Here is a 230,686-nt window from a genome sequence, read left to right on the forward strand (position 1 = left end):
GGCTGCTGGGAGAGTTGCCCGCACTGCTGGGAGGGCGGACACGACGCGTGCTCGTCATCCACCCCCGGGCGCTGCGGAGCACCGGTGAGGTCGTGAGGGAGGAGCTCGCAGAGGCCGGTTACGAAGCGGTGAGCGCGGAGATCCCCGACGCGGAGGAGGCGAAGCACCTCCAGGTCGCAGGGTTCTGCTGGCAGATCCTCGGTCAGGCGGACTTCACGCGGACGGACGCCATCGTGAACGTGGGCGGCGGTTCCGTGACGGACCTGGGCGGTTTCGTCGCTGCCACCTGGCTGCGGGGGATCCGCTACATCAACATCCCCACGACCGTGCTCGGCATGATCGACGCGGCTGTCGGCGGCAAGACGGCCATCAACACGGCCGAGGGCAAGAACCTCGTGGGCGCCTTCCACTCGCCGTCTGCCGTGCTCGTCGACACCGACACGCTCGCGACCCTGCCCGACAACGAACTGTTCACAGGGCTCGCGGAGGCGGTGAAGTGCGGCTTCATCGCAGACCCGGTGATCCTCGACCTCCTCGAGGAGCATCCGCGCGAGGAGGTCGCCCGCCATGACTCCGCGGTGCTGCGCGAGGTGATCGAGCGCTCCGTCCGCGTGAAGGCGGACATCGTGTCCCAGGACTTCCGCGAGGCCGGTGGCCGCGAGGTCCTCAACTTCGGGCACACTCTCGCGCACGCGATCGAACGCAACGAGCGGTACCAGTGGCGTCACGGAGCCGCGGTGTCGGTGGGCATGGTGTTCGCAGCGGAGCTGTCCACCATGCTCCGCAGCCTCGATCCGGCTGTCGTCGACCGACTCCGTGCGATCCTGCAGAAGCTGGGGCTGCCGGTCGGCTACCGCGGCGACCGCTGGCCGCAGCTGCTGGAGACGATGCGCAGGGACAAGAAGGCCCGCGGCACGATCCTCCGCTTCGTGCTGCTGGACGACATGGGCGCCCCCGTCGTCACAGAGGTCCCTGACGACGGGATCCTCTTCGCCGCGTACCAGGAGATCGGGGAGCAGTCGCCCACGACCCGGCTGGGCCCCATCTCGCTCTAGTCGGCGCACACGGACCGCCCCGGGACCGCGCGGGCCGCGGCCCTTGCTAGACTCGGTCCGCGCACGCGCGTCGCAAAGCATCCAACAGAAGGACACGATCTGTGGCAACGACCAACGACCTGAAGAACGGCATGGTGCTGAACCTCGAGGGACAGCTCTGGCAGGTTCAGGAATTCCTCCACGTGAAGCCCGGCAAGGGACCCGCGTTCGTGCGCTCGAAGCTCAAGAACGTGCTGAGCGGGAAGATCATCGACAAGACCTTCAACGCGGGCACGAAGGTGGAGACGGCGAACGTCGACCGTCGTGAGATGCAGTACCTGTACCACGACGGCGAGGACTTCGTCTTCATGGACTCGACCGACTACGAGCAGGTCGCACTGTCCGCCGCGCTGGTGGGCGACGCATCGGACTACCTGCTGGAGAACCAGCAGGCGCAGGTCGCCTTCCACGAGGGCACCCCGCTGTACGTCGAGATGCCGCCCGCGGTGGAACTCACCATCACCCACACGGATCCGGGGCTGCAGGGCGACCGCTCGTCCGGCGGCACGAAGCCCGCGACCGTTGAGACGGGGCTCGAGATCCAGGTGCCCCTGTTCCTCGACGAGGGTGTGAAGGTCCGCGTCGACACCCGCACCGGCGACTACCTGGGCCGCGTCAAGGAGTGAGCGCACGCACCCGCGCTCGTCGCAGAGCGCTCGAACTGCTCTTCGAATCGGAGGCGCGCGGGATCGGCATCGACGAGCTGGTGCCCCTGCGGTCCTCGGACCCCGACTATCCGATGAAGGCGTACGCCGTGGAGATCGTCGAGGGTGTGACGGCTCATCGTGAGGAGATCGACGATCTGGTCCGCACGTACGCTCGCGGATGGGCCCTGGACCGCATGCCCGCCGTGGACCGGGCGATCCTGCGGATCGCCTCGTGGGAGATCCTCCACAACGACGACATCGACGCCCCGGTGGCGATCAGTGAGGCCCAGTCTCTCGCGCAGGACTTCTCCACCGACGACTCGCCCGGCTACGTGTCGGGCGTCCTCTCCCGGATCGCGGGGCTCGAGGTCTGAGGGGTCGAACGCGCCGGCCCACACGGGACTAGACTGAGTCCTCACAGGATCCTTTAACGCCGTCCGGAGAGACGGGGAAGGAACACACATGAAGCAGCGCACTGTGCTCGATGGTGCAGAGATCCATCGCGCACTCACACGCATCGCGCACGAAGTGCTCGAGGCTAACAAGGGCCCCGAAGGGCTGGTGCTCCTGGGCATCCCGACCAGAGGCGTGCCGCTCGCGGCACGCCTCGCCGAAGCGGTCGCCCGCATCGAACCGGCGACCGACGCCGGTGCACTCGCCGGTGCCCTCGACATCACGATGCACCGCGACGACCTGCGGTCCGGTCGCCTGCGGTCAGCGGCACCCACGCACATCCCCGGCGGCACGATCGACGCCCGGACCGTCGTCCTCGTCGACGACGTGCTCTTCTCCGGCAGATCCGTCCGCGCCGCGCTCGACGCGGTGTCCGCGATCGGCCGTCCGCACGCCGTCCGTCTCGCAGTGCTCGTGGACCGCGGCCACCGGAGGCTCCCGATCCGCGCGGACCACGTGGGGAAGAACATCCCGAGCGCGCTCGACGAGCGCGTGGGTGTCCGCGTGCAGGAGATCGACGGGGAGGACTCCGTGACGATCACGGCGGCAGGGGGAGACGGACGATGAAGCACCTGCTGTCGACGTCGGAACTCACACGCGCGGAGGCGATCGACCTCCTCGACACTGCGGAGCAGATGAGCCTGGTCTCCACACGCGAGGTGAAGAAGCTCCCCGTGCTCCGGGGCCTCACGGTCGTCAACCTCTTCTTCGAGGACTCGACCCGCACGCGGATCTCCTTCGAGGCCGCGGCCAAGCGACTGTCCGCTGATGTCATCACCTTCTCCGCGAAGGGATCGTCCGTGTCGAAGGGCGAGAGCCTGCAGGACACGGCGCAGACGCTGTCCGCCATGGGTGCGGACGGCGTCGTGATCCGGCACAGCGGGTCCGGGGCACCGCACCGGCTCGCGCACTCCGGATGGATCGACGCCCCCGTCGTGAATGCCGGTGACGGGACGCACGAGCACCCCACCCAGGCCCTGCTCGACGCGTTCACGCTCCGGCGGGTCCACGCCGGACTGCCCGCCTCCGCACCCGCTGACGGCGCCGTGGGACGTGGACTGGACGGCGCGGTCGTCGGCATCGTCGGTGACATCCTCCACTCGCGGGTCGCACGCTCCAACGTGCATCTCCTCACGACGCTGGGTGCGCGGGTCGTCCTCGTCGCCCCTCCGACGCTGTTGCCGATCGGGGTGGAGTCGTGGCCGTGCGACGTCGTCTACGATCTCGACGCTGCGATCCGGGACCATCCGTTCGACGCACTCATGATGCTGCGCGTCCAGCAGGAGCGGATGCACGAGGCGTTCTTCCCGACGGCACGCGAATACGCGCGGCGGTGGGGGCTCAGCGACGCCCGTGCGCGTGCGCTGCCCGGCGACTGCGCGATCATGCACCCGGGCCCCATGAACCGCGGCTTCGAGATCGGGGCGGAGGCGGCGGACTCACCGCGCGCCGTCGTCCTCGACCAGGTCGCCAACGGTGTGAGCGTGCGCATGGCTGTGCTCTACCGCCTCCTCACCGGACAGTCGACCGCAGCGAGCGGTCGGGAAGGACAGTCGTGACCACCACCCTCATCCGCGCCGCCACCCTGCCGGACGGCAGTCGTGCCGACCTCGGCATCGCCGGGGGCCTCCTCGTGGACCCGCAGGACCTCGGGACACCGACGACCGTCGTCGATGCCGACGGCCTGCTCGCGCTGCCGGGCCTCGTCGACATGCACACGCACCTGCGGGAGCCCGGGCGGGAGGACGCAGAGACGATCCTCACCGGGTCGCGCGCCGCAGCGGCCGGCGGATACACCGCCGTCCACGCGATGGCGAACACCTCGCCGGTGGCCGACACCGCAGGGGTCGTCGAACAGGTGCACCGGCTGGGTCGTGCCGCCGGGTACACGCAGGTCGAGCCCGTCGGCGCGGTCACGGTGGGGCTCGCGGGGGAGACACTCGCGGAACTCGGGGCGATGGCCGATTCCGAAGCACGTGTGCGGATGTTCTCCGACGACGGCCACTGCGTCTGGGACCCGCTCGTCATGCGTCGGGCGCTCGAATACGTCAAGGCGTTCGACGGGATCATCGCGCAGCACGCGCAGGATCCCCGCCTCACGGAGGGCGCCCAGATGAACGAGGGGGTCGTGAGCGCGGAACTGGGTCTGCCGGGGTGGCCCGCGGTGGCGGAGGAGGCGATCATCGCCCGTGACGTGCTGCTCGCGGAGCACGTCGGCTCCCGTCTGCACGTCTGCCACGTCTCCACCGCCGGCAGCGTGGAGCTCATCCGCTGGGCGAAGTCCCGCGGCATCCGCGTGACGGCGGAGGTCACGCCGCACCACCTCGTGCTCACCGACGAGGAGGTGCGCAGCTTCGATCCCGTGTACAAGGTGAATCCGCCGCTGCGCACCCAGGAAGACGTGCACGCACTGCGGGGGGCGCTGGCGGACGGCACCATCGACGTCGTCGGCACGGACCACGCACCCCACCCCTCGGAGCACAAATGCGTGGAGTGGACCGCCGCCGCGATGGGCATGGTCGGGATGGAGACGGCGCTGGCGGTCGTGTCCCACGCGATGCGCGACCTCGACTTCTCCACTGCGGACCTGGCTCGCGTCATGAGCACGCGGCCCGCGGAGATCGTCGGCCTCGCCCATCACGGGACCCTTGCGATCGGCACGGGTGCGAACCTCGTCCTCGTCGACCCGGAGGCACCGCACACGGTCGAACCGGACACCCACGAGACGATGGGCCGCAACAACCCGTTCCGGGGTCGGACGCTCGGTGCGCGGGTGACGGACACGTTCCTGTACGGGACGCGCGTCTTCGCGGACGGAGAGCTGGGCACCCCGCTGGCGTTCGGGGAAGCGGGGCCATGGAACGACTGATACCCGCGCTCGTCCTCCTGCTCGTCACGCTCCTCGTCTTCTGGCTCATGCTGCGCGGGTGGAGGAGCAGGGCCGGGTCCCAGTCCGGCCTGCCGACACCCGCCCGCCCCGTCGTGGGCAGCCCCGTGCTCCACGGCCCCATCGAGGGCATGTACGTCGCGACGACGAGTGCGGGGGACCCCTACGACCGCATCGCGGTCCACGGCCTGGGGCTCCGCACCGCGGCAGACGTCGTGCTCACGGACGCTGGCGTCGTCATCGACCGCGCCGGCACCGGCGACTTCCTCATCCCGTGGGGCGACGTCCACGACGTGCGCACCTCCCAGGGCATGATCGGGAAGTTCGTCGAACCGGACGGGCTCATCGTCATCCGCTGGACGCTGGGCGACACACCGCTCGAATCCGGCTTCCGCACGCGCGCCGCGGACGCCCGCACACCACTCATCACTTCCATCCGTCGCCAGATCGAGGAGGACTGACATGTCCCTGCTCTCACCGACCCCCGCGGTCCTCGTGCTCGAGGACGGCCGCGCCTTCCGCGGGCGCGCCTACGGGTCGACCGGCCGCACCGTGGGCGAAGCCGTCTTCACGACCGGCATGACCGGCTACCAGGAGACGCTCACCGACCCGTCGTTCCACGGTCAGATCGTCGTCCAGACCGCACCGCACATCGGCAACACCGGTGTGAACGACGAGGACGACGAGTCAGGCGGCTACTGGGTCAGCGGCTACGTCGTCCGCGACCCCTCGCGCCGCGTGTCGAACTGGCGGGCGACGGAGGGCCTCGAGGAGAGGCTCATCCGCCACGGCATCGTCGGCATCAGCGGCATCGACACCCGTGCCCTCACCCGTCACCTGCGGGACCGGGGAGCGATGCGCGCGGGGATCTTCTCCGGCGACGACGCCGCACTGGGCACGGACGCGCAGATCGAGGCGGTGCGCTCCGCCCGGCCGATGGCGGGCGCCCGCCTCGTCGACGAGGTGACGACGGGCCAGCCGTACACCGTCGAGGCGGTGGGCGAGAAGCGGTTCACGGTCGTCGCCTACGACCTCGGGATCAAATCGGCGACGCCGGAGCAGCTCGCGGCGCGGGGGATCGAGGTGCGGGTCGTGCCGGCCGGGACACCGTTCGCCGAAGTCTCCGCCCTGAAACCGGACGGCGTCTTCTTCTCGAACGGGCCGGGGGATCCCGCCGCGGCCGACCACGAGGTCGAGGTGATCCGTCGCGTCCTGCGTGCCGGCATCCCGTTCTTCGGGATCTGCTTCGGAAACCAGCTGCTGGGCCGCGCCCTGGGCTTCGGCACCTACAAGCTGACCTTCGGCCACCGCGGCGCGAACCAGCCGGTCCTCGACGTCGCATCCGGCGCGGTGGAGATCACGAGCCAGAACCACGGCTTCGCGGTCGAAGCGCCGATCGGCGACCCGGTCACGGCACCGCAGGAGGAGTTCGGGCGTGTCGAAGTGAGCCACATCGGGCTCAACGACCGCGTTGTCGAAGGACTGCGCTGCCTCGACGTCCCCGCCTTCTCCGTCCAGTTCCACCCCGAATCCGCCGCCGGTCCCCATGATTCGCGAGGTCTCTTCGACCGCTTCGCGGACATGATGGCCGACCGCCCGGCGTCCACACGCGCCTGAGACGCACAAGGAGAACCGAACAAGTGCCCATCAGAGACGACCTCCACTCCGTCCTCGTCATCGGCTCAGGCCCCATCGTCATCGGCCAGGCCTGTGAATTCGACTACTCCGGGACGCAGGCGTGCCGCGTCCTGCGCAGCGAGGGACTCCGCGTCATCCTCGTGAACTCCAATCCCGCGACGATCATGACTGACCCCGAGATGGCGGACGCGACCTACGTCGAGCCGATCGATCCGGACGTCATCGAATCGATCATCGCGAAGGAGCGCCCCGACGCGCTGCTGCCCACACTGGGCGGACAGACGGCGCTCAACGCCGCGATCGCGCTCCACGAATCGGGGGTGCTCGAGAAGTACGACGTCGAGCTCATCGGTGCCGACGTCGACGCGATCCAGCGGGGTGAGGACCGCCAGAAGTTCAAGGAGGTCGTCGAATCCGTCGGAGGCGAATCGGCGCGCTCCGTCATCTGCCACTCGATGGACGACGTGCTCACCGGTGCTGCGGAGCTCGGCTATCCGCTGGTCGTCCGCCCGTCATTCACCATGGGCGGGCTGGGCTCCGGCCTCGCGTACGACGAAGCGGACCTGCGACGCATCGCCGGTGACGGGCTGCACGACTCGATCACGAACGAGGTGCTGCTCGAGGAGAGCATCCTCGGGTGGAAGGAGTACGAGCTCGAACTCATGCGCGACCACGCGGACAATGTGGTCGTCATCTGCTCGATCGAGAACGTCGACCCCGTCGGCGTCCACACCGGCGATTCCATCACGGTCGCCCCGTCGCTCACCCTCACGGACCGCGAGTACCAGAGGATGCGCGACATCGGCATCGCCGTCATCCGCGAAGTGGGCGTCGACACGGGCGGCTGCAACATCCAGTACGCGGTGGACCCGAAGACGGGCCGGATCATCGTCATCGAGATGAACCCGCGCGTGTCGCGGTCGTCGGCGCTGGCATCGAAGGCGACCGGATTCCCGATCGCGAAGATCGCCGCGAAACTCGCGATCGGCTACTCGCTCGATGAGATCCCCAACGACATCACCGAAGTGACCCCTGCGTCGTTCGAACCCGCACTCGACTACGTCGCCGTGAAGATCCCGCGGTTCGCGTTCGAGAAGTTCCCGGCCGCGGATCCCACACTCACCACGACGATGAAGAGCGTCGGCGAGGTCATGGCACTGGGCCGCAACTTCGGGTCCGCGCTGCTCAAGGCGATGCGCTCGCTCGAGCAGTCTGCGTCGGAGTTCGACTTCTCCACACGAGTGGACCTCACCGATCCGACCGTGCGGGCGGACGTGACCGCGAAGCTCGCCCATCCGACAGCGGACCGGATCCACACGGTCCGCCTGGCACTGGCCTCCGGCATGCCGATCGACGACGTCTTCGCCGCGAGCTGGATCGACCCGTGGTACCTCGATCAGATCCTGCAGCTGCAGGAGGTCGCCGACGCCGTCGCCGGCGCGGATGCGCTCAGCCGGGGCCTCCTCGTGCTCGCGAAGGAGACGGGCCTGTCCGACCATCAGATCGCGCAGCTGCGCTCGATGGACGAGCAGGTCCTGCGCGGTGTCCGCCACGCGCTGGGCGTCCGTCCCGTCTACAAGACGGTCGACACGTGCGCGGGTGAGTTCGCGGCGCGCACCCCGTACCACTACTCGACCTATGAGGACGAGTCCGAGGTGCTGCCTCGTGAGCGCGAGGCAGTCATCATCCTGGGTTCCGGCCCCAACCGGATCGGGCAGGGGATCGAGTTCGACTACTCGTGCGTCCACGCGACGATGGCGCTGAGTGACGCAGGCTACGAGACGGTCATGGTGAACTGCAATCCGGAGACGGTGTCGACGGACTACGACACTGCGGACCGCCTCTACTTCGAGCCGCTCACGTTCGAGGACGTCATGGAGGTCTACGCGGCGGAATCCGCGGCCGGTCCGGTCGCGGGAGTCGTCTGCACGCTGGGCGGGCAGACCCCGCTGGGACTCGCAGCGGACCTCAAGGCCGCCGGGGTGACCGTGCTCGGCACGCAGCCGGAGGCGATCGACCTCGCGGAGGACCGCGGTGAGTTCGGACAGGTACTCGCGACCGCCGGTCTGCAGGCACCGCACCACGGCACGGCGACGACCTTCGACGAGGCCGTCGTCATCGCGGAACGCATCGGCTACCCGGTGCTCGTCCGGCCGTCCTACGTGCTGGGCGGCCGCGGCATGCAGATCGTGTACGACGCACATCAGCTCATGGGCTACATGGAATCCGCGACGGAGGTGTCGACCGACCGCCCCGTGCTCGTCGACCGCTTCCTCGAGGACGCGATCGAGATCGACGTCGACGCCCTGTACGACGGCGAGGAGGTCTTCGTCGGCGGCATCATGGAGCACATCGAGGAGGCCGGCATCCACTCCGGCGACTCCGCCTGTGTGCTGCCGCCGCTCACGCTGGGCGAGGCGGTCCTCGAACGGGTGCGTGAGGGGACCGCGGCGATCGCCGAGGGGACCGGTGTCCGCGGCCTGCTGAACATCCAGTTCGCGCTCGCGGCGGACGTCCTCTACGTCATCGAGGCGAACCCGCGCGCCTCGCGGACCGTGCCGTTCGTGTCGAAGGGCACGGGCACGCAGCTCGCGAAGGCCGCCGCACTGCTGGCTGTGGGGCGGACGATCGCCGGCCTGCGCGGGAGCGTGCTCCCCGATTCCGGGGACGGGTCCCGGCTGTCCCTGGACCACCCGATCGCGGTGAAGGAGGCCGTGCTGCCCTTCCGCAGGTTCCGGACGGTCGACGGGAAGTCCGTCGACTCGATCCTCGGGCCGGAGATGCGTTCGACCGGCGAGGTCATGGGCATCGACCGGGACTTCCCGCGGGCGTTCGCGAAGGCGATGCTCGGGGCGTCGACCTCGCTTCCCACCTCCGGCACCGTGTTCGTGTCCGTGGCGGACAGGGACAAGCGCGCCCTCGTCCTGCCCGTCAAGCTGCTCACGGACATGGGCTTCACGATCGTGGCCACGGCCGGGACCGCGGCGGTCCTGTCGCGCTACGGCATCGCGGCGCAGACCATCGCGAAGCACTTCGAGGCGAGCGAGGGCGAGAAGTCCGTGCTCGACCGCATCGTCGAGCGCGGCTTCGATCTCGTCGTCAACGTGCCCGGCGGCAGGCAGGAGCGTGCGGACGGGTACGAGATCCGCGCTGCCGCGACCGTGTCCAACGTCCCGCTGCTCACGACCGTCGACGCACTGTCGGCCGCCGTGTCCGCGATCGAATCGCTCCAGACCGAATCGATGGATGTGCGCGCCCTGCAGGAGTGGGCGTGACGACCGCCCCGCAGCGGCTCGGCGCAGCCCTCGCCGCGAGCCCGCTCTGTGTGGGCGTCGACCCCCATCCGGGGGAGCTCGCGGCATGGGGGCTGCCCGACACGGCGGACGGGGCGCGCACGTTCGGCCTGCGCATCCTCGAGGCGACCGCGGCCGGCGGGGCCCGCGTCGTCAAGCCGCAGGTCGCACTGTTCGAGCGGTTCGGGTCCGCGGGCTTCGCTGTGCTCGAGGAGATCCTGTCGGCTGCGGCCGACGCGGAGCTCTTCACGATCGCGGACGCCAAGCGCGGCGACATCGGGTCGACGATGGCCGGCTACGCCTCCGCGTGGGTGCGGAGGGGCTCGCCCCTGCGTGCGGATGCCGTGACGGTGTCGCCGTACCTGGGCTTCGAATCGCTCCGGCCCGTGCTCGACCTCCTCGAAGCGGAGGACGCGATGGTGTTCGCCCTCGCTCTCACGTCGAATCCCTCCGGCCCGGACGTCCAGCACGCCCGGAGGCCGGGCGGCGAGTCCGTGGGAGGGGCGATCATGAGGCTGTCCGCCGAAGAGGACGCGACACGCCCGGGACGCGTGGGCGTCGTCATCGGTGCGACCATTGGAACCGCAGCGGACGACCTGGGGATCGACGTCCCGGCGTTCCCCGGACCGGTCCTCACCCCCGGGTTCGGGGCGCAGGGTGCGGACGCGTCGGCCCTGCGGGCGCTGTTCGGACCGATCGCCCGCAATCGCCGACTGGTGGTGAACGCGTCGAGGGGAGTCAGCGCCGCAGGGCCCTCCCGCAAGGCTCTCACCGGGAGAGTCTCAGAACTCACAGGTGAACTCGTGCGGGGCCTCGGCGTAGACTGACCCGAAGAGAGCTTCCGCGCGGAAGCTCACCGGACCCGGGACGAGGAGACACTGCCGTGGCACTTCCGCAGCTGACCCCGCAGGAAAGGGAAGCCGCTCTCGACAAGGCGTTCGCCGCCAGACAGGCGCGCGCTGAAGTCAAGGCGGCACTCAAGAACGGTGACACGACGCTCGCCGCGGTCCTGGAGAGGGCCGCAGACGACGAATCGCTGTGCAAGATGAAGGTCCATGACCTCCTCCGCTCGCTGCCCGGCGTGGGCGAACGACGTGCGACCGCCCTCATGGAGGAGTTCGGCATCGCCGCATCGCGGAGGATCAAGGGACTGGGCATCCACCAGAAGTCGGCTCTGCTCGACCGATTCGCCGGATGAGCCGACTCACCGTACTCGCAGGGCCCACAGCTGTCGGCAAGGGCACCGTGAGCGCCCACATCCGTGAGGCGCACCCGGAGGTCTGGTTCTCCGTGTCCGCCACTACGCGGCCTCCCCGCCCGGGCGAGATCGACGGCGTCCACTACCGGTTCCTCGACGACGAGCAGTTCGACCGCATGATCACGGGTGGGGAGCTGCTCGAGCACGCAGTCGTCCACGGCCGCAATCGCTACGGCACGCCGCGCCGTCCCGTGGAGGAGCAGATCGCCGGCGGCGGGTCACCGCTGCTGGAGATCGATCTGCAGGGCGCGCGCCAGGTGCGGGAGGCGATGCCGGACGCACTCTTCGTGTTCCTCGCGCCGCCCAGCTGGGACGAGCTCGTGAACCGGCTCATCGGTCGGGGGACGGAATCGACGGAGGAGCAGGAACGCCGACTGGCGACCGCGCGGACCGAACTCGCCGCAGAACCGGAGTTCGACGTCACCATCGTCAACCACGATGTGCGCAGCGCTGCGGAGGAACTAGTAGACTTGATGGGTATCTCCCGGTCCGGCTAGGGCCGGGCACCCGAACACGCACGCCCGGCACCGCCGTGCGCGCACCCGAAACACGAGGGAGAGCCTGTGGCACACACACCCGAGGGAATCACGTTCCCACCGATCGACGATCTGCTCGCCGTGACGGACTCGAAGTACGAGCTGGTCATCCAGGGATCCCGCCGGGCACGCCAGATCAACGCGTACTACGCGCAGCTGCAGGAGGGTCTGCTCGAGAACGTCGGACCGCTCGTGACGCCGGATGCGAACGAGAAGCCGCTGTCGATCGCACTCCGCGAGATCCACGAGGGCAAGCTCATCATGCGCGAGCCCACGGAAGCGGACTTCGCACCGGTCGCGGACCTGGACTACACCCACGACTTCTCGTACGACGAGGCTTTCGGCGGTGACGCCTTCGGCGGCCAGAGCGCCATCACCGCCACCACCGACAGCAGCGCGCCGGACACCGCCACGGAATGAGGATCGTCCTCGGCGTCACCGGGGGGATCGCGGCGTACAAGGCCGCGCACGTCCTCCGGGGTCTCCGTGAACGCGGCCATGCCGTCCGCGTGGTGCCCACGGAGGCCGCCCTGCGCTTCGTCGGAGCGGCGACATGGGAGGCCCTCAGCGGCGAGCCCGTGACGACGAGCGTGTTCGAAGGCGTCGAGCGCGTCGAGCACGTGCGCATCGGACACGAAGCAGATCTCGTCGTCGTCGCACCGGCGACCGCCGACCTCCTGGCCCGTGCGCGCATGGGACTGGCCGACGACCTCCTCACCGCGACCCTCCTCACCGCCACCTGCCCGGTGGTCGCCGCCCCCGCGATGCACACGGAGATGTGGTTCAACCCCGCAACCGTCGATAACGTCGCGGTGCTGCGGACCCGCGGCTGGACCGTCATCGAACCGGCCTCCGGACGGCTCACCGGTGCCGACACCGGACCCGGTCGACTGCCGGAGCCCGACGACATCATCCGTGAGGCGCTCGCAGCGACCGGCCGATCCGCGTCGCCGGCTGAGCGCACCTCCGACAGCACACCCGCAGGAAGCAGCTCCAGGACCGGCGTGAGCGCGGAAGACCGGACCGGAGCCCACGGCGAGGGCGAGCCCGGGCCGCTGCACGGCGTCGAGGTCGTCGTGAGCGCCGGGGGCACCCGCGAACCGCTGGACCCCGTCCGGTTCCTCGGCAACCGCTCGTCGGGGAAGCAGGGGGCCGCCCTCGCCGCCGCGGCGGCGCACGCGGGCGCTCGCACGACCCTGGTCGCCGCGAACGTCGATTCCGGGGTGCTGGCGGAACTGCCCGGAACCGTCGCCGTGGACGAGGTGTCGACGACGGCGGAGCTCGAAGCAGCCTGCACCTCTCACGCGTCGACCGCCGACGTCCTCATCATGGCGGCCGCGGTCGCGGACTACCGTCCCGCGGAGACGGCGACCCACAAGATGAAGAAGTCCGGCGACGACCTCACGATCGCGCTCGTCGAGAACCCGGACATCCTCCGCGGACTCGTCGAGGCCCGCGACGCCGGCCGCTCGCGCACCGGCCAGATCCTCGTGGGCTTCGCCGCGGAGACCGGTTCCCCCGACAAGCCCGCTGACGTGCTGGCCCAGGAGAAGCTGCTCCGCAAGGGCTGCGATCTCCTCGTCTTCAACGACGTGTCGGGTGACCGCGCGTTCGGAACCGACGACAACTCCGTGATCGTCTACCGGCCTGGGCCCGGCGGTGCGGAGGAGGTCGCACGCAGCGACGGCTCGAAGGCCGACGTGTCGAATGATGTCATCGCCGCAGTGGCGGCCGAACGCAGTCGATAGGATTCCCCCGTGACTTCTCCTTATCTCCGCCACTTCACGTCCGAATCGGTGACCGAGGGCCATCCCGACAAGATCTGCGATCAGATCAGCGACGCGGTCCTCGACGAACTGCTGCGTCAGGACCCGGCCTCGAAGGTGGCGGTGGAGACGCTCGTGACGACGGGGCTCGTCCACGTCGCCGGTGAGGTGAAGTCCTCGGCCTATGCGGACGTCGCCACGATCGTGCGGGACATCATCACGGGGATCGGCTACGACTCGTCCGACAAGGGCTTCGACGGCCACAGCTGCGGTGTGTCCGTGTCGATCGGCGCGCAGTCCTCGGACATCAGCGCGGGCGTCGAGACATCGTACGAACGGCGGTCGGGCACGTCGGACGACTCGGACCACAGCACGTCGATCGGCGCGGGCGACCAGGGGCTCATGTTCGGGTACGCGGACGATTCGACGGACGTCCTCATGCCGCTGCCGATCCACCTCGCCCACCGGCTGTCGGAGCGGCTGTCCCAGGTGCGGAAGCAGGGCCACCTGCCGCATCTGCGCCCGGACGGCAAGACGCAGGTGACGATCGGCTATGACGGGGACCGTGCGGTCACCCTCGAAGCGGTCGTCGTCTCCACGCAGCACGCCCGCGAGTACACGCAGGAGAAGCTGAGCGCAGACCTGCACGAGGCGGTCATCGAACCGGTGCTCGCGGACTTCGCCCTGGACACGTCCGGGACGGAGTACTTCATCAACCCGGCGGGCGCCTTCGTCATCGGCGGGCCGATGGGGGACGCGGGGCTCACCGGGCGCAAGATCATCGTGGACACGTACGGCGGCTTCGCCCGCCACGGCGGCGGCGCCTTCTCCGGCAAGGACCCGTCGAAGGTCGACCGGTCCGCAGCGTACGCGATGCGCTGGGTCGCGAAGAACGTGGTGGCGTCGGGACTGGCGAGGCGGGCGGAGGTGCAGGTCGCCTATGCGATCGGCCGCAGCGAGCCGGTCGGCCTGTATGTCGAGACGTTCGGCACGGAGCAGGCTGACCCGCAGCGGATCGCCGCGGCGATCCGTGAGGTCTTCCCGCTGCGGCCCGCGGAGATCATCCGCGAGCTCGAACTCATTCGACCCATCTACTCGCAGACCTCCGCCTACGGGCACTTCGGACGGACCGGTGACGCATTCACGTGGGAGCGGACCGACAAGGCGGAGGCGCTCGCGGCCCTCGTCGGCTGATGGGCTCCCAGCCGTCCCTGCTGGGTGACGACGACGGGGGTCTGCGCCTGCGGGGCGGACTCGCACCCGCGCCGGCACTCCCGGTGGCCCGGGTCCTCCTCGAGACCGCGGTCCCTCACCTGGCGCGCACCTTCGACTACGGGGTGACCCAGCAGCAGGACGCCGAGGCCGTGGTCGGTGTGCGCGTGCGCGTGCGCTTCTCCGGTCGTCTCGTCTCCGGGTTCCTGCTCGAGCGCGTGGACGGCACGGACGTCGTCGGTCCGCTCGCTCCGCTCGAACGGGTCGTCTCGGCACTGCCGGTGGCGGACGAGGGGGTGATGGAGCTCGTGCACGCGGTGGCGGAGCGCTGGGCGGGCACTCTGCCGGACGTGCTGAGGCTCGCGGTGCCGCCGCGCCACGCCGCGGGTGAGCGCAGTGCACTGGCCGCGCTCGAGCGTGCGCAGGAAGAACCTCCCCCGGAGCCGGACCCGCAGGAGTTCCCCGCACCGGACGACGCCCCCCTGGCACTCGCCGCGTATGTCGAAGCGCTCACGGACTGGCTGACGGAGGATTCCACAGACTCCAAAGGCTCCGCAGACGCACCTCCACAGGGTCCTCGTGCGGCCGCAGCGCTCACGCCCGGCGGCGAACCCGGCACGGGATGGATCACGGCCGGGCTGCACGCGGCGGCGGTCGTCATCGCGGCGGGTCGCTCCGTGCTCTGGGTGGTGCCGGATCACCGGGAGCTGGACGCGCTCTCCGCACGACTGGGCCCGCTCGCCTCACAGACGGTGCGCCTGTCCGCGGATCAGGGTCCGCAGGCCCGCTGGTCCGCGTGGGTGCGGGCGCACGTGGGCGGGGCGCGCCTCGTCATCGGGACGCGGGCCGCGGCGTTCGCGCCGCTGTCCGACCTGGGGCTGGTGCTCCTCGTCGAGGACGGCAGCGACCACTACGCGGAGCAGAGGGCGCCGTACCCGCACGCGCGCGAGGTCTGCCTCCTGCGGGTGCGGCAGACCGGGGCCGCGCTGCTCATGCTCGACCACACGCGCACCGTCGAGGCGCAGCGGCTCGTGGAGACCGGCTGGATCGGCTCGATCGACAGGGGGCGCGACGAGCGTCGGCGCACCGCCCCGCTCGTGCTCCTGCCCCACGGGGATGGCGCTCCGGAGCGGATGCCGCCGGAGGCGTTCGACATCCTGCGGGGCGCCCTGGGCCGCACCCGGCGGGAGACCGCCCACGGCCCGGTGCTCGTCCAGGTGCCCCGCTCCGGGTATCTCCCCGTCGTCGCGTGCGCCCGCTGCGGCGATCTGCTGGACTGCCCGCGCTGCGGCCGCCGGCTCTCCGCTGCGGCCGCGACCGGCCCGTTCGCGTGCGCGGGCTGCGGTCTGCGGGAGGAGACCTGTGCGTGTGCCCGCTGCGGAGGCACCCGCGTGCGCGCGGTGGTCCGCGGGCTCGAGCGGACTGTCGAGGAGCTCACGCGCGCTTTCTCCGAGGTGCCCGTCATCCGGTCCGGAGGCGAGGAGATCGTGAACGCGGTGGGCGACGAGCAGGCGATCGTCGTCGCGACGACGGGGGCGGAACCCTACGCGGCCGGGGGCTACGCAGCGGCACTGCTGCTCGATTCACTGTGGCCCGGGCCCGGGCTGGACGGCGTGGGCCGTGCGATCGCCCGGCGGCTGCGGGCCCTCGCCCTCGTCCGTTCCTCCGGTGACGGGGGCCGTGCGCTCGTCCTGGACTCCACCGACGTCGTCGTCCGCGTCCTCCAGACGTTCGACCCGGTCCGCTACGCGCACGGGGAGCTCGCCGACCGTCAGGCGACGGGCCTTCCCCCCGTCTCCCGCACCGTGAAGCTGACCGGCGACCGCCGTGAGGTCCTCGCGGTCCTCGAACGGCTCACCCGGGACGTGGGCGATGACGTCCTGCGGCCGCTGCTGACGACGGACGACGAGGACGCGCACTCCCGCCTCCTGGCGTTCCCGCTCGCCTCCTCGTCGCGGGTGTCCCTCGCGCTCAGGGCGATCGCGGTGCACAGGTCCGCCACGGGGAGTCCGGTCGTCCGCCACGTGCTCGATCCGGTGGGTGCGCTCTGACCCGTCGCGCCCGGAACTCCCGTCTCACCCGTCCGCTGTGCCCCGCCGCCTCTCGCAGGCGGTGGGCGTGAGAATAGACTGATGGGCGTGAGAATCGTCTTCGCCGGCACCCCGTACGCGGCTGTGCCCTCCCTCGATGCCCTGCACGCGGACCACGAGGTCGTCGCGGTGCTGACGCGTCCCGACGCCCCCGTGGGGCGCAGACGCGTCCTCACGCCCAGCCCGGTGAAGCGGCGGGCGGAGGAACTGGGCCTGCCCGTGCTCGAGGCGGCCCGACTGCGCGGCGAGGTGCTCGATGAGCTCGCCGCACTGGAGGCGGACGCCGTCGCCGTCGTCGCGTTCGGTGCGATCGCGGGCCCGCGCGCACTGGCGACGTCCCGGCTGGGCTGGTTCAACCTCCACTTCTCCCTGCTGCCGGAGTTCCGCGGGGCGGCTCCCGTGCAGCGGGCGCTCATGGCCGGTCGCACCCGCTCCGGCCTCACGGTGTTCCGGATCGACGAGGGGATGGACACGGGGCCTGTCCTGCTCCAGCGCACGCTCGACCTGCCGGCGGCGGACGCCGGCGACGTGCTCGCCGACTATGCCGAGGCCGGGGCCGGTCTGCTCGCGCAGGCCTTCCGCCTGCTCGCCGCGTCCGATGCCTCCCTCGCACCGCAGGAGGGGACGCCGAGCCACGCGGAGAAGATCGACCCGGCTGAGGGTCGGCTGAACTTCGCTCGCACCACCGCCGAGGTGCTGGCCCGGGCCCGCGGAGTCTCCCCGTCACCCGGTGCCTGGTCGCTCATGGACGGCCAGCGGACGAAGCTCGCCGGACTCACCGAGGCCCTGCCGGGCGATCCGCGTCCGGCCCCCGGACGGATCGAGGCGGCACCCGACGGCGCCGTGGTCGGCACCGGGGACGGCGCGGTGCGGCTGGCACGCATCCAGCCCTTCGGCAAGCCGATGCGCGACGCACCCGACTTCCTGCGCGGCCGACCGGATGCGGCCTTCGACGTGCACGACGACCCGAACGGGGACCCACGATGAACGAGCAGAGACGCCGCGACGGCGACCGCGGTCGGCAGGGACGGCACGACGGACCGCCGGGACGTCGCGAGGGGCGGGCACGTCGCGGAGGCAGTTCCGGGCAGGGGGACGGACGCGGCCCCCGTCAGCGGGACGGGCGGGCGCCTCGGCGACGGGGTGCCGACTCCACCGGCGCACGGGACGTGGCGCTCGCGGTCCTCACCGAGGTCGACGAAGCGGACGCGTACGCGAACCTCCTCCTGCCGTCGCGACTGCGACAGGCGGGCCTGGATGCGCGCGACGCCTCGCTCACGACGGAACTGACCTACGGCACGCTGCGCGGACTGGGACTCTACGACGCGGTCGTCGAAGCGGCCGCGGACCGCCACCCCGCGGATCTCGACCCGCGCACAGCGTCGGCCGTGCGCATGGGGGCCCACCAGCTGCTCAGCATGCGCATCGCGGACCATGCGGCAGTCTCCGAGACGGTCGACGCGCTGCGACGGGCCGGCGGCGGCCGCGCGAGCGGACTCGTCAACGCGGTCCTGCGGCGAATCTCGGCACAGGGCCGGGAGGCCTGGCTCACCCAGCTCACTGCGGACCGGAGCCCGGACGACGCCCTCGCACTCACCACCTCCCACCCCGCCTGGATCGTGAGGGCCCTGCGGATCGCACTGCGCGGTCACGGTCGCGGGGGAGACGGACTCGACGACGCGCTTCGGTCCGTGCTCGAGGCGGACAACACCCCGGCGAAGGTGAGCCTCGCGGCGCTGCCCGGACACGCGGACCGTGACGACCTCATCGCCCGCGCGGGCAACGGGGCAGCCCTGACGGCGGGGGACCTCTCACCGATCGGGCTCGTGCTCTCGGCCGGGGACCCGCGCGACGTGCCGGGCGTCTCCGCCGCGACGGTGCGGGTGCAGGACCAGGGCTCCCAGCTCGTCGCCCTGGCACTCGCCCACGCGGACACGGCCGCGTCACCGCGCTGGCTCGACCTGTGCGCCGGACCAGGAGGCAAGACCGCGGTGCTGGGCGGCATCGCCGCCGGCAGGGACGGCCACGTCCACGCGGTCGACTCCTCCTCACACCGCACCCGGCTCGTCGAGGACTCGACGCAGGCCTCCCGCGGCAGTGTCGACATAGCCCACGCGGACGGCCGCACCGTCGGCACGGACCGACCCGGCGAGTTCTCCGGCGTGCTCGTCGACGTCCCCTGCACCGGGCTGGGCGCACTGCGCAGACGCCCCGAGGCGCGGTGGCGCAGGCGACCCGACGACGTCGCGGCACTGGCCCCGCTGCAGTCCGCACTGCTGCGATCCGCGATCGACGCGTGCCGCCCCGGCGGGATCATCGCCTACTCCACCTGCTCACCCCACTGGGCGGAGACCGCCGGCATCGTCGACGAGGCACTGGATTCCGGCGACGTCGCCGTCCTCGACGCACCCGCGGTGCTCGCCCGACTGTCAGGCCGCGCCGCGGACACCTTCGCGTCCGCCTCACGCGGGGACGGCCGCTACGCCCAGATGTGGCCGGACATCCACGGATCGGACGCCATGTTCCTCGCCCTGCTGGTCCGGCGCTAGGCTGGACCCCGTGGGCATACACATCAATCCGAGCATCCTCTCCGCCGACTTCGCGGACCTCACGGGCGAACTGCAGCGCATCAGGAACGCAGACATGGCGCACGTCGACGTGATGGACAACCACTTCGTCCCGAACCTCACGTTCGGCCCGCCGGTCGTCGAACGGATCCACGCGGTCTCGCCGATCCCACTCGACGCGCACCTCATGATCGAGGACCCCGACACGTGGGCGCCGGTGTACGCGGAGATCGGGTGCCAGTCCGTCACCTTCCACCTCGAAGCCGCGGCGGCACCCGTGCGGCTCGCACGCGAACTGCGCGCCGCAGGTGCACGAGCGAGCGTGGCCGTGCGGCCCGCGACCCCCATCGAACCGCTCATCGACCTGCTGCCCGAATTCGACCAGGTGCTCATCATGACCGTCGAGCCCGGCTTCGGGGGGCAGAAGTTCCTGGACGTCTGCCTGCCGAAGATCCGTCGGATGCGCGAGGCGATCAGTGCCTCCGGCCTCGACGTCATGCTGCAGGTGGACGGCGGCGTATCGGCCTCGACGATCGAACGGGCCGTGGACGCGGGCGCGAACGTCCTCGTCGCGGGTTCCGCGGTGTACGGGGCGGATGACGCCGATGCGGCGATCGCCTCGCTGCGGGCGACCGCCGAACGCGTCGCGGAGCACTGAGCCCGTGCAGCTGCTCGACCTCCTCAACACCCCGGTGTTCGTCCTCGCGGGCACACCCGTGCCCTGGTCGGACCTCATCGGGAACATCTGTGCGATCGCCACGGTGTTCCTCGCCCTGCGGCGGAACATCCTGTCGTGGCCCGTCCAGATCACGGGCTCCATCCTCCTGCTGAGCGCGAGCATCGGAGCGGGACTGGGTGGGAATGCCTCGCGTCAGGTCGTCATCATCGCCGCGGCCGTCTGGGGCTGGACCCGCTGGCGGCAGGCGAAGCAGGAGACCGGCGAGATCGAGGTCCGCTGGGGCACCTGGAAGGAGCGGATCCTCCTGCTCGCGTTCCTCGCAGGCGGCACCGCGGTGTTCGGCGCGGTCCTCGCGTGGGGCGGCTGGTCCTGGAACCCGTACCCGGACGCCTACATCTTCGTCGGGTCCCTCGCCGCGATGGTCGCGCAGGGACGCGCCATCGTAGAATTCTGGTTCGTGTGGCTGCTCGTCGACCTCGTCGGCATCCCGCTCGCCGTCATGGGCGGGCTCGTGTTCTCCGGAGCCGTGTACTTCCTGTTCCTCATCATGGTGATCGTCGGCATCATCGACTGGAGCAGACGGTCCCGCCAGAGGATCGCATCCCCCCACGACTACTCTCCCGACGTCTCACGGCCCGACCCCGCATGACCGGCGACGGACGTCTGCACTACCCTGAATGTGTGAAGGACTTCGAATCCCTGTTTGCGGAACTGACCCAGAAGGCACGGACCCGGCCTGAGGGATCCTCGACGGTCGCGGAACTCGACGCCGGCATCCACCAGATCGGGAAGAAGATCGTGGAGGAGGCCGCTGAAGTGTGGATGGCCGCCGAATACCAGAGCGACGACGAACTCGCGGAGGAGATCTCGCAGGCGATCTACCACCTGCAGGTCATGATGATCGCCCGCGGTCTCACGACAGCGGACGTCTACCGACATCTCTGAGCGGTCGTCCCGCACACCGCACCCCGGTCGCCCACCCACCAGGAGTCCCATCCCATGCTTCGCATCGCGGTGCCCAACAAGGGCACCCTCTCCGAATCCGCCACCACCATGCTCCGGGAGGCGGGCTACAAGCTGCGCACCAACGCGAAGACACTCGTGAGCCGCGACGACACGAACGGCATCGAGTTCTTCTACCTGCGCCCCCGCGACATCGCCGTCTACATCGGGGAGGGGATCCTCGACCTCGGCATCACCGGGCGGGACCTGCTCCTGGAGTCGGAGGCTGGTGCGCTCGAGACCCTGCCGCTGGGCTTCGGCCGGTCCCGCTTCCACTACGCGAGCCCTGCCGGGACGTTCACCGACGTCGACGAGCTCGAGGGGAAGCGGATCGCGACGAGCTATCCCGTCCTCGTGAAGAAGGACCTCGACAACCGGGGGATCGACGCACGCACAGTGAGCCTCGACGGCGCGGTCGAGGTCTCGATCGAGCTGGGTGTCGCGGACGCCATCGCGGATGTCGTGGAGACCGGCACGACACTGCGACAGGCGGGCCTGGAGACTTTCGGTGAGCCGATCATGCGGTCCGAGGGCCTGCTCGTCGCACCGAAGGAGCGCTGCGACCTGTCGGAAGCCGCGCAGGTGGTCGTCCGCCGGCTCGAGAGCGTCATGGTCGCCCGCAGCTACGTCATCGTCGACTACGACGTGCCGGTCGAGAAGCTCTCCGACGCCGTCGCGGTGACCCCCGGTTTCGAGTCTCCCACCGTCTCTCCGATGCGCGACCCCGAATGGGTCGCCGTGAGGTCCATGGTGTCCGCCGACGCCCAGCACACCGTCATGGACCAGCTGTACTCCGTGGGCGCCCGAGCGATCCTGGTGACGAACATTGCTGCCTGCCGCGTCTGAGCCGGGGAAGGCCGTCTTCCGACCGCGGATGCTCCGCGTCGTCGGCCTGATCCTCGCACCCGTCGTCACCGCGTCCTTCGTCGCACTCGCCATTGCGCTCACCGTCATGGAGTGGCCCGGCTGGAAGCCGGAGATCGACACGATCTGGATGGTGGGCCTCGGCGTCGTCATCTCGGCCATCCTCCTGCGGTTCGCCTCGATCGTCGCGAAGGCGGACGAGGACGGCCTCTTCGTCCGCAACATCGTCGCGACGCGCAGATACGAGTGGAGCCAGATCGTGAGCGTCTCGTACTCCGAGGCGCTGGGCGACTCGTGGGCGAACCTCAGCCTGTCCGACGGCTCGACCGCCGCTGTCATGGCGATCCAGGCGGCCGACGGCCCGCGCGCACGGGAGGCGACAGAACGATTGCGTATCCTCGTAGACGAGCACACCCCATCCGGAGGCACCACGTGACAATCCCCCAGACCCCACGCAGCGCAGGACCCCTCGCGGGCACCGTCGTCGTCGACCTGTCCCGCGCCCTCGCCGGCCCCCACGCGGGGCAGATGCTCGGCGACCTGGGCGCCCGCGTCATCAAGGTCGAGAACCCCGGTTCCGGGGACGACTCCCGCAGCTGGGGGCCGCCCTTCGCGGGCCCCGAGGACGACCCGCAGTCCACCTACTACCTCTCCTGCAACCGCAACAAGGAGTCCATCGCGCTCGATCTCAAGAGCGACGACGGTGCGGAGACGCTGCGCAGGCTCATCGGGAGGGCGGACGTCCTCATCGAGAACTTCCGCTCCGGTGTGCTGGACCGGCTGGGCTTCTCCACCACCACGATGGCGGAGCAGAACCCCCGCCTCGTCGTCCTGTCGATCACCGGATTCGGCCACGACGGGCCGGAATCCTCACGGGCCGGCTACGACCAGATCGCGCAGGGTGAGGGCGGGCTCATGTCGATCACGGGCTCCGGCCCGGACGACTTCCAGCGGGTGGGCGTGCCGATCGCGGACCTGCTCGCGGGCATCCACGGCGCCTACGGTGTGCTCGCCGCACTCCTGGAGCGCGAGCGGACCGGCCGGGGGAAGGTCGTCCGCACCTCCCTCATCGCGGGCATGGTCGGCATCCACGCCTTCCAGGGCACCCGGGCGACGATCGGCGGGATGACACCGGAGCCCGGCGGCAACCACCACGCCACTCTCGCCCCCTACGGGCTCTTCGCGTGCCGGAACGGTGCGGTGCAGATCTCCGTGGGCAACGAGAAGATGTGGCTGCGCTTGTGCGAGGCCTTCGACATCGACTCCTCCGACCCCCGCTTCGCGACGAACGGCGACCGCTTCGCACACCGCGCGGCGCTCATCGAGACCATCGAGGACCGCTTCTCCGCGTACGAGGCGGAGCCGCTGCTCGTGAAGCTGTCCGAGGCGGGCATCCCGGCCGGGGTTGTGAGGACGCTGCCGGAGGTGTACGAGTGGGAGCAGGCCCTGTCCCAGGGCCTCAAGGTCTCTGCCGCGCACCCGACGATCGGCGACATCGACCTGCCCGGACCGCCGCTGCGGTTCTTCGACGCGGACGGTTCCGGGGAGACGGAGACGACCGTGACCGAGCACCTCGCACCGCCGCGGCTGTCCGAGCAGGAAGCGACCATCCGCGAATGGCTGGAGGGCTGAGATGGCCAAGCGCCTGAGCTCGCGCGAACTCATCGACCGCGTCGTGGACCCGGGCAGCTTCACGTCGTGGGACACGACCCCGATCGTCCCCGCCGGCGGGATCGACGACGACTACGCGGCGGAGCTCGCCGCGGCGCGTGAGAAGTCCGGGGTCGACGAAGCGGTCATCACCGGCGAGGGGCTCATCCACGGTCGTCGTGTGGCGATCGTGGCGTGCGAATTCCGGTTCCTCGCCGGGTCGATCGGCACGGCGGCCGCCCAGCGGCTCGTCGAGGCGATCGAGCGGGCGACCGTCGAGGGGCTGCCCGTCCTCGCCGGGCCGTCCTCCGGCGGCACACGGATGCAGGAGGGCACTGTCGCGTTCCTGTCGATGGTGAAGATCACCGCGGCAGTGGTCGCCTACAAGAAGGCGCGCCTGCCGTTCCTCGTCTACCTGCGCCACCCCACCACGGGTGGCGTCTTCGCCTCGTGGGGGTCCCTGGGCCACGTGACCGTGGCGGAGCCCGATTCCCTCATCGGCTTCCTCGGGCCGCGGGTCTTCGAGCAGCTCTACGACCGCGAGTTCCCCGTGGGGGTCCAGTCGGGGGAGAACCTCCAGCGACACGGCATCATCGACGCCGTCCTGGGGCCTGACCGCATCCACGACACGGTGGCCCGGGTGCTCGACGTCCTCATGGGCGCACGCGAGCTGCCCGCGCGGGTGCAGGATCCGGACTCACGCCCCGCGGAGCCCGACGAACGGTCCGCGTGGGACATCATCACGGCCTCCCGGCGGCCGGAGCGCCCCGGCGTCCGCGATCTCCTGCGCCACGGGGCGACCCACGTCCTGCCGCTGCGCGGGACCGGGCAGGGGGAGAAGGACCCCGGCCTGCTCCTGGCGATCGCGAAGTTCGGATCCGCCCCCTGCATCGTGCTCGGGCAGGACCGGTACCGGCAGCATGCGCGCGAACCCATGGGACCCGCGGCACTGCGTGAGGCCCGACGAGGCATGCGTCTGTCGGAGGAGCTCCGCATCCCCCTCGTCACGATCATCGACACGCCCGGTGCGGCGCTGTCGAAGGAGGCGGAGGAGGGCGGACTCGCGGGTGAGATCGCACGCAGCCTCGCCGACCTCATCGACCTGGACGCTCCCAGCGTCTCCGTCATCATGGGTGAGGGCTCCGGGGGCGGTGCGCTCGCGCTCATCCCGGCCGACCGTGTCCTGTCCGCCCAGAACGGGTGGCTCTCCCCGCTGCCTCCGGAGGGGGCCTCCGCGATCGTCCACCGCGACACCGACCACGCCGCGGAGATGGCGCAGGCGCAGAAGGTCCAGTCGGCTGAGCTCGTCGCCGCCGGCATCGTCGACCGGATCGTCGCGGAGCCCGTCGACGCGTCCGACGATCCGCGCGGCTTCATCGACCGGCTGTCGAAGACGCTCGAGTTCGAGATCCTCGAACTCATGCGCACGCCCGAATACCTGCGTGCGGGCACCCGGGTCGCGCGCTACCGGGAGCTGGGACTGTGAGCACCGCCGTGCGCGTCATCCCGTGCCTCGACGTCGACGCGGGTCGTGTCGTCAAGGGTGTGAACTTCGCAGACCTGCGCGACGCGGGCGACCCCGTCGAACTGGCGCACCGCTACGACGCGCAGGGCGCGGATGAGCTCACGTTCCTCGACGTCACCGCGACGACCGGGGACCGCTCCACGACGTACGACATGGTCACCCGCTGCGCGGAGCAGGTCTTCATCCCACTCACCGTGGGCGGCGGCGTGCGCTCTGTCGACGACGTCGATCGGCTGCTGCGCTGCGGGGCGGACAAGGTCGGCATCAACAGCGCCGCGGTGGCCCGCCCGGAGCTCATCGGCGAGATCGCCCAGCGGTTCGGCAGCCAGGTGGTCGTGCTGTCCGTCGACGCGCGCCGTGTCCCGGACGGGGAGGCGCCGACGGCCTCGGGCTACGAGGTCACGACGCACGGCGGCCGGAAGGGCACCGGGATGTGCGCCGTCGAATGGTCACGGCGCGCCGCGGAATCCGGTGCGGGGGAGATCCTGCTCAACAGCATCGACGCGGACGGGACCAAGGCGGGCTTCGACCTCACGATGCTGCGCGCGGTCCGTGCGGCGGTCCAGGTGCCCCTCATCGCGTCCGGAGGCGCCGGATCACCGGCACATTTCCCGCCCGCGGTCGTTGCGGGTGCGGACGCCGTGCTCGCCGCGAGTATCCTGCACTTCGGGGACACCACCGTCGGGGAGATCAAGGAGGAGCTGCGCCGTGCAGGCCACGAAGTCCGGTGAGGAGCGGTCGTCCGCAGAGGATCAGCGTGCCGCTGAGCAGGCCGCTGTCGCCGCGCTCGTCTTCGACGCGCGCGGGCTCCTGCCCGTGATCGTCCAGGAGGCGACGACGAGGGACGTCCTCATGCTCGCGTGGGCGAACGCCGAGGCGGTGCGCAGCACCCTCGCCACCCGCCGGGCCACCTACTGGTCCCGGTCCCGGTCCCAGCTGTGGGTCAAGGGGGAGACCTCCGGTCACGTCCAGCATGTCGTGTCCGTCGCCGCCGACTGCGACGGGGACACGCTGCTCTACACCGTCGAGCAGACGGGTCCGGCCTGCCACACGGGGACGCAGACGTGCTTCACCACGAGAGAGCTGTCATGAGACGCACACCCAGCCGCGACGACTTCTGCGCCCGCGGCGCACACCACCGCATCGTCCCCGTGCACACGACCGTCCTCGCGGACACGGAGACGCCCCTGTCCCTCTACCGGCGGCTCGCGGAAGGCCGGCCCGGCGGGTTCCTCCTCGAGTCGGCCGCGCAGGACCAGTGGAGCCGGTACTCGTTCGTCGGCCGCGCTCCCGTCGCCACGCTCACGGAGGTCGACGGCGAAGCGGTGTGGCTGGGCACGCCTCCCGCGGGCCTCCCGACCGACGGCGACCCCCACGAGGCGCTCGCGGCGGCGCTATCCGAACTCGCCGCGGAGCGCACGGACCACGGGCTCCCGCCGATGGTGTCGTCCTTCGTCGGCTACTTGGGCTGGGACTCCGTACGGCGCTTCGAGGACCTCGGCCCCAGCCCGCTGCCGGAACACCCGGTGCCTGAACTCTCGATGTCGATCCCCGGCGACGTCGCGATCCTCGACCACTTCACGTCCCGCCTCACCCTCGTCGCCAATGCGGTGAACGTCGACGGCCGGGCGGAGGGCGTCGAAGCGGCCTATGATGCCGCCGCCGCACGCCTCGAGGCGATGCTCACCGATCTCGCCGTGCCGCTGTCCCCGTCGCTGGCCGTCCACGGGTCTCCGGAGCCGGAGGTGAAGTCGCGCACGCACGCCGACGACTACCTCGCAGCGGTCGCGGCGGCGCAGCAGGACATCGTCGACGGCGAGATCTTCCAGGTGGTCCTGGGGCAGCGGTTCGACACGGAGATCGACGCGTCGGCGACCGACGTCTACCGCATGCTCCGCGCGTCGAATCCCAGCCCCTACATGTACCTGCTCGACGTGCCGGTGCCGGAGGGCTCGCCGCTCACCATCATCGGCTCCTCGCCGGAGGCCCTCGTGACGGTCACGGACGGGGTCGTCACGACGCACCCGATCGCCGGGACACGGCCCCGCGGCGCCCACGCCGACGAGGATCGCATGCTGGCTGCCGACCTGCTGTCGGACGAGAAGGAGCGGGCCGAGCACCTCATGCTCGTGGACCTCGCCCGCAACGACCTCGCGAAGATCAGCCGTCCAGGCTCCGTCGACGTCGTCGAATTCATGGAGATCGAGACCTACAGCCACGTCATGCACATCGTGTCGACGGTGACCGGGCTGCTGCGCGACGGCGTGACGGGCCTCGACGTCCTGCGCGCCACCTTCCCCGCGGGCACCCTGTCCGGCGCTCCGAAGCCGCGCGCGCTGTCGATCATCGACCGTCTCGAGCCGACGGCGCGCGGCGTCTACGGCGGCGTGGTCGGCTACCTCTCGTTCACCGGCGACCTCGACGTCGCGATCGCGATCCGCACGGGCGTGCTGCGCGACGGACTGCTCACGGTGTCCGCCGGTGCCGGCATCGTCGCGGACTCCGACCCCCAGTCCGAACTGGAGGAGTGCCACCGGAAGGCGGCGGCGGTGCTGCGTGCCGCAGCCGCCGCGCACACGCTGCGCTCACCGCTGGACCCGCCGCCCGCTCCGGTGGAGGGGCAGCGATGACGAAGGGCAGGAGCGTCGTCGCACTCCTCGCACTCGCGGGGATCCTCTGGATCCTCGCCACGCGGTCGTGGGGAGTCGACGCACCCGGCGCGGCCACCGGACCGTCCGGCGTGGCCGAGGTCTCCGGGGACGACGCAGCGTCGCACCCCGTCCTCACCGCGTGCGCCGCGGTCCTCGCGGTCGCGTCCCTCCTGCTCGCGATGCTCGGCCGCATCGGCAGGATCGTCGTCTGCGTCCTCATCGCCGCGGTGGGCGGCGGCGCGATCCTCACAGCCCTGTCCTCGTCCGCGCCCGCCGGGACCGTGTGGCTCACCGCCGCCGCCGGGGCAGCGGTCGTCGCCGTGGCCGTCTGGACCGCGGTGGTGAGTCCCCGGTGGCAGGTGTCCGGACGGTACGACCGTCAGGCCGACACCTCGAATGTCTCGGACGACGACGATCCGGCGGCCGCGTGGGACGCTCTGTCGCGCGGAGAGGACCCGAGCTGAAGCACGACGCGCGACGTGCAACAATATCCGCATAAGCATCCGACCCCTATCCCGCGGGCTCGCCCCGCCAGCCGAGGAGTGACATGAGTACGACAGTCCGCAGTGGAGCCCCCGACCTCGACCAGGCATCGATCGACTACGACCTGGTCAAGGACCCCGGCCACGGCAACACCCCGGCCGCCTGGATGGGTGTTTTCCTCATGCTGCTGGGTGGCACGATCCTCGCGATCGGCTTCGTCCTCGACCTGGACGTCCTCACCTACGGCGGCCTCGCCGTGGTCGTGGCCGGCCCGATCGTCGGCCTCATCATGCGCGCCGCCGGCAAGGGCAAGCCGCGTTCGTGACGGTTCTCGACGACATCATCGTCGGCGTCCGCGAGGACATCGAGACGCGCAAGCGCACGCGCTCGCTCGCCGATGTCCGTCAGGCCGCCGCCGACGCTCCGCCGGTGCGCCCGTTCCCGCCGGAGTCCGGCTTCGGCCTCATCTGCGAAGTGAAGAGGTCGTCGCCGTCGAAGGGGGCACTCGCGGACATCCCGGACCCCGCGGCTCTCGCAGCCGCGTACGCATCAGGCGGCGCTGCGGCCGTGAGCGTGCTCACGGAGCAGCGCCGGTTCGGCGGATCGCTCGCGGATCTCGACGCCGTCCGCGCCGCGGTGGACGTGCCGGTGCTGCGCAAGGACTTCATGGTCGACGAGTACCAGTTCCATGAGGCGCGCGCGCACGGGGCTGACATCGTCCTCATCATCGTGGCGGCACTCGACGACGCCCAGCTGGAGGACCAGCTGGCGCTCAGCGCCGCGCTGGGCATGAGCGCCCTCGTGGAGACCCACACGGTCGAGGAGCTCGAGCGTGCGACAGAGGTCGGCGCCAGCCTCGTCGGCGTCAACACCCGCAACCTCAAGGACCTGAGCGTCGACTCCTCGCGCTTCGCGCAGCTGGCGGCCCACGCGCCCCCCGGAGCCGTGCTCGTCGCGGAATCCGGGGTGACGGGTGCGGACACCGTCGCCGAATACGCTCGGGCCGGGGCCCACCTCGGCCTCGTCGGCGAAGCGCTCGTCACCGGAGGGGATCCCGCAGCCGCAGTCGCCTCCTTCACCGCGGCAGGGCGCGCCGCGCGTCCCTGACACGTCCGCGCCCGTCCGCCCGCCCAGGCCTCGAGGCCCCGTCCACGTCACCAGGAGCCGTCCCATGATCGAGCAGTTCTCCCGACCCGACTCCGCGCTGCCGCAGGGACCGCGGTTCGGCGAGTTCGGAGGGCGCTACATCCCCGAAGCCCTCGTACCCGCCTGCGCAGAGATCGAGGAGGCGTTCGGGAAGGCCGTCCTCGACGAGGAATTCCGACTGGAGTACAGGCGTCTGCTCGACGAGTACGTCGGCCGCCCCAGCCTCCTGAGCGAGGCCGCACGCTTCTCCGAACACGCCGGAGGCGCGCGGATCCTGCTCAAGCGGGAGGACCTCAACCACACCGGCAGCCACAAGATCAACAACGCACTCGGTCAGGCCCTGCTTGCGAAGCGGGTCGGGAAGACCCGCCTCATCGCAGAGACGGGGGCGGGACAGCACGGCGTCGCCACCGCGACCGCCGCAGCCCTCATGGGCATGGAGTGCCGGATCTACATGGGCGCCGTCGATGTCGAACGACAGGCCCTCAACGTCGCCCGCATGCGCCTGCTGGGTGCAGAGGTCACAGCTGTCGACGCCGGATCGCGGACCCTCAAGGACGCTATCAACGAGACGTTCCGCGACTGGGTCGCGTCCGTGGAGTCGACGCACTACGTGTTCGGGACCGTCGCGGGGCCCCACCCGTTCCCGGTGCTCGTGCGCGAGTTCCAGCGGATCATCGGGCTCGAGGCCCGCGCCCAGGTGCTCGAACGGACCGGGGCTCTGCCGGACGCGGTCGTCGCCTGCGTGGGCGGCGGCTCGAACGCGATCGGCCTCTTCCACGCGTTCATCCCCGACGAAGGGGTGCGCCTGCTCGGCTGCGAGGCCGCCGGCGACGGGATCGACACGCCCCGCCATGCCGCGACGATCACGAAGGGGACCGTGGGGGTGCTGCACGGAGCGAAGTCGTACCAGCTGCAGGACGAGGACGGTCAGACGCTCGAGAGCCATTCGATCTCCGCCGGCCTCGACTACTCCGGGGTCGGACCCGAGCACGCGTGGCTCCACGCGAGCGGGCGCGGCGAGTACCGTCCGGTGACGGACGCGCAGGCGATGGATGCGTTCAAGCTGCTGTGCCGCACCGAAGGCATCATCCCGGCGATCGAGAGCTCCCACGCCCTCGCCGGGGCGATCGACCTCGGACGGGAGCTGGGCCCGGAGGCGACGATCCTCGTGTGCCTGTCCGGACGGGGCGACAAGGACGTGACGACTGCCGGACGCTGGTTCGGCTACCTGGACGAGACGGGAGAGACGGAATGAGTGCTGAGGACGTCGAGGGCCGCGGGACCGCCGCCGTCCTCGCGAGCGCCCGCGCGGAGGACCGTGCCGCGCTCGTCGGGTATCTGCCTGTCGGCTACCCGGATGTGAGGGGCTCCGTCGATGCGGTCCGCGCGCTCGTGGCCGGCGGCGCGGACATCGTCGAAGTGGGCATGCCGTACACGGACCCCGGGATGGACGGGCCGGTCATCGAAGCGGCATCCGTGCAGGCACTGAACCGCGGCGTGCGCGTCCGCGACGTGTTCACCGCTGTCGAAGCAGCCGCGGACGCCGGTGCGACTCCGGTGGTCATGAGCTACTGGAACCTCGTCCTCCACTACGGAGTGGAGGCCTACGCCCGCGATCTGTCCGCTGCCGGCGGTGCAGGCATCGTCACGCCCGACCTCATCCCCGAGGAGGCGGATGAATGGATCGCAGCCTCCGACGCACACGGCCTCGACCGCATCTTCCTCGTCGCTCCCTCGTCGCCGCCGGACAGGCTGTCCGCGGTTGTCGCGGCGGCCCGCGGCTTCGTCTACGCGGCTTCGACGATGGGTGTGACGGGCACCCGTGAGGACGTGGGCGACAAGGCTGAGGGACTGGTCGCGGACACTCGTGCCGCCGGTGCGCGCAACGTCTGCGTCGGGCTCGGCGTGTCCACCCGTGCACATGCGGCGGAGGTGGCGCGCTACGCCGACGGTGTGATCGTCGGCTCTGCCCTGGTCCGTGCACTCGCGGATGGCGGGCCCTCCGCCGTCGAACGCGTCGCCGCGCAGTTCGCGGAGGGCGTGCGTGACTGATCTCCTCGCCTCCCTCCCGTCTCCCACGTGGAGCGGATTCGACATCGGACCGGTGCGGATCCACGCGTATGCGCTGTGCATCCTCCTGGGCATCGTGCTCGCACTGTGGCTCACGAATCGTCGATGGCAGTCGCGGGGCGGGACCGAGGACGACCTCTGGACCCTGGCGATCTGGGCGATCCCTGCGGGGATCATCGGCGGTCGGCTGTACCACGTCTTCTCGACACCTGCTCCGTATTTCGGGCCGAACGGCGACCCCGTCGCCGCGCTCTACATCTGGAACGGCGGCCTGGGCATCTGGGGCGCCGTCGCGCTGGGAGTGCTCGTCGTCCTGCTCATCTGCCGCAGGCACGGATTCCGCTTCACCTCCTTCCTCGACGCCGCCGCGCCCGGCCTGATCCTCGCGCAGGCCGCCGGTCGATGGGGCAACTGGTTCAACCAGGAGCTGTTCGGCGCTCCCACCGACCTGCCGTGGGGACTCGAGATCGACCGGGACAGCCCGACCTGGCCGGACCCGTCGATTCCGGCGGACACTCTCTTCCACCCGACATTCCTCTACGAATCGCTGTGGAACGTCCTCGGCTGCCTGGTCCTCCTCTGGGCGGGCCGCCGTCTCTCCCTGTGGCGCGGACAGGTCTTCTTCCTCTACCTCTGCTGCTACACGCTGGGCCGCGTATGGATCGAAGCGCTGCGCATCGATGACGCGGAGCACATCCTGGGCCTGCGCCTGAACGTGTGGACCTCCATCCTCGTCTTCGCGATCGGAGCACTGCTCCTCACACTGTCGCGCATGAAGCACGGCGGGGGACGCGACACGGCCTACACCGACGATCGGCCGCGGGACAGCGGCTCGGAAACCGACGGCCCACCCCGTACCGCGTCGGGTGCCGACGGCGGGCCGGGAACCGGCGACGGGTCGGCCCGTCGCACCACGGCGGAACCGCCCACGGAGGGAAGGCAGCGCGGCGACCGACCCGGGGACGGCGGCACCGTCACACGCGGCGCGGAGGAGGACGAGCCCCGGCAGCGCCCGCGCGGTTTCGGGTTCTTCGGGGCTGTGACGTCCGCGATCTCGATCGTCCCCCAGGTCACCGGGCGGTCTGATCCTGAGACGGGACGCGACAGGGGAGGATCCGGGGCGTAGACCCCCGATCCGTCCACCGGCCCATTCGCCGGATCGAGGTGGGAGCAGTGGTCTAGGCTGGTCCGTATGAGGCATGCGAAGATCGTGGCAACACTCGGACCAGCACAGACATCCTACGAAGACATGCGGGCGCTCCTCGACGAGGGGATGAACGTGGCGCGCTTCAACATGAGCCACGGCACGCACGCAGACCATGAGGAGCGGCTGGGCTGGCTGCGCCGGGCGTCGGAGGACGCAGCGCAGCCCGTCGCCGTCCTGCTCGACCTGCAGGGGCCGAAGATCCGGGTCGGCACGTTCGCGGACGGGCGGAAGCCCACCCTCGTCGAAGGGGCGCGCTTCACCATCACCACACGTCAGGTCGACGGGACCGGGGAAGTCGTCGGCACGTCGTACAAGGGACTGCCGGGGGATGTGCAGCCCGGCGACCCCCTTCTCATCGACGACGGTCGGATCCGCCTCCGGGCGCTCGAGGTGACGGAGACGGACATCATCACGGAGGTGGAGATCCCCGGACGGATCTCCGACCACAAGGGCATCAACCTGCCGGGCGTGGCCGTGTCCGTCCCGGCGATGACCGAGAAGGACCATGAAGACCTGCGCTGGGGGCTGCGAAACGGTGCGGACTGGGTGGCGCTCAGCTTCGTCCGCGGCCCGGAGGACGTGCTCGAGGTCCGGCGGGTCATGGAGGAAGCAGGGGTGAGCGCCCCGGTCATGGCCAAACTGGAGAAGCCTCAGGCGATCGACCGTCTGCGGGACATCGTCGCCGCGTTCGACGGGATCATGGTGGCCCGCGGTGATCTGGGTGTGGAACTGCCCCTCGAGCACGTCCCGATCGTGCAGAAGCGGGCGATCGAGGTCGCCAGGCGGCAGGCGAAGCCCGTCATCGTCGCCACGCAGATGCTCGAATCGATGATCGACGCCCCCAGACCCACACGGGCGGAGGCCAGTGACTGCGCGAACGCCGTACTCGACGGGGCGGACGCGCTCATGCTGTCGGGGGAGTCGTCCATCGGCTCGCACTGGTTGGAGTCGGTGCGGACGATGGCGCGCATCATCGAGTCGACGGAGCGGGAGGGCCTCGAGCGGATCCCGTCGCTCGGCAGCACCCCGCACACGCGGGGCGGTGCGATCACCGCGGCAGCAGCGCAGATCGCCGAACAGCTGAACATCGACCTGCTGTGCACCTTCACCCAGTCCGGTGACTCCGTCCGGCGGATGTCGCGGTTGCGCCAGCGGCGGCCGATCATCGCGTTCACCCCGGATCCTCGTGTGCGGAATCAGATGGAGCTCAGCTGGGGCGTGCGGACGCACCTGGTGCGGACCGTCCACCACACGGATCAGATGGCACGTCAGGTGGACAAGGTGCTCCTCAGCTTCGGCGAGGGTGAGGACGGACAGCTCTGCGTCATCGTCGCCGGGTCGCCTCCCGGCATCGTCGGGTCGACGAATGCCCTGCGTGTCCACGTGCTGGGCGATGCGCTGCGGGGTACCGCCGCTGCGTACCGGGACGAGGTGGACGACGACGGGATCTGATGCCCGACCCGCAGTCTGAGGCGGAGCCGACGGTGACGAGGACCGGGCGGCGATGAGACGTCTGTGGTGAAGAGAAGCGGGTGGTGCGTGCTCCAGTGGGAGCAGGCACCACCCGCTTCTTCTGCCCGTTCGTCCGAGGAACGGCTGCGTGCCGGATGAGGGACTCGAACCCTCACACCCGAAGGCGGCGCATTTTGAGTGCGCTGCGTCTACCGTTTCCGCCAATCCGGCCCAGGGGAGAGTGTAGTCGACGCGCACACGGACCGTGCGCACCCTGTGCGGTCCGAACGGCCCGTGCGAGCCGTTGTGGACGGGTGCGTCGAACGGCACACCCCCACCCGCCGTGCTCTGCGGGGGAACCGGCGGTACGATGGGGCGCGTGACCGATAACGAAGAGACCCCCAGCACCGAACAGGGACCCGTCCGGCGCGTCGTCGTGGCGGAGGACGAGGCCGTCATCCGGCTCGACATCGTGGAGATGCTTCGCGAGGTCGGCTACGACGTCGTCGGAGAGGCGGCGGACGGTGAGTCCGCGATCCGTCTCGCGGAGGAACTGCGGCCCGATCTCGTGGTGATGGACATCAAGATGCCCGTCCTCGACGGGATCTCCGCCGCCGAGCGGATTGCGAAGGCGCGGATCGCGCCGGTCGTCCTGCTCACCGCTTTCTCGCAGAAGGAGCTCGTCGAGCGGGCGCGTGACGCGGGTGCGATGGCCTATGTCGTCAAGCCGTTCTCCGCGAACGACCTCCTGCCGGCGCTTGAGATCGCGCTGTCCCGCCACGCGGAGATCACGGCCCTCGAATCGGAGATCTCCGATCTCACCGACCGGTTCGAGACGCGGAAGCTCGTCGAACGGGCGAAGGGCCTCCTCATCTCCTCGATGGGGCTCACGGAGCCGGAGGCGTTCCGCTGGATCCAGAAGACGTCGATGGATCGTCGCCTCACGATGCGCGAAGTCGCGGAGACGGTGCTCAACCAGATCGGCTCCGCCAAGCAGTGAGCCCTCACCGCCGGCAGTCCTGACGGCCGCACCGCGACGGCGCAGCCGTCAGGACTGCTGGAGGACCATGTTCGAGATGCGGACGATCGACAGGAGTCGGTCGTCCGCATCAGTCATTCTCACCTCGTGGTTGAAGAGGCGGCGGCCGCCGTGCAGCACCTGGGCACGTGCGTGCACCGTCCCCGCGGTGATGGACCGCAGGTGGGTCGCGTTGAGATCGACACCGACGACCGGTGCGCCGGTGCGGACGGCGGCGTGCATCGAGGCCAGCGTCTCCGCGATGACGACGTGTCCGCCCCCGTGGAAGAGGCCTGCGGGCTGGAGGTTGCCCTCAACGGGGCAGGTCCCCTCGATCCAGTCCCAGCCGACCGCCGTGATGTCGATGCCCATCCTCTCGACGAGGGTGCCCGCGGGCTGCTCCCACTGCTCGACGAGACGGGCGTACGCCGCTTCGTCCATGTCTGGTGCCAGTGCGGGGAGCGCAGGGCGCTGAGTCATCGTCTCTCCTGGTGATGGGCGGGACTGCGGGAGTGGAGCGCGGCCGGACCGCTCGTGACCCGGCTGTGCTCGGGTCCACTGTAGCGATCCGCTCCCCGGTAGTCTGGGAGGGTGAGCACAGAGACCAGTTCCCAGACCGATGCATCGATCCTCCTCATCGACGGCCACTCGATGGCCTACCGGGCGTACCACGCACTCCCGCCGGAGAAGTTCCAGACGGCGACGGGGCAGACGACGAACGCGGTGTTCGGCTTCGTCTCGATGCTGCTGACTGCGATCGACGCGGAGCAGCCCACCCATATCATCGTCGCGTTCGACCGCGGTCGTCCGCAGTTCCGGCTCGACGAGCACCCGGGGTACAAGGCCGGGCGGGCGAAGACGCCGCCGGATTTCCACGGCCAGGTCGAGCTCATCGAGGACGTGCTGGCGACGCTGCACATCCCGGTCGTCGGATTCCCCGGTGTGGAGGCCGACGACGTGCTCGCGACGCTCGCACGGCTGGCGGAGGATGCCGGGGTGGAGGCTCGCATCGCGTCGGGTGACAAGGACGCCTTCCAGCTCGTGCGGCCCGGTGTGACGGTCCTCTATCCGCGCAGGGGCATGACGGATCTGGACCGGATGACACCCGAGGCGGTCGAGGAGAAGTACGGGGTCACACCGGCCCAGTACCGCGGTCAGGCCGCACTGGTGGGGGAGAAGGCGGACAACCTCCCCGGAGTGCCTGGCGTGGGACCGAAGACGGCCGCGAAGTGGCTCACGACGTACGGCGACCTCGACGGGATCCTCGCCCACGCGGATGACATCAAGGGCAAGGCGGGGGAGAACCTCCGTGCCCATCTGGACGACGTCGCCCGCAACTACCGGATCAATCGCCTGCTGGACGACGTGGAGCTCCCGCTGGGGATCGCGGACGGTCTGCGCCGTTCGCCGGACCGCGACGCGATGAGCAACCTCTTCGACCAGCTCGAGTTCGCGGTGCTGGGCCGTCGTGCCGAGGCCCTGTTCGGCTCCGATGTGGACGGGACCGCGACAGCCGAGGCCTCCGTCCCGGAGGCCGAACGCCTCGACTCGGCAGGACTGCCGGGTGTGCTGGGGGACATCCCCGCAGCGGCCTGGGTCGCGCTCGCGACGGATGCGACGTACGCGCTGGGTCAGGGGACTGTGGACCTGCTCGCACTCGCGGTGGGCGAGAACCTGTACGACGTGGACCTCACGTCCCTTGACGCCCCCGCGGTCGATGCTCTGACCGGGTTCCTCGCGGACCACCCGCGGATCGCGGCACATGATGCGAAGCCCCAGCTCAAGGCGCTGTGGGATGCAGGATTCGCCGGGGTGCAGATCCACTGGGACACACAGCTGGCCGGCTACCTGATCGAACCCGACAGGCGCAGCCACGACCTCGGCGACCTCGCGGTGACTCACCTGGGCGGCGCCCTCCCGGCGGCGACGGAGGATGACGCCGCGGCGCAGGTCGCCGCGCAGGCCTGGGCGGTTGCCGAACTCCGCCCGGTGCTCGCGGAGGCGCTGGAGGACAACCGGCTCACGCGGATCATGGAGGAGATCGAGGTACCGGTCCTCGGCATCCTCGCCCGCATGGAGACGCGCGGCATCGCGGTGGACAGGCAGCGACTCGATGCCCTCGCGGAGGAGTTCCGGGCGCAGGCCGACGCCAGCAAGGAGGCCGCATACGCCGCGATCGGTCACGAGGTGAACCTCGGCTCGCCCAAGCAGCTGCAGGAGGTCCTCTTCGACGAGCTCGACATGCCGAAGACGAAGCGCACGAAGACCGGCTACACGACGGACGCGGCAGCGCTCGCGGACCTCTACGCGAAGACGGAGCACCCGTTCCTCGCACACCTGCTCGCCCACCGTGACCGCACGAAGCTCAGCCAGACCGTCGTCGGCCTGGAGAAGACCATCGCGGACGACGACCGCATCCACACCACGTATCTGCAGACGATCGCCGCGACCGGGCGCCTGTCGTCGAAGGACCCGAACCTGCAGAACATCCCCGTCCGCACCGAGGCGGGCCGTCGCATCCGCGAGGTCTTCGTCCCCGGGGAGGGGAAGGACGCGCTCATGACCGCCGACTACTCCCAGATCGAGATGCGCATCATGGCGCACCTGTCCGGCGACCCGTCGCTCATCAGCGCGTTCCGTGCAGGGGAGGACCTCCACGCGTACGTCGGCGCCCAGGTGTTCGGCGTCGAGACGTCGGAGGTCACCACCGAGCTCCGTTCGAAGGTCAAGGCGATGTCCTACGGGCTCGTGTACGGGCTGTCCGCGTACGGACTCGCGCAGCAGCTCGCGATCGGGGTCGAGGAGGCCCGAGGTCTCATGGAGGGATACTTCGCACGGTTCGGATCCGTGCGGGACTATCTGTCGACCGTGGTCGAAGAGGCGCGTCAGCGCGGATACACGGAGACGATGGACGGGCGGCGCCGCTACCTGCCGGCTCTGCAGTCCGATCGCCGCCAGATGCGGGAGATGGCGGAGCGGGCCGCGCTCAACGCGCCGATCCAGGGCAGTGCCGCGGACATCATGAAGAAGGCGATGATCCGGGTCGACGAGGGCATCCGCGAAGCCGGCCTCGTGAGCCGCGTGCTCCTGCAGGTGCACGACGAGATCATCGTCGAACTGTCCGCGGGGGAGCACGACGCGGTCGCGGAGATCGTCCAGCGGGAGATGGCCGGTGCCGGAACGCTCACCGTACCGCTCGAGGTGAATGTGGGCATCGGCCAGAGCTGGCAGGACGCGGCCCACTGATGGTCGGGCGCGGGCCACTCACCGGGAGCGGCGGCCCGCGCCCCACGATCAGGCGCGCAGGCGCGTGGAGAAGATCGTGGTACCGGGCATGAGCCTGCCCCGCAGCGGCGACCAGCCGCCCCACGACGATTCGTTGTCGTCGGGCCACTCGGGCTCCGTGAGGCCCGTGAGCTCGAATCCCGCATCGACGAGCAGGCGCACCCAGTCGCCCATCGTCCGATGATGCTCCGCGTAGACCGGCTGCCCGCTGCCGTCCACCTCGACGTAGGGGGTCCGGTCGAAGTACGAGTATTCGACCGTGAGCCCGGCCTCACCGGGGACGTCGGGGAACATCCAGCGCAGCGGGTGGGTGACGGAGAACACCCACAGGCCGCCTGGCCTCAGGACCCGCGCAGCCTCTGCGAGCACCGTCTCCGCGTCCTTGACGAACGGCAGCGCACCGTAGGAGGAGAAGGCGATGTCGAAGCTGCCCGACGGGAAGGGCAGCGAGCGCGCATCGGCCTGCAGGAACGTGGGCGGGATCGCCCCGTCCGCGAGCGGGTGCTCACGCTGCAGGCGCGACGCCTGCTCGAGCATCCCGGACGACAGGTCCACCCCGGTCGTGAGCGCGCCGTGCTCCGCGAGCCATCGGGAGCACTGCCCCGCCCCGCAGCCGATCTCCAGCACCTGCTTGCGATCGACGTCGCCCAGCAGGCCGATGTCGTCCTCGTGGACCCCTTCGGGGCACCACACGAATTCCGAGGCGCCGAGGAAGCTCCCGTGCTCCGCGAGGTACTCCTCCGCGGATCCGTCCCAGTAGGACCGGTTGGCGCGCACGGACTCCTCTTCGCCGATCGACAGATAACCGCCGCTGATGATCTCCGGAGAGTACTCTCCCTCGCTCACGTGCACCCCTTGCTGGTCGCGTTCGCCCTCGTCCGCCGGCATCCTCCCGCGTGCGCGGGACGGTTTTCGGCTGCGGGTGGGCGACCGCTGTCGTCTATGGTTGATTTCCTGCGGCAGAGCGTGCGTTCGCACCCTCCGTGGTGCTAGCATATTGGACTGTATGCACATCGTGCGCTGTAATCCGAACACCAGAGTAACAATGCGAGCGGCATCATCAGCGGCGAGCACCGGTGCGGGTGACGGCACGATGGGCTGCAGACAATCATCCATCACGAGACCGTGTCCCCGCTCCTCAGGGATCGCGGGCCACATTCCATCTACGGAGTCCCTTACGTAATGACCACCACCACGCCTGGCTCGGCGCAGCAGAAGCAGGTCGCCGTCAACGACATCGGCACCTCCGAGGATTTCCTCGCGGCCGTCGACGAAACCATCAAGTACTTCAACGACGGCGATATCGTTGAAGGCACCGTCGTGAAGGTTGACCGCGATGAGGTGCTCGTCGACATCGGTTACAAGACCGAAGGCGTCATCCTCTCCCGCGAACTCTCGATCAAGCACGACGTCGACCCCTCCGAGGTCGTCGAAGTCGGAGACGACATCGAAGCCCTCGTCCTCACGAAGGAGGACAAGGACGGCCGTCTGATGCTCTCCAAGAAGCGTGCGCAGTACGAGCGCGCGTGGGGCGACATCGAGCGCATCAAGGACGAGGACGGGGTCGTCACGGGCACCGTCATCGAGGTCGTCAAGGGCGGCCTCATCGTCGACATCGGACTGCGCGGCTTCCTGCCCGCCTCCCTCGTCGAGATGCGGCGCGTGCGGGACCTCGCACCGTACATCGGCCAGCAGGTCGAGGCGAAGATCATCGAGCTCGACAAGAACCGCAACAACGTCGTCCTGTCCCGCCGTGCGTGGCTCGAGCAGACGCAGTCCGCGGTCCGTCACGACTTCCTGCAGACCCTCCAGAAGGGCCAGGTCCGTCCGGGCGTCGTCTCCTCGATCGTCAACTTCGGTGCGTTCGTGGACCTCGGCGGTGTGGACGGCCTCGTCCACGTCTCCGAACTCTCGTGGAAGCACATCGAGCACCCCAGTGAGGTCGTCGCCGTGGGCGACGAGGTCACGGTCGAGGTGCTCGACGTCGACATGGACCGCGAACGGGTCTCCCTGTCGCTCAAGGCGACGCAGGAGGACCCGTGGCAGCACTTCGCCCGGACCCACGTCATCGGTCAGATCGTGCCGGGCAAGGTCACGAAGCTGGTTCCGTTCGGTGCGTTCGTACGCGTCGAGGACGGCATCGAGGGCCTCGTCCACATCTCGGAGCTCGCTGTGCGCCACATCGATCTGCCCGAGCAGGTCGTGGGCGTCGACGAGACGATCTACGTGAAGGTCATCGACATCGACCTGGACCGCCGTCGGATCTCGCTGTCGCTCAAGCAGGCGAACGAGGGTGTCGATCCGGAGGCGGAGGAGTTCCTGGACCCCGCGCTCTACGGCATGCTGCAGGAGTACGACGAGGACGGGAACTACAAGTACCCGGAGGGCTTCGACCCGGAGACCAACGAGTGGCTCGAAGGCTACGAGACCCAGCGCGAAGACTGGGAGGCGCAGTACGCCGCCGCCCAGCACCACTGGGAAGAGCACAAGAAGCAGGTCCTGAAGGCGATCTCCGCGGACGCAGAGGCTGCTGCTTCGACGTCCGTCAGCTCGGAGTCCGCTCCGTCGGCCGGATCGTACGCCAGCGAATCCCCAGCGGATTCGGGCACGCTCGCCAGCGACGAAGCACTTGCGGCTCTGCGCGAGAAGCTCGCCGGCAGCTGAGCTGCTGACGCACTGACTCGGATCCATTGATCAGAGCGCACGAGGACTCCCGGACTGCGGTCCGGGAGTCCTCTTCTTCTCTCCCCGCGGTTCGAGCCCCCCTGCGCACGCGGCTGCGGCCGTGGCTGCTCTTCCTCGCGGTTCTCCTCGCGTGCTCGATCCTCACATTCCGCGGGATCGTCGTGGACCCGGGATCCCGTGTGTACGCAGAGAACGACGACACGTCGCTGTTCATCTGGTGGTTCGCGAACGGGGCGGACGCGGTCGCGTCGCTGTTCGGCTTCGGCTCGGAAGCCTCTGGCTTCCTCTACACCGCTCAGATGAACGCCCCGGACGGGGTCAACGGCGCGTGGAACACGAGCGTGCTGGGCCTCGCAGTGCCGTTGGCGCCGATCACCTGGCTGTGGGGGCCGGTCGTCGCCTACACCGTCGCGATCATGTGCTCTCCGGTGGTGGCGGCTCTGGCCGCCGCTGCGTTCCTCACCCGGTTCACGGATCACCTGCCGGCGTTCGCCGGAGCGGCACTCTACGGCTTCTCCCCGTACCTCATCGCACAGGCGGGCGGTCACCTGAACCTGAGCTTCGCAGTGCTGCCCCCACTCGTGGCGGCCTTCCTCTGGACAGCCGCCACCGGTCCCTCCGGAGGTCCGCTGCGCGCCCGCGTGGCCGCGCTCGCGCCCTGGGGGATCCTGCTGGGCGGCGTGATCGGGTGGCAGTTCTACATGTCGACGGAACTGCTGGCGGGCACATTCCTGGCAGCGGTCGTCGCAGTTGTGGCCGTGGTCGCGGTGCTGCGCCGTCGCCTGGTCCCGCGACTGCTGCCGGCCCTGCTCGCCAGTCTGGGGGCGGTGGTGACCGCTCTGCTGCTGGCCGCCCCCCTGCTCATGACCATGGCCCGGGCACCGAACGCGCCCTCGGGTGCGATCCGTCCGCACGGTGTGTGGAACAACGACCTCGCTGATCCCGTCGTCCCGACAGCTGTGACCCCGTTCGGGGGAGTGGCTCGGGAGATCCCGCGAGCGATGCCCATCGATGCGGCTGAGATCGGCGGATACGTGTCCCTCGCGTGGCTCGTCGTGGCGGCCTGGGCAGCGCTGCAGCATCGGTCGAGTGCCCGGCACGGGCTGCTGGTGCGTGTGCTCGTCCTCACCGGGGTGGGTGCGTGGCTGCTCTCGATGGGTTCGCCGCTGCGCGCGTTCGGCACGGAGATCCCGGTCCCGGGCCCCTTCCGGATCGTCGAACAGGTGCCCGTCCTCATGAACATCCTGCCGATGCGCCTGAGCGTCCACGTCACACTGGTGCTCAGTGCTCTCACCGCCGTGCTGCTGCATCACGCCGTGAGGAGAATCGACGGGAGTCTGCTCGCCGGCAGGCGGGGGGCCGCACAGCGGCCCGTCGCTGGAGGATCCGTGCGGCAGACCGTCGGGCCGATCGTCGCGGTCCTCGCGACCGTCCTCCTCATCGCCCCGGTCGGGGTTCCGCACCGGGACGTGACGATCCCGCGGTTCTTCACGGGCGATGCTGTGCGATCAGTGCTGCCGGCGGGCGCGGTCGCCAAGGCTCTGCCGACGCCTCGCGCGGTCGCGGAGGCCGACTACGCTCAGGCGATGGTGTGGCAGGCAGTGTCGGGGATGCACTACCGCGAGACCGGTGGCTACTTCATCGGCGGCACCGACGACCACGACGTGATCTACCAGTCGCTCCTGGACCCCCTCGACCAGTTCCTCCGGCAGAAGGAGGGGCAGAGCGTCGAGGAGTTCGATCCCCGCGCCGTCGAGGACGCAGTGCGCGGGGTCCGGTCGGGTGGCACGGACTTCCTGCTCATCCCGGAGCAGGCGCCGCTGCTGGGGTGGCCGGCGGACAGACTCGCCCGGGCGCTCGCGGAGACTCCTGGCTGCTCCGCGCAGCTCGTCGAAGACGTCTGGGTCGTGGACCTGCGGGGGATCGACGAGGAGGACGCGTAGTCTGAGGACCATGGGATCCTCGATCGGCACACAGCAGGCGAACGGCCCCCTCGTCCTGGGACTCACGGGCGGCATCGGGGCCGGCAAATCGACGGTCGCTGCACTCTTCCGCAGCCGTGGGGCGGGCGTGGTCGATGCGGACGCCATCGCGCGGGAGGTCGTCGAACCGGGGGAACCGGCACTCGCCGCACTCGCCGCAGAGTTCGGCGAAGGAGTGCTCACGGAGGGAGGCACGCTCGACCGTGCCGCCCTCGCCTCGCTCGCCTTCGCAGATCCGGAGCGCACTGCTGCGCTCAATGCGATCATGCACCCCGCGATCGGAGACCGAACGACTGTGAGGCTCGCGGAGCTGGGCGACCATGACGTCGTGGTCCACGATGTGCCCCTGCTGGTGGAGAACGGGATGACCGGCCGCTATCACCTCAGCGTGCTCGTCGACGTGCCCGCACACATCCGCCTCGCACGGCTCACGACGACGCGCGGGCTTGATCCCGACGACGCGCAGCGCCGGATCCGCGCGCAGGCCGACGACGACGCACGATACCTCGCCTGCGACGTCCTGCTCGACAACTCGACCTCGCCGGATGAGCTCGAAGCACGCTTCGCGCAGCTGTGGAAGGAGAGGATCGACCCGTTCCGCCGCAACCGGGCGAACGGCGTCCCCGCATCGGGCGCCTCGGTCGGGCCTGCGGAGATGACGGACCGCGCACAGGAAGCAGCCGGTGCACGACTGCTCGCGCGCATCGAGCACGCGGCCGCCGAAGCGGGCCTCCACGTCAGCGGAACGTCCTCACCCGGGCCGAGCGGAGTGCAGATCGCGCTGGCGGAACCGGGTCCCGCCGCTGCCGCAGACGCCCCGGCATCGAGGGCTCCTGACTCGTCAGCACAGCTGTCCCAGGTCCTCGCCGATGTGGGCTTCGCCCCGGTCCGCGGAGCCCACGGACGCTATGCGAACACCGATCCCGGACGCCCCGCGATCGTGACGATGCGCGACGCCAGGACGTCTTGACGCTCAGCGCAGGGACGCGCTGAGCTCGACCGGCACACCCTTGAGCGCACGGGAGACAGGGCAGTCCTTCTTCGCCTTCTCGGCCACGGTGCGGAAGTCGGATTCGGCCATCCCGGGGACGACGCCCACGACGTAGAGGTGCACTCCCGTGATGCCGTCCGCGGGGGAGAAGGTGACGTCCGCCCCGGTCGACAGCTCGTCCGGCGGGGATCCCTGCGAGGTCAGCGCGTTCGACAGTGCCATCGAGAAGCACGCGGAGTGCGCCGCGCCCAGCAGCTCTTCGGGCGTCGTCGAACCGCCGGTGCCCTCTGCACGGGCGGCCCACGTGACGCCCAGGGTGCCTGCTCCCGAGCTGTCGAGGGCCACCGTGCCGCTTCCTTCCGGCAGGCTGCCGCGCCAGACCGTGTGTGCTTTCGAGACCGTTTCCATTCGCGCCTCCCGCGGGTGTCGGATCGTCTGTTCCCTGGAGAGTCTAGGGCGGCGACACCGGGGGGAGCGAACACCAGGAGCGCAGCGGCGACGGCGGCAGACCCTCGCCGCCGATCCTCCTCCCGCCATGTCCGTGCCGCGCGCTATCGTGAACAGCATGAGTGCGCAGCCACAGGACACCCGGCCACAGGACGCGCCGCAGCGGCCCGTTCCCCGTGTGGGACACCGCCCGGAGATCGTGCGATCCGTCGCGCCGTTCGAAGTCGTCTCCGACTACCAGCCGTCCGGCGACCAACCCACCGCGATCGCGGACATGGCGGCCCGTCTGGACCGAGGGGAGAAGGACATCGTGCTGCTGGGTGCCACAGGCACCGGGAAGTCCGCCACCACCGCGTGGCTCATCGAGCAGGTCCAGCGTCCGACCCTCATCATGGCCCATAACAAGACACTGGCGGCCCAGCTCGCGAATGAGTTCCGGCAGCTGCTGCCGAACAACGCCGTCGAATACTTCGTGTCGTACTACGACTACTACCAGCCTGAGGCGTACGTCCCGCAGACGGACACCTTCATCGAGAAGGACTCGTCGATCAACGACGAGGTCGAGCGCCTGCGGCATTCGGCGACGAACGCACTCCTCACCCGGCGCGACGTCGTCGTCGTGTCGACGGTCAGCTGCATCTACGGCCTCGGCACTCCGGAGGAGTACGTGGACCGGATGGTGTCGCTGAGCGTCGGCGACGAACTCGACCGCGATGCGCTCCTCAAGCGCTTCGTGTCGATGCAGTACACGCGCAACGACGTCGCATTCACCCGCGGCACGTTCCGCGTGCGCGGTGACACGGTGGAGATCATCCCGCAGTACGAAGAGCTCGCCCTGCGGATCGAGTTCTTCGGCGATGAGATCGAAGCGCTCTACACGCTGCACCCGCTCACCGGTGAGATCGTGCGACAGGAGGAGGTCGTCCACATCTTCCCCGCCAGCCACTACGTCGCCGGCGAAGAGCGCATGGGCCGTGCGATCGAGGACATCGAGCAGGAGCTGCAGGTGCGCCTGCAGGAACTGGAGGGGCAGAACAAGCTGCTCGAGGCGCAGCGGCTCAAGATGCGCACGACCTACGACCTCGAGATGATGCGGTCGATGGGGTTCACCTCCGGCATCGAGAACTATTCGCGCCACATCGACGGACGCGCCAGCGGCACGGCGCCCAACTGCCTCCTGGACTACTTCCCGGAGGACTTCCTCCTCGTCATCGACGAATCGCACGCCACCGTCCCCCAGATCGGCGGCATGTACGAAGGGGACATGTCGCGCAAGCGCACTCTCGTCGACCACGGGTTCCGACTGCCGAGCGCTCTTGACAACCGCCCCCTGAAGTTCGCGGAGTTCCTCGAGCGGATCGGGCAGGCCGTCTACCTGTCCGCGACGCCGGGCACCTTCGAGCTGGAGCGGGCGCACGGGTACGTGGAGCAGATCATCCGGCCCACCGGCCTCGTCGACCCGAAGATCGAGGTGAAGCCCACCCGTGGGCAGATCGACGACCTCCTCGAGCAGATCCGTGTCCGCGTCGAACGGAACGAACGGGTCCTCGTCACCACACTCACGAAGAAGATGGCGGAGGATCTCACGGACTACCTGCTGGAGCACGACGTCCGGGTCGAGTACCTCCACTCCGACGTCGACACGCTGCGCCGGGTCGAACTGCTGAGCGAGCTGCGTGCGGGCGATTTCGACGTGCTGGTCGGCATCAACCTGCTCCGCGAGGGTCTCGATCTGCCCGAGGTGTCGCTCGTCGCGATCCTCGACGCGGACAAGGAGGGCTTCCTGCGGTCGGCCACGTCGCTCATCCAGACGATCGGCCGCGCGGCGCGCAACCTGCACGGCGAAGTCCACATGTACGCGGACACGGTCACACGGTCGATGCGGGAGGCGATCGACGAGACGGACCGCCGGCGGGCGGTCCAGATCAAGCACAACGAGGACCACGGGATCGATCCGCAGCCGCTGGTGAAGAAGCTGTCGGACATCACGGAACGGCTGCGCAGGGAGGACGAGGACACGCGTGAGATCCTCGCGGAATTCGACTACGGGAAGGGGAAGCGCGGCTTCAACGCGACGATCACCGACGCGCAGCGTGAGGCGTTCGAGAAGGGGCGCGGACCTCAGGCGCCCCTCGCCCCGCCGGCGGAGGACCTCGTGGAGCTCATCGCGTCGCTCACCGACCAGATGCACGCGGCGGCCGCGGATCTCCAGTTCGAGCTCGCCGCGCGTCTCCGGGACGAACTGGGCGACCTCAAGCGGGAGCTGAGGCAGATGAAGGAGGCGGGCCATGTCTGAGCCGTGTACGATTGGGCGTCGTTGAAGGGGAGTATCCCGCACTCGTCCACGTTCGTCATCACGATCGCCGCCTGTCGGCCGATCCGGACGTGGAGCGGCCGCCGGCCGTGGGAGAGACTTTCGACCGCGTGACGCGTCCACTCCTCTGAAAGGCACCCATGCAAGAGTTCTTCCAGGACCCCTACCACGTGTTCGAGGTCGTCTCGAGCGTCGTGCTCGTGCTCATCCTCGTCGCGGATCTCCTGCTGGTCGTGAAGCGACCGCACACGCCCTCCATGAAGGAGGCTTCGCTGTGGGTCGCGTTCTACGTCACCCTGGCCCTGGTCTTCGCGGGCGTGCTCTTCGCCATGGGGGATTCGACGCGCGGCGGGGAGTTCCTCGCCGGCTGGCTGACGGAGTACAGCCTCAGCATCGACAACCTGTTCGTCTTCGTCATCATCATGTCCGGCTTCGCGGTGCCCAAGCGGTACCAGCAGCAGGTCCTCATGGTGGGCATCATCCTCGCACTGATCTTCCGCGGCATCTTCATCCTGGCGGGCGCCGCGATCATCGACCGCTTCATCGAGGTCTTCTTCCTGTTCGGCGTCTTCCTCCTGTGGACGGCCTGGCGCCAGGCGTTCAGCGGCGAGGACGACGAGGACGCAGAGAACGGGTTCATCCGCTTCCTCCGCAAGCGCGTGAACATCACGGACGAGTACCACGAGAACAAGCTGCGCGTGAACATCGACGGGACGAAGTACTGGACCCCGATGCTCATCGTGTTCATCGCGATCGGCACGACGGACATCATGTTCGCGCTCGATTCGATCCCCGCGATCTTCGGCATCACCCAGGACACGTTCCTGGTGTTCACGTCCAACGTGTTCGCGCTCATGGGGCTGCGTCAGCTGTACTTCCTGCTGGGCGGTCTGCTCGACAAGCTGCCGTACCTCCACTACGGGATCGCGGCGATCCTCGCGTTCATCGGTGTGAAGCTGTTCCTCCACGCGCTGCACGAGACGGACTGGCTGCCGGAGTCCTTCACCTCGCAGGTGCCCGTCATCAACACGTGGACCTCCCTGGGCTTCATCGTGTTCGCCATGCTCGTCGCGACCGTCGCGAGCCTCATCGGGATGCGTCGCGAGCAGGAGGCCCCGCTGCGCCGGGACTGACCCGTCCTGCCGGGCACGGGCCCCTCATCGGGCACGACCTCCCGTCGGGCCCGTCTCCGTCCGGATCGGACGACGACGCCGAGGAGCCGGTCGTCTCTCGGGGTGACCGGCTCCTCGGCGTCTGTGTCCGCTCAGGCCGTGAGGCCGACGAGGATCGTGCGCCCGGTTCTGGACGCGAGTCCGGTTCAGGCCTCGAACGGGCCGAACACGGGGGTCCACGACCGGATGACGGTCTCCGCGATGACACCGGCGTCGTGGTAGGGGTCCTGCGTGAGGAGCTCCGCGATCGACTCCGTGGAATCACCGCGGAGGATGAGGAGACCGCCCGGGGTGAGCTCGTCCTCGAGCGGACCGGATGCCAGCAGCGTGCCGGCGTCGTGCTGCGACGCCTGCCACTCCCGGTGTGCGGGACGGACGCTCATCCGCGTGTCCGTGTCGGGTCCGTAGGTGTAGGTGACGGCGAAGACTGCCATGGCTCTCCTGTGTGTCGGTTTCGGGTGAGTGCGATACTCGAGGCGGTGCGTGCTGCGCACCGTGATCCGAGACTAACCCCGACCCAGCATCAGGAGCGCCCCCGTGTCCCGACTTCCGCAGATCCCCGACGACTTCGCGGATGCCGACACCGTCTGGGAGAGCTTCGACTCCCACGTGCGGGACCAGGGCCTCTCCCTGTACCCGGCCCAGGAGGAGGCCATCCTCTCCGTGCTCGCGGGCGACAACACGATCGTCGCGACGCCCACCGGGTCGGGGAAGTCGATGGTGGCGCTCGCAGCGCTGTACTACGCGGTGTCGACCGGTCGGACCGCGTACTACACTGCGCCTCTCAAGGCGCTCGTGAGCGAGAAGTTCTTCTCCCTCGTCGAAGCCCTGGGGCGCGAGAACGTCGGCATGGTGACCGGCGACAGCGCCGTCAACGCGGATGCGCCCGTCATCTGCGCGACGGCGGAGATCCTCGCGAACCACGCGCTGCGCGAAGGGGCGGAGCTGGACGTCGCCCTGGTCGTCATGGACGAGTTCCACTACTTCGGAGACCCCCAGCGCGGGTGGGCGTGGCAGGTCCCGCTGCTGGAGATGCCGCAGGCGCAGTTCGTGCTCATGTCCGCGACACTGGGGGACACGACGGACATCGAGCGACGGCTGACCGACCTCACGGGACGCGACACGGCTCTGGTCGGGTCGGTGGAGCGGCCGGTGCCCCTCGAGTTCGAGTACTCGCAGTCACCCCTGCTGGAGAAGCTCGCCCAACTGGTGGCGGAGGACCGTGCACCGGTGTACGTCGTGTCGTTCGTCCAGGCACGGACGGTGGAGCTCGCACAGTCGATCCTCGCCGCCAACCTCACGACTCGCGCACAGCGGGACAGGATCGCCGAGGAGGTCAAGGGGTTCCGCTTCGGCAAGGGCTTCGGCGTCACGCTCCGGAGGCTCGTCCTCGGCGGGGTCGGGGTGCATCACGCGGGGATGCTCCCGCGCTACCGCCGCCTCGTCGAGCACCTCGCCCTCACGGGCCTGCTCAGCGTTGTCTGCGGTACGGACACCCTGGGTGTCGGCATCAACGTGCCCATCCGCACCGTCCTCTTCACGTCGCTCACGAAGTTCGACGGTCGACGCGTGCGGCAGCTGCAGGTGCGGGAGTTCCAGCAGATCGCCGGGCGCGCGGGCCGCGCCGGCTTCGACGCGGTGGGCTATGTCGTCGCGCAGGCGCCGGAGCACGAGATCGAGAACGCCGTCGCGCTGGCCAAAGCCGGCGACGACCCGAAGAAGAAGCGCCGAGTGAAGCGCAAGAAGGCGCCGGAAGGGCACGTCGGATGGTCGGAGCAGACGTTCCGGAACCTCGAGAACGGGACTCCCGAGCAGCTGCGCTCCCACATGCGGATCACCCATTCGACGATCGTCAACCTGCTGGCCCGGCCCCGAGCGGGGATGCACACGATCCGCGACTTCCTCGAGCGGACGCACGAGCCGCGGGAACGGGTCCTCGACCTCATGCTCCGGGCACTGCGCATCGGCCGCAGCCTGCTGGCCGGCGGTGTCATCGAGCGGGTCGACGGCGCGGACGGCGGAGTCGAATACGTCCTGAGCGAGGACCTGGGCCCCGACTTCGCGCTCAACCAGCCGCTGAGCCCGTTCGCGCTGGCGGCCCTCGACCTGTTCGACGGGGAGTCGGAGACGTGGGCGATGGACGCCCTGAGCGTCATCGAGGCGACGACGCAGATCCAGTACCACATCATCCGCGGACAGCTCGACCGGATCAAGGGCGACGAGCTGGCCGCGCTCAAGGCCGACGGGGTCGAGTACACGGAGCGCATGGCCGTCCTCGACGAACTCGACGTGCCCCGCCCCAATGCGGAGGTGCTGGAGGCAGCGTTCGACGCCTATGCCGAGTCGGCACCGTGGGTCCGCGAGATCGGCATCGAACCGAAGTCGATCGTCGCGGACATGATCGAGCAGTCGATGAACTTCTCCCAGTTCGTCGCCTACTACGGGATCGCCCGGGTCGAGGGCGGGCTGCTGCGCTACCTCCTCGACGTCTGGCGCGCCCTCGTCCAGACGGTGCCCGTCGACCGTCGGGGGGAGGAGCTCGATGGGATCATCGGATGGCTGGGCGACCTCGTCGTCCGGGTCGATTCGAGCCTCGTCGAGGAGTGGGCGAAGCTCGCGGATCCCGGAGAGGCGCTCCCGGAGGTCGCGCTCCACGCGCTCGAGCAGACGTTCTCGTCCGATCGCCGCCGCTTCACCGCGGCGGTGCGCAATGCGCTGTTCCATCGCGTACTGCTGGCAGAGCGGGCCGCATATCGTGAGCTCGGCGCGCTGGACGCAGAATCCGGGTGGGGTGCCCGGGAGTGGGAGGACGCGATCGAGTCGTTCTACGACGAGTACGGCGACCTCGGCATCGATGCCGACGCACGGTCGGCTGCGATGATCGACATCACGGAGTCTGCGGAGACGTGGTCGGTGCGTCAGATCCTCGCGGATCCGCAGGGTGACCACGACTGGGCGATCCGCGCGACCGTCGACCTGCCCGCGAGCGACGAGTCGGGAGAGGTCGTCCTCACGATCGACGGGGTGGGACCGCTCACAGACCTGTGAGCGTGTCCGTGCCGGTGGATAGAGTGGGGGACGTGAAATCGCAGACCTCCACCCATGACGCGTCCCTCCACGACGCATCCCTCCACGACGACGTGCCCGTCATCCGTGTCCAGGGGGCGCGCGCCCACAACCTCAAGAGCGCCTCCGTCGCGATCCCGCGCGATTCGATGGTCGTCTTCACCGGCCTCAGCGGGTCGGGGAAATCCTCACTCGCCTTCGACACGATCTTCGCGGAGGGGCAGCGGCGCTACGTCGAATCGCTGTCGTCCTACGCGCGTCAGTTCCTCGGTCAGGTCGACAAGCCGGACGTCGACTTCATCGAGGGCCTGTCGCCCGCGGTGTCGATCGACCAGAAGTCCACGTCGAAGAACCCCCGGTCCACGGTCGGCACGATCACGGAGGTCCACGACTTCCTCCGTCTGCTCTGGGCGCGGATCGGTGTACCACACTGCCCCACGTGCGGTGAGGTGATCGAGAAGCAGAGCCCGCAGCAGATCGTCGACCGGCTCCTGGAGCTCCCCGACCGCACGAGGATCGTCGTGCTCGCACCTCTGGTGCGCGACCGCAAGGGCGAGTTCAAGGATCTCTTCGCGAACCTCCTGGCCCAGGGCTACTCGCGTGCGATGGTCGACGGCGAGCAGATCCGCCTGGACGACCCGCCGGACCTCAAGAAGCAGTACAAGCACACGATCTCCGTGGTCGTCGACCGCATCGTCGTCCGCGATGGGATCCGCCAGCGGCTCGCCGACTCCGTGGAGACGGGTCTGGGTCTGGCGGAGGGCCGCATCGACGTGGAACTGGTCGATGAAGGGACGACACGGACCTTCTCGGAGAACCTCCGGTGCCCCAACGACCACCCCCTCGTCCTCGACGAGATCGAACCGCGGACCTTCTCCTTCAACGCCCCGTTCGGCGCCTGTCCTGCCTGCGACGGGATCGGCACCAAGCTGAGCGTCGACGAAACACTCGTCGTCCCCGACGAGGACCTGTCCCTCACCGAAGGTGCGATCGCGCCCTGGTCCACCGGCAAGACCACCGCGCAGTACTTCCTCCGCATCGTCAAGGGGCTCGGGGACGAACTCGGCTTCGACCTCACCACGCCGTGGAGGGACCTCCCGGCGGCGGCCCGTCGCGCCCTGCTCGACGGGAAGGACTACAAGGTCACGGTGAAGTACCGGAACCGGTTCGGTCGTGAACGGACCTACTCGACCGGTTTCGAAGGCGTCGTCCAGTACATCCTGCGCAAGCACGGTGAGACGGAGTCGGAGGCCTCGCGCGAACGCTACGAGGAGTACATGCGGGAGATCCCGTGTGCCGTCTGCGACGGCGCACGGCTGCGCCCCGAAGTCCTCGCCGTGACGGTGGGCGAGCGGTCGATCGCGGACGTCTCCGCCCTGCCCATCGATGAGGCCGCGGAATTCCTGGGAGCACTGACCCTCTCCGATCGCGACGCGAAGGTCGCCGCCCAGGTCATGAAGGAGATCAACGCGCGACTGCGCTTCCTGCTGGACGTGGGACTCGACTACCTGAGCCTCGACCGGACCGCGGGGACCCTCTCCGGCGGCGAAGCCCAGCGGATCCGCCTGGCGACGCAGATCGGCTCCGGGCTCGTGGGCGTGCTCTACGTCCTCGACGAACCGAGCATCGGCCTGCACCAGCGCGACAACAGGAGGCTCATCGAGACGCTCGCGAAGCTGCGGGACCTCGGGAACACCCTCATCGTCGTCGAACACGACGAAGAGACGATCGACGCTGCGGACTGGATGGTCGACATCGGCCCCCACGCGGGGGAGCACGGTGGTGAGATCGTGTACTCCGGCCCGGTGGCGGGCATCGTCGACGCGCCGCGCTCCATCACGGGCGACTATCTGGCCGGACGTCGCAGCATCCCCGTGCCGACCACACGGCGCCCGATCGACCCGGATCGGATCGTCCACGTCGAACGCGCACGTGAGAACAACCTCAAGGACGTCTCCGTCGATTTCCCGCTGGGCGTCCTCACCGCTGTCACGGGGGTGTCCGGGTCCGGCAAATCGACGCTCGTGAACGACATCCTCTACACGGAGCTCGCGAACAAGCTCAACAAGGCCCGCAGGGTGCCAGGACGGCATAAGCGGATCACAGGGCTGGAGAACCTCGACAAGGTCATCCACGTCGATCAGTCGCCGATCGGTCGGACCCCGCGGTCCAACCCCGCGACCTACACCGGCGTCTTCGACCATGTCCGCCGGCTGTTCTCCGAGACGGAGGTGTCGCGGATCCGCGGGTACCAGCCGGGACGCTTCTCGTTCAACGTCAAGGGCGGTCGATGCGAGAACTGCAAGGGCGACGGCACCATCAAGATCGAGATGAACTTCCTGCCGGACGTCTACGTGCCGTGCGAGATCTGCGAAGGTGCTCGCTACAACCGCGAGACCCTCGAGGCCACGTTCAAGGGCAAGTCGATCGCGGACGTCCTCCACATGCCGATCGACGAAGCCGCCGTGTTCTTCGAGGCGGTCCCGGCGATCGCCCGACACCTCACGACACTCGTCGAGGTGGGTCTGGGCTACGTGCGGCTCGGGCAGCCCGCGACGACGCTGTCCGGTGGCGAGGCGCAGCGGGTGAAGCTCGCGGCGGAGCTGCAGAAGAGGACCCGTGGGCGCACCGTGTACGTCCTCGACGAACCGACGACGGGCCTGCACTTCGATGACATCTCCCGGCTGCTGGCCGTGCTCCAGGGTCTCGTCGACAAGGGCAACACGGTGATCGTCATCGAGCACAACCTCGACGTCATCGCGACGGCGGACCACGTCATCGACATGGGGCCGGAAGGCGGCAGGGGCGGCGGCACCGTCGTCGCGCAGGGCACCCCGGAGGCCGTCGCGCAGGACCCTTCCAGCTACACGGGCGAGTACATCGCGGAGCTCCTCCGCCGGAGGGGCGCCAGTGGATCCCAGTGAGTACAGGCCTGCGTCGGGGGAGATCCCGACGTCGGCCGGGGTCTACCGGTTCCGCGATGAGGATCGTCGGATCCTCTACGTGGGGAAGGCGAAGAACCTCCGCCAGCGGCTGAACTCGTACTTCGCGGATCCGGCAGGGCTCCACCCGCGCACCTTCCGGATGGTCCATTCCGCGGCATCGGTGGAATGGACAGTCGTCTCCAACGAGGTCGAGGCGCTCCAGCTCGAGTGGACGTGGATCCGCGAGTTCAGCCCACGCTTCAACGTGATGTTCCGGGACGACAAGTCCTACCCGTACCTCGCGATCACGACGAAGGACCGGGTGCCGCGCGTGTACGTCACCCGCGGCAAGCGACGCAAGGGCATCACGTACTTCGGCCCGTTCGGGCAGGCGTGGGCGATCCGCGACTCCCTCGACCTCCTGCTGCGGGTATTCCCGGTCCGCACGTGCACGACCGGCGTCTTCCAGCGCGCTGAGCGCAGCGGGAGGCCGTGCCTGCTGGGCTACATCGGCAAGTGCTCTGCGCCGTGTGTGGGCCGGGTGACGGAGGACGAGCACCGGGACCTCATCCGGGGGATCACCGACTTCATGTCCGGGTCGACGGGGACGATGATCTCCGCGCGGAAGCGCGAGATGGCCGACGCCGCGGCGGAACTGGACTACGAGCGCGCGGCGCGGGTGAGGGACGAGATCCAGGCGCTCGAGAAGGTCCTGGCGAAGAACGCGGTGGTCCTGTCGATGAACGCCGACTGCGACGTGTTCGCCCTCCATCTGGACGAACTGGAGGCCGCGGTGCAGGTGTTCCACGTGCGCGGCGGCCGCATCCGTGGGGAACGCGGGTGGATCGTCGAACGACTCGACGAATCCACGCGGGGGGATCTCACGGCGGACTACCTCCGGCAGGCGTACGGGGACGTCGACCCCCAGGCGGTGCCGCCGGAGGTGCTGGTCGACGTGCTGCCCGACGACGTCCCCGCGATGACCGACTGGCTGAAGGAACGGCGGGGCGGAACCGGTGTGCGTCTGCGCGTCCCGGAGCGCGGAGAGAAGAAGGCCCTGCTCGACACGGTGCGGCAGAACGCCGAGCAGTCCCTCGTCCTCCACCGGACACGACGCGCCTCCGACCTCACGACGCGCAGCGAAGCACTGCGGGAGATCCACGAAGTGCTGGGGCTCGACGAGCCTCCGCTGCGGATCGAGTGCATCGACAACTCCCACACGCAGGGCCAGGACGTCGTCGGCTCCCTCATCGTCTTCGAGGACGGACTGCCGAAGAAGCGCGACTACCGGCACTTCTCCGTGCGCGGCGAAGCAGCGCGCGACGACACCTCGGCGATGTACGACGTCGTCTCCCGCCGCTTCTCCCGCTACCTCGAGAGCCTGGGGGCGGAGGAACCGGACGAACGGTTCGGGTACCGACCATCGCTCCTGCTGGTGGATGGCGGGCCTCCGCAGGTGTCCGCGGCGCGGCGGGCGCTCGACGACCTCGGCCTCGCACAGATCGCGGTCGCGGGGCTTGCGAAGCGGCTCGAGGAGGTGTGGCTGCCGGGAGAGGACTACCCCACCGTCTTCCCCCGCAGCTCCGAGGGCCTGTACCTCCTGCAGCGCATCCGCGATGAAGCGCACCGCTTCGCGATCTCCTACCACCGGAAGAAGAGGGCCGCCACGGCGAGGGCCTCGGCGCTCGATTCGATCCCGGGCCTGGGACCCGCACGGCGCAAGGCGCTGCTCACACGATTCGGGTCCGTCGCACGGATCCGGAGGGCCTCGCTCGAGGATCTCCTCGAGGTGAAGGGCGTCGGACCCGCATTGGCGGCTACGATTCACGAAAGACTGAACGAAGGGACTCCAGCCGATGACAGCTGACACCGTTGCACGGGGACAGCAGCCCGAAGTCGTGCTCGTCACCGGGATGTCCGGCGCGGGGAAGTCGACTGCCGCGCGGGTGCTCGAGGACCTCGACTGGTATGTGGTCGACAATCTGCCCGCCCAGATGCTGCCCTCCCTCCTCGAGCTCGTCGGCCGGGCGGAGGGCGCGCTGCCGAAGGTCGCGATCGTCACGGACATCCGGGGGCGCGGCACGCACCGGACGGACCTCGCGGCCGCCGTCGACGAATACCTCCACCAGGGCGTCGCCCTGCGGGTGCTGTTCCTCGACGCCGCCGACGACATCCTGGTGCGCCGCTACGAATCGGTCCGCCGTCCCCACCCCATCCAGGGGGAGGGCACCCTGCTCGACGGGATCACGGCGGAGCGCGGCGTGCTCGAGAACCTCCGGCACCGGGCGGACGTCGTCATCGACACCTCGGACCTCAACATCCACGAACTCGCGAAGGAGGTGCGGGGGGCGTTCGCCGGCGGAGACGGCGACGCCCTGCGCATCACGGTCCTGAGCTTCGGCTTCAAGCACGGCATCCCCATGGACGCGGACCACGTGGCGGATGTCCGGTTCCTGCCGAACCCCCACTGGGTGCCGCACCTGAGGCCCTTCGACGGAACCGACTCCGAAGTGGCGGACTACGTCTTCCAGAAGCCGAACGCGTCCGCCTTCCTCGACGACTACACCCGGGCGCTCGCGACCGTGATCGAAGGCTACGTCGACGATGGCCGATCGTTCGCGACCATCTCGCTGGGCTGCACCGGCGGCAAGCACCGCTCCGTCGCGATGTCGGAGGAGCTCGCCCGTCGTCTGCGACAGGCCACGGGAGTGCGGGTCGCGGTCCGCCACCGCGATCTCGGAAGGGAGTGAGGCAACGATGAACGGACCCGGGACCCCCGATACGGGGCGCGCACCCAGTACGGAGGAACTGCCCCTGCTGGTCGGAGGCGCCTTCGGCGACCAGTCCACCGCCCGAGGACGGAAGGGCGAGCCGCGGATCGTGAGCTTCGGCGGGGGCCACGGGCTGTACGCGGCGCTGCGGGCCTTCCGCCTCCTCACGGAGAGCCTCACGGCGGTCGTGACCGTGGCGGACGACGGCGGTTCGTCGGGTCGCCTGCGGACGGAGATGGGAGGACTGCCCCCCGGCGACCTCCGGATGGCGCTGGCGGCCCTCTGCGACGACGGTGACTGGGGCCGCGTGTGGCGCGACGTCATGCAGCATCGGTTCGTCTCCGACGGCGCGCTCGACGGCCATGCGGTGGGGAACCTCCTCATCGCCGCGCTCTGGCAGATCCACGACGACCACGTGGTGGGCCTCGATTGGATCGCGCGACTGCTGCGCGCACACGGCCGCGTCCTGCCGATGTCGTCCGTACCGCTCACGATCGAAGCGGACGTGCACACCGCGCAGGAGGAGCCGCCGGTGCTGATCCGCGGGCAGTCGGTCCTCGCGTCGACACCAGGGCGGGTGGCGGAGGTCCGCCTCGACCCTGCTTCGCCTCCCGCACGCAGCGAGACGATCGCTGCGGTGCAGGAGGCGGACGTCCTCAACCTGGGGCCCGGCTCGTGGTACACGTCCGTGATGCCCCACCTGCTGGTCCCGGACCTGGCGCGAGCGATCTGCGAATCCACGGCCATGCGCACACTCACCCTCAACCTCGGTGCGGCACCGGGGGAGACAGCCGACCTCACCCTGGTCGACCACCTGCAGTCGCTGCACAACCACGCTCCTGAACTGCGTCTCGATCACGTGCTCGTCGACGCAGTGGCAGCCGCTAAGGAACCCGCGCTCGTGGACATCGCGTCCTCGCTCTTCGGCGCTCAGGTGCGCACGCACCCGCTCACCTCGCGGCGGGCGCGACAGCACGACAGCCTCAAGCTGGCCGCCTGCTACCGTGACATGCTGCTGGACAGCGGTCTCCTCGCGGAGGACCAGTGGTGAAAGACGACGGAACGAAGGAGGCGGAGGGCACATGGCGCTGACCGCGCAGGTCAAGGACGAGATCGCACGGTTCGACGTGATGCGGGTGTCCGCCCGGAAGGCGGAGGTGTCGTCGATCCTCCGGTTCGCCGGCGCACTCCACCTGTCGGGCGGCGCGATCCTCATCGAGGCGGAACTGGACACCGCAGCCGCTGCCCGCCGTCTCCGCGGGGAGATCCGTGGACTGTTCGGCTACACGGCGGAGATCGTCGCGATCACCGGCAGCGGACTGCGGCGGGGAAGCCGGTACTTGGTCCGCGTGGCCCAAGAGGGCGCGGCACTGGCACGGCAGACCGGTCTCCTCGACGCGCGGGGGAGACCGGTGCGCGGCCTGCCCTCGACGATCGTCAACGGCGCCGTCGCCGATTGCGAAGCGGCGTGGCGCGGTGCCTTCCTGGCGCACGGCTCCCTCACCGAACCCGGACGGTCCGCAGCCCTCGAAATCACGTGCCCCGGGCCGGAGGCGGCCCTCGCCCTCGTCGGCGCCGCCCGTCGGCTCGACCTCAGCGCGAAGGCCCGCGAAGTGCGCGGCACTGACCGGGTCGTCATCCGCGACGGTGACGCGATCGCCGCATTGCTGACCCGGATGGGGGCCCACGACGCCGTGCTCGTGTGGGAGGAGCGGCGCATGCGCCGCGAAGTGCGCGCGACGGCCAACCGCCTCGCGAACTTCGACGACGCGAACCTCAGGCGGTCGGCGCGTGCAGCGGTCGCCGCAGGTGCTCGCGTCGAGCGCGCCCTGGAGATCCTGGGCGACGAGGTCCCGGAGCACCTGCGCTACGCGGGGCTCCTCCGCCTCAACCACAAGCAGGCCTCCCTCGAGGAGCTGGGCCAGCTCGCGGACCCCGTCATGACGAAGGACGCCGTCGCCGGACGGATCAGGCGCCTGCTCGCGACCGCGGACAAGCGCGCGGAGGAGCTGGGTGTACCCGGTACGGATGCGAACATCACTGCGGAGATGCTCGAGGAGGAATGAGCCCGCTCCGAGTCGATAGGATGGAAGCCCCTGACGAGGAAGAGGTTCTCACTTCATGACTACTCGGATCGGCATCAACGGCTTCGGACGCATCGGGCGGTCGTTCCTCCGGCAGTCGCTCACGGCTGAGGGTGTGGAGGTCGTGGCGGTCAACGATCTCACCGACAACGCCGCGCTCGCGCACCTGCTCACCTACGACTCCGTCTGGCGGCGCATCGACGCAGACGTGTCCTATGACGACAGCTCACTCATCATCGACGGGCGCCACATCCACGCGACCGACCATTCGACCCCGGGGGAGATCCCGTGGCGGGAATACGGTGTGGACGTCGTCATCGAGGCGACGGGGCGCTTCCGCACGGCGGATCAGGCGCGAGGTCACCTGGATGCCGGAGCCCGCACTGTGGTGCTGTCCGCGCCCGGCAAGGGTGTCGACGGCATGTTCGTGATGGGTGTGAACCATGACGACTTCGACCCTGACGTGCACACGATCGTGTCGAACGCCTCGTGCACGACGAACTGCCTCGCCCCGGTGGCGAAGGTCCTCCACGAAGGGGTGGGCATCGCCTCAGGCCTCATGACGACCGTGCACGCCTATACGGGAGACCAGCGGCTCGTCGACGGCAACCACAAGGACCCCCGTCGTGCGCGGGCCGCGGCGCTCAACATCGTGCCGACGACGACGGGGGCCGCCGCCGCCGTGGGCAAGGTCCTCCCGGAGCTCGAAGGACGACTGAGCGGACTCGCGGTGCGCGTCCCCGTGCCGACGGGGTCCCTCGTGGATCTCGTGTTCACGCCGGAGCGCCAGGCGGACGCCGCGGAGGTCAACGCACTGCTCCGAGACGCCGCACAGGGCAGCCTGTCAGGGATCCTCGCCTACACGGAGGACCCCATCGTGTCCTCCGACATCGTCATGGACGAGCACTCCGCGATCGTCGACGGGCTCCTCACGGAGCGGATCGGGGACCAGATCAAGGTGATCGCCTGGTACGACAACGAATGGGGCTACTCGCACCGCCTGCTCGACCTCGCCGCGCACATCGGCACACAGCTGTCCTGAGGCCCTACCGGCCGTGAAGCGTCCGAAAGGAACCACAACCACATGTTGACACTCACCCCCTCCGTCGACGTCGCGGGGAAGCGCGTGCTCGTGCGCAGCGACCTCAACGTCCCGATGACCGACGGGGTCATCGGTGACCGAGGGCGGATCGCCGCCTCCGCACCGACGATCCGGTCCCTCGCCGAGGCCGGGGCTCGGGTCGTCGTCGTCGCCCACCTGGGGCGTCCCGGCGGCGTCCCGGCGGCGGAGCTGTCGCTCGCACCGGTCGCCGATGCGCTGGCTGAAGAGGTGGGCCGTCCGGTCGCGTTCGCACGGGACACGGTGGGGGAGTCGGCGCGGTCCACGGTCGACGGACTCGCGGACGGGGAGATCGCACTGCTCGAGAACCTGCGGTTCAACGCGGGGGAGACGGCGAAGGACGATGCGGAGCGCTCGGCGTTCGCCGAGCAGCTGGCACAGTTCGCGGATCTCTTCGTCTCCGACGGCTTCGGCGTGGTGCATCGCAAGCAGGCGAGTGTCTTCGACGTCGCCCGCCTGGTGCCTGCGTACGCGGGCGGTCTCGTCTCCGCCGAGGTGGAGGTCTCCACGCGGCTGCTCGAGGACCCCGCGCGCCCCTATGCGGTCGTCCTCGGCGGCTCCAAGGTGTCGGACAAGCTCGGTGTCATCGACAGCCTGCTGGAGCGCGCGGATCTCCTGGCGATCGGCGGAGGAATGGTCTTCACGTTCCTCAAGGCGCAGGGTCACGCGATCGGCGCGAGCCTCGTGGAGGACGATCAGCTCGACACCGTGCGCGGCTATCTCGCGAAGGCCGAGGAACGGGGCGTGGAGATCCTCCTGCCGGAGGACATCGTCATGGCGGCGTCCTTCGACCGCGACGCCGAGCACTGGCCGGCGGACGTCGACGCCCTCGAATCGACCCCGGGCGGTCCGACCGCGCTGGGACTCGACATCGGTCCCCGTGCGGCGGCTGCGTTCGCACGCCGCATCAGCGCGGCACAGACCGTGTTCTGGAACGGACCGATGGGGGTCTTCGAATTCCCCGCCTTCGCCTCTGGCACCCGTGCTGTGGCGGAAGCGCTCACGCGCGCTCACGGCGGCCGGGAGGAGGGTCGCCTCACCGTCGTCGGCGGAGGTGACTCGGCGGCCGCGGTACGGGCGCTCGGTTTCAACGACGACGATTTCGGTCACATCTCGACGGGAGGCGGAGCCTCCCTGGAATTCCTCGAGGGACGCACGCTGCCCGGCCTCGAGGTCTTGGAAGGACGGTCCGCGTGACACAGTCAGGACGCATCCCGCTCATCGCGGGGAACTGGAAGATGAACCTCGATCACTTCGAGGCGCTCACGCTCGTGCAGAAGCTCGCGTGGGCGCTGAGGGACCTCAAGGTCGACCTCGAGGCGATCGATGTGGCGGTCATCCCGCCCTTCACGGACATCCGCTCCGTGCAGACCCTCGTCCAGGGGGAGCGGATGGGCCTCACGTACGGGGCGCAGGACCTCTCCGCGCACGATGCGGGCGCGTACACCGGTGAGGTGTCCGGAGCCTTCCTCGCGCGTCTGGGCTGCACATACGCGCTGGTCGGGCACAGCGAACGGCGAGAGCGCCACGATGAGGACGATGCGGTGGTGGGCGAGAAGCTCCGCGCCGCCCTGCGGCACGAGCTCACACCCGTCCTCTGCGTCGGTGAGCCCCTCGACGTGAGGCAGGCGGGCAGGCACGTCGACCATGTCCTCGCGCAGGTGGCGGCGGCCCTCGACGGGTCGTCGACCGATGCTCTGGGTGGGCTCGTGATCGCGTACGAACCCGTGTGGGCGATCGGCACGGGGGAGACAGCAGGCCCCGACGAGGCACAGGAGATGGCTGCCGCGATCCGCGAGAGCCTCGCGGGTTCGCACGGTGAGGCGTTCGCCCGGACGGTCAGGATCCTCTACGGGGGAAGCGTCAAGGCGGAGAACGCAGCCGAAGTCGTGGCAGGCGCCGACGTCGACGGCGCGCTCGTCGGGGGAGCAAGTCTGGACCCGGCGGGTTTCGCTGATCTCGTCAACGCCGTGTACCGAGTAGACTGAGGCCACTATGGAGATCCTCAACTGGACGCTGACTGCGATCCTCATCCTCACCAGCGTATTCCTCACCATGCTCATCCTCATGCACAAGGGGAAGGGCGGGGGCATGTCCGACATGTTCGGCGGCGGCATGAGCTCATCGCTCGGCTCGTCGGGGGTGGCGGAGCGCAACCTGAATCGTTTCACCACGCTCGTGGCGATCGTCTGGGTCGCCAGCATCGTGCTGCTCGGAGTCGCAGTCCGCTTCTCCTGAACGCGGTCACGAGCGGCGTCGCCCGGCATGTGTGAATGAGTGAAGGCCCGGAGGGGGTTCCCTCCGGGCCTTCAGCACGCCTCCGAGCCGCCTCACCGGGGTGCGGTGCCCTCACAGTCTTAAGGTTCTGTCCCTGCGTTGTCCGAGTGCGCGGGGGTGAAGGGGCTGTGCCCCGCAGCACCACAGTGCGCCGACCAGCAGCAGCTCCCGTCAGAACTGGAGAAGGAGATCGCCGCGAACGCGGCGATCATCGAGCAGTCCCGCCACGCGACAGACGACGGTCGATCCGCATATGAGACGGTGCCCAGAGCCTCACGTCCACCGCACCCGCAGGGGAGTGATCGCTGGGTCCTGCCCACCACCCTCCACAGTCTGTCGCGCCGGTCGTTCAGCGCGGCGTCTCACCGGCCTCAGCGCTGGATCGTGTCGTCGCTGTCACCGGCTGCGTCGGCGTCGTCGTCAACCTCTGAGCCGTCGCCGACGGCAGAGGAATCGTCCGACGTCGTGCTGACTGCCGAGTCCTCAGCCGCAACCTGCGCCTCGGCTGCCGTTGAGGACTCGGCCGCCGGTGACGCCTCTGTGGCCCCTGGATCCTCAGGAGCAGCCGCCGGCTCCGTCATGGTCGTGGTCTCGCCCGTCTCTCCTGGCTCGTCGGGCACCCGCGGCTCTGGGTCCGGGAGGGATTCGACCGCTGCGAGGAGATGGGCGACGCCTTCTGCGCGGTCGGTGAGTGTGAGTCTCACGACCGGTCTGCCCGCGTCGGTGAGGACCTGCGCATCACCTGCGGCCTGAGCCGATTGGAGCGCCGCGAAGCTGAAGCCGGCTTCCGGGACCGCCACGTCCGGGGCCGTGGCCGTATCCGCGGTGACGAACAGGAACGAGCCGGTGGGCCGGCCGCCCTTGTGGAACTGGCCCGTCGAGTGCAAGTAGCGCGGTCCCCAGCCGAACGCCACCGTTCCACCGGACTTCCGCGCGAGCAGGTCACGCAGGGACGCCGCGTCGGCATCCTGGTCGGCGCTGAGGAAGACCTGCACCGCAAGATACTCGTCCTCGTCGTCCGGATCGGGGAGCAGGTCGGTGAGGACCTCGGCCAGACTGGTCCGCTCCTCCGTGACAGTGGTCCGCACGACGACGGGGCCGTCGACGAGAGCAGGCGTGTCCTCTGCCTCGGCAGCCGGCGCGTCCTCGGCCTCGGGAGCGGAACCGATGTCCGGAACGGCCCCCGCCTCGGCGGCAGCGGCATCGTCGTCCGCGGGAGCGAGCAGCTCCCGAGCGCGGACCTTCGCGTCCTCGACGTCGGGCTGGTCGAATGGGTTCACCCCGATGCCCGCGCAGAGCAGAGCCGTGGCGGTCTGCCAGACGAGCAGCTGTGCGCCCAGAGGCGCCTCGTAGGAGACGGCGACCCCGGAGATCGGCTGGCGCGTCCCGACCGCGGGTCCTACGAACCCGATGGCCGTCGCCGCGTGCGCGTCGTGGAAGCCATGTGCATCGATGGAACCGCAGGCGATCGGGAGGATACCCAGCCCGTCCTTGCCGGACGATTCCGCGATGAGCTGCTCGAGCCACGCCGGCAGGCCCACGAGGGTGTCGTCAGTCGCTGCCAGGGCGAGGGTCCGCACGCCCCGTGCGTGCGCGGCGGTGAGTGCGGCGGCCAGTCGGAGGGCAGGGTTGTCCTCGTCATCGTCGCGCACGGCGCTCGCGACCGCTGCGGCGTCGTCGACGACCTGCTGGACGTCTGCCCCTGCGAGTCCGGCGGGGACGAGCCCGAAGGCGGCGAGCGCGCTGAAGCGGCCTCCCACACGGGGATCGGCGAGGAACACCCGGCGCCACCCCTCCTCGAGGGCCTGCTCGGCCATCGGGGTGTCCGGGTCGGTGACGGCGATGAGCCGCGACCGGGGGTCGATGCCCCGGGACAGCAGTCCCTGCGCGAACGCCGAGGCGGCGGACACCGTCTCGATGGTCGTCCCGGACTTCGTGGCGACGACCAGGGCGGACCGGTCGAGATCCTCACCGTCGCACAGCGCGGTGATGTCGACCGGGTCCGTGGAGTCGATGACGACGAGTTCGGCGCCGTACGCCCGCGCAATGACCTCGGCGCCCAGCGACGAGCCGCCCATGCCGGCGAGCACGATGCGATCGACGCCATCCGTGGCGAGTTCGTCCCGCAGCGCGTCGATCTGCTCGATGAGACCGGCTGCCCGCGTGTGCAGGTCGGTCCAGCCCAGGCGCGTGGAGGCGAGCTCCGCCGCCTCCTCACCCCACACCCCTGCGTCGCGAGAGGCGACGCGCGACGCCAGCCGGAGATCCAGCATGCGGGTGAGCTCCGCGCTGAACACGTCGGGCGCGGGGAAACCAATCTCTGCCGTCATCGCTCCTCCTTCATTCCTCTGCGCCGTTCGCGCTGGCTCCGGTCAGCTCCACGAGCCGGGCTTCGACCGTCGCGACCAGTTCGTCCCAGCTGGCACTGAACTTCTCCAGCCCCTCGCGCTCGAGTTTCTCCATGACGTCGGCGTAGTCGATGCCCAGGCGCGACAGCGCGTCGAAGTGCTCGTCAGCTGCCCCGTACGTGCCGGGCATGGTGTCCGCGCCCACGGTGCCGTGGTCGGCGAACGCCTCCATGGTCTTCTCCGGCATGGTGTTCACGGTGTCAGCCGTGACGAGCTCGGACACGTACATCGTGTCCGGGTAGGACGGGTCCTTCGTGCCGGTCGACGCCCAGAGGAGCCGTTGAGCCGCAGCTCCCGCGGCCTCGAGGACGCGGAACCGCTCCGAATCGAACACCTGAGACCGCACACGGTGCGTGAGGCGGCAGTTCGCGAGCCCCGCTCCGCCGCGCAGTCCGGTCGCCTCATCCGTTCCGAGCGCGTCGAGGCGCGCGTCGATCTCCGCGTCGATCCGCGAGACGAAGACGGAGGCGACCGAGTGGAGCGTCGACAGGTCGACACCGGCCTCACGTGCGCGCTCCAGACCGCTGAGGTAGGCCTCGACGACCTTCCGGTACTGGCTCAGGCTGAAGATCAGCGTGACGTTCACACTGATCCCGCGCTCCATCACCCGGGGGATCGCGAACAGGCCCTCTTCCGTCGCGGGGATCTTGATCATGACGTTGGGACGGTCCACGGCTGCCGCGAGGCGGGACGCCGCTTCGATCGACTCCTCACCGTCGTGCGCCAGCCGGGGGGACACCTCCAGGGACACGCGACCGTCGACGCCCCCCGTCCCTTCCCACACGGGCATGAGGAGGTCGCACGCGGCACGCACGTCGGCCACGGTGAGCGCGTCGATGGCCTCTTCAGCGGTGACGCCCGCGCGGGCGAGTTCCTCCGTCTGTGCCGTGTACGCCGGATCCGCTGCGATCGCCTGGGCGAAGATCGTCGGGTTCGTGGTCACACCCACGACGGATCGGGTCGCCACGAGCTCTGCGAGGGAGCCCGATTCCAAGCGCGTGCGGGACAGGTCGTCCAGCCACACGGAGACTCCCGCGTCCGCGAGGGCGGACAGCTGTGCGTTCTGGGTCATCGTGCCTCCCCACGTGCTGCGGCGAGCGAATCGCGAGCAGCTTCTGCGACGGCGTCGGCGGTGAAGCCGAATTTCTCGAAGAGGAGTGCACCGGCGGCGGACGCCCCGTAGTGCTCGAGCGACACCGCACGACCGTGCTCTCCCAGCCAGCGGTACCAGCTCTGCGCGATGCCGGCTTCGACACTCACCCGTGCCCGGACGGTCGACGGGAGCACCTCCTCGCGGTATTCCTCCGACTCCTGCTCGAACCACTCCATGCACGGCACGGACACGACACGGGCCTGCGTGCCCTCTGCCGCGAGCGCCTCGCGAGCCGCGAGTGCCAGCTGCACCTCAGAGCCCGAGGCCAGGAGCACCACGTCCGGATCGCCGTCGGCGTCAGCCAGGATGTAGGCACCGCGGCGGGCGCCTTCGGCCGAGGCCACGGCCGTGCGGTCGAGCACCGGCACGCCCTGGCGCGTGAGGATCAGTCCCGACGGGCCGTCCGCACGTTCCAGCACGCGCAGCCAGCAGACCGCGGTCTCCGTCGCATCCGCCGGACGGACGATGTCCAGGCCCGGAATGGCGCGCAGCGCGCTCACGTGTTCGACCGGCTGGTGCGTCGGTCCGTCCTCGCCCACACCGATCGAATCGTGGGTCCAGACGAACACGTTCGGCAGCTGCTGCAGTGCTGCGAGGCGCACGGCGGGGCGCTGGTAGTCGCTGAAGACGAGGAACGTCCCGTTGTAGGGGCGGGTGGGGCCGTGCAGTGCGATGCCGTTGCAGACGAGCCCTGCGGCGAATTCGCGCACACCGAAGTGCAGGTTCCGACCGTACGGCGTGCCCGCGAACATCGCGGAGGAGCGGTCGACTGGCAGGAATGAGTCCTCACCCTTGATGAGGGTGTTGTTCGACCCTGCGAGGTCCGACGATCCGCCCCACAGCTCCGGCATGAGCGGGGCGACCGCATTGAGCACGGTGCCGGACGCCGCGCGGGTAGCGATCGACGCGCCCGCTTCGAATGCGGGGATCGCCTCCGCGAGCCCCTCCGGCAGCGTCCCGGCCTGCAGCCGATCGAACAGCTCGGCGCGCTGCGGGTTCGCCGCGCGCCACGCGTCGAAGCGCGTCCGCCAGGCCGCGTGAGCAGCGGCACCGCGCTCACGGACCGCGCGCGTGTGTGTGAGGACATCGTCCTCGACGATGAAGCTCTGCTCAGGATCGAAGCCGAGGAGCTCCTTCGTCGCGGCGATCTCCTCTCCGCCCAGGGCGGCGCCGTGGGCTCCTCCCGTGTTCTGCACCGTGGGGGCCGGCCATCCGATGATCGTGGACAGGCGGATGAAGGAGGGGCGGGGATCGGACTTCGTCGCCTCGAACGCCGCGTGCAGCGCCTCGACGTCCTCCCTGTATTCTCCGCCGCCCTGCGTGAAGTCGACGTGCTGGACGTGCCAGCCGTAGGCGGCGTAGCGCGCCTCCACGTCCTCGGTGAATGCGATCGAGGTGTCGTCCTCGATGGAGATCCTGTTGTCGTCCCACAGGACCGTGAGGTTGCCGAGCTGCTGAGTGCCGGCGAGCGACGAGGCCTCGCCGGACACCCCCTCCTGCAGGTCGCCGTCCCCGGCGATGACGACGACGCGGTGGTCGAACACGGATTCGCCCGCGGGGGAGTCCGGGTCGAAGAGACCGCGCTCACGCCGCTGCGCCATCGCCATGCCGACCGCCGAGGCGAGTCCGGACCCCAGCGGGCCCGTCGTGATCTCCACGCCGTCGGTGTGACCGACCTCGGGGTGGCCCGGGGTCAGCGAGCCCCACGTGCGGAGCGATTTGAGATCGTCCAGCTCCAGACCGAATCCGGACAGGAACAGTTGGACGTACTGAGTGAGGCTGGAGTGCCCCGCGGACAGCACGAACCGGTCACGACCCACCCACGCGGTGTCCGCGGGGTCGTGGACCAGGCCGTGCTGGTAGAGGTAGTACGCGGCGGGGGCGAGGCTCATGGCCGTTCCGGGGTGCCCGTTGCCCACCCTCTCCACCGCATCAGCGGCGAGGAGTCGTGCGGTGTCGACGGCCCGGCCGTCAAGGGAGGACCACGTGAAGGTGCTCGTGCTGGTCATGCGCGCGTTTCGTTCCTTCGGGAAGGCTGCTTGCCCGCCGCGTGATCGGGAGGGCACTGACGGGCATCACTCTACCGGGACGCGCCGTGTGAGGGGCGCATGTGCACAACTCTTCTACGAGGGATAGAATCGGCTGGACGATCCCGAACAGGAAGGCGCAGCCGACACCGTGTCTCTCCCTCCGCGCTCCGCGCACACACAGTCTTCAGAAGAGAAGCCTCTTCTCTCCTCGGAGGAGAAGCCCCTCCAGCGGACCCTCGATGAAAGACGCGCAGGCGCCCGGGGCACTGGCACGCTGAGCGGTACGCTCCGCGCCTACGTCGCTCTCACGAAGCCGCGCATCATCGAACTGCTGCTCGTGACCACTGCGCCGGTGATGTTCCTCGCAGCGCAGGGCCTGCCGAACCTCTGGCTGGTCCTCACGACCGTCATCGGCGGAGCCGCCGCTGCCGCGTCGGCGAACGTCTTCAACTGCATCGCGGATCGTGACATCGATGCCAAGATGCGCCGGACGGAGAACCGTCCCCTCGTGACGGGGGAGATCACTCCGCGGGCCGCGACGATCTTCGCCTTCGCGCTGGGATTCGGTTCGATCTTCTGGCTGGGCGGCTTCACGAACTGGGTCGCCGCAGGCCTCACCGCGACGGCAATCCTCCTCTATGCCGTGTTCTACACGATGATCCTCAAGCGCCGCACGACCCAGAACATCGTGTGGGGCGGTGCCGCAGGCTGCATGCCGGTCCTCATCGGCTGGTCCGCTGTCACCGGAACGCTCAGCTGGGAGCCGCTCCTCCTCTTCCTCGTCGTCTTCTTCTGGACGCCGCCGCACTACTGGCCGCTCGCCATCAAGTACAAGGCGGACTACGAAGCGGCCGACGTCCCGATGCTGCCGAACAAGGTTCCGCCGACGAACGTGGCGCGCCAGATGATCTGGTACACGCTCGCGATGATCGTGTCGTCGCTGGCACTCATCCCCGTCGCACCGATGGGTCCGCTCTACATCGCCGTCGCGGTCGCGGCCGGCGGATGGTTCCTCTGGGAGTGCATCACGTTCATCAGGCGTGCGAAGGCGGGACTGTCGGGTACCCGCCTCAAGGCCATGCGCGTGTTCCACGGCTCCATCACCTATCTGTCGATCCTCTTCCTCGCGGTGGCGATCGACCCCTTCCTCAACCCCTGGATCTGACCGCACGCGCTGCGAAGTCGAAGAGCGCCGGGCCATCGAGAGATCGATGACCCGGCGCTCTTGTCGTGTGCCCGGTCGGTGTCATGTGCCCGACCGATCCGGCAGGTGCCCTGCCCGACCGGGAGACGTCCCCGCGGGGACGCACGAACCGCTGCCGGGGCCTCCGTCGAATTGCCGCCAGTTGTTCGGATACGCCCTGCCGGGCGTGTCTACCGCCCGGGCCTGAGGCTCACCCGTCGATGGCGTCGTGGCGGCCGCACTGCGTGTCGTCGTCCTTGAGCCGGCCGGAGACGGTGTTCACCGCGGCATGGCCGTCGGGACAGCTGGTCTGCCGTGCTGTTGAACGGTGGCAGCCACCTGCAGGTGTCACATGTCGGAGAGTCCATGGTGGAGATCCACCATGGGCTCGGTGGTCGCGAGCAGCGGAACGAGCGCGGAGCTCTTCAGGCAGCCGGGGCGGCCTGTGCCGCTTCGACGGACTGGGTGTCCTCGGTCTGAGGCGGGCGCTGGTAGTGGACGTCCACCAGCCATGCGGCGGCCGCCAGCGCCGCGCAGACGCCGATGATGTGGACGGCGACGAGCACCCATGGGACGCCCGTGAAGAATTGGACGTAGCCTATGGCGCCCTGTGCGGCGACGACGAGTGCGAAGACGATGACCGGGGTGCGAAGCGTGCGGGCGTGGGGGACCCCCTGCCGCACGGCAGCCTGCGCCACGAGGATCAGTGCGACGGACACGGCGACCAGAGCCCAGACGGGAGCGGCGTGGAGGCGCGCCATGAGAAGCGTGTCGAAGCCGTTGCGGGCACTCATCTCGTCGCCCGCATGGGGTCCCGCGCCCGTCACGAGGAGGCCGATGATGACGACCACCCACGTGAGCACGAAAGCCGCCCACGCGAGGGTCCGCATCGTGCGGGTGCCCACGGGCACGGCACTCCGACCGGTGTCGTAGACGCGGCGGACGAACAGGACGGACACGACGACCGCTGCGGCGGACGGCACGAAGTGCAGTGCGACGATCCACGGATTGAGGCCGGTGAGCACCGTGACGCCGCCGAGCACGGCCTGGACCGGCACGATCGCGGTGAGGCCCACCGCGAACCAGACGAGGTCGGGACGCGTCCGGAAGTGTCGCAGCAGGAAGAGGACAGTCACGACACCGAGCACGCCCAGGCTCACGCCCAGCAGGCGGTTGCCGAACTCGATCGCGGAGTGCATGGTGACCGCACCATACGGGACGACGGAGTCCTCCGTGCAGCGCGGCCACGTGGGGCAGCCCAGCCCGGAGCCGGTGAGCCGGACCAGGGCACCGGTCAGGATGATGAGCGATTGTGCGCTCAGCATCGTCCAGGCCAGGAAGCGATCGATTCGCGACGTCACAGGGGTGTGTCCTCACTCGAGAGATGCTGACGGGCGGTCAGCAGTCTAGTCCTCCTCCATCGGAGTGGATCTCAGGAACTAGTCCGGTGGGAGGATCCGTCTCATCATGCCGCTCGTCACGCGACGTCTCAGTCGAAGGAGAACCAGCGGCGCGCGGCGAGTGTGCCGAGGATCGCCCACACCACCAGGACCAGGAGAGACGGCCACGCGATGGCCCCATCGACGACAGCGCTGCGCAGGGCGGAACCCAGGGCACCGGGTGGGAGGAGTTCCATGAGCGTCCCCCACGTCCCGTCCCGGTGGAACAGCAGTCCTCCGACGGATGCCATGAGGACCCAGAGGAGGTTCGCGACGGCGAGTGTGGCCTCCGGTCGCAGGGTCCCGGCCATGAGCACCCCCCACGACACGAGCGCCGCGGCTCCGGCCAGGAGGGCGAGAACGGTGCCAGCCCAGTGGGGGTCGGCGAAGGACAGCCCGAGCAGGCCGGCGGCGGTGAGGAGCAGCGCCGTCTGGACGACGAGCACGCAGAGCACTGCGCCGAGCTTGCCCCAGATGACTCCGGCCGCGCCCAGTGGGGTGGTGGCGAGCTGTCGGAGGACGCCGTACCTGCGGTCGAATGCCGTCTGGATCCCCTGACCGGTGAACGCGATCGAGGCGACGGCGACCCCGAGCACTCCGGCGGTCGCGACCTGGATGTGCTCGGCACCCTCTGGCAGCGCGCTGAGCGAGGACAGCACATCGGTCCGCCCCAGTCCGATGAGGATGATGAGCGGGAGGATGAGGGCGAGGAGCAGCTGCTCGCCGTTGCGGAGCACGGCGACGGTCTCGAAGCGCGCCTGGGCGAGGATGCGGCGTGCGTTCATCGGAGGTTCCTCCCGGTGAGTTCGAGGAAGACGTCGCCCAGGGACTTGCCGCGGAACTCCAGGGACCGCGCGTCCAGGCGGTGGGTGGCCAGCACGCCGGTGATCCGGTGCAGATCGGCGATGCCTGGGCGGCAGTCGACGGTGATGACGGGGCCGTCCACATGGACGACGCCTTCCTCCGCGAGTGCGATGAGCGCGGCTTCCGGAGCGTCATCGTCCAGGACGATCCGCGCGGTTCGTCCCGGCACATCGGTGTCGTCCACGCCGGTGAGTCCCGCGACCGTGCCGTGTGCGATGACCCGGCCGTGGTCGATGACGGTCACGAGGTCGGCGAGTCTCTCCGCGTCGGCCATGTCATGTGTGGTGAGCACGATCGCGGTGCCGGCCGCACGCAGGTCCTGGACGACCTCGTCGACGGCGATGCGGGCCTGAGGGTCGAGGCCCGCCGTCGGCTCGTCGAGGAACACGAGCCGAGGACGTCCGACGAGTGCGGCGGCGAGCCCGACCCGTTGACGCTGTCCGCCTGACAGCCGACGGATGGACCGGCTCGCGAACGAACCGATCCCGAGGCGGCCGACCAGGTCGTCGACATCGGCGGGTTCGCGGTAGAGCCGTGCGAGGTGGCGCAGCACCGTGAGGGGGCGCGCTGACATCGGCAGACCGCCGTCCTGGAGCATCACGCCGGTGAGCTCTGCGGTGCGGGAGTGATCGGTCCACGGGTCCATCCCGAAGATGCTGATGCTGCCCGACTGCGGGGCACGCAACCCGACCGCGCAGGCGATCGTCGAGGACTTGCCGGCTCCATTCGGCCCCAGCAGCGCGTGCACGCGCCCTTCTTCTGCGGTGAGTGAGACGTCCTCGACGGCGGTCGACCGGCCGTACGAGAGGGCGATGCGCTCGACGCGGAGGGGGAGGGTGCTCATAAGCACCTCACTGTACTGCGTGGGTCACCGCCCGAGGCCCCTCGCCCACTCCGTGAGCACCCCGGACGCGGGCTGCAGAGGGACCGGACGTGAGCTACGCGACAGGGCGTCCGGGATGGGTCCGGTGGCCACAGGCGTTTACATCAGTACAATTAGGTAAGAGACTTGTTGCTGAAACGAGTGAATCAACCGGTGGGAGGTGTTCGTGACCGCAGCGGAAGCAGTTCCGGCAGAGGACGGCAGGACCCGCCAGCGTGTTCTGGGCGCAGTCCTCGACCAGGGTCCCATCTCCGCGTCGTCACTGGCGAAGATGATGGGACTCACGGCGGCCGCCATCCGTCGTCATCTCGATGCGCTGACGGACGAAGGACTCATCGAGGTCCGTGCCCTCGCGGGTCAGCGTGTGGGAAGGGGGCGTCCCGCCCGCCACTACACGGTGACACCGACGGGGCACGCCCAGATCTCGCACGCATACGACGAGCTGGCCGTCGATGTGCTCGAATACGTGAAGGATGCGGCGGGTCCTGAACTCGTCGCGGGCTTCGTGGAGGAGCACACCGACCGACTGCGCGAACGCCTCCGTGACCGGTTGCCAGACTTCCGCGCAGGTGCGCAGGGGGACGGCACCGTCGCGGAACGCTCGCGTCGTCTCGCCAGGGCACTGGACCGGGAGGGCTTCGCCGCATCGGCCACCCCGGTGGCCGCGGGCACCCCCATGGAGGCCATGCAGCTGTGCCAGGGGCACTGCCCCATCCGCAATGTGGCAGAGCGCTTCCCCGAATTCTGCGAAGCGGAACTCGGGGTGCTCTCCGAATATCTGGGCGTCGACGTGCGCCGACTGTCGACACTGGCCGGCGGCGCACACGTCTGCACCACCCATATCCCCACGTCCGCGCTCACTCGCCCCCTCATCGGTGAGCGGAGTGCGGACCCCAGACAAGGAGGTTCACGGTGACCGACACCACCGAGACCAACAGGATCCTCGAGCTCAACCCGGAGCTCAAGGCGATCGGTGCCTACCAGTACGGCTGGCACGACAAGGACGAAGCTGGCGAGACGGCAGAGCGCGGTCTCAGCGAGGACGTCGTCCGCAACATCTCCGCCCTCAAGGAAGAGCCCGAGTGGATGCTCGAGCGCCGGCTCAAGGCCCTGAGGCTCTTCGACAAGAAGCCCATGCCGAACTGGGGCGCCGACCTGTCCGGCATCAACTTCGACGACATCAAGTACTTCGTCCGCTCCACGGAGGGACAGGTGCAGTCGTGGGAGGACCTCCCCGAGGACATCAAGAACACCTACGATCGCCTGGGCATCCCGGAGGCGGAGAAGCAGCGGCTCGTCGCCGGTGTGGCCGCGCAGTACGAGTCCGAAGTCGTGTACCACAGGATCAACGAGGAGCTCGAGCGCCAGGGCGTCATCTTCCTCGACACGGACACGGCTCTCAAGGAGCACCCGGAGCTGTTCAAGGAGTACTTCGGCACCGTCATCCCGTCGGGTGACAACAAGTTCTCCGCGCTCAACACCGCCGTCTGGTCGGGCGGCTCGTTCGTGTACGTCCCGAAGGGTGTCCACGTCGAGATCCCGCTGCAGGCCTACTTCCGGATCAACACGGAGAACATGGGCCAGTTCGAGCGGACGCTCATCATCGCGGACGAAGGTTCCTACGTGCACTACGTCGAGGGCTGCACGGCACCGATCTACAAGTCGGACTCGCTGCACTCGGCCGTCGTGGAGATCATCGCGAAGAAGGACGCCCGCGTCCGCTACACGACGATCCAGAACTGGTCCAACAACGTCTACAACCTCGTGACGAAGCGCGCGATCGCGGAGCAGGGCGCCACGATGGAATGGGTCGACGGCAACATCGGCTCGAAGGTCACCATGAAGTACCCGGCGATCTGGCTGACGGGTGAGCACGCCCGCGGTGAGACGCTGTCGGTCGCCTTCGCCGGCGCCGGTCAGCACCAGGACACCGGATCGAAGATGGTCCACGCCGCACCTCACACGCAGTCGTCGATCGTCGCGAAGTCCGTCGCCCGCGCCGGTGGACGGTCCGGCTACCGCGGACTGGTCCACATCCATCCGGGCGCGCACGGCTCCTCGAACAACGTCCTCTGCGACGCCCTGCTCGTCGACAACAACTCGCGGTCCGACACGTACCCGTACATCGACATCCGTGAGGACGATGTGACGCTCGGCCACGAGGCGACCGTGTCGAAGGTCAGCGAGGACCAGCTCTTCTACCTCCAGTCCCGCGGCATGGAGGAGACCGAGGCGATGGCGATGATCGTCCGCGGCTTCATCGAGCCGATCGCCCGCGAGCTCCCGATGGAGTACGCGCTCGAACTCAACAAGCTCATCGAACTGCAGATGGAGGGTTCCCTGGGCTGACGGTCTTCCGACCCGCTCAGCACCCACGGAACCACCAGGAGACAGAACACACATGACACAGACACTGGAAACGCCCACGGGCGTGCCGATGCTCCTCAACGGACGCCAGGACCGTACCCGGAGCTTCGACGTCGCGGACTTCCCCACCGTCAACGGTCGGGAGGAGGAGTGGCGCTTCACCCCCGTGAAGCGGCTCGCAGACTTCTTCGAGGACGCGGGCACCGACGCGAAGCTCACCGTGTCCGGCGACCTGCCGGCAGGCGTCACCGTCGAGACGATCGATCTCGAGGCTGCTCGGGCGCACGGGATCCTCGAACCGGAGGACCGCCCGGCGGCGATCGCCGCAGCGCGTGCCGGGGGAGTCACCCACTACTCGATCTCCGCGGACACGGAATTGGACGAGCCCGTCATCATCCGTGCGAACGGAACCGGCGACGACACCGTCCATGCGCACACGCTGCTCACGATCGGCGCCAACGCCAAGGCCACGGTCGTCTTCGAGCACGAGGGCCGTGCCCGCTATTCGGAGCTCTTCTCCATCGTCGTCGGCGATGGAGCTTCGCTCACGCTGGCATCGCTGCAGATGTGGGAGGACGGCTCCGTCCACCTGGGCCAGCACGACGCGCTCGTCGGCAAGGACTCGTCCTACCGGCACATCGCGGTGAGCCTGGGCGGCGACGTGGTCCGCCTCAACTCCAACGTGCGCTACGCCGGACCGGGAGGAGAGGCCGAACTGCTCGGCCTGTACTTCTCCGACGAGGGGCAGCACCTGGAGCACCGCACGTACATCGACCACAACACGGCCAAGGCCACGTCGGACGTCATGTACAAGGGCGCCCTGCAGGGCAAGGACGCGCGCAGCGTCTGGGTGGGCGACGTCCTCATCCGCCCGGAGGCCCTGGGCATCGACACCTACGAGCTCAACCGCAACCTCATCCTCACGGAGGGCGCTCGAGCCGACTCCGTGCCGAACCTCGAGATCGAGACCGGTGACATCGAGGGAGCAGGACACGCCTCGTCGACCGGACGGTTCGACGAGGAGCACCTCTTCTACCTCATGAGCCGCGGCATCCCGGAGATGGAGGCCCGCCGCCTCGTCGTGCGCGGCTTCTTCCACGAGGTGATCCAGAAGATCGGCATCGAGGAGATCGAGACGGTCCTGAGCGAGAAGATCGAGGAAGAGCTCTCACGGAGCGTCCTGTGAGCATGGTCCCCGTCCTCCCTGCAGCCGACCTGGCACCCGGCGCCGCAGTGCGCGTCATGGTCGAGGACCGCGAAGTCTGCATCGCGCGGACAGAAGACGGGGTCGTCCACGCGATCGATGATCTCTGCACACACGGTGAAGTCTCCCTCGCAGAGGGGGAAGTCATCGGCTGCACCGTCGAATGCTGGCTCCACGGATCCGCCTTCGACCTGCGCACCGGCGAACCCACGACGCCGCCGGCCTTCGAACCCGTCGAGGTCTACTCCTGCGAAGAGCGGGACGGACAGATCTTCGTCGACGTCGCCGGCTGAACACACACGTACCCAGACACGAATACGAGGTAGTCATGACCACGCTCTCCATCAAGGATCTGCACGTCTCCGTCGAGACGGAATCCGGTACCAAGGAGATCCTCAAGGGTCTCACCCTTGACATCAACAGCACCGAGACGCACGCGATCATGGGGCCGAACGGCTCCGGCAAGTCGACACTCGCGTACGCCCTCGCGGGCCACCCCCGCTACGAAGTGACCTCCGGCACCGTCACGCTCGACGGTGAGGACGTCCTCGAGATGTCCGTCGACGAGCGCGCCAAGGCGGGCCTGTTCCTCGCGATGCAGTACCCCGTCGAGGTGCCGGGAGTCACAGTGACGAACTTCCTGCGCACCGCGAAGACGGCTGTCGACGGTGAATCACCGAAGCTCCGCACGTGGACGAAGGAACTGTCGCAGGCGATGAAGGACCTGCGCATGGATCCGGAGTTCGCGGCGCGCAGCGTCAACGACGGCTTCTCCGGCGGTGAGAAGAAGCGCCACGAGATCCTCCAGCTGCGGATGCTCAAGCCGAAGTTCGCGATCCTCGACGAGACGGACTCCGGACTGGACGTCGACGCGCTGCGCGTCGTATCCGAAGGCGTCAATGCGGCGAAGGAGGGCAGCGACCTGGGCGTCCTGCTCATCACGCACTACACCCGCATCCTCCAGTACATCCGTCCCGACCGCGTGCACGTGCTCATCGATGGCCGTGTCGCGGAATCGGGCGGAGCGGAGCTCGCTGACCGTCTCGAGTCCGAAGGCTACGACCGCTTCCTCGTGAGCGCCTGAGCGGGCCCGCGTCGATGGATCACCTCGAGACGGCCCGTGTGCGGGGCGACTTCCCCCTGCTGGAGCGCACCGTGGGCGGTGCGCGGCTCGCCTACCTGGATTCGGGAGCGACCGCGCAGAAACCGACGTGCGTCATCGACGCGGAGCAGGACTTCCTCACGCGGACGAACGCCGCCGTCCACCGCGGGGCCCACACCCTCGCGGTGGAGGCGACGGACGCCTTCGAAGCCGGCCGCTCTGCGGTGGCCGGCTTCGTGGGCGCAGCGGTCGAGGAGATCGTGTGGACGAAGAACGCGACCGAATCGCTCAACGTCGTCGCCTACGGCTTCGCGAACGCCTCCGCCGGGTTCGGCGGGGACGAAGCCGCTCGCTTCCGTGTGGGGCCCGGTGACTCGATCGTCGTGACGGAGATGGAGCACCACGCGAATCTCGTCCCGTGGCAGCAGCTCGCGCTGCGGACCGGGGCTGAGCTGCGCTGGTTGCCGCTCACCGACGACGGGCATCTGGACCTCACGGATCTCACGGGCATCGTCGACTCGACAACACGGGTGCTGGCCTTCACACACGTGTCGAACGTGCTCGGCACCATCAACGATGCGGCCCGGCTCGTGGCTCGCGCACGTGAGGTGGGCGCGTACACAGTGCTCGATGCATGCCAGTCGGCGGCGCACATGCCGTTGGACCTGCACGCGCTCGACGTCGACTTCGCGGCGTTCTCCGGCCATAAGATGCTCGGGCCCACGGGAGTCGGGGCGCTCTACGGCAAGAAGGAGCTCCTCGATGCGCTGCCGCCCGTCCTCACCGGCGGCTCGATGATCACGACGGTGACGATGGAGGAGACGGGGTTCCTCCCCGCCCCGCAGCGGTTCGAGGCCGGCACCCAGCCGGTCGCCCAGATCGTGGGACTCGCCGCAGCGGTCGGCTATCTCGACGAGATCGGGATGGACGTCGTCGCCGCCCACGAAACGGCGATCGGTGCTGCACTGCTCACCGGGGTCCAGGATGTGCCGGGCATCAGGGTGCTGGGGCCGCTCGATCCGACCGAACGGATCGGTGCCGTGGCGTTCGACGTCGAGGGGGTCCACGCGCATGACGTGGGTCAGTTCCTCGATTCGCGGGGTGTCGCAGCACGCGTGGGACACCACTGCGCGCAGCCCCTGCACCGTCGCTACGGCATCACCGCGTCGACGCGCGCGAGCGCCGCCATCTACACGGACAGCACGGATGTCGAGCAGTTCCTCGCAGCACTCGCCGAGGTCCGACCGTTCTTCGGAGCGACCGGATGACCGATCTCACGCAGCTGTACCAGCAGGTCATCCTCGACCACGCGAAGGAACGCACCGGCTCGGGCACACTCCTGGCGCCCGCCGCCGGCGACCGGCCGGCGCGGTTCGGTTCCTCGCATCAGGTGAACCCGACCTGCGGCGACGAGATCACTGTGGAGGTCGGGCCGCTGCAGGTTGACAGCGCGCCCTCCGACCGACCGGTGCACCGGTGGGATGGTGCCGGCTGCTCGATCTCGATGGCGTCCGCATCGGTGGCGAGCGAGCTGCTGGGAGAACAGGGCATCGTCGGATTCCACAGGGCGGCGCCCGCGTTCCGTGAGCTCATGCACTCGCGGGGCAGGGGAGAGCCCGACGAGGAATTGCTGGGCGACGCTGCGGCGTTCCAGGGAGTGTCGAAGTTCCCGGGGCGCATCAAGTGCGCACTGCTGGCGTGGGTGGCGTTCGAGGACGCGATCGCGCAAGCTGAGACTATGAAGGAGTGATCAACATGGCTGACGTCATCGACTCACCGACCGCTGCCACACCTGAAGAGCTGAAGGAAGCACTCTACGATGTGATGGACCCCGAACTGGGTGTCAACATCGTCGACCTCGGACTGCTCTACGGCGTGAGCGTCGACGAAGAGGGGGTGGGCATCGTCGAGATGACCCTCACCTCTGCCGCCTGTCCGCTGACGGATGTCATCGAGGACCAGGTGGCACAGGCCCTGGACGGTATCGTCCCGGCGTTCCGCCTCAACTGGGTGTGGATGCCGCCGTGGGGCCCGGAGAAGATCACCGAGGACGGCCGCGAACAGATGCGGGCGCTCGGCTTCAACATCTGAATGCACAGAGCGTCTCGCAGAGACACAGGGGCCCTCACACCTGCGGCACGGAGAGCGTGTCGCGGGCAGTGGGGGCCCCTTCGTCGTACCCGAGGGTGAACCAGTGCATCCGCTGCTCCGCGGACCCGTGAGTGAAGTTCTCCGGGGTGACCCGGCCCTGTGCCGTCTCCTGGATGCGGTCGTCCCCGGTCGCGGCGACGTGATCCGCGTGACACCTGGGATGAGTCGAGGCGTGAATCCGGGGTGAAGGACGTGGCAGAAGAGTACGACACCGGTGGGCGTCGGACGCGGGGGCCGCACGGCGGCTACCATGGTGTGGCCCCTCTACCCGCTTCGCACGTCTTCGGCGTGCTCACCCCACCTGTGAAACGGAGTCTCCGTGACCCTCACCGCTGCCGTCGACGGTTCCGCCCTCGGCAACCCCGGACCCGCCGGCTGGGCGTGGTTCGTCGACGACTCCCGGTGGGCTGCGGGCGGGTGGCCGAACGGGACGAACAACCGCGGTGAGCTGCAGGCGGTCATCGAGCTGCTGGCCGCGACGGCGGACGTCGACGATCTGCACGTCCTCTGCGACTCCAAGTACGTCATCAACTCGATCACGAAGTGGATGCCGAAGTGGAAGCTGCAGGGCTGGAAGAAGGCCAACAAGGAGGATGTGCTCAACCGCGATCAGATGGAGCGCCTGGACGAGCTCATGACTGCCCGTGAGGCGGCAGGCCTGCGCGTGCGCTTCGAATGGGTCAAGGGCCACGCCGGCCACCCCCTCAACGAGGCGGCGGACACGCGCGCCCGTGGTGCCGCAGAGGCGATGCAGGCGGGGCTCCCGGTGCCCAGTGGGCCGGGGATGGGGGAGCCGGGTGTCGTACTCGCGACCCCCACGTCGGATGCGCCGTGCGACTCCCCACCGGCCACCGTCGTCGTGTCGTGCCCGCTGGAGTCCGACCTCGCGGATGCGATCGTCGCCGAGGCCGGGAGGACCGGCCGCACCGCTCAGGACCTGCTCGCGGAACTCATCCAGACCGGCTGGGAGGCACGCGCATGATCTCTGCAGGGGACATCAGCATCGTCGTCGGCTCGCGCACACTCATGACGGGTGTGTCGTTCCGCGTCGACAAGGGCGACCGTGTGGGTCTCGTGGGCCGCAACGGAGCCGGCAAGACGACACTCACGAAGGTCCTCATGGGCGAGGTCATGCCCAGCGAGGGGACCGTGTCGGCCTCGGGCTCCGTCGGCTATCTGCCCCAGGACCCGCGGGCGGGCGACCCGAAGGCGACGGGCCGTGAGCGGATCCTCGGTGCCCGGGAGCTGGACGTGCTGGCGCGTCGCATGCGGAAGGCGGAGGAGCAGATGTCCTCCCCGGATACGAAGATCATGGAGAAGGCGATCGACCGGTACCCGCGCATCGAGGCGGAGTTCGTCGCGGCGGGAGGCTACGCAGCGGAATCGGAGGCGTTCGCGATCGCCGCGAACCTGGGCCTCGACGAAGCGCTGCTGGGCCAGACCCTCGACACGCTGTCCGGTGGTCAGCGCCGCCGCGTGGAGCTCGCACGGATCCTGTTCGCCGCACCGGACACGATGATCCTGGACGAGCCGACGAACCACCTCGACGCGGAGTCCGTCCTGTGGCTGCGCGACTACCTCAAGACCTATTCCGGCGGGCTGGTCGTCATCTCGCACGATCTCGCCCTCATCGACGAAGTCGTCAACAAGGTCTTCTTCCTCGACGCGAACCGTCAGGTCATCGACATCTACTCGATGTCCTACCGGCAGTACCTCAAGCAGCGTGAGGCTGACGAGCGCAGGCGTCGTCGCGAGCGCTCGAACGCGGAGAAGAAGGCTTCCGCCCTGCACGCACAGGCGGACAAGATGCGGGCGAAGGCGACGAAGACCGTCGCCGCGCAGAACATGGCGAAGAGGGCGGACAGGATGCTCGCCGGCCTCGAGGCCGAGAGGGCAGCGGACAAGGTCGCACATCTGCGCTTCCCCGCTCCCGCCGCGTGCGGGCGCGTCCCGCTCACAGCTGCCGGCCTCACGAAGTCCTACGGGTCGACAGAGGTGTTCACCGGTGTCGATCTGGCGATCGACCGGGGCACCCGCGTGGTCATCCTCGGTTTCAACGGCGCGGGGAAGACGACGCTGCTGCGTCTGCTCGCGGGCGTCGAGGAGCCGGATTCCGGCGATGTCGAACCGGGCCACGGGCTCAAGCTCGGCTACTACGCGCAGGAGCACGAGACGCTCGACCTGTCGCGGTCGGTGCTCGAGAACATGCGCGCGCAGTCGCCGCACCTGGACGACACGGGCGTGCGAACGGTGCTGGGGTCGTTCCTATTCAGCGGTGAGGACGTGCACAAGCCGGCAAGCGTCCTGTCCGGTGGTGAGAAGACACGTCTTGCTCTCGCCACACTCGTCGTCTCCAGCGCGAATGTGCTGCTGCTCGACGAGCCGACGAACAACCTGGACCCGGCGTCGCGGGAGGAGATCCTGTCCGCCATCCGGCGGTACGAGGGCGCCATCGTGCTCGTCACCCACGATGAAGGGGCGGTCGAAGCACTCGACCCGGATCGTGTCCTGCTCCTGCCGGACGGCGACGAGGACCACTGGTCCGAGTCCTATCTGGACCTCGTCACCATGGCGTGAGGACCGCTTCCGGCTCTCAGACTTCCAGCTGGGAGTCGAGGGCGGCGTCCTCGTCATGCTCCTCGCGTCTGCTCGCACGTGACATCACCCGGGGCTCCGGGCGCATCCCCCGGACGACGGTGGGTGCACGCCGCCCGCCAGCCGCTGTGCGTCGTACGCCTCCGGCGCGAAGCGCCTCCTTGTCGACCACGACGTATTCGACGCCGTCGACGACGGAATCCTCCGCTCGCTGCGTATCCCGTTCGCCACGACGGATCGCATCGCGCTCCCGCTTCGCGGCGTACACGAACCCGCCCACGATCATGACGGAGAACGCGTACCACTGGAACGTGTAGCTCAGGTGGGACCCAGGGTCGGTGTTCGGTTCGGGGAGTGCTTCGAGCTGCTCTGCCGGTGCGGGGTCCTCGGCATCGAGGTAGCCATAGGCGTGGGCGTACGCGTTCCCGCCCTCCATGAGCGGCGGGTCGATCGCACGCACGGACGCCGCAGTGTTCTCCGAGGGGTCCCCGTCCTGTGCGGGCCGCAGCCATGCAGAGATGCGGACGGTGCCCGCTGGGGGTGAGGGCGCCTCGGCGGCGGTCGCATCCGCCCCGCTGCCCGGAACCCATCCACGTGCGACGACGAGGGTGCCACCGCCGTCCACGTCGAACGGCACGAGGATCCAGTACCCGGCGCTGCCGGCTTTGGGACGGTTGCGTGCGACGGTGGAATCCTCGGTGCGATAGGTGCCGGTCGCCTCGACGTGCGTCCATTCGGACTCCTCCGGGAACGGGGAGTCCGTCTGCGGCAGGACCTCGTCGAGCGGGACGGCGGGGGCGCTGTAGTGTGCTTCGATGCGCTCGATCTCCGCATCCCGCGTGGCGCGGCGGGTGTCCTGCCACTGGGCGAGGAGAATGCAGACGATCGCGGCGACGAGTGCCAGGGCGATGTATCCGACCCACTGGCGGGTGACGAGGAACCTCATCCAGCGCCGTCCGGGATCGCGTGTGCATCGACAGTGTCGCGGAGGAACCCGCGCAGTCGCAGGAACTCCTCCAGGTGCTCGCGATGCTCGTCGCACGCCAACCAGATCTTGCGGCGGTCCTCGGTGTGCAGGGAGGGGTTGTTCCACAGCAGTGCGTGCACGGCGACGTCGCGGCAGCCCTTGGCAGAACAGATGAGTACGGGGGCGTCAGCGGGCATCTGCATCGTTTCCTTCCTCCACCGGGCCGGCCTCGTCGTCCGCGTCACCGCGGTCTGTTTCGAGCGTATCGCCGAGCACTTCGCCGATGATCACCGGTTCGTCGTGCGGGTCCCACGGTTCCTCGCCGTGCGGGCTTTCGCCGTCCGAGGCCGCAGTGCCCTGCGAGGCGGTGCGGTCCTCGCCGTTCTCCTGCCACGTGGTCGGACGCTTCGCTGCGTCGGGGGACAGCATCGGCGCAGGGGTGTCCTGCATGCCCGCCATGTCGTAGTGGAAGAGCCGTTCGTTCCGCGCGTTCGCGATGACGACCGCGACATAGGGGAGGACGACGGCGCCGCCCAGCATCACCCAGCGCAGCCAACCGGTGAATACGAAAGCGAGCAGGAGGCACACGACCCTGATGATCATCGAGATCGTGTAGCGCTTCACGCGTTGCCGATAGTCCTTGTCCGCGGCTTCCTGCGCATCCGTGACAGAGGTCGGCGGTCTGTTCTCAGCCATAGCCACTGTCGATTCTATCTCCGATAGTGTTGACCCTGTTCCATGTCCACTCCGCAGAGCCTGTGAGATCTGCGGCACGACCTCGATCTGCCAGGAGCAACACCCATGACCCAGACCCCTTCGGTCGACGAAGCGACCGCACCAGCATCCCGCGTCGTGCTGGTCACCGGCGGCAACCGCGGGATCGGACGGACGATCGCAGAGCAGATGGTCTCAGCGGGCCATCGTGTCGCCGTGACCTCGCGCAGCGGGGACGCTCCGGAGGGCACCCTCGCGGTCGCTGCGGACGTGACGGATTCCGACTCACTCGACACGGCGTTCGCGACGGTAGAGGAGGAGTACGGTCCGGTCGAGGTGGTCGTCGCGAACGCGGGCATCACCGCGGACAATCTGCTCATGCGGATGTCCGACGACGAATTCACGTCCGTCGTCGACACGAACCTGGGCGGGTCCTACCGCACCGTGCGCCGCGCGATCACGAACATGATCCGTGCGAAGTTCGGCCGCATCGTCCTCATCTCCTCCGTGTCCGGCCTCTACGGGGTCGCCGGCCAGTCGAACTACTCGTCGTCGAAGGCGGGCCTTGTGGGCCTCGCCCGGTCGATCACCCGGGAGGTCGGTTCGCGGGGGATCACCGCGAACGTCGTCGCGCCGGGCTTCGTCCGGACGGATATGACGGACGCACTGCCGGAGAAGCAGCAGAAGGAATACCTGCAGGCGATCCCGGCGAAGCGGTTCGCGGAGCCCGACGAGGTCGCGAAGGTGGTCCAGTGGATCGCCTCCGACGACGCCGCGTACATCTCCGGCGCCGTCATCCCGGTCGACGGCGGCCTCGGCATGGGACACTGACACACGACTGTCACGACACAACTGTTCGAACAGAAAGGCCCTCACATGGGAATCCTCGACGGCAAGCGCATCCTCGTCACCGGCGTGCTCACGGAGGCGTCCATCGCCTTCGCCGCGGCCCGGCTTGCGCAGGAGCAGGGGGCGGAGGTCATCCTCTCCTCCTTCGGCCGCCAGATGAAGATCACGTCGGTCATCGCGGAGCGCCTTCCGCAGACCGCTCAGGTGATCGAGCTCGACGCGACGAACGACGAGGACCTCGCGGCGCTGCCCGAGCGCCTTGGCGGGAACATCGATGGGATCGTCCACGCGATCGCATTCGCGCCGAAGGACGCGCTGGGCGGTGTCTTCCTCGACACCCCGTTCGAGTCCGTGTCCAACGCCATGCACGTCTCGGCGTTCTCGCTCAAGTCGATCGCAGTGGCGGCGAAGCCGGCGCTCAACCCGGGTGCGGGCATCGTGGCGCTCACGTTCGACGCGACCGTCGCGTGGCCCGTCTACGACTGGATGGGCGTGGCGAAGGCCGCGCTGGAATCGACCGCGCGCTACCTCGCGAAGTACCTGGGCGAGGACGACATCCGCGTGAACCTCGTGTCCGCCGGACCGCTCAAGACGACCGCCGCGACGTCGATCCCCGGCTTCGAAGGGCTCGAGGCGATGTGGGGCGACCGCGCACCGCTGGGCTGGGATCAGAAGAACACGGAACCCGCCGGCAAGGCGATCGTGTCCCTGCTGTCCGACTGGTTCCCCGCCACGACAGGCGAGATGGTCCACGTCGACGGCGGTTTCCACCTGACCGGAGCCTGATGGCAGGGTGGTGACCGGGACTCTGCACAGAGGCTCCTGACACGTCCACGGCGGGCGAGTACGGTGAGGGCATGCCCCTCCTCGTACTCGCCCGCCATGCTCATACCGTGCCCGCGCTCGACGCCGGGACGGACGATTTCGACCGCCCGCTCAGCCGGTCCGGCGCGCAGCAGGCGCAGCGGATGGGCCAGTTCCTCGCGGACGCCACCACGGGGACGGATGCGGTCATCGACACGGTCATCGCGTCGTCCGCGCTGCGCACGGTCCATACCGCCGAGGCCGTGGCCGTCGGTCTGGGCATGGCACCGTCCTCTGTCGTCCGGGACCCGTCGCTCTACAGCGGATGGGTGACCGACTGGGCCGAGGCGATGGTGTCGATCCCCACTGACGCGGCAGGTGCCGTGATCGTAGGACACCAGCCGACCGTGAGTGAGGTCGTCGCATATGTGACGGGCGGGCATGAGAGCGAGAGCCGCCCGCACTTCCCACCCAGTTCGATCGCGGTGTTCCGACTGGAGTCGTGGTCGCAGCTGGATGCCCCGGACATCGCGGGAGCCGCACGTCCGGAACTGATCCGTCACTTCAAGGAGTGAGGGGCAGACCCGGGTTCACGGGGTGAGTGCCCGCTGGGCCTGCTTCCACACGACCATGAGGTCGCGCTCGTCGACGACGACGTCCGCGTGCGGGACCAGAGCGGGCTTGGCGCAGAACGCGACGCCCACGGCCGCCGCTTGGAGCAGGTCGATGTCGTTCGCTCCGTCGCCCACTGCGATCGTCTGTGCGAGGTCGACGCCGTGCGATCGGGCGATCACCCGGAGGTGCTCCGCCTTCGCCGCCCGGTCGACGATCTCCCCGTCGACACGCCCGGACAGCACGGTGCCTGCAGGCCCCGTCCCCGTTCGTGTCGTCGGGCTCGGTCGGGTCTCCAGGTCGTTCGCGCGGATCTCGTCGATCCCCATCCCCGCAGTCACCTTCTCGATGACGGCGGTGAAGCCCCCGGAGACGAGTGCCACGATCCAGCCCGCGTCATGGGCGGCGGCCACGACCTCGGCGGCGCCCCGGGTGAGGGTGACGGCAGCGGCAGCGTCGTCGATCACGGACACCGGAAGGTCCGCGAGGACGGCGACGCGTTCGCGGAGGCTCTGCGAGAAGTCGATCTCCCCGCGCATGGCGCGCTCCGTCACCGCGGCGACCTCGTCGCGTCTGCCTGTCGCGTCCGCGAGCAGTTCGATGACCTCGTCCTCGATGAATGTGGAGTCGACGTCGAACACGATGAGGCCCTGAGCAGTCATGATCCGATCCTATGACTCATGACCCGTGGACCGTGACCCGCCCCGCAGGGGGCGCGCGTGCCGTTCACGTGCTGATGCGGGTGAGTGCTGTGATGACGCGTGCGGCGGCGCTGTGCACGTCTGCCAGCGCGGGCCCGATGATGGGGCCGCCGGTCTCTGCGGGAACGGCCAGCGAGGAGAGGCTTCCGTGAACGTGCAGGGCGATGTGGAGGCTTCGAGCCGCATCATGGTCACCTGTGAGCGACGCGAGCGCCGTGTACCGGGTGTCGTCGTGACTCCCTGACAGGTCCGCCTGCCAATCTCGCCACGGCAGGTCAGCGAGTGAGGACTCGGGACCGGCCGGTTCGTCGGAGGACGGATCGCCGGAATGGGATTCCACGGCGGCGAGGGCGTGCATGACGGATTCGCGGAGGCGCCGCGACGCCTCCGCCGGGGTGGTGTGGTCAACGGGCGAGTAGACGGACGGTGAGCAGGGGACGACGGTCGCATCACCCTCCAGACCGATTGCCACGACCGCGAGCGCTGCGGCATCCGCGTCCTCGACGACGCACAGGGCGCGGGTCCTCGCCGAGGCGCGCGCCGTCGCACGACGCCCGCCACGGTCCATCCGGGGGACGCGCAGGGGGAGGGACGGGTGGACGGGTTCCGCCCGGACCCGTACGGCACCGGCACGGCGCAGCCCCGGGACCCAGAGGAGCAGGCCGGCCGGGACCTCGGCGCCGGTGCCCGCCGGGGGAGCGAAAACGGTGTCGGACACGATGAGGGGGACCGGCAGACCGGCGGCGATGAACGCCTCCGGCACGGTGTCCGGAGCCGCTCGATCCGCCAGCCGTGCAGTGACCGCCGTGGCGAAGAGGACCGGGAGGAGGGGTGTCGTCGTGAGCATCGCTGGAAGTATAGAGTGAAGCGTATGAGTGCAGTGGTGGAATTCGATGCTGTCAGCGTTCGGCGCGGCCAGTCGCATCTTCTCAACGATCTGAGTCTGACGGTCCGTGAAGGCGAGCACTGGGTCGTGCTGGGACCCAACGGTGCGGGCAAGACGACGCTGCTGCAGCTCGCGGGCGCACGCATGCACCCGACGACGGGGACCGTTCAGCTGCTCGAGGAGGAGCTGGGCCGGGTCGACGTCTTCGAGCTGCGGCCCCGCATCGGCTTCACCTCCGCGAACCTCGCACAGCAGACACCGGGATCAGAGATCGTGCGCGATCTCGTCCTGACCGCCGCCTACGGAGTCCTGGGACGCTGGACCGAGGAGTACGAGGAGTCGGACGTCCAGCGGGCGAACGACCTATTGGCCGCCTTCCGGATCGGCGATCTCGCGGACCGCCCCTTCGCCACCCTGAGCGAAGGAGAGCGCAAGCGCGCGCAGATCGCACGCTCCCTCATGACGGACCCGGAACTGCTCCTGCTCGACGAACCCGCCAGCGGACTGGATCTGGGCGGGCGGGAAGAGCTGCTGCAGGCGCTCACGGAGATCCTCGGCTCCAAGAACGCTCCCACGACGATCACCGTGACGCACCACGTGGAGGAGATCCCACCGGGTGTGACGCACGCGTTGCTGCTCAAGGACGGCGGCACTGTCGCCGCGGGACCCATCGACGAAGCCCTCACCAGCGAGAACCTCACGGAGACGTTCGACGTGTCCGTCGTGCTCGACGAGCAGGAAGGCCGGTACTCGGCGCGCGCCCACTTCGCGGCGCCCGAACGCCGACGCCGCTGATCACCGCCCCGACCTGACCCGAAGGGGAGGTAGTACTGCGTGGAGATCTACGAGATCATCCTCATCCTGCTCGCGGGGGTGGGCGCCGGTGCGATCAACGCAGCCGTCGGCTCCGGCACCCTCATCACGTTCCCCGTCCTCGTCGCATTTGGGGTGCCTCCCGTCGCCGCGACGATGAGCAACGCGCTCGGACTGATCCCCGGCAACGTCGCGTCCTCGTTCGGATACCGCGAAGAGATCCGGGGGCAGGGCAAGCGGCTGCTGCGGTTGGTGCCGGCATCGCTCCTGGGCTCCCTGACAGGGGCGTACCTCCTGTTGAACCTGCCGGACGACACCTTCGAATCCGTCGTTCCCGTCCTCATCGTGCTCGCCCTCGTCCTGGTGGTAGGACAGCCCGCCCTGCAGCGCGTGCTGCGCCAGAAGAAGACGCTCGAGGTCGACGAGATCCCGGATGCGAGCGCACCCTTGTCGACCGGACGCTGGATCGCCGTCGTCGTCATCGTCCTGCTGACCGCCGTGTACGGCGGGTACTTCGCGGCGGCGCAGGGCATCATCCTCGTCGGACTGCTGGGACTGGTCCTGCCGGACAGCCTGCAGCGGATCAACGGGGCGAAGAACATCCTCGTCCTCGTCGTGAACATGACGTCCGCGACGGTCTACTCGATCGTCGGATTCGACCGGATCAACTGGACGGCGGTTCTGCTCATCGCGATCGGTTCGCTGATCGGTGGGTATTTCGGGGCACGTGTGGCGCGGAAGCTCAGCCCCATGCTGCTGCGTGCGGTCATCGTCACCCTGGGACTCGTCGCGTTCTGGCGCATCGTGTCGCTGTGAGGGCGAGGATGTGCGGACGAGGTCGCACTGGCGAGAGTGTGACGATGGGATCTGAGCGGTGAATACGCCGAAGACGCCCGAACCCAGCGACGAGGCGGTCATCGCAGTCGCGAAGCAGCACGGGATCGACTGTGACCGGCTGCGCTTCATCACCGGCGGCGAAGGCGGTGACGGCGGCAGCGACGAGCGGCCGGGAGGCAATGCGTCGCTTCGCTCATCGACGGCGGCGCTGTTGACCGACTACCGGGATCTCACCGATGTGCGCCTGCGGTCGTCGATGGAAGCCGCCCACGGCCTCTACATCGCAGAATCCACGAAGATCATCACGCGCGCGTTGGCCGCCGGCCACATTCCGCGCTCGTTCTTCATGTCGCGACTGTGGTTCCTGCGACTGGCGGAGACGCTGGGAGGGGCGTGGGCCTCGGCGGCCCCGATCCTGTTGGGCACGGAAGCGCAAGTGGATGGCGTGGTCCGCTACCACCTGCACCGGGGTGGGCTCGCGTCGATGCAGCGACCGGCACCCCTCTCGGTTGCCGCTGCTGTCGACGGAGCGCACCGGGTCGTCGTGGTGGAGGACGTGGTCGACCACACGAACCTGGGCGCGATCTTCCGGTCCGCAGCGGGGCTGGGTGTCGACGCGATCCTTCTGTCGCCGTCGTGCGCCGACCCGTTGTACCGGCGGTCCATCCGGGTGTCGATGGGAACGGTGTTCCAGGTGCCGTGGGCCCGGCTCTCCGCATGGCCGAAGGGATTGCGCGTGCTGAAGGAAGACGGCTTCACGATCGCGGCGCTGGCACTGGAGGACGACAGCGTGCCGCTGCGTGAGTTCGCCGCTGATGCTCCCGACCGTGTGGCGATGGTGATGGGCACGGAGGGCGACGGCCTCAAGCGGGCGACGCTGGCGGAGACGGACACAGCGGTCCTCATTCCGATGACGCACGGTGTCGACTCGCTCAATGTCGCTGCGGCGACCGCGGTGGCGAGCTACGCCCTGCAGATCGTCGAGGATCCGGCAGATGCTGACGGCTTCGGTAGCGGTGTCCCTCATCGGACGTCGTGAGCGTGGGAGTGAACGGACCAACAGAACAGATGTGAACAGAGGAGAGACGGACGTGCACACTTTTGATCGGCCGACTGACGTGAGTGCTGACCAGGCACGAGTGCGGGTACGGCCGGAGCGTTCCGCGTTGGCGCATCATCTGGATGCGTCGGGTATCACCGGTGATGTCGCGACGCCGCGGGAGAGCAACCTGTCGCACATCGGTCGGTTCCTGAGTCAGGAGCGCCAGTTCGACTTCGGCGTGCCTCTCACCCAGGAATGGACTGAGGAATCTGTCTTCGACCTCATGGTCGATCGCGTCGGGATCAGCGGTGATCGTGACTTCGTGGAGGGAGTCGACACGATCTCTGCGCAGAAGTGCATCGACTCAGTGGATCGGATGCGTGCTGTTCTGAGGGAGGTCGTGCGGTCGGGTGGGCGTGTGCTCTTCGCAACGGGGCATCCGGCTGGTCTGCTGCCGGTTCATCAGGCGGTGGTGGCGTGGGCGCAGAAGTCCGGAGCGACTGTCGTGGGCGTCGATGTGGTGTTGCGTCCTGAGCCGGTGTGGGTGAGCGCCCCTGTGGGTGGAGATGTGCGGCGGATGAACGGCGTGCATGTGTGGCACCAGCATGGTGGTGTTCCGCATACGCACTTCGCAGAGCCGATGCTGGCGCTGCTGGAGAGGCTGCGGGCTGATGATCAGCAGATGCCGGACCTGGTCGTCGCAGATCACGGGTGGGCTGGTGCGGCGGCGAGTGTGGGTCTGCGCACGGTCGGCTATGCGGACTGCAATGATCCCGCGCTGTTCGTCGCCGAGGCACAGGGGCAGGTCGAAGTCGCTGTCCCGCTGGACGACAACGTCCTCCCGCAGCACTACGAACCACTCATCGACTATCTCGTGGGGGAGTAGTCCCAACTGTTGTGGCTCATGACGATGACATATCGTCAGGCGTTTCTGACGTCATCACATACGTAGTCGGATTGCTGTTCTCCTAAGAGAATCCAACGTCCTTCCGACCGGATCGCACGCATCTGTCGCACGTCTTCAGTGAAATCGACAGTGATGTTCTTGTCTGGTGAAGTCGTCGACGTGAGTCCGTACTCGCTGAAGTCACGACACGTGGAAACATAGGCTTCCGAATCTGCCTCATAGTAGGTGACGAGCATTCGCTGGACCTTCACTTCGCCCTCCTGTGTCAGATTATACTTTTCTCTGTGCTTTACGCCTTCAGTGCGGCTTTTGTAGAGCAGGTCGGTAAGGTGTGGCTTGAGGGAATCTACGTATTCGGCCGTCACATGATCTTTGGACGTTGTTGCTTGATCGTAGGAATCGATGAGAAGTAGGAGCTCTTCGATTTCAGCGATGTCGGAGTCTTCCAACGCTTCTTCTCCGACGTACTCACTTTTGTCATCATCCCAGATGAAGTTGTCGGTAAAAGCATAATCATGGAGGACTGGGTCGTAGGCGGGCTCCGCGGTGGCCGTAGCCTCAGTGTGCTGGGGAGTCGAGACTGGGTCTTCATCGACGTCTATGGACGCGTGATGCCCACTGATAGCTTCTCGAATGGCAGTTTCGTGTTGGCGTTGCCGGTGGTCCGGGTTCAATTGGGCACGCAGTCGGTGCCGTGCGGGTTGTCGTTGCAGTCGTCTTCGACCCGGTATTTGTGATAGCGGTACACGGTCATGGGCAGCCGGTCGCTTTCGACAGCTGCGGTCCCGGGGATGGTGCTCCATCCGCTGCCGTAGTTGTATTCGCCGGTGTACACCGTGGTGAGCGTGACGGTGCGTTCACCCTTCGTGGAGTAGATGTGGGTGATCGATCCGTTCTGGGGGTGGGAGGGTTCCTGCCCGGGAGACGTGGTCGAGGTGGAGTTGCCGTCGCCGAAGTCCCAGTGGAACTCGATCGGGGTCGCTCGGATCTGGAGCGGGAACCCGAGTAGCTCCGCGGAGAAGGTTTTCACGCTGGCATCCGCCCAGAAGGCGGTGGGCTTCCCGGTGACGGTCCAATCCACGGGCAGTGCGTGTGGGGTGGAGGGTGGGATCTGGAACGAGGCGAAGTCTGATTCGCTGGGTACCGGGGGAGCGACTGAACCGCCACCGTCATCTTCCGGAACCTCGGGCGGATCTGGGATGTGCGGTGGACACGGGACCGGCTTACGGTCTTCCTCGTAATCGCAAATCAAACCCGGCCCAGGCAGAGGAGTGTCCGGCTCCGGGTTAGAGCCGCCGCCACCGCCGCCAGAGCCGCCTCCATCTCCGGTGCCACCATCGTCACCTCTGGGTGGTGGAGTTTCCCCGCCACTATTTCCATCATCGTGTTGACCGCAGTCCACCCTACCTCTCCCAAGGTGATTGCAGTTCGACGACGATGAAGAAGGTTCAATTGCGAATATCTGCGGTTCGACACCCACTACGAATGCTAGCGAAACGTACAACAAGATTCGCAAGAAACTAGCGAAGATCATTACAGTCATCCCGATCGCTATAGAACTTTTGGTTTCCAATCAACCATCGCTGGCCTACAAGGTCGGCTTCGACGTAGGCCAACATTTCAATTGTTCTATTCGGATCGTGTCCCTGCGACGGGCGGCCGCTCGTGTTGTCGATTACGGCCCAATGGTCATACTCATAGCATAGGCCAATCATGGCGTATTCATTTGTCTCATACCTCCACACAGAGCTGTCAGTAATTGATACTGAGCCGACGACTGAAATCTTTCCATCCGCCGCCTCCTGCGCGAAGTCCTGATAGGAGGAATACATTCCATCAGTCAGATTGCCCCGAATTGAACGTATTCCAGCCTGATTTGCATCTGTAATATCAGAGGTGTAGTAACTGAATTTCTCGATCAACAGCAGCAGCTCTTCTACGTCTTTCTCGTCTTCTGCTGAGAGTTCGACCTCGCTTGTGTATGGAGGCAGGGTCGGCTCGTACGTTTCAGGCTGGTCGGGGGTCGCCGTCGGCGCCACGGTCGCCGGGGCATCCGGACCCCCGGAGCACGCCGCCAGCACCAGAAGTGCCGACGCGGCGACAGCCGCAATGCCGGACCGCCGTCGCCTCTTCCGGCGAGCCGACGACGGCAGCCTCCAGCGGGTCAGCCGAACCACATTCACGCGCGATCACCCCATGAGCATCGATGCCAATGGGAGCCAATCTAACCGCATGGAACGAGTTTCGGAAGAGTGGTATCGCAGACTGTGGATAACTGCCGAGTACTACTGCATAGTCACTTTCCGTGGGGTTTCCTCACGGAAAGCTTCGCCTGATTCTCATGGGATCTCGACGGCCAGGTCCTCGATGACCTCGGCGCCTGCCAGTTCAGCCAGCGCAGCGCCGGGAAGCAGGATCTTGGACCCGCGGACGCCCGATCCGATGATCACCTCATCCTGATCGATCACCCGCGAGTCGATCAGCAGGCGCCAGGTGTCGGGCAGACCGATCGGCCCGATCCCGCCGTATTCCATACCCGACTCCTCCACCGCCCTGTCCATCGACAGGAACGACGCCTTGCGCACATCCAGCAGCTTCCGCACCCGCTTGTTCACATCCGCCCGTGTCGATGCCAGCACCACACAGGCGGCGATCCGCTCGTCCTCACCACGCGTCCCCGCCACCACCACACAGTTGGCGGAAGCATCAGCCGGCAGGTCGTACGCCTCCATGAGCGCAGCCGTGTCGGCAAGTGCCGGGTCGATCGCGAAGGCGGAGGCGGAAGCAAGAGCGGAGGGGGCCTCGGCGACGGTCTGCGCGACGGGCGCACCCACCAGCGGCGGCTGGTCCTCAGCGGCAGCGGCGAGAGGGAGTGTGGTCAGAGAATCGGGAAGAAGGCTCATACGGCCAGCCTATCCACTGCAGTCCTTCAATAGACCTTCACACGTGTAGAATGGTGAGTCGGTCCGTGCGCGACCCTTCGGGGTCAGGCCTCCATGTCGGTCACGGACCACGCGGAATTCGGGCACTGGCAGGCAGCGTCCCGCTGCATCAGGCGTCTGATCAGAATTCACAGCAAAGGACTCAAGAATGAAGAAGGACATCCACCCGGAGTACAGCCCGGTCGTCTTCAACGACCTCTCCTCCGGCACCAAGTTCCTCACCCGGTCGACCGCCACGAGCGATAAGACGATCGAGTGGGAGGACGGCAACACCTACCCTGTCATCGACGTCGAGATCTCGTCTGCCTCGCACCCGTTCTACACGGGCAAGCAGCGCATCCTCGACTCCGCCGGTCGGGTGGAGAAGTTCAAGGACCGCTACAAGGGCTTCGGCCGCCGCAGCTGAGCGCGTCCCCTCAGACGACTGCGGGCCCGGACTCCTCTTCGCGAGGAGTCCGGGCCCGCAGGCATTTCACCGTCTGTCAGTGCTGTCGGTGCGATCCACCGGTCAGTTCGCTGTCGGGTAGTCCTCGACCGTGACCGACAGGCCCTCCTGCGGCTGCACGCGGGCGGCCGGGTGGAAGAGCGAATCGACGCCGGTCGCGTTCTCCAGCGACGCGGCTATGCCGTGAGCGACCCGCGCCTTCGCACCTCGGACCGCCTCCAGGACATCGGCCCCGGTGGAGAGTCCCGCCGCGATCGCTGAAGCGAACGAGCAGCCGGCACCATTCACGAGCTTGTCATGCGCCTTGGGCGCACTGAGGACGCTGATCCGTTCCCCGCCCTCCGTCTCCTCGAGGAGGGCGTCGATCGCGTCCGTGCCGGCCAGGCGTGCGCCACCCTTCACGACGACGTGCTTCGCCCCCATCGCCTTGATGTCGCGCGCCGCGGCGATCATGTCATCGACCGAATCGAGCTGATCCCGGCCGGTCAGTGTCGCCGCCTCCTCGAGGTTCGGCGTGATGACCGTCGCCAGCGGGACGAGGTTCTCGACGAAGAGGTCCTTGAGGTCGACCATCGTCCCACTGCCCTTGCAGACGAGGACCGGGTCGAAGACGTATGGCAGCTCGTTCTCCCGCAGGCGGGCGGCGAGGGCGAGCGCGGAATCGACGGAGCCGAGCATCCCCGACTTGATGACGGAGAATTCGTGCACAGCCAGCGTCGATTCGAGCTGCCGGATGATGACGTCCGTGTCGATGAAGGTGATGACGTGGTCGAAGGACGCCTTCGGGTCGAAGGTGACGATGCACGTGACGACGGCGGTGCCGAACGTGCCGTACTCGTCGAACATCTTGAGGTCTGCCTCGAGCCCGGCGCCTCCGGACACATCGGATCCTGCGATGGTGAGGACGCGGGGTGTGGTGGTGTCGGTCATTCCAGGCGGTGTCCTTCAACGTGGGTCGGCGGTGGAGGCCTCTTGATCCTGCGTGGATCCGGAGGTCGTGAGCTCATGCGCACGCCCTGGAGGGGGCGCTTCGCTGGGCCGGTTCGATCTGGTCGATCATATCCCCTCGCCGCGGCACATGGGGAGGGGCGTGGCCTGCGAAGGTCCATCACGATCCGCCCGGATATCCGTGCTGTCGCCACGCTTCGTAGACCGCGATCGAGGCGGAGTTCGCAAGGTTGAGCGAGCGCCTCGACGGCTGCATGGGGATGCGGACGCGGAGGTCGACGTGGGGGTCCTCGGCGATGTCGTCGGGGAGGCCCGTCGATTCCCTGCCGAACAGCAGGACGTCGCCCGGCTGGTAGGTGACGTCCGCGAAGCTGTCCTCGGTGTGCGTCGTGAAGGCGATGACGCGGCGGTCTCCCAGCTTCTCCCACACGTCTTCGATCGTCGGGTGGACGGTGACGTGCGCGAGGTCGTGGTAGTCGAGCCCCGCCCGTCGCAGCTTCGCGTCGGAGAGGTCGAACCCCAGGGGTTCCACGAGATGCAGATGCGCGCCGGTCACTGCGGCCAGACGGATGGCGTTGCCGGTGTTTCCGGGGATCTCCGGCGTGTGGAAGACGATGCTCAGGCCCTTCATAGGGGTCTCAGCCTACTGCCTGCGCAGTGCCGCGGCGGGGCGGGCCTGAGACGTCCCTGCGGGGACGTTCTGTTCGATAGTCCGATCGATCAGAGTGACCTCCTGCGGTCGCAGGATGGCTGTTGGCCGCGGCCGCCCGCACCGGCCCGGACAGGGGCGCGGGCATGATCGGTGTCGTCGAGGCCCAGGAGATCGCAGATCGGATGCGCCGCCTGGCCGGCAGCATCGCCCGGCAGCAGGCGCAGTTCCTCCGCCTGCTCGACGAGATCGACCGCTCGGAGGCGTGGACGCACTGGATCGGCGTGCGCACCCTCGTGCAGTGGGTGTCGTTCGTGTGCGAGATGGATCCGCACACCGCACGGGAGCACGTGCGGGTCATGCGCGGCCTGCGCGAGATGCCGCAGGTCGCCGCACTCCTGGCGGAGGGGCGGATCTCCTTCAGCAAGGCGCGGGAGATCACGCGCCTGAGCGGTCGCATCGACGACGGGGAGGCCGCGGAGATCACCACGCGCGCGACAGCGTCGCAGATCTCGTCGATGGTTGCCGCCTACCGGCGGCTGGACTCCGGTGACCCCGAGGAGCTGCTGGAGTCGCTCGTGGGCCGCACACCGGAGGACATCGCCGAGGTGCGGGTCCCCTCCGGCGGGACCGCCGAGGCCCCGGCCGGCACGGGTGCGGACGTCACCGTCCGTCTGCCGCGTCACCTCGGGCAGGACTCCCTGCACGTCTCGACCCGGCAGTACGGAAGGGTGCGGATCATCCTCGATCTGCCGGAGGCCGACGCGATCGAGCTCCTGGCCGTCGTGGACGCCGTCCGCGACTCCCTCAACCGCACGGAGGAACCCGAGGAGTCCGGCTCCCCGGGTGGACCCAGTGAGCTCGAGGGGGCCAGTGAGTTCGGGGAGCTCCGTGAGCCGGGCACAGGCGGGGTGGGCCAAGACGGGCTGGGTCAAGACGTGGCGAGCCAAGAAGGAGCGGGGGAGCAGGGAGTAGGTGCCGTTCGGCCGGAAGGCCGGGCGACACGCGTGGACGCCCTCCTCGAGGTCGTCCGGACGCACCGGGACGACGCCGCACGGAAGGGCCGCGGGAGGGCGGCGCGCGCCACCGTCCTCGTCCACGTCTCCCCTGAAGCGCTCGCGGCGGGCAGCGGTGGGGACACGCCCGTGAGCGGCACCGCGCGGAGTGACGCACAGCGCTGCCACACGGCAGACCGCGGCCCGGTCACAGCGGCCTCGGCGGCGCGTCTCGCCTGCGGAGGCGAACTGGTCGGGGCTCTCATCGACGCCAGCGGCGATACGCTGGCCCTAGGCCGGTCGCGGCGCCTGGCCTCTCACCGACAGCGCATCGCACTGTCCGCGCGGGACCTCCACTGCCAGTTCCCCGACTGCACGCGTCGCCACGGACTCGAAGCCCACCACATCCGCATGTGGAGCGAGGGCGGCCCCACCGACATGGAGAACATGCTCCTGCTCTGCCGCTCACACCACATCGCCGTCCACGAGAACCGCCTGCGGATCACCCGCGCTGCGGACCGCCGCTTCACGGGGGCGCTGCGTGGAGGCACCGGGTTCGACTTCCACACGGAGGAGGGCGTGCTCATACGCGCAGGCGCGGCGGGCTCGGCAACCACAGCAGACGACACCACCGAGGCGGGCGACGAACCCGAGGCTTCCGTCACACGCCCGGTCCTCCTCGACCTGCCGGGCGCCCGTCTGGGGCCCCGCGAGCCGGACATCGTGACGATCGGCGGCGGGTGGGGAATCACCCTCGACGCAGGGGTCACATGGCTCTTCGACGCAGAGGCGATCCTGCGCGAACGCAGGACGGACGCGCCGGCGCAGAGCTCTCCGTGAGTCACACCAGCGCACTTGCCGCGTTCGAACGTGTGTTCGATACTGGGTCCATGTCCGCCGCGCTCACACCCACCGCCGCAGCCGCAGAAGCGGTTGCGGATGCGCGCGCCCTCACACAGAGACTCAGCGCCACGCTGGGCATCCCCACGGCGACCACACTCATCGACCAGGCGCGGCCCCGGCCGGTCACTCCGGGGCTCACCGACCTCTTCGCGCGGGGCGGTCTGCCCCACGGAGAAGTGGTCGTCATGAGCGGCCGTCCTGTGCTCTCCCTCGCGCTGGCCTGCTGCGCGATGACCACGCAGGACGGGGGCTGGTGCGCGGGGATCGGACTGGGCGAGCCCGCAGTCGCCGCGATGGGGGACCTGGGCCTCGACCTGTCGCGCTTCGTCTGCCTCGATACCCCCGCGCAGGACTGGATGCGGGTGACGTCGATCCTCCTCGAATCGTTCGACGTGCTCGTCGTGGACCCGGGGTTCTCCGCCTCGGCGGGAGACAGAGCGCGGATAGCCGCCAAGCTGCGGGACAGCCGGGCGACCCTCATCCTGCTCGACAAGGCATCGGCGGCACCTCCAGCGGCCTCCCCGAATCGCTCCCGCAGAGCCTCCCGCAGCTCTTTTCCCGGCAGCTCCGAACATCTGACGGTCCTCGACGAATCCTGGGAGGGCACCGATCAGGGGACAGGTCGTCTGCGTCGACGCGTCCTGCGTCTGCACAGCGCCCGCACCGGCGAGCACACCCTCGTCCTGCCGGACCCCCAGGGCGCCGCTGTGCCCCACGCTCCAGCTGATCCGACCGCACCAACCGCACCGGCCACGCCAGTCGATCCCGCGGCTCCTCCCTCCCCGCACCCTGTGCCCGACGTCCCCGCGGGGACGCTCCGACTCGTGCCCGATACCCCCACACGCAGCACAGACACCACACGCAGCACAGGCAGCCCATGACGCAGCGCCTGCTCGCCCTCGTGGTCCCGGACTGGCCGGCACTCGCCGCCGCAGTGGAAGCGGATCTGTCTCCCACGGTTCCCGTTGCCGTCATGCGGGCGAACCGGGTGGTCACCGCGAATGCGCCCGCACGGACACTGGGGATCGAACGGAACATGGTGACCCGCGCAGCACGGGCACGCTGTCCCGATCTGTTCCTCGCCCCGTGGGACCCGGAAGGGGAGTCACGCCTCTTCGTCGCCGCCACCCAGGCTCTCGACACCGCAGTGGCCCGCTTCACCGTGCTGGGCCCCGGCGCGGTGAGCATTCCCGCGGACTCCCTGCGACACACCCACGCAGACGAAGCCGCAGCCGTCGAGCACCTGCTGGCTGCCCTCACAGAGACCACCGGCTGGGAGTTCGTGCCCGGTATCGCGGACACACCGTTCGCCGCGCTGCTGGCCGCCCGCACCTCCACCCGCGTAGAACCGGACGGCACCCCGCGGTTCCTCGCCGCCCAACCCGTCCACACGCTCGAGACCGCTACTCTCCTCGACGAGACGCTCGACCCCGCAGCACTCGCCGATCTGGTGAGCGTGCTCGGCCGTCTGGGCATCCGCACCCTGGGAGCACTCGCGGACCTGAGTCCCACGGACGTCGGCACCCGATTCGGACGGCTGGGGATGCGGGTGCGCGATCTGGCGCGGGGCCTCGGCGACCGGGGCCTGCGCGATCACACACGCGAAGCCGACCTCACCGTCGACGCACCCCTCGATCCTCCGACCCCCCGCACGGACGTCCTCGCGTTCCGCGCCCGCAGTGCCGCCGCGGAACTCTTCACCGAGGTCCGCCGTCGTTCCCTCGCGTGCACCCAGGTGACCATCCGGCTCACCGCCACGGGCGGGCAGCGCAGCGAGCGCACATGGCGGCTCGAGGACATGGACGACAACCGCGTCGCGGACCGGGTCCGCTGGCAGGCGGAGGGGTGGCTCGCCTCCCTGACCGCGTCACGACCCTCCGCCCGCTCGTCCCCGGACGAGGGGCCGGACGAGGGCATCGCTCTCCTCACCCTCATCGCCGCGGAGCTCGCGGCACCCCTCGACACCCAGCGCAGCCTCCTCGACCGGGGGACCGGTGCCGTCTCCCACAGCCTCGAGCGGGTGCAGGGGCTGTTCGGGCCCGACTCCGTGCTGGTGCCCGGGCTGCAGGGTGGCCGGGACCCGGGAGAGACGAACCTCTGGACCCCCTGGCAGCAGGCACCCCGCACAGAGCGCGACCCCGAGGCGCCCTGGCCCGGTGCGATCCCCGCCCCTCACCCGGCGCGCGTCCTCGACACCCCCGTGGACCTGGTCGACGAGGCGGGCAGGACGGTGGTCGCCCGAACCTCGGGGCTCGACAGTGCGCCCGTCCTCCTGCGCATCCCGGGTGCCAGCACGCACCGGATCGTCGAGTACTCGTCGACGTGGCCGGTCGATACCGGGTGGTGGGATCCGGAAGTCCGGCAGTACCGCGTGCGCCTCCAAGTCCTCGCGGACGACGGCGCCGCCTTCCTCCTGTGCAAGGAAGAGGGCCGCTGGCGGCTGCTGGGGGAGTACGCGTGAGGAGGCGCGCTGTGAGGAGTCCTTCACCATGACCGGTTTCAACCCCCGCACTCCCTGGTCGGAGCTCGAACGCAGGCTCTCCGACCGGCCGGCACCCACCGCGCCCGAGGCGGCAGGCCCCACCGCGCCCGACCTCCCCGTCTCCGTCGGATCGTGGGGCACCCGCCCTGATCGGACACTGCCGGATGCGGCGCAACCTGCCGTCCCCGCGGGGACGCCGTACGCGGAGCTGCACGTCCATTCGGACTTCAGTTTCCTCGACGGCGCGTCGGAACCGGAGGAGCTCGTCGAGACGGCGGCCGCCGCCGGTCTCGCCGGGCTGGCGCTCACCGATCACAACGGGCTCTACGGCGCACCCCGCTTCGCCGCGGCCGCAGCGGACGCGGGTCTGCCCACCGTGTTCGGGGCGGAGCTGTCGATCGGACTCACGGACCGCATCCCCGGCCAGGTGGACCCGGCAGCGGAGCACCTGCTCGTGCTGGCGCGCGGGGTCGACGGCTACCGGCGCCTGTCCGCCGCGATCACGACCGCGAACCTGCGCGGGGAGAAGAACCGGCCGGTCTTCCACGCGGAGGAGCTGCACGAGGAGACGCGGACCTCGGCCGCCTGGCAGCTGCTCACCGGCTGCCGCAAGGGTGCCCTGGCCCGCGCGCTGGCGGACCCTCACGACCCCGACGGCGGCCTCACCGCGCTGCGCCGCCTGCGCGACGCCGTCGGTGCCGACAACCTCGCGGTCGAGCTCACGCACCACGGTCTGCCCGACGACGACGAACGCATCCGCCACCTCATCGAGCTCGCGGACCGGACGGGGCTGCCCACTGTCGCGACGAACGCCGTCCACTACGCCACCCTCTCCCGGCACCGCGACGCGCAGGTGCGCGCAGCCGTCCGCTCCCGCCGCAGCCTCGAGACGATGGCCGGCTGGCTGCCTCCCACCGGGTCGGCCCGCATCCGCACGGGGGAGGAGATGCTCGCACGCTTCCCCCGTGCGGCCGTCGAACACACCACGCGCATCAGTGCCGAGGCCGCCTTCAGCCTCCGTGCCGCCGCACCCCGCCTGCCCTCCGCCCCGATCCCGGCCGGGGTCACGGAGACGGAGCACCTGCGGGGCCTCGTCGAGTCCGGTGCCCTCCACCGGTACGGGTCCCGCACCGAGGCGCCGCAGGCGTGGGCGCAGGTCGACAGTGAGCTCGACACGATCGAGTCGATGGGCTTCTGCGGCTACTTCCTCATCGTGTGGGACATCGCCCGGCACTGCCGGGAGCACGACATCTTCTGCCAGGGCCGGGGATCGGCCGCGAACTCCGCGGTCTGCTACGTCCTGGGGATCACGGCGGTGGACGCGGTGCGGTTCGGACTGCTGTTCGACCGCTTCCTCACCCCGGACAGGGCCGGCTATCCCGACATCGACATCGACATCGAGTCGGATCGGCGGGAGGAGGTCATCCAGTACGTCTACGGCCACTACGGCAGGGACCGGGCCGCGCAGGTCGCGAACGTCATCACGTACCGGGCGAAGTCCGCGGTCCGCGACGCCGCCTCCGCGCTGGGCTACAGCCCCGGCCAGCAGGACGCGTTCTCGAAGGGGATCCGCCGCTGGTCGAGTCTGCCCGCGGTGGGGGAGCCGGTGGGCGAGCACGAGGACGGTGTGCCCGCCCCGGTGCTCGAGGCGGCATCAGGGCTGCTGGGCACGCCCCGGCACCTGGGCATCCACTCCGGCGGCATGATCCTCGCGGACCGGCCGATCGGCGAGGTCGTCCCCATCGAACCGGCCACGATGGCGGACCGCACGGTCGTCCAGTGGGACAAGGACGACTGCGCGGCGATGGACCTCGTGAAGTTCGACCTGCTGGGGCTCGGCATGCTCACCGCCCTCCACGAGTCGGTCGATCTCATCGCACGGCACACGGGGGAGCGCATCGATCGGGCCGAGATCCCCCAGGAGGACCCGGCCGTCTTCGACATGCTCTGCGCCGCGGATGCGGTGGGGGTCTTCCAGGTCGAGTCCCGCGCCCAGATCGGCACCCTGCCCCGCCTGGCCCCGCGCAGCTTCTACGACCTCGCCGTCCAGGTGGCGCTCATCCGTCCGGGCCCCATCCAGGGCGGTTCCGTCCACCCCTACATCCGTCGCCGGCAGGGGAAGGAGGAGGCGACCTACCTGCACCCGCTGCTGAAGCCCAGTCTCGAGAAGACGCTGGGGGTCCCGCTGTTCCAGGAGCAGCTCATGCAGATGGCGATGGACGTGGGCGGGTTCTCCGGGGCGGACGCGGACGAGCTGCGCCGCGCGATGGGCTCCCGCCGCTCGCAGACGCGGATGCGCCGTCTCTCCGAGCGCTTCCTCACCGGTGCCGCGGCCCGCGGGGTCGACGAGCAGATCGCGGTGCAGATCTTCGACAAGATCGCCGCCTTCGCGAACTACGGGTTCCCCGAATCGCACGCGATCAGCTTCGCGAACCTCGTGTACGACTCCGCCTGGCTCAAGCGCCACCACCACGCGGCGTTCACCGCGGGCCTGCTGCGGGCCCAGCCGATGGGCTTCTACTCCCCGCAGTCGCTCATCGCGGACGCACGCCGCCACGGGGTCGGCATCCGTCCCGTCGACGTGAACGCCTCGCAGGTGCTCGCGGACCTCGAGCCGGACCCAGCATCCGGCGGTGGCTGGCCGGACACTGCGGGCGGGCTCGCGATCCGCGTGGGGCTCGCCTCCGTCCGGGACGTGGGAGCCGACGCCGCCGAGGTCGTCGTCACCGCCCGCGCGGACGGCACCTTCACCTCCGTCGGCGACCTCGCGCAGCGGACGGGTCTGCCCACGCGCGCCCTCGAGGGCCTCGCGACGGCGGGGGCGTTCGCCTCACTGGGGCTCGATCGCAGGGAGGCGCTCTGGGTGGCGGGCGGGCAGGCGGGTGCCTCGCCTGCGACACTGCCCGGCACCTCGGGCCCGGAGACCGCCCCGGCACTGCCCGGCATGGACGTCTTCGAGACGACGCTGGCCGAACTGTGGTCGACGGGGGTGACCGTCGACGGCTACCCGACGGAGGTGCTGCGGGACGCGCTGCGAGCCCGCGGCTACGGGTCCACGCGGGAGGCGTGGACGGTCCACGACGGCACCCGCGTCACGGTCGCCGGCATCGTCACACACCGGCAGCGGCCATCGACCGCGGACGGCATCACGTTCTTCAACCTCGAGGACGAGTTCGGGATGCTCAACGTCGTGTGCACTCGGGGGCTCATGCAGCGGCACCGCCGGATCGCGCTCACGAAGAACGTCCTCGCGGTGACGGGGCTCATTCAGCGGGCGGACGGTGCCGCACGGCCCGACGGGTCCCCGGGAGACCCCGTCGTGAGCCTCTACGCCCACCGGCTCGTCCCCATCGCGACGGACATCGCTCCGCGTGCTCGCGACTTCCGGTGACGCTCTGTGACGCCTCTATGACGTTCGATGACATCGACTTCACCGGGGCACGTCGTGTTCGGTCACGATGGACGCAGCATGTGACCCAGGCCCGCCCCGTGAAGGAGCATCCATGACCGCGTTCGAAACCCTCCAGATCCACGCCGGCCAGGAGCCGGATGCGCAGACGGGCGCCCGCGCCCTGCCGATCTACCAGACGACCTCCTTCGTCTTCGATTCGCAGAAGACGGCGGCGGACCGCTTCTCGCTCGCAGAGCTCGGCCCCATCTACACGCGCCTGGGCAACCCCACGAACGAGGCGGTCGAAGCGCGCATCGCCGCCCTGGAGGGCGGCATCGGGGCCGTCCTCGTCGCCTCCGGACAGTCCGCGGAGTTCCTCGCGATCCTCAACGTCGCAGGAGCGGGAGACCACATCGTCGCGAGCGGGAGCCTCTACGGCGGCACCTACAACCTCTTCGCCGTCACCCTGCCGAAGCTCGGGATCACGACGACGTTCGTCGAGGCGGGGGACCCGCAGGCGTGGAAGGACGCGGTCCAGGACAACACGAAGGTGTTCTTCGCGGAATCGATCGCGAACCCGCGCTCCGAAGTGCTCGACATCGCAGCGGTCGCGGACCTCGCCCACGAGGCGGGCGTCCCGCTCATCGTCGACAACACCGTCGCGACCCCCTACCTCGTCAAGCCGATCGAGCACGGTGCGGACGTCGTCGTCCACTCCGCGACGAAGTACCTGGGCGGCCACGGCACGTCGATCGCCGGTGTGATCGTCGATTCCGGGAACTTCGACTACAGCAGGGACCCCGCGCGCTTCCCGGGCTTCAATGAGCCCGACGAGTCGTACAACGGCCTCGTCTACGCACGTGATCTGGGGCCGGATTCCGCCTTCGGTGCGAACGTGTCCTACGGGATCAAGATCCGTGTCCAGCTGCTGCGCGATCTGGGGCCGGCCGCCTCGCCCTTCAACGCGTTCCTCATCGCGCAGGGCATCGAGACGCTCAGCCTCCGCATCGAGCGCCACGTGGAGAACGCGAAGAAGGTCATCGACTTCCTCGACGGGCACCCGCAGGTGGAGAAGATCCACTTCGCCGGACACTCGTCGAGCCCCTGGTACGAGCTCGGCAAGAAGTACCTGCCGAAGGGTGCCGGATCCGTCCTGGGCTTCGACATCGCGGGCGGCTTCGACGCGGCCGTCGCCTTCGTGGACGCGCTCGAACTGCACTCCCACGTCGCGAACATCGGGGACGTCCGGTCGCTCGTCATCCACCCCGCCTCCACGACGCACTCGCAGCTGAACGAGGAAGCGCTCACCGCCGCCGGTGTGACCCAGAACTTCGTGCGTCTGGCCGTGGGACTCGAAGGCATCGACGACATCCTCGAGGACCTGGAGAAGGGCTTCGCCGCGGCGGGTCAGGACACACAGGGCGCACGGTGACGGCAGTCGTCGCGGAGACCGCGCACCGTACGCTCACGGCGCAGCTGGGACCCCTCACGCTCGAGACCGGCGTGGTCCTCCCGGAGGTCACCCTCGCGTATGACACGTACGGGTCGCTGTCCCCGCAGCGGGACAACGCGATCCTCATCGAGCACGCTCTCACGGGCGACTCCCACGCTCACGAGTGGTGGCCGGGGATCATCGGACCGGGCCGCCCCCTCGACACGGACCGGTGGTTCATCGTCTGCGCGAACATCCTGGGCGGATGCTCCGGGTCCACGGGACCACACAGCATCGGACCGGACGGGGTGCCGTACGGCAGCGACTTCCCGCTCATCACCGTCCGCGACACGGTGCACGCCGAACTGCTGCTCGCCGATCACCTGGGCATCGATGCGTGGCAGGCCGTGCTGGGCGGGTCGATGGGTGGTGCGCGCGCCCTCGAGACGGCACTCATCGCGCCGGACCGCGTCGAGCGCACGGGGATCTTCGCCGCCCCGGCGTTCTCCGAAGCGGACCAGATCGCGTGGGGACACATCCAGGTGGAGGCGATCCGTGCCGACCCGCAGCGGGGTCTCGGCATCGCCCGCCAGATCGCCCACCTGACATACCGCGCGGACCTGGAGCTCAACCACCGGTTCGGTGCCCGTCAGCAGGACACGAACGAGCCCGCTCGGGAACCGGGGGAGCGCTACTACGCGATCCAGAGCTACCTCGATCATCAGGCCGGCAAGCTCACGAGCCGCTTCGACCCGGATTCCTACGTCTCACTGTCGCGGGCGCTCATGGACCACGACATCCGCCGAGGCCGCTCCGAGGACCTGCAGGAGGCCCTCGCCGGTGCGGGTGGCCGGTTCCTCGTCGCCGCTGTGAGCAGCGACCGGCTCTACACCCCCGATCAGGTGCGGCGGCTCGCCGACAGCCTGCCCGCGGGGACCGTCTTCCGGACGATCACCAGCTGGGCAGGCCACGACGGCTTCCTCACCGAATCGGATCAGGTGGGGGCACTCATCTGCGAGCTGCTCGCTTCCTGAGCTCCTTCTCGTCCGCCGGCCAGTCGGACTTCGCACGCGCGGCACGGTAGTACGCGTGCGCCTCCTCCTGCCGCTCGGCTTCCGCACCGTCCGCGATCGGCGCCCTTCGGTGCGCGGGGCCATAGCCGAATGCGGTGACGAGGTCGAGCGAGTTTTCGGCGAGCTTCGCGCACAGCGAGTCGATCGTCGGGGCGATGAGCCGTGCTCGCGCCATCGGCAGCCGCCCGTGCATGACGTGCCAGCCCATGTGCTGCTCCAGCAGGATGAGGCCGTAGAGGTCGCGGATGCGTCGCAGCACCTTCGCCTCCTCCGGGTGCTTCCCCTCGTCCTGGATGCGGTGCATCTCCCGGTTGAGCCCCTGCCACTTGAGCAGTTCGATGTAGGCGATCGATGTCTCGATGAGCTCGTTCTGGTGCTCGTTGAACAGCCGGGCGCCGTCGGCCTGGCTCATCGAGCTCGCGGGCCGGAGCGCCTGCGCCAGCGCCGCGACCATCGTGTCGACGCGGTCCTTCAGCAGTGCCTCCTGCACCTTGCCGGAACGCACGCGCTTCTCATTCACCGACACTGTCACGAGGTCGCCGATCGTCCGTCCGATGTTCGCGAAACCGGTCCGGAAGAGGGTGTGCTCCGCGGCCTGCGCGCCGATGAGGCGTGCCGCGCCGCCGAAGTCGATGTCCTTGAGCTCCTTCGCATAGTCAGTGAGCAGTCGTTTGCCGACCAACTGGAGTAGCACCGTGTTGTCGCCCTCGAACGTGACGTACACGTCGAGGTCCGCGTGGAGTCCGACGAGTCGGTTCTCGTCCATGTATCCGGCACCGCCGCACGCCTCCCGTGCCTCCTGGATCGTGTCGAGGGCGTTCCAGGTGGTGAGCGCCTTGAAGCCCGCGGCCTGCGTCTCGAGCAGCTCGCGGGCCTCCGGCGAGTCGTCCTCACCGGAGAAGACCGCATCGAACGTGTGCAGCAGGGTGTCGTGGGAGATCGCATTCGCGTACGTCTGCGCGATGAGGGGCATGAGCCGGCGCTGGTGGCGCTGGTAGTCGATGAGCCGCGTCTCCTCGACCTGGGAGGTCGATGTGAACTGACGGCGGTCGTGGGCGTAGCGCACCGCGATGTCGAGGGCGAGCTTCGAGGCGACGACTGCCGCACCGTCGAGTGACACACGACCCTGGACCAGCGTGCCGAGCATCGTGAAGAAGCGTCGGCCGGGTGAGTCGATGGGGGAGGAGTACTCGCCGTCCTCTGTCACCGACCCGTAGCGGGTGAGGAGGTTCTCCCGCGGGATCCGCACGTGGTCGAACGCGATCCGACCGTTGTCGACGCCTGCCAGACCGCCCTTCTTGCCGTCGTCCTCGATCGCGATCCCCGGCATCGGGGAGCCGTCCTCGTCCCGGATCGGGACGAAGAACGCGTGGACACCGTGGTTCACGCCTCGGGTGATGAGCTGGGCGAAGACGACGGCGGCCTGCGCGTCACGCGCCGCGTTGCCGATGTATTCCTTCGTCGCAGCACGGAACGGGGTGAGGATGTCGAACTGCTGGGTGTCAGGATCGTAGGTCGCCGTCGTGCCCACCTCTGCGACGTCCGAGCCGTGGCCGATCTCTGTCATCGCGAAGCTGCCCATGAGCCGGCCCGACAGCGCGTCGTCCAGCCACTTCTCATGCTGGTCGTCGTTGCCGAGGTGCATGATCGCGCCGCCGAACAGCCCGAACTGCACACCGGCCTTGATCTGGAGACTCGGGGAGGCCGTGACGAGCTCCTCGAAGCCTGCGACGTATTCCGCATGGTTGTTCTGGCCCCCGTCATCCTCGGACAGCGGCAGACGTGTGAGCCCGGAGGCCGCGACAGCGGCGGTCGCCTCCGTCGTCACGGCGCGCAGCTCTTCGAGGGTGCCATGGGCGGGGAGGTGGAGCGAGGGGTCCTCGCTGAGTGTCCGGATGCGGCGGCGCGCCTCCGCCCATTCGCCGTCGAGCACCTCCTGCAGCACAGCGGGATCGATCGTGAGCGGTGTCTTCCCTCGGTTCATGCGTCATCCTTTCGTGAGGCCCACAGCCAGGTGGCGAGGCGAGTGGTGAACTGTTCTGTCGAGTGGCGGTCTGCTGAACGGGGGTCCGCCAGCCAGTCGTGGGTGCAGCTGCGGACGAAGCCCACGGCCCCGCGCGCCCACAGCCGTTCGGTGGGGCCGGTCAGTCCCATGCGTACGCTGAGCAGGTCGACGACGTCGTCGAGGAACGCGCCCGCCCCGTCCTCCGCGGTGACGACGGAATCGCAGAAGCGGTACACGGTCGGGGAGCGCACACCGAGGTCGACGAACGCGGCGATCATCGCGTGCAGCGCCTCCTCCGGCGTCCCGTCTGGCTTGCCCGCCTCGTCGAGCGAGCGGCGGATGACCTCCATCGCCCAGGTGCCCATCGCCTGCTGGAGTCCGCGGCGATCATGGAAGTAGCGGTAGAAGACCGTCTTCGATGTTCCCGTCGCCTCTGCGAGGCCGTCCATCGAGACAGTCTCCCCACGGAGCGCGATCGCCCGGCGTGCGCTGCGCAGCAGTTCGCGACGCCGAGTGCGCCGATGCTGCTCCCATCGGAGGCTCCGGCCGTCGCGGACGGCCCCGTCGGTCGTTCCCTGGACTTTCATGTGACAGACGGTATCAGGTACGGTCAGTACTGGTGAATCGCCTCACACCCTCGGAAGGGACCCATTCATGACGCAGACCCCTCATCCCGCACAGTCCACGCCCGGCCCCGTGCGCCGCGCGGCGATCCTCAGCGGCAACCGGATCCCCTTCGCCCGGGCCCACAAGGAATATGCGCGGGCGTCGAACCAGGACATGCTCACCAGCGCACTCGACGGACTCGTCGCCCGGTTCGGCCTCGCAGGAGAGCGGCTGGGCGAGGTCGCCGGCGGCGCCGTCCTCAAGCATTCCCGCGATCTCAACCTCACACGTGAAGCGGTGCTGGGCTCCGCCCTCTCTCCGCAGACGCCCGCTTTCGACCTGGGACAGGCCTGCGCGACGGGTCTCGAGGCGTCGGTCACGATCGCCCAGAAGATCCGGCTGGGTCAGATCGACGTGGGTGTGGGTGCGGGTGTCGACTCCGCGTCGGACGCGCCTATCGCCGTGAGCGAGGAGCTGCGCGGCGCCCTGCTCGAACTCAACCGCGCCAAGACGGTGCCGCAGCGCCTCAAGGCGCTGTCACGACTGCGCCCGGCCGACCTCGCCCCGGCGCTGCCGAGCAACGGCGAGGCCCGTACGGGACTGTCGATGGGCGAGCACCAGGCGATCACGACCGCAGCATGGGGGATCGGACGCGAAGAGCAGGATGCGCTCGCGCTCGCATCGCATCAGAAGCTCGCAGCAGCCTGGGACCGTGGCTTCTTCAACGACCTCGTCACCCCGTTCCTCGGGGTGCAGCGCGACACGAACCTCCGCCCGGACTCCACCCTCGAATCGCTCGCAGGCCTCAAGCCCGCGTTCGGTCGCGGACTGTCGGCGACGCCCACGATGACGGCCGGCAACTCGACACCGCTCACCGACGGCGCATCCACCGTCCTCCTGTCGTCCGAGGAGTGGGCCGCCGCGCACGGCATGGAGCCGCTCGCCTACCTCGTCGACGCGGAGGCTGCCGCAGTCGATTTCGTCACGGGCGAGGAGGGCCTCCTCATGGCGCCCGCCTACGCCGTACCGCGGCTGCTGGCACGCAACGGCCTCACATTCGCGGACTTCGACGTGTTCGAGATCCACGAGGCGTTCGCGTCGACGGTGCTGACCCACCTCGCTGCCTGGGAGAGCGAGGAGTTCTGCCGCGAGCGCCTGGGTCTGGACGCCCCGCTGGGCGCGATCGACCGCGACCGGCTCAACCCGAACGGCTCCTCGCTCGCGGCGGGCCATCCGTTCGCCGCGACGGGCGGCCGCATCGTCGCCTCCGTCGCGAAGCACCTCAAGGAGACCGGCCAGAAGCGGGCGCTCGTGTCGATCTGCGCCGCCGGCGGCCAGGGCCTCACCGCGATCATCGAAGCCTGATAGACCACACCGACATCGGATCCCTCGGAGGAACCCATGACCGATCGCTACACACGGCTCGTCAACGGGCCGCTCAAGTCACTCGTCAAGACGCTCGGCCTGCCGAATCCCGTCCCGCTGCGCCGCTTCCCCGACGGGGCGTACCTGTCGGAGCCCGTGCTCGTCCTGGGGCCGGGCTCCGCCGCGGACACCTACGCCCAGATCCTGCTCGACAACGGATTCGAGGTGCGACGCAAGCCCACCTCGGAGAAGCTGCAGGCCGTGCTCGCCTTCTTCGACGAGGCCACGTCACCGACGGACCTGTCGGAGACCGCCCTGGAGGTCGGCGGTTCGCTGCGCGGCCTGGTCCGCAGCTCCCGGGTCATCGTGTTCAGCCGCGATGGGCACATCGTGCCCGAGCGCCCCGCCGCGATGGACCCCGCGCTGAATGCGACCCGCAACGGCGCACTGGGGCTCATGCGCTCCCTCGCCCATGAGATGCGCGGGGGCGGCACCGTCAACGGCATCGTCGTCTCCGACGGCGTGCCGATGGACGCACCCAGCGCCGTGAGCACGCTGTGGTTCCTCCTGTCGTCGAAGTCCGCCTACGTGTCGGGCCAGCCCGTGCACGTCACGACGGCGGACGGGGACCCGGTGTCCGCCGAGGCGTTCGCAGGCCGTCACCTGGACGGTCGGCTGGCCGTCGTCACCGGTGCCGCACGTGGGATCGGTGCGGCAATCGCCCAGACGCTCGCACGGGACGGCGCGACGGTCGTGGGCGTGGATGTACCGCAGGCAGGCGACGATCTCGCACGCACGATGAACGGCATCGGCGGTACTGCACTCCAGCTCGACATCACGGCCGAGGACGCGGGGGCGACGATCGCCGAGCGGGTCGGCGCGCCGATCGACGTGCTCGTCCACAACGCCGGCATCACCCGCGACAAGATGCTCGCGAACATGGACGCCGCCCGCTGGGACTCGGTCATCGCTGTCAACATCGCCTCGCAGCTGCGGATGAACGCCCAGCTCACGGAGTCGAATGCGTGGGGGAGTGCTCCCCGGGTCGTGTCTCTGGCTTCGACCTCCGGGATCGCCGGCAACCGCGGGCAGACGAACTACGCCGCATCGAAGGCGGGTGTCATCGGGATGGTCGCCGCAGGCGCCCAGCCCTTCGCCGCGCAGGGCGGGACGATCAACGCCGTCGCGCCGGGCTTCATCGAGACGGAGATGACCGCGAAGATGCCGACGCTCACCCGTGAGGTGGCGCGTCGCGTCGCAAGCCTCCAGCAGGGCGGACTGCCCGTGGACGTCGCAGAGACGATCGCGTTCCTCTCCGCGGGGGCCGCGGGCGGCATATCGGGGACGACGCTGCGGGTGTGCGGCCAGAACTTGGTGGGTGCATGATGCTGAAGACCTATCTCACCGCTGCGGGCGCGAGCGTCCTCAAGCGCGTGAAGCCGTCCTCGTCGGTCCCCGTCGAGCGCATCGCGGGCGCGGACTCGCCCCGGCAGGTCTCCACCGTGGTCGCAGACCCTCAGGACGTCGCGGAGTTCTGCCGCGTCGTCGCGGAACCGGTGCGCAACACGGTGCCGGTCACGTGGCTGCACGCACAGGGCTTCGGCCCCAGCCTCACCCTCATGAGCGCCCCCGACTTCCCGGTCGCGGTCGTCGGGATGGTGCACATCGCGAACACAGTGACGCAGCACGAGCCCGTGCTCGTGGGGGAGAGCGTGACAGTCACCGTCTGGATCGACTCGATCCGCACCCACGCGAAGGGTACGGAGATCGTCGTCGCAGCGCGGTTCGAGGTCGACGGCCGACTGTGCGCGGAGGAGCGCTCCCACTATCTGGCCAAGGGCGTCCGCGTCCCCGGTGCGGACGAGTACGAACAGCCGGAGCGCACCCCCTTCGACCCGCCGCAGGCGACGATGGAGTGGAGATTCACGCCCCGGACCGCGGACGCCTACGCACGGGTGTCCGGCGACGTGAACCCGATCCACCTCAACGGGCTCGCGGCGAAGGCGTTCGGCTTCCGCGGCAGGATCATCCACGGCATGTACACCGCAGCCCGTGCGCTCGCAGCTGTGCAGGTGAGAGACGACGCGTTCACGTGGGACGTGGAGTTCGCAACCCCGGTCGTCCTGCCCGGGCGCGTGGCCGTGCGGGTCGATCGCAGCGGGTCGACGACCTCCGTGGACGCGTGGAATCCGCGCCGCGGGAAGCCCCACATGCTGTCCACGGTGACCGTATGACCAGCACCGCCACGTCATTCTGGTGAACCACCTCACAAACGCCCGAATCGATTTGGCGGCGCCCTGAACTGTGTGTAATCTAGTCTCTGTTGCCCGCGCGGGTGGCGGAATTGGTAGACGCGCTAGCTTGAGGTGCTAGTGCCCTAATATTGGGCGTGGGGGTTCAAGTCCCCCTCCGCGCACAGCAGGACACGAGGCCCCGACACGGAAGAGATTCCGGGTCGGGGCCTCGCGCATTCAGCACAGCGCCCGGCTACCCTGAGTCCCGTGGCACCACTCCTGACCGGCATCCTCATCCTCCTGTCCCTCGTCCTGCTCCTGAGCGGCGGATCGAAGCTCCCCGATCATCGGGGGACGGTCGACGCGATGACCTCTCTGCGCATCCCCCTGACGATCCTCCACAAGCCGCTCGCCCATATCCTGCCGGTCGGCGAGCTGGCGCTCGCCGTGTCGCTGTGGCTTCCATCGCGCACGAGCTCGCTGATCGGAGCGGTCCTCACGACCGGCGTCTTCGCGGTCTTCACCGTCATCATCGGCAGGGCCCTGCGCTTCGACGAGCCCATCACCTGCGCGTGCTTCGGCTCCTTCGGTGCACCCACGGTCACACCGCTCACCCTTGCCCGGAACATCGTCCTCACCGTCCTCGGCGGAATCGGGATCGCGGGAGCCGCAGCAGGTGCCGGGCCCGGCCGGCTGTGGGCGGCCTCGGGCGCGGTCGTCGTCTCCGCGGGCCTGCTGGTCGTCGCGACGGCAGCAGTCACCTGGCTGGTCGTCGGGGGCACCGGCGCCCTCTCCGGCGGTGCCGACCGTGCACCTGCGGCGGGTGGTGCCGAGGCAGAGGCGGATACCGCCGACGCCGTCGACTCGTTCCTCGCGGCACCGATCCCCTTCGCACAGCTGCGCGGCGCCGACGGCGATCTCGTCTCCCTGCGCCGGCTCGTCCGCACGGAGGCACACCTCCTGCTCTTCCTCAGCCCGGGATGCGGACCGTGCGTGCGCACGCTGGAGCGCCTGAGCGAGTTCCGGGCGCGCCTGGCTCCCGTCGTCAGAGTGGATGCGGTCTTCCGGCGGCCCGTCGAAGAGCTGAGCGGGACCGTGCGCGCTCAGGTGGGCCCGGACGTGTGGGAGGACCCGGAGACGAACGTGGGGGAGGCATTCCAGATCGCCGGGCGTCCCGCCGCAGTGCTGCTGGGCGCCGACGGCACGATCGCAGGAGGGCCCGTGACAGGGGAGGACGACGTCGCGGATCTCGTCGACGAGATGGTCGAGCAGCTGTCCGAGAGTGGGCTGCTGGAGACGGGTGCGGGCCGCGTCAGCTCAGAGGCGGACGCGCCGGGGGCATAGGACGGCCGAACAGGGCCATCCGCCAGCCCGGGGGGCGGTGATCCGACCAGTAGCGCTCGACGGCCTCCTCGTAGGCGACGACGAGTGCCTCCGTCGCAGCGCGCCACCCGTGATCCTCCGTGTCTGCACGGCCACCTGCTGACAGTCGACCCCTGAGGTGCGGGTCCTCGAGTACCCTCAGCACCTTCGCAGTGAGATCGTCGACGGAGCCCGGCTCGTGGAGCAGCCCGCTCACCCCGTCGCGCACGGCGAACGGGATGCCGCCGGCCCGCGCACCGACGACCGGGACCCCCGACGCCATCGATTCGAGCGCGACGAGGCCCAGGGTCTCCGTCGTGGACGGGAACACGAAGAGGTCCGCACTCGCATACGCGGCCGCGAGCTCCTCACCGCTCATGTATCCCGTGAAGACGGTCCGTGTCCCCGCGAACTCGCGTTCGAGCTCCTCCCGGTGAGGCCCGGACCCCACGAACGCCAGCCTCACGTCGTCGGGGAGACGATCCATGAGCGGACGCAGCAGGTCGAGGTCCTTCTCCTTCGACAGCCGACCGACGTACACGAGCAGCCGGTCGTCGGGGTTCCCCGCGGTGAGACGCTCACGCATCGACCGATCAGCGTTGCCCGGATGGTAGGAGACCGTGTCCACGGCTTTGGGCCACAGCTGCACATTCCGGATCCCCGCGCTCTTCGCGCGCTGCACCATCTGCCGGGACGTGCAGAGATTCACCTGCGAGAAGTTGTGCATCCACGTGATCCAACGGCTCGTCGTGTGCGTGATCCAGTCGAGCCCCAGACGCTGCGTGTACGACGGGACATCCGTGTGGAAGCTGCCGACCAGCGGCAGGTCCCGCCTCCGCGCGGACATCGTCCCGTACGCGGCGAGCCACACCGGATTCACCGCGTGCACGACATGCGGATGGAAGCGCTCCATGACACGGGCGATCTCCGGAGTCGGCATCCCGACGGACAGCTCCGGATACCACGGGCGGAACGGGACCGCGCGCACGCGCACCACCTCGAACCCGGCGAACGACTCCGGTGGGCGGCCCGGTGCGAAGACGACGACCTCGTGTCCCATCTCCTGGAGCTGCTCCAGGGAGCGCACGAGCCGGGTGACGACCCCGTCGACCTTCGGGAGGAAGACCTCGGTGAAGACGGCGATGCGCACCGGGTCAGCCCGCGCTCATGGGGGAGGCCACCGTCATGCGGTGTCTGCGATGCGTGTGGGCGCACCCACGGACCGGTCCCTCGTCCACAGCGAGGCCGCGGGGATCTTCGTGAGATCCGCCCGGTCGGCGAAGCGGCGGGCCGTCTGCTCGACTTCCTTGAGCAGCCCCTGCGACAGGGTGGTCGGTTCCAGGCCCAGATCGAGGAACGTCGCGTTCGACGCGTACAGGTCGTTCTCCGCGGATTCCTGTCGGGGATTCGGCACGAACTCGAGCCGCGCACCGCTGATCTCGCAGATGAGCTCCGCCAGGTCACGGACCCGGTGGGTCTCCGTCAGCTGGTTGAAGATCTTCACCCGGTCACCGTTCGCCGGCGGATTGTCGATCGCCAGCGTCACGCAGCGCACCATGTCCTGGATGTGGATGAAGGCGCGCGTCTGCCCACCCGTCCCGTGAACGGTGAGCGGATAGCCGACGGCCGCCTGCATGAGGAACCGGTTGAGCACCGTGCCGTAGTCGCCGTCGTAGTCGAAGCGGTTGACGAGGCGCTCGTCGAGCTCCGTCTCCTCCGTGTGCGTGCCCCAGACGATGCCCTGGTGGAGGTCCGTGATCCGCAGTTTGTCGTTCTTCGCGTAGAACGCGAAGAGATGCTGATCGAGGACCTTCGTCATGTGGTAGATCGAGCCGGGGTTGGACGGGTACAGCATCGTCTGGTCGATCAGCTCGCCGGTCGGGGTGCCGTCGGGGGTCTCTCCGGGGACCTTCACGTCGAGGTATCCCTCGGGGATCCGCATGCCTGCGGTCCCGTATCCGTACACCCCCATGGTGCCGAGGTGGACGAGATGGACATCGAGGTCTGCTTCGACGATCGCGGCCAGCACGTTGTGCGTCGCGTTCACGTTGTTGTCGATCGTGTACCGCTTGTGAGTGGCCGACTTCATCGAGTACGGGGCGGCACGCTGCTCCGCGAAGTGCACGACGACGTCCGGTCGTGACCGTGCCAGCAGCGCGACGAAGCCGTCGTAGTCCTCCGCGATGTCGAGCTCCGTGAAGCCGATGCTCCGACCGGTCGTCTCCGACCACGCCGCGATCCGCTCCCGTGGAGCGCGGATGGGGGTGAGGGAGTCCGTGCCGAGCTCCTCGTCGATGCGACGGCGGGACAGGTTGTCGACGATCTCGACGTCGTGGCCCAGCTGTGACAGGTGGAGGGCCGCCGGCCATCCGCAGAAGCCGTCGCCGCCCAGGACAAGGATGCGCACGTGTATCTCCTTCAGAGGTTTCTTACGAGTACGTCTCTCGCTCGCCATTCCACATTACCCGGCCCGTAGACTGGCCGGTGGACAGTGTTCTACATGGAGGTGAACTCGTGACGGACGCACAGAGCGGCGCGCCGCTTCCGGACCTGCCCGATGACTTCTCGTCGGTGCTCGTCATCGTGGCCCACCCCGACGACCCGGAGTACGGGATCGGGTCTGCCGCAGCGACTTGGACACGCGCGGGCAAACGGGTCGGCTACCTGCTCGCCAGCCGGGGTGAGGCGGGCATCGAGGGGATGGACCCCGCGGAATCCGCCGTCGTGCGGACGCGGGAGCAGGAGGCCGCCTGCAAGGAGGTGGGAGTCGAATCCCTCGTGTTCCTCGACGAGCCGGACGGCCGTATCCTCGAGACCCCCGAACTGCGGACGAGCATCGCGCGTGAGATCCGCCGCTTCCAGCCCGACATCGTCGTGCTGCTGAACTTCCAGCAGACGTGGGGCGGCCGGTTCTTCAACTCCGCAGATCACCGGAACCTCGGACAGGCCGCCGTCGATGCCGTGGCCGACGCCGCGAACGAATGGATCGTGCCCGGTGCCCGATACGACAAGGTGAGCAGGATCCTCGAGTTCGGGGCCCATCCCACGCACCGGATCGACGTGACAGACGGGGTCGAAGCCGCCGTCGCGTCCCTGGCCTGCCACCGGGAGTACCTCGCAGCGCTCTCCGACGACCCTGTCGAGGACCAGGCGCGCGCCCAGATCGACTCGACCCTCACGTGGGAGGGCGACCGGGCTCACCTGGGATTCCGCGTCTACGGGTGAGGCCACGGCACCGGGAGTGCCTCGCCCACCCGACCCCGTCCGCTACGAGACCCACCAGCGCCCCGAGAGAGGACCCCTTCCATGACCCAGCCCGACCAGACGTCCGACCCAGCAGTCGATTCCGCAGATCCGCTCGCACGCGCAGTGGCGGAGACGACGGAGATCGCGTCGCGCCTCATCCGCTTCGACACCCAGAACTGGGGTGAGGGGAAGGCGAATCCGGAGCTCGAGGCGACTGAATGGATCGCCGCGCAGCTCGAGGAGGTCGGACTCTCCTCGGTCATCAAGGAGTCGGAGCCGGGCCGTGCGAACCTCGTGGCCCGCATCCCCGGGACGGACCCCGACGCCGGGGCCCTCGTCGTCCACGGTCACACCGACGTCGTACCGGCGGACGAGTCCGAATGGTCCGTCGACCCGTTCGGCGGGATCATCAAGGACGGGCTCCTCTGGGGACGCGGCGCCGTCGACATGAAGAACATGGATGCGATGATCATCGCGAGCGTGAAGGACATGCTGCGGAAGGGCCTGAGACCTCGGCGGGACCTCATCGTGTCGTTCTTCGCGGACGAAGAGGCCGGCGGCGCGTACGGCGCGGGGTGGATGGTGGAGAACCATCCGGAGCTCTTCGACGGGGCCACCGAGGCGATCAGCGAGGTGGGCGGCTACTCGACGGACATCCGCGGGCAGCGGGTCTACCTCGTCCAGACAGCGGAGAAGGGGATCGCCTGGCTGCGCCTCCTCGCCCACGGCACGGCCGGCCACGGCTCGATGGTCAACGACGACAATCCGATCACGCGACTGGCCGGAGCGATCTCGCGGATCGGTGCGCACGAATGGCCGGAGGACATGCCGCAGTCCACCCGCGACCTGCTCGAAGGCGTCTCCGAGATCACCGGGATCCCCTTCACCGCGGAGACGACGGGAGAGCTCATCGCAGAGCTGGGCACCGTCGCGCGGTTCGTCGAGCCGACCCTGCGCAACACGTCGAACCCGACGATCCTTCAGGCCGGCTACAAGCACAACGTCATCCCCGCGACCGCTCAGGCGTTCGTGGACTGCCGCGTGCTGCCGGGCCAGTTCGAGGACGTCATGCTCACCATCAAGGAGCTCGTCGGAGAGGGCATCGACGTCGAACCCGTCACGGTGGGCGACTCCGTCGAATCCCCGTTCAGCGGGCGGCTGGTCGACACGATGAAGACGTGCCTGCTCGACGCGGATCCCGGCGCGATGGTCCTGCCGCACACGATGAGCGGCGGCACGGACAACAAATCGCTCGCCCGGCTGGGGATCGTCGGCTATGGCTTCGCGCCCTTGCAGCTCACGGACGACCTGGACTTCGCCGCGATGTTCCACGGCAAGGACGAACGGGTCGCCCTGTCGTCGCTGGATTTCGGGACCCGCGTCCTCAGCCGGTTCCTGCTGGAGGCCTGACGCGTGCGCGTCGCGGCGGTCCCGGCCGCCGCGGCCATGACGCGACGACGACCCCCACCAGGACGCAGGCCATCGCGACGAGCGTCGTGCCCGTGATGGTGGCAGTCGGGTGGACGAGGTCCACGAGGAGGGAGCTCAGCAGGTTGCCGAACAGCGACGTCATCGACACGAGGAGCACCCCCAGGTGGCTGACCGTCGCGGACGTCACGCCGATGAAGACGACTCCCAGTGCACCGCCCACCAGCATCCACGCCTCGCCGGGCAGATGAGGGGGCCGGTCGACCCGTGTCCCGGTCGACCATGCGACCGCGCAGCACGCCAGCAGGAAGATCGAGCCGACGACGAAGTTCACACTCGTCGCGGTGAGGGAGGACGCCGACGACTTCCGGACCCGCCCGTTGAGAGCGGACTGCACGGAGGTGAGGGTCCCCGCGAGCAGTGGTACGAGCGGCGCCCAGAGGGGGATGCCGCGGGAGAAGCCGCCTGCGGACACCAGGACGACCCCGGCGAGCACGATGAGCGTCCCGACGAGGCGCCGTGCTGAAGGAGCGGTGCGGCCGCCGGGTGGCAGCGACGTGCCGTCGACGACGAGCGCGCCCAGCAGCTGTCCGCAGACGAATGACATCGTGAGGATCGAGACGCCGATGAGCGGCACGGTGAGCGCCTGCGCGAGGACGACGGTCGACCCGGCCAGACCGCCCAGCAGCATCCACCACCGCACCGTGCCGTTGCGGAGGTCCGCGACGAGCCGCCTGACGCCTGCGCGCGCACCCCGGGACACCGCCAGTGCGATCCCGAGGATGACGAGGCCGCCCAGGAAGCTCACCGTCGCCGCGTAGACACTGGAGCCGATGACGTTCGACAGGGAGCCGTTGGCCCGTGATTGGAAGGCCATGAGGAAGCCCGCGAAGGTGGTCGCGGCGCCGGCCAAGAGGATCGTCCCGTTCACACGCACCCGGTGACCGTATCACCGGCCTATCCTGGGGGAATGGAGATCATCCTCGTGCGCCACGGCGAATCGACCGCCAATGCGGCCGGTGTGCTGGCCGGTCGCGACGACACCGTCGACCTCACCGACCGCGGGCTCGTGCAGGTCCGCGAAGCCCGCGCCCTCGTGCCCGAACTGGCGGGGGAGAAGAAGCTGTCCGTCTTCACCTCGCCCATCCACCGCTGCGTCCGCACGGCGGAAGAGCTCGTCGCCGCCGATGGCGACGCGCCGTCCGTCCCGTTCTCCGTGCTGGACGACCTGTCGGAGGTCGACTACGGCGAGTGGACGGGCCGGTCCATCCGGGCGCTGTTGAAGGAGCCCCTGTGGGACACCGTGAGGAGGACGCCCAGCGTCGCCCGGTTCCCGGGCGGTGAGTCACTCGCCGAGGTCGCGGCCCGGTCGCACAGTGCTCTCACCCGCGCCTGCGAGCTGGCGGCGGCGGAGGGGGCGAAGGCCGTCGTCCTCGTATCGCACGGCGATGTCATCAAACTCATGCTCGCGCACGCGCTGGGTCTCGAAGTCGACCTGTTCCAGCGGATCGCGGTCGCCCCGGCGTCGGTGTCCCGCTTCGTCGTGGGGAAGGCGGAGTCGGTGCCACCCATGACGGTGACGATGCTGGGAGCGACCGCGCGTGGGCGACGGGCGGAGGCCCGGCATCCCGGCGGCGGTCGCTAGGACGCGGGCACTCCTCCACAGGACGCTGCGTCTCCTGCCGGGAACTCAGAGGGGCTGGAGGACGCCCGCACCCAGGAGGATGTAGATGAGGATTCCGACGGCGACGCGGTACCAGACGAAGACGGCGAACGACTTCGTCTGGACGAACTTGAGGAACGCGACGATCACGACGTAGCCGACGACGAAGCTCACGACCGTGGCGACAGCGGTCGGTCCCCACCCCAGCACCATCTCGTTGCCGGCGGAGACGCTCGCCATCGACTTGTAGAGGCCGTAGAAGCCGGATCCCATGACGGCGGGGATGGCCAGCAGGAACGAGTAGCGGGCCGCCTCCGGTCGGGTGAAGCCCAGGAAGCGACCCGCCATGATGGTGCCGCCGGAGCGCGACACGCCCGGGATGAGTGCGAGTGCCTGCGCGAAGCCGTAGCCGAGTCCCTGACCCCACGTCATCCTGTCGAGGGTCCGTACCCGCGGTCCCACCTTGTCCGCGACACCGAGGATGAGCCCGAACACGATGAGCATCGTCGCGGTGATCCACAGGCTCCGCAGGACGGATTCGATCGCATCCTCGAAGAGCAGGCCCAGCACGACGATCGGCAGCGAGCCGATGATGATGAGCCAGCCCAGACGCACCTTCGGATCGCTGTGGTCCTCTCGGCCCACGAGCGCACGGCACCACGCGCCGATGATGGACGTGATGTCCTTCCAGAAGTACACGACGACGGCGGCCTCGGTGCCGATCTGGATGATCGCGGTGAAGAACGCGCCGGGATCCCGTCCGGGCAGGAGGAACTCTCCGACGATCCGCAGGTGCGCAGACGATGAGATCGGGAGGAATTCGGTGAGGCCCTGGACGATGCCCAGGATCACAGCGACGATCCAGTCCATGGAGTGGCATGTCCTTCGTCTCGGCAGTTCGAACCACGTCAGGCTACCCCCCATCGGGTAGCCTTCTGAACTATGCGTTCGAACCGGATGGGCAATACGGGCCTGCAAGTGTCCGATCTCTCACTGGGGACCTTCGAATGGGGCCGTCGGGTCGATGAGCCCACCGCCAGGGAACTGCTCGACGCGTACGCCTCCGCCGGCGGGACCGCGCTGGAGCTGCCCGCGTACGACGCCCCCGCCGTCTCGATGGTCACAGGAATGCGGCTGCCCTCCCGCGTGCAGCTGCTCGCCCGCGTGGGCGTCCGCGCGACGGAAGGAGGGGGAGGCGCACAGCTGCGGACCGGCCGGTCGGACCTCCTCACGGACGTCCGGGCCCTGCTGGGTGCGCTCGACCGGGACCACCTCGATGTCCTGGTCCTCGACGCCTTCGACGACCAGATCCCTGTCGAGGAGTCCGCCTCCGTCCTGCGCACCCTGGTCGACGCGGGCGACGTCGGGTACGTGCTGCTGTCGCACCATTCGGCCTGGCAGCTGTCCCTGAGGGCGGCCGACGCAGCACTCCCCGTCGCGGGTGCGATCACCGAATACTCACTGCTGCGCCGCGCCGCGGAGGTCTCCCTGCGGCCTGCCCTCGATTACCTGGGGCTCGGCCTCATCGCGGGAGCAGGGCTGGGTCGCGGAGTCCTCACCGGCCAGTACCTGCGGGGCGTACCCGCGGGCAGCCGTGGTGCGAGCGATCTCGCCGGATACGTGGGGGAGTACCTCGACGACGATTCGACGCGAGTCGTCCAGGGCGTGGCGAAGGCCGCCGCCGCACTGGGGGTCGAGGCCGTCGACATCGCCCTCGCCTGGAACCGCCGATCACTGTGCGCGTCCACGATCGTGTCGCCGCGGTCCCGTCGGCAGCTCGATCAGCTGCTGGGCTCCGACCTCGTCCTCGCGGACGAGATCAACGAGGTGCTCGACCAGATATCCGACCCCTGCAGCTGACGCCCCGTCCGCTGCCGGTGGAGACGTTCAGTCCGCTGCGGGACCGTCAGCGGAGGTCGTCCGAGTCGTCCTCGTCGTCAGAATCGTCGTCGTCGTCCTCGTCGTCATCCGCATCATCGTCGTCGGAATCGTCGTAGAAGTCGTCGTCTTCGTCGTACTCCCCGTCCTCACGATCGTCTTCGACATCGTCGAAGAGTTCGAAGGGGGTCACTTCGCCATAGGCCGTGTAGAGGGAGTCCTCGTAGATCTCGAACGCGTCGGCGAGCGCCATGTAGGCGGCTTCGACCCGCGGGTCGGTCTCCGACGTCCGGTGCGCGGACGCGGCGAAGTGTTCGCGGACAGATGAGAGGAAGTCTTCGAGAGCGGCGCTCGGATCCGTGGTCATGCACTCCACTCTAGCCCGACCCGCACCGGTCGGACAGGGGTGCGCGACCTCGTATAGCCTGGAGATATGCCTGCCCACGCCTTCGAGCACTCCGCACCCGACCGCTTCGTCGCCGGGACCGTCGGCCTGCCCGGTGAGCGCACGTTCTACCTGCAGGCGTCCTCGGACGGGACGGTGCACTCCGTGGTCCTCGAGAAGGAGCAGGTGGAGATCCTCGCGGAACGGGTCGACGAGCTGCTGGACCTGGTCCGCTCACGCTCCGACGACGAGCACGGGGTGCCCGCATCGCCGCTGAGGGAGCTCGAGGACAACGGCGGCCTCGTGACCCCGGTCGACGCGGAGTTCCGGGTGGGGACGATGAGTCTCGGCTGGGACACGGAGGCGCACCGGCTCATCATCGAGTGCTTCGAGCTCACGCGCGCGGACGCGGAAGCGGGGGCGAGCTCCGAACCCGGCGCTGACGGCGAGGAGCGATCCGTGCTGAGGATCAGGCTGACGGGAGCTCAGGCGAGGGAGTTCGCCCGCCGTGCGGAGCAGGTCGTCACATCCGGCCGCGGGGAGTGCCCGCTGTGCCACCAGGCGCTCGACCCGTCCGGCCACGTGTGCCCGCGCCTCAACGGGGTGGCCCGCTGAACAGCGGGATGCTCCGTCTCCTCGCCACCGGGACCGTCCGCCCGCTCGGCAGGATGCGGGGCGCAAGCAACGAGACGCTGCTCGCGACGGTCACGGGAGCGGAGTGCGACGGAGGACCGGAGCGCACGGTCCGTGCGGTCTTCAAGACGCGGGCCGGCGAACGTCCCCTCCGCGACTTCCCGGCGGGGACGCTGTCGCAGCGCGAGGTCGCCGCATACCGACTCGCCGCGCACCTGGGGCTCGGACTCATCCCTCCGACGGTGTGGCGCGAAGACCTCGGCAGCGGGGGATCCGTCCAGGCGTATGTGGAGACGGACCCGTTCGCACCCGATCCCGTCGTGCTCGTCGGGGAGTCCGCGATAGATGCGGACCTGGCCCCCGTCCTGCGGGCAGTGCTGGATGACGGGTCGGACGTCGTGCTGGCCCACTCCCTCTCGTCGGACATGCGCACCCTGGCACTGCTGGACGTCCTCCTCAACAACGCGGACCGCAAGGGCGGACACGTGCTCGCGGGCGCATGGCGCGTCGACGGCGCGTTGCCTCCCACCGTGGGAGTCCACGCGATCGACAACGGGCTGTCGTTCCACCCGGCGCCCAAACTGCGCACGATCCTCTGGGGATTCGCGGGACAGCCGCTCACCCACGATGAGCAGAGGCTCGTCGCCCGCGTGCGCGATACGGATCTCACGCAGCTGTTCGAGGGGCTCCTCGCCGAGCACGAGGTGGAATCGCTGACGGGCAGAGCCGTCGCGCTGCTGTCCGCCGGGACATTCCCACTGCCCGACGAGGACCGCCACATCGTGCCCTGGCCGCCGCTGTGATCACCCCGACCGACACTGCAGTCGGTCCTCTCACGGCTGCCGCACCGCGCCGCGGCACCACCGGTTCGCGTTGTGCACGGCGAAGTGGGATGCTGGTGCGCGTGAAGTCCTGGTCAGCTCCTCAGATCCCCACTGTCTCCGGCCGCGGCAAGCGCCCCACCGTGTTCTGCACGTCGCACCGCGGACCAGCGGAGACGCCCCGCAAGCTCAAGGAAGCGCGCCTCTACGTCTGCGGCATCACCCCGTACGACGCGACGCATCTGGGCCACGCGGCCACCTATGTCGCCTTCGACGTGCTGCTGCGCACGTGGAAGGACGCCGGCGTGGACGTGACGTACGCACAGAACATCACGGACGTCGACGACCCCCTGCTCGAGCGAGCGGACGCGCTCGGCGTCGACTGGCGCGAACTCGCGGAGTCGCAGATCGACCTCTTCCGGTCCGACATGCAGCACCTTCGCGTGATCCCGCCCGACGCCTACATCGGTGCGGTCGAATCGGTCGATCGTGTCGTGGACGCCGTCACCCGCCTCCTCGACAAGAGAGCCGCGTACACATTGGAGAACGGCGATGTCTACTACCGGGTCGCCACTCGCATCGAGCCCCCGTTCGGATCGACCTCGCGCCTCGAGCGCCACGAGATGCTCGAACTGTTCGCGGAGCGCGGCGGTGACCCGGAGACCCCCGGCAAGGAGGATCCCCTCGACCCGCTGCTGTGGCGGTCCGAGCGGCCCGGGGAGCCGTCGTGGGACGGCGGTCGCCTGGGTCCGGGACGTCCGGGCTGGCATATCGAGTGCGCAGTGATCGCGCACGACCACGCGGGCTTCCCCCTCACCGTCCAGGGCGGCGGGTCGGACCTCGTCTTCCCGCACCACGAGATGTGCGCCGCGCACGCGACTGCGCTCACCGGCGAGAAGTTCGCGAAGGCCTACATGCACGTCGGCATGGTCGGCTACGAGGGCGAGAAGATGTCGAAGTCCAAGGGCAACCTGGTCCTCGTGTCGAAGCTCGTCGAGCAGGGTGAGGACCCGATGGCGATCCGCACGCTGCTGCTGAGTCATCACTACCGCAGCGATTGGATGTACACCGACGGGCTGCTGGCCGAAGCACGCACCCGTCTCGCCGCGTGGCGCGCGGCGGCACGCAACGGCACGGACCCGGAAGCGGCGGAGGCCACCCTGCGCGACATGCGGGAGAACCTGGGCGACGACCTCGACGCTCCCGCGGCACTCGACGACCTCGACGAATGGGCTGATTCCACGAATGAGGGCGGGACCGCGGAGGGCACGCAGCTCATCGTGGACGCAGTGGACGCCCTGCTGGGCATCGACCTGCGCTGACCCCCGGTCGGTCTGAGAGCCGTCCTACCTGCCGCCCTCCTCGCGACGGTGGAGGTAGCGCTCGAACTCGCGGGCGATCGCGTCCCCGCTGGCCTCCGGAAGATCCGCCGCGTCCGTCATGCTCTCCAGCCTCCGGATGTATGCGGCGAGGTCGTCATCCGCGGCGACGGCAGCCTCGGCTTCGGCCTCCCACTCCCGGGTCGCGTCGACGAGGTCGCCCTGGTCGAGGACGAGCCCCGTCAGCTCCTCGAACGCGCCGTGCAGGGCGAGCTGCGCCTTGGGCGACGGGCTGCCCGCGAGGTAGCCGGGCACCGCGGCCCACAGTGACACCGGTGGGCAGCCGGCAGCGGTGAGCTCGTGGGCGAGGACCCCGATGATGCCGGTGGGCCCCTCATATTCGGACCGCGTCGCGTTCGCCGCCGGCACCGCTTCAGGCCGCTCGCTCGTCACCGTCACGGGGATCGGTCGCGAGTGGACCGTGTCGGCCAGCAGTGCGCCCACGAGCACGACCGCATCGCCGTCCTGCACGCGGTCCACGAGGAGTGACGCGAACCGCTGCCACAGGAACGCGGGTTCGTCCCCCACGATCACCTCGAGGGGAATCTCCGTCCCCGCGACGGTGCCGGCATGGATCCGGGTGCCGGGCCATTCGATGCGCGCCCGGTCGCCGCCGTCCCGCAGCACTTGGGGGCGCATGGTCTGGAAGTCGTAGAACTCCTCGCCGCCGATCATCCCGGTACGGCTGAGCTCCATCTGATCGATGAGGTCCTTGACGAACGACGACGCGGCGTCCGCGGCGTCGTTCCACCCCTCGAACGCGATGACGATGAGGCGGGACCCCGGTTCTGGCAGGTAATCCATGCACCCACACTACGCGTTCAGGTCCGGCTGGATAGGCTGGGCTCATGACCTCCCCCGCACGCGGCTTCTCCGCAGTCCTCTGGGACATGGACGGCACCCTCGTCGACACCGAACCGTATTGGATGACGGCGGAGATCGAGCTCATGGGCCGCTACGGCCTCCACTGGGACGAGACGCTGGGCGAGCTCATGGTCGGCAACACCCTGCTGCGCAGCGCGGAGATCCTCCGGGAGCACGGTCTGCCCCTGCCCGCGGAGCAGATCGTCGAGATCCTGCTCGACGGAGTCGTGGCCCAGGTGCGGGAGCATGTGCCGTTCCGTCCCGGCGCACTGGAGCTGCTGGCCGACCTCCGTGCCGCCCAGATCCCGTGTGCACTCGTGACGATGTCGTACCGCAGGCTCGCCGAGGCCGTCGTCGCCGCGTGCGCACCCGGCACGTTCACCGCCCTCATCACCGGCGACGAGGTCACGCACGGCAAGCCACATCCGGAGCCGTACCTCGTGGGCGCCGATGCGGTCGGCTTCGCCCCGCAGGAGTGCGTCGCCCTGGAGGACTCCCTGCCCGGCCTGCAGTCGGCGGTCGCCGCAGGCACACTCACCGTCGGGATCCCGCACATCGTGCCGCTGCCCGACACCGACGGCGCCGTGCTCGTCGAGTCCCTGGCGGGCATGACCGCGGAGGCGCTCGGACACCTCGTGTCCGGCAGCCTCAGCGCCCCGCGACCGCGGTGATCTCCGGCGTCGGCGGGGGAGTGCCGCCCCAGGCGGGGCAGATCGGTTTGAAGCTGCACCAGTTGCACAGCGGGCTCTTCCGCGGACGCCACTCATCGGTCTCCGCGGCGCGGACGATCTGATCCCACAGGCCGAGGATCTCCGTCTCCGTCCGTTCGATGTCCGCCGCGGTGGGACGCTTCGTCACCGTCGACCGGCTGCCCAGGTAGAACAGCTGGAGGGTGTGCACGAGCTCCCTCTGGCTGAGCCAGTGGACGAGCGCGTAGAACCGCATCTGGAAGTCGGCTTCCCGCCCGTACTGGGGTTTGGGCTGCTTCCCGGTCTTGTAGTCGACGAGCCGCACCTGTCCTCCCGGGGCGATGTCGGTCCTGTCGACGAAGCCGCGCAGCAGCAATCCGTTGCTGAGCGGCGCGGACACGAACTCCTCCCGCGCCGCGGGCTCGAGCCGGTCCGGCAGCTCGAGGGCGAAGTACGCCTCCAGCAGCGTCCGTGCCTGCTCCTGGAGCAGCACCACCTGGTCCGGACGCGGGAACAGCTCCGCCACCGTGTCCGGGTCCTTCTCCCGCAGCGCGTCGAGTGCGGGCCCGATCCCCGCCACAGCTGTGTCGATCGTCCGTTCGGGCGCGTCCGCATCGAAGAGCCGCTCGAGCACGGCGTGGACGAGGGTGCCGCGGAACGCGGCCTCGGAAGGGGGCTCCGGGAGTCTGTCGAGTGTCCTCAGGCGGAACTTCAGCGGACACTGCACGAAGTCGTTGGCGCGGGAGGGGGACAGCGCGAGCAGTTCGGCCATGGGCCAACCGTACCCGTACGATGGTGCGGTGCCCCAACAGACCACTTCCGCGAACACCCGTGCGCCCGGAGCCCCCGGCGGCCTCCACCTGGGCCGTGTGCTGGGCGCCCCCGTGCTGCTCGCGTGGTCCTGGTTCATCGCCGCCGGGGCGATCACCCTGCTCTTCTCCCCGTGGATCGCACGCGTGCGCCCCGACCTGGGCCCCGCCTCCTATGTCATCGGGTTCGTCTTCGCCGTGGTCCTCTTCGGATCCGTGTTCCTCCACGAGCTCGCGCATGCGGTCGCCGGTCGCATCGCGGGATACCGCGTCGCCGTGGTCGAACTCAACGTGTGGGGCGGTTTCACCCGCTTCGAACCGCGGGAGCAGTCGGATTCCCCGCGCGCCGCGTGGACCAGCTTCTCCATCTCCGTCGTGGGACCCGTGGTCAACCTCGCGCTGGGCGGAGTCGGCTGGCTGCTGCTCGACGTCGCGTCGCGCGGAAGCGTCGTCTGGCTCCTGCTGTTCGGGTTCGTCTTCGCGAACCTCGCACTGGGGGCGATCAATCTGCTGCCCGGGATCCCCCTGGACGGCGGGTGGGCGCTGCAGGCCGTGTTCTGGCGCATCACCGGCAGCCCCTTCATGGGGACGCTCCTCGCGGCGTGGGCCGGTCGCATCATCGCACTGGGCTTCGTCGCGTGGGCAGTGTTCCAGCCGGTGCTCGTCGGGCAGCGTCCGGATCTCGTGACGGTCATGTGGACGACCGCGATCGCGGTGATGATCTGGGTCTCCGCCGCGGACGCCGCGAAGAGCGCGACGCGCGCCCGCCGTGTCGAGACCTATGACATGCGCAAGGTGATCCAGCCCGCGGTCGCCGCGTCCTGGACGGCTCCTCTCAGCGAGGCGCTCGGGTACGTCGACGAGGCCACGGGCCGTTCGCCGCTCGTCGTCGTGCTGGACGAGTCCGGCATCCCCTACGGGCTCGTGGACCGTCGCTCCGCGCAGCAGGCCGGCCCGTCCGCGCAGGTGCACGAGCACGTCCGACCGCTGGGACCGTGGATCGGTGCACCCGCGGACATCACCGCACCCCACCTGCTCGAGTCACTCACCCACAGGCCGAAGACGACGCACTGCCTGGTCCTCGCCGGAGAGTCGCTCGTGGGTTTCGTCGACCTGCAGGAGTTCTTCGACGAGCTGCTGGACCACTGACCGGGCCGTCGGCCTTCGACCTGCCGGCCAGCGCGCCGGGGCCGTCCGGCCCACACCCTGCAGTCGCCCCGCGAGAGCGGCGACTAGAGTGGAGCCGATGAAGAACACGACCTCCAGCGCCTCCAGGCCCACGGGCACCCGCGTCCAGCGCGGTCCGCTCCGACCAGGCGACAAAGTGCAGCTCACGGACCCCCGCGGCAGGCTCCACACGATCGTCCTCGTCCCGGGGGAGCGGTTCCACACCCACAAGGGGTGGATCGAGCACGACGACCTGCTGGGCGGACCCGAAGGCGTCACGGTGCACAGCAGCGCCGGTGTCGAACACCAGGCGATCCGTCCCGGCTACGAGGACTTCGTCCTGTCGATGCCCCGCGGTGCCGCGGTCATCTACCCGAAGGACGCCGCACTCATCACCACGATGGGCGACGTGTTCCCCGGCGCGGTCGTCGTCGAGGCGGGTGTCGGCTCCGGCGCCCTCACGCTGGCGCTCCTGCGGGCGGTCGGCGACGAGGGGCGCGTCCTCTCGTTCGAGCGCCGCGAGGAGTTCGCGACGATCGCCGCGGGGAACGTCGCCGACTTCTTCGGCGGTGAGCACCCCGCGTGGAGCTGCACGGTGGGGGACCTGATCGATGAGCTGCCCGCCGCCGTCGCACCGGGCGACGTCGACCGTGTCGTCCTCGACATGCTCGCGCCGTGGGAGTGCGTGGACGCGTCTGCAGACGCACTGGTGAGCGGAGGCATGCTCGTCGTCTACGTGGCGACGGCCTCGCAGCTGTCCCGCACCGCCGAGGCAGTGCGGGCCACGGGGCGGTTCGCGGAACCGAGGGCACTCGAGTCGATGGTGCGCGACTGGCACCTCGAGGGACTCGCGGTCCGCCCCTCCCACCGGATGATCGGACACACCGGCTTCCTCCTCTTCGCACGCCGCCTCCACGACGGTCAGACCCCGCTCGAGCGGAGCCGCAGACCGCAGGGCAGCACTCCCAGCGACGTCGACCTCGAAGCCTGGTTCGCGCCGGACATCACGGAGAAGGCCATCGGGCAGCGGACGGCACCGGCGAAGAAGCTGCGCAAGCTGGGACGATCGGCCGGGTCGCGGGCACGCGTGGAGGCCGCGACAGACCCCGCAGCAGATTCCCCCGGCACGCACGATGCCGAAGTGACGGACGAGGAGACACCGGATGACGAATGAGCCGACGAACGACACGACCGGCGCGACCGCGCCCGGCACCGACGACACGGTGAAGATGCGGCGCGAGAACGCGATGATGCGTCAGCAGCTGTTCGCCGCGGGGAAGCGCAACGAGACGCTCACGTCGACGCTGCGCAGCGCCCGGGAGGAGCTCACCCGGATCAAGTCGGAGATCGCGTCGCTGTCGGAACCGCCCAACACCTACGGGACCGTCGTGTCGGAGCCGCAGGGCACAGGCGACGGGCGGACCGTCGACGTGTTCGCCTCCGGCCGTCGCATGCGCCTGGCCGTTGCACCGGACGTGAGCGACGACGTGCTCGTCCCCGGCGCGGACGTGCGACTGTCCGAGGGCCTCGTCGTCATCGACCGGGCTGACAGCCGCGGTGTGGGCGACGTCGCCCCGGTCCGCGAGCTCATGCCCGACGGTGAGCGCATCATCATCGGTGGGATGAACGACGACGAGCTCGTCTGCCGACTCACACGGGAGCTCGTCGACCGGGGTGTGCGGGTGGGGGACCACGTGCTGGTCGACCGGCGGACGCAGTTCGCGATCGAGGTCGTCGAGAAGCCGGAGGTCCAGACGCTCCTGCTCGAAGAGGTCCCCGACATCTCGTACGAGGACATCGGCGGGCTCGCGGCGCAGATCGATCAGATCCAGGACGCCGTCGAAATGCCCTTCGAGCACCCGGAGCTGTTCACGGAGCACGAGCTCAAGCCGCCCAAGGGCATCCTGCTCTACGGCCCTCCCGGCTGCGGCAAGACCCTCATCGCGAAGGCGGTCGCCAACTCCCTGTCCGCCCGCAGGGCCGACCTCGCCGCGAAGAGCTACTTCATCAACGTGAAAGGGCCGGAGCTCCTCGACAAGTACGTGGGGGAGACGGAGCGTCAGCTCCGCATCATCTTCGCGCGCGCCCGTGAGAAGGCTACGGCCGGATCGCCCGTCGTCGTGTTCTTCGACGAGATGGAATCGCTCTTCCGCACGCGCGGCACCGGCAAGTCCTCGGATGTCGAGACGACGATCGTGCCGCAGCTGCTGGCAGAGATCGACGGTGTCGAGTCCCTCGAGAACGTCATCGTCATCGGGGCGTCGAACCGCGAGGACCTCATCGATCCCGCGATCCTCAGGCCGGGCCGCCTGGACGTGAAGATCCGGATCGAGAGGCCCGACGACGACGCCGCCCGCGACATCTTCTCCAAGTACGTGACCGACCGCCTGCCGCTCCACGCCTCCCTCGCCGAACAGGGTGTCACGGCCCTCATCGACCGGTGCGTCGAGCGGATGTTCGCACGGTCGCGCGCGAACGAATTCGTGGAGGTCACCTACGCCGACGGACGGCGAGAGATCCTCTTCTTCGCCGACTTCGCCTCGGGGGCGATGATCCACAACGTCGTCGACCGCGCCAAGAAGCATGCGATCAAGTCCGTTCTCTCCGGTGAGGGGCGCGGCATGCGCTGGGATCACTTCGAGACTGCCATCGCGGAGGAGTTCGAGGAGCACGAGGACCTGCCGAACACGACGAACCCGGACGAGTGGGCGCGCATCAGCGGCCGGAAGGGTGAGAGGATCACCCACCTGCGGATGCTCCACACGGGTCAGCAGACACCGACGGCGGTATGAGCCGCGGCCCGCTGCGGTGTTCCGCACCGGGCCGCGGACCTCAGCGAGCGCTGCGGCCGACCGCCGCGGACGCGATGAGACGCCAGCCCACCAGGGTGACGAAGTTGAGCCCCGCAGCGACGATGAGGAACGCCTCGGCGACGGACACGCCGCCGATCGCGCGCAGCACCAGTCCGACGAGGACCGTGACGGCCCACACGCCCGTCCCGGTCGCCAGCGGTGACAGCGGTCGATCCCAGACGCGGACGAGGAGCCACGCGGCGACGAGTGAGACGAGGAACGGCCAGGCCGTCTGCGTGAGCGCCGTCGGGTCGAAATCCCGGTAGTGCTGATAGTGCCCGACTGCGACGAACGCGAGCACCAGCACGAGGTCGACGGCGAGGGCAAGGACGAGATGAGATGATTTCTTCGAGGCCACGCCTCGATTGTAGGGGTGACGGCTGAGGAGCCGGCCCCTGGGAGGAGGAGCATGAGCCACGATGCCACTGCCGTGAGCGCGCTGCGCGTCATGGGCGCGGAGACGGAGTTCGGGATCAGTCAGCCGGGACGCCCCGGTGCGAATCCCATGAGGGATTCCGCGCGTGTCGTCGACGCCTACGCGGCACCACGCGGACTCCGCTCGGCCCAGAGCTTCTGGGACTTCAGCGCGGAGACCCCGTTGGCGGACGCCCGCGGGTTCCTCATGCACGAGGACGACGCCCACATCAGCCAGCTCACCCACCTGCCCGATTCCATGCCGGACGCCCAGTACCTCGCGAACGTCGTGCTCACGAACGGTGCGCGGCTCTACGTCGACCATGCGCACCCCGAGTACTCGTCACCGGAGGTTCTCTCCCCCCGCGACGCAGTGCTGTGGGATCGGGCCGGCGACCGGGTCGCGGAGGAGTGCGTCCGCACGCTCGCGACCGGACCGGAGCCGGTCAACCTGTACAAGAACAACACGGATTCGAAGGGGTCCTCCTACGGGACGCACGAGAACTACCTCGTGCGGCGCGACGTCGACTTCGAGGAGCTCGCGGAGCGTCTCATCCCGTTCTTCACGACCCGCCAGATCCTCTGCGGGGCCGGCCGCGTGGGCATCGGGCGCAGCGGGGAGGAGCCCGGCTACCAGATCTCGTCCCGCGCTGACTTCTTCGAGGAGCAGATCGGGCTCGAGACCACTCTGCGCCGCCCCATCGTCAACACCCGCGACGAGCCGCACGCGGACGGTGCCCTGTGGCGCAGGCTCCACGTCATCATCGGCGATGCGACCCTGGCGGAACCTGCGACCCTCGTGCGCTTCGGTGCGACCGCTCTCGTGCTCGGCCTCATCGAAGAGGGCGTCTGCCCGGACATCCGGTTCGCCGACCCCGTCTCCGCACTGCAGACGGTGAGCCACGACCTCACACTCACGGCGCAGCTGCCGCTCGAGGACGGCACGACGACCACCGCGATCGACGTGCAGCGGGTGTACCTGGACGCGGCACGCACCGCGGCCGGTCCCTCGCCCGACGCAGCCACGGCAGAGGTCCTGAGCGAGTGGGAGCGCTTCCTCGATTCCCTCTCCCGTGACCCGATGGAACTGGTCGCGGACGTCGACTGGGTCGCGAAGCTCGCGCTCCTCGAGGGGTACCGGACCCGTGAGGGCCTCGCGTGGGACAGCCCGAAGCTCGCACTCATCGATGTGCAGTACTCCGACGTGCGGCCGGAGAAGGGGCTCTTCTACCGGTTGGAGGCGGCCGGAAGGATCCGCCGCCTCACCACCGACGAGCAGGTGGCGGATGCGGTGGCGAACGCACCGACCGACACCCGCGCTTTCCTGCGCGGCGGCGCCATCGAGCGGTTCACCGCTTCCGTCGCCGCAGCCAGCTGGGACTCCCTCGTCCTCGAGCGTGCGGACGGCTCGCTCGTCCGAATCGCCCTGCGCGACCCGCTGTCCTTCACCCGCGAGCACGTGGGCGGGGCCCTGACGGACGCAGACAGCGCGGACGATCTTGTCGCCCGCCTGTCAGCCCTGCGACCGGCCGACACGGCACCCGGTCAATAGACTGTGCCTCACGTGAGACGACCCGACCTTCGAAAGGTGTCACCATGACGAGCAGCAGTGAACAGGCCCACCGGGACCGCAGCGAGCGGCCGGACCTGCCGGAGGACGACGGGCCGGTCGCACCGCAGGCGCAGACCCAGGTCGATGCGACGGCCGTCGACTCGATCCTCGACGACATCGACAGCGTACTGGAGTCGAACGCGGAGGAGTTCGTGCGGAACTTCGTGCAGAAGGGTGGGCAGTGAGCGGTTTCGGTCCGCCGTTCCTCACCTCGACGTCCACGTCGTTCTTCGACCTGGTGAGCACTGTGCGACCCGATTCGCTTCCCGTGGTGCACGGCATGCCGCCCTCGCTCACCCCCGAGGGCACGACGGTGCTCGCGTTCCGCACGGGCAGCGGCGTGCTCATGGCCGGTGACCGTCGGGCGACGGCGGGCCACCACATCGCGAGCCGTCGGATCGAGAAGGTCCACCGGTCGGACGGGACGTCCGTCATCGGCATAGCCGGAACCGCGGGGCTCGCACTCGAGCTCATCCGACTCTTCCAGGTTGAGCTCGAGCACTACGAGAAGATCGAGGGCACTCCGCTTTCGCTCGAGGGCAAGGCGAACAGGCTCGCGGCGATGCTGCGATCGAACCTGGGGCTGGCGATGCAGGGCCTCGCCGTCGTCCCGCTCTTCGCCGGGATCGGTGAGGGCCCACGGGCAGCGGCGGGGGAGCGGTCGGGACGGATCTTCAGCTTCGACGTGACCGGTGGCAAGTACGAAGAGGTCGACCACCACGCGATCGGTTCAGGTGCCGGCCCGGCACGCTCCACACTCAAACGACTGTGGCGACCGGGGCTCACGACCGAGGACGGGGTGCGCATCGCACTCGAGTGCCTCACCGACGCGGCGGACGACGACGCCGCGACCGGAGGACCGGACATCGTCCGCGGCATCGCGCCCCTCATCCGTGTCGTCGACACCGAAGGCGAGCGGCAGGTGCCGGAGTCCACGGTGCTCGCCGCGGCCTCGGCGCTGGTCGAGGCCCGCATGCGCGGTGAACGCGGAGAGGAGACTCCGTGACCGTTCCCTTCTACGTCCCACCCGAGCAGCTCATGAAGGACCGGGCGGAGTTCGCCCGCAAGGGGATCGCACGAGGACGCCCCGTGCTGGTGCTGAGCTGCGTGGACGGCATCCTCCTGCTGGCGGAGAACCCGTCCTCCTCGCTGCACAAGATCGCGGAGATCTACGACCGGATCGGCTTCGCCGCAGTCGGGAAGTTCAACGAGTTCGAGGGCCTGCGGCAGGCCGGTGTGCGGTACGCGGACCTGCGCGGCTACTCGTACGACCGCGGTGACGTGAGCGCCCGGGGACTCGCGAACGCCTACGCGCAGACCCTCGCCGGAGTGTTCACGACGGAGCAGAAGCCGTTCGAGGTGGAGCTCGTCGTCGCGGAGCTCGGCGTCTCACCGGACGACGACCGTCTCTTCCGCCTGTCCTTCGACGGCTCCGTCTCCCACGAGCGCGGGCACATCGCGCTCGGGGCGGGAGCGGAGACGATCAGCAGGAAGCTCGTCGAGGTCGACGTCCTCTCACTGGGACTCGACGACGCGATGCGGGTCGGTCTCGATGCCATGGAGCTGACCGATGCACCCGGTGCACAGGTGGAGGCCGCGATCCTCGACCGCACCGTCGACACCCACCGCACGTTCCGCCGACTAGAGGGAGACTCATGACCCGCATCTACGGCCTGGAGACCGAATACGGGATCGCGTACACGGCGGGGGAGTCGCGCCGGCTGGGCCCCGAGGAGGTCGCCCGCTACCTGTTCCGCCCGGTCGTCGAATGGGGCCGGTCCTCCAACGTCTTCCTGCCGAACGGCTCCCGCCTCTACCTCGACGTCGGTTCGCACCCCGAGTACGCGACGGCCGAATGCGACCGGCTCACCGATCTTGTGGCGCAGGACGCCGCCGGGGATGCGATCCTCACGGATCTGCTCGGCCGCGCACAGACCGCACTCGAGGCCGACGGCCACGACGGACGCGCACACCTCGTGAAGAACAACACGGACGCCCAGGGCAACTCGTACGGCAGCCACGAGAACCTGCTCGTGCGCCGGTCGATGGACTTCTCCCACCTCACCTCCGTGCTGCTGCCGTTCCTCGTGACCCGTCAGCTCATGGTGGGCGCGGGCGCGCTCATCCCGTCCCGCCCCAGCTTCCAGGCGCCTGTCGCGGAGACGAATCGCGCCGCGCCCCAGTCCGAAGCAGCAGCGGGACCGCCGGCCGGCTCGGGCTCCCGGGTCTTCGGCCTCTCCGCACGGTCGGACGTCATGTGGGAGGGGCTGTCGTCGGCGACGACGCGGTCGCGCCCCATCATCAACGCGCGTGACGAACCGCACGCGGATGCAGAGAAGTACCGGCGCCTGCACGTGATCGTCGGCGACTCGTCGATGCTCCAGGCGACGACAGAGCTGAAGGTGGGCACCGCGATCCTCGTGCTCGACCTCATCGAGGCGGGCGTGCCGATGGGGGACCGCTCGCTGAGGCACCCCATCCGTGACATCCGTGTCGTGGCGCGCGACCTCACGGGGCGCACCGCTCTGGAACCCGCGGCGGGCGGCACCACGAGCGCGCTCGCGCTGCAGAAGGTGTACCTCGAGCACGCGGCGGCACTCGTGGACCGCGGCGACCACTCGCTGGGCGACGACGCGACGGCCCACCGGGTGGTCGACCGGTGGCGCCGCATGCTCGAAGCGCTCGAGGCCGGCGACGTGTCGCCGATGGCCGGCGAGATCGACTGGGTGCTGAAGAAGACGCTCATGGACCGCTACCTCGCGCGCAGCGGGGCCGACTGGGACGACCCCCGCCTCACGCGGCTCGACGTCGCCTACCACGACATCACTCCGGGCGTGGGCCTGCTGGGGCCGCTCGCGGCGTCGGGGCGCACGACGAGCATCGTCACCCCGGAGCAGGTCGCCCAGGCGCGGGACCATCCGCCCGCCACCACGCGTGCCGCCCTGCGGGGACGCTTCGTCGAGGCCGCGCACGCGGCACGCCGCGACTTCACGGTCGACTGGGTGCACCTGCGCCTCAACGACCAGTCGCACCGCGCCGTCGTGCTCAAGGACCCCTTCGATCCGGTCAACGACCGTGCGGAAGCGCTCATCGACGCCCTCCTCGAGGAAGCACCCAGTCGGAGCGTCTAGGATCGCCCCGATACCCATCGGAAGGAACACCTGTGAAGAAGACCGTGCTCTCCGCAGCGACGGCAGCCGTGCTCATGCTGTCGGCGTGCAGCGCTGACGAGGCGGATCAGACCGCTCCCTCGCCCACGGCGGACGTCACGCCCGCTGCGACCTCGCTCGACGAGGTGACGGTCGAGGGTGAGCCGGGCGAGGAGCCCGCCATCACCTTCGACGCACCGCTCGTCATCGACGACACGGCGACCTCCGTGGTGTCGGAGGGTGACGGCGACACCGTCGAGGAGGGCCAGCAGGTCTCGGCGAACATGACGCTCGTGTCCGGCACCACGGGCGACGTCGTCGAATCGTCGTACGAGAGCGGCTCGCCGTCCGGGTTCCCGACGGACACGGAGCAGATCAACGAGGGCCTCTTCGAGGCGGTCGTCGGCCAGACGGTGGGCTCCCGTGTGCTCCTGGCGCTCAACGGCGCGGCCTCCGCCGGTCAGCAGGCGGAGACACTCGTCTACGTCATCGACATCGAGGGCGTCGAGGACATCCCGGAACCGCTCGAGCGGGCCGACGGCGAGGAGAAGTCCCTCCCGGACCACTTCCCGGAGGTCACGATCGACGACGCGGGTGCGCCGTCGATCGCGCAGCCGGAGGGCGACGCCCCTGCGGAACTCGAGGTCGCCACCGCGATCGAGGGCGACGGGCCGGAGGTCGAAGAGGGACAGAACGTGTCCGTCCACTACACGGGCTGGCTGTGGGACGACGCGTCCGAACCGTTCGACAGCTCCTGGGAGCGCGGGGACGAGTTCGTCGTCCAGGGCGTCGGCGCCGCACCCGTCATCGACGGCTGGAACGAAGCGCTCGTCGGCCAGAAGGTCGGTTCGCAGATCGTCGTCGTCATCCCGCCCGACAAGGGCTACGGGGAAGCCGGCTCCCCGCCGAACATCCCCGGCGGTGCGACGCTCGTCTTCGTCATCGACATCCTGTCGGCTGTCGGCTGACCCCTGCCCGGCCGGCACAGCCCGGCTGACCACCACCCACCATCAGTGCGACACCCCCACTCGAAGGAGAACCCCTCATGACGAAGCAGAAGCCCGAGATCGACTTCCCCGGCGACACCGCCCCCACCGACCTGGAGATCACCGACGACGTCGTGGGCACCGGTCCCGAGGCGAAGGCCGGCGACACGGTGGCCGTCCACTACGTGGGCGTCGCCCATTCGACGGGGGAGGAGTTCGACGCCTCCTACAACCGGGGCACTCCGCTCCAGTTCAAGCTGGGCGTCGGCATGGTCATCCCCGGCTGGGACCAGGGCGTGCAGGGCATGAAGGTGGGCGGCCGCCGCACCCTGCGCATCCCGTCGCACCTGGCCTACGGCCCGAACGGCGTGCCCGGCACCATCGCCCCGAACGAGAGCCTCGTCTTCGTGTGCGACCTCGAAGGCGTCGCCGGCGCCTGACCGTCCCGCGGTCAGCCGCGGACGATCCTGGAGGCAGCACAGCGTCCCGCCGCCGCAGCGGCGAGGAACGCGATCGGGTCCTGAGCCAGCCCGCGGCCCATCGTCGACAGGCGGACAGGTGAGGCCTCCAAGGCCTCCAGGAGACCTTCGAGTCGCACATCGACGAGCGTGTGCCCGGCCTCGACGAGGCCCGGCAGCTGGGCTGCCGTCTCTGCGGTGACCGCAGCTGGACCGGACTCCCAGCCCTGGGCGACGGCCGCCTCGGCGTCGGTGAGCGTGTCCGGCAGCGGGACCGGCACGACGCAGCCCACTCGCGCGACCTTCTCCAGCGCGGTGAGCGTGTGGTGGGAGATCCCGCGGTGGCGGCTGCGGGCGTCCGCCTGCGACATGCGCAGCGCGGCGATCGGAGTGCCCCCCAGCAGCTCAGCGGCGGCCAGATGGTCTCCGACGACCAGCCCGGAGAAGCCGTAGGGGGTGCCGGTGCCGAGGTTGCCAGGCCCCTGGGACACGACGACGACATCGGCTCGGGCGACGTGCACCGCGGCGAGCAGCCCGGTATGCACCGTGACCGCCTCGTAGTCGCCTCCGTGCGCCTGGCCCACCGTCACCGTCGTGTGCAGCCGGTCGGCACGCACGAGCCCGTCGACGGCCTGGGAGAACGCCAGCGGCAGCGCCGCCCCGTCCGTCATGACGTAGGCGATGCGCGCGTCCGGACGGTCGGCACGCACACCTGCGATGACCGCGGGCAGGGCGGAATGGAGGTCCGCGACGACGACCGGGGTGCCCTCGATCCCCGACGCGGTCGCCAGCGTGTCGTGATGGGGCGATTCCTGGTCGTCGACTCCCAGCACCATCGTCTGCGACGGCGAGTACCGGTCCTTCACGAGATGACCGGGGCCCGGGGGAGGGTCGGCCGGCAGACGTTCGGGTATCGCCGTCACGAGTGCGAAGCCACCCGTGCCCAGCCGCCTGGCCAGTGCGGACACGTTGAGCAGCACGTCATCGCCGGGCTCCGGGGTGCCCACGAGCTCTGTGTAGGCGAGCGCCCGGACGGAGGGCGAACCCTGCGGGTCACCCTCGGCGCGACCGGGCAGCGGGGTGTGTAGGTCGACGGTCACCTCCCGTGCACCCGGTCGATCGGAGAGGACTGTGCGGACTGTCGCGCGACGCCAGTGGATCATGGTGAGTACTGTAGGGGACGTGTCACGAGTGCGACGTCAGACAGAGCGGCTCATGAACCTGCTCATCGCCCTGCGCGCCGCTCGCGGGTGGACGGACAGGGACGACCTGCGCCGCAGCATCAGCGACTACGCGGACCTGGACGATGCGGCGTTCGACCGCCAGTTCTCCCGCGACAAGGCTGCGCTGGAGGCGATGGGGATCGCGATCTCCACGACCTCCTGGGACGACCCCTTCACGGACGGGACGGGCTACGGCTACCGCATCGACGACGCCGACTACGCGCTCACCCGGATCGACTTCACCCCGGCGGAGGCGGCGGTCGTGTCCGTCACCCAGTCGCTGCTGGCCGACACGGCTCTTGCCGCCGACGCCCGCAGCGCGCTCAACAAGCTGCGCGGGCTGGGGGAGGGCTTCGCGTCGCCCCCCGACGCCCGTCGAGCGGACGTGCCGGGCACCGTCGTGCCCGCACACGTGGCCGGTACCGCGTTCGCCGGTCTGCTCCGCGCCGTCGAAGCCCGCCGCGCGGTCGCGTTCGACTACCGGCGCCCCGGTGCGGAACCGACGCGTCGCACCCTCGAGCCCTACGCGCTCCTCACCCGCGGGGATCGGACGTACGTGGTCGGCAGGGACGTCGATCGCGATGCGATCCGCACGTTCCGTCTGTCCCGCATCCAGGGCCGGTTGCGCAACGCGCCCCGGCGCCGCGACGGCGACTACACGGTGCCGGACGATTTCGTCGCCTCCGAGTACGTGCGGAGGGACTCCACCCCTCTGCCCGCCGACGGCGCGTCCCCTGACGGCCGACGCGAAGACCGTGCGCACCCGCACGGTTCGGTGTCAGCGCACCAGCCCGTCGACGTCGCGATCGCCGTCGCTCCTGGGCGTGCGCTTCCCCTGCGGGACAGTGCGCACGACTCGTGCCCACCTGTCGCCGCGGAATCGCCCCACGTGCCGCACGGCTGGGACGTTCTCGCGCTGCGGATCGCGGATCACACAGCGTTCGCAGAACGACTGCTCGACTTCTCGCCGTCCGTCGTCGTCCTCGAACCGGCTTCGCTCGTCCGCGCCCACGTCGACCTCCTCACCCGGACGGCCCACTCCCTGGACCGGCTCATGACCACTGCGGATCAGTCCGCCGCAGGCAGACCCGCGGGGCGGCCCGCCGCAGAGGAAGGGGACGACTGATGTCCGAACGTGCACACGACCGCCTGTCACGGCTCCTGGGTCTCGTCCCCTACCTCACCCGTCGACCGGGCACGGACCTCGCGGACGTCGCCGCGCACTTCCAAGTCGACGAGGCCCGGATCGTCGACGACCTCGAGCTCCTCTTCGTCACCGGCCGGCCCGGACATATGCCGGACGACCTCATCGAAGCGGAGTGGGAGGGCGGCGGTGTCTACGTCGGCAACGCGGACGAGGTGTCCGTGCCGGTCCGCCTCAGCCCGCACGAGGCGGGCGGGCTGCTCCTCGCGCTCGACTACCTCGAGTCCGCCCACGAAGCCGATCCCACCACGATCGGGACGGTCCGCGAGAAGCTGCGTGCCGCCTCGGGCGGGGAGTCCGGCGGGGCGGTCGACGTGGACCCGCCGCGGATGCCTGCGGGCCTCGCCGCGACCGTCCGGTCTGCGATGGACACGGGGACGACGCTCGACATCCGCTACTACGTGCCGGCGCGCGACGAGCTCACGCAGCGCACCATCCGTCCGCAGCGCCTGCGGCTGGGCCGCGTGTGGTACCTCGACGCGCACTGCCTCACCTCCGGCGGCGAACGGTCCTTCGCGGTCGAGAGGATCCGTGCGGCCGTCCCCTCCTCGCACGTCCCCTCCGCACAGCCGGCCGGCACCTCCGCACAGTCACGGAACACCGTCGCCGAGGTGCCGGTCGCCCGGGAGACCGCCTCGGACCCCACGCAGGCAGAGGCTGGCGACCCCGCCCCGCACGGGGGAGCGGAAGACGATGCCGGCCTCGCACTGATTCTCCGACCCGAGGCCGCGTGGCTCGCGGACGACATCGACGTGGAGACCGCGGGGGGTTCGCGACGCGACGACGTCGACGGGCCGGGGACCGTGGCGCTCGAGCTGCCGCATGCCGGGCGGGAGTGGGCGGTCCGATTCCTGGGCGCGCACGGCAGGGGAGTGTCACACGCCCATCCGGATGCCGCGGTGCGGCGGGCGGCGGATGTGACCCACGAGGCCCTGTCCCTGTACTCCCACCGGAGCCCTGAGGACTAGAATGTCCCAGAGCATCGAACACAAGGAGCACGTATGCGCCCGGAGCCCATCCACATCCTCATCCTCGTCATCGTCATCCTTCTGATCTTCGGCGCGCCCAAGCTGCCGATGATCGCGAAGAACATCGGCAAGTCCCTCAAGGTCTTCAAGTCCGAGGTGGACGATCTGCGCGGCGACAAGGACAAGGGTGACGCTCAGGACGACACGCGCCAGGAGATCACCGAGGCCCCGTCCCACCCGTCCGTCGACGACGTGACCGGTGCGAACACCCCGGAATCGAAGCGCGGAGAAGGCGACGCCCTTCCCGACGACGACTCCCGCCGGAACTCCTGACCCGCGACCCCGACGACGGTGGAGACCGAAGGAAGAAAGAGCTGGAAGCGCTCGAAGGCGAACCCCGACAAGCGGATGCCGCTGTCGGAGCACCTCATCGAGTTCCGCAACAGGCTCATCATCTGTGCCGTGGTGCTGATGCTCGCCGCGGTGGGCGGATGGTTCCTCTACGACCCGGTGCTCGCCATCCTGCAGATGCCGGTCGAGGAGATCGCGGCGCAGGACGGACGTGTCGCAGAGCTGAACTACGCGGGGATCGCCTCCCCGTTCGACATGAAGATCAAGGTGTCGCTGTTCATCGGCTTCATACTGTCCTCGCCGGTGTGGATCCAGCAGCTCTGGGCCTTCATCGTCCCAGGCCTCACAAAGACGGAGAAGCGGTACACGCTGGCTTTCGTCGCCGCATCCATCCCGCTGTTCCTCGCCGGTGCGAGCCTCGCGTTCTTCGCGATGCCGAACGCGGTGCGCGCACTCACGTCGTTCACCCCATCGGGGGCCAGCAACATCATCCCGGCGCAGGACTACCTCACGTTCGTCATGATCATCATCGTGGTGTTCGGGATCGCGTTCGTCCTGCCCGTCCTCATGGTGGGGCTCAATATGCTGGGGATCCTCTCCGCGGACCGCATCCGGAAATCGTGGCGCATCGTCGTGCTCATCGTGTTCGTCTTCGCTGCGATCGCCACCCCGGCTCCCGACGCGATCTCGATGTTCTTCCTCGTCATCCCGATGCTCACGCTGTTCTTCATCGCGTGGGTCATCTGCCTGCTGGGCGACAGACGCCGGAAGAAGCGCCTCATCGCCGAGGGTCTGTGGGAGGATCCGGCAGAAGACTGACTACATGGAACGCCCGTCTGCGCAGCAGGCGGAAGCACTGGTGGGAGCGGCATCCCCGCTCCCTGAGAGGAACGTGACCATGAGCGTTGAGCACGACCCCCTCGCCGCTTTCGAGGCCAGTCTGGGGTTCTGCCTCGACCGGTTTCAGAGGACCGCCTGCCAAGACCTGCTGGAAGAGCGCTCCGTGCTCGTCGCAGCACCCACCGGCGCGGGCAAGACCGTCGTGGCGCAGTTCGCCGTGGCACTGGCCCAGCACCGTGGTGTGAAGGTCTTCTACACCTCGCCCATCAAGGCGCTCAGCAATCAGAAGTTCGCAGAGTTCAGCCGGGAGTACGGTCCGGAGAACGTCGGGCTGCTCACGGGTGACACCACCATCAACCGGGGCGCACCGATCGTCGTCATGACGACGGAGGTGCTCCGGAACATGCTGTACTCCGGTGAAGCGCTGGACGACCTGGGCTTCGTGGTCCTCGACGAGGTCCACTACCTCGCGGACCGATTCCGGGGGCCCGTGTGGGAAGAGGTGATCATCCACCTCCCCGCCCACGTGCGCATCGTCGGCCTGTCCGCGACGGTGTCCAACGCGGACGAATTCGGTGCGTGGCTGCGGGAGGTGCGCGGCCGACTCGACGTGGTCGTCACGGAGCACCGCCCGGTGCCGCTCCACAACCACGTGATGGTCGACGGTCGGATCCACCGGCTCTTCCGGGCCGCGTCCAGCACCGATCTGGACCCGGACCTCGTACGGGCGATCCGCCAGCACGAGCACGGGCGCGGGCGCGGCCAGAAGGGCCGTCGCGGCCGCGGTGGGCCCTCCCGCCCGCCGCGTGTCCCGCGGACGTCCCGACTGGACATCCTCGACCGGCTGGAGTCCGATGAGCTGCTGCCGGCCATCTTCTTCATCTTCTCCCGCAATGGATGCGACGAAGCCGTCGAACAGCTGCTCATGCGGGGCGTGGACCTCACCGACGACGCGGACAAGCAGGCCATCGAGGCGCGTCTGGACGACCTCGTCGAGGAGATGCCGCGGGAGGATCTGGGCATCCTCGGTTTCGGCACGTTCTCGTCGGGGCTGCTGCACGGCTTCGCGGCCCACCACGCGGGGATGATCCCGCAGTTCAAGGAGCTCGTCGAAGATCTCTTCGCCGCCGGTCACCTGCGGGCCGTCTTCGCCACGGAGACCCTCGCCCTTGGCATCAACATGCCGGCACGGACCGTCGTGCTGGAGAAGCTCGTGAAGTTCAACGGGGAAGCGCACGTGCAGATCACCCCCGGCGAGTACACGCAGCTCACCGGGCGCGCCGGCCGGCGCGGTATCGACACGGAGGGCCATGCGCTCGTCGTGTGGCAGCCCGCGCTCGACATCGCGGATATCGGCGCCCTCGCGTCGAAGCGCACCTACGCACTCAGGAGCCAATTCGTCCCCACCTACAACATGGCGGCCAATCTGCTCGCGCGGATGGACATCGAATCGGCCGGGCGTGTCCTCGAGACGTCGTTCGCCCAGTTCCAGGCGGACACCGCCGTCGTGGGACTCGCGCGGAAGCTGCGTCGCAACGAGGAGGCGGTCGAGGGGTATCGGGAGTCGATGGCCTGCAATCGCGGCGACTTCGCCGAGTACTCCAGGCTTCGTCGCAGCGTGTCCGCGGAGGAGAAGCGGCAGCGGCGCACCCGGTCGAAGTTCCGCCAGCGTGAGGTGATGGAGTCGCTGGGCCTGCTGCGTGTGGGCGACGCGGTGACGCTGCCGTCGAAGCGGTCGCTGGGTGCCTGCGTCGTCATCAGCCCCATGCAGCGGAAGGAATCGGACACGCGGCTGCCGAGCGTGCTCACCGAAGAGGGACGGGTCTGGCATCTGCGACCGCACGAGGTGACGGAGCCCGTCGTGAAGCTGGGCCGGGTGAAATTCCCCAAGAAGTTCAACCACCGGGTCGTCGAGCAGCGCAGGCGCCTGGGGGAGACCCTGGCCGAGGCGCTGGCGGACGGACGCGTGAAGGACCCGACCACCGCCACTGCGGAAGCGCGGGAGAAGGACAAGAGCGAACGTGCGAGGACGTCGGGTTCCACCCGCGTCGACGAGCTGCGTGAGGAGATCCGCAGTCACCCGTGCCATGCGTGCCCGGAACGGGAGCATCACGCTCGGTGGGCGGAGCGCGCGGAGAGGCTGGAAGCGGAGAACGCGTCCCTGCGAGCGAAGATCGAGGGCCGCACGACATCGATCGCGATGGTCTTCGAACGGGTCTGCGACGTCCTCACGTCCGTGGGCTTCCTCCCCGACAGCCACATCCTGCGCAGGATCTATGGGGAACGCGACCTCGTCACCGCACTCGCTGTCCGCGGTGGGATCTTCGACTCCCTCGGTGAACCGGAGATCGCCGCACTCGCCTCGGGCCTCGTGTACTCCGCGCGGCAGCTGGAGACGTTCGGGCTCCCGCGGATGCCCACGCCCTCACTCGACGCGGCGGCACTGGAGGTGCACGGACTGTGGCGGACGGTCACGGAGCTCGAGAGCTCCGCCCGCCTCACAGACACGCCAGAACCCGATTTCGGGATCGCCCGACTCCTGTACGCCTGGACGGAGGGCGCCACACTGTCCACGACCCTGCGGGGCTCCGGGATCGCTGCGGGTGACTTCGTCCGCTGGGCGAAGCAGACGCTCGACATCCTCGGTCAGATCGCGGACGTGTGCGATCCCGCCACCGCGGTGCGGGTCCGCCGTGCGGCGGAGTCGGTCCGCCGAGGCGTCGTGTCGGAGTGAGCCCCGCCGGGAGATGATCCCGGCGGGTGGCGCCTCAACGGGCGGGGCTCAGCCCCGCCGGAGCGTTTTCACGATGGTCTCGAGGTCGGAGCCGAACACGTTCTCCGTCGTGAGGTAGGTCCAGGTGGACGACGGCCGCTTGAGACCGTGCGCGGGCAGGTCGAGTCCGTCCGCGGTGAAGTCCGCGTTCTGCAGGACGCCTTCCGCGCGGTCGAGCACATCGTCCCAGAAGCCCGAGAACGCCTGGATCGATTCCTCGTTGAACGCTTCGTGGGGCTTCTCCCGGGCCAGCGTGCGCAGGTGGATGCCTTCCCGGAGGTCGTTGAGATACGCGAGGTGCTCGACCCAGCGGTCATCGACCGCGAACAGCAGGACGTCCCGGATCGCGTCGTCGAGAACTGAAGCCGACTGGGCGTCCTCGATCTCCTCGACACGGCCGGTTCCCAGTCGTGCCCGGAGCTCCTCGACGCCGCGTGCACCTTCGCGCACCTCCTCCCGACGGGTGAGCACCAGCTGGCGCTGCTGCGCCATGAGCTCGTTGAAGCGCCACGTGTCGCGGTGGACGGCCGTGTTCTCGCCCTCCGCCATCCGCTGGGCGTGCTCCACGAGCAGCGCCGCGCGCTTCGCGGTGATGAGTCCCGTCTCATCGCCTTCCTCGACGAAACGCTGCGCCTCCGGCACGCGGCTCATGAGCTCGTCCTCGAGGCTCGTGAAGAAGACGGAGCTGCCGGGGTCTCCCTGGCGTCCGGCACGTCCCCGCAGCTGGTCGTCCAGCCGTGAGGACTCGTAGCGTCCGGCCCCGATCACGAGCAGCCCGCCGGCCTCTGCGACGTCCTCGCCGCCCAGGCGGATGTCGGTTCCGCGCCCGGCCATCTGCGTCGACACCGTCACCGCTCCGGTCTCACCCGCACGGGAGATGATCTGTGCTTCGCGGCTGTCGTCCTTCGCGTTGAGGACTTCGCAGTCGATCCCGCGTTCCCGCAGACGCGCCGCGAGCGATTCGCTCTCCGCGACCGACCGTGTGCCCACGAGCACCGGACGGTCGGACGCGTGCGCTTCCGCGACCTCTTCGACGATCGCCCGCTCCTTCGACTCCTGGAACGTGTAGAGCCGGTCCGGTTCGTCGATGCGAATGACCGGTTCGTGCGGTTCGACCGCCACGATCTCCAGCTCGTAGAACTCGCGGAGGTCGTCCCCGACGGCCAGCGCGGTGCCGGTCATGCCGCACACGCGCTCGTAGGAGTGGACGAGCTCTTCGACCGTCATCTGGTCGAGGATCTCACCGCTCGTCGACGTCTCGAGCTTCTCCTTCGCCTCGACAGCCGCCTGGAGCCCATCGGGCCAGCGCTGCAGCTGGGCGATGCGGCCGCGGGCAGCGTCGATGAGCTTGATGGCGCCGTCGACGACCAGGTAGTCGACGTCACGGTGGACGAGCATGCGCGCGTACAGGGCGATGTTGACGGAGGCGAGGGCCTGCGGATCGTCCCCGTAGAGCTCCACCCCGAGGATGTGCTCGACCTCGTCGATGCCGGCAGGGGTGAGGGAGACCGCCCTGCGGTCCTCCGTCACCTCGATGTGCTCGTCGACGTCCAGTTGCGCGACGAGTCGCGCGATCCGCTGGTCCGCGTCCTCCTTCTTCGTGGATCCCGCGAGTACGAGCGGAACCCGGGCCTCATCGATGAGGACGGAGTCCGCTTCGTCGACGACGACGACGTCCCGGGCCTCGACGCGGACCTCTTCGCCCGGCAGGCGGAAGCGGTCGCGGAGGACGTCGAACCCGATCTCCGACACAGACCCGTACACGATCTCCGCGCGGTACGCGTCCCTGCGGGCGGTGTCCGTCATCGAACCGGACACGGCGTCCGCGCTCACCCCGAGGAGCTCGAACAGCGGGCTCATCCACGCGTGGTCACGCACCGCGAGGTAGTCGTTCACACTCACGACGTGCACCCTGCGGCCCTGGAGCGCATAGCCGGCGGCCGTGAGCGCTCCGACGAGCGTCTTGCCCTCACCGGTGAGCATCTGGACGACATTCCCGTCGAGCAGACCGATCAGGCCCCGCAGCTGCGTGTCGTAGGGGCGCTCGTCGAGCACGCGGGCCGCGGCCTCCCGTGCGAGGGCGGCGAACCGGACGAGCTGGTCCTCGCGGCTCCCCGTGTCGAACACGGTGCGTGCGGCATCGGTGAGCTGTTCGTCGGTGAGATCGGCGTACTCCTCACCCCGCTGCGTCACCGCGGTCTGTGAGCGGTCGAACCATCCGACGCGCTTGTCGGCCTGGGCACCAGGCCGGTTGAGCAGTCGCGAGAAGAATCCCATTCGTCGTGTGCACCTCGTCGATATCGTGTGGTGTCCGTCGGTCCGCCCGGACCGGACGCGGTTCAGTCTAGGCGCTCGAGCGGCCAGTCCCCGTTGACCACGGCGGTGGGGCGTCTGCGGCGCAGGAACTCCTGCAGCGACGCGGACTGTTCGCGCTTCCACACCACCTGGTCGTCGTGCAGCCGCGCGGCCGGCGCGGAGCCGACAGTGGGCGAGGCCGCCGCGAGAGCCAGCGCGATGAGACCCGCGGCGCGCGCGTCCTCGAGCGCGTCGTGCGCGTCGTCCAGCGGCACCCCGTAGTGCTGTGCCAGAGCGGTGAGCGTGCGCGGTCCCCGCCGGTACGTGTCGACCTGCCGGTCGACGACGAGGGTGTCGATGACACGGGGGAGTGTCTCGAGCAGTGCGGCGGCGTGCGGCAGGAGGCCAGCGCGAACTGCTTCCGCCGCGAGCACCGTGAGGTCGTACACGATGTTGTGGCCGACCAGGGCCCGTCCTGCGGAGGCCATGTCGTTCACGGCGGCGAGGATCTCCGGCAGCGCTTCGGCCGTCGGTCGGCCTTCCGCGCGCGCACGCTCGGTGGAGATCCCGTGCACGCGCTGGGCGGCCTCCGGGATCTCCACCCCGGGGTCGACGAGCCACGTGCGGGCAGGTCCCTCGACCCCTCCTGTGAACGGCACGAGGGCCGCCGACACGATCCGACCGGTGTGGGGGTCGACACCCGTCGTCTCGAGGTCGAACGCGCAGAAGTCCGCGGCCCACCCCGTGGGCACGACCTGTGGCTCACGGGGGAGGACCGCGGCGCCGGGGGCCAGTTCGGAAGGGGGAGCCGCACCGGCGGCGGGCACCACGTCGACAGTGGTCTCCCGCGTCAGCTCCACTCGCGTGCGCACCTCGACGACGTCGCCGGTGAGCGCGGCGAGCAGCCGCGCCGCAGAGCGTTCGACGCCCCAGGTCGCGCCCAGGTCTGCGACGCGAGCGGTGTCGGGCTCGCCGGCGACCGACGCGACGAACTCCGCGACCGCGAGGTCCGTGAGGCCGTCCATGACGCGTTCGCCCGCACGGACGGCGTCCGCGTGGGCGAGGATGTTCTCGCGCCTCCGGGGAGAGAGGCCGTGCTCCTTCTCACCGCGCTCCGCCGCCGCGATGACGGCGTCGAGCCCCCCGTATCCCGCGACCAGTTTCGCCGCGGTCTTCTCGCCGATGCCCGGCACGCCGGGAATGCCGTCGGAGGGGTCGCCGCGCAGGGCTGCGAGTGCCCGATACGAGACCCCGTCCGCCACGCCGTAGAGGGGCTGGAGGTCGTCGAGGGCGGCGGTCTCCCAGCGGCCCCCTGTGCGCGGGCGGTGGATGCGCACCCTGCGTCCCGGCATGAGGAGTGCCAGCAGATCGCGGTCCGACGACACGACCACGAGGTCTTCGTCAGGGGACTGCACGACGATCGAGGCGATGACGTCGTCGGCCTCCGTCCCCGGCACTTCGGCGATGGGGATCCCGAGCGCGTCCAGCGCATCGAAGATCACCGGCAGCTGTGCTTCGAGCTCTGGCGGTGTCTCCGTCCCGCGCACGGGATCCACGATGCGGTGAGCCTTGTAGTCCGGGAGGACCGCCGTGCGGAAGTCGGGTCGCCAGTCCGCATCCATCACCGCGATGATCCGGCGCGTGCCCCACTGGCCGATGAGCTGGCTGATCGTGTCGAGGAGTCCCCTCACCGCGTTCACGGGCCTGCCATGGGGCGACCGGATGGTGTCGGGCAGGCCGTGGAACGCCCGGTAGTAGAGGGCGGGGGTGTCGAGCACGATGAGCGGTGGTGTCACGAGCGCCACCCTACCGGGTGGCCCGGACGCACCGCCCCGCGTGCGAGAATCGCGATATGACCGATACGCCCCTCATCCTGTTCCGCGGCGACGTGTATTCGAGCGCCGACCCGTTCGCGACCGCCCTGTCGTTCGCGGGTCCGACCGTCGCGTGGGTCGGTGAGGACGAAGCGGCGATTGCGACAGTGGGCACCAAGGTCGATCTCGACGGCGACCTGGTGACGCCCGGCTTCGTCCACGCGGGGCTGCTCCTCACGGGGGAGGGCGACCCGGACCCTGCGTCGCTGCCGTCCGCGGGCATCACGTCCGCGCACGTCCTGGGCCCGGAGGCGGCGGTGCGTGTGTTCCGCGAGGAGGCGCCGGACGCTCTCGCGATCACCGCCCACCCCTTCGGGGCACCGGACGGGCCCACAGCCATCATGGCCGCCGACCTGCCGTCGCACCTGACCGCCGACCGGCCCCTCTTCATCGTGGTCGCCGACGCCACGGACCTCACCGCGGTGCTCGACGCTCTCGACGACGCCGAGGTGCGGGCACGGGCCCAGCGCGCGCTCTGGCGCCTGCTCGTCACCTGCCCCGTCCCCTCCGAAGCCGTGCCGAGGCTCGCGGGGCTCGGGATCGGCCTCACTCTGGACCCCGGAGCGCACGACCAGCCGCTCGCCCCTCTCCTGTCCGCAGGCGCACAGGTGAGCTTCGCTCTGGACACGTCAGCGCCGTGGACGACACTCCGCTCCGCTGTGTACGGCAGCAGCACGGGGATCTCCGCACGTGCCGCCTTCAACGCGGCGACTCGCTTCGGCTTCCGCGCCGTCGGACAGTTCGAGGGCGGAGTCCTCGCACCCGGCGCCGAGGCGACGGCTGTGCGCTGGGAGGTGGGAGAGCTCGTCGTCCAGGTGGCGGACGAGCGTCTGGCCGCCTGGAGCACGGATCCGCGTTCCGGAACCCCTGGGCTGCCGGACCTGTCCGGGGAATCCCCGCTGCCCGTCGTGCGCGACGTGTGGGTCCGGGGACAGCGACACGCCGCCTGGTCTGGGAAGACGCAGTCGGCTTGAGATCCACGGTTGCCACAGCAGTTACCCCTGGGTAGATTGCTGAGAGACGCCCCGTGGGGGCGAGGTCCGGCGGCAATGACCATTAGACAACGCGACCTGCTTCAGGTTGCGGCCCGAAGGTCCAGCCGCCGGACCTTTTCCTGTTCTGGAGCCGCCGGCGCCCCTTCGATGCGATGCCCCGCGCAGGCCGGGGCACACTTTCCGGGGCAGCCCCCGGCGCTCTGCGGGTGCTGCCGATCCGGCACAGCGGCTCCGCGTCGCACCTCCGGAGCTCCGATAGAGTGGCGACGATGAGAACCCTGGTCGTGATCCCCACGTACAACGAGATCGACTCGCTCCCGCTCACCCTCGAAGCACTCAGCACCTGGGTGCCCGAAGCGCACGTCCTGGTCGTCGACGACGGCTCGCCGGACGGCACGGGGGACTGGGCGGAGCGGCGCGCCGGTGACGATCCTCGTGTCAACGTCCTCCACAATCCCGTGAAGGGAGGCCTGGGTGCCGCGTACATCGCGGGCTTCCACTGGGCGCTGGAGGGCGACTGGGACATCATCTGCGAGATGGACGCGGACGGCTCCCACCGTGCCCGCGATCTGCCCCAGCTGCTCGCCGCCGTGCGCGACGGCGCGGACCTTGCGATCGGCTCCCGCTGGGTGCCGGGCGGCGCCGTCGTCAACTGGCCGAGGAACCGCCATCTCCTGTCGCGCGGGGCGAACCTCTACGCGAACCTGCTCATCGGCCTCGGCGTGAACGATGCGACCGCCGGTTTCCGCGCGTTCCGACGCGAGACGCTGGAGAGCCTCGATCTGGACGGCGTCGAATCGACGGGGTACTGCTTCCAGATCGACATGACCCGCCGTGTGAAGGACGCGGGTCTGCGGATCGTCGAAGTGCCCGTGACGTTCGTCGAGCGGGAGCTCGGCGAATCGAAGATGGACGGCGACATCATCAACGAGGCACTCGTACGCGTCGCACGCTGGGGCGTCCAAAGGCGCGGACGACAGCTCCGGGCGCTCACGGGACGCTGACCGGAGGCCCCCCAGAGGCGCCTTGTCCCGGTGTCATGACGGGCGTAGATTCGGCGCATGGTGAATGCGGCCATCGCAGTGAGCGGACTCACAGTCCGGCGAGGTCGCCGCACTGTGCTCCACGACGTCTCGCTCACCCTCCCCACGGGCGGTGTGACGGGTCTGCTGGGCCCGTCGGGGAGCGGCAAGTCGACGCTCCTTCGGTCACTCATGGGCATCCAGCGAGGCGTGTCCGGGACGGTCGAGGTCCTGGGGGCACCGGCCGGGTCACCGACGCTCCGAGCGCGTATCGGCTACATGATGCAGTCGAGCGGGGTCTTCACCGACCTCACCGTCGCAGACAACATCCGGTACTTCGCGGGGCTCCTCCACCTGCCTCGCGCAGAGATCGAGCGCGTCATCGACCTCTGCGATCTCCACACCGTGAGGAACAGCCCCGTGTCGGCGGTGTCGGGCGGCCAGGCCAATCGCGTCTCACTCGCCGTGGCACTGCTCGGTGGGCCGGACCTGCTCGTCCTCGACGAGCCGACAGTGGGCCTCGACCCCGTCCTGCGTGCGGAGCTGTGGTCGCTCTTCCGCAGCCTGGCGGCCTCCGGGAAGACGCTTCTCGTCTCCAGCCACGTCATGGACGAGGCGACGAGGTGCGATCGCCTCGTGCTGATGCGGGACGGGCGGATGCTCACCTCGACCACGCCGGCGCAACTCCTCAGCACGACCGGGGAGTCAGACCCGGAGGCCGCGTTCCTCACCATGATCGCACCGCACGGGGACCCGCCGTGATGTCCCCGGCGCGCACACTCACAGTCACCCTCCGGGTCCTGAGGCAGGTCCGGCGGGACCCGCGCACGGTCGGGCTGCTCCTCGTCGTTCCGTCCCTGCTCACGGGACTCGTCGCGTGGATGTTCACCGATACGGACACGTTCGGGGACATCGGGCCCGCGATGATCGCGCTCTTCCCCTTCGTCGTCATGTTCCTCGTCACCTCGATCGCGACGCTGCGGGAACGACGCAGCGGGACTCTGGAGCGGGCACTGACCCTGCCCCTGTCCAAGCTCGACCTGCTCGTGGGATACCTGCTGGCGTTCAGCCTGCTGGCCGTCGTGCAGACCGCGGTGACGGTCGCATTCGCCGTGTGGGTGTGCGACCTCGACCTGTCAGGAGGAGCGTTCGGCGTCGCAGCGGTCGCGGTGCTCAACGCAGTGCTGGGGACCGCTCTGGGCCTCCTCGCGAGCGCGTTCGCCGCCACGGAGTTCCAAGTGGTCCAGTTCATGCCCGCATTCGTCTTCCCGCAGGTGCTGCTGGGCGGGCTGTTCATCGCGCGGGACCGACTGCCCGCGGTGCTCGAGACTGTGGGGGACGTCCTTCCGCTGTCCTACGGCTTCGATGCACTCGACGCAGCGGCTTCGGGGGCGGGCTTCACGGATTACGGCACGGATGTCGCAGCGATCGGTGTGTGGATCGTCGCCTCGATCGTCCTGTCCGCCGTCAGTCTGCGGAGACGCACACCGTGATCGCCCGGAGCCACGCGGAGGCAGCGAAACGGGGCCCGCACTCGTGCGGGCCCCGTCGCTGTCCGTGGCCACTGACTGTCGTCTCCTGCCGGGGCGGAGACGGCGCGTCAGCAGGTCAGGAGGACGCGGGCAGGTCTCCGCGCCGGTAGGCCAGGCGTTCGTCCAGCAGCACCTGGAGCTCTTCGAACGACCGTCGTTCGAGGAGCATGTCCCAGTGGGTGCGCACCGGCTTCGTCTCCACCTCTTCCACGGCCCCGCCGTCGACGCGCGTCCCCATGCCGTGTGTGCCGGAATCCCACTGGGAGGGGATGTCCGCCTCGACGGAGAACGGCACCGTGAACGTGTGGCCGTCGTCGCAGCGGTACTCGATGAGCTGGCGCGGTGCGGGTTCGACACCCGCCTCCGACTCGAGGCTCCGGGATCCCAGCTGTGTCCCTCGCAGGCTGCGTTCGCTCATATGTCTCTCACTTCTCCGCGTCTACTATGGGTTGGTCGACTCGTAGTCGTCTTCACCGAACACAACAGTCTACCGTGCGAAGACATTCCCGATCGACTTGGAACGGCCCTCATACCGGTCGTTGACCTGCACGCCCGAACCGGGGGATCATAGGGGCATGACCAGCATGCGCGAGCCCATCGAGCCCGACGACGTCTACGAATCCGTCGAATGGACCACCGGCAGAAGGCTGCGGCGTGCTGCCGACACCGTTGCGCGCACCGCTGGCACCGCGTCCCGCACGGCGATCACCGCAGCCCAGACAGCACGTCACTATGCTGGCAACGCGGCACGCGTCGCACGCACCGGCGCCACGAAGGCCGCCGCGCCCGGGGGAGCGGTCGACTGGACCGAAGAGCGTCTCACGCGCGTCCTCGGCGACGTGTCGGAGCGCGTGCCCGGGCGGGGGGAGCGGACTGACCGCGCCTTCAGCACGGCACAGTCGACTGTCACCGTCGGCGCGCGTCGCGCGCGCCGGCTTCTTCGCGGCTGACCCGCGGACTCTCGCTCATGCGCAGATGACGCGGGACCTCGCGGGCGTGACCGCGCTCGCGGGCGTGATCACGTCGGTGGCGCTGCGCACGTCCGAAGAAGTGCAGGACGTGACCGGCGCCCTCTCCGCGGGGCGGATCGTGCGCGGGTATCCGATGCCCGGGACGGTGTTCGTCACCTCCGCCTCCGACCTGCGCTGGATGAAGCAGCTCTGCGCTTCACCGGCAATCCGGGCCGCACAGAAGCGGCGTCCCGCGCTGGGTCTCGACGACACCCATGTCACACGGGCACAGGGCGTCCTGATCTCCCTCACCTGCGAACGCTCCCAGCCCGGCGGGGGGACGGGTGTCCCCCGAGCGGAGCTCTTCGACGCGTTCCCCTACACTTCGCTCTGAAACCGGAGCGCCCCCGCCCCGCCCCCTCCCGATCAGGAGCATCGACGTGACAGCAGCGATCACCCCCGCGGATTCCCACGATCGCATCCGCGTGCACGGCGCGCGTGAGAACAACCTCCGGGATGTCTCCCTCGATCTTCCGAAGCGGCGTCTGACAGTCTTCACGGGCGTGTCCGGTTCGGGGAAGAGCTCACTGGTCTTCGGGACGATCGCGGCGGAGTCCCAGAGGCTCATCAACGAGACGTACCCCGCGTTCGTCCAGGGGTTCATGCCCTCGCTGGGCCGACCGGACGTCGACGTCCTCGAAGGACTCACCACCGCGATCATCGTCGACCAGGAGCGGATGGGCTCGAACCCTCGCTCCACCGTCGGCACCGCGACGGATGCCAACGCGATGCTGCGGATCCTCTTCTCCCGGATCGCGCATCCCCACATCGGCGGGCCGCAGGCGTACTCGTTCAATGTGGCGTCCGTCTCCGGTGCCGGCGCGGTGAGCATCGAGCAGCCGGACGGTTCGACGAAGCGCGAAAGACGGGAGTTCGCGATCGTCGGGGGCATGTGCCCCCGCTGCGAGGGAACCGGCACGATCCACGACGTGGACCTGACCGCACTCTTCGACGACTCCCTGTCCCTGGACGACGGTGCCATCACGATCCCCGGCTACAAGGCTGGCGGCTGGATGGTGAAGTTCTACTCGGAGTCCGGCCTGATCCCGGCGGATCGGCCGATCCGGGAGTTCACCGAGCAGCAGATGGGCGACTTCCTCTGGAAAGAGCCCACGAAGATGAAGTTCCGGGGGATCAATTCGACGTATGAGGGGCTGGTCCCGCGGATCCGGAAGTCGATGCTCAGCAAGGATCGTGAGTCGATGCAGCCCCACATCCGCGCGTTCGTCGACCGCGCGTTCACCTACGTCCCGTGCGCCGACTGCGGCGGCACCCGCCTGAGCGAGGCGACCCGCTCCTCGCGCGTCGACGGGATGTCCATCGCGGAGGCCTGCTCCCAGGAGATCGCGGCGCTCGCGGAGTGGGTCCGCAGGCTCGACGAGCCGTCCGTCGCGCCCCTGCTCAGCGGCCTCACTGAACTCCTCGACTCCCTCGTCCGGCTGGGTCTGGGGTACCTGTCGCTGGAGCGCGCCTCCGGGTCCCTGTCCGGGGGAGAGGCGCAGCGGATCAAGATGGTCCGCCAGCTGGGCTCACCGCTCACGGACGTCACCTACGTGTTCGACGAGCCGACCACGGGCCTGCACCCGCACGACATCTCCCGCATGAATGAACTGCTCCTCCAGCTGCGGGACAAGGGCAACACCGTCCTCGTCGTCGAGCACAAGCCTGAGACGATCGTGATCGCGGACCACGTCGTCGATCTGGGTCCGGGACCGGGGGCCGCCGGCGGGCAGGTCGTGTTCGAGGGGAGCGTCGAGAACCTCGCGGGGGCGGACACACCCACAGGACGGCACCTGCACGACCGGGTCACGCTGAAGCCGGAGGTGCGGACCGCCTCAGGCGCGATCGAGATCCGCGGTGCGGATCTGCACAACCTGGCCGGCGTGGACGTCGACGTGCCCGCCGGCGTACTCACGGTTGTGACGGGGGTCGCCGGGTCCGGCAAGAGCTCGCTCATCCACGGCTCGATGGCAGGACGTGACGGCGTGGTCATCGTCGACCAGTCGGCGATCCGCGGATCGCGCAGGAGCAACCCCGCGACCTACACGGGACTGCTCGAACCCATCCGGAAGGCGTTTGCGAAGGCGAACGGCGTGAAGCCCGCGCTGTTCAGCCCCAATTCCGACGGCGCCTGCCCCACCTGCAAGGGGGCCGGGGTCATCTACTCCGACATCCCGACTATGGCGGGCGTGTCCGTCCCGTGCGAGAGCTGCCAGGGCCGCCGCTTCCAGGACGAGGTCCTCGAGCACACGCTGGGAGGCAGGGACATCGCCGAGGTGCTGCGCATGTCCGCTGCCGCGGCCCACCGGTTCTTCTCCGAAGGCGAGGCCCGGGTCCCGGCGGCCGCGAAGATCCTCGGCCGTCTCGTGGATGTCGGGCTGGGGTACGTGACGATCGGGCAGCCGCTCACCACACTGTCAGGCGGAGAGCGTCAGCGGCTCAAGCTGGCCGTGCGCATGGCCGGCGACGGTGAGGTCTACGTGCTCGACGAGCCGACCACGGGCCTGCACCTGCAGGACGTCGAGGCGATGCTCGCGATGCTCGACCGCCTGGTCGATGCGGGCAAGTCCGTCATCGTCATCGAGCACCATCAGGCCGTCATGAGCCACGCGGACTGGATCATCGACATGGGGCCCGGTGCGGGTCATGAAGGCGGGCACGTCGTGTTCGAGGGCACGCCGGCGGAACTCGTGGGCCGTGCACGCGCGGGGGAGTCGACGCTCACCGGGGAGCACCTCGCCGCGTACGTCGACTGACGCCCGCAGGTGTCTCCTAGGTGTCTCCGCGCTCGCCGGGGACGCGGGATCAGCGCGGTCAGGTCGCACTGAGACGACTCTGAGGGGATGCGGACCACTGCGGCTCCCGGACAGGCTTCCGTCGCCGCGCCGTGTTCACTACCGTGCGTGGCGGCGTGGTCACCGACCCCGGGCAGCGGGCCTGCAGGGGGTCGGGTCCGCGCACGCCGTGCAGACGCACGACGTCGGACGACATCGAGGCGCGCACCCGGCGGGGAGCACCCGCCCTGCGCTCCGAAGGAGAACGACACCGTGAAGACCATGACGAGCAGCCTCCGCAGGATCGCACTGCTGGGCGGAGCCGGCGCGATCGCCCTCACGGGTTTCGCGGGCGCGGGTGCCTCCGCGCACGCCGATTCCGGATCCGTGTGGGACCGTGTCGCCGAATGCGAGTCCGACGGCGACTGGAGCATCAACACGGGCAACGGCTACTACGGCGGTCTGCAGTTCTCGCTCCAGACGTGGGAGGCGTTCGGCGGTGAGGGGATGCCGCACGACGCGAGCCGGACGGAGCAGATCCGCGTCGCCCAGAACACCCTCGAGGAGCAGGGACCCGGCGCTTGGCCGGTGTGCAGCGAGGAAGCCGGGCTCACGAAGGAGAACGGACTCGCGGACGACGGCACCGGTTCCGACGACGGTGATGCGGGGTCCGGGAAGCCGGAACTGGGAGCCGCATGATTCGCACGTGAACTGCCGCGCCGGGCTCTTCGCGCGGTGAGGATCGATCGGCGGTCGTGGGAGGACTCCCACGGCCGCCGATTCGTCTGCGCGAGACCATTTTGAACGTGTTCAAAACAAGCTAGGGTGGTGCCATGGACACGCGATCACCCCTCACTCCGGCACCAGTCGGCGCTCCCGCGTCGAAGAGGGAGCGCACACGGGAACTCCTCGCCGACACCGCACTGCAGATGTTCCGCGAGCGGGGGTACGAGGCGACCACCATGCGCGCCATCGCTCAGGCGGCAGGTGTCTCCACGGGCAACGCGTACTACCACTTCGAGGGCAAGGAAGCCTTCGTCCAGGAGCTCTACCGGCGCATCCAGCGCGAGCACCTGATCCGCGTACGGGCAGGCGGTCCGCAGAGCAGGACGCTCGCAGAGAACCTCCGCGTCGTCCTGCACACCGGAGTCGCCGTCATGGCGCCCTACCATGCGTTCGGGGCGACGCTGCTCGGGACCGCACTGCGCACGGGTTCACCCTCGAGCCCGTTCTCCGCCTCGTCCGCAGAGGCCCGCACCGCAGCGGTGGGCCTCATGCGGGAGGCGGTCGCCCATTCCACGAACGCACCAGGAGGCCGTGTGGGGGAGAGGCTGCCGGAACTGCTCTGGCTCGCGTACATGGGGGTCACGCTCTTCTGGGTCCTCGACACCAGCCCCGACAGGCGCCGCACAGCGCTCCTCATCGACGGTCTCGCCCCTCTGATGGGCCGTCTCGTCGGGCTCACCCGCGTGCCCGGCGGTCGGAAGCTCGCGCACGACGCGATCGACCTTCTCGACCGCATCCACGCCGACCCCGTAGAGGCCACCGAACCCGCAGAACCGCCCGAACCGGAGCAGCCGGCGGAACCAGCCGAACCACAGGACCGCAGGTGAAGGAGAACGGAATGACCTCGCAGACGGTCGTACTCGCCGGCGCGAGCGGGTTCATCGGCACTCATCTGGTGCGCCGCTTCGTCCAGGACGGCTACCGCGTCCTCACGATCGGACGGGGGAGCGGCGCCGATGCGGGGTGGGGAGGGGACCTCGGCGGCGTGCTCGCAGGCGCGGACGCTCTCATCAACCTGGCGGGACGATCCGTGAGCTGCCGCTACACGAAGAGGACTGCGGATGAGATCTTCCGGTCGAGGACAGAGACCACGCGCGCACTGGGTCGGGCGCTTGCAGAGTGCAGCGACCCGCCCGTGTGGCTCAACGCGAGCACCGGCACGATCTACCGCGACGCCCGCGACCGCCCGCAGGACGAGGAGACGGGAGAGCTTGGCACCGGATTCTCCGTCGCGGTGGCGCGCGCCTGGGAGAACGAGCTGTGGGACGCCCCGGTCGACGTGCGGAAGGTCGCACTCCGGATGTCCATCGTGCTGGGCGCCGGGGGAGCCCTCAACCCGAACATCAACCTCGCACGGCTGGGGCTCGGAGGGCGCCAGGGGGACGGTGCTCAGATCATGTCGTGGATCCACGTCGAGGACGTGTACCGCGCGGTCCGGCACGTGCTCGCACGGGATACGCTCACGGGTCCGATCAACCTCGCGACTCCGCAGCCGGTGACGAACGACACCTTCATGCGCGAAGTGCGCGCGCACCTGGGCGGCGGGGTCGGCACCCGCATCGGCGTTCCGCTGCCGGCATGGTCGCTGGAGGCGGGCGCACGCATCATCCGCACCGAAGCGGAGCTGGTGCTCAAGAGCCGGTGGGTGGAACCGCGGAAGCTCCTGGACAGCGGATTCGCGTATCTGCACCCCTCCATCGGTCGGACGCTGTCTCAGATCAGCGAGCGGACACGAGCCGGTCTGGTGCCCGTGCAGCTGGGATGAGGCGTGCAGCTGGGATGACGCGACGGCCGCTGCGGACTCGAGGCGCATCCCATCCGCACATCCCCGAACCGCGCCGCACGCGTCGCGCCGATAATCTACATTATGTTAAGTACATCCATGACGGCCGCGCGCCATTCACCCTCACGAGCACTGCACCCCTTTCGCGCGCCCCACCACGCTACAAGAGCACCGACGCCCCCACGAGGAGCACGACCGGCAGGGTGACGAACGACGCCGCCGTCTGGAATGCGATGAGCGCAGCCATGAGTGACGCGTCGCCGCCCAGCTGCCGGGCCAGCACGTAGGACGTGCTCGCCGTCCCGATCGACTGGAAGATCAGCGCGACGACCGCCACAGGTCCGCTGACCCCCATGAGCACCAGCCCACCCAGCGTGAGGGCAGGCAGCACGAGGAGCTTCACGACAGAGGCGACCGCCAGGCCCACCGCATGTGTGCGCACCTCGATCCTCCGCAGCCCCGCCCCGACACACAGCAGTCCGATGGGAAGCGCCGCCGCGGCCAGCGGATCGAGGACCGTCAGTGCGATCGTCGGAAGCTCGAACGGGAGCGCCCCCACCACCGCACCCAGAGCGCATGCGAGGACGAGGGGGTTGAGGACGATCTTCCCGATGAGCGCAAGCCACGACCCCTTGTCCACGAGGAAGACCTCGAAACCCAGGGTCGCGATGACATTCACGAGAGGGACGAGGACTGCGCCCACCACACCCGCGAGAGCTGCCCCCTCCCCTGGCGCCAGGCTCACGGCCAAGGACACCCCGACATAGGTGTTGAAGCGGACAGACCCCTGCAGGACGGAGGTGAAGGCGGAGGCCCGCGGCGCGACGACGCGGTGCAGCGCGAAGAGCGCGATGGTCACGAGGAGGGTCGGCACGACGACCGCCACCGCGACACGTCCCAGCGGGACGCCGGCCAAGTCGACTGTCGCGATGTTCGTGAAGAGAAGCGTCGGGAGCAGGACGAAGTACGCGAGACGCTCCGCACCTCCCCAGAAGTCCGGCGAGGAGAAGCCACGGAACCTCCGCAGGAGGACACCGAGCGCCAGAAGAGCGGCGATCGGCACAAGTGCCGCCGCGATCGCACTCGCAGACATAGACCTCTCCCCCGTCGTCGCGTCGAGTCGCCGTATGACGACCCCCCTCGTTTTATCATGCGTTCGATCAAGGGCGCCTGCCTGACCCCAGCCCTGCCCTGTGGGCAGGAGATCTCTTCCCTCTGCACGGGAATAGCGCTAGAGTTGAGTGTGTTGGACTCAATGTAACGGGCGCTGTCCCGCTCAAGACCAGAGCAGGCCCCGCCTGTGCCACAGCACGTCGAATGAAAGGAAATGCATCATGACCGGAACCGCTTTCAACCCGATCCGCGACATCGACCGCTTCTTCTCCGAAGTCACGCGCACACCGAATTCGGTGGGTCTGCCGATGGATCTCTACCGCAACGGCGACACCTTCGTCGCGCGCATCGACATGCCCGGAGTCGATCCTGCGAGCATCGACGTGGACATCGAGGACCGCACCCTCACCGTCCGAGCCGAACGCAGTGCCGCTCTGCCTGATGCAGACGTCAAGTGGCTCACCCGGGAACGCCCCACGGGCACGTTCGCACGTCAGCTCACGCTGGGCAATCGCGTTGCCGTCGCAGAGATCAGCGCGGACTACGCAGACGGTGTCCTCACCCTCACGATCCCCGTGGCGGAAGAGGCGAAGCCCCGGAAGATCTCCGTCGCACACACGTCGAACAGTGGGGCTGCGGGGAACATCATCGCTTCTGAGGCAGCCTCCGGCTCGAGCGCGGACGCCCCTGCTGGCGACTCTCCCGCGACGGAGGGCTGAGGCTCCTCCCGCGATTCCGGACGAGGGGTCTCACCGAGGGCGGTCGGATGCACACGCGCATCCGACCGCCCTCCGCTGTGCGGGCACTCCGTCAGCGCAGCCGCGGCCTGAGGTACCCGAGGCACAGGTACGGGAGCGTGAACACGTCTCCCCCGCTGTGGTCACCGACGTCTGCGGCGAGGGACCGTCCTTCCGCTGCAAGGAACGTCCGGATGTTGCCCTCGACCCGCCTGCGGATACGCTCACTGCTGCGCAGCCAGTACGATCGGGTCGACGCCAGCGCGACGACATCGTCGACCGTCACGGTCGTCGAGAAGGGGAACTGTGCTGAGGTCGGCGGCCCGAAGCCCTCCAGGTGCGGTCTCCATGCCGGGCGGTAGACGTCACCGGCATGCATGATCCGTGCGAGGCGCAGCACCCATTCGAGGCGCACGTCCAACTGGTTCAGGACCACGACGACCGCACCGTCCACGGTGAGGACCCGCCGGAATTCCGCCGAGGCGGGCGCGGGGTCGATCCAGTGCCAGGCCTGTGCCACTGTCACGAGGTCGACGCTCCCCTCGTCGAGCGGCAGCGACTCCGCCGTTCCGAGGAGTACGGGTTCCGGATGGAATGCAAGCAGGTCCGTGTCGGGATCGACGCCGACCACCGACCAACCACGCCGTGTCATCCCCTCACCGAAGATGCCGGTGCCTGCCCCCACATCAGCGACTCGGCCGGGCTCCGGGTGCACCTCCTGGATCCATCCGTACAGCTCGTCCGGGTACCGGGGCCTCACCCGGTCGTACACCGAGGCCGCTTCTCCGAATCGGGTCCCGGCCCCGTCGCGGTCGCGACCCGCACGGGCCGGACCGACCGCCCGCTGGCCGGTCCTCCCCCACGCGTCGGTCGTGCCGGTCACGCCTTCTCAGCCAGCGCGAACTCACTTCCCAGGTCTGCGCTCAGGGACCTGAGCTGGTCGACGAGCGCGTCGGCGAGAGGCACCCCTCGGTCCAGCCGTTCCGCTCTGGTCAGGAAATCCCGGTCCCCGGTCGCCTGGACCGGCGCGGTCGGATCGAGCGGCTCCATCGCGCGGACCGTGTCGCGCAGCTCCCTCACGTACTCTCCCGCGTCCACGGGCGCGCCGAACGCCGCCGGGTCGATCGCCAGGAAGAAGTACCCGATGTCCTGATACCCGTCGACATTGCCGGGCTGGCCTGCTCCGGGGAGCGCTGCGGACAGGATCTGCACCATCGTCGCAAGCGCGGATCCCTTGTGACCACCGGTGAAGAATCCCTGTCCACCCAGGGGAAGCAGGCCTACTCCCCCGTCTTTCCCGTACTCCAGCCGACGATAGATCTCCTGCGCATCATGCAGCGGCGTTCCCTCGCCGTCGACCGCCCATTCCTCCGGCAGGTCCTCGCCCTTCAGCCCGTACACCTTGACCTTGTTGAGTGGCACTGTCGTCGTCGACATGTCGACGAGCACGGGCTGTTCACCGGGCACGGGGGCCGCGAAGGCGATGGGGTTAGTCCCCATGAGGGCGTGCTTGGCGCGGTGCGGCACCTGCAGCGCGTTCGCCGTCGAGCAGAGGGAGACGCCCATGAATCCCGCGTCGGCCGCCATTCGGGCGTAGTACCCTGCCGCGCCGTAGTGGTTCGTCCGATTGACCACGCCGATGCCCACACCGAAGCTCCGTGCCGCCTCGATCGCCTCGGTCATCGCGAGGTGTGCACCCGTGTGTCCGAACCCGCGCTTCCCGTCGACTCTCACGACCGCCCCGAATGCGTGCGCCACATCGGGCTGCGCGGCCGGGTCGAGATGGCCCTTCGCGATCTCGGACGCGTAGTACGGGAGCATCGAGATCCCGTGCGAGTCGACTCCCATGAGATCCGTGTCGTACATGACGTCCGCGCAGACGGTGCGTGTGTGGTCATCCGCTCCGAGCCCGCGGAGTGTCGCGTCGATCTGTGCCCGGACCGTGGAGGGTTCGAATCGTCTCATGCGGGCGACACTACACAAGAGCGGATCAGCGTCGTCGCACGGTCCGCCCGGGCGAACGGCGAGGCGGGCCGCCGCACCCCCGCCCTGCGACCCCGTCTAGGATTGGGGTGTTCAGGCTCACCCGTACTCACCCACGATGAAACGGATCGCGCATGTCCCTCAGCTCGCTCACACCTCAAGAGATCGCATCCCGCCTCGAGGCGGCGACAGCGGATTACGAGAAGTTCGCGTCCCGCGGACTCAGCCTGGACATCACGCGCGGCAAGCCGTCTGCCGCACAGCTGGACCTGGCCGATCCCCTGCTCACCGCGGTCGCCCCCGGTGACACCCGGTCGGCCGATGGGACGGACACCCGCAACTACGGCGGCCTCCACGGTCTGCCGGAGCTGCGCGAGATCTTCTCCCCCCTGCTGGGTGTCCCACAGGCGCAGCTGCTCGCGCAGGGTGCGTCATCGCTCACCCTCATGCGGGATGCTCTCGTGTTCATGATGCTGCACGGGCGGCCGGGATCGTCTGGACCGTGGGCGGGCGAGCCGGTCCGCATGCTCTGTCCGGTTCCGGGCTACGACCGGCACTTCGGAGTCGCCGAATCGCTCGGCTTCGACCTGGTACCGGTCGCCACCGACGCGGAGGGCCCGGACATGGAGCAGGTCGCCACGCTCGCGGGCAGCGATCCCACCGTCAAGGGGATCTGGATCGTCCCGGTCCATTCGAATCCGACCGGGGTGTCGATCTCCGAGCGCCGTGCTCGCGCACTCATGGAACTCACCGCTGCGGCGGACGATTTCACGGTGCTCTGGGACAACGCGTACGCGCTGCACCACCTGAGGGAGCCCCACCCTGAGCCGATCGACGTCCTCGGCATCGCCGCGGGCTCCGGGCACCCGGATCGCCCGCTCGTCTTCGCGTCGACGTCGAAGATCACCCATGCCGGTGCCGGTGTCTCCTTCTTCGGTGCCTCCCCCGCCATGGTCGAGTGGTTCGCGAACCACACGGCCGCGGGTTCCATCGGCCCGGACAAGGTGAACCATCTCCGTCACGCCAGGTTCTTCGGATCGCCCGACGGGGTGCGCGACCACATGCGGAAGCATGCGGAGCTGATCGCGCCGAAGTTCGCGGCGGTCGACGAAGTGTTCACCCGCGAGCTGGGTCCTGATGATCTTGCCGCGTGGACGGATCCTGCCGGCGGCTACTTCATCACGCTGGCGGTTCCGCCCGGCACGGCGTCCCACGTCGTCAAGCTCGCGGCCGAGGCCGGGGTGAAGCTCACCCCCGCGGGCGCCACGCATCCGCACGGGGTGGACCCGGACGACGCGATCATCCGCATCGCACCGACGATGCCGCCGTTGGAAGAAGTGGCGGAAGCCGCCGAGGTCGTCGCCACCTGCGTGCGCGTCGCCGCCTACGAATCGGTCGCAGCCATTCGCGCATGAGTGCTGCGCACTCCACGCGACGAGGGGCCCGGACCTACCGGTCCGGGCCCCTCGTCGCGCGTGCCGCCCTCAGCGGCCGCTGCGGGTCACTTCGCGCTGTAGTCGTAGAACCCTCGTCCCGACTTCACACCGAGCATTCCCGCATCGACCATGCGCGACAGGAGGACGGGAGGCTTCGCCGCCGGGTCGCCCGTCTCCTCGTAGATGCTCTGTCCCACGAACAGGCACGTGTCGAGGCCGACCCGATCCGCCAGTGCGATCGGCCCCATGGGGTGAGCGCATCCGTTGACCATCCCGGTGTCGACGTCCTCCTTCGTCGCGTGTCCGGCCTCGATCATGCGGATCGCAGAGAACAGGAACGGGATGAGGAGCGCGTTCACCACGAACCCGGGGCGGTCGGTCGCCCGAATGGCCACCTTCCCGAGCACGTCCGTCACGAATGACTCCACGGTGTCGACGACCTGAGGGTCCGTGAGCTCGGATACGACGAGCTCGACGAGCGGCTGGACCGTCGCCGGGTTGAAGAAGTGGATCCCCAGGACGCGGTCGGCCCGGGAGGTCGACTGCGCGAACCGGATGATCGGCATCGACGACGTGTTCGATGCGAGGATCGCGTCCTCCGCGGTCACGATCGCGTCGAGTTCCGCGAAGATCGCCTTCTTGATGTCCTCGTTCTCGCTCGCCGCTTCGATGATCAGCTGGCGGTCCGCGAAGTCCTTCATGTCGACCGTGTAGTGGAGACGCGCCACGGCGGCGTCGCGCTCGTCTTCGGAGAGCTTGCCGCGCTCCACCCCGCGAGCGAGGCTCTTCTCGATGCGGGCGCGGCCCGCGTCGACCGCCTGCTCGCTGATGTCACGGACGACGACGTCGAGTCCCGCGCGAGCGAGCACCTCTGCGATGCCGGATCCCATGAGTCCGGAGCCTACGACTCCGGCGCGTTCGATGACCATGTTGCCTCGTTCCTTCGTCACTTGCTGTTCGTTGTGGTGAGTGGTCTGTGTGCACGGTCCTCCGGGCTGTCAGAACCAGTCCGAGCGACGGACGGCGCCCAGCGCTTCCCTCTTCCGATCCTTGGGGAGGGTCTCGATGTACACGATCCCCTCCAGGTGGTCGGTCTCGTGCTGGAGCATCTGGGCGAAGACGCCTTCGCCCTCGACGCGGACGGGTGCGCCGTCGACATCGAACCCTTCGACCGCTGCGGTCTCCCACCGGGGAGTGGGGAACCAGAGTCCGGGGACTGACAGACACCCTTCGTCGATGTCGCGCAGACGTCCCCCCGTCTCCACGACCACGGGGTTGACGACGTGTCCGACCCTGCCGTCGAGGTGGTAGGCGAAGACACGCCGGTCCACCCCGATCTGCGGGGCGGCCACCGCCGCGCGCCCGTCCGGGGCCGCGGTGTCCGCGAGATCCCGGACGAGCGCACGCAGCGCGTCGTCGAACGCGGTGACCGGAGTGCACACGGTACGCAGCACCGGGTCACCGTAATGCCGGATGGGACGGTCAGGCATCGATCACGACGACGAGGTCGCCGCCCTCGAGCTGCTGGACCGGTCCGATCGCCAGCCGTGCGACCGTGCCGTCGATGTGCGAGGTGATGGAGGCCTCCATCTTCATCGCTTCGATCGTCGCGACCGTCTGCCCTGCCTTCACCTCGGCGCCCTGCTCCACCTGGAGGGTGACGACACCGGCGAAGGGGCTCGCCACGTGGCCGGCGTTGTCCGGGTCGGCCTTCTCCGCCGCTGCAACGTCGACGTCGACAGAACGGTCACGGACGGAGATCGGACGCAGCTGCCCGTTGAGCGTGCACATGATGGTCCGCATACCGCGCTCATCGGCGGGTCCGAACGCCTGGATGCCGACCAGGAGTGCCTTGCCCTTGTCGATGAGGACGCTGTATTCCTCGCCCTCCGCAAGGCCGTAGAGGTAGAGAGAGGTCTCGAGCACGGACAGGTCTCCGTACTGGTCGCGCATACGCCCGAATTCCTTCGTCGGCTGCGGGAACAGGAGTCGGTTGAGCGTCTCCTGCCGCTCCCGACCGGGTTCGTTCAGCAGGGCGGAATCCGCGGGATCCAGGTCTGCGGCAGGCGCCTTGTGCGTGCGTCCCTGCAGTGCCTTGCTCCGGAACGGCTCCGGCCAGCCACCTGGCGGGTCGCCGAGGTCACCGTTCAGGAATCCGATGACGGAGTCGGGCACGTCGAAGCGCTCCGGGTTCTGCTCGAACTCCTGGGGGTCCGCTCCGACGGCGACCAGGTGCAGAGCCAGATCGCCGACGACCTTCGACGAGGGCGTGACCTTGACGAGGTGGCCGAGGAGCCGGTCTGCCGCCTCGTACATCGCCTCGATCTCCTCGAACTTCTCCCCCAGCCCCAGTGCAACGGCCTGCTGACGGAGGTTCGACAGCTGTCCGCCCGGGATCTCGTGCCGGTAGACACGACCGGTGGGTCCCGGCAGCCCTGATTCGAACGGCTTGTAGACGTTCCGCACGGACTCCCAGTACGGCTCGAGATCGCCGACGGCGGACAGGCTCAGACCTGTGTCCCGCTCGGTGTTCTCGAGAGCGGCGACCAGAGCGGACAGTGACGGCTGACTGGTCGTGCCCGCCATCGACGCGCTCGCTGCGTCCACGGCGTCTGCTCCCGCAGCCGAGGCGGCGAGCAGTGTCGCGAGCTGTCCTCCTGCGGTGTCGTGCGTGTGGACATGCACCGGAAGATCGAAGTTCTCCCGCAGGGCGGTCACGAGCTTGGTCGCGGCGGCCGGGCGGAGCAGGCCCGCCATGTCCTTCACGGCGAGGACGTGGGCCCCCGCGTCGACGATCTGCTCCGCGAGACGCAGGTAGTAGTCGAGCGTGTAGAGGGTCTCGTTCGGACTCGACAGATCCGAGGTGTAGCAGAGGGCGACCTCCGCGACTGCGGACCCGGTGGCCCTCACCGCATCGATCGCCGGACGCATCTGCGACACGTCGTTCAGTGCGTCGAAGATGCGGAAGATGTCGACGCCGACGGCGGACGCCTCTGCGACGAACGCGTCCGTCACCTCTGTCGGGTAGGGCGTGTAGCCGACGGTATTGCGTCCTCGCAGCAGCATCTGCAGGTTGATGTTGGGGACGGCTTCGCGCAGCTTCGCGAGGCGCTCCCACGGATCCTCCGCGAGGAAGCGGAGTGCGACGTCGTACGTCGCACCTCCCCACGCTTCGATGCTCAGCAGCTCCGGCGTCATCTTGGAGACATACTCCGCCGGTGTCACGAGATCCTTCGTGCGCACACGAGTGGCGAGGAGCGACTGATGGGCGTCCCGGAACGTCGTGTCCGTGACGGCGAGTGCTGTCTGTTCCCGCAGACCCTTCGCCCAACCGTCGGGGCCCAGCTCCTGAAGCTTCTGCCGGGATCCGGCGGGTGCGGGCCGTGACGCCACGTCTTCCGGAACAGCCGGCAGCTTGTCGACGGGGTCGAGGGTGACGGGTGCGTCCCCGTGCGGACGGTTGACGGTGACGTCCGCGAGGAATTCCAGGATCTTCGACCCCCGGTCCGCACCGACACGGGCATCCAGCAGGTGCGGATGGTCGTCGATGAAGGTCGTCGCGACGTCGCCGTCCCGGAACTTCTGTTCGGCGAGGACCGCGCGGAGGAACCCGATGTTGGATGCGACACCGCGGATCCGGAACTCGGCCAGTGCGCGGCGCGCGCGATCGACGGCCTGCGCGAAGGTGCGACCGCGGGTCGTGCACTTCACGAGCATCGAGTCGAAGTGCGCGGAGACCTCAGCGCCCGCGTACGCGGTCCCGCCGTCCAGCCGCACTCCCGCGCCGCCGGCGGATCGGTAGGCCGTGATGACACCGGTGTCCGGTCGGAAAGAATTCGCAGGATCCTCTGTGGTGATGCGGCACTGCAGTGCGGCGCCCTTCACCTGGATCATGTCCTGCGACAGGCCGAGCTCCTCGAGCGACCCGCCGGCCGCCACAAGGAGTTGAGCCTGCACGAGGTCGATGTCTGTGATCTCTTCCGTCACGGTGTGCTCGACCTGGATGCGAGGGTTCATCTCGATGAACGAGTGCTTGCCCGCGCGCGACCCTGCCGTCTCGAGCAGGAACTCGACGGTGCCGGCGTTCTGGTAGCCGATCTCACGCGCGAACTTCAGTGCATCGGCGTGCAGCGCCGCGGCGGTCTCGGGGTCGAGGTTGGGCGCGGGCGCGATCTCGATGACCTTCTGGTGCCTGCGCTGGATCGAGCAGTCGCGCTCGAAGAGATGGATCGCGTTCGACTGGTCGTCCGCGAGGACCTGGACCTCGATGTGGCGCGGACGCTGGACCGCCTGCTCGATGAAGACGGTCGGGTCGCCGAATGCGCCCTCCGCCTCACGCATGGCGGCCTTCAGGGCCTCGACGAGACCGTCGTCGCTGTCCACGCGACGCATGCCGCGTCCCCCTCCACCGGCGACCGCCTTGACGAAGAGGGGGTACTCGATGTTCGCGGCCTGCTCGATCAGCTCGTCGATGTCCGCTGACGGTGACGTCGACTCAAGAGTGGGCACACCTGCTCGACGTGCGGCTTCGAGAGCATGAACCTTGTTCCCGGCCATCTCCAGGACATCGGCACTCGGGCCGACGAACGCGATCCCCGCTTCCTCGCACGCGCGGGCGAGGTCAGGATTCTCGGCCAGGAAGCCGTAGCCGGGGTACACGGCGTCAGCGCCGGATTCCTTCGCCACCCTCATGATCTCGGAGACGTCGAGATACGCACGGACGGGGTGGCCCTTCTCCCCGATCTTATACGCCTCGTCCGCCTTCAGACGGTGTTCGGAATTGCGATCCTCGTAGGGGAACACGGCCACCGTCTCCGCGCCCAGCTCGTAGGCTGCGCGGAAAGCACGGACGGCGATTTCGCCACGGTTGGCGACAAGCACCTTCTGGAACATTCGAACTCGATTCTTCCGGCGCCGGTTCACGACGCGTCCTGCGGAACACGACCACTGTACAAGTGGGTTCGGGCACACGTGCGGGTGGGGCGCGGGAGCCGGATCCCGGACGCCGCCGCTGTGTCCGCGCCGTTGGCTACCCTGAACCGCATGCGGATCCTTCACACCTCTGACTGGCACCTGGGTCGACGCCTGCACGGCGTCGACCTCACCGATGCGCAGCGGAAGTTCCTCGACTGGCTCCACACCACGGTGGAGGAACGCGCCATCGACGTGGTCCTCATCGCCGGCGACGTGTATGACCGTGCGATCCCCCACCCGGACGCACTCGGTCTGTGGGAGTACGCGGTGTCCGGGCTGCTGGACCGGGGTGTCCGCATCGTCGCCTCCAGCGGCAACCATGATTCGTTCGTGCGCTTGGGGCTCAACCGTCATCACCTCGACCGTGCGGGTGTCCATCTCCGCACGCACCTGTCCGACATCGTCCGTCCTGTACGGCTCGCCCCGGACGGCTCGGTGCTCACCGACAAGGACCCTCGTGCCGCAGTCTCCGTGCACGGGATCCCCTACCTGGAGCCATCGCTCGTGTGGGAGCGGATACGTGCAGCCGGACGCACCCATGCGGCTGTGCTCGGTGCTGCGATGTCGCGAGTCGTCGCACACCGGGACGCGCACGCCCCGCAGGATCGCCTGGTCGTCCTGGCACACGCATTCGTCGCAGGCTCCGTCTCCAGCGAATCCGAACGCGATGTCTCCCTGGGCGGGGTCGGCGTGACTCCGGCCTCCGTCTTCGCTGACGCCGACTACGCCGCACTCGGCCATGTCCACCGTCCACAGGCCCTCTCCGACCGCATCCGGTACAGCGGGTCGCCCCTCCCCTTCTCGTTCGGGGAGGCACGTTTCGCCAAACAGGTCGTCGAAGTCGAGTTCGCCCCCGCCCCGGGGCCAGACGGTCTGGGGACGCCGCTCGTGACAGCACACACCGTCCCGGAGTTCCGACCCGTGCGAACGCTGCGCGGAACACTGCGCGATGTCATCGCTCAGGCCTCTGACCACCCGGACGCACTCGTCTCCGCAGAACTCACCGATCCGCAGCGGGTCCCCGGTGCTGTCGACCGGCTGCGTTCGGCGTTCCCAGGTTTCATCCGCATGTCCTGGACGGAGCTCACGCGGACGACGACCGTCCCGGGAGCCGGCGCTGGTGCTGGAACCGCTGTCCTCACGGACGAAGAGGTATTCGCGGGTTTCCACCAGACGCAGCGGGGCGGGCCTCCGCCCGACCACGCGACCCGGCGATTCTCGGCCGCGCTCGCACAGGTGCACACGGGTGCGGGTCCGGCGGAAGGGGCGGTGTGACGTGCGTCCTCACCATCTCGTCATCGAAGGCTTCGGCCCTTTCCGGGACAGACAGACGATCGATTTCGATTCCGTGTCCCACGACGGCATCTTCCTCATCGCGGGGCCCACGGGCGCTGGTAAGACCAGCATCCTCGACGCGCTGTGCTTCGCCCTCTTCAACACCGTGCCCGGCCCTCGCGGATCGGCATCCGACCTCCGCTCGCACCTCGCAGCACCCACCGACCCGACGCGCGTCGAACTGACGTTCACGGCTTCCGGCCGGCGCTTCCGCATCGAAAGGACCCCTCAGTACCTCCGACCGCGCAAGAGGGGAACTGGGATGACGACCCAGAGTCACACGGTCGCGCTCGCGGAGTGGGTCGACGGCGAGTGGGCGGGCATCTCCCGCACGGCTCAGGAGACCCAGGCCTTCCTCGACGCGATCGTCGGACTCAACGCCGCGCAGTTCACAAAGCTCGTCGTCCTCCCCCAAGGCGACTTCGCCGCATTCCTCCACGCCGATCCCACGGAGCGCGAAGGGATCCTCGAGAAGCTCTTCGCGACAGAGCACTTCCGTGCGGTCGAACGCGTACTCGGCGAACGGGCGACCCGTGCCCGCCGCCTCACGGAGAAGGGCGACCACGAGCGCAGATTCGCTCTCGAATCCGCGGCTCACTCCTCGTGGGAGACGGCCCCGCTTCCCACTGCGACTCCCACGGTCGTCGAAACGCTGGCGTTCCTGAGGGTCATTGCCGTGAGCGCCCGGGAGCGGGCGGAAGTAGCGGACTTCACGTCCCGGCTCGCGGAGCGGTGCGCAAAGACCTCAGAAGAGGCCGCACGGGGATGGCAGCAGCGTATCGAAGACCGCACCGCGCTCGCCGCCCTGCGCGAGGACGAGGCCACGTGGGCAGCAGCACTGCACGAACGCGAAGCGCTTCGGCTGAAGGCCGACCGCGCACGGGCCGCGCACTCCCTGAGTCCCCAGCTGAAGGCACTGCAGAGGGCGCAGGCAGAAGCCGCGCGGCTGGACGACGCGTCCCGTCGCGCGCGCGACGAGGCGCTGAAGGCCATGCCGGCAGAGGCGAGGGTCCCTCTCGACGAGCTGACCGACAAAGACATCGCTGCCGCGGCAGCGCATCTGGACCGTGCAGAAGACGGACTCGCCCGTCGCGCAATCCTCGAGAAACTGGTCGCGGACACGGAAGCGGAAGCGGCCGCTGCCGCAGAAGAAGCAGAGCGCGCCCGATCGATCCTGACGGGCCACGAAGCGAGAGCTGAAGAGCTCAGAGCGGAATCCGAGCGGCTCCGCACCACGTTCGACGGACTTGAAGACATCGCGTCGGCACGTGACCAGCTTCGGGAGCACCAGCGTGCGATCGCGGCGGTGCAGACCGCGATCGCACAGCGGGATTCTGCACACGCGCGCCTCATCAATGCCTCGCACGCTGCGGAAGCCTCCGCACGGGCCCTCGAGGCCACTCGTCGAGCGATGCGCGAGGACTCCGCCGGGTCCCTGGCCGCCACCCTCGTCGCGGGGCAGCCCTGCCCCGTGTGCGGCGCATGCGAACATCCGGATCCAGCGCGCCCCACCGGTGAGGGCCCGTCACCGGACGACGAGGCCGACGACGAAGCCGCAGACACAGCCGCCCGTTCCGCGCTGGCCGCTGCAGAGGCCTCGTACGAAGGCGCAGACCAGTCACTCACCACCGCACGAGCCGCAGCCGCAGGCATCGAGGCGGACCGGCTCGAAGAGCGTCTGGCGGAAGCGGAGTCAGCTGTCACGAAGCGCGTGGAGCTCCGGGCTGCGATGGCCTCGACCGGCGCGGCCCTCCGTGACGTGGGACCTCGCCTCGAAGCTGCACGTGCGGCCGTCGCGACGGCGGACGCCGCGTATGCGCGAACGTCAACGGCATATGCGCAAGCCCGCAGCCGGTTCGACGAAAGCTCGGAGTCGAGCGTTGCGGAGGCTCCCTCATCCTGGACAAAGCTGGGCGTCGTCGAACCGTCGAATTCGGTCGCGGCCCGCTGTGCACGTGCTGGTCTCGACCGACTCACGACGGCACGCACCACGTGGCTGCAGGCACGTGGTGAAGCCGAACGAGGACGTCGCGACATGCGCACGCGGACCAACGATCTCACCGCGGCACTCGCCGACTCCCCCTTTGCCGACGTGGCATCACTCGAAGCCGCTGCGGCTCTGCCGCTCGAGGACCTCGAGAAGCAGCTGGACGCACACCGCGAGCACGCCACGCGTCTGGCGCTGAGGCGCGAGTCGCCACCGATCATCCGGGCTCGTGACGACACGTGTACCGACGACGCCCTCACTGACGCCTCCGAGCAGGCAGAGGCGGACGCAGAGCGAGACCGTGCGCGTGCCGACGTCGCTTCAGAGCACGGCGCCGTCGCTCAGGCGGCGGCCACGGCTGCGCACGCGGCTTTCCGCCGCACCCTCGCCGATCGCACCGAGGACGAGGACAGGATCACAGAGCTTCAGCGGGACATCGATCTTGCTGAACTCGTCCTGGGCACCAGCACGGATGCCGCCAGCCGCATGTCCCTCTCCTCCTATGCGCTGGCAGCGCTGTTCGCCGAAGTGGCCGTCCACGCATCCGACCGACTCGTCGACATGACGGCTGGGCGATACCGGCTCGAGCACGATCTGGAGCGACGCAGGGGCGACCGCCGAACGGGGCTGGGGCTCAAGATCGTCGACACCTTCACGGACGAGTCCCGCGACCCGCGGACACTGTCCGGCGGAGAGGGCTTCATGGCGTCCCTAGCTCTCGCGCTGGGCATGGCCGACACCGTCCGGGCAGAGACGGGCGGAATCGACCTCGACGCGCTGTTCCTCGACGAGGGCTTCGGCACCCTCGACCCGGACACCCTGAGCGACGTGCTGGCAGTGCTCGACCGGTTGAGGACGGGGGGACGCACGATCGGCATCATCTCCCACGTCGCGGAGCTCCAGCAGGCGATCACGACCCGCGTCATGGTCGCTCCTGGGCCCAGCGGAGCGAGCATCCGCGTCGAGGCCCCACAGGTTCAGGTCGAAGAATGACTCACCGCGCCGGGCGGGTTGCCCTCCGGAAAAGCACCGCTGATCGGTTACGGTAGATACCGTGCTCGTCATCAGCGTTTCCAGCCTCAAGGGCGGCGTCGGGAAGACTTCAGTCGCACTCGGCCTCGCCTCCGCAGCCCACAACCGCGGGCTCCCCACGCTAGTCGTGGACATGGACCCCCAGGCGGATGCATCGACAGGCCTCGACGTGCCTGTGACGACTCCGCTCGACATCGCCGACGTCCTCGCCGCGCCCAAGGCGAAGATCGTCTCCCAGGCGATCGTCCCCTCCGGCTGGTCGGGCGGTGCCAAAGGTGCTCTCGACGTGATACCGGGAAGTCCTCGGTCTGCGGAATTCGACCGTCCGACGCTGTCGGAACGCTTCCTGCGGCGCCTCAAGGACGCTCTCTCCACGGTCAGTGACGACTACCGGCTCGTGATCATCGACTGCCCTCCGTCGATGAACGGCCTCACCCGCGCCGCGTGGATGGCGAGCCAACGGGTGGCGGTCGTGACGGAGCCCGGCCTCTTCTCGGTGGCAGCGGCAGACCGGGCCCTCCGCGCGGTCGCAGAGCTGCGGCGGCGCGGCGCACCGGACCTGCAGCCTCTCGGCATCATCGCGAACCGTGTGCGGACGAAGTCTCGTGAGCACGGTTTCCGGGTCGAGGAGATGAGGGAGATGTTCGGCCCGCTCGTCCTCACGCCACCCATCGGCGAACGGACCGTACTCCAGCAGGCCCAGGGATCCGCGCGCCCGATCCACTCGTGGCCGGGCCACACCGCGAGTGAACTCGCCGGAACATTCGATTCGCTCCTGGACCGTGCACTTCGCACAGCGACCATCCGTGGGCGCGACGAGCGACGTGACGCGGCAGACATCAGTCGGTCGGCGGGAAACACGACGGCAGTGGGGCACGACGTTCCAGGCGGATTCGAGGACTCAGCATCGCCGTCGGCTCAGACGTCAGCATCGGTTCCGACCGGGCCCTCCGAGTCCGGCTCCGACGCACAGACGGCCTCTGCGGCGCAGGGCTCCACAACGGCGCTGACCGATACATCCGTGAGCGATACCGATGAAGCCGCGGCAGACGTCCCGCTGCGCCGCCGCCGCGATCGCCGCTGACAGTCGGGCGTCTCGACTCACCCGGGGCTCTCCGGAGAACTTCCTCAGCAGACCGGCGAGTCATTCAGCTCCTCGACTCGTACGCACCCGTACCTGGCCGGTTGCTCTGTTCTCATAGCCGATCCGCTTCGGCACGACCGTCCTCTTCGTCGTGTCGTCCTCTTCTGCGTCCTCGTGCATCGGACACCGCACACACGGGGACATGACTCAGGGCGCCTGCCGCTTCCCCGGCCAGGCGCCCTGTGAGTGTCTCCCATCCCTGCTGGGACGGTGACGGTCGTTCTCTATCCCGCGGAACGCTGTGCGCGGCGTGCCGCGAGCTCATCGACAGGCGCGACTTCGTCTTCCGGGCGCTCGCTCGGCAACTCCGACAGCGTCCCCTGCACTTCGCGCCAGACGTGCCCGACGGCGATGCCGAACACTCCCTGCCCTCCCTGGACCAGGTCGATCACTTCATTGGCAGACGTGCAGGCGAAGACCGACGACCCGTCACTCATGAGTGTGATCTGCGAGAGGTCCTCGACTCCCTGCCCCTGGAGATGGCTGACGGCGACCCGGATCTGCTGGAGGGAGACTCCTGCGTCGAGGAGCCGCTTGACGATCTTCACGACGAGGACGTCGCGGAAGCTGTAGAGACGCTGCGAGCCGGATCCGGTAGCAGCCCGGATCGACGGCACGACGAGTGAGGTCCGTGCCCAGTAGTCCAGCTGTCGGTACGTGATGCCGACGACGCTGCAGACGGTCGGCCCGCGGTAGCCCGCCTCGTCATCGAGAGCCGGAATATCGTCGTCGAAGAGCAGTCCTTGCGCGTCGCGCGGCAGAGACTGCATCTGCGTCGATTCCTGTTCAGAGCGGTTCACACCGACTCCTCCTTCTCACCCCTGGGGGAAGCAGGGCGCACGTGACGGTGGGCTGGTGCAGATGATTCTACACCTCGCGTCCCGCACGCCGGGGTTGTTGGCACATGATGAACGTATGGGCTTCCGCGCCCCGGGTCACGCACGCGCCGGATAACGATTCAGCGTGTCGCCGTTACCGCAGTAATCGAACACTGCCGGCACCCCGGTCCTGTGCCCCTCGTCACGCTCCGCGGCCGGGCGCGCAGAGTAGCGGAGCTACGCGTCCGACCCCGGCTGGTCCGGCATGCCGGGCGCCGATGGGTCGGCGGGATCCGGAGGATCGGCAGTGAGGAGCTTCGGCTTATGGGAGGCAGCGTACGTATCGACGTACTCCTGGCCAGACAGCCTCATGATCTCGTACATGATCTCGTCGGTGACGGATCGCAGCACGTGCCGATCGCCCGACCTCCCCTCGTACCGGGCGAAGTCGAGGGGCTCGCCGAAAACCACCCCGACTCTTCGGATCCTCGGAACCGTCCGCCCCTTCGGCTGCACTGCATCCGTCCCGATGAGGGCTGCGGGGACGACGGGGACGCCCGCCGCGATCGCCAGCCGAGCGACACCGGTGCGCCCTCTGTGCAGCTTCCCGTCCGGACTCCTGGTCCCCTCCGGATAGATCCCGAGGAGGGCTCCAGCCCGCAGGACCTCGAGGCCGGAACGCAGCGAGTCCTCCGAACCGGCGCCCCCGCCACGATCCATCGGAAGCTGGTTCGTGACGCGCAGGAACCACCGCTGTGCGCTTCCGCGCACACCCGGCCGTGTGAAGTAGTCGTTCTTCGCGAGGTAGACGACAGGGCGGGGAACGGCGATCGGAACGAAGATCGAGTCGATGAACGACAGGTGGTTCGCCGCGATGATCGCGCCGTCCTTCACCGGAAGATGTTCCAGACCCCGAGTCCAAGGGCGGAAGAGGACACGCAGGATCGGACCGACGACTATGCGCTTGAGGAACCAGTAGAACAACTGACGACCTGCTTCCGTTCGGTGAACTGCTGCGCGCTCGTGGTTCGACAGCACCATGGGCTCGAGACCACTATATGGTCGCTTCACGGTGTCCGGGCCCCGGCGCAAGCGCCTCGTGGGAACAGCTTCCGGGACGCGTGTGGGAGACGGCGCCCGCGACGGGCGGATGCCGAGATTCAGCGCGATGCGCACGTATGGGATGCTGATGACATGTCGTCGCTCTCCCCGCACACCAGCCCACAACCCGTCACGACGGACGATGGGATCGCGCCGGGTGCGGGTTCACAGCATGCACCGTGGCATCACCGGGGCGGCACTGAGCTTCCCGCGGTTCTCCTGCTCCACGGATTCACCGGAAGCCCCTCGTCCATGCGGCCCCTCGCGGAGTCGCTCGTCGACACCGGCGCCACCGTGAGCGTGCCTCGGCTGAACGGACACGGCGGAACGTGGCGGCAGCTGCAGAGGTCCGGCTGGGAGGATTGGAAGGAATCGGCGATCGCCGCATTCGATGCCCTCGCTGCGGACCATCCCGAAGTCGTCGTGGTCGGGCAGTCGATGGGAGGAGCACTCTCCTTCGCACTGGGAGTCGAGCGAGCCCCCCGCACCATCATCGCTGTCAACCCGGCTCTCTTCGTCGATTCCCCTCTCGCGCCCCTGACTCCGCTCCTCTGGCCTTTCGTCCGAACGGTCGCATCCATCGGCGGGGACATCGAGAAGCCCGGCGTCGTCGAGGACGCCAACGACCGGACTCCTGTCCGCGCAGTCGCAAGCCTGCAGCAAGGCCTCAGGACCCTTCGAGAACAACTGTGGCTCGTGGACTGCCCTGTCACAGTCTGTGTCTCCGGCCGTGACGGCGTCGTCGCACCACGGTCGCTGCGCGTCCTCCGCAGCAGGCTGAGCTCGTCCCCGCGCATCGTCGCGCTTCGGCGCAGCCGCCACGTGGCGACCCTCGACTACGACGCGGATGTCATCGCGGACGCAGTGCGCGCGGCGCTCATGGCGCAGGCAGGGGGCCTCACGTGAGCTCGAGGGCCGAGGATCCCCCTGACCGCGAAGACGACGACAGTGGTCGTCCCGACGACGAGTCGGTGCCGGAGTCGCTTCCCGACGACCAGCGAGTCGATGACACGACGTGGTCGTCGTTCGTCGACAACATCCACTGGCACACATCGACCGTCCCGGATGTCACGCCGGACGAGATCCGCGACGTGCTCGACGACGCGGACTGGGTTCCGCCGGAGCCCCAGCCGATCGGGTGGCGCACAACCTCGCCATCACTCGTGCTGGGACTCTTCGGCGCTCTGGGCGGAGCCTTCGTGCTCTTCGTGGTCACCGTCTTCTTCCGGCCGGTTCCCGGATGGCTCCTGCTGGTCGTGATCGCAGTGATCGTCGCCTCTGCCGCCGTCCTCTTCTCCCACTTGCCGACCCGCCGTGATCCGTTCTCCGACGGCCGAGAGGTGTGACTGCGGCCCTCACCGCATCCCGCCGTGAACCGTGCGGCCCGTGTCCGTCTCGCATGCGACGATGAACTCCATGCCGACCTTCGATCGCACACACACTCACACCGCCGGTGGTCAGATGGCCCTCGCGGACCTCGGCACGCCGCTGCACAGCGTCGAATTCGTCGTCGTGGACCTCGAGACGACTGGAGCCCATTCGACGGAGAACGCGATCACCGAAATCGGCGCAGTCCGAGTGCGGGGCGGCGAAGTCATCGGAGAGTTCCAGACGCTGGTCCGGCCCGTCGGCTCCGTCATCACCCCGTTCGTGTCTCGACTCACAGGCATCACGAACGGGATGGTCGTGGATGCCCCCGTGATCGAATCGGTACTCCCGAGCTTCCTGGAGTTCATGCGGGGCGCGGTCCTCGTCGCTCACAACGCGCCTTTCGACGTGGGCTTCCTGCGCGCAGCGTGTCTGCGCCTCGACTATCCATGGCCTGGCCCCCGGGTCCTCGACACGGTCACGCTCGCGCGGAAGGTGCTCCCCCGACCTGAGGTGAACAACCACAAGCTCGCGACACTCGCCTCGTATTTCGGCACCGATGTCCAGCCGGACCACCGTGCGCTGTCAGACGCGCGTGCCACCGTCGGTGTCCTGCACGGCCTCTTCGAGATCTACGGAACCTACGGGATCACCACCCTGGAGGATCTGTCGACCATCAGGAGCGCGGGCTGGTCGCGTCGACGGCGGAAGGCCCATTTGGCAGACTCGCTCCCGCATGCGCCAGGAGTGTATACGTTCCTCGACGGCTCCCGTCGCGTTCTGTACATCGGCTCCAGTGGGGACATCGCGTCACGAGTGAGGTCGTACTTCACCGAGTCGGAAACACGCGGGCGGATGACGGAGATGGTCACGGCTGCCCAGGAAGTCAGTCCCCTGCTCTGTGCGAACGTCCTGGAATCCCGGGTGCGGGAAGTGCGGCTCATCGGAGAGCTGCAGCCGCCCTACAACAGACGGTCGAAGCGGCCGGATGTCCGCCATTGGCTCGTCGAGACCGGCGACGAATTCCCACGGCTCTCGGCCATCCGCTCGATCACACACGCACGCGTGGGCTCCGGGCGCTTCATCGGGCCGTTCCGCTCAGCGGCCGCTGCTCGTGACGCGAAAGCGCTCCTGGAGACGATCTTCCCGTTGAAGTCCTGCACTCAATCCCCTCGCTCAGCGCGCTTCACTCCGTGTCCTGCTTCCCAGGTCGGCAGGTGCCATGGGCCGTGCGGGGGAGAGTGGGATCCGGACGTGTACTCCGAGAGCCTTGAGGGGCTGCGCAGGCTGTTCGCCGGCAGACCCCACGATTTCCTCACGGGAGCGGGGCAGCGCATCGCCGCCCTCGCGGAACAGGAGCGCTTCGAGGCTGCCGGCGTAGCGCGCGACTCCGTCGGTTCCACCCTGACGGCGGCAGCTCGCTTCGCTTCCCGACACGCCCTGCGCGTGATCGAGGAGATCGTCGGAGCGGAGCGGCGGGCCGACGGCGGTTGGGACATAGCGATCATCTGCCACGGCCGTCTCGCGGCTGCGGGGACGTGCCCGCCGGGGGTCAGTCCGCTCCCTGTGATCGAGGCACTCCGCCAGACAGCCGAATACGTCGCTCCCTATGATCCCGTCGCTCCCCACACCACGGACGAGGAGACCGACGTCCTGATCGCGTGGATGTCGAACGGAACGGCTCGCCCCGTCCGCTCCAGCCGCCCGTGGTGCGGAGATCCCGCCGGTGTCGAATCAGCTCGAGCAGCGTGGATGTCGCGCTTCCGTGCCGCGCACTGAGCGGGTCGCGCTGCTGAGGGATCAGTTCCCTGAAAGGCGCCTGGATCCGTCGATCATCGCGTCGAGTTTCGCGACTGCTGCACCGGAATCTAGCGCCTCCTTGGCAACGGCGAACTTCCCGACGAGCCGTTCGAGCAGCGAACCGGAGGAGTCCGGGGACGCGGCAACCAGTGCCGCAGCCGCATTCAGGAGAACGATGTCCCGCACCGGGCCCGTCTCCCCCTCCAGCGTCCGCCGCATGACGTCGGCGTTGAAAGAGGGGTCGCCTCCTCTCAGATCCCCCTTCGTCGCGCGGGGCAGCCCGAGGTCCTGCGCATCGATCGGCTGTTCCGTCACAGCGCCGTCGCGGACTTCCCAGACGTCGGTCACCGCAGTCGTGCTGAATTCATCGAGCCCGTCCCGGGACCTGAACACCAGTGCCGAATCGCCCCGACCGGCGAGGACTCCCGCAACGAGCGGGGCCATCGCGCTGTCTGCGACCCCGATGGCCGTCGCGCGTGTACGAGCCGGGTTGGTGAGCGGCCCCAGCACATTGAACGCGGACGGCACCGCGATCTGCTTGCGGACCGGCGCGATGAAGCGCATCGCGGGGTGATAGACGTTCGCGAACGCGAATGCCATCCCGATCTCATGTGCCAACGCGATCGTCTGCTCGGGGGACAGATCGAGCGTCAGCCCGAGCACTTCGAGTACATCAGCGGACCCCGATGCAGACGACGTCGCACGATTCCCGTGCTTGACGAGCCTCTGGCCTGCTCCGGCGATGATGAAGGAGGCTGTTGACGACACGTTCACCGTCTTGGCCCGGTCACCTCCGGTTCCCACGATGTCCACGGCGTCGGACAGGCCCGGCAGGTCCACCGCGTGCGAATACATGGAGCGGACGAGGCCGGAGATCTCCTCGACGGTCTCACCCTTCCCATGGTGGGCCACGAGGAACGCCGCCATGGTCACGTCCGGGACACTGCCCTCCATGATCTGGTCCATCGCCCACGCAGCAGTGTCGGCATCCATGTGCTTACCGCCCATGAGTCCCACGAGCAGATCCGGCCAGACGCGCACACCGGTGAGCAGATCGACCGAGTCGATCCCAGTTGTCTGCGGCGGCTGCGGCACGGCGGTGGTGGTCACAATGACTCCTCGGATGAGTGTGGGGACCTGAACATCGTAACCGCGGGCGCGAACAGCGCAGTCGGCGGCCACGAGAACCCTGTCACCTCAGGAGACACGGGCCCGCACGCTCCGGGTTCCGACCGATCTGAGCCGAAACAGTCCGACGCGCGGACGGAGCGAGAGAATTTTCTCATCGATCTCACAGGCTCCGATCCGCGCCAACACGCGGTTCTTGCTACGCCGTGTAGAAGAACAGCCGTCCGCAACCTGTGTGCAAGGTGAATTCCACCTGCAAACCGGGTAATAATGGGGACGTGTCAACCGTAGCTGCATCTCCCTCAGCGCCAGTTCGTCCCGCTGTGAACAGGCCAGACTCGACAACCGTCGGGATGATCGTCTGGCTGGCCAGCGAGCTGATGTTCTTCGCCGCGCTCTTCGCCATGTACTTCACTCTGCGCTCCGTCGTGCCCGATCTCTGGGAGGTGGAGACCGCAAAACTCGACGTGCCGTACGCGACGGTGAATACCCTCATCCTCGTGTCATCGTCGTTCACCTGCCAGATCGGAGTCTGGAAGGCTGAGCACGATTTCAAGCCGTTCCGCTCGGGCAGCCTGCTCAGCATCAAGTCGTGGGGCATGGTCGAGTGGTTCTTCCTCACCTTCGTCCTCGGATCGGTCTTCGTCGCCGGCCAGGTGATGGAATACGCGACCCTCGTCTCGCACGGGATCGCGATCAACGCCAACGGCTATGGATCGGCCTTCTACCTCACCACCGGATTCCACGGGTTGCACGTCCTCGGCGGGCTCCTGGCATTCCTGTTCGTGATCGGCCGCGCCTACGGCGCCAAGCGTTTCGGTCACCGTGAGGCGACATTCGCCACGTGCGTCTCGTTCTACTGGCACTTCGTGGACATCGTGTGGGTCGCGCTGTTCCTGATCATCTACGCAGTCCAGTGACCAGAGCCTCAGACCGCGACCACGTCAGACCAGAAAAGGACTCCCAGTGAAGCTACTCGCCGCACGCCGTCGGCACCCGATGGCCCTCGTCGTCCTTCTGCTGGTGGGCATGCTGCTCACCGGCGGCGCGTACTCGCTCTTCACCGGCAATACGACCGCGAAGGCAGACGAATACAGCGCCTCGGACATCGAACAGGGTCAGAAGCTGTTCGTCTCCAACTGCGCCACCTGCCACGGCATGAACGCCGAAGGCTCGGACAACGGTCCCAGCCTCATCGGTGTCGGTGCAGCCGCAGTCGACTTCCAGGTGAGCACCGGCCGTATGCCACTCCAGATGCACGGCCCTCAGGGCCAGGTCAAGCCGGCACAGTTCTCGGAGGAGGAGACCGCGCAGATGGCCGGGTACATCGCGTCACTCGGACCGGGCCCCGCAGTTCCTGACGAGGAATGGCTGAACACGGCAGAAGGCGACTCCGCTGCAGGCGGAGGCCTCTTCCGCACCAACTGCGCGATGTGCCACAACGTCGTCGGAGCCGGTGGCGCTCTGACTCGCGGCAAGTACGCGCCCAGTCTCTCCGACGTGTCGGAGAAGCACCTCTACGAGGCCATGCAGACCGGGCCGCAGAACATGCCGATCTTCAACGATGCGAACCTCACTCCTGAAGAGAAGCGCGACGTCATCACGTACGTCCGTGAGGTTTCCGAGACCCCGTCCGCGGGTGGCTTCAAACTCGGATCGCTGGGACCGGTCGCTGAAGGACTGTTCATCTGGTTCTTCGGTCTGGCTGGTGTCGTCGGCATCACCCTGTGGCTCACAGCGCGCGCCAAATGAGCACAAAGTCTTTATCCGCAACGAGTATTAGACGAGGAAGCCAATGACCTCGATTGAGCACAGCGGCGGCCAGGGCGGCCAGCTCGCGGAGATGAACGGGTTCGAGAACCCGGGCTTCCCCGAGCACAAGCCGCGCATCACCGACAGCAATCCGTCCGCAGAACGCCTCGCTGAGCGTCAGATCGCCGCATGGTTCATCTTGTCGATGATCGGGACGATCTGGTTCATCGTGGCCTACTTCCTGTTCCCCGTCGGGGATTCGGGACCGTTGGTCCGCATCCACACCATGGCGGTAGGCCTCGGGGCCACTGCCGCGCTGACCGGTATCGGAGTGGGTGTCGTCCTCTGGGCGAAGAACCTGCTGCCTGATTCCGAGGTCGTGGAAGAACGCCATGACATCGGTGGCACCGCCGAAGACCAGGCCATCGCACTGGAGATCCTCGACCAGGCGAAGGATGAGTCCGGCATCGCACGCCGATCCCTGATCCGCAATACGCTGATCGCTGCTGTCGCCATTGCGCCGCTACCAGCCATCCTCGTCTTCCGCGATCTCGGTCCCCTCCCGGGCGACAAGCTCTTCACGACGCTCTGGGGACCCGGAGTTCGCCTCTGCAAGGACATCGGGATGATTCCCGAAGAGAACCAGATCATGCCGATCAAGGCGGCCGATGTGACGATCGGCTCGGCTTACCACGTGATCCCGGAGAACATCAGGGATTCCGGACATCCGCTGGACGAGAAGGCCAAGGCCGCGGTGCTCCTCATGCGTGTGAACCCCAGCGAACTCAACACGGATCCGGAGCGTGAGGACTGGGGCGTCGACGGCATCGTCGCCTACTCCAAGGTCTGTACCCACGTCGGATGCCCTGTCGCACTGTACGAGCACCAGACTCATCACCTGCTGTGCCCCTGCCACCAGTCGACCTTCGACGTCACGAATCACTGCAAGGTGATCTTCGGGCCCGCGAAGAGGCCGCTGCCGCAGCTCCCGATCGCAGTCGACGACGAGGGCTACCTCGTCGCACAGTCTGACTTCACGGAGCCGGTCGGGCCGACCTTCTGGGAGATCAACACTCGGGAGACGAACGCATGAGCACCACACAGCAGACCCAGAAACCTGCGACAGCCGTGGGCACCGTCGCACAGTGGACGGAGGACCGCACAGGCGCGTCCAAGGCCGTGCGTGAGTTCGGCCGGAAGATCTTCCCCTCGCACTGGTCCTTCATGCTCGGTGAAGTCGCTCTCTACAGCTTCATCATCCTGGTCCTGACCGGCACTTTTCTCACATTCTGGTTCAAACCCGCAATGGGCGAAGTGATCTACAACGGGCCATGGACGCCGCTTCGCGGCGTCACGATCTCGGAAGCATACGAATCGACCCTCGAGATCTCGTTCGAGGTCCGGGGTGGACTGTTCATCCGACAGATGCACCACTGGGCAGCCCTGCTGTTCATGGCGGCTCTGAGCATCCACGCGCTTCGCGTGTTCTTCACCGGCGCATTCCGTAAGCCGCGCGAAATCAACTGGGTGATCGGCATCGTACTGTCGATGGTCGGGCTGGGTGCCGGCTTCACCGGCTACTCGCTCCCCGATGACCTGCTCTCCGGCAACGGCCTCCGCATCATCGACGGCCTCCTGAAGTCGATTCCCCTCATCGGAACGTACATCTCGTTCTTCCTGTTCGGAGGTGAGTTCCCCGGAACCGACATCGTGTCGCGGCTCTACACGCTGCACATCATGATCCTCCCGGCGGTTCTCATTGCGCTCATCGGTGCACACCTCATGTTCGTGGTGATCCACAAGCACACGCAGTGGGCTTCACCTGGACACACACAGAAGAACGTCGTCGGCGAACCGGTGCTCCCTACCTTCGCGGCGAAGGGTGGCGGGTTCTTCTTCCTCATCTTCGCGCTCGTCGCGTTCATCTCGTCGATCTTCACGACGAATGCGATCTGGAACTACGGGCCGTACGACCCCTCCCCCGTCTCCGCCGGCACCCAGCCGGACTGGTATGTGGGTTGGGCGGACGGAATCCTCCGGATCATGCCGGGCTGGATGGAGTTCTACATCTTCGGCTATCCGATCAGCCTGAACATCAACATCGCGATCATCATCATGCTGTTCTTCTGGCTCATCGCTATGGTCTGGCCATGGATCGAAGCCTGGATGCTCAAGGACAATCGCGAACACCACATCGTCGATCGTCCTCGCAACAACCCGACGCGCACAGCGCTCGGCGTTGCAGCGGCCGTCTGGTACGCGGTGATGTGGGCAGGAGCATCCGGTGACCTCGTCGCGGTGTTCTTCCACATGTCGCTGAATGACATGATCTACATCTTCCGCATCCTCTTCATCGTCGGACCGTTCATCGCGTTCTTCCTGACGCGCCGCATCTGTCTCAGCCTGCAGCGCAAGGACCGCGAACTGGTACTCCACGGACACGAGACCGGACAGATCATCCGGCTGCCGCATGGTGAGTTCCAGGAACGGCACCGCGCACTCACGCCCCACGAGGCGTGGACGCTCACAGCGTTCGAGGCTCCGCAGGTCCTTCCGGCTCAGCCCGGCAAGGACGGCAAGGTCTCCGGGTTGGAGCGGATGCGGGCCCGGATGGCGAAGTACTTCTACGAAGACCGCGTGCACCCCGTCACCAAGGCAGAGCTCGACGCAGCACATGCTGACCATGATGCCGAAGTCGAAGGGGCACATGACGATACGGCCGGACTCGAGAAGTAACTCGACTCGAATCCGATCCATCTGAACAAGGGGGCGGGACAGGCAATGCCTGTCCCGCCCCCTTGTTGCCCTTCGCTCCAAGCTCCTAGAACAACTCGCACGCCCCACTACTCCGTGCCCACACTGTTGGTCTCGCCACAGCTGGCGAACTATGGCCGGGGGACCGCAGGATCAGTTGTGAATTCCTGCGAGCGCGAGATCCGGCGCCGCTGTGTGTATCCGGCGATGCAGGCACCGTGGTTGCTGAACGGATCGGGTCCGAGAGCTCGTTGAGACCGCGATCAGGGGCCGACTCCCCGGGCCCACCAGGAGAACGTCGGCATGGTTCCCCCGAACGGTGCGGCCGACGAGCCAACAGGAAGGCTGGCCGACCAACCGGGGAAGCAGCACAACAGGCCCTGAAGGCGCCTGAGCCCCGTTGCGTGACCGGGATGGGACCTTAGAGCCTCGTGTCCCCTGTGCCGGGTGACTAGGCCGACGTCTTCACGGTACCCTTTGGCGGTGATGCTGCCTTCGCGGCAGTCCGGGGATCTGCTGGCGGGAATGTGGCAGCTGATCTCGTCGGTCGGTGGGGTTCCTAAGACGCTGGTGCGGGATCGCGAAGGTGCGATCGCGCCGAAGGACAAGCCGTTGTATCCGGTCGCTGGTTTCGCCGGCACGCCTGCGACAGGGTTGGTGATAGCCCCGCCGCGGGATCCTGAGTTCAAAGGAATGACGGAGCGGAACTACGGCTATCTGGAGACCTCGTTTCTGCCCGGCCGGCACTTCTCTTCGCCTGCAGATTTCCACGCCCAGCTCATGCAGTGGATCACGCGTACCGCGAACCGTAGGACCGTGCGCTCTTTGGGGGCGTCCCTGTGATGCGGTCAACGAGGACTACGCGGCGATGACGCCGTTGGCGCCGCATGCGCCGGTGGCCGGGATCCGAACCCGGATGCGATTGCCGAGGGATTACTACGTGTGTATCGATGGCAACGACTGCTCCGTCGACCCTCGCGTCATCGGCCGACTCGTCGATGGGACCGTCCCCGACACAAGTGCTGGGCCTGTGTGAGGGAGTAGTGGTCGCGCAGTATACCCACGGTCGGGAGAGTCGATGCCGCTCTTGTCACTACCTCCAGAGACGAGGGGTGATCGCACGAGGAGTACCTCGCCGCGGTGCTGGATCGCCAGGTCACCGACCGGGAAGGCAATGGCACCACGCTCCAGGTCGCCGGCGCTCATGTCCCCGGAGTGATAGACGCTCGAGCACTTCACCACCGATTGCCAGCCCGGGATCCGTCGCGACGTGCTGGCCCACCTGGCCGAGTGCGGCTTCGTCGCGAAAGCAGAGAACGTGATCCTGCTGGGCCCGCCCGGGGTCGGGAAGACTCACCTGCCGGTCGGGCCGGGCATGACGGCGTGTCACGCGGGCTACCCCTTTGCGTTCAATACTGCGACGGGGGTCGGGAGAGTCGCCTATCCGCAGCCCATGACAGTCCGGCAGGGATCGACAAAGAGCTCAAACGGCTGCGTCGGCATCGGCTGCTGATCATCTATGAGCCGGGGTATCTGCCTTTCGGGCGGTGGGGCGAGTCGTCGGAGACGACACCGTCGCGTCGGCGATGATTGATCGTCTGGTGCACCAGGCTGAGGTGCAGCCGCTGGATGGCGAGTCCTACCGCACACGTACACACCGTGAACCGCTGCCTGGAACTGACCGATGACCGATGAAGAGGGGGGGCCAATCTTCACCCGCCGCTGACATGCTTAGCCCTAAGTGGTGCCAACGACTCCACCGTGTACCGCGCCGCCCGGAGCACCTCGCCACGGCGTCTCCATCCGCATCTGTCTTGGACCAGCACACTCGCATTCCACGATGACGTGGTTGCGGGTACCGTGGCTGACCTGTCTTCGGCTGAGGCGAGGGAGACGGAGCACAGACGACTGAGGGCGGAACGGAAGTGTTCTTCCGTTCCGCCCTCAGTCAGTCAGAGTGCGAGCCGCCTGCAGATTGCTCTGCGTGTCAGCCGACGATCAGTGGGCGTGCGCGCCCCTGTCGTGCTCATAGATGAGTCCGACGAGCCCGATGATGGTGATCGCTCCACCGAAGGGGAAGATCCACCATCCCGCGGCCACTGACACGAAGCACGTGCCGGCCCCTGCTGCGAGGACGATCGGCCACCAGCTCCAAGGAGCGTAGAAGCCATACTCGTAGTATTCGTCAGCAATCTCACCGTCCACGTCGTCCATGGGCAACTGGGGGTGCTTCTTCTCCCAGACCCACAGGTACAGGCCGATCATCAGCGTCATTCCCCCCAGGAGCATCAGGGCGGGGAACCCGACCCATTCCTGGAAGTTCGTGACGAAGCCGTAGACGATCGACACAGGGACGAAGAAGACGAATCCCAGAGAGAAGATCCAACCGGAAGTCCTCACTTCACGACCTCCTTGGCCTCATGTCCGCCGTGGCCCGCTGCTGCGAGCTCCAGCAGTTCGGGGTGATTCGCTTCGAACGCAGGACGCTCGGAGCGGATGCGCGGCAGCGACGTGAAGTTATGGCGCGGGGGCGGGCAGGATGTCGCCCATTCGAGCGATCCTCCATAGCCCCACGGGTCGTTGACCGTGACCTTCGGAGCCTTGCGCGCGGTGATCCACACATTCCAGAAGAACGGGATGAGCGAGATACCGAGGATGAGCGATCCGACAGTCGACACCTGATTGAGGAACGTGAAGCCGTCCTGCGGGAGGTAGTCGGCGTAGCGGCGCGGCATGCCTTCGGCACCCAGCCAGTGCTGCACGAGGAAGGTTCCGTGGAACCCGAGGAACAGCAGCCAGAAGTGGACCTTGCCCAGCGTCTCGTCGAGCATCTTGCCCGTCCACTTCGGCCACCAGAAGTAGAAGCCGGCGAACATCGCGAAGACGACTGTTCCGAAGACGACGTAGTGGAAGTGCGCGACAACGAAGTAGGTGTCGGACACCTGCTGGTCGAGTGCAGGCGACGCCAGGATGATGCCGGTGAGTCCGCCGAACACGAAGGTGCACAGGAACCCGAGCGACCAGAGCATGGGCGTCTCGAATGTGAGGGACCCTCGCCACATGGTGCCGATCCAGTTGTAGATCTTCACGCCGGTGGGGACAGCGATCAGCATCGTCATGAACGCGAAGAACGGGAGCATGACTGCACCGGTGACGTACATGTGGTGCGCCCACACGGTCACGGACAGTGCAGCGATCGCGATCGTCGCGTACACCAGGCCGACGTAGCCAAAGATCGGCTTGCGGCTGAAGACCGGGAAGATCTCCGAGACGATGCCGAAGAACGGCAGCGCGATGATGTAGACCTCAGGGTGTCCGAAGAACCAGAAGAGGTGCTGGTACAGGATCGGTCCACCGTTCTCCGGGCTGAAGATATGGGCACCCAGGATGCGGTCGGCCGACAGCCCCAGGAGGGCGGCGGCGAACGGAGGGAAAGCCATCATGACGAGCACGCCCGTGATGAGCACGTTCCACGTGAAGATCGGCATGCGGAACATCGTCATGCCGGGTGCGCGGAGCGTGAGGATCGTCGCGATGAAGTTCACAGAACCGAGAATGGTGCCGAAGCCCTGGAAGGCGATGCCCATCACCCACATGTGTCCACCCAACCCTGGGGTGAAGGTGGTGTCCGCCAGCGGAGCGTACGCGGTCCATCCGAAGGAGGCCGCTCCCTGAGGCGTGAGGAAGCCCGTCAGGGCGATGAGCGAACCGAAGAGGAACAGCCAGAACGCAAAGGCGTTCAGCCTTGGGAAGGCGACGTCCGGAGCACCGATCTGCAGCGGCATGACCACGTTCGCGAAACCGGCGAACAGGGGCGTCGCGAACATCAGCAGCATCATCGTGCCGTGCATGGTGAACAGCTGGTTGTACTGCTCCTTCGTCTCGAGGATCTGCATCCCCGGCTCCCACAGCTCCAGTCGGATGATGAGAGCCATCACGCCGCCCAGGCAGAAGAACGTGAAGGAGCTGATCAGGTACATGTACCCGATGGTCTTGTGGTCAGTGGAAGTGATCCAATTGACGAAGATCCGGCCCTTACTGGTCGCGACCGGTTCGGCGGGCACTCCGGCTGTGCCGGTCGGACGCGAAGTCGTCGCAGTCATCAGTGCTCACTCCCTTCCTTCTCGTAGGGGTTGTGGTACCACTCGGTGCGGTTGAAGTCCTCATCGAGCTGCCCCTCGTTGCCCTGCTCGCGCAGAGACTCGATGTAATCATCGTACTCTTCGGGCGTAACGACCTTCACGTTGAAGATCATCTCCGAGTGGAACTCTCCGCAGAGTTCGGCACACTTGCCCAGGTAGTCGCCCTCCTTGAGAGCCTGGAGATGAATGCTGGAGCTCCGTCCCGGCACCATGTCCCGCTTCTCGAGGAACGCGGGGATCCAGAAGGAGTGGATGACGTCACGGGACTCGAGCTTGAGCTCGAGATCCGTGTTCGACGGGAGGTAGAGGGTCGGCGCGTCGATGCCGGGCTGCTCCGTGCCGTCCAGGTTCGCCTGGACACCGCCGTAATAGACGTCCTCCGTCACGTAGTTGAAGTCCCACGCCCACTGCTTGCCGTAGATCTCGATGACCTGTTCGGCCTCGGTCTCGTCGTTCGTGGTGTTCTCCATCGTCTGCACGGTCTCGAAGAAGAACGCCATGACGAGGATGATCGGTACGACCGTGTAGAGGATCTCCACGGGCATGTTGTAGCGCATCTGGACCGGCAGACCGCGGTCGGTCTTCTTGCGGCGGTAGGCGACGACGCACCACAGGATGAGCATCCAGGTGAGAGCGCCCACGGCGAGAGCGGCGATCCATCCGCCGTTCCACAGCGCGATGTAGTGATCGGTGTGCGACGTCGTGCCCTTCGAGTCGGGGTGGAGGAAACCCACTTCCCAGTACTCACTCGAGCATCCGGCGAGCAGTGTCGTTGCCGCCGCTGCGCCGATCACACCGAGCCGCTTGAGCCAGGACGTGCGCGTCCCCGGTGCTGGCTGATTCGGAGAATCCACGTGCAGCCTTTCGAACCTCTGTCGGTACCCCAGGGCCACGTTCCCCTCGCCGGCCGGACGCACGGCACCGCCGTGCGAACAGGTTGCGGACGGAGGCGCGCAGGCCACGGTCACCGAACTCTGACTTTGTCTCCCACAGCCTACCGCTACACGGCGTAGAAATTCACGTTGGCAGTGCCTCACCTGTAAAAAACCTCAGAACCGCGAAGGCTTCCCGCACGGTGGAGCCGGTTGAGATACTCGAGCCCCGTCACTTCCGACACGCCGAGACTCTCCAAGTGCGGAGTGGACCACTGGACGTCGAGCATCCAGGCGTCCCCACACCGGGAATCGAGGAGGTCGACCAGGTGCACGAGAGCTGCCTTCGAAGCATCTGTCCGGTGATGGAACATCGACTCGCCGATGAAGACGGCACCGAAGCTGACGCCGAAGAGCCCTCCGGCCAGGTCCCCGGAGGAGTCCCGCACCTCGATGGAGTGAGCCCAACCGGCGTCGTGGAGCTCTTCGTAGAGCCGGGAGAAGCGTCCGGTGATCCAGGCGCCCTCCCGTGAGGGGTCTGCGCAGGCTGCGACCACGTCGGCGAAGGCTTCGTCGACCGTTGCGGTGAAGCCCAACATGGATCGGCGCAGGCTCCTGCTCACACGCAGGTCGCCCGGAAGCAGCACACCGCGGACGGTGGGACCCCACCAACCCATCGGCGGACCGCCGTCGTCCCCCAGGCCCATCGGGAAGAGGCCCGCGCGATACGCGGACATGATGGTCTCCAGGTCGCCGTCGAAGCCGATCGACACCGCTTTGAGGTCGTCGTCGTTCACGACCCCTCCCCTATCTCTGCCGTCGTTGCCGCCCCCATCCCGACACGCTGCGCGTTGGCGAACACGTGCTCGCCCTGCGCCACGAGAAGCGGGGCCGGGCTCTGTCCGAGCCCGGCCCCGCCGACTTCACACATCCTCACCTCAGTGGAACGAGTCGCCGCACGCACAGGATCCCGCGGCATTCGGGTTGTCGATCGTGAAGCCCTGCTTCTCGATCGTGTCTGCGAAGTCAATCTTCGACTCGCCCAGGTAGGGGACGCTCATCTTGTCGACGATCACTTCGACGCCGTCGAAGTCGCGCACGACGTCTCCGTCGAGCATGCGCTCGTCGAAGTAGAGCTGGTAGATGAGGCCGGAGCACCCGCCCGGCTGCACGGCCACACGCAACCGCAGGTCATCGCGGCCCTCCTGTTCAAGGAGGCTGCGGACCTTGTCCGCGGCCTCGTCGGAGAGCTCGACTCCGTGGGTGGGAACGCTGGTCTCGTCGGTGACGGTCATCGGATCTCCTTAGCACGATTCGGGGAGCGTCGCAGAACGCACTGTCGATCGCTGGTCCTCTCAGGCTACACCTGGAACAACGACGTCGTCAGGGCTATTCCCACTCCACTGTCGCTCTCGGCTCTTCCGCCCACGGGACCTCGCCCCCGCTCTCCTCACGCGCCGCGGCCGAGCGCTTCCAGCAGCAGCGCCTCTGACACGATCGCAGAGCGGAAGTCGGGGACGTGGAGTGATTCGTTCGCGCTGTGCGCTCGTGCATCCGGGTCCTCGACACCGGTCACGAGGATGGAGGCCCGCGGGAACTCCTCGAGCAGATCGGCGATGAACGGGATCGATCCACCGAGCCCGATCTGCACGGAGTCCGTCCCGAACCCTCGGGTGAGTGCCTCCATCGCGGTGCCGACCACGGGGTCGGAGAGGTCTGCACACCAGGGGCTGCCGCCCTCCTCCGCGCCGAAGGCCACACGAGCGCCGAAGGGTGCGTGCGCACGAAGGTGGTCCTTGACTGCAGTGAGCGCGGACGCGGGGGTGTCGCCCGGTGCGATGCGGATGCTCAGCTTCGCGCGCACGGCGTGCTGGAGGGTGTTCGACGACACGTCGACGTGTGGGAGGTCGAGTCCGATCACAGTGAGGGCCGGCTGGGTCCACATCCGGGACGCCAACGGTCCGCGACCGATGAGCTCGACGCCGTCGAGCACCCCCGAGTCGCGGCGCAGTGCAGTCTCCCCGTAGTCGACGTCGGTGCTCTGCTCGGCCCGCAGCCCCTCGACTGCGACGGCACCGTCGTCGTCGTGCAGGGTGCCGAGCAGCTTCGTCATGGCGAGAGCCGCATCGGGCACTACTCCTCCGTACATCCCGGAATGCACAGCGTGGTCGAGTGTCGTGACCGTGAATTCGAGCGAGGCCATGCCGCGCAGACTCGTGGTGAGCGCCGGTGTGCCCACCTGCCAGTTGCCGGAGTCCGCCACGACGATGACGTCGCCGGCGAGCCGCTCACGGTGGTCCCGGAGGAAGTTGCGGAAGCTCGGGGATCCCGCTTCCTCCTCCCCTTCGACGAAGAGGACCACACCGACGCCGAGGTCGTCGCCCAGCAGTCGCAGAGCGGTGAGGTGGACGAGGATGCCGGCCTTGTCGTCCGCGGCGCCCCGCCCGAAGATCCTGTCGCCCCGCCGTGTCGCGACGAAGGGTGGGGTGTCCCACAGTGCTTCGTCGCCGGTCGGCTGCACGTCGTGGTGGGCGTAGAGCACGACGACAGGGGCTCCCTCCGGGCCGTCACGACGCGCGACGACCGCGGGCGCTCCCGCTTCCCCGCTGTCCGTGGCCGCGGTGAGGACCTCCACGTCGGTGAAGCCGGTGTCCCGTGCGAGCCGGGCGACGGCGTCCGCAGACGCGGCCACGTGCGACGGGTCGAACGAAGGCCACGCGATGGACGGGATCGCGACGAGAGAGGTGAGGTCCTCAACCACCTCGTCGAAGACGGTGTCGAGAGCGGAGTGGAGCTCTGCTGCCCGGGAGGAGGAAGACGCGGATGAAGGGTCGGTAGAGGGAAGCGGGTGCGGTGTCTCAGTCATGATCCGATACTATTCAATGAATGTTCGGACGGAAGAGTGACTCCCAGAAGGCTGGCCCCGGTCAGCAGCCCGCGTCGACCGGTGACGGCGAAGCCACCGCAGACTCGACGGGGGCTTCCTTCGACCCCCGCCGCGCGGAGCAGAAGAAGAATCGACCCACTCCCAAGCGAAGTGAGCAGGTGGCCCGGAATCAGCGCCCGCTGGTGCCGGGCGACCGCAAGGCCGCGGACAAGCGTGCCCGCGAGGAGATGCGCCGCCGTCGCGACGAGTCCCGCGTCGGCGTGATGAACGGTGACGAGCGGTACCTGGGACCGCGTGATGCGGGCCCGCAGCGCCGCTACATCCGTGACTACGTGGACGCGCGGTTCTCCATCGGGGAGCTCTTCATCCCGATCGCCCTCGTCGTGCTGCTGGCCGGGATGTTCGGCGGCGAGCAGTGGGCGATGATCGCGAACTTCGTCGTCTATGGCCTCATCCTGCTCATCGTCCTGGACAGCGTCGTGCTCTGCGTGCTTCTGCGCGGCCGCCTCAAGGCGAAGTTCGGGGAGGACTCCCTCCAGCGGGGAACGAACTTCTACGCGATCATGCGTGCGGTGCAGATCCGTCGCCTGCGCGTTCCGAAGCCGCTCGTCAAGCGCCGCGAATACCCCGCCTAACGGCTGTCGGCTCTCGCCTGACCGCTGCCGACTCGCGTCGGCTCCGTCACAGCACGCCCGTCCAGCGATCAGCGTCGACGGCTGACCCGGCTGCCGCGCACCAGTCGCCCCGGCCACACCGGCCCGCCGTAGATGAGGCCGGAGTAAGCCTGGACGAGATCGGCCCCGGCACCCAGCCGCGCGGACACGTCGCGCGCATCGCCGACGCCGCCGGCGGACACGAGCGCCATCGCGGACTCCGGGAATGCACTGTCGAGGTGGGCGCGCACGAGCCTCAGCACCTCCATGGAGCGCTCCGCGAGCGGTCGACCGGAGATTCCACCGGGCTGCTCCAGGGCGACGGAACGATCGGCGCCCGTGAGCACCTCACGGTCGATCGTCGTGTTCGTGAGCACCAGCCCGTCGATCTGCTCGTCGACCGCGAGGTCGACGAGGCCGCGGACGTCCTCGTCTGCGAGGTCGGGCGCGAGCTTCACGAGCAGCGGCACGTGCCCCAGCGTCGAACGGGGACTGGGGACGACCTCGGCGGCGGTCTCACGCACCGCGGAGATGATCGGGCGCAGCGATTCCGCGGCCTGCAGATCGCGCAGTCCTGGGGTGTTGGGCGAGGACACGTTGATGACGAGGTAGTCGGCCAGCGGGGCCAGTTCGCGCGTCGACAGCGCGTAGTCCGCAGCGGCGTCCGCCGCGTCCACGACCTTCGTCTTGCCGATGTTCACACCGATCACGGGCCTGCGGGGCGAGGGCAGCTCTTCGACGAGCCGGCGCTGCTCCGCGATGGCGAACGACGCGGCGCGTGAGCCCGAATTGTTGAACCCCATCCGGTTGAGGATCGCGTCGTGGGCCAGGAGGCGGAAGAGCCGCGGACGGTCGTTGCCGGGCTGTGAGTGTCCCGTCACCGTTCCGACCTCGATGTGTCCGAACCCCAGCCGGGACAGGGCACGGATCCCGCCGCCCTCCTTGTCGAACCCCGCTGCCAGGCCCACGCGGTTGCGGAACGGCAGTCCGAGCACGTCGGCGGGATCGTCGGTGCCGGCGGACAGGACCGCCCCGACCGCATCGCGCACTACCGGGACGGCGTCGACGCCGCGCAGTGCGGAGAAACTGAGATGGTGCGCCCTCTCCGCGTCCATCGGGGCGAAGAGGGCACGGAACACGAGCGAGTACAGGAGACTATCCACGTCGAGGAGTCTATCCGGCCCGGGAGTCGGCGTTTCGCCGCACCGGACTAGGGTAGGGACCGACACATCCTGAAAGACGGAAGGACACTTGATGGCCACCCCCAGCACTCAGCTGCCGACGATCTCCCGCGCATCCGGAGACCCCGCGGCACTCACCGCCGATGCGCTCGTGGTCGCGCTCCGCACGGGCACCGACGGTGGGGTCCCCGCGGCCTCCGGCCTGGCGAAGAAGCCGGCCGCTGCGCTCACCGCTGCGGCTGACGCCGTCGGCCACACGGGGAAGGCCGGCTCCACGGTCCGCATCCCCTCCCCCACGGGGTTCAAGGCCGCATCGGTCGTGCTCGTGGGAATCGGCGACGTCGACGAGCACACGTCCGGCTCCGACGCGTCCCTCGAAGCCCTGCGTCGTGCAGCGGGCAACGCGCTGCGAGCCCTCGACTCCGTCGACTCCGTCGCACTCGCCTTCCCCGCTGCAGAGGCGGACGCCGCCGAGGCCGTGGCCACCGGTGCGCTGCTCGGCTCTTACCGCTACACCGCCTACCTGTCGGACGCAGCGGACAAGAACCCCGTCACGAAGCTCCAGGTCGTCGCACCGGCGACCGCGCAGAGCGGCCTGGACCGCGCTGCGACCGTCGCACGTGCGGCTGCCGACGCGCGCGATCTGGTCAACCAGCCGCCGCTGGACCTCTTCCCCGCGTCCTTCGCCCAGACGATCGTCGACCAGTCCGCGGCCGCGGACCTCAAGAAGGCGAAGGTCCGCGTGGAGGTCCTCGAGGAGGAGACGCTGCGGGAGCGCGGCTTCGGAGGTCTCATCGGGGTGGGCAGCGGATCGACGCGCGGCCCGCGCCTCGTGAAGATCTCCTACGCGCCGAAGAAGGCCGCGACCCACCTGTCGCTCGTCGGCAAGGGCATCACCTTCGACACCGGCGGCATCTCACTCAAACCGCCGGCGAAGATGGAGGAGATGAAGTCCGACATGGCGGGAGCAGCCGCGGCGGCCGCCTCCGTCTTCGCGATCGCCCGCCTGGGGCTGCCGGTCCGCGTGACCGCGTGGCTGGCACTGGCGGAGAACATGCCGTCCGGCTCGGCTCAGCGCCCCGCGGACGTGCTGCGGATCTACGGCGGCAAGACCGTCGAGGTGACGAACACGGATGCGGAAGGGCGCCTCGTGCTCGCGGACGCACTCGTCGCGGCTCAGGAGGAGTCGCCCGACCTCATCGTCGACATCGCGACCCTCACCGGCGCTCAGGTCGTCGCCCTGGGTCTGCGCACCACGGGCGTCATGGGTACGGATGCTGCGCGGAACAAGCTCGTCCTGGCCGCGGAGGCGACCGGTGAGCAGATGTGGCCGATGCCCATCCCGGAGGAGATGATCCGCTCCTTCGATTCGAACACCGCGGACCTCACGAACGCCGGTGGGCGAGCCGGCGGGATGCTCGCCGCCGCCGCGTTCCTCCAGGAGTTCGTCGAGGACGGCGTCGAATGGGCGCATCTGGACATCGCGGGCCCCTCCTACAACGCCGAAGGTCCACACGGGTACACGGTCAAGGGTGGGACCGGCGTGCCCGTGCGCACCCTCGTGGAGCTCGCGGGGCAGCTCGCCGGCGCATGACCGTCACGCGGTGAGGGGCGCCACGTGACTCCCCTCACCGCGAATCATGCAGGAATAGGGGCGCCAACCCCCTCGTTGAATGGAATGATTGAGCTCGACGCCCATGTGCGGCCAAGAGATAGTCGGATATAGAGGAGCACTCCGTGACCGAATCGTCAGAGAACTATGATCTTGTGATCCTCGGAGGCGGTACGGCCGGTTACGCCGCCGCTCTCCGTGGTGCGACGCTGGGGATGCGCGTCGCTCTCATCGAACGCGACAAGGTGGGCGGCACGTGCCTCCACCGCGGATGCATCCCCACCAAGGCGCTCCTCCACGCCGCAGAAGTCGCGGAGGTCGCCAAGTCGTCCGAGCAGTACGGCATCAAGGCCGAGTTCCAGGGCATCGACATCGAGGGCGTCCTCGCTTACAAGGACGACATCATCTCCCGCAACTACAAGGGCCTGCAGGGGCTCGTCAAGGTCCGCGGCGTCGACTACATCTCCGGTGAGGGCAAGCTCACCGCCGCGGACACTGTCGAGGTCTCGAACGATGAGGGCGGGGTGACCGTCACGGGGAAGAACGTCATCCTCGCCACAGGTTCGGAGCCCAAGACGATCGGCATCGACATCACGGGCCGTGTCCTCACGTCCACGGAGGCACTGCAGCTCAAGGACGTGCCGGAGACGGCGATCGTCCTGGGCGGCGGCGTCATCGGCGTGGAGTTCGCGAGCGTCTGGGCGTCCTTCGGGACGAAGGTCACGATCGTCGAGGGTCTCCCCCGTCTCGTCGCGAACGAGGACGAAGCGATCTCGAAGAACCTCGAGCGCGCCTTCAAGAAGCGGAAGATCGGCGTCAAGGTCGGCAAGATGTTCAAGGGCGTCACGCAGGACGACGACCAGGTCCACGTCGAGCTCGAGGACGGCACCGTCCTCGATGCTGACTACCTGCTGGTCGCAGTGGGACGCAGCCCGGTCACCGAAGGCTTCGGCTTCGAGGAGCAGGGTGTGAAGACGGACCGTGGGTTCGTACTCGTGGACGAGCGCCAGCACACCGGCGTGGGCAACGTGTACGCCGTCGGCGACATCACGCCGGGCCTCCAGCTCGCGCACCGCTCCTTCGCACACGGCATCTTCGTCGCGGAGGAGATCGCGGGTCTCAACCCCGCGCCTCTCGTCGAGTCCGGTGTCCCGCGCGTCACGTACTGCGAACCGGAGATCTTCTCCGTGGGCATCACGGAGAAGCAGGCGGCGGAGACGTACGGAGCGGATTCCATCGAGACGCTCGATTACAACCTGGCCGGCAACGGCAAGACGGGGATCCTCAGGTCGACCGGCGTCATCAAGGTGATCCGGGAGAAGGATGGTCCGGTGATCGGCATCCACGGGATCGGCGCACGCCTGAGCGAGCAGGCCGGCGAGGCCCAGCTCATCATCAACTGGGAGGCGTTCCCCGAAGAGGTCGCGCAGCTCATCCACGCGCACCCCACGCAGAACGAGGCCATCGGCGAGGCGTTCCTGGCTCTCACCGGCAAGCCGCTCCACGCGCACAACTGAGTCCCGAAGGAGACGAAAAAGATGTCCAACACAGTGAACATGCCCGCTCTGGGCGAATCGGTCACCGAGGGCACTGTCACTCGGTGGCTCAAGGAAGTCGGGGATTCGATCGAGGTCGACGAACCCCTCCTCGAGGTCTCCACCGACAAGGTCGATACGGAGATCCCCTCCCCTTACTCCGGTGTCGTCGAGCAGATCCTCGCGGAAGAGGACGACGACGTCGAGGTCGGTGGTCCCCTCGCGGTGATCGGCGACGGCTCCGGCAGCGAGACCGCTGATTCCGGCGACGATGCGGCCGAAGAGCCTGCAGAGGAGTCGGCTGAGGAGGAGGCACCGGCGGAAGATCCTGCCGAGGACTCAGCACAGTCCGAGCCCGCGGCGGAGACCGAATCCGCTCCTGCCGAAAAGGCGTCGTCGGCCTCCGCCGACGCGACCGAGGTGACCATGCCCGCTCTGGGCGAATCGGTCACCGAGGGAACCGTTACGCGCTGGCTCAAGGAGGTGGGCGATTCGATCGAGGTCGACGAACCCCTCCTCGAAGTCTCCACCGACAAGGTCGACACCGAGGTCCCCTCCCCCGTTGCAGGAACGGTCCTGGAGCTCTTCGCGGAAGAGGACGACGACGTCGAGGTCGGCGAGAAGCTGGCACTCATCGGTTCCCAGGACGCAGCGGGATCGTCAGACGATTCAGCGGGGGGCGGCTCGTCCGACGCGGAGGAGCCGCAGGCTGCAGAGTCCGAGGCGCCGGCAGAGAAGACGCAGGATCAGGAGCCCGCCGCACAGGACGAGGCTCAGCCGTCCACGGAGCAGGCGACGGAAGAGGAGCCGGCCCCTGCAGAGGAAGACGCTCCCACGGACGCCGAGCAGGCGCCTCAGGTCGTGTCCGGCGGTGACACACCGGCCAGCGGCGAGGACATCGCCCGCAGCGTATCCGGCAACAACGCCGCGTACGTGACCCCCCTGGTGCGGAAGCTCGCCAAGTCCAAGGGCGTCGACCTCTCGACGCTCTCCGGCACCGGCGTGGGCGGGCGCATCCGGAAGCAGGACGTGCTCAATGCGGCGACCACACCGGCACCCGCCAGCGGCGCGACAGGTGGCGGCGGGTCCGGCCCGCGAGTCGTGGAGCTGTCGGACGAGGCCAAGAAGCTGCGCGGGACGACGCAGAAGGCCTCGCGCATCCGCCAGACGATCGCGAAGCGCATGCGTGAATCGCTGCAGAACACCTCGCAGCTCACGCAGGTCTCCGAGGTCGATGTCACAGGTGTCGCGAACCTGCGGAAGGCGACGAAGGACGCGTTCCAGCAGAAGCACGGTGTGAAGCTCACCTACCTTCCGTTCTTCATCAAGGCGGTCATCGAAGCGCTTCAGATCCACCCGGAGATGAACGCTCAGATCGCTGCGGACGGCAAGGAGATCGAGTACTTCGACCACGAGCACATCGGCATCGCGGTCGACACGCCGCGCGGCCTGCTCGTGCCGGTCATCAAGGACGCCGGCGATCTTTCGATCGCGGGCATCTCGAAGACCATCGACGACCTCGCCGAGCGCACGCGGAACAACAAGATCAAGCCGGACGAGCTCTCCGGCGGAACGTTCTCCGTGACGAACATCGGCAGCTTCGGCGCGATCATGGATACCCCGATCATCAACTACCCGCAGTCGGGGATCCTGGGCGTCGGCTCGATCGTCCGTCGTCCCATGGTGGTCAGCACTGCAGACGGAGCGGATTCGATCGCGATCCGGGACATGGTCTACCTGCCGCTCACCTACAACCACGAACTCGTCGATGGGGCGGACGCAGGCCGTTTCCTCAAGACGATTCGCGAGCGGCTGCAGGAAGCGGACTTCGAGGGCGACCTCGAACTCTGACGGAGGGAGTCCTTCCGGCAGAGCGTCGTGAAGGACCGCACCGTGCACCGGGAGTGGGGCGGGAGACCATTGGTCTCCCGCCCCACTCCTGTTCCCCGCCCTGAGCGACTGCGGCTCGGCCCCATCGTCAACGGGCACCGTCGCTCGAGCACGGCGCAGCGTCAGCTCAGACGGCATGGACGCTATGGACCCGCCACGCGCCGCGGTGCCGTTCGAGAACGAACACCACCTGTTGCGGAGCGGAGTCCTGCGTGCGCATCGTCGCACCCACGTATGCCCGTTCGCCGTCGGCAAGGGCCCTGTCCCCGTCACCCGTTCCGGCGGTCTGCGGCCCGGCGTCAGTGTGTCCGGCGTCCTCCGTGTCGTGCGGGGCATCCGTGCGGGCCGCAGAGTGTACGTCTGAGAGCTCCAAAGGACCCGGGACGTCGGCGCAGTCCTCACACTCGTCGAGGCCCAGATCAGCGTCGGCGGTCGCGGCAGGAGACCCCGGAACGGTCAATAGCGCGAGCGCGTCCCCATCCGCATCCGCGAATGCCTCCGCGCGCAGTCTGCTCAGTTCCACGACGGCCGTCAGCGGATCATCGGCTGTCGTCCCGGCCGGCTCCTCAGCGGACGCTGCTGGTTCCTCGGTCGACGCAGACGGCTCTTCAGTGGACAACTCGGGCTCCGGGGTCTGCATCGCTGTGGAACCGGTGCGCGGCTGGGCGTGCGGGGCCACCCCTGTCGCACCCTTGACCATGAGCCCGACACCCGCGAGCACACCTGTGCAGCAGAGCGCGATCACGCTGACGGTGGTCATGCGGGCCCGGCCTGCCCGTGCACGAGCACCGCGTCGCCTCCGCTCACCGTGGCGTGCGCGTCCGGACCGGGGTCGGGAACGGACACTCCCTCCACGTTCCGGTGACACATCCGGGTCTGCTCCGCCGGGTCGCGCGCCCCGCAGCGCCGACACGACATCGGCTCCCAGGGTGCCGGTGGGTGCCGTGTCCTCCGGGACTCCCGGTTCCGCGGGCAGGAAGCCGCGCTCACGCGACGGGCCCAGGGCCGCGATGCGCGCCCGCAGCCGCGAGCGGTCCACATCCCCGTCGTCCCCCTCCAGCAGGTCGGTGACGAGGGTCGTGACGGCGACCGGGACATCGGGTGCGGAGAGTGCGAGAGGCAGTCCCGTCTGCTCCCATGTCCTGCCCGTCAGCGCGAGGTGCAGCAGTTCGCCCAGCTCCGCCGCGTCCGTGCGGGACGCGGCGTCTCTCAGCCGCCCCGGGAGCACGACGATGTCACCACGGCCGTCGACTGCGAAGCCGCGCATCGCCGTGCGGGAGGCCCCCCGGGGCGGCGGCGGCGCGTCCTCCAGCACCGCGAGTGCCTCGTCGAGCACGCCGAGGGCCAGCGGTGCATCCATCCCTCCGCGCTTGCGCAGCCCGTCGACGAGGAGACCGCCCTCACACCGCGGGACGAGCAGCCCGAGACGGCCCTCGACTCGTACCACCGACGTACGCGGCCATACCGCCGGCTCGGCCTCGCACACCGTCTTGTCGCTGTGTCCCGGCAGCGGACCATCCGCGACGAACCACCGCGTCAGGTCTCCTGCACACACCCGTGCGAGATCCGCGTCGATCGATGCGTCGACGACCCACTCGCGATCGCGAGCGGCCCTCTCGTCGTCGATGTCGTCCGCTCCCTGCCACGCCGTCATGCCGCCTCCCCTACAGACCCGTTTATGCGTCGTTTCTTCGCTCATTACCACTCTAGACCCTGTTTGATGCTTTTCGGTAGCATTCAGCCTGCCTCGCTCACGGCTCGGGCTGTGGCGGGGATTACATTCAGCCAGCCCGGCAGGCGGAGACCGTCGGGATATCGTGAACACATGGTCTTCACCGTTGAGCGCCTGGGCTTCGCCCCCGATTTCGTCGACTACCGGAAAGCGTGGGAGCTGCAGACCCGCTACCACGACGATGTGGTGGCCGCACAGCGCGACTCCACACTCCTCCTGCTCGAACACGAAGCCGTCTACACGGCGGGGAAGCGAACAGAAGACCACGAGCGCCCCGTCGACGGCACCCCCGTCATCGACGTGGACCGGGGAGGCAAGATCACGTGGCATGGTCCGGGCCAGCTGGTCGCCTACGCCATCTACCGCCTCGACGACCCCAAGGACGTCCGTCTCTTCGTCGAACAGATCGAGGACGCCATCATCGCCCTCATGACGGAGTACGGCATCACGACCCGCACCGTCGACGGTCGTGCGGGAGTATGGATCGAAGCCGACGAGAGGGGGCCGGAACGGAAGATCGCGGCGATCGGCATCCGTATCCACGACGGAGTCACGATGCACGGCTTGGCCGTGAACTGCTCGAACGGCTCCGACGGATTCAGCTCGATCATCCCGTGCGGCATCGCCGACGCCGGGGTCACCTCGATGACCGAGGAGAAGGGGAGGACGATCACCCCCGCGGACATCGCGGACCGACTCGCGGAGCTCCTCGACACCCACATCACCGCATAGCCCGCGCACCGTCTCACGCGCACCAGCAGAATCGACCGCTCAGTGAAGGGAATCCCCGTGACACTCGCACCCGAGGGCCGCAAGCTTCTCCGCATCGAAGCCAGGAACGCGCAGACCCCCATCGAACAGAAGCCCGACTGGATCAAGGCCAAGGCGAAGATCGGGCCCGAATTCACTCAACTGAAGTCACTGGTCCGCAGCGCCGGCCTCAACACCGTCTGCGAGGAGGCCGGCTGCCCCAACATCTTCGAATGCTGGGAGGGCCGCGAGGCGACCTTCCTCATCGGCGGGGAGCAGTGCACACGCCGTTGCGACTTCTGCCAGATCGACACCGGCAAACCGGCGGACTTCGACGCAGATGAGCCGCGTCGCGTCGCCGATTCGGTCCGCCAGATGGGACTGCGGTACTCCACCGTGACGGGGGTGGCTCGCGACGACCTCGCCGACGGCGGCGCATGGCTGTACGCGGAGACGGTCCGTCAGATCCATGCGATCGAGCACCCCGACGGCATGGGCACCGGAGTCGAACTCCTCATCCCCGACTTCGACTCGAAAGACGACCAGCTCGCGGAGGTCTTCTCGAGCCGACCAGAAGTCCTCGCCCACAATGTGGAGACAGTCCCTCGGATCTTCAAGCGCATCCGGCCCGGGTTCCGCTACGAACGGTCCCTCTCCGTCATCACCAAGGCCCGCGACGCAGGCCTCGTGACGAAGTCGAACCTCATCCTCGGGATGGGCGAGACCGACGAGGAGGTCGTCGAGGCGATGCGCGACCTCAAGGACGCCGGCACCGATCTCCTCACCATCACGCAGTACATGCGGCCATCGGAGAGGCACCACCCGATCACCCGGTGGGTGCGTCCGCAGACGTTCGTGGAGCTGCGAGACGAGGGTGAGCGCATGGGCTTCCTCGGCGTCATGTCGGGACCGCTCGTGCGCTCCTCCTACCGCGCAGGCAAACTATGGGCCGGCGCGATGCGCGCCCGCGGCGACGAGATCCCGCCGCACCTCGCACACCTCGACCGCGACGATGTCCCCGCCCGCCAGGAGGCCCAGGCAGTCGTCGACACGTTCGGTGAGGGCGAAGAGGTACAATACTGAGTCGTCCCCTCACCCCCTTCCGCATCGAAGCGAGAGCATGTCAACGAACAGCGATTCCACCCGCAAGGGCCTCTTCGGCCGCAAGAAGGATAAGGCCCCGAAGAAGAACGGCCGGATCCAGCAGATGCGCCAGGTCTTCGAGCTGGCGCGGAAGCACAACCCCGCCTCCCCGTGGCTGCTGGCCGCGGCACTCGTGGGCCTCGCCCTCGTGGGTGTCCTCGTGGGCCTCCTCGTCAGCGGTGGTGTCCTCGGGACGATCCTCTGGGGTGTCACCGGGCTCATGGCGGGTGCGGTCCTCGCCATGTTCATGCTGGGGCGATTCGCAGAGACGGCCGCCTTCGACCAGATGCGCGGTCAGCCCGGCGCGATCGGAGCGGTGCTCAACACTGCCCGGCGCGGGTGGCTCATGGAGGAGCAGCCGATCGCGGTCGACCCCCGCACGCAGGAGATGGTGTTCCGCACGACAGGCCGCGCGGGCGTCGTCCTGGTGGGCGAGGGACGCAGCAGGCACAAGGTGACGAAGCTCCTCGACAAGGAGCAGCGTCGGCACGAGAAGATCGTCAAGGGCGTGCCTGTGCACACCTTCCAGGGCGGTGAGGGCGAAGGCCAAGTGCCGATGGAGAACCTCACGAAGCGCCTCTACAAGCTGCCGAAGCGTCTCAACAAGGCAGAGATCCTCGCGGTCCGCAACCGGCTCACGGGCATCGGCTCGATGACGTCCCGGCCGCCGATCCCCAAGGGTGTCGACCCGTCCAGGATGCGCCCGGACCGGCGGGCGCTGCGCGGACGCTGAGCGATCCCGCACAACCTGCTCGTACCGTCAGAACCGCGAGAGGGGTGTCACGCATCGATCGATGCGTGACACCCCTCTCTCGTGGTGGAGCGGTCACCCCTCTCGTCGGTGGGCCCCCGCCGCGCTGCGTCGTGGTGCGCTCAGCGCGTGCGCACGACGACAGTGCTCGTCGCCTTGTCGTGCAGACCCCGCCCGTCGGGATCCGTGATGACGACGGGGATGACAAGGCACACGAGGACTGTGCGCACGAGAGCCCGCAGGACGCCCACCGGTCCGGTGGAGGCGAGTGTCCCACGCGTCACGACGTCCACGACGCCGAGCCCCATCACGAGGTGCCCGGGAGTCCGGCCGAGCAGCCACACACTCAGGAAGTAGAGCACCGCGAAGACGACGTGGATCGCGATGTTCATGACGAGGACGTCCGCGTCCAGGATGAGGTTCGCGATGACTAGTGCGATCGCCCAGTCGAGGGCGATACCGGCCACCCGGCGCAGCATCGACCCGACGGCCCCGGGGCCACTCTGCGGAAGACCCAGACGCTCGCCCTGCCACGACCCGTCGGGCAGTGACGGACCCGTGAGCCATTCGGACCTGTGCGGCCCGCCATTCCCCTCTGCACCCATGGTCTTCAGGCTAGTCGATCTGCACACGGCGTCCGTGCCCGCACCGCGCGACCGCAGCCCTGAGCGACACACGTCACACGCGTGAAGCATTCGGGTGCCGGTCGGGGAATCGCAAGTCGTTAGGATGGGGGAAGTCCGACCACCTGGATCGCGTGGAGACACATCGGTTCAGGCACACAGCCGGGCACAACGACTCACAATCGAACGCAGGAGAGTGCGCGTGTTCACCACAGCACAGGAGCTCATCGAATTCGTGCGGAAGGAGGATGTCCTCTTCATCGACATCCGCTTCTGCGATCTGCCGGGCGTCGTCCAGCATTTCAACCTCCCCTCGGAGGCCTACGGCGAGGAGGAGATCAACGACGGGCTTCTGTTCGACGGTTCGTCGATCCGCGGCTTCCAGGGGATCCACGAGTCCGACATGAAGCTGCTCGCGGATGTGAGCTCCGCCTACGTCGACCCGTTCCGTGAAGCGAAGACCCTGGTCATCACGCACTCGATCGTCGATCCGTTCACGGACGAGCCGTACTCCCGCGATCCCCGCCAGGTCGCGGAGAAGGCGGAGGCCTACCTCAAGAGCACGGGCATCGCGGACACCGTGAACTTCGGTGCGGAGGCGGAGTTCTACATCTTCGACGACATCCGCTACCAGACGACCCCCGGTCACAGCTTCTATCAGGTCGATTCGGTCGAAGCCGCATGGAATACGGGCGCGGACGAGCCGGGCGGCAACCTCGGGTACAAGACCCCGATGAAGGGCGGCTATTTCCCCGTCTCGCCGCAGGACCATTTCGCGGACCTCCGCGATGAGATCTCGCTCACCCTCAAGCAGATCGGCTTCAGCGTCGAACGCGCACACCACGAAGTGGGGACCGCCGGTCAGCAGGAGATCAACTACCGCTTCAACACGCTCAAGCACGCGGCGGACGAGCTGCTCGACTTCAAGTACGTCGTGAAGAACGTCTCACTCAACAACGGCAAGTCCGCGACCTTCATGCCGAAGCCGCTGTTCGACGACAACGGTTCGGGCATGCACTGCCACCAGTCGCTGTGGAAGGACGGCAAGCCGCTCTTCTACGACGAGAACGGGTATGCGGGGCTGTCCGACCTCGCACGGTGGTACATCGGCGGCCTCATCGAGCATGCTGGGGCGGTCCTCGCGTTCACGAACCCGACGATCAACTCCTACCGCCGGCTGGTGCCGGGGTACGAGGCGCCCGTCAACCTCGTGTACTCCTCCGGCAACCGCTCCGCCGCGATCCGCATCCCCGTGACGGGATCCTCGCCCAAGGCCAAGCGCCTCGAATTCCGCGTTCCGGATCCGGCGTCGAACCCGTACCTCGCGTTCTCCGCTCAGCTCATGGCGGGCCTCGACGGGATCAAGAACCGGATCGAGCCGCCGGAGCCGATCGACAAGGACCTGTACGAGCTGCCGCCGGAGGACCTTGAGGGCATCGACCTGGTCCCGGGCACCCTCGAACAGGCACTCACTGCGCTCGAGAAGGATCACGACTTCCTCACCGCGGGCGATGTCTTCACGGAAGACCTCATCGAGACGTGGATCCGCTACAAGCGCGAGGAGGAGATCGAGGTAGCACGTCTGCGTCCGACCCCGACGGAGTTCGAGCTCTACTACTCGCTCTGAGTCTCCGACCGGCGGCCGTTGCGGCGTGTTCGCCACCTGCGCTGAGGGACTCCGCCGACGGCGGGGTCCCTCAGCCGTCTCCCCGTCTCAGTAGACTGGCCGCATGACTCATTACGACGTGCTCGTCATCGGCACCGGCTCCGGGAACTCCGTCATCGACGACCGCTTCGCGGGGTTGGAGGTCGCGATCGCGGAGCCCTCGCTGTTCGGAGGGACGTGTCTCAACGCCGGCTGCATCCCGACGAAGATGTACGTCCATGTCGCAGATGTCGCCCGGCAGGCGACCGACTCCTCCGACCTGGGCCTCGACACGTCGTTCGGCTCCGCTGACTGGCCGGCGGTCCGTGACCGGGTCTTCGCCCGCATCGACGAGATCGAGGCTTCCGGTCGCCGCTACCGCAGCGAGGAGCTCGCGCACACCACCGTCATCACCGAGCACGTGCGCTTCACCGGATCCCATTCGCTCGTTGGCGATCAGGGCACGGAGATCACTGCGGACCGCATCGTCATCGCCGCGGGCGCCCACCCCGTCATCCCCGACGTCCCGGGCCTCGACCCGGATGCTGTGGACGAGCCCGGGCATCCCGTCCACACCTCGCGGTCGATCATGCGCGTCGATGAGCAGCCGGGTTCCGTGCTGATCGTCGGGTCCGGCTACGTGGCGATGGAGTTCGCCCACATCTTCGCGGCGATCGGTACGGAGACGACGACCGCTGTGCGCGGCGACAGCCTGCTCGGCTACTTGGACGATGACGTGTCCGCTGCCTTCACCGAGGCGTTCGCGGCGGAGAACGACGTGCTGTTCGGAGTCGAGGCGTCGCGCGTCGACCTGACGGAGACCGGGCAGGTCCGCGTCGAGTTCGCGTCCACGGGCAGAGTTCCCGGTGCCGAGGTGCCGGCGCCGATCGTCGTCGACCGCCTCCTGCTCGCAGCGGGCCGCGATCCCAATTCCGCAGGACTCGATCCGTCAGCAGCGGGGATCGACGTGCATCCCGACGGCAGACTGTCCGTCGACGCCCACCAGCGTGTGCTCGCCGCAGGCGTCCCGCTGCCCGGTGTCTTCGCACTGGGTGACGTGAGTTCGCCGTTCCAGCTCAAGCACGTGGCGAACCACGAGGCAGCCGTGGTGCAGCGGAATCTGCTGGCGGACATCGCGTCGGGCACGCCTGGCGGTGCACGTCCGGCCGATCTCGCCACCGTGCGTCATGACGCCGTTCCCGCCGCTGTCTTCACCCGCCCGCAGATCGCCGTCGTGGGCATGACGGAGGAGGAGGCACGCAACTCCGGTGCGAAGATCACCGTGGGTCGCCGCGACTACGCGGGCGTCGCCTACGGCTGGGCCCTGGAGGACCGGACGGGATTCGCCAAGGTGATCGCGGACGCGGACACCGGACGGATACTCGGCGCGCACATCATGGGTCCCGAAGCGTCGATGATCGTGCAGACCCTCGTCCAGGCGATGGCCTTCGGCCAGCGCGCCGACGACGTGGCGACCGGACAGTACTGGATCCATCCCGCACTGCCCGAAGTCGTCGAGAACGCCCTCCTGGACCTCGACTTCTCCTGAGGCCGGCCGGGCTCGTATCGGCCGGCGGACCGCTCAGTCGTGCCGGCCCGCCCAGGGGTCGTCCGCATCCGCGGTGTCGTCGAAGCCGAAGAACAGGCGCTCGACGATGCGGCGTGCACGACGGGTCGCGCTCCGGTAGTCCTCCGCGAGGTCGCGCCCTCGTCCGGCCGGATAGCCCAGCAGTCTGGCGCAGGCCTCGAGCTCGTAGTGGTCGGCGGGAAGCGATTCCGCGGTCCTCCCCCGGAACAGCATGGCGGCGGACCGCAGACCGGAGGCCAGGAGCCACGCCTCCCTCAGCACCTGGGCGTCCTCGCCGTCGATGAGTGCGGCCTCGACCGCCGCGTCGAGCGCGGGGATCGTCGAGGTGGTGCGCAGCGCGGGCACCGTGCGACCGTGGGTGAGCTGGATGAGCTGCACGGTCCATTCGATGTCGCTGAGGCCGCCTCTGCCGAGTTTGAGGTGGGTGCGGCTGTCGGCGCCCCGTGGCAGCCTCTCCGCCTCCATCCGTGCTTTCAGCCTGCGCATCTGCCGCAAGGACTTCTCCGGCACGCTCTGCGGGTACCGCAGCGGATCGATGAGCTCCACGAACGCGTCACACAGCGCCTGGTCCCCCGCGATGGGGCGGGCACGCAGCAGCGCCTGCGCCTCCCACGGCTCCGACCACTTCGCGTAGTAGGCCCAGTATGAATCGAGGCTTCGCACGAGAGGACCGGACCTGCCTTCGGGTCGCAGATCGGAATCCACCGCGATCCCCGGCAGCGTATCCCGCCGGGACGCCTCCTTCGACAGTGCGAGAGCGACACGTTTGACGTGCGCGGGGAGCTTCGCTGAGGCTTCGTCGCTCTGCGGACGTGAGGGATCGGTCTTCGGACGGTAGACGAACATGACGTCGGCATCGGAGAAGTACCCGATCTCCGCGCCGCCCAGCCGTCCCATCGCGACTACGGCGAATTCGTAGTCCGGCACCTCCTCGTCATCCAGTTCCAGTCGCAGTGCGGTGACGAGGGAGTCGAGGTAGACGTCCGCGTTCTGGGACAGGGCCGCCCCGGACGTCCGGACATCCGTCTGCGCGAGGACGTCGGCCAACGCCGTCCGCAGCACTTCCCGGCTGTGCATCGCCCGCAGCGGCCGCGCGGCGAGGGGGCCGTGACGGGTCAGCAGCGTCGCCGCTTCCCTCGTGAGCGCGTCCCGGGTGCGCGGCAGCAGCGCCTGGTCGTCGTCGATCCAGGCGACAGCTGTCGGGACGTGCTGCAGCAGCCCGGTGGCGTACGCGGACGACGACAGGACGGAGGCCAAGGAGTGGACGACCGACCCGGAATCACGCAGCAGCTTCAGGTACCAGCTAGAATCACGCAGGCCCTCCCCCAGACGCCGGAACGCGAGGAGCCCCGCGTCGGGGTCCACCCCTTCCGCGAGCCAGTCGAGCATCGCGGGGAGCACCTGACGGTGGATGACCGCCGCACGGCTCACCCCGTTCGTGAGCGAATGGATGTGCGTGAGCGCGGCACGGGTGTCGTGATACCCGAACGCGGCCAGCCGCTGCCCGGCCTCCGCGGAGCTGAGCGACGTGAGGACCGTGTCGGCGCTCGCCGCATCGAGGATCGGCCGGTAGAAGATCTGCTCGTGATACGCCCGCACCTGTCGCCTGACCGCGGCGAGTGCACGGTCCAGCCGCGCGACGGTGCGGTCCCCCGTCGTGTAGACGGCGCGCGACAGCTTCCGCCTCCGGTCCGCGAGCTCCGGCAGTACAGCGGTGCGCAGGAGTCGGGGAATCTGAAGACGGTGCTCGACGACGCGCAGGAACCGGTAGCACTGCTCGAGTCCGTCTGCATCCGAACGCGCGATGTAGCCGCGCTCACCCAGGCGGGACAGCGCGAGAAGTGTGGCGGGGACGCGGATGGATTCGTCCGTCGCCCCGTGCACCAGCTGGAGCAGCTGTGCAGAGAACTCGACGTCCCGCAGGCCTCCCCGACCCAGCTTGATCTGCGCACGGGCCTGCTGGGTGGGCAGCAGTGCGACGACTCTGCGCCGCATGGCGCGCACGCCCTCGACGAAGCCGTCGCGCCCGCTCGCCGTCCAGACGTGGGGCCGCATCACCTCAGACCATTCCCGTCCGAGGTGCATGTCCCCGGCGAGGGGGCGGGCCTTCAGCAGTGCCTGGAACTCCCAGGATTCGGCGACGTCGCGGTAGTACACGTCGAACTCGTCGACCGTGCGCAGGAGTCTGCCCGACTTCCCCTCGGGACGGAGCGCCGCGTCCAGCTCCCAGAGGCCCGGCTCCCGGCCGGCGGCGCTCACGGCCTCGGTCGTCCGGGCGACCATCTCCTCCGCCAGCCTCGCCGTGTCCTCATCGGGTGCGGCAGCGCCGCCGGCCGCGTCTGCGGGAGGTGCGTGGACGTACACGACGTCCACGTCGGACACGTAGTTGAGCTCTCGCGCACCGCACTTGCCCATCGCGATGACGGCCATGCGCACCCGTGCCTCAGGGTCCAGTTCGGCGCGGGCCACCGCGAGCGCGGCCTCCACGGCCGCCCCCGCCAGATCGGACAGGATGCGACTCACCTCGTCGACGACGGCCTCGGGCTCCTCCGCCCCCAGGTCGTCGGCGACCAGTCGCAGCACCTCGTCGCGGTAGGCGCGCCGCAGCGCATCGATCCCGTCCTCACCCGTGCGCGTGGCGACGGGGGCGGACACGTCCCTGTCGGGATCAGCGCCGACGGAGTGGAGCAGCGCGTCCCGGAGGGCCTCAGCACCCGAAGCGGGCGAATCCAGCAGCAGCGTGTCCTCACCCACCAGCCCCAACGCGGAATCCGGGTGCCGGACCAGATGATCCGTGAGGGCCTCCGAGGCGCCCGCGACCGTGAGGAGGCGTGGAAGCATGCCGACCGCGGTTCCCTCGTCCCTCACCGCACGGAGGAAGCCGCCGTCCTCGCGCGCTCGCGCGGATTCGACGATCCGGAGCAGGCCCAGCGCCGCCGCATCCGGATCGACGGCGGCCGACACGAGCGAGCCGACGTCGGTTCGGGTGGCGAACGCGGTGCCAAGGTGCTCGTCGACCTCGGTGAGGAACCGTGAGACCCGGCTGGGACGGCTGCGGGAGCCGCCCCGCGACGGGTCCGTCCTCCAGCCCCGCTTGGGACTCACAGCGAGCCGAAGAGCCGCTCGAGCTCGAACGGAGTCACCTGATCCCGATAGGCGGCCCACTCCTGCTTCTTGTTGCGCAGGAAGAAGTCGAACACCTCTTCGCCCAGGGTCGTCGCGACGAGCTCGCTGTCCTCCATGAGCGAGATCGCGTGATCCAGGCTCTGCGGAAGGGAGCGGATGCCCAGAGCACGGCGTTCCGCGTCCGTGAGCATCCAGACGTCGTCCTCCGCCTCCTCGGGCACGGACAGCTCCTCCTCGATGCCCTTGAGGCCGGCCGCGAGCATGAGCGCGTACGCCAGATACGGATTGGCCGCGGAGTCGAGCCCCCGGTACTCGATCCTCGCAGAGGAGGACTTCCCCGATTTGTACTGCGGTACGCGGATGAGAGCAGACCGGTTGCGGTGGCCCCAGCAGATGTAGCTGGGCGCTTCGTGCCCCGTCCACAGGCGCTTGTACGAGTTCACGTACTGGTTCGTCACAGCGGTGATCTCCGGGGCGTAGTGGAGCAGCCCCGCGATGAACCGCCGCCCGATCGACGACAGCTGGTACTCCGCACCCGGTGCGTAGAACGCGTTCGTCTCCCCCTCGAAGAGCGACACGTGCGTGTGCATCCCGTTGCCGGGTTCACCGGCCAGGGGCTTCGGCATGAACGAGGCGTACACGCCCTGCTCCACCGCGACCTCCTTCACCATCGCGCGGAACGTCATGACGTTGTCCGCCATCGTGAGCGCGTCCGCGTAGCGGAGGTCGATCTCGTTCTGGCCGGGGCCGGCTTCGTGGTGGGAGAACTCGACGCTGATGCCCATCGCCTCCAGCGTCTGCACGGCGGCTCGACGGAAGTCGTTGGCGGTGCCCCCGTTCACGTGGTCGAAGTACCCCGCCGTGTCGACCGGCACGGGGCCCGCGCTGTCGAGCTCCCCCGATTCGAAGAGGTAGAACTCGATCTCAGGGTGGACGTAGAACGTGAAGCCCGAATCCGCGGCACGGGACAGAGTCCGCTTGAGCACGTTCCGCGGATCCGCGGCAGCGGGACCGCCGTCGGGTGAGTAGATGTCGCAGAACATGCGGGCCGTCGGTTCCGTCTCCCCCCGCCACGGCAGGAGCGAGAAGGTCGACGGGTCCGGCCGCAGCACCATGTCCGCCTCGTAGACCCGCGAGAACCCCTCCACCGCGGACCCGTCGAAGCCGATCCCCTCCCGGAAGGCGCCTTCGAGCTCCGCAGGGACGATGGCGACGGACTTGAGCCGCCCCAGCACGTCGGGGAACCACAGGCGGATGAACCGGACGTCACGGTCTTCGACCGTCTTGAGGACGAAGTCCTGCTGCTTGCTCATCGATGCCACCGGGTCAGCCGTCCTGCCACTTCGCGTCGTCGCGGTCCCAGTTCGCGGACCGGGACGCGGCGGTGTCGAGTGCCGCCCGCGCCTCCGCTTCCGTGTCGTAGGGGCCCATGCGGTTCTCCCAGCTGCTCTGCCGGCCTTTCTCCACCTGACCGGTCTTCGTGTTGTACCAGTACTGCTCGGTCTGCGGTGTCTCAGACATGACTGCCTCCTCGCCTGCGATCGTGCGATCAGCCTACCGCCGCACACACACGCGGGACGTGAGGAGACGCGCGGGCGGTGAGGGATTGGGCCGTGGGCGACCGGGGAACACTGAAAAGGTTTGGTGTGCAGTCCTTTGACCGTCTACGCTCGGAGCGACGCTCGACGACGCGCGCCGGTCCGACAGGACCGACGGCCCGGTGACGGACACTGCCGGGCACCCGCGCCGGTGGTGCAACGGCACACAGCGTCGTGGCCCGGACACACACATGACGATGGAGGACACCACTATGCGCATCAGCGTTCCCACGGAGATCAAGAGCGCGGAGCGCCGCGTCGCTCTCACCCCTGCAGGCGTCCACGACCTCACCGGTCGGGGGCACGAGGTGATCGTGCAGGCGGGAGCCGGTCTGGGTGCCCACATCGAGGACGGTGACTACGCCGCCGCCGGGGCACGGATCGAAGAGGACGCCGCGACTGTCTGGGCACAGGCCGACATGGTCGTCAAGGTCAAGGAGCCGCTGCCGGAGGAGCACGGCTTCCTGCGCGACGACCTCATCCTCTTCACCTACCTCCACCTCGCTGCGGACGAATCGCTCACGCGCGCGATCCTCGACGCGGGCACGACCGCCATCGCGTACGAGACGGTCCAGCCGGACGGCGGCGGGCTCCCGCTGCTGGCGCCGATGAGCGAGATCGCCGGTCGTCTCTCCGTGCAGGAGGGCGCCCATCATCTGCTGAGCCCTGCAGGCGGTCGGGGGGTCCTTCTGCCGGGCGTGCCCGGTGTCGACAAGGCTCACGTCACCGTGATCGGTGCCGGCGCGGCGGGCGCGGCCGCAGCCCGGGCGGCCGTGGGCATGGGTGCGCACGTCGAGATCTACGACGTCAACCTCCCCCGCCTCCGCTACCTCGACGAGATCTTCGACGGCCGCCTGCAGACGAAGATGTCGACCCCGCTGGACATCGGGGAATCGGTGCGCCGGTCGGACCTCGTCATCGGCTCTGTCCTCATCCCGGGCAGCCGTGCCCCCAAGCTCGTGACCGACGGCATGGTCGCGGGCATGCAGCGTGGCAGCGTGCTCGTCGACATCGCGATCGATCAGGGCGGCTGCTTCGAGGGGTCCCGTCCCACGACGCACGCGGACCCCACCTTCGCCGTGCACGACACCCTGTACTACTGCGTGGCGAACATGCCCGGGGCCGCCCCCGTCACCGCGACGCGGGCGCTCACGAACGCGACCCTGCCCTACATCGGCAGGATCGCGGACCGCGGATGGAAGGAGGCGCTGGATGCCGACGTCGCACTGGGCCGGGGTCTCAACGCCGTGTCCGGTCGCCTCACGAACGCGCCGATCGCCCAGGCGTTCGGAATGGACCACATCGACGTCGCCGAGGCCCTGGCCGGCTGAGCCCGCGTCGTCTTCACCGACGTCCGCACGTCGCGATGGGCGGTCCCTCGTCAGGGGCCGCCCATCGTCGTGCTGCGGAAATGTGCTTCGCACAGCCGTCCCGCAGTGTCCGCGTCGCGGGCGGCGATCGCGTCCACGACAGCTGTGTGGTCGGCGCACGCGCGAGCGAACAGCTCCCGCGAGAAGGGGTCGTGGCGGAAGCCCGCGTTGATCCGCCGGTCCAGGTCCTGCACGATCTCCACGAGGTGGGGATTGCCCGTGGCGAGGGCGATCGCGTGGTGCAGACGGGCGTCCGCGGTGCGGGCCTCCTCCGCAGTGTCTGCGTGCTCATAGGCCACGGCGCGGTCGCGCAGGAGCGCCACATCAGCAGTGCTGCGCCGTTCGGCGGCGGCTGCCGCCACACGGTTCTGGATGATCGCACGGGCGTCGAGCAGATCGCGTCGTGCTCTGCGGAAATCGGCGAGGCGGTCCGCGTAGACGTCGACCCGGTCGGTGTCGATACGGGAGATGAAGGTGCCGCCACCACGGCCCCGGCGACGGACGACGAAACCAGCGCGCTCCAGCGTCGACAGCGCCGCGCGTACGCTGGAACGGGAGACCGCCAAGGCCTCCGCGAGATCCCGTTCTGCCGGCAGCCGGGTGCCCTCGGGCAGCGCGCCCACCGCGATCGAGGCCATGATGTGGTCCGCGATCTGGCCGGGCGTCGATGCGGCGGACACGACAGCGGACAGATCGGAGAAGGGCGCGTCCTCACTCAGCCCCATCCCCGTCCTCCTGCCCGCCCGCGCGGGGCGATCGCGGTGCCGATCGGAACCAGGATAGCCGGTGACGCATGCCGGGACACAGCGATCAGGTGGCTGCCGGGCAGTCAGCCGTCTCTCGGTAGACTGGCGGCATCATGACATCAACCTCCGCGCCTCTGGGCACTCTCACCCCCGGTCAGCAGTCACCGCAGCGTCCCGTCCCCGCCTCCATCCCCCGCCCCGAGTACGTGGGCCGCGCAGAACCCGACGAAGGCAACGGCGGCGACCACCACTCCCCCGAGGAGGTCGAGAGGATCCGCGCGGCAGGACGCATCGCCGCCGATGCGCTCGAAGCCGTCGGCCGGATCATCCGACCCGGTATCACGACCGACGAGATCGACGCCGTCGCGCACGAGCACCTCATCCGTCACGACGCCTATCCCTCGACGCTGGGGTACCGGGCGTTCCCCAAGTCGACGTGCACGTCCGTCAACGAGTGCGTCTGCCACGGCATCCCCGACGACACCGTGCTGGCAGACGGCGACATCGTCAACGTCGACATCACGGCTTTCAAGGACGGCGTCCACGGCGACACCAACTACACGTTCCTCGTGGGCGACGTGGACGAGGAGTCCCGCCTGCTCGTCACACGCACCTACGAAGCGATGATGCGCGGCATCAAGGCGGTGAAGCCGGGGCGCGAGGTCAACGTGATCGGGCGTGTCATCGAGAAGTACGCCAAGCGGTTCGGCTACGGCGTCGTCCGCGACTTCACGGGACACGGGGTGGGCCGCGAGTTCCACTCCGGCCTCATCGTCCCCCACTACGACGCGGCTCCCCACCACAGCGAGGTCATGGAGCCCGGCATGGTCTTCACCATCGAGCCGATGCTCAACCTGGGCACGGAGAAGTGGGAGCAGTGGGACGACGGCTGGACCATCGTCACTGCGGACCGCAAGCGCTCCGCCCAGTTCGAGCACAGCCTCGTCGTCACGGAGACGGGTGCGGAGATCCTCACACTCCCCTCCCCCGGCGCGTCGATCGCGGACGGGCCCGGGAGCCCGTCCTGACGGGCGGTCGACGCACCTGACCGGACGCGTCCACTCCGCACCGTCCAGCCGTGGCCACGATCCAGGAACCGAAAGGCGACACCCATGTCACAGACCACCTCTTCCCGCGTCTCCCGCCTCGCCGTGGGCATCGACATCGGCGGCACGGGGACCAAGGCGGGGCTGGTCGACATCGACCGCGGTGAGATGATCGGCGACCGCGTGCGCCTGGACACGCCTCAGCCCGCCACACCGGACGCGGTGATCGACACCGTCGCCGAGGTCCTCGGCGGCCTGGCGGACTCCGCGGCCTCGCACGGGTTCATCGACGCGGCGGAGCACCTCACCCGACTGCCGGTGGGGTGCGCGTTCCCCGGCGTCATCAAGGGCGGAACGGTGCTGTTCACGGGGAACCTGGACCCCGGTTTCGACGGGTTCCCGATCGTCGACGCCCTGAGCGAGAAGATCGGCGCCCGCGCCCACATGGCGAATGACGCCGACGCCGCCGGACTCGCTGAGATGACGTACGGGGCCGGTCGTGACCACCGGAAGAAGACGGTCATCATGACGACGCTGGGGACGGGGATCGGCACGGCGCTCTTCGCCGACGGGCGGCTGTTCCCCTACGCCGAGCTCGGTCACATCATCATCGACGGCGTCGCCGCTGAGAAGCGGACGTCCGTGTCCGCGATGCGCCGCGAAGGCTACGACATGGACGAGTGGTGCAGGCGACTGACCGTGTACTACCGCGAACTGGAGCGTCTCTTCTGGCCGGATCTCTTCATCGTGGGCGGCGGGATCTCGAAGCGCTCCGCGGAGTTCCTCGCGGACATCGACGTGGACACACCGATGCGCGCTGCGACGCTGCTCAACAACGCGGGCATCGTGGGTGCCGGGCTGATGGGCTTCAACAAGGGGAAGATGAAGGTGCGCCGCGCACGGTCATGAGGTGAGGACAGGCCGCCTGTACGCCGGGTTCTGTTCGTGCACCCGGTCACCCCGGTGCACGCGACGACCATCTGTCTGGGACCGCTGTCACCAGCGGCCTCGAGCGATCCACCCGACGGCTCGGGCGAGCAGCCCTCGAACGCCGCCTGTCCGATCTTGCTCCGGATGGGGTTTGCAGAGCAGCCGCAGTCACCTGCGGCCCTGGTGGTCTCTTACACCACCGTTTCACCCTTACCCGTCCCGAGATCGCTCCCGGTCCGGGCGGTCTGCTTTCTGTTGCACTTTCCCGCGGGTCACCCCGGGTGGCTGTTAGCCACCACCCTGCTCTGTGGAGCCCGGACGTTCCTCAGCCCAGCGGCTTTCGCCCTGCTGGGCCGCGGCCGTCCGGCGACCTGCCCTCAGTGCGATATGGTACCCGGTCGGCGCACCCGTGCGCCCCCAGACGTCCCCGCCCTCTTGGAGGAACCACCCGTGAAGATCCTGCTGCCTCCGTCCGAAGGCAAGACGGCCCCGGACTCCGGCGCACCGCTGGCGGTGTCGGAACTCACGTTCCCCGCGCTCGCCGAGGCCCGGGCGGAGGTCCTCAGCAGCCTCGCGCAGGCGTCGGAGAGGGAGGACGCGCTGCAGCTGCTGGGGGTGGGGGCCTCGCTCGTCGAGGAGGTCCGCGCGAACACCCTGCTGCCTCAGGCGCCCAGCGCCCCTGCGCACACCGTGTACACGGGAGTGCTCTTCCACGCGATGGAGGCCTCCGACCTCACGGATGTGAGCGCGGAGCGGCGGGCCGCGGTCCACGTCATGTCCGGCCTCTTCGGCATCGTCGGGATCGATGACCGCATACCCGCGTACCGCCTGTCGATGGGGGCGAAGCTGCCGGAGCTGGGCACGATGCGGACGTGGTGGAAGAAGAGGCTGCGTCCCGTCCTCGATGAGGCGTTCGCGGACGATCTGGTGGTCGACTGCCGGTCAGCGGACTACCGCGCCGCGTGGCCGGGCACACCGGACCGGACGGTGACAGTCGACGTCGTGCAGGTTCGCGACGGCGAGCGCAAGGTCGTCTCCCACTTCGCGAAGCACACGCGGGGAGAACTCGTCGGCCGGCTGCTGCGGTCCCCCGATCCACTGCCCACCACGGCGGAGGGCCTCGCCGAGGCCGCCTCAGCCTGGTACACGGTCGAACTGACCGCCCCCACCGATCGCAAGCCCGGGTCCCTCACCGTCGTCTTGACGTGACGCCGGTCCTCGCGTGGCACCGATCCTCACCGGGGTCGGTCGTCGTCACGCGAGCTTGAGGAGGAGCGTCCCGCACCCGTCGCACTCGAGCAGGCCGCCGGGGCCCAGGTTCCGGTAGATGTCCGCGAGCATCCCGGACAGCTGCGCTCCGCATGCGCCGCAGGATCCCGACGTAACGACCGCCGCCGGCGGGTATTCTCCTCCGCCCCTCAGCCGCCCGTGCAACGACGCCGGGATCCGTTCGAGCAGCGCCGCCCTGGTTCCGTCGACCTTCGCGATGTCCTCCGCGAGCCTCTGACCCTCGCTCGCGCGTTCCGCTTGGAGCGTCCGGCCACGTCCTGCGACCTCTTCCGCCCGACCGGCGGTCTCGTCCTTCTGCGCCGCAGCCGTCTCCGCCGCCTCGAGCTGCTCGACCTGCTCGCCCTCGATCTCGTCGATGCGTGCGCGCAGCCCCGCGATCTCGTCCTGGAGTCCCATGAGGTCACGCGACGTAAGTCCGGTGCCGTCGTTCAGCCGCGTCTCCGTGCGATGGACATGCTCCCGCAGGTCGTCCGCACGCTTCTCCGCGTCCTGCGCGGCGGCTTCATGCTCCGCCTGCACGCCGGCCAGCCGCGACACCTCCGCCTGCAGCTCTCCGTGCTGCGAAGCCAGTGCCCTCAGCGCTTCGAGCCGTTCGACCTGCTTCGCTTCGTGCGTGAGCGTCCGCAGACGCGATCCCGCCTCGATCCACTCCCGCAGCGCATCCGTCTGGTCATCAGTGAGCTGTGTGTCAGCCATGCTGCTCCTCCTGTCCGATCCGCAGTGTCCACGCGTCCGTGCGCCGTGTGGAGACCACGATGCGCATCTCCCACCCGCGTTCGGAGGCCTCGCGTCGGAGCTGATCCGCGGCACTGCCGAGCCACAGCGATTCCGCAGCCCAGTGGGAGATGTCGATGAGATGCGGCAGACCCGCGCTGCGATGCGCGGTGTCGCGGGCCTCCGTCGCGGGGTGGTGGCGCAGGTCGGAGGTGACGTACACGTCGGCCTCGACCGCACGGACCGCGTCGAAGAGCCCGTCGCCGGCCCCTCCGCAGACCGCGACGCGCCGGACCTCGGCGTCGGGGTCCCCTGCGATCCGCACGCCGGTCACCGTGGCGGGGAGCGCGTCCGCGAGAATCTGCGCGAGCGCACGGACCGTCGTCGGAGCACGGTCACCCCAACGGCCTATCCCCACGCCGTCCGGCGCGCCGGCCGTCTGCACGAGCGGCCCCCGCACAGCGACGCCGAGCACGTCGGTCAGGGCGTCCGACACCCCGCCCAGCTGGGAGTCCGCATTCGTGTGCGCCGCGATGTGGCCGACCCCCGCGCGCACGAGTCGCGTGAGCTGCCCGCCCTTGAGCGTGTCCGCAGCGATCGAGGTGACCCCGCGCAACAGGAGCGGGTGGTGCGTGAGGAGGAGGTCCGCGCCCGTCTCCACCGCCTCGGCGACGACGTCGTCCATCGGGTCGACCGCCAGCAGGACGGAACCGACCCGGGCAGTCGGATCACCGGTGGTGAGTCCGACGGAGTCCCAGGGCTCCGCGTACGCTTCCGGCCACAGTTCGTCGACGAGTGCGCGCACCTGCGCGAGCGTGGGTTCCACCATGCCCCCACCGTAGTCGACCACCACGTGGTCATGAGTGGCGCGGCTCACTCCCGTCCGATACGTTCCCTTCCATGGGAACGATCACCGCACCTCGACAGAGCACCATCTCGGACGTCATCCGCCGCACCGCGCAGCGAACCCCGGACAGGACCGCTGTCGTGTTCGGCGACCGCACGTGGACCTACGCCGCATGGGACCGGGCCGTCACCGCGCTGGCCCGCCACTTCCTGAGCCTCGGGATGGTCCACGGCGACCGGGTGGCGGCGTTCGGCACGAACTCCGACCTCTACGCACTCACGTACCTGGCGTGCGCGCGGGCCGGGCTCATCCACGTGCCCATCAACTACCAGATGCGCGGTGACGAGCTCGACTACTTCTTCACCGACTCAGGTGCGGCGGCTGTCTTCGCGGATGCGGAGCTCGCCTCGCACGTGTCCGACACCCCGACCGGCCGCACACTCCCGGTGCGCACCTTCGAGGACCTGGTCGACGTAGCAGGGACCGACGCGACCGAACCCCAGGGCGACACCGAATTCGAGGTCGTCGACACGGACGTCGCCCAGCTGCTCTACACGTCGGGGACGACGTCGGCACCCAAGGGTGCGGTCATGACGCACCGCGCGCTCGTCCACCACTACATCAGCTGCCTCGACGCACTCGACATCACTGCCGACGACCGGTTCGTCCACGCTTTGCCGCTCTACCACTCGGCACAGATGCACGTCTTCCTGCTCCCCGCGCTCATGAAGGGCGCACACAACCTCATCGTGCCCGGTCCGGTCCCCGGCCAGCTCTTCGAGATCTTCGAGACGGAGAAGATCACAGCGTTCTTCGCCGCTCCGACGGTGTGGGTGGCCCTCGTCAACCACCCGGACTTCGGGCACCGCGACCTCACGAGCCTCACGAAGGGGTACTACGGGGCCTCGATCATGCCCGGACCCGTCCTCGCGCGGCTGCGGGACACTCTGCCCGGCATGGGCTTCTACAATGCGTTCGGCCAGTCCGAGATGGGTCCGCTGTGCACGGTCCTCAGGCCGGAGGAGCATGACACCCACCCGGGTTCCGCCGGCAGACCTGCGCTCTTCGTCGAGACACGCGTCGTCGATGGTGCGGGCGAGGACGTGGCGCCGGGTGAGCAGGGGGAGATCCTCTATCGCTCCCCACAGCTGTGCGAGGGCTACTGGAACAAGCCGGAAGCCACCGAAGAGGCGTTCCGCGACGGCTGGTTCCACTCGGGCGACCTGGTGATCCAGGACGCGGAGGGGTTCGTCGAGGTCGTGGACCGCGTGAAGGACGTCATCAACACGGGCGGTGTGCTCGTCGCATCCCGACAGGTCGAGGACGCGATCTTCGAGCTGGACGCGGTCGCCGAGGTCGCCGTCGTGGGGATGCCCGACGAGAAGTGGATCGAAGCGATCACCGCCTACGTCGTGAAGAAGGGCGAGATCGACGCCGGGGCCGTCCTCGCACACGTCCGCGGTCGCCTGGCGCCGTTCAAGGTGCCCAAGGCCGTCCACTTCGTCGACGAGCTGCCGAAGAACACCTCCGGCAAGATCCTGAAGCGTCAGCTGCGCGGCTGAGCCGCACGGCAGACCGGTCCGCCCACGGTCCCCCGCCTCACAGCTCCTACGCTCCCGGTAACTGTTAGGGTCATCACATGCCACCGTCGTCATGTCCTCTCACGCGCGCGTCATCCCGACCGCGTGTGCGCGAGTGCGCGGTGACGACGGAGCGCTGGGCCAGGCCGTCACCGCACCCTGGAACCAACGGCTGGGTGAGCGTGTGGGGCACGAGCGCTCATGGCGAGATCGCGGGGTGCCCTCCGGGGGTGCATCACGCCGGTCCCAGCTGAACGGGACGCTCCCCTGCCCACCCCACCCGCTCGTCAGAAGGTCATCATGTCCGATTCCCCCGTTGCAACCGATTCGTCCGCGAAGCCCGGAGTCTTCGCTCGTGTCGCCGCCGTCGCCGGCAGCGACGCTTTCGGCGGAGTCCTGCTGCTCATCGCGGCGGCGTGCGCCCTCATCGCGGCGAACTCCCCTCTGGCCCCGTGGTACGAAGCGCTGCGCGACTTCCGGTTTGGACCCACCGCGCCTCTGGACCTCCACCTGACGGTGGGTGCCTGGGCGTCGGACGGCCTCCTCGTGATCTTCTTCTTCGTCGTCGGACTCGAGCTCAAGGAGGAGTTCGTCTACGGGCGACTTAGGAACCCGCGTGCCGCGGCGGTGCCGATCGCTGCCGCGTTCGGCGGGGTCGCTGTTCCCGCCCTCATCTTCGTCGCGATCACTGCGAGCACCGGGGGCGAATCGCTGTCGGGCTGGGCGATCCCGACTGCGACCGACATCGCCTTCGCGGTAGCCGTCCTCGCGGTCGTGGGCAGGTATCTTCCGATCGCCCTGCGCATCTTCCTCCTGACCCTGGCGATCGTCGACGACCTCATCGCGATCGCGATCATCGCCATCTTCTACACGGCAGAGGTCTCACTCGGGTGGTTGTTCCTCGCCCTCGTCCCCCTCGCCCTGTTCGGCCTCGCCGTCCAATTCGGCATCAGGAAGTGGTGGGTGCTCATGCCGCTCGCCGCCGCGGCGTGGCTCTGTGTGCACGAATCGGGCATCCACGCCACCGTGTGCGGTGTGGTCCTCGGATTCCTGGTACCGGTGAAGCCCTCTGACCGCGCCCACGTTGTCGCGGGGCCGCGTCCCGACGGGACCGTCCACCGCAGAGGGATCGCGCCCCACTTCGCGGAGCGGTGGGGGCTCTTCGCCACACTCCTCGCCGTCCCGATCTTCGCGTTCTTCTCCGCCGGTGTGAGCATCGGCGGGTGGGACGGCTTCACGTACTCCATCACGAGCCCGATCACGCTCGGAGTGATCATCGGCCTGGTGTGCGGCAAGCCGCTGGGCATTCTGGGTGCGACCTTCATGATGAACCGGCTGCCCATGTTCTCCATGGACGGGACCCTCACATGGCCGGACATGTTCGGGATGACACTGGTCGCGGGGATCGGGTTCACGGTCGCGCTTCTGGTCGGCGACCTCGCCTACATGGACACGGACATCCCCGGTGAGTACGCGAAGATCGGCGTGCTCACGGGCTCACTGGTCGCGGGCCTACTGGGAGCCGGTTTCCTCACGTGGCGCAATTCCGTCGCCAAGCGTGCGGGGGCGCTCCCCATGTCCGAACAGGAGTAGCCCGCCGGCCACCGACGCAGCCACTATTTGCAATCATGCAAAACAACGACTAGTATAAAACTATGACCACGGTGCAGGAAGCGGATCTCACGGAGCAGGTGCGACGCGCAGGCATGCGCGCCACACCGGGTCGTGTGGCTGCGCTGGGCTTCCTCTCCTCCCACCCGCATTCGACGGCAGCGGAAGTCCACGCAGGCATAGCCGCACAGCTTCCGTCGCTGTCCATGCAGTCCGTCCACAACGTCGTGAATGATCTGACGGAGAAGGGTGTTCTCCGTCGGGTCGACGTTCCGGGCGCCGCTCGGTACGAAACGCAGACGGGCGACAATCACCACCACATCAGGTGCGTGGTGTGCCATCGCATCGAGGACGTGGACTGTGTGACAGGGGAAGCCCCCTGCCTCTCCCCCGCCGGAAGCAGCCCGATGCCCGTACTCCTCAGTGCGGATGTCACGTTCCAGGCCGTCTGCTCGCAGTGCGTCGACGCGTGGCAGGCTTCCTGAGCTGGCGGCGACCGGCTCTCGATATCCGCTCACGCCCCGTGGCCCCGGATGTCCCTCAACCTCTCCTGCAGAGACACGTTTCGATCGGAAGGAAGACAATGACACAGTTTGATCCGACAAAGCCTTCGACCACAGAGTCGGGTGCGCCCCGCGAATCGGACGCCCACTCGCTGAGCGTCGGCACCAACGGCCCGCTCCTGCTGCACGACGTCGCACTCGTCGAGAAGCTCGCCCGCTTCGACCGTGAGCGCGTCCCGGAGCGCAGCCCCCACGCCAAGGGCTCTGGCGCCTTCGGTGAGTTCGAGGTGCTCGAGGATGTCAGCCGCTACACGAAGGCCGACTTCCTGCAGCCGGGCAAGAAGACCCGCATGCTCGCCCGCTTCTCGACGGTCGCCGGTGAGCTGGGTTCACCCGATTCCTGGCGTGACGTCCGCGGGTTCGCTCTCAAGTTCTACACCGAAGAGGGCAACTTCGACATGGTGGGCAACAACACGCCCGTCTTCTTCGTCCGCGACCCCATGAAGTTCCCGGACTTCATCCACTCGCAGAAGCGCCTCCCCGACTCCGGCCTGCGGTCGAACAACATGCAGTGGGACTTCTGGTCGCTCTCCCCGGAGACCGCGCACCAGGTCGCCTACCTGATGGGCGACCGCGGCCTGCCGAGGACCTGGCGCCACATGAACGGCTACTCCTCGCACACCTACATGTGGGTGAACGCGGAAGGCGAGAAGTTCTGGGTCCAGTACCACTTCCACTCGGACCAGGGCGTGGAGAACATGTCGAACGAAGAGGCCGCACAGCTGGCCGGCGAGGATGCGGAAGTGCACCGTCGCGACCTGTTCGACGCGATCAAGCGCGGCGATCACCCCAGCTGGACCCTCTCCGTCCAGATCATGCCGTACGAAGAGGCGAAGACCTACCGCTTCAACCCGTTCGATCTCACGAAGACATGGTCGAAGAAGGACTACCCGCTGCACAAGGTGGGGCGGTTCACGCTGAACGAGAACCCGACCAACCATTTCGCGGAGATCGAGCAGGCAGCCTTCAGCCCCAGCAACACGGTCCCCGGCACGGGCGTGTCGCCGGACAAGATGCTGCTGGCCCGTGTCTTCTCCTACCCGGACACACAGCGCAACCGGATCGGTACGAACTTCAACCAGCTGCCGGTCAACGCGCCCGTCAACAAGACGAATTCGTACGACAAGGAAGGCTCGATGGAGTTCCACCACTCCGGAGCGGCTCCCGTGTACTCCCCCAACTCGTACGGTCGCGCCTACCAGGACACCCAGGGTCCAGTGGACAACGGCTGGGAGTCCGACGGGACGCTCGTCCGTTCGGCGTACTCGCTCCACGCGGAGGACGACGACTTCGGCCAGGCACACACGCTCGTGCGTGAGGTGTACACCGAAGAGCAGCGCGACCGCCTCGTCGAGACCGTCACCGGAAGCCTCATCCCCGAGGTCGAGGAGCCCGTCCTGTCGAACGTCTTCCAGTACTGGAAGAACATCGACGCGGAGGTCGGTCAGCGCATCCAGGACCTCTACTTCGAGAAGACCGGCAAGACCCAGTCCTGACCGTCGTCTTTCGACACCCCTGCTGAGCGCCTGAGGCCTCACCAGGACGAGAGGGCCTCGGACCCGTGGGAGAACCATGGGTCCGAGGCCCTCTCGCAATCCTCCCGCCGTCTCGCACTCCCGCACGGAACCGCCCCGACTGCCCTGGATGCACACGGTTCGGTCATGCAGGGATCAGACCATGCGTGTGATCGTCCGCGCCGGCTGCGGAGTCTTCGCGCCGGTCGTGCCGAGGGACGAGCTCATCGTGTGACGGAGGAAGTGAGCGCAGTGTGGGCACGGTGTGCAGACGAGACATGAAGAAGCCCTCACGTTCCACGTCAGAATGCGGATCGCGAGGGTTTCACGAAGGTGGGCCCAGAGGGACTCGAACCCCCGGCCCCCTCGGTGTAAACGAGGTGCTCTGACCAACTGAGCTATAGGCCCCACACCGCGAGAGCGGCGGCTCAAGTATGCCACAACACCGCCTCATGATCGGCTATCGACCAGCGGCGTGCCTCTCTTCGCCATCGGTCCGCCTTCGCTGCCCCGCCTGCTCCTTCCGGTTGTTCGCAATCGGTGCTGTGAATCTGTCGTTTCTGTGCCGAACAGATCACAGGACGATCACGAAGGACTGGTTTTGATGACGACTCACTCCTCCACGCTGATCAGAACGAACATTAATTGTTCCGTGGTGATGTGGTTCATACAGTGAGCCACAAGAGTTCGGATCCCCTCGGAGCAGAGGTGTTCGGTCCACGGACGGCGAGTCCGGTGTGACAGCGGACCACAGGAATGGAGTGACGGAGATGAAGAAGCAGACCCTCGCACCCGCGGTGCTCGCGACGTTCACGGCCGCGGGGCTCGTCCTCGCTCCGGTCGCGGCCTTCGCGCAGGACACCGCAGAGCAGGACACTGCGCTCACCGATGCGGCGACCTCAACGCCCACTCCAAAGTCCGCTGAGAAGACGACAGAGCCCTCTGCAGACCCGTCACCATCGGACTCCGACGGTGATGACGACGACTCGCCCGAAGGCGACGGCGGCTCGTCCCAGGAGGGCGGCGACGCCGCCCAGGACGACAGCGGTGACTCGGCACCCGGTGACGGTTCAGAAGCGGAGCAGGCCGAACCGACCGAGGAGCCGACTGACGGGGAGAACGAGGGCGAGGAAGAACCCACCGAGGACCCTCAGTCCGAAGACGAAGACGAAGCACCGGAGTCTGACCCCGAGCTCGCCGTCGACCCGGACGACGCCAAGCTCACCGACGTCGTCTACTTCTCCGGTGAGGAGGAGTCCACGGGCGTCCACATCTCCGCCACCGGACTGGATGACGAACAGACCTACTCGCTCACCATCGATGGAGGTGAGGAGCCGGCAGTCACGGAACCACTCACACCGACCGACGGAGAAGCCTCCTCCACCTACCGGATCGCCGTTGATGCCGCAACGGACCTCGCCCCGTATGCGGGCAGCCGCACAGTGACACTGACCGATGAGGACGGGCAGGACGTCGCCAACGGGAGCTTCACGATCACGGACGACACGGAGGACGAAGCACCCGTTACCGACCCCGCCCTCGAGGTCCCCGAGTCGATCGCAGTCGACGACCTGATGGTGCCGCAGGGCGAGGAGCCCGGTGACCGCGGCCTCCCGATCACGGCGATCGGCCTGGTACCGGGCGATTCGTACACCTTCCGTGTCGTCGCACCGGAGGAGAATTCCGATCTCACCAAGGAATTCCCCACAACGGCCTCGGAGGAGGGCACTGCCACCGGCTCGTACTTCATCGAATGGTGGGGCGACTACAACGCCGATGCGATCGCCGGGATGTACACGGTCGAACTCGTCGGAGCCGACGAGGAGATCCTCGACAGCGCCGAAGTCGAGTTCGTCGGTGGTTCGGATGACGGCTCTGGCGACGAGGGCGACTCCGGCGACGACGGAGAGGACTCCGACGGTGGCGAGGGCAACGGCGACGACGGCCAGGCGGGCGAGGACGATGGGGACGACGAGGCCGCGCTCGACCCATCGGTCGCGGTCTCACCGCAGAAGCTGCCCGCCGCGGACTTCATGAACTACGACAAGGGCGTTCAGGTCACCGCGTCAGACTGCCTGCCGGGCGATACCGTTTCGCTCGAGGTGTACTGGCCGGGCACTGACGACGTCGCGTACGCCGACGGCATCGAGGCCGACGACGACGGCAACGCGTCGTTCTCGTTCTACGGCACCGGCAGCAATGCCTCCGACTATGTCGGGACCTGGAAGGTGGGGATCACCTGCGGCGGCGAGACCGCATCCGATTCCTTCACAGTGACGGGGTCGAAGAACGACGACGGCCGCAGCGGATCGGATCTTCCGCGCACGGGTTCGGACGCCGGGATCCTGGCGATCGTCGCGACGAGCCTGCTCACCGTCGGTGCGGCGACTGTCATGGTCAGCTCGAGGCCCAAGCGGCGCGACACCGTCTGACACGCAGCCCGGCGTGTGACGAGCGCCGGCTGAGACAGTGAAGGGGCCCTGCGAATGACCGCAGGGCCCCTTCACTTGATACAGCATGCGCGGTGAGTCAGGGATTCGAACCCTGGGAGGCTTGCACCTCAACGGTTTTCAAGACCGTCACATTCGGCCGCTCTGTCAACTCACCATGAATCGTCCGAAGACGACGACGGTCATTATTCCACATTCCTCACGACACGGCACAACACGGGCCGGTCACTCCTCAACACTGAGCAAGAGCGGAAGAGGACAGCGAAATGCCGGGGTGTCATATGCGACACCCCGGCATTTCAGCTGGTCGGGATAGCGGGATTCGAACCCACGACCTCCTCGTCCCGAACGAGGCGCGCTACCAAGCTGCGCCATATCCCGGTGTTTGCGTCGGTTCCAGCGACATCCTGGGAACCTGACAGCGAGAAACAGTCTAACCTCAAGTTGCCGCGATGTCCTAATCTGCGAGCGAGTAAGGTGCCTCACAGGCTCTACCGCCCCCACCAGGAGGAACATGGCACTCACCCCGGACACGGTCGCTGATGCTGCGATGCGCATCCTCGCCGACTTCGGCCTGGGCGACCTCACGATGCGCCGCCTCGCACGCGACTTGGGCGTCCAGCCCTCCGCCCTCTACTGGCACGTCGCGGACAAGCAGGCGCTGTTCGTGCTGCTCGCCGAAAGGATGGCCGCGGAGGCCGATGAGGCTCTCACCCGCTCCTCCGGTCATGCCGACACTGCGAGTGTCGACGCCCTCATGACGTACCGGCGCGTCCTCCTCGCTTATCGGGAGAGCGCGGACATTGTGATGCTCGCCTACGCTCATTCCGGGCCGTCCGTCCTCCCTGATTCACTCAGCCGGCTCGACGAGGAGCTGAGGGATGTCGTCGCCCCCTTCGTCCTCGGGTCGATCGCGATCCAGCAGACACAGTCCCTCTTCGCAGAGGCCGGAGTGACGTCGAGCACGGGAACGGAGGCTGAAAAGGGGCGGACCCGGCACATCGCGCAGACAGAAGGAGGCCCCGGCGCTGACGCCGAAACCTCCTTCCTCACGGGTCTCGCCCGGCTCCTCGCGCAGTAGCGGTCAGAGAAGCCGCCGGATCTTCTCCGCAGCCTTCTCCAACACCGCACCGTCGGTGAAATCAGCACGCCTGCTCGCGTCGAAATCCGCGAGTGACGTCGTGGGCCAGACGTGGATGTGCACGTGCGGGATCTCGTAGCCCTGGATCATGAGCCCCACCTTCTCGCACTCGAAGGCCTCGTACTGGGCCTTCGCGATGCGCTTGGCGACCGCGAACAGGTGAGCGGACAGCTCGTCGTCCACATCGATCCAATGCACTATCTCCTGACGAGGGACGACCAGCACGTGGCCCTCCGTCATCGGCTGGGCGTCGAGGAAGGCGACGCAGCGGTCGTCCTCGTACACGAAGACTCCGGGGATCTCGTTCTCGATGATCTTGGTGAAGAGGCTTGCCACGTCTTCTCCTCCGCGCTCATGGGCCGGGACGGCCCCAACAGTGCTGACGGGTTCAGCCTAGCGATCGCGCGCTCCACCTGCATCGTCGCCCGCGCCCCGGTCCTCAGCACGGCCCCGGCGAGTCATCCCAGGAAGCGGGCAAGATCCCGTGTTCGGCCGAATCCGGCTGATTCGACGTCGACGACGGAACCCATCGTGTCGGCCAGCAGCGCTGTGCGGTGCGGACCGCCTCGACGTTCGTCGAAGACCCCGCAGGCGCGGGCTAGCCCGCCGTGGGGCCAGAAATCGGACAGGAGCGGGACGGCGTCCCAGCGATCCCCCAGCTCGTCCTCAGCCCAGGCACGCAGCGCGTACTTCGTGTCACACGACACGACGAACGGCTCGACGGCACGGGCCCTCAGCGCAGGCGCCAAACGGACCAGCTCCCCCAGTTCGTCGGTGCAGACCGGCGTGAACGCGTAGGGGACGAAGACCAGCAGCGTCCCGCCGGACCCGGCACGCGAAGAGACGTGGACGTCCTCCCCCGTGTGTGCGGGCAGTGCGAGGTCCGGCAGGACCCGGGTGGTCACCCGTATGACTTCTTGCCGACCAGTCGGTAGCCGGACCAGTCGGGTGCTGCACTAAGGGTCGAGGTCACGTGCATGCCGGCCGTCGGCGCAGCGTCGGAGATATCGGCCGGACGGATGTGTCCGTCACGGTTGGGCTTGGGGGTCAGCAGCCAGATGATGCCACCGTCGGTCAGTGTGGTCTGTGCGTCGACGATCGCATCCGTCAGGTCGGGGTCGTCGCTGCGCCACCACATGATGATCGCGTCGAAGACGTCGTCGACGTCGTCATCAGCCA

212 protein-coding genes, 5 tRNA genes and 1 other RNA gene (2 of these 218 running past the window's edge) are annotated in these 230,686 nt (G+C 68.6%); 150 read left to right on the plus strand and 68 right to left on the minus strand.

Annotated elements, in window-relative coordinates; all coding sequences use genetic code 11:
- The 35 genes from aroB to pyk all read left to right on the plus strand — a co-directional run.
- Positions 1-1,055 carry the 3' portion of a 3-dehydroquinate synthase gene (gene aroB / locus JFC09_RS06670; RefSeq protein WP_198393202.1) on the plus strand. Its footprint begins 64 nt before the window's first position, so only the last 1,055 of its 1,119 coding nucleotides appear in the window; its start codon lies beyond the left edge, outside the window; it ends in the stop codon at positions 1,053-1,055.
- A 101-nt stretch (positions 1,056-1,156) separates the two neighbouring features.
- Positions 1,157-1,720, plus strand: coding sequence for an elongation factor P (gene efp, locus JFC09_RS06675; protein ID WP_198393203.1), 564 nt, complete (start codon positions 1,157-1,159; stop codon positions 1,718-1,720).
- Positions 1,717-2,115 carry a transcription antitermination factor NusB gene (gene nusB, locus JFC09_RS06680; protein WP_198393204.1) on the plus strand — a complete coding sequence of 133 codons (399 nt, stop codon included), beginning with the start codon at positions 1,717-1,719 and terminating at the stop codon, positions 2,113-2,115. The genes efp and nusB overlap by 4 nt, the downstream gene beginning before the upstream one ends.
- Positions 2,116-2,203: 88 nt before the next feature.
- Positions 2,204-2,761, plus strand: a complete 558-nt coding sequence (gene pyrR / locus JFC09_RS06685; RefSeq protein ID WP_198393205.1) for a bifunctional pyr operon transcriptional regulator/uracil phosphoribosyltransferase PyrR — start codon at positions 2,204-2,206, stop codon at positions 2,759-2,761.
- The gene (locus JFC09_RS06690; protein WP_198393206.1) at positions 2,758-3,753 is read left to right on the plus strand and encodes an aspartate carbamoyltransferase catalytic subunit; all 996 of its coding nucleotides are present in this window, start codon (positions 2,758-2,760) and stop codon (positions 3,751-3,753) included. Before pyrR ends, JFC09_RS06690 begins: the two co-directional genes overlap by 4 nt.
- Positions 3,750-5,063, plus strand: a complete 1,314-nt coding sequence (locus JFC09_RS06695) for a dihydroorotase (protein WP_198393207.1) — start codon at positions 3,750-3,752, stop codon at positions 5,061-5,063. Before JFC09_RS06690 ends, JFC09_RS06695 begins: the two co-directional genes overlap by 4 nt.
- Entirely contained in the window at positions 5,051-5,542 is a 492-nt protein-coding gene (locus JFC09_RS06700) for a PH-like domain-containing protein (protein ID WP_198393208.1), read from the plus strand. The genes JFC09_RS06695 and JFC09_RS06700 overlap by 13 nt, the downstream gene beginning before the upstream one ends.
- Before the next feature lies 1 nt (position 5,543).
- The gene (gene carA, locus JFC09_RS06705) at positions 5,544-6,698 is read left to right on the plus strand and encodes a glutamine-hydrolyzing carbamoyl-phosphate synthase small subunit (RefSeq protein WP_198393209.1); all 1,155 of its coding nucleotides are present in this window, start codon (positions 5,544-5,546) and stop codon (positions 6,696-6,698) included.
- A gap of 23 nt (positions 6,699-6,721) precedes the next feature.
- Positions 6,722-9,994 carry a carbamoyl-phosphate synthase large subunit gene (carB, locus tag JFC09_RS06710; protein ID WP_198393210.1) on the plus strand — a complete coding sequence of 1,091 codons (3,273 nt, stop codon included), beginning with the start codon at positions 6,722-6,724 and terminating at the stop codon, positions 9,992-9,994.
- Positions 9,991-10,839 carry an orotidine-5'-phosphate decarboxylase gene (gene pyrF / locus JFC09_RS06715; protein ID WP_198393211.1) on the plus strand — a complete coding sequence of 283 codons (849 nt, stop codon included), beginning with the start codon at positions 9,991-9,993 and terminating at the stop codon, positions 10,837-10,839. The genes carB and pyrF overlap by 4 nt, the downstream gene beginning before the upstream one ends.
- 56 nt (positions 10,840-10,895) lie before the next feature.
- A complete protein-coding gene (gene mihF / locus JFC09_RS06720; RefSeq protein WP_198393212.1) occupies positions 10,896-11,210 on the plus strand; it encodes an integration host factor, actinobacterial type in 315 nt (104 codons plus the stop codon).
- A complete protein-coding gene (gene gmk, locus JFC09_RS06725) occupies positions 11,207-11,767 on the plus strand; it encodes a guanylate kinase (protein WP_198393213.1) in 561 nt (186 codons plus the stop codon). Before mihF ends, gmk begins: the two co-directional genes overlap by 4 nt.
- A 66-nt stretch (positions 11,768-11,833) precedes the next feature.
- Complete coding sequence (rpoZ, locus tag JFC09_RS06730; protein WP_198393214.1) at positions 11,834-12,226, plus strand: DNA-directed RNA polymerase subunit omega; 393 nt, start codon at positions 11,834-11,836, stop codon at positions 12,224-12,226.
- Entirely contained in the window at positions 12,223-13,554 is a 1,332-nt protein-coding gene (locus tag JFC09_RS06735) for a bifunctional phosphopantothenoylcysteine decarboxylase/phosphopantothenate synthase (RefSeq protein ID WP_198393215.1), read from the plus strand. The genes rpoZ and JFC09_RS06735 overlap by 4 nt, the downstream gene beginning before the upstream one ends.
- Before the next feature lie 9 nt (positions 13,555-13,563).
- Complete coding sequence (gene metK / locus JFC09_RS06740) at positions 13,564-14,766, plus strand: methionine adenosyltransferase (RefSeq protein ID WP_198393216.1); 1,203 nt, start codon at positions 13,564-13,566, stop codon at positions 14,764-14,766.
- Complete coding sequence (locus JFC09_RS06745; RefSeq protein WP_198393217.1) at positions 14,766-16,835, plus strand: primosomal protein N' family DNA-binding protein; 2,070 nt, start codon at positions 14,766-14,768, stop codon at positions 16,833-16,835. The genes metK and JFC09_RS06745 overlap by 1 nt, the downstream gene beginning before the upstream one ends.
- 87 nt (positions 16,836-16,922) lie before the next feature.
- Entirely contained in the window at positions 16,923-17,861 is a 939-nt protein-coding gene (fmt, locus tag JFC09_RS06750; protein WP_198393218.1) for a methionyl-tRNA formyltransferase, read from the plus strand.
- A complete protein-coding gene (locus JFC09_RS06755) occupies positions 17,858-19,423 on the plus strand; it encodes an RsmB/NOP family class I SAM-dependent RNA methyltransferase (RefSeq protein ID WP_198393219.1) in 1,566 nt (521 codons plus the stop codon). Before fmt ends, JFC09_RS06755 begins: the two co-directional genes overlap by 4 nt.
- 10 nt (positions 19,424-19,433) lie before the next feature.
- The gene (gene rpe / locus JFC09_RS06760) at positions 19,434-20,099 is read left to right on the plus strand and encodes a ribulose-phosphate 3-epimerase (RefSeq protein WP_198393220.1); all 666 of its coding nucleotides are present in this window, start codon (positions 19,434-19,436) and stop codon (positions 20,097-20,099) included.
- A gap of 4 nt (positions 20,100-20,103) precedes the next feature.
- Complete coding sequence (locus JFC09_RS06765) at positions 20,104-20,769, plus strand: nicotinamide mononucleotide transporter family protein (protein ID WP_198393221.1); 666 nt, start codon at positions 20,104-20,106, stop codon at positions 20,767-20,769.
- A gap of 32 nt (positions 20,770-20,801) precedes the next feature.
- Positions 20,802-21,065, plus strand: coding sequence for a phosphoribosyl-ATP diphosphatase (locus tag JFC09_RS06770; RefSeq protein ID WP_198393222.1), 264 nt, complete (start codon positions 20,802-20,804; stop codon positions 21,063-21,065).
- A 54-nt stretch (positions 21,066-21,119) separates the two neighbouring features.
- On the plus strand, positions 21,120-21,968 hold the full coding sequence (gene hisG, locus JFC09_RS06775; protein ID WP_198393223.1) for an ATP phosphoribosyltransferase: 849 nt from the start codon (positions 21,120-21,122) through the stop codon (positions 21,966-21,968).
- A gap of 28 nt (positions 21,969-21,996) precedes the next feature.
- Positions 21,997-22,422, plus strand: a complete 426-nt coding sequence (locus JFC09_RS06780) for a PH domain-containing protein (protein WP_232483223.1) — start codon at positions 21,997-21,999, stop codon at positions 22,420-22,422.
- Positions 22,419-23,618 carry a CaiB/BaiF CoA transferase family protein gene (locus JFC09_RS06785; RefSeq protein ID WP_198393225.1) on the plus strand — a complete coding sequence of 400 codons (1,200 nt, stop codon included), beginning with the start codon at positions 22,419-22,421 and terminating at the stop codon, positions 23,616-23,618. The genes JFC09_RS06780 and JFC09_RS06785 overlap by 4 nt, the downstream gene beginning before the upstream one ends.
- Before the next feature lies 1 nt (position 23,619).
- The gene (locus tag JFC09_RS06790; RefSeq protein WP_198393226.1) at positions 23,620-25,122 is read left to right on the plus strand and encodes a carboxyl transferase domain-containing protein; all 1,503 of its coding nucleotides are present in this window, start codon (positions 23,620-23,622) and stop codon (positions 25,120-25,122) included.
- Positions 25,119-25,892, plus strand: coding sequence for an imidazole glycerol phosphate synthase subunit HisF (hisF, locus tag JFC09_RS06795; RefSeq protein ID WP_198393227.1), 774 nt, complete (start codon positions 25,119-25,121; stop codon positions 25,890-25,892). The genes JFC09_RS06790 and hisF overlap by 4 nt, the downstream gene beginning before the upstream one ends.
- Positions 25,870-26,253 (plus strand): phosphoribosyl-AMP cyclohydrolase, encoded by a 384-nt coding sequence (gene hisI, locus JFC09_RS06800; protein WP_198393228.1) that lies wholly within the window; start codon positions 25,870-25,872, stop codon positions 26,251-26,253. Before hisF ends, hisI begins: the two co-directional genes overlap by 23 nt.
- The gene (locus JFC09_RS06805; RefSeq protein WP_198393229.1) at positions 26,250-27,791 is read left to right on the plus strand and encodes an anthranilate synthase component I; all 1,542 of its coding nucleotides are present in this window, start codon (positions 26,250-26,252) and stop codon (positions 27,789-27,791) included. Before hisI ends, JFC09_RS06805 begins: the two co-directional genes overlap by 4 nt.
- Positions 27,788-28,276 carry a Trp biosynthesis-associated membrane protein gene (locus JFC09_RS06810; RefSeq protein ID WP_198393230.1) on the plus strand — a complete coding sequence of 163 codons (489 nt, stop codon included), beginning with the start codon at positions 27,788-27,790 and terminating at the stop codon, positions 28,274-28,276. Before JFC09_RS06805 ends, JFC09_RS06810 begins: the two co-directional genes overlap by 4 nt.
- Positions 28,277-28,359: 83 nt before the next feature.
- Positions 28,360-28,620 (plus strand): HGxxPAAW family protein, encoded by a 261-nt coding sequence (locus JFC09_RS06815; protein ID WP_198393231.1) that lies wholly within the window; start codon positions 28,360-28,362, stop codon positions 28,618-28,620.
- A complete protein-coding gene (trpC, locus tag JFC09_RS06820) occupies positions 28,617-29,402 on the plus strand; it encodes an indole-3-glycerol phosphate synthase TrpC (RefSeq protein ID WP_198393232.1) in 786 nt (261 codons plus the stop codon). The genes JFC09_RS06815 and trpC overlap by 4 nt, the downstream gene beginning before the upstream one ends.
- 64 nt (positions 29,403-29,466) lie before the next feature.
- Complete coding sequence (gene trpB, locus JFC09_RS06825; protein WP_198393233.1) at positions 29,467-30,699, plus strand: tryptophan synthase subunit beta; 1,233 nt, start codon at positions 29,467-29,469, stop codon at positions 30,697-30,699.
- The gene (trpA, locus tag JFC09_RS06830) at positions 30,696-31,496 is read left to right on the plus strand and encodes a tryptophan synthase subunit alpha (protein ID WP_198393234.1); all 801 of its coding nucleotides are present in this window, start codon (positions 30,696-30,698) and stop codon (positions 31,494-31,496) included. Before trpB ends, trpA begins: the two co-directional genes overlap by 4 nt.
- Positions 31,489-32,640, plus strand: coding sequence for a prolipoprotein diacylglyceryl transferase (gene lgt, locus JFC09_RS06835; protein WP_408610943.1), 1,152 nt, complete (start codon positions 31,489-31,491; stop codon positions 32,638-32,640). The genes trpA and lgt overlap by 8 nt, the downstream gene beginning before the upstream one ends.
- Positions 32,641-32,706: 66 nt before the next feature.
- On the plus strand, positions 32,707-34,173 hold the full coding sequence (gene pyk, locus JFC09_RS06840; protein WP_198393236.1) for a pyruvate kinase: 1,467 nt from the start codon (positions 32,707-32,709) through the stop codon (positions 34,171-34,173).
- Positions 34,174-34,322: 149 nt separating this feature from the next.
- On the opposite strand, the gene JFC09_RS06845 is transcribed toward pyk, so the two are convergent.
- Positions 34,323-34,404 (minus strand) — tRNA-Leu (locus JFC09_RS06845).
- 139 nt (positions 34,405-34,543) lie between these two features.
- Between JFC09_RS06845 and JFC09_RS06850 the strand changes: the two genes are divergently transcribed.
- Positions 34,544-35,173 (plus strand): ANTAR domain-containing response regulator, encoded by a 630-nt coding sequence (locus JFC09_RS06850; protein ID WP_408610944.1) that lies wholly within the window; start codon positions 34,544-34,546, stop codon positions 35,171-35,173.
- Positions 35,174-35,221: 48 nt separating this feature from the next.
- On the opposite strand, the gene JFC09_RS06855 is transcribed toward JFC09_RS06850, so the two are convergent.
- Complete coding sequence (locus JFC09_RS06855; RefSeq protein ID WP_198393238.1) at positions 35,222-35,671, minus strand: PaaI family thioesterase; 450 nt, start codon at positions 35,669-35,671, stop codon at positions 35,222-35,224.
- Between the two features lie 111 nt (positions 35,672-35,782).
- Here JFC09_RS06855 and polA point away from each other — a divergent pair, with 111 nt between their 5' ends.
- Positions 35,783-38,437, plus strand: coding sequence for a DNA polymerase I (gene polA / locus JFC09_RS06860; protein WP_332839682.1), 2,655 nt, complete (start codon positions 35,783-35,785; stop codon positions 38,435-38,437).
- Between the two features lie 48 nt (positions 38,438-38,485).
- Here the strand turns inward: polA and JFC09_RS06865 are convergent, their stop codons facing one another.
- A complete protein-coding gene (locus tag JFC09_RS06865) occupies positions 38,486-39,322 on the minus strand; it encodes a class I SAM-dependent methyltransferase (protein ID WP_198393239.1) in 837 nt (278 codons plus the stop codon).
- Positions 39,323-39,658: 336 nt separating this feature from the next.
- On the opposite strand from JFC09_RS06865, the gene rpsA reads away from it, so the two are divergent.
- Genes rpsA through coaE form a run of 3 tightly spaced genes read left to right on the plus strand, consistent with a single transcriptional unit; the run spans position 39,659 to position 44,113 of the window.
- Positions 39,659-41,140 carry a 30S ribosomal protein S1 gene (gene rpsA, locus JFC09_RS06870; protein ID WP_198393240.1) on the plus strand — a complete coding sequence of 494 codons (1,482 nt, stop codon included), beginning with the start codon at positions 39,659-39,661 and terminating at the stop codon, positions 41,138-41,140.
- A gap of 26 nt (positions 41,141-41,166) precedes the next feature.
- Complete coding sequence (locus JFC09_RS06875; protein ID WP_198393241.1) at positions 41,167-43,104, plus strand: hypothetical protein; 1,938 nt, start codon at positions 41,167-41,169, stop codon at positions 43,102-43,104.
- Between the two features lie 10 nt (positions 43,105-43,114).
- The gene (gene coaE, locus JFC09_RS06880) at positions 43,115-44,113 is read left to right on the plus strand and encodes a dephospho-CoA kinase (protein WP_198393242.1); all 999 of its coding nucleotides are present in this window, start codon (positions 43,115-43,117) and stop codon (positions 44,111-44,113) included.
- 3 nt (positions 44,114-44,116) lie between these two features.
- On the opposite strand, the gene JFC09_RS06885 is transcribed toward coaE, so the two are convergent.
- On the minus strand, positions 44,117-44,542 hold the full coding sequence (locus tag JFC09_RS06885; protein WP_198393243.1) for an OsmC family peroxiredoxin: 426 nt from the start codon (positions 44,540-44,542) through the stop codon (positions 44,117-44,119).
- 157 nt (positions 44,543-44,699) lie between these two features.
- Between JFC09_RS06885 and uvrB the strand changes: the two genes are divergently transcribed.
- Together uvrB and JFC09_RS06895 are read left to right on the plus strand one after the other, a co-directional pair.
- Positions 44,700-46,877: an excinuclease ABC subunit UvrB gene (gene uvrB / locus JFC09_RS06890; protein WP_232483224.1), complete on the plus strand. Its 2,178-nt coding sequence runs from the start codon at positions 44,700-44,702 to the stop codon at positions 46,875-46,877.
- Positions 46,878-47,035: 158 nt separating this feature from the next.
- Entirely contained in the window at positions 47,036-48,028 is a 993-nt protein-coding gene (locus JFC09_RS06895) for a TerC family protein (RefSeq protein WP_198393244.1), read from the plus strand.
- 185 nt (positions 48,029-48,213) lie between these two features.
- Here the strand turns inward: JFC09_RS06895 and JFC09_RS06900 are convergent, their stop codons facing one another.
- Positions 48,214-48,501 (minus strand): YciI family protein, encoded by a 288-nt coding sequence (locus JFC09_RS06900; protein WP_198393245.1) that lies wholly within the window; start codon positions 48,499-48,501, stop codon positions 48,214-48,216.
- A 103-nt stretch (positions 48,502-48,604) separates the two neighbouring features.
- Here JFC09_RS06900 and JFC09_RS06905 point away from each other — a divergent pair, with 103 nt between their 5' ends.
- Genes JFC09_RS06905 through secG form a run of 10 tightly spaced genes read left to right on the plus strand, consistent with a single transcriptional unit; the run spans position 48,605 to position 62,270 of the window.
- Positions 48,605-51,115 carry a DEAD/DEAH box helicase gene (locus JFC09_RS06905; protein WP_198393246.1) on the plus strand — a complete coding sequence of 837 codons (2,511 nt, stop codon included), beginning with the start codon at positions 48,605-48,607 and terminating at the stop codon, positions 51,113-51,115.
- A 32-nt stretch (positions 51,116-51,147) separates the two neighbouring features.
- Positions 51,148-54,057 carry an excinuclease ABC subunit UvrA gene (gene uvrA / locus JFC09_RS06910; RefSeq protein WP_408610945.1) on the plus strand — a complete coding sequence of 970 codons (2,910 nt, stop codon included), beginning with the start codon at positions 51,148-51,150 and terminating at the stop codon, positions 54,055-54,057.
- Positions 54,044-55,924, plus strand: coding sequence for an excinuclease ABC subunit UvrC (uvrC, locus tag JFC09_RS06915; protein WP_198393247.1), 1,881 nt, complete (start codon positions 54,044-54,046; stop codon positions 55,922-55,924). Before uvrA ends, uvrC begins: the two co-directional genes overlap by 14 nt.
- A complete protein-coding gene (gene rapZ / locus JFC09_RS06920) occupies positions 55,914-56,807 on the plus strand; it encodes an RNase adapter RapZ (protein ID WP_198393248.1) in 894 nt (297 codons plus the stop codon). The genes uvrC and rapZ overlap by 11 nt, the downstream gene beginning before the upstream one ends.
- A gap of 7 nt (positions 56,808-56,814) precedes the next feature.
- Entirely contained in the window at positions 56,815-57,879 is a 1,065-nt protein-coding gene (locus JFC09_RS06925; RefSeq protein ID WP_198393249.1) for a gluconeogenesis factor YvcK family protein, read from the plus strand.
- Positions 57,880-57,910: 31 nt separating this feature from the next.
- Positions 57,911-58,894, plus strand: coding sequence for a DNA-binding protein WhiA (gene whiA / locus JFC09_RS06930; RefSeq protein WP_198393250.1), 984 nt, complete (start codon positions 57,911-57,913; stop codon positions 58,892-58,894).
- 55 nt (positions 58,895-58,949) lie between these two features.
- Positions 58,950-59,954, plus strand: coding sequence for a type I glyceraldehyde-3-phosphate dehydrogenase (gene gap, locus JFC09_RS06935; RefSeq protein WP_198393251.1), 1,005 nt, complete (start codon positions 58,950-58,952; stop codon positions 59,952-59,954).
- Positions 59,955-59,996: 42 nt separating this feature from the next.
- The gene (locus tag JFC09_RS06940; protein WP_198393252.1) at positions 59,997-61,229 is read left to right on the plus strand and encodes a phosphoglycerate kinase; all 1,233 of its coding nucleotides are present in this window, start codon (positions 59,997-59,999) and stop codon (positions 61,227-61,229) included.
- Complete coding sequence (gene tpiA, locus JFC09_RS06945) at positions 61,226-62,020, plus strand: triose-phosphate isomerase (protein WP_332839683.1); 795 nt, start codon at positions 61,226-61,228, stop codon at positions 62,018-62,020. Before JFC09_RS06940 ends, tpiA begins: the two co-directional genes overlap by 4 nt.
- A 7-nt stretch (positions 62,021-62,027) precedes the next feature.
- Positions 62,028-62,270: a preprotein translocase subunit SecG gene (secG, locus tag JFC09_RS06950; protein ID WP_198393253.1), complete on the plus strand. Its 243-nt coding sequence runs from the start codon at positions 62,028-62,030 to the stop codon at positions 62,268-62,270.
- A gap of 410 nt (positions 62,271-62,680) precedes the next feature.
- Here secG and JFC09_RS06955 read toward each other — a convergent pair whose 3' ends face one another.
- Genes JFC09_RS06955 through tkt form a run of 3 tightly spaced genes read right to left on the minus strand, consistent with a single transcriptional unit; the run spans position 62,681 to position 67,879 of the window.
- The gene (locus JFC09_RS06955) at positions 62,681-64,639 is read right to left on the minus strand and encodes a glucose-6-phosphate isomerase (protein WP_198393254.1); all 1,959 of its coding nucleotides are present in this window, start codon (positions 64,637-64,639) and stop codon (positions 62,681-62,683) included.
- Positions 64,640-64,649: 10 nt separating this feature from the next.
- The gene (gene tal / locus JFC09_RS06960) at positions 64,650-65,789 is read right to left on the minus strand and encodes a transaldolase (protein WP_198393255.1); all 1,140 of its coding nucleotides are present in this window, start codon (positions 65,787-65,789) and stop codon (positions 64,650-64,652) included.
- On the minus strand, positions 65,786-67,879 hold the full coding sequence (gene tkt / locus JFC09_RS06965) for a transketolase (protein WP_198393256.1): 2,094 nt from the start codon (positions 67,877-67,879) through the stop codon (positions 65,786-65,788). The genes tal and tkt overlap by 4 nt, the downstream gene beginning before the upstream one ends.
- Positions 67,880-68,048: 169 nt before the next feature.
- On the opposite strand from tkt, the gene JFC09_RS06970 reads away from it, so the two are divergent.
- Positions 68,049-69,065 carry a heme o synthase gene (locus tag JFC09_RS06970; protein WP_332839684.1) on the plus strand — a complete coding sequence of 339 codons (1,017 nt, stop codon included), beginning with the start codon at positions 68,049-68,051 and terminating at the stop codon, positions 69,063-69,065.
- A 443-nt stretch (positions 69,066-69,508) separates the two neighbouring features.
- Here the strand turns inward: JFC09_RS06970 and JFC09_RS06975 are convergent, their stop codons facing one another.
- From JFC09_RS06975 to JFC09_RS06985, 3 genes are all read right to left on the minus strand, one after another.
- The gene (locus JFC09_RS06975) at positions 69,509-70,444 is read right to left on the minus strand and encodes a COX15/CtaA family protein (RefSeq protein ID WP_198393257.1); all 936 of its coding nucleotides are present in this window, start codon (positions 70,442-70,444) and stop codon (positions 69,509-69,511) included.
- Between the two features lie 128 nt (positions 70,445-70,572).
- Positions 70,573-71,307, minus strand: coding sequence for an ABC transporter permease (locus JFC09_RS06980; protein ID WP_198393258.1), 735 nt, complete (start codon positions 71,305-71,307; stop codon positions 70,573-70,575).
- Entirely contained in the window at positions 71,304-72,230 is a 927-nt protein-coding gene (locus JFC09_RS06985) for an ABC transporter ATP-binding protein (RefSeq protein WP_198393259.1), read from the minus strand. The genes JFC09_RS06980 and JFC09_RS06985 overlap by 4 nt, the downstream gene beginning before the upstream one ends.
- 205 nt (positions 72,231-72,435) lie before the next feature.
- On the opposite strand from JFC09_RS06985, the gene JFC09_RS06990 reads away from it, so the two are divergent.
- From JFC09_RS06990 to JFC09_RS07025, 8 genes are read left to right on the plus strand one after another with little or no spacing between them, the layout of a single operon-like run.
- A complete protein-coding gene (locus JFC09_RS06990) occupies positions 72,436-73,185 on the plus strand; it encodes a helix-turn-helix transcriptional regulator (protein ID WP_198393260.1) in 750 nt (249 codons plus the stop codon).
- Positions 73,182-74,618, plus strand: a complete 1,437-nt coding sequence (gene sufB / locus JFC09_RS06995; RefSeq protein ID WP_332839685.1) for a Fe-S cluster assembly protein SufB — start codon at positions 73,182-73,184, stop codon at positions 74,616-74,618. The genes JFC09_RS06990 and sufB overlap by 4 nt, the downstream gene beginning before the upstream one ends.
- Before the next feature lie 52 nt (positions 74,619-74,670).
- A complete protein-coding gene (gene sufD, locus JFC09_RS07000; protein WP_198393261.1) occupies positions 74,671-75,822 on the plus strand; it encodes a Fe-S cluster assembly protein SufD in 1,152 nt (383 codons plus the stop codon).
- Positions 75,819-76,133 carry a non-heme iron oxygenase ferredoxin subunit gene (locus JFC09_RS07005; RefSeq protein WP_198393262.1) on the plus strand — a complete coding sequence of 105 codons (315 nt, stop codon included), beginning with the start codon at positions 75,819-75,821 and terminating at the stop codon, positions 76,131-76,133. Before sufD ends, JFC09_RS07005 begins: the two co-directional genes overlap by 4 nt.
- Positions 76,134-76,168: 35 nt before the next feature.
- Positions 76,169-76,924, plus strand: coding sequence for a Fe-S cluster assembly ATPase SufC (gene sufC / locus JFC09_RS07010; RefSeq protein WP_198393263.1), 756 nt, complete (start codon positions 76,169-76,171; stop codon positions 76,922-76,924).
- A 14-nt stretch (positions 76,925-76,938) separates the two neighbouring features.
- Positions 76,939-78,210 carry a SufS family cysteine desulfurase gene (locus JFC09_RS07015; RefSeq protein ID WP_198393264.1) on the plus strand — a complete coding sequence of 424 codons (1,272 nt, stop codon included), beginning with the start codon at positions 76,939-76,941 and terminating at the stop codon, positions 78,208-78,210.
- Positions 78,207-78,692, plus strand: a complete 486-nt coding sequence (gene sufU, locus JFC09_RS07020; protein ID WP_198393265.1) for a Fe-S cluster assembly sulfur transfer protein SufU — start codon at positions 78,207-78,209, stop codon at positions 78,690-78,692. Before JFC09_RS07015 ends, sufU begins: the two co-directional genes overlap by 4 nt.
- 5 nt (positions 78,693-78,697) lie before the next feature.
- Positions 78,698-79,033, plus strand: a complete 336-nt coding sequence (locus JFC09_RS07025; protein ID WP_198393266.1) for a metal-sulfur cluster assembly factor — start codon at positions 78,698-78,700, stop codon at positions 79,031-79,033.
- Positions 79,034-79,067: 34 nt separating this feature from the next.
- Here the strand turns inward: JFC09_RS07025 and JFC09_RS07030 are convergent, their stop codons facing one another.
- Positions 79,068-79,292, minus strand: coding sequence for a neutral zinc metallopeptidase (locus tag JFC09_RS07030; RefSeq protein ID WP_198393568.1), 225 nt, complete (start codon positions 79,290-79,292; stop codon positions 79,068-79,070).
- A gap of 120 nt (positions 79,293-79,412) precedes the next feature.
- On the opposite strand from JFC09_RS07030, the gene JFC09_RS07035 reads away from it, so the two are divergent.
- Together JFC09_RS07035 and JFC09_RS07040 are read left to right on the plus strand one after the other, a co-directional pair.
- Positions 79,413-80,075, plus strand: a complete 663-nt coding sequence (locus JFC09_RS07035) for a ribonuclease H family protein (RefSeq protein WP_198393267.1) — start codon at positions 79,413-79,415, stop codon at positions 80,073-80,075.
- Positions 80,072-81,670: an ABC-F family ATP-binding cassette domain-containing protein gene (locus JFC09_RS07040; protein WP_198393268.1), complete on the plus strand. Its 1,599-nt coding sequence runs from the start codon at positions 80,072-80,074 to the stop codon at positions 81,668-81,670. Before JFC09_RS07035 ends, JFC09_RS07040 begins: the two co-directional genes overlap by 4 nt.
- Positions 81,671-81,686: 16 nt before the next feature.
- Here the strand turns inward: JFC09_RS07040 and JFC09_RS07045 are convergent, their stop codons facing one another.
- From JFC09_RS07045 to JFC09_RS07055, 3 genes are read right to left on the minus strand one after another with little or no spacing between them, the layout of a single operon-like run.
- On the minus strand, positions 81,687-82,634 hold the full coding sequence (locus JFC09_RS07045) for an SURF1 family cytochrome oxidase biogenesis protein (RefSeq protein ID WP_198393269.1): 948 nt from the start codon (positions 82,632-82,634) through the stop codon (positions 81,687-81,689).
- Complete coding sequence (locus JFC09_RS07050; RefSeq protein ID WP_408610954.1) at positions 82,631-82,852, minus strand: hypothetical protein; 222 nt, start codon at positions 82,850-82,852, stop codon at positions 82,631-82,633. Before JFC09_RS07050 ends, JFC09_RS07045 begins: the two co-directional genes overlap by 4 nt.
- Complete coding sequence (locus JFC09_RS07055) at positions 82,842-83,351, minus strand: DUF3099 domain-containing protein (protein WP_198393271.1); 510 nt, start codon at positions 83,349-83,351, stop codon at positions 82,842-82,844. Before JFC09_RS07055 ends, JFC09_RS07050 begins: the two co-directional genes overlap by 11 nt.
- 105 nt (positions 83,352-83,456) lie before the next feature.
- On the opposite strand from JFC09_RS07055, the gene fabG reads away from it, so the two are divergent.
- From fabG to JFC09_RS07070, 3 genes are all read left to right on the plus strand, one after another.
- Positions 83,457-84,200: a 3-oxoacyl-ACP reductase FabG gene (fabG, locus tag JFC09_RS07060; RefSeq protein ID WP_198393272.1), complete on the plus strand. Its 744-nt coding sequence runs from the start codon at positions 83,457-83,459 to the stop codon at positions 84,198-84,200.
- Between the two features lie 45 nt (positions 84,201-84,245).
- On the plus strand, positions 84,246-85,004 hold the full coding sequence (fabI, locus tag JFC09_RS07065) for an enoyl-ACP reductase FabI (RefSeq protein ID WP_198393273.1): 759 nt from the start codon (positions 84,246-84,248) through the stop codon (positions 85,002-85,004).
- 71 nt (positions 85,005-85,075) lie between these two features.
- Positions 85,076-85,597 carry a SixA phosphatase family protein gene (locus JFC09_RS07070; RefSeq protein ID WP_198393274.1) on the plus strand — a complete coding sequence of 174 codons (522 nt, stop codon included), beginning with the start codon at positions 85,076-85,078 and terminating at the stop codon, positions 85,595-85,597.
- A 15-nt stretch (positions 85,598-85,612) separates the two neighbouring features.
- Here the strand turns inward: JFC09_RS07070 and serB are convergent, their stop codons facing one another.
- Positions 85,613-86,296: a phosphoserine phosphatase SerB gene (gene serB / locus JFC09_RS07075; protein ID WP_198393275.1), complete on the minus strand. Its 684-nt coding sequence runs from the start codon at positions 86,294-86,296 to the stop codon at positions 85,613-85,615.
- Between the two features lie 64 nt (positions 86,297-86,360).
- Complete coding sequence (locus JFC09_RS07080) at positions 86,361-87,182, minus strand: hypothetical protein (RefSeq protein WP_198393276.1); 822 nt, start codon at positions 87,180-87,182, stop codon at positions 86,361-86,363.
- Positions 87,183-87,206: 24 nt separating this feature from the next.
- Here JFC09_RS07080 and JFC09_RS07085 point away from each other — a divergent pair, with 24 nt between their 5' ends.
- From JFC09_RS07085 to JFC09_RS07100, 4 genes are all read left to right on the plus strand, one after another.
- Entirely contained in the window at positions 87,207-88,016 is an 810-nt protein-coding gene (locus tag JFC09_RS07085; protein WP_198393277.1) for an ABC transporter ATP-binding protein, read from the plus strand.
- Positions 88,017-88,055: 39 nt separating this feature from the next.
- Positions 88,056-88,850, plus strand: a complete 795-nt coding sequence (locus JFC09_RS07090; protein WP_198393278.1) for a sulfite exporter TauE/SafE family protein — start codon at positions 88,056-88,058, stop codon at positions 88,848-88,850.
- Positions 88,851-88,908: 58 nt separating this feature from the next.
- Entirely contained in the window at positions 88,909-89,910 is a 1,002-nt protein-coding gene (locus JFC09_RS07095) for a TrmH family RNA methyltransferase (RefSeq protein WP_332839686.1), read from the plus strand.
- A 127-nt stretch (positions 89,911-90,037) separates the two neighbouring features.
- Positions 90,038-90,799 (plus strand): phosphatase, encoded by a 762-nt coding sequence (locus JFC09_RS07100; RefSeq protein ID WP_232483225.1) that lies wholly within the window; start codon positions 90,038-90,040, stop codon positions 90,797-90,799.
- A gap of 35 nt (positions 90,800-90,834) precedes the next feature.
- On the opposite strand, the gene JFC09_RS07105 is transcribed toward JFC09_RS07100, so the two are convergent.
- The 4 genes from JFC09_RS07105 to JFC09_RS07120 form a co-directional block, all read right to left on the minus strand.
- Complete coding sequence (locus JFC09_RS07105; protein WP_198393280.1) at positions 90,835-91,494, minus strand: hypothetical protein; 660 nt, start codon at positions 91,492-91,494, stop codon at positions 90,835-90,837.
- Complete coding sequence (locus JFC09_RS07110) at positions 91,491-91,901, minus strand: PKD domain-containing protein (protein ID WP_198393281.1); 411 nt, start codon at positions 91,899-91,901, stop codon at positions 91,491-91,493. The genes JFC09_RS07105 and JFC09_RS07110 overlap by 4 nt, the downstream gene beginning before the upstream one ends.
- 439 nt (positions 91,902-92,340) lie before the next feature.
- A complete protein-coding gene (locus tag JFC09_RS07115) occupies positions 92,341-92,997 on the minus strand; it encodes a hypothetical protein (RefSeq protein WP_198393282.1) in 657 nt (218 codons plus the stop codon).
- A 162-nt stretch (positions 92,998-93,159) separates the two neighbouring features.
- On the minus strand, positions 93,160-93,723 hold the full coding sequence (locus JFC09_RS07120; protein ID WP_198393283.1) for a YbaK/EbsC family protein: 564 nt from the start codon (positions 93,721-93,723) through the stop codon (positions 93,160-93,162).
- 187 nt (positions 93,724-93,910) lie between these two features.
- Between JFC09_RS07120 and JFC09_RS07125 the strand changes: the two genes are divergently transcribed.
- Positions 93,911-94,168, plus strand: coding sequence for a type B 50S ribosomal protein L31 (locus JFC09_RS07125; RefSeq protein ID WP_198393284.1), 258 nt, complete (start codon positions 93,911-93,913; stop codon positions 94,166-94,168).
- A 102-nt stretch (positions 94,169-94,270) separates the two neighbouring features.
- Here the strand turns inward: JFC09_RS07125 and JFC09_RS07130 are convergent, their stop codons facing one another.
- Together JFC09_RS07130 and JFC09_RS07135 are read right to left on the minus strand one after the other, a co-directional pair.
- The gene (locus tag JFC09_RS07130) at positions 94,271-95,137 is read right to left on the minus strand and encodes a PfkB family carbohydrate kinase (protein WP_198393285.1); all 867 of its coding nucleotides are present in this window, start codon (positions 95,135-95,137) and stop codon (positions 94,271-94,273) included.
- 178 nt (positions 95,138-95,315) lie between these two features.
- A complete protein-coding gene (locus tag JFC09_RS07135; protein WP_198393286.1) occupies positions 95,316-95,786 on the minus strand; it encodes a tRNA (cytidine(34)-2'-O)-methyltransferase in 471 nt (156 codons plus the stop codon).
- A 122-nt stretch (positions 95,787-95,908) separates the two neighbouring features.
- Here JFC09_RS07135 and JFC09_RS07140 point away from each other — a divergent pair, with 122 nt between their 5' ends.
- The 6 genes from JFC09_RS07140 (at position 95,909) to metX (ending at position 106,041) form a co-directional block, all read left to right on the plus strand.
- Complete coding sequence (locus JFC09_RS07140; protein WP_198393287.1) at positions 95,909-97,639, plus strand: HNH endonuclease signature motif containing protein; 1,731 nt, start codon at positions 95,909-95,911, stop codon at positions 97,637-97,639.
- A gap of 50 nt (positions 97,640-97,689) precedes the next feature.
- Positions 97,690-98,583 (plus strand): porin, encoded by an 894-nt coding sequence (locus tag JFC09_RS07145; RefSeq protein WP_198393288.1) that lies wholly within the window; start codon positions 97,690-97,692, stop codon positions 98,581-98,583.
- A complete protein-coding gene (locus JFC09_RS07150) occupies positions 98,580-100,163 on the plus strand; it encodes a DNA polymerase Y family protein (protein WP_198393289.1) in 1,584 nt (527 codons plus the stop codon). The genes JFC09_RS07145 and JFC09_RS07150 overlap by 4 nt, the downstream gene beginning before the upstream one ends.
- A gap of 28 nt (positions 100,164-100,191) precedes the next feature.
- A complete protein-coding gene (locus JFC09_RS07155) occupies positions 100,192-103,575 on the plus strand; it encodes an error-prone DNA polymerase (protein WP_198393290.1) in 3,384 nt (1,127 codons plus the stop codon).
- 112 nt (positions 103,576-103,687) lie between these two features.
- Complete coding sequence (locus JFC09_RS07160; protein ID WP_198393291.1) at positions 103,688-105,007, plus strand: O-acetylhomoserine aminocarboxypropyltransferase/cysteine synthase family protein; 1,320 nt, start codon at positions 103,688-103,690, stop codon at positions 105,005-105,007.
- Positions 105,004-106,041 (plus strand): homoserine O-acetyltransferase MetX, encoded by a 1,038-nt coding sequence (gene metX / locus JFC09_RS07165; protein WP_198393292.1) that lies wholly within the window; start codon positions 105,004-105,006, stop codon positions 106,039-106,041. Before JFC09_RS07160 ends, metX begins: the two co-directional genes overlap by 4 nt.
- Here metX and JFC09_RS07170 read toward each other — a convergent pair.
- Both JFC09_RS07170 and JFC09_RS07175 read right to left on the minus strand, forming a co-directional pair.
- Positions 106,016-108,064 (minus strand): acyl-CoA dehydrogenase family protein, encoded by a 2,049-nt coding sequence (locus tag JFC09_RS07170; RefSeq protein WP_198393293.1) that lies wholly within the window; start codon positions 108,062-108,064, stop codon positions 106,016-106,018. The genes metX and JFC09_RS07170 overlap by 26 nt on opposite strands.
- Positions 108,061-108,672, minus strand: a complete 612-nt coding sequence (locus JFC09_RS07175; protein WP_198393294.1) for a TetR/AcrR family transcriptional regulator — start codon at positions 108,670-108,672, stop codon at positions 108,061-108,063. Before JFC09_RS07175 ends, JFC09_RS07170 begins: the two co-directional genes overlap by 4 nt.
- A gap of 67 nt (positions 108,673-108,739) precedes the next feature.
- On the opposite strand from JFC09_RS07175, the gene JFC09_RS07180 reads away from it, so the two are divergent.
- The 5 genes from JFC09_RS07180 to JFC09_RS07200 all read left to right on the plus strand — a co-directional run bounded on the left by JFC09_RS07180 (position 108,740) and on the right by JFC09_RS07200 (position 113,634).
- Entirely contained in the window at positions 108,740-110,056 is a 1,317-nt protein-coding gene (locus JFC09_RS07180) for an acetyl-CoA C-acetyltransferase (RefSeq protein ID WP_198393295.1), read from the plus strand.
- Between the two features lie 36 nt (positions 110,057-110,092).
- A complete protein-coding gene (locus JFC09_RS07185; RefSeq protein ID WP_198393296.1) occupies positions 110,093-111,442 on the plus strand; it encodes a 3-oxoacyl-ACP reductase in 1,350 nt (449 codons plus the stop codon).
- Positions 111,439-112,290: a MaoC/PaaZ C-terminal domain-containing protein gene (locus JFC09_RS07190; protein WP_198393297.1), complete on the plus strand. Its 852-nt coding sequence runs from the start codon at positions 111,439-111,441 to the stop codon at positions 112,288-112,290. The genes JFC09_RS07185 and JFC09_RS07190 overlap by 4 nt, the downstream gene beginning before the upstream one ends.
- A 95-nt stretch (positions 112,291-112,385) precedes the next feature.
- Positions 112,386-112,472 (plus strand) — tRNA-Leu (locus tag JFC09_RS07195).
- Positions 112,473-112,557: 85 nt separating this feature from the next.
- Positions 112,558-113,634 (plus strand): TlpA family protein disulfide reductase, encoded by a 1,077-nt coding sequence (locus tag JFC09_RS07200; RefSeq protein WP_198393298.1) that lies wholly within the window; start codon positions 112,558-112,560, stop codon positions 113,632-113,634.
- On the opposite strand, the gene JFC09_RS16870 is transcribed toward JFC09_RS07200, so the two are convergent.
- Both JFC09_RS16870 and JFC09_RS07210 read right to left on the minus strand, forming a co-directional pair.
- Entirely contained in the window at positions 113,603-114,802 is a 1,200-nt protein-coding gene (locus JFC09_RS16870) for a glycosyltransferase (RefSeq protein WP_198393299.1), read from the minus strand. The genes JFC09_RS07200 and JFC09_RS16870 overlap by 32 nt on opposite strands.
- A 33-nt stretch (positions 114,803-114,835) precedes the next feature.
- On the minus strand, positions 114,836-116,059 hold the full coding sequence (locus tag JFC09_RS07210; protein ID WP_198393300.1) for an NAD-dependent epimerase/dehydratase family protein: 1,224 nt from the start codon (positions 116,057-116,059) through the stop codon (positions 114,836-114,838).
- A 107-nt stretch (positions 116,060-116,166) separates the two neighbouring features.
- On the opposite strand from JFC09_RS07210, the gene JFC09_RS07215 reads away from it, so the two are divergent.
- Positions 116,167-116,877, plus strand: coding sequence for a PIG-L deacetylase family protein (locus JFC09_RS07215; protein ID WP_198393301.1), 711 nt, complete (start codon positions 116,167-116,169; stop codon positions 116,875-116,877).
- 81 nt (positions 116,878-116,958) lie between these two features.
- Positions 116,959-118,308: a M20/M25/M40 family metallo-hydrolase gene (locus JFC09_RS07220; protein WP_198393302.1), complete on the plus strand. Its 1,350-nt coding sequence runs from the start codon at positions 116,959-116,961 to the stop codon at positions 118,306-118,308.
- On the opposite strand, the gene JFC09_RS07225 is transcribed toward JFC09_RS07220, so the two are convergent.
- Positions 118,283-119,263 carry a DMT family transporter gene (locus JFC09_RS07225; protein ID WP_332839687.1) on the minus strand — a complete coding sequence of 327 codons (981 nt, stop codon included), beginning with the start codon at positions 119,261-119,263 and terminating at the stop codon, positions 118,283-118,285. The genes JFC09_RS07220 and JFC09_RS07225 overlap by 26 nt on opposite strands.
- A gap of 33 nt (positions 119,264-119,296) precedes the next feature.
- Here JFC09_RS07225 and JFC09_RS07230 point away from each other — a divergent pair, with 33 nt between their 5' ends.
- Positions 119,297-119,971, plus strand: a complete 675-nt coding sequence (locus JFC09_RS07230) for a histidine phosphatase family protein (protein WP_198393303.1) — start codon at positions 119,297-119,299, stop codon at positions 119,969-119,971.
- A gap of 45 nt (positions 119,972-120,016) precedes the next feature.
- Here the strand turns inward: JFC09_RS07230 and JFC09_RS07235 are convergent, their stop codons facing one another.
- Complete coding sequence (locus JFC09_RS07235; RefSeq protein ID WP_198393304.1) at positions 120,017-120,859, minus strand: undecaprenyl-diphosphate phosphatase; 843 nt, start codon at positions 120,857-120,859, stop codon at positions 120,017-120,019.
- Positions 120,860-120,931: 72 nt separating this feature from the next.
- On the opposite strand from JFC09_RS07235, the gene JFC09_RS07240 reads away from it, so the two are divergent.
- On the plus strand, positions 120,932-121,849 hold the full coding sequence (locus JFC09_RS07240) for an aldo/keto reductase (protein WP_198393305.1): 918 nt from the start codon (positions 120,932-120,934) through the stop codon (positions 121,847-121,849).
- Positions 121,850-121,895: 46 nt separating this feature from the next.
- Here the strand turns inward: JFC09_RS07240 and JFC09_RS07245 are convergent, their stop codons facing one another.
- Positions 121,896-122,234, minus strand: coding sequence for a hypothetical protein (locus tag JFC09_RS07245; protein ID WP_198393306.1), 339 nt, complete (start codon positions 122,232-122,234; stop codon positions 121,896-121,898).
- Between the two features lie 66 nt (positions 122,235-122,300).
- On the opposite strand from JFC09_RS07245, the gene JFC09_RS07250 reads away from it, so the two are divergent.
- The 3 genes from JFC09_RS07250 to mshC all read left to right on the plus strand — a co-directional run bounded on the left by JFC09_RS07250 (position 122,301) and on the right by mshC (position 125,028).
- Positions 122,301-122,867: a DUF3090 domain-containing protein gene (locus JFC09_RS07250; protein ID WP_198393307.1), complete on the plus strand. Its 567-nt coding sequence runs from the start codon at positions 122,301-122,303 to the stop codon at positions 122,865-122,867.
- Positions 122,868-122,875: 8 nt separating this feature from the next.
- A complete protein-coding gene (locus JFC09_RS07255) occupies positions 122,876-123,688 on the plus strand; it encodes an SCO1664 family protein (RefSeq protein WP_198393308.1) in 813 nt (270 codons plus the stop codon).
- A gap of 101 nt (positions 123,689-123,789) precedes the next feature.
- The gene (gene mshC / locus JFC09_RS07260; RefSeq protein ID WP_332839688.1) at positions 123,790-125,028 is read left to right on the plus strand and encodes a cysteine--1-D-myo-inosityl 2-amino-2-deoxy-alpha-D-glucopyranoside ligase; all 1,239 of its coding nucleotides are present in this window, start codon (positions 123,790-123,792) and stop codon (positions 125,026-125,028) included.
- A 24-nt stretch (positions 125,029-125,052) separates the two neighbouring features.
- On the opposite strand, the gene JFC09_RS07265 is transcribed toward mshC, so the two are convergent.
- Positions 125,053-125,889, minus strand: a complete 837-nt coding sequence (locus JFC09_RS07265; RefSeq protein ID WP_198393309.1) for a proteasome assembly chaperone family protein — start codon at positions 125,887-125,889, stop codon at positions 125,053-125,055.
- Positions 125,890-125,933: 44 nt separating this feature from the next.
- Between JFC09_RS07265 and JFC09_RS07270 the strand changes: the two genes are divergently transcribed.
- Complete coding sequence (locus tag JFC09_RS07270) at positions 125,934-126,620, plus strand: HAD family hydrolase (RefSeq protein WP_198393310.1); 687 nt, start codon at positions 125,934-125,936, stop codon at positions 126,618-126,620.
- Here the strand turns inward: JFC09_RS07270 and JFC09_RS07275 are convergent.
- Positions 126,598-127,410, minus strand: a complete 813-nt coding sequence (locus tag JFC09_RS07275) for a RecB family exonuclease (protein ID WP_198393311.1) — start codon at positions 127,408-127,410, stop codon at positions 126,598-126,600. The genes JFC09_RS07270 and JFC09_RS07275 overlap by 23 nt on opposite strands.
- A gap of 28 nt (positions 127,411-127,438) precedes the next feature.
- Between JFC09_RS07275 and JFC09_RS07280 the strand changes: the two genes are divergently transcribed.
- From JFC09_RS07280 to arc, 3 genes are all read left to right on the plus strand, one after another.
- Complete coding sequence (locus tag JFC09_RS07280; RefSeq protein ID WP_198393312.1) at positions 127,439-128,596, plus strand: site-2 protease family protein; 1,158 nt, start codon at positions 127,439-127,441, stop codon at positions 128,594-128,596.
- A 97-nt stretch (positions 128,597-128,693) separates the two neighbouring features.
- Positions 128,694-129,788 (plus strand): tRNA (adenine-N1)-methyltransferase, encoded by a 1,095-nt coding sequence (locus JFC09_RS07285; RefSeq protein WP_198393313.1) that lies wholly within the window; start codon positions 128,694-128,696, stop codon positions 129,786-129,788.
- The gene (arc, locus tag JFC09_RS07290; RefSeq protein WP_408610946.1) at positions 129,778-131,406 is read left to right on the plus strand and encodes a proteasome ATPase; all 1,629 of its coding nucleotides are present in this window, start codon (positions 129,778-129,780) and stop codon (positions 131,404-131,406) included. The genes JFC09_RS07285 and arc overlap by 11 nt, the downstream gene beginning before the upstream one ends.
- A gap of 40 nt (positions 131,407-131,446) precedes the next feature.
- On the opposite strand, the gene JFC09_RS16675 is transcribed toward arc, so the two are convergent.
- Positions 131,447-131,824: a DUF3054 domain-containing protein gene (locus tag JFC09_RS16675; protein WP_198393314.1), complete on the minus strand. Its 378-nt coding sequence runs from the start codon at positions 131,822-131,824 to the stop codon at positions 131,447-131,449.
- Between the two features lie 51 nt (positions 131,825-131,875).
- On the opposite strand from JFC09_RS16675, the gene dop reads away from it, so the two are divergent.
- The 7 genes from dop to JFC09_RS07330 all read left to right on the plus strand — a co-directional run bounded on the left by dop (position 131,876) and on the right by JFC09_RS07330 (position 138,067).
- Positions 131,876-133,432, plus strand: coding sequence for a depupylase/deamidase Dop (gene dop, locus JFC09_RS07300; RefSeq protein WP_198393315.1), 1,557 nt, complete (start codon positions 131,876-131,878; stop codon positions 133,430-133,432).
- Positions 133,433-133,476: 44 nt separating this feature from the next.
- The gene (locus JFC09_RS07305) at positions 133,477-133,677 is read left to right on the plus strand and encodes a ubiquitin-like protein Pup (protein ID WP_198393316.1); all 201 of its coding nucleotides are present in this window, start codon (positions 133,477-133,479) and stop codon (positions 133,675-133,677) included.
- The gene (gene prcB, locus JFC09_RS07310) at positions 133,674-134,498 is read left to right on the plus strand and encodes a proteasome subunit beta (RefSeq protein WP_332839689.1); all 825 of its coding nucleotides are present in this window, start codon (positions 133,674-133,676) and stop codon (positions 134,496-134,498) included. The genes JFC09_RS07305 and prcB overlap by 4 nt, the downstream gene beginning before the upstream one ends.
- The gene (gene prcA / locus JFC09_RS07315) at positions 134,495-135,151 is read left to right on the plus strand and encodes a proteasome subunit alpha (RefSeq protein WP_198393317.1); all 657 of its coding nucleotides are present in this window, start codon (positions 134,495-134,497) and stop codon (positions 135,149-135,151) included. Before prcB ends, prcA begins: the two co-directional genes overlap by 4 nt.
- Positions 135,148-136,623, plus strand: coding sequence for a Pup--protein ligase (gene pafA / locus JFC09_RS07320; RefSeq protein WP_198393318.1), 1,476 nt, complete (start codon positions 135,148-135,150; stop codon positions 136,621-136,623). Before prcA ends, pafA begins: the two co-directional genes overlap by 4 nt.
- A gap of 32 nt (positions 136,624-136,655) precedes the next feature.
- Positions 136,656-137,609, plus strand: a complete 954-nt coding sequence (locus JFC09_RS07325) for an FKBP-type peptidyl-prolyl cis-trans isomerase (RefSeq protein WP_198393319.1) — start codon at positions 136,656-136,658, stop codon at positions 137,607-137,609.
- 77 nt (positions 137,610-137,686) lie between these two features.
- Complete coding sequence (locus JFC09_RS07330; RefSeq protein ID WP_198393320.1) at positions 137,687-138,067, plus strand: FKBP-type peptidyl-prolyl cis-trans isomerase; 381 nt, start codon at positions 137,687-137,689, stop codon at positions 138,065-138,067.
- An 11-nt stretch (positions 138,068-138,078) separates the two neighbouring features.
- Here the strand turns inward: JFC09_RS07330 and JFC09_RS07335 are convergent, their stop codons facing one another.
- Complete coding sequence (locus tag JFC09_RS07335; RefSeq protein ID WP_198393321.1) at positions 138,079-139,248, minus strand: DUF3866 family protein; 1,170 nt, start codon at positions 139,246-139,248, stop codon at positions 138,079-138,081.
- Positions 139,249-139,267: 19 nt separating this feature from the next.
- On the opposite strand from JFC09_RS07335, the gene JFC09_RS07340 reads away from it, so the two are divergent.
- Genes JFC09_RS07340 through JFC09_RS07360 form a run of 5 tightly spaced genes read left to right on the plus strand, consistent with a single transcriptional unit; the run spans position 139,268 to position 145,405 of the window.
- Complete coding sequence (locus tag JFC09_RS07340; RefSeq protein WP_198393322.1) at positions 139,268-140,434, plus strand: helix-turn-helix transcriptional regulator; 1,167 nt, start codon at positions 139,268-139,270, stop codon at positions 140,432-140,434.
- Positions 140,434-141,480 (plus strand): WYL domain-containing transcriptional regulator, encoded by a 1,047-nt coding sequence (locus JFC09_RS07345; protein ID WP_198393323.1) that lies wholly within the window; start codon positions 140,434-140,436, stop codon positions 141,478-141,480. Before JFC09_RS07340 ends, JFC09_RS07345 begins: the two co-directional genes overlap by 1 nt.
- Before the next feature lie 33 nt (positions 141,481-141,513).
- Complete coding sequence (locus JFC09_RS07350) at positions 141,514-141,813, plus strand: twin-arginine translocase TatA/TatE family subunit (protein ID WP_198393324.1); 300 nt, start codon at positions 141,514-141,516, stop codon at positions 141,811-141,813.
- Between the two features lie 18 nt (positions 141,814-141,831).
- Positions 141,832-142,650 (plus strand): twin-arginine translocase subunit TatC, encoded by an 819-nt coding sequence (gene tatC / locus JFC09_RS07355; RefSeq protein ID WP_332839690.1) that lies wholly within the window; start codon positions 141,832-141,834, stop codon positions 142,648-142,650.
- Between the two features lie 4 nt (positions 142,651-142,654).
- Positions 142,655-145,405 carry a DEAD/DEAH box helicase gene (locus JFC09_RS07360; protein ID WP_232483227.1) on the plus strand — a complete coding sequence of 917 codons (2,751 nt, stop codon included), beginning with the start codon at positions 142,655-142,657 and terminating at the stop codon, positions 145,403-145,405.
- A gap of 48 nt (positions 145,406-145,453) precedes the next feature.
- On the opposite strand, the gene secA2 is transcribed toward JFC09_RS07360, so the two are convergent.
- A complete protein-coding gene (gene secA2, locus JFC09_RS07365) occupies positions 145,454-147,721 on the minus strand; it encodes an accessory Sec system translocase SecA2 (protein ID WP_198393325.1) in 2,268 nt (755 codons plus the stop codon).
- A gap of 62 nt (positions 147,722-147,783) precedes the next feature.
- The gene (locus JFC09_RS07370) at positions 147,784-149,535 is read right to left on the minus strand and encodes an exonuclease domain-containing protein (protein WP_198393326.1); all 1,752 of its coding nucleotides are present in this window, start codon (positions 149,533-149,535) and stop codon (positions 147,784-147,786) included.
- A gap of 56 nt (positions 149,536-149,591) precedes the next feature.
- On the opposite strand from JFC09_RS07370, the gene JFC09_RS07375 reads away from it, so the two are divergent.
- From JFC09_RS07375 to JFC09_RS07390, 4 genes are all read left to right on the plus strand, one after another.
- Positions 149,592-150,587, plus strand: coding sequence for an amidohydrolase family protein (locus JFC09_RS07375; RefSeq protein WP_198393327.1), 996 nt, complete (start codon positions 149,592-149,594; stop codon positions 150,585-150,587).
- A 290-nt stretch (positions 150,588-150,877) separates the two neighbouring features.
- Positions 150,878-151,612, plus strand: coding sequence for a polyprenol monophosphomannose synthase (locus tag JFC09_RS07380; protein WP_198393328.1), 735 nt, complete (start codon positions 150,878-150,880; stop codon positions 151,610-151,612).
- Between the two features lie 57 nt (positions 151,613-151,669).
- Positions 151,670-152,392, plus strand: coding sequence for an ABC transporter ATP-binding protein (locus JFC09_RS07385; RefSeq protein ID WP_198393329.1), 723 nt, complete (start codon positions 151,670-151,672; stop codon positions 152,390-152,392).
- Positions 152,392-153,123, plus strand: a complete 732-nt coding sequence (locus tag JFC09_RS07390) for an ABC transporter permease (protein WP_198393576.1) — start codon at positions 152,392-152,394, stop codon at positions 153,121-153,123. Before JFC09_RS07385 ends, JFC09_RS07390 begins: the two co-directional genes overlap by 1 nt.
- Before the next feature lie 115 nt (positions 153,124-153,238).
- Here JFC09_RS07390 and JFC09_RS07395 read toward each other — a convergent pair whose 3' ends face one another.
- Complete coding sequence (locus tag JFC09_RS07395) at positions 153,239-153,580, minus strand: RNA polymerase-binding protein RbpA (RefSeq protein WP_198393330.1); 342 nt, start codon at positions 153,578-153,580, stop codon at positions 153,239-153,241.
- Between the two features lie 157 nt (positions 153,581-153,737).
- On the opposite strand from JFC09_RS07395, the gene JFC09_RS07400 reads away from it, so the two are divergent.
- The 6 genes from JFC09_RS07400 (at position 153,738) to JFC09_RS07425 (ending at position 159,497) form a co-directional block, all read left to right on the plus strand.
- Positions 153,738-154,112 (plus strand): hypothetical protein, encoded by a 375-nt coding sequence (locus tag JFC09_RS07400; protein ID WP_198393331.1) that lies wholly within the window; start codon positions 153,738-153,740, stop codon positions 154,110-154,112.
- Between the two features lie 25 nt (positions 154,113-154,137).
- On the plus strand, positions 154,138-154,506 hold the full coding sequence (locus JFC09_RS07405) for a DNA glycosylase AlkZ-like family protein (RefSeq protein ID WP_198393332.1): 369 nt from the start codon (positions 154,138-154,140) through the stop codon (positions 154,504-154,506).
- 46 nt (positions 154,507-154,552) lie between these two features.
- Positions 154,553-156,928, plus strand: coding sequence for an ATP-binding cassette domain-containing protein (locus tag JFC09_RS07410; protein WP_198393333.1), 2,376 nt, complete (start codon positions 154,553-154,555; stop codon positions 156,926-156,928).
- 300 nt (positions 156,929-157,228) lie between these two features.
- On the plus strand, positions 157,229-157,645 hold the full coding sequence (locus JFC09_RS07415; RefSeq protein WP_198393577.1) for a transglycosylase family protein: 417 nt from the start codon (positions 157,229-157,231) through the stop codon (positions 157,643-157,645).
- A gap of 134 nt (positions 157,646-157,779) precedes the next feature.
- Complete coding sequence (locus JFC09_RS07420; RefSeq protein ID WP_198393334.1) at positions 157,780-158,559, plus strand: TetR/AcrR family transcriptional regulator; 780 nt, start codon at positions 157,780-157,782, stop codon at positions 158,557-158,559.
- An 11-nt stretch (positions 158,560-158,570) separates the two neighbouring features.
- Positions 158,571-159,497 (plus strand): TIGR01777 family oxidoreductase, encoded by a 927-nt coding sequence (locus tag JFC09_RS07425; protein ID WP_198393335.1) that lies wholly within the window; start codon positions 158,571-158,573, stop codon positions 159,495-159,497.
- A gap of 178 nt (positions 159,498-159,675) precedes the next feature.
- On the opposite strand, the gene JFC09_RS07430 is transcribed toward JFC09_RS07425, so the two are convergent.
- On the minus strand, positions 159,676-160,608 hold the full coding sequence (locus JFC09_RS07430) for an AEC family transporter (protein ID WP_198393336.1): 933 nt from the start codon (positions 160,606-160,608) through the stop codon (positions 159,676-159,678).
- Positions 160,609-160,849: 241 nt separating this feature from the next.
- Here JFC09_RS07430 and JFC09_RS07435 point away from each other — a divergent pair, with 241 nt between their 5' ends.
- On the plus strand, positions 160,850-161,347 hold the full coding sequence (locus tag JFC09_RS07435; protein WP_198393337.1) for an Hsp20/alpha crystallin family protein: 498 nt from the start codon (positions 160,850-160,852) through the stop codon (positions 161,345-161,347).
- A gap of 91 nt (positions 161,348-161,438) precedes the next feature.
- Here JFC09_RS07435 and JFC09_RS07440 read toward each other — a convergent pair whose 3' ends face one another.
- Together JFC09_RS07440 and JFC09_RS07445 are read right to left on the minus strand one after the other, a co-directional pair.
- On the minus strand, positions 161,439-162,248 hold the full coding sequence (locus JFC09_RS07440) for a class I SAM-dependent methyltransferase (RefSeq protein ID WP_198393338.1): 810 nt from the start codon (positions 162,246-162,248) through the stop codon (positions 161,439-161,441).
- Positions 162,245-163,330 carry an Ldh family oxidoreductase gene (locus tag JFC09_RS07445; RefSeq protein WP_198393339.1) on the minus strand — a complete coding sequence of 362 codons (1,086 nt, stop codon included), beginning with the start codon at positions 163,328-163,330 and terminating at the stop codon, positions 162,245-162,247. Before JFC09_RS07445 ends, JFC09_RS07440 begins: the two co-directional genes overlap by 4 nt.
- A 152-nt stretch (positions 163,331-163,482) precedes the next feature.
- Between JFC09_RS07445 and JFC09_RS07450 the strand changes: the two genes are divergently transcribed.
- A complete protein-coding gene (locus JFC09_RS07450; RefSeq protein WP_198393340.1) occupies positions 163,483-164,763 on the plus strand; it encodes an aminotransferase class I/II-fold pyridoxal phosphate-dependent enzyme in 1,281 nt (426 codons plus the stop codon).
- A gap of 86 nt (positions 164,764-164,849) precedes the next feature.
- Here JFC09_RS07450 and JFC09_RS07455 read toward each other — a convergent pair whose 3' ends face one another.
- The 3 genes from JFC09_RS07455 to JFC09_RS07465 all read right to left on the minus strand — a co-directional run bounded on the left by JFC09_RS07455 (position 164,850) and on the right by JFC09_RS07465 (position 169,677).
- Positions 164,850-165,713: a 3-hydroxybutyryl-CoA dehydrogenase gene (locus tag JFC09_RS07455; RefSeq protein WP_198393341.1), complete on the minus strand. Its 864-nt coding sequence runs from the start codon at positions 165,711-165,713 to the stop codon at positions 164,850-164,852.
- A gap of 69 nt (positions 165,714-165,782) precedes the next feature.
- Complete coding sequence (locus JFC09_RS07460; RefSeq protein ID WP_198393342.1) at positions 165,783-166,274, minus strand: peptide deformylase; 492 nt, start codon at positions 166,272-166,274, stop codon at positions 165,783-165,785.
- The gene (locus tag JFC09_RS07465; RefSeq protein ID WP_198393343.1) at positions 166,267-169,677 is read right to left on the minus strand and encodes a pyruvate carboxylase; all 3,411 of its coding nucleotides are present in this window, start codon (positions 169,675-169,677) and stop codon (positions 166,267-166,269) included. Before JFC09_RS07465 ends, JFC09_RS07460 begins: the two co-directional genes overlap by 8 nt.
- A gap of 150 nt (positions 169,678-169,827) precedes the next feature.
- Here JFC09_RS07465 and JFC09_RS07470 point away from each other — a divergent pair, with 150 nt between their 5' ends.
- The 3 genes from JFC09_RS07470 to JFC09_RS07480 all read left to right on the plus strand — a co-directional run bounded on the left by JFC09_RS07470 (position 169,828) and on the right by JFC09_RS07480 (position 175,196).
- Positions 169,828-171,033: an exonuclease SbcCD subunit D gene (locus JFC09_RS07470; protein ID WP_198393344.1), complete on the plus strand. Its 1,206-nt coding sequence runs from the start codon at positions 169,828-169,830 to the stop codon at positions 171,031-171,033.
- A gap of 1 nt (position 171,034) precedes the next feature.
- Positions 171,035-174,073, plus strand: a complete 3,039-nt coding sequence (locus JFC09_RS16875) for an AAA family ATPase (protein ID WP_198393345.1) — start codon at positions 171,035-171,037, stop codon at positions 174,071-174,073.
- A 61-nt stretch (positions 174,074-174,134) separates the two neighbouring features.
- Complete coding sequence (locus tag JFC09_RS07480; protein WP_332839691.1) at positions 174,135-175,196, plus strand: ParA family protein; 1,062 nt, start codon at positions 174,135-174,137, stop codon at positions 175,194-175,196.
- A 284-nt stretch (positions 175,197-175,480) separates the two neighbouring features.
- Here JFC09_RS07480 and JFC09_RS07485 read toward each other — a convergent pair whose 3' ends face one another.
- On the minus strand, positions 175,481-176,026 hold the full coding sequence (locus JFC09_RS07485; RefSeq protein ID WP_198393578.1) for a MerR family transcriptional regulator: 546 nt from the start codon (positions 176,024-176,026) through the stop codon (positions 175,481-175,483).
- A 285-nt stretch (positions 176,027-176,311) separates the two neighbouring features.
- Positions 176,312-177,115, minus strand: coding sequence for a lysophospholipid acyltransferase family protein (locus tag JFC09_RS07490; protein ID WP_408610947.1), 804 nt, complete (start codon positions 177,113-177,115; stop codon positions 176,312-176,314).
- A gap of 153 nt (positions 177,116-177,268) precedes the next feature.
- Here JFC09_RS07490 and JFC09_RS07495 point away from each other — a divergent pair, with 153 nt between their 5' ends.
- The 3 genes from JFC09_RS07495 (at position 177,269) to JFC09_RS07505 (ending at position 180,322) form a co-directional block, all read left to right on the plus strand.
- Positions 177,269-178,081 carry an alpha/beta hydrolase gene (locus tag JFC09_RS07495; protein WP_198393346.1) on the plus strand — a complete coding sequence of 271 codons (813 nt, stop codon included), beginning with the start codon at positions 177,269-177,271 and terminating at the stop codon, positions 178,079-178,081.
- The gene (locus tag JFC09_RS07500) at positions 178,078-178,521 is read left to right on the plus strand and encodes a hypothetical protein (protein WP_198393347.1); all 444 of its coding nucleotides are present in this window, start codon (positions 178,078-178,080) and stop codon (positions 178,519-178,521) included. The genes JFC09_RS07495 and JFC09_RS07500 overlap by 4 nt, the downstream gene beginning before the upstream one ends.
- Positions 178,522-178,591: 70 nt before the next feature.
- The gene (locus JFC09_RS07505) at positions 178,592-180,322 is read left to right on the plus strand and encodes a DEDD exonuclease domain-containing protein (RefSeq protein WP_198393348.1); all 1,731 of its coding nucleotides are present in this window, start codon (positions 178,592-178,594) and stop codon (positions 180,320-180,322) included.
- Positions 180,323-180,343: 21 nt separating this feature from the next.
- Here the strand turns inward: JFC09_RS07505 and trpD are convergent, their stop codons facing one another.
- Positions 180,344-181,453, minus strand: a complete 1,110-nt coding sequence (gene trpD, locus JFC09_RS07510; RefSeq protein ID WP_408610948.1) for an anthranilate phosphoribosyltransferase — start codon at positions 181,451-181,453, stop codon at positions 180,344-180,346.
- Positions 181,454-181,749: 296 nt separating this feature from the next.
- On the opposite strand from trpD, the gene ctaE reads away from it, so the two are divergent.
- The 8 genes from ctaE to JFC09_RS16395 all read left to right on the plus strand — a co-directional run bounded on the left by ctaE (position 181,750) and on the right by JFC09_RS16395 (position 187,665).
- Complete coding sequence (ctaE, locus tag JFC09_RS07515; protein WP_198393349.1) at positions 181,750-182,391, plus strand: aa3-type cytochrome oxidase subunit III; 642 nt, start codon at positions 181,750-181,752, stop codon at positions 182,389-182,391.
- Positions 182,392-182,437: 46 nt separating this feature from the next.
- Entirely contained in the window at positions 182,438-183,223 is a 786-nt protein-coding gene (gene qcrC / locus JFC09_RS07520) for a cytochrome bc1 complex diheme cytochrome c subunit (protein WP_198393350.1), read from the plus strand.
- Between the two features lie 43 nt (positions 183,224-183,266).
- Positions 183,267-184,316, plus strand: a complete 1,050-nt coding sequence (qcrA, locus tag JFC09_RS07525) for a cytochrome bc1 complex Rieske iron-sulfur subunit (protein ID WP_198393351.1) — start codon at positions 183,267-183,269, stop codon at positions 184,314-184,316.
- Positions 184,313-185,959 (plus strand): cytochrome bc1 complex cytochrome b subunit, encoded by a 1,647-nt coding sequence (qcrB, locus tag JFC09_RS07530; protein WP_198393352.1) that lies wholly within the window; start codon positions 184,313-184,315, stop codon positions 185,957-185,959. Before qcrA ends, qcrB begins: the two co-directional genes overlap by 4 nt.
- A 501-nt stretch (positions 185,960-186,460) precedes the next feature.
- A complete protein-coding gene (locus JFC09_RS07535) occupies positions 186,461-186,820 on the plus strand; it encodes a hypothetical protein (protein ID WP_198393353.1) in 360 nt (119 codons plus the stop codon).
- A gap of 73 nt (positions 186,821-186,893) precedes the next feature.
- Positions 186,894-187,013, plus strand: coding sequence for a Mu transposase domain-containing protein (locus JFC09_RS17065; RefSeq protein ID WP_408610957.1), 120 nt, complete (start codon positions 186,894-186,896; stop codon positions 187,011-187,013).
- Between the two features lie 234 nt (positions 187,014-187,247).
- Positions 187,248-187,490, plus strand: coding sequence for an ATP-binding protein (locus tag JFC09_RS07540; protein ID WP_332839692.1), 243 nt, complete (start codon positions 187,248-187,250; stop codon positions 187,488-187,490).
- A 73-nt stretch (positions 187,491-187,563) separates the two neighbouring features.
- Positions 187,564-187,665 (plus strand): ATP-binding protein, encoded by a 102-nt coding sequence (locus tag JFC09_RS16395; protein WP_232483229.1) that lies wholly within the window; start codon positions 187,564-187,566, stop codon positions 187,663-187,665.
- Positions 187,666-187,975: 310 nt separating this feature from the next.
- Here the strand turns inward: JFC09_RS16395 and JFC09_RS07545 are convergent, their stop codons facing one another.
- The 6 genes from JFC09_RS07545 to JFC09_RS07570 form a co-directional block, all read right to left on the minus strand.
- Complete coding sequence (locus JFC09_RS07545; RefSeq protein WP_198393354.1) at positions 187,976-188,377, minus strand: cytochrome c oxidase subunit 4; 402 nt, start codon at positions 188,375-188,377, stop codon at positions 187,976-187,978.
- Positions 188,374-190,080: an aa3-type cytochrome oxidase subunit I gene (ctaD, locus tag JFC09_RS07550; RefSeq protein WP_198393355.1), complete on the minus strand. Its 1,707-nt coding sequence runs from the start codon at positions 190,078-190,080 to the stop codon at positions 188,374-188,376. The genes JFC09_RS07545 and ctaD overlap by 4 nt, the downstream gene beginning before the upstream one ends.
- Positions 190,080-190,973, minus strand: coding sequence for an aa3-type cytochrome oxidase subunit II (gene ctaC / locus JFC09_RS07555; RefSeq protein ID WP_198393356.1), 894 nt, complete (start codon positions 190,971-190,973; stop codon positions 190,080-190,082). Before ctaC ends, ctaD begins: the two co-directional genes overlap by 1 nt.
- Positions 190,974-191,152: 179 nt before the next feature.
- Positions 191,153-191,788: a leucyl/phenylalanyl-tRNA--protein transferase gene (aat, locus tag JFC09_RS07560; RefSeq protein ID WP_198393357.1), complete on the minus strand. Its 636-nt coding sequence runs from the start codon at positions 191,786-191,788 to the stop codon at positions 191,153-191,155.
- Positions 191,789-191,929: 141 nt separating this feature from the next.
- Positions 191,930-192,286: a HesB/IscA family protein gene (locus JFC09_RS07565; RefSeq protein ID WP_198393358.1), complete on the minus strand. Its 357-nt coding sequence runs from the start codon at positions 192,284-192,286 to the stop codon at positions 191,930-191,932.
- Positions 192,287-192,441: 155 nt separating this feature from the next.
- On the minus strand, positions 192,442-193,857 hold the full coding sequence (locus tag JFC09_RS07570) for a dipeptidase (protein ID WP_198393359.1): 1,416 nt from the start codon (positions 193,855-193,857) through the stop codon (positions 192,442-192,444).
- Positions 193,858-193,877: 20 nt separating this feature from the next.
- Between JFC09_RS07570 and JFC09_RS07575 the strand changes: the two genes are divergently transcribed.
- Positions 193,878-194,513 (plus strand): DUF3043 domain-containing protein, encoded by a 636-nt coding sequence (locus JFC09_RS07575; RefSeq protein WP_198393360.1) that lies wholly within the window; start codon positions 193,878-193,880, stop codon positions 194,511-194,513.
- 68 nt (positions 194,514-194,581) lie between these two features.
- Here JFC09_RS07575 and JFC09_RS07580 read toward each other — a convergent pair whose 3' ends face one another.
- Positions 194,582-195,694 carry a quinone-dependent dihydroorotate dehydrogenase gene (locus JFC09_RS07580; RefSeq protein WP_332839693.1) on the minus strand — a complete coding sequence of 371 codons (1,113 nt, stop codon included), beginning with the start codon at positions 195,692-195,694 and terminating at the stop codon, positions 194,582-194,584.
- A gap of 91 nt (positions 195,695-195,785) precedes the next feature.
- Here JFC09_RS07580 and JFC09_RS07585 point away from each other — a divergent pair, with 91 nt between their 5' ends.
- From JFC09_RS07585 to sucB, 3 genes are all read left to right on the plus strand, one after another.
- Positions 195,786-197,306, plus strand: a complete 1,521-nt coding sequence (locus JFC09_RS07585; protein WP_198393361.1) for a leucyl aminopeptidase — start codon at positions 195,786-195,788, stop codon at positions 197,304-197,306.
- 143 nt (positions 197,307-197,449) lie between these two features.
- Positions 197,450-198,841: a dihydrolipoyl dehydrogenase gene (lpdA, locus tag JFC09_RS07590; RefSeq protein ID WP_198393362.1), complete on the plus strand. Its 1,392-nt coding sequence runs from the start codon at positions 197,450-197,452 to the stop codon at positions 198,839-198,841.
- 21 nt (positions 198,842-198,862) lie between these two features.
- Entirely contained in the window at positions 198,863-200,710 is a 1,848-nt protein-coding gene (gene sucB, locus JFC09_RS07595) for a 2-oxoglutarate dehydrogenase, E2 component, dihydrolipoamide succinyltransferase (RefSeq protein WP_198393363.1), read from the plus strand.
- Between the two features lie 166 nt (positions 200,711-200,876).
- Here the strand turns inward: sucB and JFC09_RS07600 are convergent, their stop codons facing one another.
- The gene (locus tag JFC09_RS07600) at positions 200,877-202,403 is read right to left on the minus strand and encodes a hypothetical protein (RefSeq protein ID WP_198393364.1); all 1,527 of its coding nucleotides are present in this window, start codon (positions 202,401-202,403) and stop codon (positions 200,877-200,879) included.
- Between the two features lie 171 nt (positions 202,404-202,574).
- Here JFC09_RS07600 and lipB point away from each other — a divergent pair, with 171 nt between their 5' ends.
- The 3 genes from lipB to JFC09_RS07615 are packed head-to-tail and all read left to right on the plus strand — an operon-like array spanning position 202,575 to position 205,107.
- Complete coding sequence (gene lipB, locus JFC09_RS07605) at positions 202,575-203,213, plus strand: lipoyl(octanoyl) transferase LipB (RefSeq protein WP_198393365.1); 639 nt, start codon at positions 202,575-202,577, stop codon at positions 203,211-203,213.
- Positions 203,214-203,270: 57 nt separating this feature from the next.
- Positions 203,271-204,314, plus strand: a complete 1,044-nt coding sequence (gene lipA, locus JFC09_RS07610) for a lipoyl synthase (protein ID WP_198393366.1) — start codon at positions 203,271-203,273, stop codon at positions 204,312-204,314.
- 37 nt (positions 204,315-204,351) lie between these two features.
- Positions 204,352-205,107, plus strand: a complete 756-nt coding sequence (locus JFC09_RS07615; RefSeq protein ID WP_198393367.1) for a DUF4191 domain-containing protein — start codon at positions 204,352-204,354, stop codon at positions 205,105-205,107.
- A gap of 140 nt (positions 205,108-205,247) precedes the next feature.
- Here the strand turns inward: JFC09_RS07615 and JFC09_RS07620 are convergent, their stop codons facing one another.
- On the minus strand, positions 205,248-205,730 hold the full coding sequence (locus JFC09_RS07620; protein WP_198393368.1) for an RDD family protein: 483 nt from the start codon (positions 205,728-205,730) through the stop codon (positions 205,248-205,250).
- A 220-nt stretch (positions 205,731-205,950) separates the two neighbouring features.
- On the opposite strand from JFC09_RS07620, the gene glnA (JFC09_RS07625) reads away from it, so the two are divergent.
- Both glnA (JFC09_RS07625) and JFC09_RS07630 read left to right on the plus strand, forming a co-directional pair.
- A complete protein-coding gene (glnA, locus tag JFC09_RS07625) occupies positions 205,951-207,375 on the plus strand; it encodes a type I glutamate--ammonia ligase (protein ID WP_198393369.1) in 1,425 nt (474 codons plus the stop codon).
- A gap of 103 nt (positions 207,376-207,478) precedes the next feature.
- On the plus strand, positions 207,479-208,942 hold the full coding sequence (locus JFC09_RS07630; protein WP_198393370.1) for a mycothione reductase: 1,464 nt from the start codon (positions 207,479-207,481) through the stop codon (positions 208,940-208,942).
- Between the two features lie 33 nt (positions 208,943-208,975).
- Here JFC09_RS07630 and JFC09_RS07635 read toward each other — a convergent pair whose 3' ends face one another.
- The 3 genes from JFC09_RS07635 to JFC09_RS07645 are packed head-to-tail and all read right to left on the minus strand — an operon-like array spanning position 208,976 to position 213,628.
- The gene (locus JFC09_RS07635) at positions 208,976-212,086 is read right to left on the minus strand and encodes a bifunctional [glutamine synthetase] adenylyltransferase/[glutamine synthetase]-adenylyl-L-tyrosine phosphorylase (RefSeq protein ID WP_198393371.1); all 3,111 of its coding nucleotides are present in this window, start codon (positions 212,084-212,086) and stop codon (positions 208,976-208,978) included.
- Entirely contained in the window at positions 212,083-213,420 is a 1,338-nt protein-coding gene (gene glnA / locus JFC09_RS07640; RefSeq protein ID WP_198393372.1) for a type I glutamate--ammonia ligase, read from the minus strand. The genes JFC09_RS07635 and glnA (JFC09_RS07640) overlap by 4 nt, the downstream gene beginning before the upstream one ends.
- Positions 213,421-213,433: 13 nt before the next feature.
- Positions 213,434-213,628 carry a hypothetical protein gene (locus JFC09_RS07645; protein WP_198393373.1) on the minus strand — a complete coding sequence of 65 codons (195 nt, stop codon included), beginning with the start codon at positions 213,626-213,628 and terminating at the stop codon, positions 213,434-213,436.
- A gap of 289 nt (positions 213,629-213,917) precedes the next feature.
- Between JFC09_RS07645 and ald the strand changes: the two genes are divergently transcribed.
- Positions 213,918-215,036, plus strand: a complete 1,119-nt coding sequence (ald, locus tag JFC09_RS07650) for an alanine dehydrogenase (RefSeq protein ID WP_198393583.1) — start codon at positions 213,918-213,920, stop codon at positions 215,034-215,036.
- A gap of 50 nt (positions 215,037-215,086) precedes the next feature.
- Here ald and JFC09_RS07655 read toward each other — a convergent pair whose 3' ends face one another.
- Positions 215,087-215,800, minus strand: a complete 714-nt coding sequence (locus tag JFC09_RS07655; RefSeq protein WP_198393374.1) for a FadR/GntR family transcriptional regulator — start codon at positions 215,798-215,800, stop codon at positions 215,087-215,089.
- A gap of 134 nt (positions 215,801-215,934) precedes the next feature.
- Here JFC09_RS07655 and map point away from each other — a divergent pair, with 134 nt between their 5' ends.
- Both map and ppgK read left to right on the plus strand, forming a co-directional pair.
- Positions 215,935-216,849 (plus strand): type I methionyl aminopeptidase, encoded by a 915-nt coding sequence (map, locus tag JFC09_RS07660; RefSeq protein ID WP_198393375.1) that lies wholly within the window; start codon positions 215,935-215,937, stop codon positions 216,847-216,849.
- An 84-nt stretch (positions 216,850-216,933) separates the two neighbouring features.
- A complete protein-coding gene (gene ppgK / locus JFC09_RS07665) occupies positions 216,934-217,776 on the plus strand; it encodes a polyphosphate--glucose phosphotransferase (protein ID WP_198393376.1) in 843 nt (280 codons plus the stop codon).
- Between the two features lie 3 nt (positions 217,777-217,779).
- Here the strand turns inward: ppgK and rnpB are convergent.
- Positions 217,780-218,172, minus strand: an RNA gene (gene rnpB, locus JFC09_RS07670) — RNase P RNA component class A.
- A 75-nt stretch (positions 218,173-218,247) separates the two neighbouring features.
- Here rnpB and JFC09_RS07675 point away from each other — a divergent pair.
- Complete coding sequence (locus JFC09_RS07675; RefSeq protein WP_198393377.1) at positions 218,248-219,006, plus strand: YaaA family protein; 759 nt, start codon at positions 218,248-218,250, stop codon at positions 219,004-219,006.
- A 45-nt stretch (positions 219,007-219,051) separates the two neighbouring features.
- Here JFC09_RS07675 and JFC09_RS07680 read toward each other — a convergent pair whose 3' ends face one another.
- Positions 219,052-219,783 carry a zinc ribbon domain-containing protein gene (locus tag JFC09_RS07680; protein ID WP_198393378.1) on the minus strand — a complete coding sequence of 244 codons (732 nt, stop codon included), beginning with the start codon at positions 219,781-219,783 and terminating at the stop codon, positions 219,052-219,054.
- A complete protein-coding gene (locus JFC09_RS07685) occupies positions 219,776-220,630 on the minus strand; it encodes a Nif3-like dinuclear metal center hexameric protein (protein ID WP_198393379.1) in 855 nt (284 codons plus the stop codon). Before JFC09_RS07685 ends, JFC09_RS07680 begins: the two co-directional genes overlap by 8 nt.
- Before the next feature lie 71 nt (positions 220,631-220,701).
- On the opposite strand from JFC09_RS07685, the gene JFC09_RS07690 reads away from it, so the two are divergent.
- From JFC09_RS07690 to JFC09_RS07705, 4 genes are all read left to right on the plus strand, one after another.
- The gene (locus tag JFC09_RS07690; protein WP_198393380.1) at positions 220,702-222,210 is read left to right on the plus strand and encodes a fatty acyl-CoA synthetase; all 1,509 of its coding nucleotides are present in this window, start codon (positions 220,702-220,704) and stop codon (positions 222,208-222,210) included.
- A 318-nt stretch (positions 222,211-222,528) separates the two neighbouring features.
- The gene (gene nhaA / locus JFC09_RS07695; protein WP_198393381.1) at positions 222,529-223,821 is read left to right on the plus strand and encodes a Na+/H+ antiporter NhaA; all 1,293 of its coding nucleotides are present in this window, start codon (positions 222,529-222,531) and stop codon (positions 223,819-223,821) included.
- Positions 223,822-223,883: 62 nt separating this feature from the next.
- Positions 223,884-224,324 carry a Fur family transcriptional regulator gene (locus tag JFC09_RS07700; protein ID WP_198393382.1) on the plus strand — a complete coding sequence of 147 codons (441 nt, stop codon included), beginning with the start codon at positions 223,884-223,886 and terminating at the stop codon, positions 224,322-224,324.
- A 98-nt stretch (positions 224,325-224,422) separates the two neighbouring features.
- Positions 224,423-225,898: a catalase gene (locus tag JFC09_RS07705; RefSeq protein ID WP_198393383.1), complete on the plus strand. Its 1,476-nt coding sequence runs from the start codon at positions 224,423-224,425 to the stop codon at positions 225,896-225,898.
- A 352-nt stretch (positions 225,899-226,250) separates the two neighbouring features.
- On the opposite strand, the gene JFC09_RS07710 is transcribed toward JFC09_RS07705, so the two are convergent.
- Positions 226,251-226,324 (minus strand) — tRNA-Val (locus JFC09_RS07710).
- A 362-nt stretch (positions 226,325-226,686) separates the two neighbouring features.
- Here JFC09_RS07710 and JFC09_RS07715 point away from each other — a divergent pair.
- Positions 226,687-228,348: a hypothetical protein gene (locus tag JFC09_RS07715; protein ID WP_198393384.1), complete on the plus strand. Its 1,662-nt coding sequence runs from the start codon at positions 226,687-226,689 to the stop codon at positions 228,346-228,348.
- A gap of 90 nt (positions 228,349-228,438) precedes the next feature.
- Here JFC09_RS07715 and JFC09_RS07720 read toward each other — a convergent pair.
- Positions 228,439-228,523: transfer RNA gene (locus JFC09_RS07720), tRNA-Ser, on the minus strand.
- A gap of 147 nt (positions 228,524-228,670) precedes the next feature.
- Positions 228,671-228,747, minus strand: a tRNA-Pro gene (locus tag JFC09_RS07725).
- A gap of 133 nt (positions 228,748-228,880) precedes the next feature.
- Between JFC09_RS07725 and JFC09_RS07730 the strand changes: the two genes are divergently transcribed.
- A complete protein-coding gene (locus JFC09_RS07730) occupies positions 228,881-229,447 on the plus strand; it encodes a TetR family transcriptional regulator (protein ID WP_198393385.1) in 567 nt (188 codons plus the stop codon).
- A gap of 3 nt (positions 229,448-229,450) precedes the next feature.
- Here JFC09_RS07730 and JFC09_RS07735 read toward each other — a convergent pair whose 3' ends face one another.
- The 3 genes from JFC09_RS07735 to JFC09_RS07745 all read right to left on the minus strand — a co-directional run.
- Positions 229,451-229,843 (minus strand): HIT family protein, encoded by a 393-nt coding sequence (locus JFC09_RS07735; protein ID WP_198393386.1) that lies wholly within the window; start codon positions 229,841-229,843, stop codon positions 229,451-229,453.
- Positions 229,844-229,965: 122 nt separating this feature from the next.
- A complete protein-coding gene (locus JFC09_RS07740; protein ID WP_198393387.1) occupies positions 229,966-230,412 on the minus strand; it encodes a redoxin domain-containing protein in 447 nt (148 codons plus the stop codon).
- Positions 230,409-230,686, minus strand: partial view of a DUF3052 domain-containing protein gene (locus tag JFC09_RS07745; RefSeq protein WP_198393388.1) — the 3' portion only. The gene runs 151 nt beyond the window's last position; 278 of the gene's 429 nt are visible here — the last part of the coding sequence; its start codon lies beyond the right edge, outside the window; its stop codon occupies positions 230,409-230,411. The genes JFC09_RS07740 and JFC09_RS07745 overlap by 4 nt, the downstream gene beginning before the upstream one ends.

Origin of the sequence: Brevibacterium yomogidense (assembly GCF_016107685.1) — a bacterium.
GTDB lineage: Bacteria > Actinomycetota > Actinomycetes > Actinomycetales > Brevibacteriaceae > Brevibacterium > Brevibacterium yomogidense.

Bases quoted from the DNA above. Each gene is read 5' to 3' on its own strand.
- pyrR (WP_198393205.1), top strand. From the start codon at position 2,204: ATGAAGCAGCGCACTGTGCTCGATGGTGCAGAGATCCATCGCGCACTC.
- JFC09_RS06690 (WP_198393206.1), top strand. From the start codon at position 2,758: ATGAAGCACCTGCTGTCGACGTCGGAACTCACACGCGCGGAGGCGATC.
- JFC09_RS06700 (WP_198393208.1), top strand. From the start codon at position 5,051: ATGGAACGACTGATACCCGCGCTCGTCCTCCTGCTCGTCACGCTCCTC.
- carA (WP_198393209.1), top strand. From the start codon at position 5,544: ATGTCCCTGCTCTCACCGACCCCCGCGGTCCTCGTGCTCGAGGACGGC.
- gmk (WP_198393213.1), top strand. From the start codon at position 11,207: ATGAGCCGACTCACCGTACTCGCAGGGCCCACAGCTGTCGGCAAGGGC.
- JFC09_RS06735 (WP_198393215.1), top strand. From the start codon at position 12,223: ATGAGGATCGTCCTCGGCGTCACCGGGGGGATCGCGGCGTACAAGGCC.
- JFC09_RS06745 (WP_198393217.1), top strand. From the start codon at position 14,766: ATGGGCTCCCAGCCGTCCCTGCTGGGTGACGACGACGGGGGTCTGCGC.
- JFC09_RS06755 (WP_198393219.1), top strand. From the start codon at position 17,858: ATGAACGAGCAGAGACGCCGCGACGGCGACCGCGGTCGGCAGGGACGG.
- hisG (WP_198393223.1), top strand. From the start codon at position 21,120: ATGCTTCGCATCGCGGTGCCCAACAAGGGCACCCTCTCCGAATCCGCC.
- JFC09_RS06780 (WP_232483223.1), top strand. From the start codon at position 21,997: ATGCTCCGCGTCGTCGGCCTGATCCTCGCACCCGTCGTCACCGCGTCC.
- JFC09_RS06790 (WP_198393226.1), top strand. From the start codon at position 23,620: ATGGCCAAGCGCCTGAGCTCGCGCGAACTCATCGACCGCGTCGTGGAC.
- JFC09_RS06805 (WP_198393229.1), top strand. From the start codon at position 26,250: ATGAGACGCACACCCAGCCGCGACGACTTCTGCGCCCGCGGCGCACAC.
- JFC09_RS06810 (WP_198393230.1), top strand. From the start codon at position 27,788: ATGACGAAGGGCAGGAGCGTCGTCGCACTCCTCGCACTCGCGGGGATC.
- JFC09_RS06815 (WP_198393231.1), top strand. From the start codon at position 28,360: ATGAGTACGACAGTCCGCAGTGGAGCCCCCGACCTCGACCAGGCATCG.
- trpB (WP_198393233.1), top strand. From the start codon at position 29,467: ATGATCGAGCAGTTCTCCCGACCCGACTCCGCGCTGCCGCAGGGACCG.
- trpA (WP_198393234.1), top strand. From the start codon at position 30,696: ATGAGTGCTGAGGACGTCGAGGGCCGCGGGACCGCCGCCGTCCTCGCG.
- pyk (WP_198393236.1), top strand. From the start codon at position 32,707: ATGAGGCATGCGAAGATCGTGGCAACACTCGGACCAGCACAGACATCC.
- JFC09_RS06850 (WP_408610944.1), top strand. From the start codon at position 34,544: ATGGGGCGCGTGACCGATAACGAAGAGACCCCCAGCACCGAACAGGGA.
- JFC09_RS06855 (WP_198393238.1), bottom strand. From the start codon at position 35,671: ATGACTCAGCGCCCTGCGCTCCCCGCACTGGCACCAGACATGGACGAA.
- rpsA (WP_198393240.1), top strand. From the start codon at position 39,659: ATGACCACCACCACGCCTGGCTCGGCGCAGCAGAAGCAGGTCGCCGTC.
- coaE (WP_198393242.1), top strand. From the start codon at position 43,115: ATGGGATCCTCGATCGGCACACAGCAGGCGAACGGCCCCCTCGTCCTG.
- JFC09_RS06885 (WP_198393243.1), bottom strand. From the start codon at position 44,542: ATGGAAACGGTCTCGAAAGCACACACGGTCTGGCGCGGCAGCCTGCCG.
- uvrB (WP_232483224.1), top strand. From the start codon at position 44,700: ATGAGTGCGCAGCCACAGGACACCCGGCCACAGGACGCGCCGCAGCGG.
- JFC09_RS06895 (WP_198393244.1), top strand. From the start codon at position 47,036: ATGCAAGAGTTCTTCCAGGACCCCTACCACGTGTTCGAGGTCGTCTCG.
- JFC09_RS06900 (WP_198393245.1), bottom strand. From the start codon at position 48,501: ATGGCAGTCTTCGCCGTCACCTACACCTACGGACCCGACACGGACACG.
- rapZ (WP_198393248.1), top strand. From the start codon at position 55,914: ATGACAGCTGACACCGTTGCACGGGGACAGCAGCCCGAAGTCGTGCTC.
- JFC09_RS06925 (WP_198393249.1), top strand. From the start codon at position 56,815: ATGAACGGACCCGGGACCCCCGATACGGGGCGCGCACCCAGTACGGAG.
- whiA (WP_198393250.1), top strand. From the start codon at position 57,911: ATGGCGCTGACCGCGCAGGTCAAGGACGAGATCGCACGGTTCGACGTG.
- gap (WP_198393251.1), top strand. From the start codon at position 58,950: ATGACTACTCGGATCGGCATCAACGGCTTCGGACGCATCGGGCGGTCG.
- JFC09_RS06940 (WP_198393252.1), top strand. From the start codon at position 59,997: ATGTTGACACTCACCCCCTCCGTCGACGTCGCGGGGAAGCGCGTGCTC.
- secG (WP_198393253.1), top strand. From the start codon at position 62,028: ATGGAGATCCTCAACTGGACGCTGACTGCGATCCTCATCCTCACCAGC.
- JFC09_RS06955 (WP_198393254.1), bottom strand. From the start codon at position 64,639: ATGACGGCAGAGATTGGTTTCCCCGCGCCCGACGTGTTCAGCGCGGAG.
- tal (WP_198393255.1), bottom strand. From the start codon at position 65,789: ATGACCCAGAACGCACAGCTGTCCGCCCTCGCGGACGCGGGAGTCTCC.
- tkt (WP_198393256.1), bottom strand. From the start codon at position 67,879: ATGACCAGCACGAGCACCTTCACGTGGTCCTCCCTTGACGGCCGGGCC.
- JFC09_RS06980 (WP_198393258.1), bottom strand. From the start codon at position 71,307: ATGAACGCACGCCGCATCCTCGCCCAGGCGCGCTTCGAGACCGTCGCC.
- JFC09_RS06985 (WP_198393259.1), bottom strand. From the start codon at position 72,230: ATGAGCACCCTCCCCCTCCGCGTCGAGCGCATCGCCCTCTCGTACGGC.
- sufD (WP_198393261.1), top strand. From the start codon at position 74,671: ATGACACAGACACTGGAAACGCCCACGGGCGTGCCGATGCTCCTCAAC.
- sufC (WP_198393263.1), top strand. From the start codon at position 76,169: ATGACCACGCTCTCCATCAAGGATCTGCACGTCTCCGTCGAGACGGAA.
- JFC09_RS07015 (WP_198393264.1), top strand. From the start codon at position 76,939: ATGGATCACCTCGAGACGGCCCGTGTGCGGGGCGACTTCCCCCTGCTG.
- sufU (WP_198393265.1), top strand. From the start codon at position 78,207: ATGACCGATCTCACGCAGCTGTACCAGCAGGTCATCCTCGACCACGCG.
- JFC09_RS07025 (WP_198393266.1), top strand. From the start codon at position 78,698: ATGGCTGACGTCATCGACTCACCGACCGCTGCCACACCTGAAGAGCTG.
- JFC09_RS07040 (WP_198393268.1), top strand. From the start codon at position 80,072: ATGATCTCTGCAGGGGACATCAGCATCGTCGTCGGCTCGCGCACACTC.
- JFC09_RS07045 (WP_198393269.1), bottom strand. From the start codon at position 82,634: ATGAGGTTCCTCGTCACCCGCCAGTGGGTCGGATACATCGCCCTGGCA.
- JFC09_RS07050 (WP_408610954.1), bottom strand. From the start codon at position 82,852: ATGCCCGCTGACGCCCCCGTACTCATCTGTTCTGCCAAGGGCTGCCGC.
- JFC09_RS07055 (WP_198393271.1), bottom strand. From the start codon at position 83,351: ATGGCTGAGAACAGACCGCCGACCTCTGTCACGGATGCGCAGGAAGCC.
- fabG (WP_198393272.1), top strand. From the start codon at position 83,457: ATGACCCAGACCCCTTCGGTCGACGAAGCGACCGCACCAGCATCCCGC.
- fabI (WP_198393273.1), top strand. From the start codon at position 84,246: ATGGGAATCCTCGACGGCAAGCGCATCCTCGTCACCGGCGTGCTCACG.
- JFC09_RS07070 (WP_198393274.1), top strand. From the start codon at position 85,076: ATGCCCCTCCTCGTACTCGCCCGCCATGCTCATACCGTGCCCGCGCTC.
- serB (WP_198393275.1), bottom strand. From the start codon at position 86,296: ATGACTGCTCAGGGCCTCATCGTGTTCGACGTCGACTCCACATTCATC.
- JFC09_RS07080 (WP_198393276.1), bottom strand. From the start codon at position 87,182: ATGCTCACGACGACACCCCTCCTCCCGGTCCTCTTCGCCACGGCGGTC.
- JFC09_RS07085 (WP_198393277.1), top strand. From the start codon at position 87,207: ATGAGTGCAGTGGTGGAATTCGATGCTGTCAGCGTTCGGCGCGGCCAG.
- JFC09_RS07120 (WP_198393283.1), bottom strand. From the start codon at position 93,723: ATGAGCCTTCTTCCCGATTCTCTGACCACACTCCCTCTCGCCGCTGCC.
- JFC09_RS07125 (WP_198393284.1), top strand. From the start codon at position 93,911: ATGAAGAAGGACATCCACCCGGAGTACAGCCCGGTCGTCTTCAACGAC.
- JFC09_RS07130 (WP_198393285.1), bottom strand. From the start codon at position 95,137: ATGACCGACACCACCACACCCCGCGTCCTCACCATCGCAGGATCCGAT.
- JFC09_RS07135 (WP_198393286.1), bottom strand. From the start codon at position 95,786: ATGAAGGGCCTGAGCATCGTCTTCCACACGCCGGAGATCCCCGGAAAC.
- JFC09_RS07145 (WP_198393288.1), top strand. From the start codon at position 97,690: ATGTCCGCCGCGCTCACACCCACCGCCGCAGCCGCAGAAGCGGTTGCG.
- JFC09_RS07150 (WP_198393289.1), top strand. From the start codon at position 98,580: ATGACGCAGCGCCTGCTCGCCCTCGTGGTCCCGGACTGGCCGGCACTC.
- JFC09_RS07155 (WP_198393290.1), top strand. From the start codon at position 100,192: ATGACCGGTTTCAACCCCCGCACTCCCTGGTCGGAGCTCGAACGCAGG.
- JFC09_RS07160 (WP_198393291.1), top strand. From the start codon at position 103,688: ATGACCGCGTTCGAAACCCTCCAGATCCACGCCGGCCAGGAGCCGGAT.
- JFC09_RS07170 (WP_198393293.1), bottom strand. From the start codon at position 108,064: ATGAACCGAGGGAAGACACCGCTCACGATCGATCCCGCTGTGCTGCAG.
- JFC09_RS07175 (WP_198393294.1), bottom strand. From the start codon at position 108,672: ATGAAAGTCCAGGGAACGACCGACGGGGCCGTCCGCGACGGCCGGAGC.
- JFC09_RS07180 (WP_198393295.1), top strand. From the start codon at position 108,740: ATGACGCAGACCCCTCATCCCGCACAGTCCACGCCCGGCCCCGTGCGC.
- JFC09_RS07185 (WP_198393296.1), top strand. From the start codon at position 110,093: ATGACCGATCGCTACACACGGCTCGTCAACGGGCCGCTCAAGTCACTC.
- JFC09_RS07190 (WP_198393297.1), top strand. From the start codon at position 111,439: ATGATGCTGAAGACCTATCTCACCGCTGCGGGCGCGAGCGTCCTCAAG.
- JFC09_RS07220 (WP_198393302.1), top strand. From the start codon at position 116,959: ATGACCCAGCCCGACCAGACGTCCGACCCAGCAGTCGATTCCGCAGAT.
- JFC09_RS07230 (WP_198393303.1), top strand. From the start codon at position 119,297: ATGGAGATCATCCTCGTGCGCCACGGCGAATCGACCGCCAATGCGGCC.
- JFC09_RS07235 (WP_198393304.1), bottom strand. From the start codon at position 120,859: ATGGACTGGATCGTCGCTGTGATCCTGGGCATCGTCCAGGGCCTCACC.
- JFC09_RS07240 (WP_198393305.1), top strand. From the start codon at position 120,932: ATGCGTTCGAACCGGATGGGCAATACGGGCCTGCAAGTGTCCGATCTC.
- JFC09_RS07245 (WP_198393306.1), bottom strand. From the start codon at position 122,234: ATGACCACGGATCCGAGCGCCGCTCTCGAAGACTTCCTCTCATCTGTC.
- JFC09_RS07250 (WP_198393307.1), top strand. From the start codon at position 122,301: ATGCCTGCCCACGCCTTCGAGCACTCCGCACCCGACCGCTTCGTCGCC.
- JFC09_RS07255 (WP_198393308.1), top strand. From the start codon at position 122,876: ATGCTCCGTCTCCTCGCCACCGGGACCGTCCGCCCGCTCGGCAGGATG.
- JFC09_RS07265 (WP_198393309.1), bottom strand. From the start codon at position 125,889: ATGGATTACCTGCCAGAACCGGGGTCCCGCCTCATCGTCATCGCGTTC.
- JFC09_RS07270 (WP_198393310.1), top strand. From the start codon at position 125,934: ATGACCTCCCCCGCACGCGGCTTCTCCGCAGTCCTCTGGGACATGGAC.
- JFC09_RS07275 (WP_198393311.1), bottom strand. From the start codon at position 127,410: ATGGCCGAACTGCTCGCGCTGTCCCCCTCCCGCGCCAACGACTTCGTG.
- JFC09_RS07285 (WP_198393313.1), top strand. From the start codon at position 128,694: ATGAAGAACACGACCTCCAGCGCCTCCAGGCCCACGGGCACCCGCGTC.
- arc (WP_408610946.1), top strand. From the start codon at position 129,778: ATGACGAATGAGCCGACGAACGACACGACCGGCGCGACCGCGCCCGGC.
- dop (WP_198393315.1), top strand. From the start codon at position 131,876: ATGAGCCACGATGCCACTGCCGTGAGCGCGCTGCGCGTCATGGGCGCG.
- JFC09_RS07305 (WP_198393316.1), top strand. From the start codon at position 133,477: ATGACGAGCAGCAGTGAACAGGCCCACCGGGACCGCAGCGAGCGGCCG.
- pafA (WP_198393318.1), top strand. From the start codon at position 135,148: ATGACCCGCATCTACGGCCTGGAGACCGAATACGGGATCGCGTACACG.
- JFC09_RS07330 (WP_198393320.1), top strand. From the start codon at position 137,687: ATGACGAAGCAGAAGCCCGAGATCGACTTCCCCGGCGACACCGCCCCC.
- JFC09_RS07335 (WP_198393321.1), bottom strand. From the start codon at position 139,248: ATGATCCACTGGCGTCGCGCGACAGTCCGCACAGTCCTCTCCGATCGA.
- JFC09_RS07345 (WP_198393323.1), top strand. From the start codon at position 140,434: ATGTCCGAACGTGCACACGACCGCCTGTCACGGCTCCTGGGTCTCGTC.
- JFC09_RS07350 (WP_198393324.1), top strand. From the start codon at position 141,514: ATGCGCCCGGAGCCCATCCACATCCTCATCCTCGTCATCGTCATCCTT.
- JFC09_RS07360 (WP_232483227.1), top strand. From the start codon at position 142,655: ATGGAACGCCCGTCTGCGCAGCAGGCGGAAGCACTGGTGGGAGCGGCA.
- secA2 (WP_198393325.1), bottom strand. From the start codon at position 147,721: ATGGGATTCTTCTCGCGACTGCTCAACCGGCCTGGTGCCCAGGCCGAC.
- JFC09_RS07375 (WP_198393327.1), top strand. From the start codon at position 149,592: ATGACCGATACGCCCCTCATCCTGTTCCGCGGCGACGTGTATTCGAGC.
- JFC09_RS07380 (WP_198393328.1), top strand. From the start codon at position 150,878: ATGAGAACCCTGGTCGTGATCCCCACGTACAACGAGATCGACTCGCTC.
- JFC09_RS07385 (WP_198393329.1), top strand. From the start codon at position 151,670: ATGGTGAATGCGGCCATCGCAGTGAGCGGACTCACAGTCCGGCGAGGT.
- JFC09_RS07390 (WP_198393576.1), top strand. From the start codon at position 152,392: ATGTCCCCGGCGCGCACACTCACAGTCACCCTCCGGGTCCTGAGGCAG.
- JFC09_RS07395 (WP_198393330.1), bottom strand. From the start codon at position 153,580: ATGAGCGAACGCAGCCTGCGAGGGACACAGCTGGGATCCCGGAGCCTC.
- JFC09_RS07400 (WP_198393331.1), top strand. From the start codon at position 153,738: ATGACCAGCATGCGCGAGCCCATCGAGCCCGACGACGTCTACGAATCC.
- JFC09_RS07405 (WP_198393332.1), top strand. From the start codon at position 154,138: ATGACGCGGGACCTCGCGGGCGTGACCGCGCTCGCGGGCGTGATCACG.
- JFC09_RS07415 (WP_198393577.1), top strand. From the start codon at position 157,229: ATGACGAGCAGCCTCCGCAGGATCGCACTGCTGGGCGGAGCCGGCGCG.
- JFC09_RS07420 (WP_198393334.1), top strand. From the start codon at position 157,780: ATGGACACGCGATCACCCCTCACTCCGGCACCAGTCGGCGCTCCCGCG.
- JFC09_RS07425 (WP_198393335.1), top strand. From the start codon at position 158,571: ATGACCTCGCAGACGGTCGTACTCGCCGGCGCGAGCGGGTTCATCGGC.
- JFC09_RS07430 (WP_198393336.1), bottom strand. From the start codon at position 160,608: ATGTCTGCGAGTGCGATCGCGGCGGCACTTGTGCCGATCGCCGCTCTT.
- JFC09_RS07435 (WP_198393337.1), top strand. From the start codon at position 160,850: ATGACCGGAACCGCTTTCAACCCGATCCGCGACATCGACCGCTTCTTC.
- JFC09_RS07445 (WP_198393339.1), bottom strand. From the start codon at position 163,330: ATGAGACGATTCGAACCCTCCACGGTCCGGGCACAGATCGACGCGACA.
- JFC09_RS07450 (WP_198393340.1), top strand. From the start codon at position 163,483: ATGTCCCTCAGCTCGCTCACACCTCAAGAGATCGCATCCCGCCTCGAG.
- JFC09_RS07455 (WP_198393341.1), bottom strand. From the start codon at position 165,713: ATGGTCATCGAACGCGCCGGAGTCGTAGGCTCCGGACTCATGGGATCC.
- JFC09_RS07460 (WP_198393342.1), bottom strand. From the start codon at position 166,274: ATGCCTGACCGTCCCATCCGGCATTACGGTGACCCGGTGCTGCGTACC.
- JFC09_RS07465 (WP_198393343.1), bottom strand. From the start codon at position 169,677: ATGTTCCAGAAGGTGCTTGTCGCCAACCGTGGCGAAATCGCCGTCCGT.
- JFC09_RS07470 (WP_198393344.1), top strand. From the start codon at position 169,828: ATGCGGATCCTTCACACCTCTGACTGGCACCTGGGTCGACGCCTGCAC.
- JFC09_RS07485 (WP_198393578.1), bottom strand. From the start codon at position 176,026: ATGCAGTCTCTGCCGCGCGACGCGCAAGGACTGCTCTTCGACGACGAT.
- JFC09_RS07490 (WP_408610947.1), bottom strand. From the start codon at position 177,115: ATGGTGCTGTCGAACCACGAGCGCGCAGCAGTTCACCGAACGGAAGCA.
- JFC09_RS07495 (WP_198393346.1), top strand. From the start codon at position 177,269: ATGTCGTCGCTCTCCCCGCACACCAGCCCACAACCCGTCACGACGGAC.
- JFC09_RS07505 (WP_198393348.1), top strand. From the start codon at position 178,592: ATGCCGACCTTCGATCGCACACACACTCACACCGCCGGTGGTCAGATG.
- qcrA (WP_198393351.1), top strand. From the start codon at position 183,267: ATGACCTCGATTGAGCACAGCGGCGGCCAGGGCGGCCAGCTCGCGGAG.
- qcrB (WP_198393352.1), top strand. From the start codon at position 184,313: ATGAGCACCACACAGCAGACCCAGAAACCTGCGACAGCCGTGGGCACC.
- JFC09_RS17065 (WP_408610957.1), top strand. From the start codon at position 186,894: ATGCGATTGCCGAGGGATTACTACGTGTGTATCGATGGCAACGACTGC.
- JFC09_RS16395 (WP_232483229.1), top strand. From the start codon at position 187,564: ATGATTGATCGTCTGGTGCACCAGGCTGAGGTGCAGCCGCTGGATGGC.
- ctaD (WP_198393355.1), bottom strand. From the start codon at position 190,080: ATGACTGCGACGACTTCGCGTCCGACCGGCACAGCCGGAGTGCCCGCC.
- JFC09_RS07565 (WP_198393358.1), bottom strand. From the start codon at position 192,286: ATGACCGTCACCGACGAGACCAGCGTTCCCACCCACGGAGTCGAGCTC.
- JFC09_RS07570 (WP_198393359.1), bottom strand. From the start codon at position 193,857: ATGACTGAGACACCGCACCCGCTTCCCTCTACCGACCCTTCATCCGCG.
- JFC09_RS07575 (WP_198393360.1), top strand. From the start codon at position 193,878: ATGTTCGGACGGAAGAGTGACTCCCAGAAGGCTGGCCCCGGTCAGCAG.
- JFC09_RS07585 (WP_198393361.1), top strand. From the start codon at position 195,786: ATGGCCACCCCCAGCACTCAGCTGCCGACGATCTCCCGCGCATCCGGA.
- sucB (WP_198393363.1), top strand. From the start codon at position 198,863: ATGTCCAACACAGTGAACATGCCCGCTCTGGGCGAATCGGTCACCGAG.
- JFC09_RS07600 (WP_198393364.1), bottom strand. From the start codon at position 202,403: ATGACGGCGTGGCAGGGAGCGGACGACATCGACGACGAGAGGGCCGCT.
- lipB (WP_198393365.1), top strand. From the start codon at position 202,575: ATGGTCTTCACCGTTGAGCGCCTGGGCTTCGCCCCCGATTTCGTCGAC.
- JFC09_RS07615 (WP_198393367.1), top strand. From the start codon at position 204,352: ATGTCAACGAACAGCGATTCCACCCGCAAGGGCCTCTTCGGCCGCAAG.
- JFC09_RS07620 (WP_198393368.1), bottom strand. From the start codon at position 205,730: ATGGGTGCAGAGGGGAATGGCGGGCCGCACAGGTCCGAATGGCTCACG.
- JFC09_RS07630 (WP_198393370.1), top strand. From the start codon at position 207,479: ATGACTCATTACGACGTGCTCGTCATCGGCACCGGCTCCGGGAACTCC.
- glnA (WP_198393372.1), bottom strand. From the start codon at position 213,420: ATGAGCAAGCAGCAGGACTTCGTCCTCAAGACGGTCGAAGACCGTGAC.
- JFC09_RS07645 (WP_198393373.1), bottom strand. From the start codon at position 213,628: ATGTCTGAGACACCGCAGACCGAGCAGTACTGGTACAACACGAAGACC.
- ald (WP_198393583.1), top strand. From the start codon at position 213,918: ATGCGCATCAGCGTTCCCACGGAGATCAAGAGCGCGGAGCGCCGCGTC.
- JFC09_RS07655 (WP_198393374.1), bottom strand. From the start codon at position 215,800: ATGGGGCTGAGTGAGGACGCGCCCTTCTCCGATCTGTCCGCTGTCGTG.
- map (WP_198393375.1), top strand. From the start codon at position 215,935: ATGACATCAACCTCCGCGCCTCTGGGCACTCTCACCCCCGGTCAGCAG.
- ppgK (WP_198393376.1), top strand. From the start codon at position 216,934: ATGTCACAGACCACCTCTTCCCGCGTCTCCCGCCTCGCCGTGGGCATC.
- JFC09_RS07680 (WP_198393378.1), bottom strand. From the start codon at position 219,783: ATGGCTGACACACAGCTCACTGATGACCAGACGGATGCGCTGCGGGAG.
- JFC09_RS07685 (WP_198393379.1), bottom strand. From the start codon at position 220,630: ATGGTGGAACCCACGCTCGCGCAGGTGCGCGCACTCGTCGACGAACTG.
- JFC09_RS07690 (WP_198393380.1), top strand. From the start codon at position 220,702: ATGGGAACGATCACCGCACCTCGACAGAGCACCATCTCGGACGTCATC.
- nhaA (WP_198393381.1), top strand. From the start codon at position 222,529: ATGTCCGATTCCCCCGTTGCAACCGATTCGTCCGCGAAGCCCGGAGTC.
- JFC09_RS07700 (WP_198393382.1), top strand. From the start codon at position 223,884: ATGACCACGGTGCAGGAAGCGGATCTCACGGAGCAGGTGCGACGCGCA.
- JFC09_RS07705 (WP_198393383.1), top strand. From the start codon at position 224,423: ATGACACAGTTTGATCCGACAAAGCCTTCGACCACAGAGTCGGGTGCG.
- JFC09_RS07715 (WP_198393384.1), top strand. From the start codon at position 226,687: ATGAAGAAGCAGACCCTCGCACCCGCGGTGCTCGCGACGTTCACGGCC.
- JFC09_RS07730 (WP_198393385.1), top strand. From the start codon at position 228,881: ATGGCACTCACCCCGGACACGGTCGCTGATGCTGCGATGCGCATCCTC.